Here is a 230,686-nt window from a genome sequence, read left to right on the forward strand (position 1 = left end):
AGTCGATCCGACAAGAGCTGACCAAGGCCGAACGCCCCGACCAATAACTGGCGTTGACCGAACGAGCAGGCTCCGGCACACTCCCCCCGACCGTCGGTCCGACCGGACGGGCGGGGGAGAGACGCCGCGCATGCTGGAAATCAAGAACCCTACGCCGGGCCTGCCGAAGTGGCTTGCCTTTGTCCTCATCTTCGGCCTGTTCCTCACCTTGCGGGGTTACCACAGCCGAGACGGCGATCAGGCCTATCGGCTCCCGCTGCTCCTCCACCGCCAGGACACCGGGCTGTTCGCCGATGACCCGTTCGTGCGTGCCTTCGACGCGTTCAACCCCCATCGCGGCTATCTGACACTGCTCGACCTGGCGAGCCGACCGCTCGGGTTGTCGACCGGCCTGGCCGCTCTTTTCGCACTGACGTTCGCACTGACTTGCCTCGGACTCGACCGGCTCGCGCGTGCAGTCTGGCCCGAGGCGGGGCCTCACGTCGGGATCGTGGCGGTCGTGCTGGTGCTGATCGCCAAGGCGGGGAACGTCGGCACGAACCACCTGTTCGAAGCCATGCTCCTCGACCGCCTGATCGGGTTCGCGCTCGGTTGGCTCGCGCTCGCCGCCGCGGTCGAAAACCCGGCACGAGGCTGGCGGACCGCCGCGCCTCTGCTCGGCCTGGCCATGTTGATCCACCCGTCCGTCGGCCTGCAACTGGCGATGTTGCTCGGGGCAGGGTGGGTCGGTTGGGCACTCTGCTCGACCAAGACGGCCGTTTCCAGGGGGGTAGCATTGCGTGGGCTGGCCGCGCTTGGGTTGGCGGTCGGGCCCGGTCTGCTGATGAACCTCGGGCAAGGCTCGAAACTGTTCGCGGGGCTTTCGACCGAGGACTTCCGCCTGCTGAGCGTTGAGCTTCAAGGTCCGCAGCACATGCTCCCCCATCTCTGGCGGACCCCGCAGTGGCTCGCCTGGAGTTGTTACATCGTCCTGGCTCTTTTGGCATTCTTGCAATCGCGACCGGCGGAAGGGCGAAACGGAACGTCGACGGCCGCGCCGGCGGCCCGAATCCGCCTGGCCATTTTGCTGGGGCTCAACCTGCTCGGGCTGGCGGTCGCCTGGGTGGCGGTCGAATGGGTGCAAGACTTGCGGGCCACGCTCTTCCAGCCGTTCCGGATGGCAACCGTCTTTCGAGGGCTGGCGCTCGTCGCGGTTTCCGGCCGGCTTGTAGAGCTCTGGAGCCGAGGGACCTGGGCCGAACGCGCCCGGGCGACCCTCTTGACGGTGGGCCTGGCCGGGGACTGGGCGTTCGTCGTCGCGACGCTCGTCGAGGTCGCTTGCACAGCCTTGGAGCGAACCACGATCCGACCGGCGATCCGCCTGGCGCTCGCTGGGACTGTGCTCGGCCTTGGTCTTTATTGGCTGACCCGGCACGACACGGAATCGGGGCACTTGCCAATGCTGGCGGCGATCGCAAGCTTGACGGTACTCACGTTCGCCTTCCGGGGCCGATCGTTGAGTTGGAACCGGCGACGGCTCGTCTGGGCGCTCGCGGGCTCGTGGGCCGTGCCATTGCTCGCCCTGGGCGCGACCGGTGAAGCGCTGCGCGGGCGGGCCTGGGCGACGTCCCTCGTGGACCGCTGCCGGTTCGCGGCGGTGCCGGTGGATGACATTGAGCGGTTGGCGGTCTGGTGCCGCGACCACACCCCGCGGTCGGCGCGGTTCATCGGGCCACCCGGTCCCAAGACGTTCCGGCTCTGGTCGTTGCGGAGCCTGGCGTTCAACCGGGCCGGCAGCCCCTATCATGCCGAAGGGCTGGCCGACTGGTCGGCCCGATTTCGCGACCACGTCGGCTTCGACGGGCCGGACTCGACGTTCGTTCGCGCCTACCTGACCGATCGCCACGGCCTCGAACGTCGCTACCAGGCGATGAGCGACGCCGAACGGGCCCGGCTCGCCACCCGTCAGGGCGCCTCGCACATCGTGGCCGCGGCCCCTTCGGGCCGGGCGACGATGGCAAATGACGACGGACCACTCGAGTTGATCCACGTGGAGGGACGCTACGCCGTCTACCGGGTGCGTCCCTCCTCCGCCACCGATCAGGTCACGCTTCGCGACTCAGCGCCCTAGAGCGGCGGCCGGGACCGGATAGTCGCGGGCGAACTCCTGGATCTCACCGCTCACGCGCTTGGCGACCGCCTCATCATCGGGCGCGGCCAGGACGGTGATCATCCAGGCGGCGATTTGGCGAATCGCATCCTCGCGCATCCCGCGGGTGGTGAGGGCCGGGGTCCCCACCCGAACACCGCTCGGATCCATCGGTTTGCGCTTATCGAACGGGATCAGGTTCTTATTGACCGTGATCCCCGCGCGACCGAGCGAGGCCTCGCCAATCTTGCCGGTCAAACCTTTTGAGGTCATGTCGATCAAGATCAGGTGATTATCCGTCCCCCCCGAAACGAGCCGGAACCCGGCGCGGGTCAACTCTTCGGCCAGGGTGTTGGCGTTGGCGATGACCTGGGCGGCGTACGTCTTGAACTCGGGCTTGAGCGCTTCGCCGAAGCAGACCGCCTTGCCCGCGATCACGTGCATGAGCGGCCCCCCTTGCAAGCCGGGGAAGACGGCCGAATCGAGCTTCTTCGCCCGTTCTTCTTTGCAGAGCACCACCCCTCCGCGCGGCCCGCGCAAGGTCTTGTGGGTGGTCGTCGTGACAAAGTCGGCCACGGGCACGGGGTTCGGATGGAGGCCGGCCGCCACCAGGCCCGCGACGTGGGCCATGTCCACGAAGAAGGTCGCACCGATCTCGCGGGCAACCTCGGCGATCCGCTCAAACTCGATGATCCGAGGATAAGCACTGGCGCCGGCCAGGATCAGCTTGGGCTTGTGCTCGCGCGCCAGGGAGGCAAGCCGATCGTAGTCGATTCGCTCGGTCTTGGGATCGACCCCGTAGCCGACCGTCGGATACCAACGCCCGGAGAAGTTGAGCTTCATGCCGTGCGTGAGGTGCCCCCCTTGAGCCAGATCCATCGCGAGAACGGAGTCGCCGATCTCCAACGAGGCGTAGTAAACGGCCTGGTTGGCCGAGGCGCCGGAGTGGGGCTGGACGTTGGCGTGGTCGGAGCCGAAGAGCGACTTGACGCGGTCGATCGCCAGCCGCTCGACCTGGTCGACGTACTGACAACCGCCGTAGTAACGTCGACCCGGCAAGCCTTCGGCATATTTGTTCGTGAGCACCGAGCCCACGGCTTCCATCACCGCGGCGCTCGTGTAATTCTCCGAGGCGATCAGCTCGAGTTCGTCGCGCTGGCGGCGTTCTTCGGAGAGAATCGAGTTGAAAACTTCCGGATCTTGATTCTTGAGGATGTCCATGCGACGGCTCCATGGCGACGGACGACATTTGATCGCGTCGGCTGAATCGAACAATAACGGTTAAGTCACTAACGGGCAGTAACGGCAGGCGCCGCAGGCGACCATCTCCAGCGATAGCACAGCCTTTGGGTGCGTTCCGTGGGCACGATCCGGGCCAGCGCCTGGACCCGTGAGGCACGTCGGCCGGCCTCGGACAGCGAGGCGGACGAGGGATCGTCGGCGGCGAACTCCAGACGGCCCGTGCCGAGGGCGTCCCCTTCCCAGACGATTCGCCCGGTCCCGGCATCGCTCAGGTCGCTCGAGCCAAGGCGGACGAGGTACATCGCCCCCAGGGTGACGACCGGTTCCCGGCAACGATCGGCGACGTCGAACTCGACCGTGACCCCGTCGGCATCGCGCCGGGCGGTCACGACCGCCGAAAAATGGTGAGGCGTCGATTGGCCGGTCAGGAGCAGACAGATGCCATCAGGCACCGCATGCTCGTGCACTTCTTGATAGGTCGGGCTGACCACCCGCATTCGATCGTCGCGGTCGGGTTCGCCCTCGACGACCTCGGCCAGTCCTTCCAACTCGGCAGGGCCGCCCTCCGGGCCGATCGCGAGCGCATGCGACCAGCGCTCGCCGATCCGGAAGAAGGACAATCGAAAACCGAGGGCGGCGATCGTTCGCCGGTCCTCGGTTTCGACATAGGTCAGCCCGGCGTGCGCCGCGGACGAAAGCGAATCGCCACTCACGACGGCTTCGCCTCACCTTTGGCAAGCTTCATCCTGAGGTAGGCCTCGATGAAACCATCGATATTACCGTCCAGAACGGAGCGTGGGTTCCCCACCTCGTGGCTGGTCCGCAGGTCCTTGACGAGCTGGTAAGGCTGCAAGACATACGAGCGGATCTGGCTCCCGAAGCTGATCTCACCCTTCTCGTCGTACTTCTTGGCGAAATCGGCCTCGCGCTTCTCTTCTTCCAACCGAACGAGCTTGGCCTTGAGCTGAGCCAGGGCGTTGGCGTCGTTCTTGTGCTGCGACCGCTCGCTACGCGACTCGGAGGCAACCCCGGTCGGCAAGTGCGTGTAGCGCACGCCCGACTCGGTCTTGTTCTGGTGCTGACCACCAGGCCCACCCGAGCGAAACACGTCGCGTTTCAGCTCATCGTCGCGGAGGACGATGTCGATCGTGTCGTCGACTTCCGGAAGGATGTCGACCGAGGCGAAGGACGTCTGCCGGCGCCCCGCCGAGTCGTACGGACTGATCCGGACGAGCCGATGGACTCCGGTTTCGCACTTGAGATAACCGTAGGCGTACTCACCCTTGATGTGGATCGTCGCCACCTGGATCCCGGCCGCGCCACCATCTTCACGATCGGTGATCTGCGCGGAGAATTTCTTCGACTCCGCCCACATGAGATACATGCGCAGAATCATCTCGGCCCAGTCGCACGCCTCGGTGCCACCGGCCCCGGCATGGATCGTGACGAAGGCATTGCAATGGTCGTTGGGCCCCGAGAGCATCGAGCGGAGCTCGAACGTCTCGAAGTCGAGGAGGGCCTTCTTGGCGCCACTTCGAATTTCTTCGTCGAAGTCGTCACCCCCATCCTCTTCCGCCAGTTCGATCAAGGCCTCAAGGTCGTCGGACTCGCGGCCGAGTTCCTCGAACGGCTTCAGGACGGCATTGAGAGTCTGCAGCTCGAGGATGACCCCTTTGGCTTTCTCTTGGTCATTCCAGAATGAGGAGCTCGCCATCTCCTCTTCGAGCGCTTCGCGGCGGGACTGCTTGTCGCCCAAGTCAAAGAGAGTCTCGAAGGTGAACGATTCGATCAATCACACTCTTCGCAGTCTTCTTCAGCTCCATATCCACAGCGCATGACTCCCCAGAACGACCACTTCCGATACAATCGACGGAGAACGCCGACAACCCGGCATTCCCCCGAAACTCAATTAGACCCGATCGCCGCTCCGGCGACCAGATGAACCTCAATTCGACCCTCTTGAATGAAGTGGATGCACGACTCACCGCAAGTCCATTCCCGCGTGGTTGTCGGCCGATTGGCCCCCTCGCCGACCGGCGGGTTGCACCTGGGGCACGCCCGCACGTTCCTGGTCGCCTGGCTGGCAGCGCGGAACGCAGGGGGGAACGTCATCCTCCGGGTCGAGGACCTCGACAGCTCGCGGACCCGCGCCGAGGCCAAGGACGGCGCATTCGTCGACCTCCGCTGGCTCGGCCTCGACTGGGACGAAGGTCCCGACCGCGGCGGCCCCTCCGCCCCTTACACCCAATCCGAGCGAACAGAAACGTACGAGGGCGTCCTTGACCAACTGAAGCAAGCCAACCTGGTCTATCCGTGCACCTGTACGCGAGCGGACATTATCAAGGCCGCGTCCGCGCCTCACGCCGAGGACGAAGGCCTCGTCTACCCGGGCACCTGCGCAGGACGGTCCGCCATCGATGCGCTGGCCTTGGGCGACCGCCCATTCGCCTGGCGGTTCCGCGTGCCGGCCGCGGCGGTCGCCTGGAATGACCTTTTCCGAGGCCCGATTGCAATCGAGGCGAACCGGCTCGGGGGTGACTTCGTCGTGGCGCGATCACCGGCCGGCATGTCGTACCAGCTTGCCGTCGTGACCGACGACGCCTTGATGGGGGTGACCCAGGTGATCCGCGGCGACGACCTCATTCCGAGCACACCCAGGCAGATCCTCCTCTACCAGAGTCTCGGCTGGGTCCCTCCCCAGTTTGGCCATATCCCCTTGACCATCGGTCCCGACGGCCGTCGCCTCGCCAAACGCGACGGCTCGTTCAAGCTCTCGACCCTGCGTGACGCCGGTGTCGATCCCACCCACCTTGTCGGCCAGTTCGCTCTCTCGTGCGGTTGGACCGACAAGGTCGTCCCTTCGACCCCGCGCGACTGGATCGAGCGGTTTGCGCTGTCGGCCCTGCCACCCAGCCCCTGGATCGTCACACCCGAGACCATCGAAGGGGCGACGACTCCCGCGAGAGCGACGAAAGGCGAGCCGGGAGCGTAAGATTTTTACCCTCGCTCCAGCCCGCCAGCTTCGCCTTTTCTTGGAGGGTAGGCGCCATGAAGTCTACCCCGCAGGGGGGGGAGTCAGGGAGCTGACGCTCCCGCCTCACCCGATAACGTTGCTAAAGTCTCGAAAAAAACAAGAGATTCGACTTCGAGCCCAACAAGCCAGACGCGACCATGGACTCATTAAAAATATTGCACAAGTCTTAATCCGCCAAAAAAATCAACTTGACACTCCAGGGCAGTCCGGGCACCATGCAGCCACGCAACCTTTATTTAAAGGCACAACATGGAGGTCTAGGAAACATGCGTAGGACATCGCTTCTTCTCATCGGGACATTATTCTCCACCGCGATAGCATCCGAGGCGAAGGCCGAGCCGATGTACTTGAATGTCTGGCAATCGCCCCTGTCGAATTACCACCCGCGGATTGACGTATCGAACGGATTTACCGGCTTCTCCTACATGACGGGTAATCCTGTTTATGCGACCGGTCAGTTCGATACGCCTTTCTCGTTCCACATCACCTATGGTCCTCAGGATATTGGTGCACAGACTCCCTACGCGAGTTTAGATCTTACCGGAAATTTGCACTGGGAGATCTCAGAGAGCGATTCCAACGGTCGTAAGGGCGGATCCATTAGCGGCTCAGGCGTTTTGTCTTATTTACGCATATTTCCAACCGCCGATTCCCTAGAAATTCCCTCCTGGCTGCCTGGTTTGACGGTAGAAATCTCCGGCATTGTGACTGGAGGCATGCAGAATCTTCTCGAAACCACTGTCACAATCACACCTCACGAAACTCCCGAGCCAACCAGCCTGGCTGTCTTTGGAGTGGGATTAGGCGTGCTGGCGTTCCGAGCCGTCCGTCGCTCTCGGCGTTCTGCGTGAGCGAGTCTCCTCCTCCCTGTCCAGGATCGCCCCAGCAGTGGATTGAGCCTGAGCGCGGAACATCGCCGTGACGGCCCTGGTCGGTTCATGCACCGCGACGTTCGGTCAGTCGGGCAATTCGGCGCCGCGCGTTTCCGGTGCGAAAACCAGCAGAACGAGACCGACCAGGAACAGGCTCGCCATCGCGACGACACCGTAGCGGAAATCAAACCGACTGCCGAGCACGCCCCGGGCGATCAGGAGTCCCGCCGCGACCAGTCGTCCGAGATTGAAGCAGAAGCTCGACCCGGTCGCCCGCAGCCGGGTCGGGAAGAGCTCGGGGAAATAGATCGCGTAGCCGGCGTGCATCCCCACGACGAAGAAGGCCATCGTCGGCAGCAGGATGAGCGTTTGCGCATAAGTACGCGCCCCGAGAAAGGTGAGGGGCACGAGGACGAGCGCTCCCAGGTGATAGACGACGAACGCGAACCGACGGCCGCGCCAGTTGGCCACGGGGGCGAAGCAGAGCAAGCCGAGTAGGCCCCCCGTGAAGTTCATCAAGAGGTAGGCGAGGCTGGCCGATTTCTGGCGTGTTTCGGCGGAAACCTGGGGGCCGAGAACCTCGGCCACTAGCTCTGGAGCCCAAGCGTAGATCCCCCAGTAGGTCGCCAGCCCGACCGCCGCCAGGCCGAGCCCGAGCAAAGCTCGCGACCGCCAGCGGCGGTCGCCGAGCAACTCACGCAGGCTGCCGAACGCCTGGGCGGGTTCGGAAGAATCGTCCGCAAGGGCGTTGTCCGCCCCGGGCACCGGCGCCTGGCCGGCCGCTCGCTTGGCCTGCTCCCAACGCTCCGGCTCCTTGAGGCTCGCCCGGATCCAGACGACGAGAAGCGCGGGGGCGAGACCCACGAGGAACCCCCACCGCCAGGCGCCGGGCCCGACCACGAGCCAACCGGTCAGCGAAGCGAGGGCCGCGCCCAGGACGCTCGACGCATGAAAGATTCCCGAGGCGATTGCACGAGCACGCGGAGGAAAGGTCTCGGCGACCAGGGCCGCCGCCACGGCCCACTCGCCGCCGGTCCCCAAGGCCACGAGGAACCGCAAGGCGTCGACCTCCCAGACCGACCGCGAGAAGAACGTCAGGGCCGAGAAGAAGGAGTAGACGAGAATCGTCAACGACATCACCCGGACTCGGCCGATCCGATCGCCGAGCATCGCGAACCCAAGCCCCCCGACCGCCCCCCCGATCAGAAAGAGCGCAAATGCGATGTCGCCGTGCCGGCTCACGGAGGCGCTGTGATCTCCGACCAGCTCCCGCAACATCGGCGTCTTAAAAATCGTGAACAATTGCCCTTCGTAGACGTCGAAGATCCAGCCCGCCGAGGCGATCGCCAGGACCATCCACTGGGACGCCGTGATGCCGTCGTACCAGCGTGGCGAAGGGTTCCGCTCGTTCATGAATTCGCCTCGAAACCGGAGAAACGGACACGAGAGTCATCGACTCGTTAGCACGATCGGGCCAGGACGAGACGATCAGGATAAAGGTCGATCCCGGCTCGTGCTAGCGGGTCGTCCTCAATGGGCCGCCACAAAATCATTCAGAAATGCAGATCTCTTTGATCGAACAGTGCGGGAAAGTCATGGATGGGGCCGGCCGCCCACGAGTATGATGAGGGGGAACTTGCTCGGGGCCGAGTCATCCCCCCTTTTTTTTTCCGAGGGGTCGGCCTGCCGGGAGCCGTCAAAAAAGTCATCACCGCATCGGATTGACAATCATGACTTTTCTCAACTCCCGGAACGCAGACCGAGCGACCTGATACGAGACGAATCCATGGGCGAACCGACCGGAGAGGGGCCGCCTCTCGATGACGATCTGACCTTGAGCTCGCACGCGCCCCGCGGTCTGATCGTGTCCCTGCTCGACGACCAGCAGCGTCGTTGGGAGCGTGGCGAGCCGGTTCTCGTGGGGGATTACCTCGAACACCACCCCGCGCTCCGGTCGGACCCCGACGGTCTTGTCAAGTTGATCGCCAATGAAGTGCGGCTCCGCGAACAACAAGGCGAAACACCCGAACCGGCCGAGTACGCCCAACAGTTCCCCACTCTGGCCGCGTCGATCCTCGGTCGGCTCGCGCCCGACTGCCCGACCGGATCGAAACCCGAGACGCTGCGCGTGACAGTCCCGCCCACGCCCCCCCGTCCGCGCACTCAGGCGTCGCCCCTCTCGATCCCTCGTGGCCGATCCTCCCCGACTACGACATCTCTGGCATGCTCGGCCGCGGGGGGATGGGGGTCGTCTACCGCGCCTACGACCGCAAGCGCAACGCGAAGGTCGCGCTCAAGACCGTACAACGAGCCGGACCGTCCGCGCTCTACCGATTCAAGCAGGAGTTCCGCACGCTCCTCGACGTCAGCCACCCGAACCTGGTCAACCTCTACGAACTCGTCTCGGACGGTGACAACTGGTTCTTCACGATGGAGCTCGTCGAAGGCGTCGATTTCCTCGAATACGTCCGTGAAGGGGGAGAACTGCCCGGGGAGAACGCCAAGGAACTTCAGCGCATCCTCTCGACCGAAGCGGACACCGAGCTCCAGGCCACGCGACCGCCGGATCGGCATCCGGCCGAAGACGCGTTGACGACCGACGAGAGCCGCGACCCGACCGGGGCCGGCTCAACAACCAAGGGTCTGAGCACCGCCCAGCGGAATCGCCTGCGGATCGCGCTCAAGCAACTGGCGGAAGGAGTCGGTGCACTCCACGACGCGGGCAAGCTTCATCGTGACATCAAGCCTTCCAACGTCATGGTGACCCGATCGGGCCGGGTCGTCCTGCTCGACTTCGGACTCGCCGCGGAGCAAGGGCGAGGCGGCTTGCACCAGAGCACCGCCGACGAGGTGGTCGGAACCGCCGCCTACATGGCCCCCGAGCAGGCGGCCGGCACGCCGGTCTCTCCCGCGAGCGACTGGTACAGCGTCGGCGTCGTGCTCTACGAAGCCCTCACGGGCCGCTTGCCGTTCGTCGGCGGTTATATGCAAGTCCTCATGGACAAGCAGCGTTATGAGCCGCCACCGCCCAGCGAGCTGGTCGCCGACGTTCCCGACGACCTCAATGCGCTCTGCGTCGACCTGCTCCGCCAGCGTCCCGAGGCCAGGCCCTCGGGACGCGACGTGCTCCGCCGGCTCGGGGCCGTACCGTCCGGCCACGAGGGCAAGCCGTCGTCGCGCTCTTCGCTCGAGCACGCCGCCCCGCTGATCGGCCGCGAGCGGCACCGCGCCTCGTTGCGCCACGCGTTCGAGGCGATGACTGAGGGAAACACGGTGCTCCTGTTCGTGAGCGGCCGCTCGGGCGTGGGCAAGAGCGTCTTGGTTCAGCGGTTCCTGACCGACCTGATCGAGGATGGTGACGCCGTCGTCCTGGCGGGTCGATGCTACGAGCGCGAGTCGGTGCCGTACAAGGCGCTCGACAGCCTGATCGACGCCCTGAGCCGCTATCTCCGGCTCCTGCCGATCGCCGAGGCCAAAGCGATCTTGCCGCGCGACGTCCCCCCGTTGACCCGCGTCTTCCCCGTGCTCCGGCGGGCGCAGGCGGTGTCGGAGGCCGAGCTCGACGCCCCGCGCCGCGCCCACGAGATCCCCGACCCGCAAGAACTTCGCCGCCGCGCCTTCACCGCGCTCCGCGAGTTGCTCGCCCGGCTCGGCGACCGGAAACCGCTGGTCCTGGCGATCGACGACTTGCAGTGGGGCGACGTCGACAGCGCCGCCTTGCTCTCCGAGCTGCTCCGACCGCCCGATCCCCCGGTCCTCCTGCTCCTGGCGAGCTACCGGAGCGAGGACGCCGCCTCCAGCCCGTTCCTCCAAGCCTTCCAGAAGCCGGACGGTCTGCCGCTCGATCGCCGCGAGCTGGCCATCGAAGCGCTGACGCCGAGCGAGGCGCGTGACCTCGCCCTGGCGCTGATCGGTCCCGAGGGGAAAGGGAGAGGCGAGCAGGCCGATGCGATCGCCCGCGAGTCGGGCGGCAACCCGCTCTTCGTCGCCGAGCTGGCGCGGCACGTGCAGGTCGAGGCCGGCCCCGCGCACGGTCCCGGCCCGTCCGGAGGGATCACGCTCGACGAGGTGCTCTGGCAGCGGATCTCCCGGTTGCCCGACGACGCCAGGCGACTCCTCGAAGTCATCGCGGTCTCGAGCCGGCCGCTCCGCCAAACCGACGCCTGCCAGTGCGCCGAGCGACTCGACGACGAGCGCGCAGCGATGGGGGTGCTCCGGTCGGGCCGGCTGATCCGAGGCGCCGGTCCGACGTCCGTTGAAGAGGTCGAGACCTATCACGACCGGATCCGCGAGACGGTCCTGGCGCACCTGCCGCCGCCCATCCTGAGCGATCACCACCGCCGGCTCGCGCGGGTGCTCGAAGCTTCGGGCCATGCCGATCCCGAGGCCCTGGGAGTTCACTTCCACGGGGCAGGGGAGTTGGACAAGGCCGGACGCGCCTATTTCCAGGCCGCCGGGCGGGCGGCAGAGACTCTCGCGTTCGAACGCGCGGCAGCGCTCTACCGCCTCTCGCTCGAGTGCCGTCCGCTGCTCGGGGCCGAGCGCCGCACGCTCCTCGGCCGCCTCGGCGACGCCCTGGCCAACGCCGGCCGAGGGGCCGAGGCCGCGCGTGAGTACCTCGAGGCAGCCTCGGGTGCCACGATCGCCGAAGCGCTCGAGCTCCAGCGTCGCGCCGCGATGCAGTTCTTGATCAGCGGCCATGTCGACGACGGCCTCGCCGCGATTCGGACCGTGCTCGAAGCGGTCGGTATGACCCTGCCGAGTACACCGCGGCAAGCGCTCGTCTCGCTCTTGCTCCGCCGGGTCCGGCTCCGCCTGCGGGGTCTCGGGTTCCGGAGCCGCGACACCAGCGAGGTCGCCGCGGCCGACTTGACCCGGATCGACGTCTGCTGGTCGGCGGCGGCCGGCCTGAGCGTCGTCGATACGATCCGAGGGGCCGATTTCCAGGCCCGCGGCCTCTTGCTCGCCTTACGCGCGGGCGAGCCGTTCCGGATCGCCCGGTCGCTCGCAATGGAAGCGGCCCAAGCCGCGATCCCAGGCGTCAGCGCCAAGCGCCGCACCGCGCGGCTGCTGACCATGGCCGCAACCCTGGCCGAGCAGTGCGACGACCCCCACGCGCTCGGGCTCGTGACCCTGGCCCGCGGCGTCTCCGCCTACCTGGAAGGCCGCTGGAGAGATGCCCAGGAATCGAGCGACGCGGGCGAAGCGATCCTCCGCGGCCGTTGTCAGGGGGTCGCCTGGGAGCTCGATACCGCCCACGCCTTCTCGCTCTGGTCGTTGTCGCACCTGGGAGAAATCGCCGAGCTCAACCGCCGCTGGCCGGTCTTGCTCAAGGAGGCGCGCGAGCGGGGCGACCTCTATGCCGTCATGAACCTGAGCACCTACATCATGGCCATGGTCCGACTCGCGGCGGACAACCCTCTCGAAGCGCGTGACGAGCTGCGCCGAACGATGTCGCAGTGGTCCCGCCAAGGCTATCACGTCCAGCACAACGACGAACTCTGGGCCGCCGCACTGATCGAGCTCTATCAAGGCGACGGACCGGCCGCATGGAAGCTCGTCAGCGGACAATGGCCCGCGTTGGCCCGCTCGCTCTTGCTCCGAGTTCAGTTCATCCGAACATCCATGTACTTCCTTCGCGCTCGTTGCGCCCTCGCGGCCGCGACCCGCACGAACTCAGCCGAATTGCTCAAGGTGGCCGCGCGCGACGCTCGCCACCTCGAGCGCGAGCCGATCCCGTACGCGAAGCCGTATTCCCGCCTGATCCGCGCCGGGATCGCCGCGGCCCAGGGTGACCTCGCCACCGCCCGACGCGGGCTCGCCGACGCCGCGGCCGGCTTCGACTCGGTCGAGATGCAACTCTGCGCCGCGTCGGCCCGTCGCGCCCTGGGCGAACTCATCGGCGGGGACGAGGGACAACCCCTCCTCAACCAGGCCAACGCCTGGATGACCGCCCAAGGGATCCGTAATCCCGCCCGGACGGCGGCCATGTACGTGACCGGGTTCTGAACAATGGGCATGAGAGGCTTGCGCTGGGATTAGACCGCCGACTCAGGTCCGAAAATCCGGGCTCGTTGAAAACGCCCCGTTGAGGCTACGGCGATACGCCTGCTGCCAGCATCACGTGCTGAAGTGCGGCGATCGTTTCCGCCGAAGGCTTGAAGTTACCAGGACGATAGCCTTCCGCGATCAAGAGTGGCGTCCACCCATAATGATTTTTTCGATTCCAGACATCAATTTTCGCCCCCTTGTCGGCGAGGAACTGCACGACCTTGGGCAGGCTCTTGTAGGCGGCCCCATGCATGGCGGTTTCGCCGTTATCGTCGACGGCGTTCACATCTCCACCGAGTTCCAGGGCCAGCGCGACGGCCTCGAGCACTTCGGGCTCGGTTCCGGCCTCCTCGCCGGGCGCGAGGGTTCCCACTCCGGCCGCCGCCATCAAGGGCGTGCAGTGTTCGGCATTCGCCAGCAGCGGGTCGGCACCTAAACTCACGAGCGTCCACATTAGCGGGACATCGGCGGTCATGGCGGCCAGCAAAAACGGCGTGGCCCCAACCCTGCTGAGGATGCCTCGTCCCGATGCGCCCTTCTTGAGTCGCAGGTTCACGTCGGCTCCGTGCGCGACAAGCGGCTTCACGAACTCGAGACTGCTCAGATTGCCGGAGCCGATGGGAGCAGGATCGCCATCGTCGCCGTCGCCGCGGCTCGGTTTGCGGACCCAGGTGATCGTATGGAGCGCCGTGAAGCCTGAACGTTGGTCATTGGGATCAGCCCCGGCCTCCAACAGGGCGACCGCCAGTTCGAAGTGGCCATTCTCAACGGCCAGGATCAACGGGCTCGTCCCTTTGCTGGGCGCCTTGCCGGACGACTTTTTGGCCGGCATGGCCTCGTTCACGTTGGCCCCCGCCTTGAGCAGGATTTGAACGACTTCGGTCCGGCCTTCGCGCACCGCAAAGAACAAGGGGGTAAACCCGGAGGGTAACGCAGCCCGGAAGTCGGCCCCCGCCGCGAGCAGCGCTTTCACGACCGGTGCATGGCCGTCGGCCGCCGCCCACATCAAGGCCGTCTGCCCTCGTCGTTCCTTGGCGTCAACGTTGGCTCCCCGGGCGAGCAACGCTTGCACCGGTCCGAGCTTGCCCGTGCGCGCGGCGGTCATTAACGCCGTTTCATTGCCGCGTAAGGTCGCGTTCGGATCGGCACCAGCCTCGAGCAATAGCTCGACCATCGCCCGCGTTCCATTGGTGCAGGCCAGAGCGAGGGGCGTCACACCGTACCGGTTCGCGGCGTTTACGTTGGCCTTGGCGTTCACCAACCGCTTCGCCGTTTCGAGGTCGTCGTGATCGGCCGCCCAATGCAGGGCCGTCATGCCATCCGCCTGGGCCTGATTCGGATCGACCCGATCCTTGAGGAGCACAGAGAAGGTCGCCCGATCGACCTGTTCTACGGCATCCGCCAACGGCGCGTTCGACCCGGCGGCCAACACGCGGGCGGCGCACAGCAAGCAGGCTAACCCGGATGCGCCGAATCGTTGCAGACCCATCGTGACCGCCTCCGCTTCGTGGGCACGCTCTCACACACAGTTCATGACCAATGACTACAGGGAGAGCGGATCGAACAGGTCGTCAACCTTCCCCTGGCTATCGGCGAACGCGTCGAGGCGGACACCGACTTTGTCGAGGAGCGTCAGGTGGAGGTTAGCGAGTGGCGTCGGCTTCTCGTACCGGATGTGACGCCCGCCCCGCATCTTACCGGCGGCCCCGCCGGCCACAAGAATGGGTAGGTTCGTATGATCATGAACGTTGGGATTGCCCATTCCGCTGCCATAGAGGTAGAGCGAATGGTCGAGCAGCGAGCCGTTCCCTTCCGGCGTGGCCTTCAGCTTCGCGAGAAACTCGGCGAACAGCGACACGTGAAACTGGTTGATCTTGGCCACCTTGGCGATCTTCTCAGGGTCGTTGCCGTGATGGGTGAGCGGATGATGCGGGTCGGCCACGCCGATCTCGGGATAGGTTCGGGTGCTCGTTTCGCGAGCGAGCTGGAACGTAATGACCCGGGTGACGTCTCCTTGCAGGGCCAGCACCTGGAGGTCGAACATCAGACGCGCATGCTCGGCGTAGGCGGCCGGGACGCCGACCGGGCGATCGAGATCCGGCAGCCGATTGTCCGCCGTGTCGGCCTCGGCTTTCTGGATCCTGCGCTCGACTTCGCGGACGGTCTCCAAATACTGGCTGACCTTGGCGCGATCGGCCGGGCCCAGTTGTTGCTTCAGGCGTGCCATCTCCTCGGTGACCGAATCGAGCAGGCTCGCTCGTTTCCGGAGCGCGGCGCGACGATCGGCGAGGCTGCCCCCTTCGCCGAACAGACGCTCAAAGACGATCCGGGGATGGGCCTCGGCCGGCAGCGGTGTCGTCGGCGAAGACCAAGAGAGATTGTTCTGATAGACACAAGCATAACCGTTGTCACACTGGCCGACCGTCGAGAGCAGATCCATCGCCAGTTCCAGCGAAGGCAGTTGCGTGTCCTGGCCGATCTGCTTCGCGGCAATCTGGTCGACGGTCGTTCCCAGGTAGTAATCCGTGCTCTCGGTCCAACGTGCCCTGGCCGCGCTCAGGAAGGCAGCGTTCGAGGTCGCGTGCGTGCCCGGATAGGCGTTCTGCAACTCCAGGTTGGTGATCGCCGTGACATGTTCCTTGACCGCCGCCAGCGGGCTGAGGGTGGGCGAGAGTTCGTCGAGCCGATTGGCGCCGGGAGGGGTCCAGCGGGTGACGTCGCATCCCATCGGCATGTAAACAAAACCGAGTCGACGGAGCCGGGTCGGATTCGCCGGCGTCTCGGCCAGGGCGGTCATCGCTGGGATCATCGCATCCAGCAACGGCAGCGCCAGGGTGGTCCCCAGGCCCCGCAGGAACAACCGTCGCGGTAAGGACTTCTTCATGACAATCATTCGGATTTCCTCATCTGAAACGGTGTACTGGTGGCGATCCCCACAATCAGCGATGAGAAGCGGTAGTTCTCCGCCCGCGCGTCCCGGACAACCTTGCGGATCGCAGGAGCGTCGAACGACTCAACCCCACGCCCGAGGGCGTACGTCAAAAGCTTCTCGGTCAAGGTGCCGACAAACAGGTCCGGACGATTCCGCAAGGCGTGCTCGAGCCCGGTGACTCCCACAAACTCACTGCCGTCGGGAAGGCCCCCGGTCGCGTCGGTGGGCTTGCCTTCCTCGATGGTTCGCCAGCGGCCGACGGCGTCGTAGTTCTCGAGCGAGAAGCCGACCGGATCCATCAGATTATGACAACTCGCACAGGCGATATTGGCGCGATGCTCGGCCAGTCGCTCCCGGACTGAGAGGGTCGACGAGACCGTATTATCCTTGAGTGCCGGCACGTTCGCGGGCGGTGGCGGGATCGGCGTTCCCAGGATGTTCTCGAGGATCCACTTGCCGCGAATCACGGGCGAGGTGCGGGTGGCATAGGACGTCACGGTCAGAATGCTCCCGTGGCGGAGCAACCCACCACGCACGCTCTCCTCACCCAGCGGAACGCGACGGAACCGGCTGCCATAGATATGGGGGATTCCGTAATGCTTGGCGAGGCGTTCGTTCAGGAACGTGAAGTCGGACTTGATTAGGTCGAGCACGCTCCGATCCTCGCGCAGAACGCTCTCGAACAGGAGCTCCGTTTCCTGCCGGAAGGCCTGCCGCAGATTGTCGTCGAAGTCGGGAAAGAGGCGCAGGTCCGGAGTCATCGATTCGAGGTTGCGCAGGTGCAGCCACTGGCCGGCGAAGTTGCTGACCAACATGCGGGAACGGGAATCCGCCAGCATCCGCCGGACTTGTCGTTCGAGCACGTCGGACTTGCCAAGGTCGCCTCGAATGGCGAGGTCGAGCAGCTCGTCGTCCGGGATGCTGCTCCAGAGGAAGAACGAGAGCCGGGACGCCAGTTCGAGGTCGCTGATCCGATAGGCCGTCCGCGGCGCGACGTCGGCCGGGTCGGGTTCGACGCGGAACAGGAAATGGGGATTCACGAGCAAGGCGCTCAGGGCCATTTCGATCCCGGCGTCGAAGTCGCCGTCGGCCCGCGCTTGGCGATAGAACTCCAACGGCTTTTGCAGGTCCGCGGCGGTCACGGGCCGACGATAGGCCCGGCGCATCAGCGTGGTAAGAATCTCCTTGGCACAGTCTTCTTCCTCACCCGGCTTCGTCGGTCGGCAGATAAAAAGGCGGCGACGGCTGGGCGTGTCGCCGACACCCGTGGCCGCATAAGGGCCGGTGATCGAGACCTGATAGATCGCCGGCGAAATGCGCGGATGCCGGTGCATGTTAAAGTGGGCCTGGTACGGTTGTCGCTTGGTTTCCAGCAACGAGGAAGGGTTCTTGAGGAAGGTCACGCCAAGCTGGTGGAGACCGGCCGACACCGGGATCCGGAGCTTGAGTTTCTCGTCGACCGCCTGATGGTCCTTGCCGCCCGAGGGGGGCGTCACGGTGAGCAAACCCAAGCGCTCACGATCGAGGAGCACCTCCAACTCGTGCGGCTCACGCAACCCTTCGACTTGCTCGTTGCGGTCCCGCGCCAGCCGAAGCTGGATCTCGTACTCACCGTCTTGCGGGAACTGATAAGGAATGAGCGCTCCTCCGCGCGTTCCGAGCGGAAGCCCGGCGACGTGTTCCTCCTGGGTGAGGTCCGCTCGAATCCGAATCGTGTCGCCGCCGGGAGAGCGTCGCGGGCTTCCGACCGCCAACCGGCTGATTTTCTGCGCGGCTGTGATATAACGATCCAAGAGCGTGGGCGAGAGATCGCCCACCGTCACGTTGTCGAAGCCGTGACTGGACTCATCGGGAGGGAGCAATGCCGCGGCATCGACCTCGAGCATCAGGAGATCGCGAATCGCATTCTGATATTCGGTTCGGTTGAGCCGACGAAACGTGTCGGTTCTCCCGGGATTGGGATGCGCGGCCGCCGCGTCATCGAGCGGCCTTGTCAGCGAGGCGATGACCGCGTCATACGACGCTTCCGTCGGCCTCGCCTTTTTCGCCGGCGGCATCTGGCGAGCGACCAGCTTCCGAACGACCTGCTCCCAGACTTGCGAGTGCGCGTTCAGGTCGTCCGGATTGAGGGCGTCAAGGTCCAGCCCCGCCGTCTTCGCTTCGCTGTTGTGGCAGTCGACGCAGTACTGCTCAACGAATTGACTGACGACAGCGGGATCCGGCGGGGTGGGACGATCAGTCGGCGATTGGGCCTCGCACACGGTCGGGAAACCGCTGGCGGCGAGCAGCATCAGTGTCCCGCAATAGACCCAACTTGCCCGGCGATTCATGAGAGAAGACTCCCACCGCGAATCCCGTCGTCTCAGGTAGATGTTAACGACTTCCGACCACCGAAAATCCCCAGACCTTGACCGCTGGGTTAGCTTTTTTCGACCGGCTGTCCGAGCTTGGTATGGTATCGACTATAGGCGAAATAAACGACCAGGCCAATCGAGAGCCAGACGATCAGGCGGATCCAGTTGTCGCGGCCGAGCGAGAACATCAGGCCACCGTTGACCAGGATGCCCATCGCCGCGATCAAGGGCAGGGCGGGGACCCGGAACGGTCGATGGATTTCCGGGCTCTTGTACCGGAGGATCCAGACGGCGGCACAGACGATCACGAAGGCGAACAGGGTGCCGACGCTCACCAGGTCGGCCAGGAAGTTCAAGGGAACGAACGCAGCGCCCAGGGCTACCACCAGTCCCACCAGGATCGTCGACTTCCAGGGCGTCTTGAACCGAGGGTGGATCGCCGCGAAGAAGCTCTCGGGCAGCATGCCGTCGCGGGCCATCGCCATCAGGATCCGGGGCTGGCTCAGGTTCCCGACCAGCAGCGAGCTGGTCAGGCCGGCGAGGATTCCCACGGTGATCAGGCCGGTGGCGAACGTCAGCCCCTTTTGACGGAATGCCGCGGCAAGCGGAGCGGCGACGTCGATCGAGCGATACGAGACCATGCCGGTCAGAACCGCCGCCACCACGATGTAGAGCGTGCTGCAAATCAAGAGCGAGCTGATGATGCCGATGGCCAGGTCGCGCTGGGGATTCCGCGCCTCCTCGGCGTGGGTGGATATCGAGTCGAACCCGATATAGGCAAAGAAGATTCGAGCGGCCCCCTCGGCGACCCCTTTCCAGCCCTTCTCTTCGTGCAAGAACGGTCGCCAGTTGCTCGGATCGACGTAGACCGCTCCCACGCCGATGATCGTCAGGATCACGCCGAGGTTGAGGAGCACCATCGCTGCATTGAACCCGGCACTCTCGCGGACGCCCACCACCAAGATCGTGGTGATGATCGCGACAATCCCGATCGCGGGCAGGTTGAGCCAGGCGTTGACCGCGTCTCCCGAAGCGAGCGTCACCGTCTTGAAGAAGAACTGACCGGTCCCGAGGTCGTAATCCCACGGGGGCGACAGCAGTCTCGGGTCAATCTGGATATGGAGCATATGTCGAGTGAACTCGACGAAGTAGTTCGACCAGCCGTTGGCGACGGCGGCCGACCCGATCGCGTACTCGAGCACCAGGTCCCAGCCAATGATCCAGGCGAGCAGCTCACCGAGCGTAGCATAGGCATACGTATAGGCGCTTCCGGCCACGGGGACCATGCTGGCCAGTTCGGAATAACAGAGCGCGGCAAACCCGCAGCCGATCCCGGCCAGGAGGAACGAGAGCATCAGCGAGGGACCGGCGAAGTTGTGCGCCGCCTCGCCCGTGAGCACATAGATCCCCGCGCCGATCGTCGCACCGACACCGAGCGAAGTCAGAGCCACCGGCCCCAGCACGCGATGCAGCCGTTCGCCGCCCGACATTTCTTCGAGCAGCGTCGCAATCGGCTTCCTTGCAAACATGTTGGACGGCTGATGTCTCATCCAGACGACCCTGTCAAGTCCCGACCCCGGCCGGCGTACCACACCGCGCCCTAGCAATACGGATGCCAAGACTACGATAATCGAGCCACGCTGGCAAAGCCATTCCGGCTTCAATGCAGGGCCCGGTCGAGGGACATGACCTCACAGAAAATCGCTCCGACTCCGATGATTCGGGGAGTCAGACCGGAACCTCGCCATCCTTGGTTTCTTCCGGGGCGAGTTCGCCTTCGAGCAGTTCCTCTTCGAGATGTTCGGCCGTGTCGGACAGGCCGCGGACTTGCTTCAAATTGGCGAGATAGAAGCAAGCGCTGACCAGGGCGCCTGCATACATCAAAACCCGAAAGCCCATCATGGCCAGGTCGCCGTGGGGATGGTCGACCAGTTGGAAGAGTTGCTTGCTGACCCGCTCGGTCAGACCGAGTGCTCCGAACGGGATCGGGACGGCCGTGGTGAACAAGGTCAAGGGGACCATCAAGAAGTGCTGTCCCAATGACGGAAGCTGCGTGAGCGGGAAGATCGTCCGGCTGACCAGGTAGAACGCCACGACGCTGAGCGCGTGGTTGGTCGACGCCAAAGCTAGCGCCCCCGCGACCAAACCGGGCTTCCGCCGGTAGGTCGAGGACAGGGCCGACAACTCTCGGAGGAGCAACGCGATCCGACCGTGCCCCTCGAGGAGCGCGGGATAGCGCCGGGTCAGGGCCTGGCCGAAAATCGCCAGCAGGCCCAGGAAACTGAGGCCGAGGAACGCCCAGACGATGACGATCAACCGGCGGATCACCGTTCCCGCGAGCGGCCAGGCGATCGCCCCCGAAATGCCCGCCAGCACGAACAGGCCCATCAAGCCGAGGATCCGGTCCAGCACCATGGAGGCGACGGCTTGCGTCTTGTTGATCTTCATCCGGACGAGGTAGGCCGCCTTGATCAGGTCGCCCCCCACCGCCCCTGGGATCACCAGGTTGAAGACGTTGCCGATGTAGCCGAGCAAGACCGCGTCACGCCAGCGAAACCGCGGTTCGATCACCCGCACCAGAAAGAACCAGCGGGTGAAGGTCAGCAGCAGACCGAACATGTAGATCGCGAACGCCAAGACGATCACGCGGAGGTCGAGCTTCCGACTGAAAACCTCGCGAATCTCCTCACGGTTCTGCCAGATCACGCCCCCAAGCAGGCCGAACGCCAGCAGAACCAGGGCCACATTGACCGCTTTGGCGAGATAGGGATGCTTCGAAGACTTCGACATAACTCGGGGCTCGCATAGGTCGAGACGGTGGGGCGAAGGGGAAGTCGGAGGGTTCGTCCCGCTCAGAGCGACCCTTTGGTCGAGGGCACGGCGTCGGTTCTCGGGTCGCGTTCGCAGGCCATCCGGAGCGAGCGGGCCAGACCTTTGAAAATCGCTTCGCTGATATGGTGGCTGTTCCGTCCGTATTGCAGCAGGACGTGGAGATTCATCCGCCCCTGGGTGCAAACCGCCTGCCAGAAGTCGGCGACCAACTCGGTGTCGAACGTGCCGATCTTGGGCGAAGGCATCGGCGCATTCCAGACCCAGAACGGTCGGCCGCCGAGGTCGACGGCGGCGGTCACGAGCGTCTCATCCATCGGCAACACGATATGCCCGTAGCGGCGGATCCCCGCCCGATTCCCCAGGGCCCGATCGATCGCCTGTCCCAGGCAGATGCCAATGTCCTCCGTCGTATGGTGATCGTCGATATGCAAGTCCCCCTTGCAAGTCACGGTCAGGTCCATCAGCCCATGCCGCGCATAGAGCTCAAGCATGTGGTCGAGGAAACCTACCCCCGTCGCCACCTCGGACCGCCCGGTTCCGTCCAGGTCCAAGGTCAGGCGAATGTCGGTCTCACGGGTCGTGCGGACGATCTCAGCAGTTCGGTTGGTCACGGCGTTCGACTCACTCAAGGCTCATGCTCCCCCGTCAGCCCCAGGATTGCGCCCAACGTCGCCCCCCTCACTTTCGGGCCCCGCCGTTCACGTTAACAAAAAAAAGGCGGATTTGCCCGCTGTCATCTTCTTGACGGGACGAACGTCAAGTAACATCTTTTCTAAAGTCGTAACACGGCGCCCCCCCGCCTGTTTCGTACTCCTTGTCCAAAGGATGTCATTCCATGACGCGGAACGGCCGTGCGGGATTCACGCTGATCGAGCTTTTGGTGGTGATCGCGGTGATTGCGGTCCTGGTGGGGCTGTTGCTCCCGGCGGTCCAGGGTGCGCGCGAGGCGGCGCGACGGATGGACTGTCAGAGTCATCTGCATCAGATCGGCCTGGGGGTCTTGCAGTACTTCGACGACTGGAACGGCCAGTTCTTCCTGCACCACCCGTTCGACGCCGACGTGAACTCCCAGGTCGACGCTGCCGACTCGTTTGCGGAGATCTACTGGGAAGACAAGATCATGCCGTACGTCAACCCCGCCTACGCCAACGACAAGATCGCCCAGGGGGGGACGCAAGTCGCCGACGAGAAGATCTTCCGCTGCCTCTCGGATATCTCCCGGGTCGAACCGTTCATCGATCCGGAGACCAAGGAGACCGATGGGCTGTCCCACCGGACGAGCTACCTGATGAATTCGCTCTTGAGTCATAAGAGCCGACGGTTCGGGCGCTGGACGTTCCCGAGGTTTCAGTATGAGGTGGGCACCTCGAACTTCGTCGCATTCAACGAACGGAACGCCGCAGTCTTCAGCGACGAGCCAAGGCAGGACGACTACGACATCTGGGTCGGTACGCTCATGCTCGACGACTGGATCGCCTGGAACCGGCATGGCAGCGGGAACTGCCTCTATCTCGACGGCCACGCCAAATCGACCCCCAAGGCCGACGCCTATCTCGGCATGTTCCCGGGGGGGCAGCCGTTCACGGATCCCCGGTTCTATCCGTGAACGGCGATAGACTCGAGCCTATTGACATGCAGATTAATCAAATTTCCCCCTGGGACCGCGGTCCCAGGGGGGAGAGAAGCTAGCCGGCCGCCACGATCGGCCCCAGCGCTTCGAGGAGCCGATCGATCTCAGCGTCGGTGCCGACAGTGATTCGCAGGCCGTCGGGGCGTCCGGGATAGCGCATCAGGCGGACGAGGATCTTCTGGGCCTTGAGGGCTTGATAGACCTCCGCGGCCGGGGGTCCGCCGGTGCACCAGACGAAGTTGGCCTGGCTCTCGGGCACGTCGTAGCCGAGGGCGCGGACGGCGTCGGTCAGGCGACGGCGGGTCGCGAGGATTTTCCCCTGGGTCTGCGCGAGGTAGTCGCGATCTTCGAGCGCGGCGGTGGCCCCGGCCAGGCTCAGGGAATCGCAGTTGTACGAGTCCTTGACCTTCACGAGTCCCGCGATGACCTCGGGCCGCGCGATCAGGTAGCCGAGGCGGAGGCCGGCCAGGCTGTACCCCTTGCTGAAGGTGCGCGTGACGATGACGTTCGGGTGGCTGGCGATTAGGCTCACGCAGTCGGACGCGGCGAAGTCGGCATAGGCTTCGTCGACCACGAGCGGGCAGTCGAGCCGCTCGGCCAGGCGGGCGACCTGCTCGGGCGCGAGGGTCGTGCCCGACGGGCTGTTCGGGTTGGCGACGAACGCGAGCTTCGTCCCCGGCAGGGCGAACGAGGCGGGGTCGAGCGACCAGTCGGGTCCGAAGGAAACCTCGGCGACCCGGGCATCCTGGAGTTCGGCCAAGGTTCGGTAGAGGATGTAGCTCGGCGTCGGATAGACGAGCAGGTCGCCCGGTCCGACGAAGGCGCGGGTGATGATCGTCAGGAGGTCATCCGAGCCGTTGCCGGCCAGGATCATCTCGGGATCGACCCCGTGCCGCCGCGCCGCGGCCTGGCGGAAGGCGGTGCCCATCGGGTCGGGATAGCGGCGAAGCCGGTCGTCCAGGCTGGCGGCGATCGCCTCGAAGGCACGAGGGGAGGGGGGGTACGGGTTCTCGTTCGTGTTCAGCTTGAGCACACCGGCATCGCGCGGTTGCTCGCCCGGCACGTAGCCGGCCATCCGATCGATGTGCGGGCGGAAAAAGGAGTCGCGGCTCATTCGGAGGTCATCCCAAGGCTGGAGGGGGCAAGGGCGGCCAGGCGGGCCAGCGATTCTTCGTGGAGCCGTTGCACGGTCCAATCGGCCATCGGTTCGGCCCCCAGGCTTCGGTAGAAGGCGATCGAGGGGGCGTTCCAGTCGAGGACCGACCACTCTAACCGACCGCAACCCCGCTCGACCGCAATCCGGGCCACGGTGGCCAGCAACGCCTTGCCGATCCCTTGATTGCGGTGCGGCTCGCGAACGAAGATGTCTTCGAGGTACAAACCCGGCTGACCGCGAAACGTCGAAAAGGTCGAGAAAAAGAGCGCAAACCCGACCGGCGAACCGTCATGCTCGGCCATGATCGCCTGAGCGCTCGGTCGAGGGCCAAACAGGTGGGTCCGCAGGTCGTCGGGAGTCGCTCGCGCAAACTCCTCGAGCTTCTCGTAAGTGGCCAGTTCCCGGATCATCGCGACGAGTGTTTCGGCATCGTCGGGCCGGCAAGGACGGACATTCACATTCTGATTCATTATACGCATCGAGGCGTGCCGGGCACGCCTTTTCCTGGTGGGTTGACCGTTGGAATCCAAATCAAAAGAGCGTTACGTCGCGTCGTGGTCATCCAGACGCACGTCCACGCTGTAACGGTGGGCGGTCAGCCCTTCCTTGTCGGCGAGCAGGCGGACGTCGGGGGCGATCTGGGCCAGCCCTTCGCGGTTGACGTAAATCAGGCTCGTCCGCTTGAGGAAGTCGTTCGAGCAGAGGCCCGAGGCCCAGCGTGCGGTTCCCCCGGTAGGCAGAACGTGCGAGGGGCCGGCGGCGTAATCGCCCACGGCGACCGGCGTGTCGTGGCCCAGGAAGATCGCCCCGGCGTTGGTGAGCCGCTCGGCCAGCCGATCGGGGTCGGAGGTCGAGACGTGCAGGTGCTCGGGGGCGATCAGGTTCGTCAAGGTCACCGCCTCGTCCTCGTCGTGCACCAGGATCAGCGCACCGAACCGCTCGAGGCTTTCGCGGGCGAGGTCGCCCCGGCTCAATTGCTCGAGTTGCTTGACCAGGGCCTCGGCCACGCGTTCGATCAGGTCGGCCTCCCAGGTGATCAGGACACTCGCCCCCGGAGAATGTTCGGCCTGGCTGATCAGGTCCGCGGCGATGAACCGGGGGTCGGCGGTCCAGTCGGCGATCAGGACGATCTCGCTCGGCCCGGCGATGCTGTCGATATCGACCTCGCCGTAGACCTGCCGCTTCGCGAGCGCGACGAACAGGTTGCCCGGGCCGACGATCTTGTCGACGGCCGGGATCCCCTCGATGCCATAGGCCATGGCGGCCACGGCCTGAGCCCCGCCAATCCGGTGGACCTCGGTCACCCCCAGCGCATGGCAAGCGGCCAGCAAGTCGGTGTTGTACCCGCCGAACGGAGTCGGAGGCACGACCACGGCGATCTCGTGGACCCCTGCCGCCTGCGCGGGGACGACCGTCATGAGGAGCGAGGACGGATAGGCCGCCGCGCCCCCCGGGATGCAGACCCCCACGCGCCTGAGCGGACGATACCGCAGGCGAAGCTCGGTGTTCGGGCCGCGCCTCATCACCGCGTCGCGGTTGAGAATGCCCGACTGAAACGCCAGGATGTTGTCCCGGACCCGGCGCAAGGTCCGCAGATAGGCCGGGTCGGCCGCGCGGTAGGCCTCGAGCAACTCGTCGCGCGTGACCCGGACCTCGGCCGGACCGAGCGTCACCCCGTCGAGCTTCGCCGTGTAGTCGAGCACGGCATCGAGCCCGCGTTTTCGCACGTCGGCGCAGATCCGCTCGATCACCTGCTGAGGCGTCAGCTCCTCGCCGAAAGCGGCCAAGGTCCGGGCGCGCCCTTGCGGGCTCACCACGTTTCCGTTGGGGCTCAGTTGCCTGCGCAATTCAAAGATCGCCTCGCGCGCATCGTCGTTGGCGCAATCGATCCGACAAATGTTCAAAGTCGTTGCCATCGGAGGAGGAATCTCCCAGGAGTCGAACGCGACCATTCTATCTCCCGAGGCAACCGGCCGCCTCTTCATTTTTTCGGAAGCCCTTTTTCGTGCGTGACCGGTCGCCTCGAGTCGGCACGTTGGGCGAAAGGGGTCGCCGCATGCCGTACAATGCCCAATGAGCGGTGCGTACGCCACCGAGTTGGTAGGCGTTGGCTTTCGACCTTCGAGTGGCGAGAACTCCTCCGATGACCAGGCCCGCGATCGACCTGAGGTCCGACACCGTCACCCGACCCACTCCCGCGATGCGTCAGGCCATGGCCGCGGCCGAGGTCGGTGACGACGTCTATGACGAGGATCCGACGGTCAAGGCCCTCGAGCGCCGGACCGCCGCACTCTTCGGTATGGAAGCCGCGCTCTTCATGCCGTCGGGAACGATGACCAACCAGATCGCGATCGGCGTGCACGTGGCGCCCGGGGACGAGGTCCTCTGCGACGTCAACGCCCACGTCTACGTCTGGGAAGGGGGAGGAATCGCGCGGCTCTCGAGTGCGACCACCCGGCCGATCGAGGGGGAGGGCGGATTGCTCAACCTCGGGCTCCTCCAAGACAAGATCCGGCCTGACGACTGCCACTATGTGCGAACGCGGCTGGTCAGCCTCGAGAACACGCACAACCGCGGGGGAGGGCGGGTCCATCCGCTCGAAAGCGTGGCGGCGATCTCGACCTGGGCCCGGTCGAACGGCCTGGCGATGCATCTCGACGGCGCTCGATTGATGAACGCGGTCGTGGCCTCGGGCATCGCGGCCAGCGAGTGGGCCCGGCACTTCGACACCCTCTCGGTCTGTTTCTCGAAGGGGCTGGGGGCGCCTGTCGGCTCGGCCCTGGCCGGCTCGGCCGCCTTGATCCGCAAAGCCCATCGGCTCCGCAAGGCGTTCGGCGGGGGGATGAGGCAGGCCGGAATCATCGCGGCAGGCGCCTTGTTCGCACTCGAGAATCATGTCGAGCGGCTGGCGGAAGACCATGGCAACGCCCAGCTCCTCGCCCGCGCGGTCGAGCAGACCGAAGGGCTGAGCCTCGAGTCGGGTCCGGTGGAAACGAACCTGGTCTGGATTTCCGTCGACCCGGCAATGGGGACCGCCGCCGAGATCGTCGCCCAGCTCCGCGAGACTGGGGTGCTCGTCTCGGCCCTCGGGCCGCAAGTGCTCCGGGCTTGTACCCACCTCGACGTTTCACGTGAACAGGTCGAGTTCGCCGCCGAAGCGATCCGGAATCTCAAGCCCCGGCCGCGTCTGAACAAAGGTCAAGGAACCGAGGCATGAGGGGCGTCTGACCCAATCCTGTTTAGCTCGGCCAGTTGCCATTGCCCTCTTTAATCATTTCGACTACGGTTCGCCACAAGCCCGGGAACAGACCTGTTCGTCGGGCTGTCACTCTCACCAAACCGGGCCCCATTTTTGGCCGGATTGGCTGCTCGGAGCGACGCCCACTCAGACGAGCTGTAGGTTCTTCGCACGCAAGGACGCTGACCGAAACCGAGCCTCGCAACATGCAACACACTGAGCCACGCTCCAGGCAAGGCGGCGAGCGGAAGGAACGATCCCTCACCGCCCGCGGCCGCTCGCAAACCGTCCGCCTCCGCCTTTGGCCGGTGGTGGGAATCACTTTGCCTTTGGTGGCCATGACCTTCGGCTGCAGCATCGCCCCGCGCAATTTCCGGGGGATGACCCACCCGGCCGCAATCACAAGGGCACGGTCGGTTGGCCTGGGCCAGGGTCTTCCCGAAAGCCAGGTCATCCCGCCGTTGATCAGCAAGCTCGACGACCCCGATCCCGTGGTGCGGCTGAGCGCCCACGAGGAACTCCGCCGTCGTTCGGGCCAGGATTTCGGGTACCTGCCCTGGGCTCCCCCCGAAGAGCGGACCAAGTCCGTCGCGCAGTGGCGAGCCTGGTGGGGACGTCGCCAAGGCTCTCTGGCTAAAACTTCTCATAATCCCTAGTGTCTCCCTCCCAGTTCGCCGACAGAGATCGCGACTTTGAGACGCAACCGGTCACGGAGGACCGACGTCAATGCCCAGCCCATCATCGTTTCTCGAGCTTCCCTGGCTCTCCCCGCTGGCAATGATCGGCAGGGGTGCCCTGGGCGGAGCCGCCTACCTGGGAAGTCTGGGGGCCTTGATTATTTCAGCCGTGCGGTCGGTGTACGCACCGGTCGGGCCGGTTCCCCCGTTCGTCCCCACGTTGACTCGGCAGACGAGCTCGATCCTCGCCATGGGAATCCCGTTGGTCGGCCTGGTCCACATCGGCATGGGTTCGTTCCTGTCGATGCAGGCCTATTTCGGCGGCACGTTCGTCGATGGGACCGGGGCCGTCGTCGGGGTCGGCTTGATCCGAAACATCGCGCCGCTCATGACCGGCTTGACGCTCGCCGGGCTGCTGGCCGCGTTGTTCACTCCGGAGCTCCGCGGCCGGTTCACCCAGACGCTCGACGCCGACCCCAGGGAGCTCACCGATCGCGATCCGGCGCCCGGCCAACCGGTGGCGGCGGCTTCGCGGTCGCCGGAACCCGCGCGGTTGGCGGCGGTTCGGCTCAGCGCGGGAGTGATTGCGGGGCTGGTGCTCTCGGTCTGGGGAGTCCTGGTCGGAACCGTGGTCGGCTGGCAGGTCGCCCAGTCACTGCTCGGGGTCTCCACTGATTCCTTTTTCTCGATGTTCCTCGAAACCCTCTGGATCCGCGATGTGGCGGGGCTCGCGATCAAAGGGGGGGCGTTCGCACTGTTCGCGGCCCTCTTCGCCTGCCACGAGGGGTTGAGTGGATCGGCCGAGGCGCCGGGCAGTCCGGTTCCTTGGGCGGCCTGCCGAGCCGCCTGCTACGCGACGGTGGCCACTTTGGCACTCAATAGTGTCTGGTTCCTGCTGGTCTACCATGCCGGGCCGGCCTTCGGCCCGACCCTCCTGGCTCCTCCCGGCCTGTAAGTTCGTCAATCAGAGTCTGTAAGCACGTGAGATCACCTAGAGTTGTTCCGAGGAAAGGGAAACCCGATGCACGGCCGATCCTCGATGCGTGAAATCCTGGTCGGAGCGGTGATCGTCGTCGCGTTGGCGAGCTTGCTCGGCCTGGTCGGCCTGGCGTCGTCGGGCCCTGGATTCCTGACGTCCCGACGGACCATCGACGTGGTCTTCCGAGACGGACAAGGAATCCGCGTGGGCAGCGCGGTTCGGATCGCCGGAATCGATGCCGGCCGGGTCGTCGACATCGACCTGACCGAGGTCGAGGGTTTTCTCGTCGCCAAGCTCAAACTCTCGCTCCCCACCAAGCTCGCCAAGAAATTGCGGCAGGATGTCAAAGTGACGATCCAGTCGAGCCTGTCGGGCCAGAGCCGGGTCAACATCCTCTCTTCCGGCACCTCGAGCGTGGCTCTGGTCCCCGGGCAAGTGGTGCAGGGGGTGGCGTCCACCTTCTTCGACCCGATCCTCGAGCAAGTCGGACTCGGTCCGGTGGAGCGAAGCCACCTCAGTCATACGATCTCCGAGGTCCGGCAAACGGTCGACGCGGCCGGCCCGCGGGTCCGGCAGATCCTCGGAACGGTCCAGGAGACCGCCACCGGGGTCCGTGAGTCCACCGAGGCGATCCGCCCGGCCCTCGAATCGAGCGTGGGGAACGTCGAAGACCTGGTCAAACGAATCGCCGCCACCGGCCCCAAAATCGAGGCCGCGCTGAACCGGCTCGAATCGATCACCGCCCAAGCCGACGGCCTGCTTACCGAGAACCGGCCGAACATCCGCGATAGCATCACCGGCCTGCGCGACTTGCTGGCCACGGTTCAGGACATCACGAGCAAGGACCGGGTCAAGATCGAGAAGCTGCTCGACGGCCTCGACGGCACCCGAGCCCGGGCCGACCGCGTGCTCTACCAGGCCGACGTCATCGCCACCAACGGCGCCCAGATCATGACCAAAGGGCGGGCCGACATGGAACGGACCGTCGCCAACGTGCGCGACGCGACCGACTGGGGCAATAAACTGGTCCAAAAGATTTTCGCGAACCCGTTCGTGCTCAGTCCGTTCTACAAGCCGACGCCCGAAGATGTTCGGGTCCAAGCGGTTTACGACACGGCGCAGATCTTCACCAAGGGCGCCCAGGAGCTCCACGACCTGGTCAAAACCCTCGACGCGATGCAGGCGAAATCGACGGATCCCTCGCAACGTCAGGAGGTTACACAAATCCAACAACACATCCAAGCGATCACCTCACGCCTGGGACAGACGTCGCAGCTCTTGGCCGATTCGCTCAAACCGACGCCCCGAAATGCGCGGATGCAGCGGTGACCCGTAAACTTTGCCCAAAACAAAGCCCCGATTTTCGGGTCTTTGGTTAAATCCGTTCCATCTTCCGGCCGATAAGATAGGTGTGGACGCCCGAGACCGTTGGGCACCACGGTGGAGACCAGGGGGATGGGACTGAAACCGACTGTTGATCAGCCGGCTCATCCTTGACTGCGGTTTCCGCGGGTTTCCTTGTTTCGCAACGTCCGGGCGTGCCGACGGTGGAGCCGCCGGCCAGAGCACCATTAGGGGAGTCACACACATGGAAGTCTTCGGCGCTGGGGGAATGCAAGGCCCTCAACCCATTTACCCGCGGCTGGCTGCGTTCAGTGTCGATGCGGGCCAGACCGTGCAAGCGGGTACGCCCCGCGATCAGGTCGAGATCTCGCCCTTGGGCCAGATGCTCGACGGGATCAGCAGGCTGCCCGAAATCCGTCACGAAAAGGTCGAGGAGATCCGACGGCAGATCGCCACCGGCTCCTATGAGACGCCCGCGAAGATGGAACTGGCGCTGGACCGTCTCCTGGATGAGTTGCAGGGCTGGTAAACCCTAGCCCGGCTCCGCTCGGCCGTACTGGCGACCGATCGGCCGATGAGGTGATCCCGGTTTGGGATCACACTCGTCGTTCGATCGGTCGCCAGTGCTTTTTTTTTGCGCGCGGACCACGGATTTTCCTCGCTTCCCGGCTAGGGTTCGGAAACAATCAAGACACATCTCCGACTGATTTCTCCGACCTCAGCGCCCCGAACTCCCCGATCGGGAGGGCATCTCGGTCAGACTCGGGTTGCGCCGCCAGGCTCTGCCTAGGAGGTTCCCGACGTGGAAACCCCGACCTCACCGACCCGATCCTTGGGAGATCCCGACGCGGCGGAGCCTCGGACCCAAGCGCATTGCGAGCCCCTCCCCGCCGGATCTTCGCTCGATCACGTGCTGCTCTCGGTTTTGATCAGCAACGGCCTGCTCACGGGCGAACAAATTCAGGACGCCCTGAACTATGGCCGCAAGAACCACCTCGACCTCCGCCAGGCGATCCTCGAACTGAACCTGATCGCCCCCGAGCGACTCAATGCGCTCGCGTTCGAGCGACTGACTTCCCTGGCCGAGGTCAACGGCGCCAAGCTTGTCGCCACCGAGAGCAACGGGACCGCGGGCCTGGCCGCGCCGCTCTCGCCCGACCGAACGAAACTCCAGCTCGACATGCGCCAAGAGCTGAAGGAACTGGCCACCACGGCCAGTATCCCCGACCTGATCAACCAGATCCTGGCGTGCGCTTGCGAGTCGCGCGCGACCGACGTTCACCTCGATCCCACCGAGACCGGCGTCCGGGTCCGCTTCCGAATCGACGGCCAGCTCCAGGAAATCTTGCTGCTCGAGCCGAGCGTGGCGATGCCGTTGGTCAGCCGGCTCAAGGTCATGTCAAACCTCAACATCGTCGACCGCCGCCACTCCCAGGACGGCCGGATCACGATTCAGCACGCCAACCGAGCCCGCGACCTGCGAATGGCGACCTTCCCCACCGCCCTGGGGGAGAAGATCGTCATCCGAATCCATGACACGATGGGGGGTCCCCACGGGTTTGAACGGCTCGGCATGCCGCTGAAGCAGAGTGAGCAGCTCGATCGCCTGATTTCCCAACCCTATGGTGCCGTGCTGGTGGCCGGCCCGGTCGGGTCGGGCAAGACGACGACGCTCTACTCCTGTCTGTCGAAGGTCAACTCCCCCACGCGAAACGTGATGACGATCGAGGATCCGATCGAAACCAGGATCCCGGGGACGAACCAGACGCAAGTCAGCGCCGACCTGCACTTCAGTGAGGGGCTCCGGTCGATGCTCCGGCAGGACCCGGACGTGATCATGATCGGCGAGATCCGCGATGACGAGACCGCGCGGATCGGGATTCGGGCCGCCGTCACCGGCGTGCTCGTGTTCAGCTCGGTCCATGGCTCGGACGCGCCGAGCACGATCGGCAACCTCTATAACTTCGGGATCCCCGGCTATCAGCTTTCGAACAGCCTCGTCGCCATCGTCTCGCAACGGCTGGTCCGGAAAATTTGCCCGTATTGCCGGGTCAACCGGATTGCGGACGCCAAGTTGCTGAGTGCGCTCGACCTTGACCCGGAAGAGCACGAGGGCCTGGTCCTGCACTATGGTCTGGGTTGCCCCGCCTGCTTTCAGACGGGCTATCTGGGACGGACCGGGATCTTCGAAATCATGGAAATCAACGACGAGCTTCGTGACCTGATTTTCCAGCAGATTCCCAAGGATGTGCTGCGCCGGGTGGCGATCGATCTGGGAATGCAAACGTTGAAGCGGAGCGCGGTCGATAAGATTCTGGAAGGCACGACCACGGTTGAGGAGGTGTTTCGCGTCGTCTCGATGTGAGCCGCCGTGTCGTTGCCGTTTGGATCCGAGAGCTAACCGGCAAGGAGGTCGGCATGCGTCCCGGCTTGAAGACTCTGCTGGGTGTGACCCTGGTCGCCCCCGGCCTTTTCATCGCACTCACGAGCCACCAGGCCAGCTACGGCGACGAGCCCAGCCGCCTCGGTCGCCTCTTTCGATTTGGCGGAAATTCGTCGAATTCCGCCCCGTCAACCCCGTCGCCGAAGACCCCCGCGCCTCGGGTGCCGTCGCCGTCCGAGCCGCCCCAAGGCGTGCTCTTCTCGGCCGCCACGCCGGCCCCCGCCAATAACAACAACAACGCGGCGACGCCTCGGCTGGTCCCCCAGCCCCGTGTCAGCCGGGCTTCCACCGAGTCCGATCCGATCCTGTCGCGGATCTCGCTGGTCCGGTCCAGTGACGGCAACCAGTTCGGGATGTGCCTGCAAGTTTACGCCGACGGCACCGTCCTCGATAACGAAGGGACCCATCACGTCAACCAGGCCGACCTCAAGCCGCTCGTCGAGCTCCTCGAATCGGGGGACCTCTTCCGAGTGAAGGGGCATTGCGGAGCGCCCGCGACCGACTTCGTCGAGCAGGTCCATGTTGTCGCTTACGAGCGCAGCCTGGGACGGCTCCGCGCCAATGCGTTCTCCTACTCGGGCAACCCGCAAGGTTGCGACCATGCGGTCCGCCACCTGCACACGGTGCTGGAAGCACTCCAGGCCAAGCTTAGCCGACCGGCCGGGCCCGCCACAACTTCCGCTCCGGCAGGAGTCGGTGCCGCGACATCCTTCGCCCCCACCGGCGAGCCGACGCCGGGACAGGGCCCCACGATCTCCCTGACCCCGAGCAACTAACGGAGCGAGGGAGTCTCCCTGGATTGACCTGACTTTGTTCCCGACTGGCACGGTGGAACCGCCTTGCCAGCCGGGAATCTCGCTTGGTAACAGGAGTCTGCCCTTTCTGACGAGCCCCAATCTTGTGGTTCGGGATGCCCCCTTGTCGAGCAGTTCGCTTCAAGCTGTGACAACTCGCGTATCTGCCTCTTCGCCCAAACGAGCCGGGCGGATGATGATTTCGACATCGCTCCCGAGTGCGTTGAGGAACCGGAAGAGCCGGTCAGTGGAGAACCCGTCGAGCTTACCGCGCATGAGTGCCGAGACTTTCGGTTGGTCAATCCCGAGGAGCTTTGCGGCTCTCAGTTGGGTGAGCTTTCGCTCGGCGATGATCGTGCAGATGCGGTGGACCAGTTCAGCCTTGGCAAAGAGTTCTTCCGGATTCTTGAGGCCAAGGTCGGCAAACACGTTGCCGCTCGATTCCTCAATCCTGAGCGGTTCCTCGTCTTTCTTCATCCGCTCTTCTTTTTTCATGGTGTTCCTCCGCCGCTTTCAACCGCCATCGGATGAGTTCCCGTTCCGCCGTTGGCGTCTTGATACCTTTTTTCGATTTCTTCTGGAATGCATGGAGGACGTAGACGGCCCCCGCGAACTTCACCGTGTAAACGGCCCTGAAAGTGTCACGATCGTGGTCCTCCACAACCTCGAGCACTCCTGCACCGCCAACCCCTTTGAGTACTTTCGCGTCCTGATGCTTGCCGCCGAGTTGGGCTTGCCGAAGGGCAAAACCCATGACACGGCAAACCTCATCGGGGAACTCCTTCAAATCGCCACGGCTCGATCCCATCCAGAAGAGTGGCTTTGAGTCGCCTGAAGGTTCGTGGCTCATTCTATGCCAATTCCAGCATAACCGTGATTGCGTGTCGAGGGAAATGAAAATCAGGCCACTCATGGCGGGTCGAGTGGAACCTGGGGCCTCGAGACGCTAGAATAGCAATAATGATTCTTGATTTATGGCTCGGCGTTCTCAACGCCGGACCCGAGATTTTCTTTCAGGATGTGGCTCGTGTCGAATTCCGCACCGCTTGATCCCCTCGTGGTTTCCGAGAGCCCGGAAGAAAAATTCCGGGAGTTTCTCGAGATTCGCGGCGAGAAGCTGACCGAGCCCCGGCGCATCCTGATCCGCCATATCTTCGATTCCCACAAGCATTTCGACGCCGACGAACTCGTGGCCGACCTGCGTGAAGCGGGGCGGCGCGTGAGCCGGTCGACAGTTTACCGCACCCTCCGGCTCCTGGTCGAAGCGGGGCTGCTCCGCGAGCTTCGCCTCACGAACCGAAGTGCGTACGAGCACGATTACGGCTACCCGTCACACGACCACTTGCACTGCACCGAGTGCAACACGATCGTCGAGTTTCGCAACGAAGAGATTCAGAAACTGCGCGAGGCGATCAGCCAGGAACACGGATTCCGCTCGTCCGGCCATCGGTTCGTCATCTCGGGCGTCTGCCCCACCTGCAGCCGCGCCCGCAGCCCACGACGCCGGCTCGATCTCATCTGAGTCGATCGAATCCCAAGGCAAACGGGGAGCTTGTGCTCCCCGTCATTTGTTGCCTTGTTGGTGTCAGGGAGCACTCAGCTCCCCGCTTGCCGGGATCGACCTCATTCCAGGTAGCCAAGGTCGGCCAACCGCTGTTCGATGATCGCTTGCTCTTCGGGCGTGTAGTCGAACTGGGCCCGATGAGGCCCGACGACGGCCGTGGTCGCAGGATCCTGGCGGACAGTGGGGAGCTCGGAAATGCAGGGGAGGGGCTTCCCCTCAATGTGCCCCGGGATCGGGAGCCCGAGCAGCTTCAGGACCGTGGGGGCGATGTCGGGCAGCTCGGCTTGAAGCGTCCGGCCCGGTTCGATCCCCGTCCCGCAGAGCGCGACGATTCCCTCGGGGCGATGCGTGCCGGGCAAGTTCGCGTCCGGTTCGACCCAGCCTCGGCCGGGGGTGAGCTTGGTCCGAACCCAGTACGACTCGTCGGGCAGGGCGATCAGGTCGGGGTAACCTTCGCGGGCCGGGTCGAGGTTGTACGCCTCGGCGGTCGAAATGACCAACGGGAACAAGGGAGTGCCCGAATCCGGGTGCCGGGCCTCGGCCAGCGCCTGCGAAGCCGCGACCCGCGCCTCATCGATTTGCCGGGGAGTCGCCAGCGGAGCGCCGGCCCGCCGGTCGGTCGAGTTCAGATAAACCATCGCCGCCGTATCTTGGTGGGGCGCGAAGGCGAGGGTCCGCTTCCAGTCGAACGGGAACTGGGCTTCCACCGAGAGATCGAACGACGAGGAGCGCGCCGACGGATCGTCGCGTTTCGCGCCCCAGAGCCGCGCGTGATCGGCGGCTTGCTTGGCCCGACGGACCAGTTTGCCCGAGACCCCCGGCACCCGCGCAACGCCGGCTTCGATCAGGATCCGGTTCACATGGATTCGGCCCAGGCACGGCCCGAAGCCGTGGTCGCTGACCACCAGGACCCCCGCGTTGCGTCGGTCGGCCAGTTCGACCAAGGTCCCGATCGCCCGGTCGAGCCCACGCATGACTTCGCCCGCCGCGTCATTCCAGGGCGGGTTGTCGATGCCGGTTTCATCCACGTTCAAGTAACGCCAGGCGCGATGCTGGAACGGGTCGAGGTTCTGGAACTGGACCATCAGGGCCGACCAGTCGGGCACCATCCGGTCGGCGAGCACGCCCCCCTCGGCGCGTCCCATGAACGACTCGGCCGTGAGCCGGGCGTTCTCGGTCAGCTCTGCGAGCGACTGCGGGGCGCGTTTCCAGAAGTAGCGGAGGCTGTAGTTGGGCACCTCGGCGCGAAGCCGTTCGGCGAATTCAGGGGCCCCCGAGAGTGCGGCGTCGAGATGAGGTGCATCCATGCCCGAGACGACCACGCCCCGGACGTCGAGCGGCGGGTAGGTCACCGGCACGTTCAGGCTGACCACCGACCGGCCGGCCTGGGAGAGCAGGTGCCAGAAGGTCGGCACGCGCACCCGGGCCGAGTGATTGACCTTCATCTGACCCGCGGCCACGTCGTAGTAGCGGTGGTCGAAGACGCCATGGCGGGCCGGACCACAACCGGTCATCATCGTCGTCCAGGCGGCCGACGTCACCGGGGGGACGATCGACCGCAAGGTCCCATGGGCCGTCCGGGTCAGGAGCGCGTCGAGATTCGGCATCAGGCCGCGCTTCCGCATCGGGTCGAGAACGGTCCACGTGGCGCCGTCGAGTCCGAGAATCACGAGGCGGTTGAGCGTTGTCGACATCGGCACGACCTCAAGAAGTAGGGACCGAGACAAGACCGGTTGGACCACCCATGCGAACTGTCACCCACGGCGCAATCAGCCCGCATTGGCGAGCTGACCCTCGACGTCGAGGGTAAAATCGGCCGAATAGTAGTCGGAAACCTGGTACCGCTCACCCTTGGAGCGATAGACCCGCGACAGCCCGCGCCGAACCTTCTCGGTCAACGGCAGGCCCTCTTCGGTCTTCCGGAGCCAGGCGCGGTAGGCCAGGGCCAACTCATCGGCCTTGCGGGCGAATCCGGCCGGGCTCGGGCCTTTGACACCCAGGGCCATCACCGAGTGCGGAAACTTGTGATAGCCCTGATAGCCGGTCAAGCGCGCGGCGTACGGGGACATCATCCGCCGCAAGCAGTTCGGGGTCATCCGCCAGTAGTCGTCGGGATAGCCGTGGATCCGAAAATTCAAGGGGGACGTGATCACGAACAGGCCGCCCGGCTTGAGCACCCGGAAGACCTCGTCGAACGCCCTGCGGACCTCGAACACGTGCTCGAACGTCTCGATGCAGAGGATCGTTCCCGCCGTTTCATCGCCGAGGGATATCGCGCTGACGTCCTCGACGCGATCGACCCCGGGGCCGGGTCGCATATCGCAGCCCACGTATTCCCGGCCGGGAAACATGGAACGCAGGTCGGCGTAGTCGAGCTGTCCTTCCACCTGGTATGAGCCGAACTCATAAACGGGGCCGGGACATTCAAAGTTTTCGGCCACAAGGCGGCAGAACGCCTTATTATGATCGCGCATCGCGGGCGCTCCTCCATGAGCACACGGGCCGAGGCCGAACGGTCGGCCTGACGGACAATTCCGGTTTGCGCGGATCTTATGACAAGCCGGAATCGGGGTCAATGCGAACCCCGAATCGACTCACGACAAGAAACGGGGGACAGGGGGCATCAGCCCCCTTGTCTTTGTGACCTGGTGACGTGGCTTCGGGTGCGAGCGCCGGAAGTCCTTCGATGACTCGACAGCGCTACCTGGTGGGCCGTGCCCAACCTACAAAATACCCTCTCTCACACACGCACTTACTTCGCCATCCCCGAAAGGGTGACCACGTCGATATGTTCGCGCGAGGCCCACTGCCCCCCTTCACGCTCGACCCGATGGTAGAGGGTGTCGCGTTCGACCGGGATCCGGCCGGCCTCGACGATCAGGCGCTGGATCTCGGCGACGGTCACTTCCTGGGGAGTCTCGGCGCCGGCTTCATGGTAAATCTTCTCGTGGACCACGGTCCCGTCGATATCGTCGGCTCCGAACGACAAGGCGACCTGGGCGGTCTTGATGCCGAGCATCACCCAGTAGGCCTTGATGTGCGGGAAGTTGTCGAGCATCAACCGGCTGATCGCCATCGTTTTGAGGTCCATGACCCCCGACGGCTTGGGCAGCTCGTCCATCCGCGAATTATCAGGGTGGAACGCGAGCGGGATGAAGGTCTGAAATCCCTTCGTCTCGTCTTGCAGTTCGCGGAGCCGGATCATGTGGTCGATCCGGTGCTTGGCCTTGTCGATGTGGCCGTAGAGCATGGTCGCGTTGGAATTGAGGCCGAGCCGGTGTGCGGTCCGATGCACGTCGAGCCAGGTCTCGGTCGACGCCTTGGCTCCGCAGATCTCGGCGCGGACCTCGGGGTGGAAGATTTCGGCTCCCCCCCCGGGCAGGCTCCCCAGCCCCGCCTCGATCAGGCGCTGGAGGATCTCCTCGACCGAGAGCCGCGAGATCTTGGCGAAGAACTCGATCTCGACCGCGGTGTACGCCTTGATGTGAATCTCGGGGGCCGCCTCGCGGATCCAGCGGACCACGTCGACGTAGTATTCAAACGGCAGCTTATGATGCAAGCCACCGACGATATGCAGCTCGGTCGCCCCGCGCTCGTGCGCCTGGCGGGCCCGCTCCACGATCTGCTCCTGGGTCATCACGTACGCACGCGGGTCGTTGAGGTTGGCCCGGAAGGCGCAGAAATCGCAAGTGTAGACGCAGACGTTCGTCGGATTGATGTGCGTGTTGACGTTGAAGTAGCCGAAGTTGCCGTTGTACCGCTCGCGGACCAGGTTCGCCATCGAACCGAGCGCGAACAAGTCGTTCGACTCCTCCAAGGCGATGCCGTCGTCAAAGCTCAAACGCTGCCCGGCCTCGACTTTTTCGCGGATCGTCTCCATCCGGGATGCTTCAGACGACATGACCTGACCTACCTCTCTTTGATCGCACCAATCCCTGGGCCGACTTCCATGACACTGCGGCCTGTCCCTTCTCTTTTTGTCATTTTAGTCCGAATTGAAAGAATCATCAACGGGAGTGGACATAAGGGATCCTCCCTTTGGCCTTGCCGGGCGCTTGGCGAGGGTCTTCCGCCAGTTGACCAGGCCGATCGCGAGGCAGGCCGTCATCAAGATCAGCACGGCCCCGGTCACGAGGCCGAAGGTCCACCACTCGACCGGTCGGTCGGGGGGCCAGCCTGGGCTGGCCCCCCCTTTGATTGTCTGGGTAATCGCGATCGGCCCGCTGACGGTGAGGACCGTCAGCAGGCCGAGGAGGACGAACGGGGTCTTGGGGAGCGCAACGGGTGTCTGGCTCATTGGCCTTTCGCCGCGGCGCGGGCGATTCGACGCTCGATACAGGTGGCGGCGAGCCCCTTGCGGGTCGCCTCCAGTTCGGCGAGGATCGCCTCGCCGGCGGTCGCCGCCGAAACCTGGTGAGCGGCGGCGTCGGTTCGCCACTTCACCTCGATCGTCCCGTCCTTGAGTCCGCGCTCGCTGATCACGATGCGGAGCGGGATCCCGATCAGGTCGGCGTCCTTGAACTTCACCCCCGGACGCTGTTCGCGATCGTCCATCAGGACGTCGATTCCGGCCTCCCTGAACTGCGTTTCGAGCGTTTCGGCCGCTTCGAGCACCGCCGCATTCTGGGGCTGAAGCGGGACGATCAAGACCTCGTAAGGGGCGAGCGGCAAGGGCCAGACGATGCCGTTGGCATCGTGCCCCGCCTCGACGGCCGCGGCGACGATCCGGTTCACGCCGATCCCGTAGCATCCCATGATCAACGGGATCTCGGCCCCCTTGTCGTCGAGGAAGGTCGCCCCCATCGCCTTTGAGTACTTGGTGCCGAGCTTGAAGACGTGGCCGACCTCAATGCCTTGCTTGACGATCATCGTCGCGCCGCAGCGAGGGCAGGGGTCCCCTTCGGCGGCGTTGCGAAGGTCGACCACGCGCTCGAGCGGGAAATCACGGCCGGGGACCACCCCCTTGAGGTGGATGTCGACCGCGTTGCCGCCGACCACGACGGTGGGCATCGCGGCCACCGAACGGTCGATCGCCAGGGGGATCTTGATCGCGATCGGGCCGAGGAAGCCCATCGGAGCGTCTGTGACCTTTTCCACGGTCGCCGCGTCGGCGGCGACAAGGGTGGTCGCCTCGAACGTGCGGCGGACCTTGGCCTCGTTGGCCTCATGATCGCCGCGGATCAGGACGGCCACCGGCTTGTCGTCGGCGAGGAAGACGAGCAGCTTGGCGGTGGTCGACTCGTCGACCTTGAGGAAGTCGCAGACCTCCTGGATCGTGCGTCGGCCGGGGGTCGCCACTTCCTCGAACGGGATCGTCGAGTCGGCGAACTTCGGCGCGGCCGGCAGTTCGCCAATCTCAGCGCGTTCGCGGTTGGCCGCGTAGTCGCAGGCCGGGCACTGGACGACGACGTCTTCGCCGGTCGACGACGGGACCATGAATTCGTGGGAGCTGTCGCCGCCGATCGGCCCGCTCTCGGCCTCGACGATGACGTACGGGATCCCACAACGATCGAAGATCCGGCAATAGGCCTCGTACATCGCGTCGTAGCTGGCGTTCAACTGTTCCACGTCGGCGTCGAAGCTGTACGCGTCCTTCATCAGGAACTCGCGGGTCCGGAGAATGCCGAACCGGGGGCGAGGCTCGTCGCGAAACTTGGTCTGGATCTGGTAGAGCGTGATCGGAAGCTGGCGGTACGACTTGACGAGGTCGCGCACCAGGTCGGTGATCACTTCTTCGTGCGTCGGCCCGAGGGCGATCGTCTGGTTGCTGCTGATGGTCAACTGCATCAAGAGTTCGCCGAACGTCTCGTACCGGCCCGATTGCTTCCAGAGCTCGACCGGCTGAAGCGCGGGCATCAAGAGCTCGGAGGCGCCCGCGGCGTCCATCTCCTCGCGAATGATCTTGATCACCTTATTGAGGACGCGAAAGCCGAGGGGAAGATAGGTATAGGCTCCCGCACCCAGCTGGCGGACCATCCCCGCGCGGAGCAGGAAGACGTGGCTCGGCGCCACGGCATCGGCCGGGGTTTCTTTCTGCGTCGGGATCAAGGCTTTCGACCAGCGCACGGGATCGCTCCTCGCTCGATTGCGGACATTAGGGAGTCCGAGACACACACCTGAATCCCGTTTGCGTCGGGCCAAGGCGGAGGCCACGGAACGGATAATCTACCAGATCGCCCCCCGAGCGCGGAGCGCGGTCTTCCCGGCCGATCCGGTTCGACCTGCAAACCCAGACGAAACCCGACGTTCCGATCGCTCGTTATCTTGTTCACGGCACGACCCAAAACCTCGGAGAGCGGCGAATTGCCCCCAATTTCAGCCACTCCGCCGGACGACAATTTAGACCAGTGTCCGATGGCCCGAGATCGAATGCAAACGCAAACGCGTTCGCGAACGGGCCGCACGGAGTGCGTCGTCTCGCCGAAAATCAACAAGGTTGATGGTTGGGGGATCCGGTCCACGGCCCTGAGCTTCTACGGAAAAGGCTCGGGAGGCCCTGGACCCTCGGCCGCAGGGAGGTGTTCGGTGTTACCATGGGAATCCCGGCGCGATCGCCGGAAGGGTCGCGCCCGACGCCGACCGGAACTTGCCAGCCTGGAACGCCTCGAAGGGCGTGAGCTGATGGCGTACACGCCGTTGGGCTACTCGCTCCCCGACCTCACGGTCCAGGGCTTCACCGCTCCGACCGCGGCCTGGGGAAGCCCCCTGACCGTCACGGTCGACGTCAAAAACACGGGCTCGAGCACGCTGATCGAGCCCCTCGCCCTCCAGCCGGGCGCGACCAGCACCGCCGACGCCGGACCGACCCAGGTGGCCGTCTTCGCGGCCCCGCAAAACAGCCGATCGAACCGCAATGCGGTGCAGATCGGGGTCATCAATATCCCGGGCATCAATCAAAACGATGTCCAACAGTTTACGGGAACTTTCCAGTTGCCCAGTCGGCCGCCCGGGTTTGCCAAGCAAGGGGGCGCGATCAACGTCTTCTTCCAGGTCAACCCGGCGCGGAACATCCTCGAGTCCGACTACACGAACAACATCAGCCAGCGGTCGCCCGTCCTGATCTCGGCGCCACTGCCGAAACTCGCGGCGGTCGGCTTCGCGCTGCCGCCGACGCTGCAGCCGGGCGACACGATTCAGCCGAACATTCAGGTGGCCAACTTCGGCTCCGTCGACAGTTCCACCCAAGGCCCGGTGACCGTCGCCCTGGTGGCCTCCGTCGATCGCAAGTTCGGCCCGGGCAGCTCGGTGATCGCGCTCTACAACTTGGACAATATCGCGGGGATCGACACGGTTCCCTCGAAGAACCAGGCGTTCGGCCAAGAAACGATCAACACGCCGAACAACGTGGCGACGATCATCGGCAACGCCGTCACCCTTCCCGACCGCCCCCGCAACTACTTCATCGGGGTGGTCGTCGACCCGACGAACTCGATCAAGCAGCTCGGCAAAATTGGCCGCCACAAGGTTCGGACCAGTGGGTTCAGCCTGATCCACCCGGTCGGTCCGCCAATCAACAACCTGCCCCCGGCGGGCGTCGTCGTGGCCGGCAATGGGACCGCCAACCAGCCCTTCCCGTTCCCGTTGACCCCCGGGACCACGGTCGGTAACCCGATCTTCACCGACCCGCCCACCATCTTCAAAGACTAAGGGCAGGGCAGGGGGGGAACTCGGCCGGACGAATGCGTTCGGTCCGGCCGAGCAACAGCTTCGAGCCCTTCATTGACGCACGCGGCCCGTCCGACATCATTCGGACGGGCCGTTGGCGTTTCTGGAGAGTGCGATTCAGGGGGTGCCCCAGTTCAAAAGTACTGAGGGATCCGATCGGTCTGGTTCAGACGGAGAGGGAGAGATGCCTGCCGAATTGTCGAATCACCCGAGTGGGGCATCTCTCACGCACCGTCTGAACCAAAACAGGACAACGTAGCATCAAAGGTATCATCGCGTGATCAGTATTCGCCTCGCCATAGCATCGTCCCAAAAGATGCGTGACCTGACGAGTATGGAGTTCGCAGAGGGTGAGGAGAGTCTCATCTAATTCGCACAAACAAAATCAACACCCAAGAACACAAAAACATTATCACCTCATCTCATCTCGCATCCGGCCAGTGCCAACCATGCGGAATGCGGGGCCTTTGCCGACTGACTTTAATGAACGCCGTATAACAGCACGCCGACAGATTTGGCGGCGGCGCGCAGCTTTTCGTCTAGCGTCGCCAGCGGCAGGCCACGCCGCATTGCCAGTTCCAGGTAGGCGGCGTCGTAGGCGGAAAGGTTCTGCGCGCGGGCGAGATGGGCGATGTCGGCGAAGGCGTGGAATTTCGTTTCTTCATCAACGGTAATGGGCAGTTCGGCGAGAAATCCGAGCCAGGTGGCGGTTTCGGTTTGGGTGGACCGGTTTCGTCGTTCTCCTACGACCAGCGTGTTTGCCACTTCCAGGTGCCAGAGATCGGGGACGAAGGCTGACTGGGAAGCCAGCGCGTCGAGAACCGACTGCGGGTAATCGGCCCGCTCATCGGAAAAGCACCAAGCAAGGGCAATGGAACTGTCGAGAATCAACCCTTCCTTGGGCGGACTGCCGACCCCCTTCTTCTTGCTCATGGCCGTCCCTCCTCGATCATCTCCTTGATTTCTTGGAGGGAAACCGGGCCGCGTGAACGGGCCTGCTGCTTGCTGTACGCCCGAAATTCCTCGATGACCACCTTCACGTCACGCGGGGGCACTTGCTGGGCCGGGGAAAGCACGGCCACCGGTCTACCGCGTTTGGTGATGGTGATCGTCTCTCCCTTTTCCACCTGGCTAAGCAACTGGGGCAAGTGCGTTTTCGCCTCGTATGAGCCGACGGATTTCATCAATGGGCCTCCCGGGTCAACCTGGTCTCATAGAACTAGTCTAAACCAGATCACCCAGTTTGCCAAGCACGAATGACAGTTCGGTTGACGCTTTCACGAGGTTGCAACGGAGACGAAACAAGCGATATCGCCCCCCATCAGAGCATTAAGAGTTTTGGTGAAGTCAGAATTCTGCCGCCGCTTAAAATGGGAGCGTCGCGAAAGCAATAAAGAGACCAACGGACACTTCAACTACAAGCCAGGCCACACAAACTTCATAGCCGTTTTTTTCACATCCCAATTTACAATATATCTTATTTTACACAAAGAATGTCTCCATTTCCAATCTCGTCCCGAGTAGCGTCTGACATGACCGTCACGCGGTCCGCGGAAGACGAAGAGTCTTTCACCCATTTCACGCAGACTGCGTCAAGAATTAAAAATGTCCCCATTTCTGCTCCGGCAGGGAAGCGACAGGAGGAAAAGAGGAAGGGACGCGCTAGGCATTGATGGCCGCGAGCCTCCCCGTGCTGTCGCCGAACGACTCGACCGGGACGCACATCCGGTCGAGCATCGAGAGGTGCAGGTTCGTCAGCGGGGTCCCCTTGGGAAGGAGGACGTGACGACCCGTCTTCAAGGTGCCGTTCCCCTTGCCGGCCACGAGGATCGGCAGATCGTCGTGGCTGTGGGCATTGCCGTCGCTGATCCCGCTCCCATAGGCGATCATGCAATGATCCAGGAGCGTGCCGTCGCCTTCCGGGACCGACTTGAGCCGGTCGAGCAAGTAGGCATATTGCTCGACGTGAAACCGATTGATCGCTCGGATCTTCTCGTACTTCCGGGGGTCCTTGCCGTGGTGCGACAGGTCGTGGTGCCCCTCGGGCACGCCGATGGCGCCGTAGCTGCGGTTGCTGCCGTCGTTGGCGAAGACGAAGGTCGCGATCCGGGTCAGGTCGGCCCGGAACGCGAGGACGAGCAAGTCGCACATCAGCCGGAGGTGTTCGCGGTAGTCGCTGGGGATGCCGGCCGGGCGGGCCAGGCGGGACTGGCCGACCTCGATCACGGGCCGGGCCCGGTCGATCCGTCGTTCGATCTCGCGGACTCCGGTCAGGTACTCATCGAGTTTGCGGCGATCGGTGCCGCCGAGCTTGTCCCGAAGCTTGCGGGCGTCCTCGGCGACGAAATCGAGGAGGCTCCGGTCGCGCCTCCCGCGACGGGCGGCGCCTGGATCGGCCTGACCAAGGACCTGGCCGGCGAAGAGGCGTTCGAAGACGAGCCGGGGGTCGACCTCCTTGGTCGCCGGGGCCGATTCTCCTCGCCAGGAGAGGTTGACCTGATAGGCGCAGCTGTAGCCATGGTCGCACTGGCCGGAGTCTCGGCCCCCCTCGCAGCCGATCTCGAGCGAGGCGAACCGGGTGGCCTGGCCCACCTTCCTGGCGGCGAGTTGGTCGACCGAGATCCCGGCGCGAAGGTCGGCCCCCCCGGTCTTGCGCGGGTGGGTACCGGTGAGGAAGGCGGCCATCGCCCGGGCGTGGTCGCCGCCGCCGTCGCCGTGGGCTCGGGCCTGATCCAGCGTCAATCCGCTGAGCACGAGCAGGTCGTCTCGGACCGACCGCAACGGCTCGAGCAGGGGGGGGAGGTCGTAGTCGGGGCCGGTCGTCCGAGGGGTCCAGTCCGGCATGTGGACCCCGTTGGGCACGTAGACGAAGGCCATCCGGGTAGGAGACTTGGTCGCCGGGGCCTGCGCCCGAGCGGGACCGGACGACATGGCCTCCAGCAGCGGCAAGGCCATCGCCGCGCCTGCCCCTCGGAGTACCGTCCGCCTTGAAAGTGTCTTCATGATGATGGTTTCCCTCGCGACTGCGATCGATTCTGAAACGGAGGACTCGCGACGATGGCGAGCACCAGGCTCGAGAACCGGTAATCGTCGCGTTTCAAAGTGCGGGCGATCGCTTCGACGAAGCAGCGATCCGCGAGGCCCAGGCCGCGGCCGAGCGCGTAGGTGAGCAGCTTTTCGGACAGGCAACGGGCGAACATTTCCCGGCGGGCCTTCAGGACGGCCCGCAGTCCGGCAGGCCCTCGGAAGGACTCGGCTCCGAGCAGCGTCCCGGACGCGTCGAGGGGCTTGCCATCTTCGCCCGATGATCGCCAGCCGCCGATGGCATCGAAGTTCTCCAGGCCGAAGCCGAGAGGGTCCATCCGGGCGTGGCACGAGGCGCAGGTGGGGTTGGTGCGGTGCCGCTCCAGCTGCGCCCTGATCGTCCCGGCGGGTGTGGCCCCGTCCTCTGCTTTCAGGCCCTCGACGCCCTCCGGCGGCGGGGGCGGCGGCATGGCGAGGAGATTGTCGAGGACCCACTTGCCTCGCTTGACCGGGGAAGTCCGCGTCGGGTTGGACGTGACCGTGAGCACGCTGGCGTGGGACAAGACGCCGCCTCGAGGGGTGCCGGCCAGGGAGACTCGTCGAAACCGATCGCCGACGACTCCGGGGATGCCGTAATGGCGGGCGAGCCGCTCGTTGACGAAGGTGTAATCCGCGTCGAGGAACTCCAGCACGCTCCGGTCCTCGCGGATGATCGCCCCGCAGAACCGCGCGGTCTCCCCGAGCATGGCCCGGCGGAGCGGTTCGTCGAAGTCGGGGAAGAGCTTCGGGTCGGGCGTGACGTCCTGGAGACTTCGGGTCTGGAGCCACTGGGCGGCGAAGCCGTCCACCAGGGCCCGGGCCTTTTCGTCGCGGAGCATCCGGCGGGCCTGCTTCGCCAGGTTGTCACCCCGTCGCAGCTCACCCCGAGCGGCCAGCCGGTAGAGCTCGTCGTCGGGCATGCTGCTCCAGAGAAAGTACGAGAGGCGAGCGGCCAGTTCGAACTCGTTGACGGGGCCACTCCTTCCCTCCTCGCCCGTCTCCGGTTCCGTTTCGGCGAGGAACAGGAAAGTGGGCGAAATCAGGACCGCCTTGAGTGCGTATCGGATCGCCTCGTCCATGGTGTCGCCGTCCTTGCGGGCCGAGTCCACGAGCGCGACCAGGCGAGTCAGTTCCTCGTCGGTGGCGGGCCGGCGGTAGGCACGGTCGGCGAAGCCTCGGAGGATTTCATAGGCCCGGCGGAGGGCGAGCACTTCCGGGTCCTCGACGATGGGGGCCGAAGACAGGGGCCGGCCGATCCGCTTGACGGGTTCCGATCGGACAGGACGGACGAGCTTCCGGTGGACCGAGGGGACCATGTCGAGGGGTGGATTCATGATCCTCGACCACGCCTGAGGGGTACGAGCCGCCGCTCCGATCGCGCGGTCGGCCGCCGCCAGATACTTTTCCAACAGGACGGGGGGGATCGACAGGACGTCGCCGATGTTGTCGAAGCCATAGCCGACGTCGTCGGCCGGGAAGGCGTCGGCGAGATGGAGGTCGAGGTCGAACAGGTCGCGGATCGTGTTATTGTACTCGGCACGATTGAGCCGGCGCAACGTGACCCGGCCCGGGTCGGCATCAGGTGAGGAGCACCGGAACACTTCGGCGTCAAGCCATTCGTCGATGGCGGCCAGTTCCGCCGTGGAGGGCCTCGCTCGGCCGCTCGGAGGCATGGTCCCCGAGCGCAGGGCATCGGCGACCCGGCCCCAGGTCTCGAGGTCTTCGCGGCTCGAGGCTCGTTCCCCGAGGCCATCCAGGGCGATCCCACCCCGCTTCGTGGCGGAATCGTGGCATTCCAGGCAATGCCGGTCGAGCGCCGGGGCAACGTGCGTCTCGAACGTCGGCTTGGGTCGGGTGAGGGGTGATGGGGCCGTCTCGACCTCATCAAGGCCCGGCGAAAGCGTCGGACGATCGCCGCAGCCCGAGAGTCCCGGCAGGAAGGCCAGGCCGAACAGGATGAAAACTCTTGTCATGGGAAAGTCCGGGAGTTCGGACGCGGGGCGGCCCTGTGCGAGGGAAGGCCGCCCCGGATTGGGGAAGTGAGAGTGGGGCGGGACCGGTCGGCTCAGTAGCTATCGGCGCTCAAGAGCTCGCCGCCGGCCCGGGTGACCAGGGCGGCCACGATCGGGACCGAGAGCGAATCCTTGAGGAAGTGGACTGAGCCGTCGGCGAAGAGGGCGTTGGCGCCGCCCGGGTGGAACGAGTAGATCTCGTTGTTGCTCGTGCAATTGATCATGCATGTACCACCCCGAATGCCGTTCTGGCGGCCCTGGGCGCCGGCGATGACGGAGTAGGTGAACTGGTCGGCCCAGGCCCCGCCGCCGCTGGTTACCGGCTCGATGATGCCGTCAACCAGGAGGCCGTTGACCTCCGACTTGTACATCTGCCGCTTGCCGTTGTAGCCGATCGGCTTGGAGCCGGACTCCGAGACGATCAGAGTATTCGACGTGCCGTCGAGGATCGAGGCGATCCGGATCTTGCCGGCGATCAGGGGGTCGGCGATGGTCCCGGAGTTGATCGCCGGCGTGGCCGCCGTGATCGTCGACGGGTTGCCCACCGTGGTGATGTACGCCGGGTTCATGCCCGCGGCGATGAGCGGCACCTGGGAGATGCCGGGGATCGGGAAGTAGTCGGTCCGGCCCCAGATCTGGGTCGGAGGGGGATTCAGGTTCGAGGCACTTCCGCCACTGCCTCCGGCGGCGCCCGGCGTGCAGATATCGCCGCCACCGTTGCCGTAGGGGCCCCAGTTGGCATTGTAGTAGTTGATCGTGGCCGGACCGGGCGACGAGGGGCAGAGGAACGTGTTGATCGCGATCGAGTAAGCCGAGTTCGTGCCCGAATGCGCCCCAGTGGAGGGGGGGATGTTGGCCGTATTGAACGTCGACTGGCTGATATTGATCAGGTTATAGACACTGTTCTGCTCCAAGAAGGGCAGAATCTGAGTCAGGAACGACCCGCAGGCCGTCGGGATCGCCGCCTGTGCGTCGGCATTGGTGTCGGGTTGGGCAAGCCTCGCCACGTCGGAAGGCAAGGCCCCGTAAGTGCTCTCGAAGTTCAACGTGCCCAGGCCGATCTGCTTGATATGGTTGATGCAATCGGTGCGCCTGGCTGCCTCGCGTGCCGCCTGCACCGCGGGCAGCAAGAGCGCGATCAGGACGGCGATGATGGAGATCACCACCAGCAACTCGATCAGCGTGAAACCACGACTCTCAGTCTGTCTGACGGACTTCATCGTTCACTTCACTCCATGAGGGGGGGCGTTCAGCCCCGATCCAAGTTGAGGTACCAACGATCCGGCCGACGTTGGCCGCGATGCCCACGGCTCAATCCGTGAGGTTGAAGGGGGGAAGGGTGTTGCTCCCGTTCTTGACCTCGGCGTCAAGTCGGGGGTGGGCGATGTCGAAATAGCGACCTTTGAGCCGATCATCGGCGATCAGCAGAGGCTTTCCCTCCCTCGCGGCGCGCTTGCCGACCGTGCGCGCCGTGTCGCGGCGATGGGTCCGCAACGGCCCCTGGCGCCACTCGACGAGCACCGCATACTGGCCAGGCGGGGCGCCTGGTCCCAGGTCGCCGGAGTCGAGCCGGAACGAACCGTCGGCCTCGACCTCGCCCCGAGGGATCGCGCCGTTCGATCCGGCGGCGCTCTTGGGGAAGAACGACACGGTCGCCCCGACCGCCGGCTCGCCCTTGTGCAGGACCTTGCCGTAGACGGGATAGCGCCCGTTCGATTCGCCGCAACCGGCGCCGACCAAGGCCAATGCCAACGCCGAGGCGGCCATCACGCCGATGGTCTTCCTGTGAAACATGAGTCTCCGATGCTCCTTCTCAACCACTCGCGTCCACGCCGGATTTCCGCAAAGGAAGCGGATCCGGCGGGGCGAGCATGGGCGAAGACTCTAAGCATTTCATGCGCCAGCGTTCGATTGATTGACGGATCTCTCGGTTGGAAATCGACTTGTGCCGTCGAGCCCGCCTTGGCGGCCAGACCGCCACGGGTTTGACCAATGCAAATCGCATGCACTATCGCGCATATTGCAATGCTCCGCCGCGACTCAACGCCAGAGAGTGAAAGGCTCAGGAAGACAACATCTCCCGGCCGGTGGGCATCGAGATCCGGGGAAACGGAGGGGGCCCCCCTCGAAACGGACGAAATGCCCGCTACAGCGGTTTACCGTCGGATGACCCACGGATTATGACAAACAAATTGACAATCATGACCACGTCTATAATTTTACCGTTCGACTTCAGCCCCAACGGGGCGGCACCAGCGGCACCCCGGCGCGGAGGCGCGGCAGACACGCAAGGTGGGCAAAGCAGTGCGTCTGGCGGGGCCGGCGGCAAGCCGCAATCACCCATACAGGTCGGGATCTTGGTCACTGACACCGCCAGCGATACCAAGCCCACCGAGGAACTGTCACACGACGGATCCCTACCCTCGAAACGAGGGTAGGGATCCGAACTGACACGGAGCTGCGGATCGCGGCCCGTGCACGTCACTCCCGTCGCGCCCGACTCACTCTCGCTGGCGACGATCTCCGCCTAGTCAAGGCACTTTCTTACCGCGGACGCCAGCTCGATGGCACGCGGATCGATCAGGGTGGCCGCCCAGAGATTCGAGACGTAGCCGAAGCCGACCCGGGCTTCGGGGTCGGCAGCCCCCAGCGACCCGCCGCTGCCCGGGTGGCCGAATGACGCTGGGCCGAGCATGGGCATGACGGGCGGGCTAGACCGCCAAAAGCCGAGCGACATGTTAAACATGTTCCTCGTGGCAGGCTCCAGCTCCGGTGGGACGCCGTGCATGCGAGTGCGGTCGGTCTGAACCACCGTCATCGCTGCCACCGTATCGGGCTGGAGGAGGCAGATACCGTCGACGTCGCTCACCGTTGCGGCGTACATGCGGGCGATGGAGCGGGCGTTGGCGAACATGTTCCCGCCCGGGAACTCCGCCGCCCGAAAGGCCCGCGACCCCATGTTCTCCTCGGTGATGCCGCCCACTGACCCAGCCTTGATGAGGACCGAATTCGGTCCCCAAAGGGTCTTCACCAAGGCCACCGCCACGGCGGGGTCCAACCCCATGAGCGCGCCGAAGTCAGTCGCCATGTCCTCGACGGAGTTGTAAGGGAAGGGGGCCGCATCGAGCCGGGCAACCCGCGGCTCGATCTCTTCGGGTAGACCGATCCATGCGGACAGCCCGAGAGGGCCGGCGATTTCCTCGGCGAAGAATGTGCCCAAGGACCTGCCCGTGATGCGTTTGACGACCTCTCCAACGAGAAAGCCGTACGTCTGCGCGTGGTAGAGGTGCTCCGTCCCGGGCGTCCACAGCGGCTTCTGTACTTCTAACGCACGAATCAGCGGATCCCAGGCGCACGCCTCCTCGAACGTCAGCGGCGCGTCGACAACCGGCAGACCGGCCTGGTGGGAGAGCAACCACCGGACCGGGATCTCCTCCTTATCCGCCGCGCCGAACTCCGGCCAGTACCGGATGACGGGAGCATCGAGATCAAGCTCGCCACGCTCGACGAGGAGGTGGGCGCACATTGCGGTCGCACCCTTCGTGGTCGACGCGACGGCCACGACCGTGTCCTGTTCCCACGGGCGATTTCTCTCGCGGTCGGCCAGACCACCCCACAGATCGACCACAGCACGCCCGTCGACATAGACGCAGCATGCAGCGCCTAGGTCCTTTCCTTCTTTGAAGTTGGAGCGGAAGGTATCCGCCACCTGCTCCCAGCCGTCCTCGACCACGCCATTGACGTCACTCATTGCCTCACGCCTCCTATTTCTGGACATCCGTTTCCTATTTCATTACGGTTCGTTGCCCGCGACGCGATCGATGGCCTGGGTCAGCCGTTCCCGCTCCCGGATGATCCACTGACCCACCGGGTAGTTCCGACGAAACGCCTCGGCGAACTCCACAGGGTCCTCCCCGACGATCGCGCGGATCGGGGTCCCGCTCGCCGCGCTCTCGTCGAAGAGGTCGGCAAGATCCTCCAGCATCGCCATCAGCTCGTCGCCCTTCCCCGGCCCGAAGTACATCAGGTACCACTCCAGCGCATCGATCGCGGTGTGATAGTTCGCGGGAAGCTGTCGCGTGCGCGCCTTGTACTTCCAGTAACGTCTCTTCTCGGCGATCATTCGTGATACAAACATGTTCATGCCTTTCTTTTTCGGAGCTGTTCGAGCCGTTCCGCGAGGAAGCTCCACGTCCTCCAGAACTCTTCGAGATATTCCTGTCCCTGAGCGTTGAGCGAATACACCTTGCGCGGCGGCCCCTTCTCGGACGGGATCTTCTCCACGTCGACGAGGCCCTTTTGCTCGTTCCTCACGAGCAGGGCGTAGACGGTGCCTTCGGCGATGTCGGAAAAGCCCTGCTCTCGCAACCGTGCCGTGATCTCGTAGCCGTACGCGGGCTGCACGGACAGGATCGCGAGGACGATGCCCTCCAGCGTGCCCTTGAGCATCTCCGTCATCTGCTTGCCCACGGAACACCTCCTCGACCTACTCAGCGTTACTTACTACCGGTATATAGCACCACTGAGTAGTGACTGTCAAGCGCCACCTGACGGCGGGGGTGTCGGCTCTTGCCACCAGAAGGCCCGAACGGCGGGAACCGCTAAGCCGTTGGGCTCGGTTTTCATTGATTTTCTGATCGGTGACCGCGGTGATGCAATCGCCGTTGGGTGCCACGGGTTGTACTCAACCCGTGAGTGATAGCCTGGGTTTTTGGCTCACGGGTTGGGTACAACCCGTGGCACCCAGGGCTTGCACATAATTCAATACAGAGAAAGATCAGGTCCACGTGCTTAGGCCATCAGCGACGGTGGAACGGGCAGACCTGCCTCGGCCTGCGTTCGAGAGTCCCCACGTCATCGCCAGCAGCTTCGCCTGCGCCTCGGCCTCCGTCACCGTGATCGCGTGCTGTCCTGACTCGCTCCCGAATCCCGTGCGGCAGCCGGCGTGATGTAGCCAGACGTAGTCCTCGTCGCCGCGGAGCGACGGTTCATCGAGCGAGCGGACGAGAACATGTTGCTCGTCGACAGCTCTTCCGCGGGCCATCTGGCCAGGTCGTCTGCGATCTTTCTGAGATCGACGTCATCGTGACGGACGCCGGAATCTCCGTGGCTGATCGAGAGGTGGTGGGAAAGGCCGGCGTTCGCCTGGTGATCGCGGAAGCCTAAAGTTCCGTCGCCAGGACCTCCCGGTCGATCTGGCTCACGCTCGTCACACCGGTCAGGGACATCGCGACGCGCATTTCAGCTTCGATCAGCTCGAGAAGGTGGCTCACCCCGCTCTGGCCGCCGGCCACGCTCGTCGGCGTCTCCTCGTCCTGCCCCTGCCACTCGGGGTCGTCACGGCCCTGTCCGGCTCCTTGCCCCGTCGCGGTTCCTCGGCTTATAGGGGAGACTCAAGTGGCCAAGCACCCCAGTTGGGAGGCCTAGGAGAATCAGCGAGGATAGGCAGCCATCGCCTACCCCAGATGAATTCGCCATGTTCTCCGTCTTACCCTTTTTCGATGCCAGTCCACCGACATCCCCCTATCGAGAAGATGCGGGGAGCCCAAACAGGAGCGTCCGGGCCTCCCGAGAAAGCTTACGGACCGCTTGTCCGTTGATCGGGGCCCCCGGGACAAGTGAGGTGGGGACGGTCCGTCCTGACGGACCGAACCCGAGGTCGGCTAGGGCTGATGGCAATCGTTACAATATTTCTGAACAAACAGGACATGTCAACCAACAAACGCTCTTGATTTATTCAGTTTATCTGATTAAATGCGCTATGACATCGACCATGTGAGACAAATCGGTGGTCGAATGGGACTCATCCGGGAGATCCCCGATGGTCTGGGAAATCTCGGTTTGATGTTACCTCGGTTGCGTGTGACCTCCCCTGCTCCAAAGGGGACGAGAAGGGCGAGGCCCAAGTCTTCCCCATTTCCCCCGGAGGGTCGTACGATGAGAATGACTCGGTACTACTGGATCGTTCCCGCTCTCGTGGCCGTGCTGGGCGCAGGGCGCGGGGCCAGAGGCCAGAATGAGAGAGACCTCAGGCCGGAGGTCGATCAGTTGGTGCAGTCGGTGGCGGAGAAGCTCGAGTCGGTCGGCGACAAGCTGGAACTGACCGCCGACCAGCGGGCGAAGATCCGCGAGGCCCACGCCAGCTTCGAGGCGAAGTACAAAAGCCTGCGGGGCGAGCGGCGCGACCTGCTCCACTCGGAGTTGACAACCCTGGGCGCCATCCTGACCCCCGAGCAGCGTGACAAGGTCAAAGACTTCGCCGAGGATCGCATCGAGGCGAGGAAAATCGAGACCGCCGAGCGCGACTGGCCCCGTTTCGCCGGCATGCGCGACACGATCGCCGAGAGGATTCAGGGGGCCGGCGCCTCGCTCGGCTTGACCGACGAGCAACGCAAGCATATTCGCGCGGCCTGGGCCCCATTCGCAGAGAAATACCGAGCCGAACGTGCCCGGCGTCGGGATCTGGTCGAAGCCGAGTTCAAGGACATCGCCGCGCTGCTGACCCCCGAGCAGCGGCGAAAGGCGCGCGAGGCGATCGAGGAATCATGCGTCCGCGCCCAAATGGCGGCGTCTGTCGCCGAGCGACTCGATGCCATGGCCGACTCTCTCGGGCTTAACACCGACCAGCGTCAGCGGATCGTCGCGGCCCACCGCCCCTTCGCCGAGAAGTACCGGGCACTCAGGGACGAGCGTCGCGAGTTGCTCCGGGACGAGCTCAAAGCGATCGGTGCCGTCCTGACCCCCGCCCAGCGCGAGAAGCTCGAGAACTTCGCCGAGGACCGGATCGTCCTCATCGGAGTCGCGCCTGGGGAGAATGACCGGGCCGAGGCCATGAAGCATCTCCGCGAGTCCATGGCTGAACGGCTGGAAACGGTCGGCGACAAGCTGGGACTGACCGCCGACCAGCGGGCGAAGATCCGCGACATCCACGACAACTTCGCGGAGAAGTACAAGGACCAACGTACGCAACGCAAGGTCCTCAGACAGGCGGAGTTGGATGCTCTGAACCCGATCTTGACCTCCGCGCAGCGCGCCAAGGTTGAGGATTTTGTCGAGGATCACTTCGAGAGGACCAAGCGGAACTGAGCGGAGCGCTTCACCACCCAGAGTGGCGTTCTCCGCGTCCGGGGGGGGAGCCGCCCCACCCCCGGATTCGTTTTGATCTCGAGGGCGCGGGACGGGCTGTTCCCCATTTATTGGTCCACTTCAACGGGACGGCCACAGTGGCCAGGCACTTCAGCAGGGAGGTCTGGGATGACCAGTGACCAGACCCTTCAGAGAGTGACCAGTGACGAGGCACTTCAGCGATATGTCTATTCTGTTGTAAAAGATCAACAGCGGTTCATTCGATGGATTTTCGCGGTCCCCCGCTTTACCTTCTTTAGGTGCCTGGCCGCCGGCCAAGCTCGTAGGCGTCTCCTCGTCCTGCCCATGTCACTCGGGGTCGTCACGGCCCTGTCCGGCTCCTTGCCCCGTCGCGGTTCCTCGGCTTATAGTGTCGGGCCGGAGTGCAGGCAAAGCGACCTGAGGGCCGAGGAGTCTGGGAATGCAGAATCGCGGGAACTGGTGGGGCGTCGCAGTTGTCCTCGTCTTCGTCGTGGCGAGGACGCCGGTGGCCGGGGATGAAGCGGTGCGGGTGGGGCCGACCCCTGACGGCCGGGGATGGGTCGCGCCGACGAAGCAGGTGCTCCGGCCGGCGGGACAGGCGATCGAGTACGGAGGTCGTCCCGTCGACCTGGTCCTGGCGCCCGGGGGCCGACGGCTCTACGCGAAGGACCACCGGGGCCTCGTCGCCATCGACCGTGAGGGGTGGAAGATCGTGCAGGAGCTCGCCTTCCCGAAGGGAGGGGGCTCGATGCACGGGATCACCATCTCGGCGGACGGGACGCGAGTGTTCGCGACGACCGCCCAGGACTCCCTGGATGAGGCGACCGTCGGCGCGGACGGGTCGCTCGCCTGGTCCCGGAGGATCGCGCTGCCGGGTCCGGGGGGCAAGGGCGACTCGCATGCATGTGGCATCGCCCTCTCGGCCGACGGGGCCACCGCATATGTCTGCCTCTCCCGGAATAACACCCTCGGCGTGGTGGACCTGGCGGGGGGGAAGCTCGTCAAGGAGATCCCCGTCGGCGTCGCCCCGTTCAACGTGACCTTGTCCTCGGACGGCGCCTCGGCCTTCGTCTCGAACTGGGGAGGACGACGGCCCCACGCGGGGGAGAAGACCGCCCCGTCGTCGGGGACCCCGGTCCTGATCGACGAGCGCGGGGTCGGCAAGAGCGGGACCGTGGGCAAGGTCGACCTCGCCGCGGGCAGGCAGGTCGCGGAGGTCGCGACGGGCCTTCACCCCGCCGACCTCGTCTCACACGCGGGCTCGGGCCGGCTCTACGTGGCCAACGCCAACTCCGACACCGTCACCGTCATCGACACGGCGGGGATGACGGTGGTGGAGACGATCCTCGTCCGTCCCGAGCCGTCGCTCCCCTTCGGGAGCGCCTCGAATGCCCTCGCGCTGTCCGCCGATGGCCGGACGCTGTTCGTGGCCAATGGGGGCAACAACGCCCTGGCCGTCGTGGACCTGGCACCCGCCCCGGAGAAGGGCGAGGCCCCAGGCGCGAGCAAGGTGCGTGGGTTCGTCCCGACGGCGTGGTATCCCGGGGCGGTCGTCGCCGACGGGGGCGAGCTGTTCGTGGCGAACGTCAAGGGGTTCGGGTCGCGCAATGAGTCGCCGAGCCCGAAGGGCCGGTCGGCCAAGGCGTACCTCGGCGTCGTCTCGAAGGTCCCCGTGCCGGGCCTCGAGGATCTGGCCGTGCAGACCGAGCAGGTCCGGACGAACGCCCGCGTCCCGCAGATGCTCCGCGCCTGGGAGAAGGCCCACGCCGGCGTCGACCCGGTGCCGATACCGAAGCGGCTGGGCGAGCCCTCCGTCTTCGAGCACGTCGTCTACGTCATCAAGGAGAACCGGACCTACGACCAGGTCTTCGGCGACATCCGCAAGGGAGAAGGGGACCCGGCCCTCTGCATCTACGGGCGTGAGATCACCCCCAACCACCACGCTCTGGCCGAGCGGTACGTCCTGCTCGACAACTTCTACTGCAATGGGGTCGTCTCTGCCGACGGCCACTCCTGGGCCACCGAGGGGAACGTCACCGACCACCTGGAGAAGTCCTTCGGCGGGTTCACCCGCAGCTACACCTACGGCGACGACCCGCTGACCTACTCCTCGACCGGGTTCCTCTGGGACAACGTCCTGCTGCACGGTCTCTCCTTCCGCAACTACGGCGAGATGGACTACGCCACCCCGGTCCCCAAGACGGCGACCTACACCGAGATCCTCAAGGATTACGAGGACGGCGAGGGGACGATCGGCTTCGAGGCCTCGATCGGCATCGAGACCTTGCGGCGTTACAGCGCCTCGGGCTATCCGGGGTGGAACATGGGAATCCCCGACGTCGTCCGGGCCGGCATCTTCCTCAAGGCGCTGCACGAGGCGGAGGCGAAGGGCGAGTGGCCGAACCTGACGATCGTCCACTTGCCGAACGACCACACCTCGGGGACCTCGCCCGACATGCCGACCCCAAATGCCTATCTGGCCGACAACGACCTGGCGCTGGGCCGCATTGTCGAGGGCCTGTCCCGGAGCAAATTCTGGCCGAAGACCTGTATCTTCGTCATCGAGGATGACCCGCAGGACGGCTTTGACCACATCGACGGGCACCGCTCGATCGCGCTGGTGATCAGCCCCTACACGAGGCGGGGGGCCGTGGTCCACGACTTCTACAATCAGACCTCCGTGCTGCACACGATGGAGCGCATCCTCGGCTGCCCGCCGATGAATCAGATGGACGCGATGTCCCCCTTGATGTCGGCCTGCTTCCGGGAGACGCCCGACCTCTCCCCGTATGAGGCGCTCCCGGTCAACGTGCCCATCGGCCAGTTGAATCCCAAGTTGAGCGGGCTCGAGGGGCCGGAGCACCACTGGGCCCGGCTCAGCCTGAAGCAGAATTTCCGGGTGCCCGATCGCGTTGAGGACGACGCGATGAACCGGATCCTCTGGCACCGGGCCAAGGGCCTCGACACGCGCTATCCGGCGGAACTGGCCGGGGCGCACGGCAAGGGGCTCGCGGCGCGTCGGCTCATCGGCGTGAAGAGCGACGATGATGACGATGACGACGACGATTGAGTCCGGTCCACCCCGGTCATCCCCCGGGTTCGTGAGCCAAGGCGCGCCGGGCCAGGACTCGAGGTGCTCCTTGCAAGGCCGGCGACTTGAAGTGGGGACTCTCTCAGGCCAGCCGGAGCCTGGAGAGTCCCCCGATGTCACCTGGCCAGTCGTTCGCGGATCAACCGGAGATCGTCGGGGGTGATGGCCGTCTCCTTGGCGAGGAGCTCGACGACCTTCCTACCCGCTTCGGTGCGGGACATGCCCGGAACCCCGGCGACCCGCTCCTCGGTCTCGGTGAGCAGGCCCTCCAGGGTCGGTACCGCGACCTTCTTGGTGGTTGCGCCACGTTCCGACTTCGTCTGGTCGACGGCTTCGGGCACGGCCGCCTCGGCCTTTTCCCGGGCTGCGATCCGCGCCTTCTGCCTGGTCGAGGCGCGATCGGGGAGGGCCTTGTAGCGGAAGAGGAACTCCTGGGCGAGCGATTCCGGGTTGTGTTCCGCGTCCTTGTCGAATTCGACCGCGTTGTTCCCGCAGCCGGGGAATAACGCGGAAGCGGCGAGGGTCAGCAGCGTGAAGATGAGGGATGAGGTCATGCGCATAGGGGGGAGAACCTCGATTGCCAGGATTTCGCGAGCATACGAATAAAAAGGACGGCGCGTGTCTTCGCCCCCGGGGGATCAGCGTCGACCTGAACCGCCCCCGGGGAGGGTCTCAGAGCGCGTCGGCCGAGATGATCTCCCCGCCGTTGCGGGTGCCGAAGGACCACCAGGTCGGCAGGTTGACCGTATTTTTGATGAACCGGACCGAGCCGTCCATCGAGCCGACGTTCACGCCGCCGGAGTGGTTGCTCGTGGGGTTCATTGCCGTATCCCCCTCGAAGCAGCGCAAGGTGTTATCAGCATACACATGAATCGGCGGGGCATTGGGGGGAAAGAGGTGGGCATAGAGGTGCCCTTCCCAACCGTCGGTGAAGGCCCAGGTCGAGCCCTTGTACATGCTCCAGCCCGGCCAGTTCAGGGGGGCGGCCAGGCCGTCGCGGACGGCCACCATGGCGGGGACGTCGTTTTGTTCGATCAGGCGTGAGCTCGTGTAGTTCAGGTTCCGGCGCTTGTCGCTGGATTTGCCCGAGCCGTCGTTCATGAGCGACTCGCTCACGGCGGCGGTGTTCGACGTCCCGTCGGTGATGCTGGCGATGTTGACGTTCTGATTGGTCGTGGCCGCCCTGCCGGCGGTGGCGCAACCGCCCTGCGTCGTGTACATGCGGGACGTGGAGATCACCCCTTGCGATGGCGGGAGGTTGTCGCCGACGGGTGTGCCGCCCGGCATGAGGACGTTGCGGGGATGGGCCGAGTTGCCCACGTAGTTATTGTTGCCGAGCTTGCCGCCGGCGACGTTCACGACCCCGTCTTGCGGCAGGCAGGTGATGCCGTCGGACGGGCAGAGGAAGGTGGCGACCTGGGCCTTGTGCGCGGTGCCGTTCACGCCGTTGACGATGTTATTGGCCCCGTAGAAGCCGTCGGAATAGGTGAAGTTGATCGCGTTGTGGAGCGTCGCCTGCTCGATGAACGGCAGGATCTGGCAGTGCCAGCCCCGGTTGCCCGACGACCCCGCCGCGCCGCCGTACTCGTCTGACCTCCGATACTCATGGATCGGGGTCGAGCCGAAGGCGTCCATGTAGTTGGCGATGCCCAGGCTGATCTGCTTCAGATTGTTAACGCACTGCGCGCGTCGGGCGGCCTCGCGAGCCGCTTGGACCGCCGGCAGGAGGAGGGCGATGAGCACGGCGATGATCGCGATGACGACCAGCAATTCGATCAATGTGAAGCCGCGCCGACTGGTGAAGGATCGTCGCATCGATGAAATTCCTCGTCCTGGATACTAAAGGGTCGGGGGGGGGGGGACGGCTCGAGTTCGGAACGCACGTGGGGCTTCGCTTCGCCCTTTCCTTTCCTCACCTCTCTCCTCCGACGGCGGCCGCATGGCTGCTTTCTGGTGCGCCTTCTTCGTCCCAGGCCGGGGGTGGTGAGAACCGGGCGATCCGTGTCGAGCTGGACCGGCGGGAGGTCCGGCTCTCGCCGGCAGCCCGGTGCCTCGGCGAGCGGCGAGCGGAGGACAACCGAGAGGATGGACTGCTTCGTCGCAGGGCTCCGGCACTCGGGGTGATCCTTCGGAATACGAGACCAAGACATTGGAGGCCTCGCCCCGTGGCGCGAGGGTTGATCACCCTCCCGCCTGAGAGGCGCGCCGCAGGCCACATCAGTTTATCCAAGGGGCATGATAAATCGGGGAAGAATATCGTATCAATCGGTGAATTTCGGAATTCCCGCGAGACGGGGAGCCGAAGTGGCCAAGTCGTTCAGCGGTGAAGCCGCAAGCGGCGTCCGGTCGGCCGGGGGGAGCCTTAGCGGCCAGGCACTTCAGCGAGGAGCTCTGGGAGGTTCAGTGAAGCTGAATTTACCACTGGACACGGCCATGTTGCGACCACAGGCCCCAGTGACCAGGCCTTGCGCCAAGAAGCTCGAGGTGAGGAGGACAACTTACTGCTTGAAACCTTTCACAGGAACCCTGCGAGTCACCAATCCCGTCGAGTAGAGCCGGGCCCGCAGCCAGAAGCGAGTCTTGGGGAAGCAGAATTGGGGTCATTCCTAAATTCTTGACGCGGCGCATGCAAGCTGGACAAAATTACACATGCTAGACAACACATATTACCCCACGTAATCCGAATAACAGTAATACTGACGAATACCCCCCTTTCGGCCCCTCATGTCCTTTTGCGCCAAGAATGTCCCCATTTCCGCTCCCTTTCTGGGGCACGGCCATACCTTCTCCGCTGCTTCACCGATCCGCACGAACTCCCGGCCCCGGCAGACCCATTCCCCCTTGAGCTTGACCTTGCCAACCTCGAGCCGTCAGAGCTGGGCGGGGCCGCGCTTGCTCGGGATCGCCCCAGCAAACTAGACGATGCCGATGACGGCCTCCTGCCTGTCCAGAACGCCCATGACCGGTACGCCACCGCGCAGGATCAGGCCGTCGCGCGGGCCGTAGTTGGCGTAGAACGGACAGGATGGGGGGGGCGTAGGATCGTCATCGTTCGACACAGCGGATTCCTGATCGACGGGCATCGAAATCGCTCATAGCATTGCGTTTTGCATACAACACAGTATACTCGTTAGCAGACTGGAATGGCGACGACCGAGCGGGGAACCTTAGTCGTCGCGATGAATTCGAGGAGTCTTATGCCCCACAATGACCTGAGTACTGCGCGTGACTCGGGTCCGGAATTCAAAACCATGAACACACTTACAGTTCGTATTAGTCGTTCCGCCCATGCGGCCCTCCGATCACTTTCGGAGGAAGTTGACGAACCGATGACCGAGGTGCTTGGCAAGGCGATCGAGGAGTACAGAAAGAAACGCTTCCTGGAAGGTCTCAACGCCGACTTCGCCGCCTTGCGAGAGGACCCGGCCGCCTGGGTGGAGGAACAAAAAGAGCGTGCGGTGTGGGACGCCACGCTGGCCGACGGTCTGGACTGATGACTCATGAGTCCCACAGCAATGCGAGGCGAAATCTGGGGTGCAAATCTCGATCCGACCAAAGGCCGCGAGCAGTCAGGCACTCGCCCTGTCCTGATCGTCTCGGTTGATCCGTTCAACCAAGGACCTGCCCAGTTGGCGATCGTGATCCCGCTCACCAGGACAGATAAGAGGGTTCGCTCTCACGTGCCCATCGCCCCGCCCGAGGGGGGGCTCGACGAGCGGAGTTTTGTGATGTGCGAGGCGGTTCGCTCGGTCTCCAAGGAACGGCTTACCCAGCGCTGGGGAGCGGTCTCCGGGCAGACTCTCGCGGCCGTAGAAGAACGGCTCCGCTTCTTGATGGGACTCTGATCTCGTGGTCGACCGAGAACGCACACCGTGCTCTCGGTCGGCTTTGTCCTTCGCCTTATGCCGCCTCCTGCCCCCATCGCCTCAAACTCGGACCGGAGCGACGCGACACCACCAGTTCTTCAGCCTTCGCCAGCATCGCCTTGACCAATCATCAGGGGGAGCCATCGTGGCCAGGCACTTCAGCGGGGAGGTCTGAGAGGTTCAGTGAAGCTGTATATTCCACTGGACAAGGCCATGTGCGACGACAGGCCCCAGTGACCAGGCATTGCGCCAAGAACCCGAGGAGAGGAGGAGAGCTCACTAGGAACCCTGCGGGTCACCAATCCCGTCCGGTAGAGCCGGGCCAGCAGCCGGAAGTGAGTCTTGGGGAAGCAGAAATGAAAGACGGACGCCGAGAAGCGGTCCCTCCCCGAGCCGACCCGAGGAGCTCTCTCACGGTGTTTGGCAGCCCGTGGCTCCGACCCGGAACCGCTGTTCGTCCGGCTCGACCGGGCCGCCATCACCCCCGACCGGTTGACCGGGGAATCGGTCCGGAAGGTGGTGGCCTCGATAGCCCGTCGCGCCAGAGTCTCCTGACCGTTCCGACCCCACGGCCTCCGGCACATCGCGGTGACGGAGGTGCTCGACCGGAATGAGGGCGACATCCACGCGGTTCAGGAATTTGCCAGGCACTCCGAACTGAAGTCGACGATGAGGTATGATAGGAACCGCCGGGACCTGGCGGCGTCGATGACCCAACTCTTTACCAACGAGTGATCAAACTGCCACTTCGAGAGCCAAAGCATGCGACCACTCCGAATGCGGTTCACGATACGGCGACTGATGGTCGTGGTGGCGGTGGTCGGGGCTGCGCTAGTCGGAGGAATGGAGGGCGTAAGACTAACTCGCTTATCTCGCTTATACCGCGAGCAGGCTTGGGAGTACGAGGGCGCACTATGGGTCGGTGCTGATATGCGACACTCATTGACCTATCCCGGAAACCGCCCTGCGCGCCCCATGGATGCAAAATGGTTGAGGTTGAAGCAAAAGTACGAGGCCGCCGCCCGTCGCCCTTGGATACCGATCCAGCCAGATTCACATAGTCCTTGGAAGGGGAAGGGCGGGCATCGAAGTTATAGCCCGTAATCTGGAATTCGCGGCACACGTGGCTGATTCTTCAATCAGTCCCTGACCGGTGAGCGCTAGAGATTCCCAGGTGTCCGGCGATCTGGACGACCAGGAAACATCCATCGATCTGCTCTTGGATTACTTCCAGGCCCCGTGACACCAGGTTACGCATCTCCACATGCTTCAAATGATTCCAACCCCCTTCGTCCCACGGGTTCAAATCGAGAGCATTGCCAGGCAGAACCTCTAGCCACACTTTGCCACACGTTTCAGTGACTGTCCCATAAGCAGGGTTAGCCTCTCCTCGTCCCAGGGGAACCCCATTAAGCGATGCGCCCGGCAGTAGACCGACCGAAACGGTTTTGAGCACGCTTCACCGCCAGATAGGCCCGACCGAGCAACACGCCGACAGGATGGATTCGAGTTCAGGATGAAGTGCAACGTCTTGCCGGAGTCCCTTCAGCGCCTGCTTTAGGTGCCTGGCCACGGCTTCCCATGGCGAATTCACCTGGGTTGAGCACGGACCTGCTTACTTCACTGATTCTCCCAAACCTCCCAACTGAAGTGCCCGGCGACTCAATCGGCTCGGCGTGACCTCGGATTGATGTGACAGACGACCAGGACATCTGTCCCTAGACCTGGGACTGTGGCACAGGCTAGGATGGACGCCTCAAACACTTGTTGGGATTGTAACGAGCCATTACCCCGCCGGGATCGCCGGCTTTCAATCACATTCATCGAGACTTACGTCGAGTCGAAACCGTCACTGGCAGAATAGTGTTGACATATAGAACCCATCAGTTTTTCAATCCGTGAAAATCGAATGAGGAAGCCAGTTCAAGTCATCTTTCAATCGTTGGTCGGGGCCTGTGCCGGGATGACAGCCGGGGTTATCCTTATTGGCATATTGGGGGCACTTACGGGGATTCCCTATATCCTCTCCCATGCCGGTCCGAAGAACGACCCTGTTACGATGTTCCTCGCACACACCGTCATGTACGGACTCTATATGGGCCTTCCTGCCGGTGCCCCGATTGGAGGACTCATCGGTTTGGTCGCCGGGGGGATTCGGGGATTGAGGTCGGGCACCTCGACGGTCCGGAAGATAGCGATTCACATCGATGATTTCGACACCGCACAGGCGCCCGCAAAATCTGTCATTTCCACAAAGGCGCCGTCTTCATCGCGTTCGTGTAGCTTCGTTGTCGTGATCGCGATGGCAATTCCCGGTGCTATCATTCTCGCGTGGCTGATCAACGGGTGGCGGGAGGGAGCCAAGTTCGATCGCTTCTCATCCGAGGTGACGAGGCTGGGTGGCCGCGCCGAAAACGCGGATTTCGAGGGCTGGTCGAATACGGTAGAGGCCATTAATGTAGACCTCTCGTCAACTGCGACTGACGATGACGATTTGGAGCGACTCATCCGCGACAAGATGTTCCATCGGGTCCACTCTCTCTCGCTGTCGGGAACCCGGATCACCGACAGGGGCGCTGCGATGCTCGATGCGTGCCCCTGGTTCAACCACCTCGACCTCTCGCACACATCGGTTACGGACCGAGGCCTCGCGTCGATGTCGCAGTGCTGCGCACACACGCTGAAACTCTCCGGGACGCGCATCACTGATGCCACCCTCCAGCTTATAGAACAACAAGCCGAACGCTTCCCGAACAGGAGCATCGACCTGACTGATACGAAAGTGACCGAGGAAAGAGTGAGGGAGTTGGGGAAGTTCCAGTCGATGATGAGCATAACCTACGGCTCTATCAAATCGCCAAAACATACGAGGTGAATCGCACATCGGCTGGAGTACGAACGGCTATTGCCAGCCCTTCGCCCCGTTCGGAGGCTCGATCCCGACTGTTCGCGGGACATCAATGGAGGGCAAGTGGCCAGGCACCTCATTGGGGAGGTCTGGGAACAGAAATTGGGACATTCTTAAATTCTTGATGCAGTCTGCGCAAACTGGATTAAGAGTTTCCTCGTCCTCCGCGAACCCCATGAAACGACGCGCCCGGCAGTAGACCAATGCGGTAAAGGTGCGCCCCCCGAACAGCGGGATGTGTTGCAGAGCCGTGTTGCCCTGAATAACCGTGGAGCAGGAACTGATGAAGAAATGCGACGGGATTGAGCACGCTCCACCCCCAAATATGCCCGACCGAGAACAGGCGGACAGGATGGACTCGGGTTCAAGATGAAGGGAGACGTCTTGCGGGAGTCCCTTCAGAACGGGAGCAATCCGGTAATGTCATGCATCAGAGGGGCTCCTGTGCGCAATCGAGTCGTTAGGCAACCCCATCGTGCCAGTAGGCAACCCCATCGTGCCAGGCGGACCTGCTTTTCTCAACCCCTGCAATCGCTTCACCTTGCCGTTCGCTTCGCGCCATTCAAGACTGTCCCCATTTCCGCTCGCTCTCAGCCCTGGTCGGTGGCAAAACACCAGTGCAAACGGTCGCCGAAGCCCGGCAACGCCTTGACCGACGGCATCGCCGACTGCGATCGATTCTTGCCAGTGCAAAACAAAGCAAGGAGGCGCCGGTCTCGATGGGAAGGTGGCTCGGTCTCGGCCTGATCGTTGGGAGGGAACTCGTCCGACCCAGTGATCGCATGAACAGTAATTCGCGGGCCAGCCGGGTCCTGAAAAAAGCGGTCGGCACCACGGAACCAGGACCGCGGTTCGAGGTCACTTGACCCCACCCGCACTCGCCCCCTACAATCACCGCTTCGGTGGGCTTCGCGTCCGAAATTCCTGAACGAACCACCCGGTTCCGCACCCACGGTCGAACTGCCGCATGAGCCGTCGCTATGTGAATCAGCTGAGCAACGGAGACGCGGTCGACGAATCCTTCTTGGTCGCCGACAAGCAACTCCGTGCGAATCGCCAGGGCAATCTCTACCTCCACCTTGAACTGCGAGACAAGACGGGAAGCGTCGGTGCGCGGCTCTGGAATGCGAGTGAGGGACTGGCGCGAACGTTCGATCCAGGAGACTATCTCCGGGTCAAAGGGAAGACGCAAGTCTTCCAGGGCGCCCTGCAACTGATCCTCTCGCATATCGAGGTCGTCGATCCGACCAAGATCGAGCCCGAGGATTACCTCCCGCAGAGCACTCAGAACGTCGCGCGTCTGACCGCAAGGCTCCGCGAAATCCTTTTGAGTATCAGCAATCCGCACCTGCGGGCGCTCGTCGAGTGCTTCCTCATCGACGAGGAGTTCGTTCGCAAGTTCACCACGGCGCCGGCGGGGATTAAAAACCACCACGCCTACCACGCGGGTCTGCTCGAGCACGTCGTCACGATCCTCACGATCGCCGACCGGATCGTCGACCTCTACCCCGAGCTCGACCGCGACCTCCTGCTTACGGGCATCTTTCTCCACGACATCGGCAAGGTCAGCGAGCTCAGCTATGACCGCGCCTTTGCCTACAGTGATGAAGGACAACTCGTCGGGCACCTGGTCATGGGTGTCGAGATGCTCCGCGACAAGGTCGAGCAGAGCGCTGACCTGACGGGCGAGCCGTTCCCGAACGAGCTCTTGCTCCGCCTCAAGCACATGATCGTCAGCCACCACGGCACGCACGAGTTCGGCAGCCCCAAGTTGCCGATGACTCTTGAGGCGATCGCGCTCCACTACCTCGACAACCTCGACGCCAAGATCCACACGTTCAGCCGTGAGATCCGTGACGACCCGTGCCGCGAGTCGAGCTGGACCCCGTTCCAGCAGAACCTGGGCCGGAGACTCTTCAAGGGGGTCACCCAGTCGAACGGCCTCCCGGACGAATCCGAGGAGTCCTGAAACGCCCCCGGGGCGGTCGGCTCGACGGAGAATCGCTCTCCGTCGGCCGGTTGATACCGGGAATCGAAGGAAGTCTGAAGGCCACGGGTTCCGTTCTCGGGACCCGTGGCTTCACTTTAGACCAAGGCGTTCTCACAACCGGCGGACGGATCTCACTTCGGAACCGGGCTGGCCTCGCACAGGCCGGCAAGGTAGCCTGCTGCGCCGGGCCCTTCGATCACGGTGCCCAGCCACTTGGCCGAAGCGGAGAGACCGTCGATGACCGACCCGACAGAAAAGGTGCTAGATCTGGTCTCCGAGGCCGACTTCAAGCCGATGACATTGAAGGCAATGTCGCGCCGGCTCGGGGTCGATCCCGACGATTACCCGGAGTTTCGGGCCGCGGTCAAGGGGCTGATCAAGGACGGCCGACTCGAGATCGCCAAAGACAAGCGACTGAGTAAGCCCCACACCAAGGGGGCGATCATCGGCCTCTTCCGACGGTCGGCGAAAGGCTTCGGCTTCGTTCGCCCCCACACGTCGAAGGAGAAGGCCGACCAGATCTATATCCCGGTCGATCAGACCCGCGACGCCTCGAGCGGGGACGAGGTCGCGGTCAAGATCACCAAGCGGCCCAAAGGGCCGGGGATGAACGTCGAAGGCCGGATCATCCAGGTCCTCACCCGGGCGTCCGGGATCTTCGTGGGGACTTACTTCGAGGAGCTGGGGGCGGGATTCGTCCGGGTGGACGGCACCACGTTCGGCGCACCGATCTATGTCGGGGATCCCGGCGCCAAAGGGGCCAAGCCGTCCGACAAGGTCGCGATCGAAATGGTTTCCTATCCGACCCCGTATGCCGCGGGGGAGGGGGTGATCAGCGAGATCCTCGGCCCGCGCGGTCAGCCCGGGGTCGACACCTTGGGGGTCATCCGCGCGTTCAATATCCCCGATACCTTCGACGAGGAGACGCTCAACGAAGCGCGGAAGCTGGGCAAGCAGTTCTTGGAGACCGAGATCGGCGACCGGCTCGACCTCCGCGACACGCTCACGGTCACGATCGACCCGGCGACGGCGCGCGACTTCGACGACGCGATCACGCTCTCACGCGACGACCGCGGGTTCTGGAGCCTGGGCGTCCACATTGCCGACGTCTCCCACTTCGTCCAGCCCGCCTCGGACCTCGACCGGACCGCACGCCAGCGCGGCACCAGCGTCTACCTGCCCGATCGCGTCATCCCGATGCTCCCCGAAGTGATCTCCAACAGCCTGGCGAGCCTCCAGGCCGGCAAGGTGCGCTACACCGTCAGCGCCCTCTTGGAGTTCAACGCCGAGGGGATCCGGACCGGCCTGAGCTTCGCGCGCTCGGCGATCAAGGTCGACCACCGGTTCTCCTACGAACAAGCCTTCCCGGTCATGAAGGAGCCCGAGGCCGAGCACGAAGGGGTGGCGCCTGAAGTGGCCCGAATGCTCGGCGCGATGCTCGAGCTCGCCCAGATCCTCCGCCGCCGCCGCTTCGACCGCGGTGCGTTGGAGCTGAACATGCCGGCGGTCGAAGTCGACCTGGGTGACCAAGGGGAGGTCGTCGGGGCTCACCTCGCCTCGAACGACGAGAGCCACCAGGTGATCGAGGACTTCATGCTCGCGGCCAACGAAGCGGTCGCGACCTTCCTGACCGAGAAGCATGCCGGCTTCCTCAGGCGGACCCACGCCGACCCCGAGCCGACCAAGCTGGACGCGTTCGCCGAGTTCGCCCGTAGCCTGGGCCTGGAGATCGAGAACCCTCAAAGTCGGTTCGAGATCCAACGGATCCTGATCGAGACCGCGGGCACGCCAGACGAGTACGCGGTCCACTACGGCGTGCTCCGCAGCCTGAAACAGGCGATCTACACGCCCGACCCCGAAGGGCACTTCGCCCTGGCGAGCGAGAACTACTGCCACTTCACTTCGCCGATCCGCCGCTACCCTGACCTGCAAGTCCACCGCCAGTTGACGACCCTGCTCGAGGGCAAGCGGCCCAAGAGCGACCACGACGAGCTGGCCGTCCTGGCCGACCATTGCACGAAGACCGAGCGCCGCGCCGAGGCCGCGGAACGGGAGCTCGTGAAGATCAAGCTCCTGACCTATCTCGAGAGCCGGATCGGTGAGTCGTTCCAGGCGATCATCATCGGCGTCGAGGAATTCGGCCTCTTCTGCCGGATCGTCAACCTACCGGTCGACGGCCTCGTCCACATCACCAGCCTCGCCGACGACTACTACTACCTCGAGTTCGAGACCCACACCCTGATCGGTCGACGATCCGGTCGCCGCTACCGGCTGGGGGATCCGATCGAGGTCCGGATCACGCGGATCGACATCGATCGCCGGGAACTCGACCTCGCTCCGGCCGACATTCACATTCAAGAAGCCGAATCTCGCCCCCAACGGCCGGGAGCCACACCAAGCACCCCCGAAGCGCGTCGGGCCCGCCCGCCCGCATCGAGCTTGACCAAGGCCGCACGGGCGAAGTCGAGCCCGAAAAATCCGAAGAAGAATTCGAAAACGAAGAAAGGGAAGGGTAAGGCGAAACGCCCCAAAGGTTGATCGCCCACTCAGCTCGACTTCCCATTGGATCGGGGCTTCACCCGGCGCTTCGGACTCCGAGCAGCGGGGCTCTTCGGGGCAGCGGGGCTCTTCGGGGCAGCGGGGCTCTTCGGGGCGGTTGGGCTCTTCCGGCTCGGTTCTTTGCTAGCCTTGGCCAGAGTTTCCCGGATGAAGTCGACCCCGGGCAGGTTGAACAATAAGGCTTCCGCTCCGCTGGGTGCCACCTGAATCAGGTGCCAGCAACCACATTCACCGCACGTCCCCAGCAATTCGTTGGGGTCGTGCGCTTGCGGCTGTTGAATGTCGAGTTCCGTCTGACACTTCTGGCAAAGTGGCGAGATGCAGCCGTCTGGAGCAACTTCCAGCACGGTCACGTTCCACCTGATTGAGAGCGGATGCTTAAAGAGTGGATGCATCGCGGGCCTCCACGATCCTCAAAGGAGCCTGAGTCGAGGGCAGCGAACCCGAACCCATCCTTGAAAAGTGTTCGGCACTCTCCCACCTCGAGTCAAGCCAAGGAGCGAACCAACTTCAGTCTAGCCTTAAATATCGCCCTCCGCCAAAAAGGCCGACGGGAATCTTGGATTCGCGGTCTGCCCCTGTTTACGGCCTGAGATTGCGAAACGTGAAAAGGCTTCATTGTGTTCTTGTCCTGGGAAATACCGATGGAAAAGAAAGCGGGCGAGACCGCGTTCGGTCCCTCTCCAAACAGGAAGGTTCCGGGACAAGCCGGGTCGATCGCGAACGATTGGGGTTCACAAAACGGGCCGAGACCATAAGAATCTCCGGCCAACCGGCCCGAGGATGTTGCGGGCCGGACGACACCTCTCCGATGGACCGATGGGAGCTCTTGCCATGAAGAAACGATGGTTCAGCGCCGGCCTGGTACTGGCCTTGGGGGTGGGCAATCTTCCGAGTTGGGGCCAGGTCGTGGGTCGAGAGCGCGACGTGACCATCACGGGACCGCGCGGCCGCACGGTACAGCGGAGCATCTCCAGCGAGCGTGGCCCCGGCTTCGTCAACCGCGAGGTGACGATCCAGCGGCCGGGCGGGACCTTCCAGAGCTCGAACACCGCGCAGCGGATCGCCCCCCGGGGCCCCGCGCCCTACGCAGGGAGGGGCTACGTTCCCACGGGCCATCACGGCGGCGGCGGCTACGGGCCGCGGGGTCCGGTGATCGTCGAGCGCAACGTCTTCGTCAACAACAATCGAGGGCCAGGCTGGGGTCCCGCGTTGGCGGTCGGTGGCGGTCTCTTCGGGCTGGGGATGTTCGCCGGCTCGGCCCTCGCTTCGGCCCCGCCGACCCCGGTCTTCGTGGCTCAGCCGGCTCCGGTCTACATGGCCCCCGCGCCACCGCCGACGGTGATCTACAACGCACCGCAGCCGTACACCCCGGTCGCCCAGGCGCCGGCGACGGTCGTGGTTGATCCGGTGGCCAACGCGGTCGGCCGGCTCCAGAGCAATCACGGTAACAGCCGGATCGAAGGCGCCTACACGCTGGGCCGGCTCCGCGACGCGCGGGCCGTGCCCGCGCTCGTCGATCGACTCAAGAACGACTGGGACAAGGACGTTCGCGTCGCCGCGGCCAACGCCTTGGGCGAGATCGGCGACCCTCGCGCCACCGAGTCACTCCGGCAGGCCGTCTCCCTCGACAAGCGACAGGCGGTCCGCGACGCCGCCGGATTGGCCCTCGGCCAGATCGCGAGTGGAGTTCCCACCGAGGTTCACGCCGAGCCCGCTCTCGGCCCCGGCCCCGGAGCGTCAGCGATCAGGACGCCCGCCCAGTCCCCGTCGCCGACCTCGGCCCGGTACCGAGACGTGGCGCCGCCGATCGAGGAGCAAGTTCCTCCCGACCCGACGCCCTCGCTCTCCCTGTCTCCCGGCTTCAGCGGCACGCCCTGAATCTCCGCGTTCGCCAAGTCGAGAGACTTGAATTTCGAGGTAACCGAAACCCGCCGAGAACGGAGAGTCCTCTCCGTTCTCGGCGGGTTTGAGTTGGCCCGTGCGACTGCTGATCTCCCACTGATTCGTTGACATCTTGAGATCAGAAAAGCGTTAATGCAACCTGGTCACTCGTTCAATCCCGGCGGTTGAGATACCCGAGCCCCAGCAAGCCCACCAGGACGACGACGGCGGCCCCGCCGGCGAGTGCGGCGGTCGTCACCCCAGGTCGAGCGGAATGGCGCGGTGCCGTCGAGGCGGACGGCTGAGCGGGCTTGGCGTCGACTCGTTTCAAGGCCAGGCCCTCGACCTTCCGACTGCCCGAGGCGGCCGCTGCACCGTTGCGGACCTGGTCAATGGCCGCAAGGTATTTGCCTCCGGCTCCTGGGCCGAGGTGCTTCTGAATCGTCGCGCGGAGCTTGCCGTTATCGCAGACGAAGCCGCTGCACGCGGGACGATACTTCTCAACAAGGTCGGCGTGCAGGACGGAGACAGCGCGAAGCTGTTCGGGTGACGCGTTCCACAGACCTTTGCGGGCGGTTTCGACCATGACGGCCGTCATTTCTTGGAGCGCGTAGGGATTGGTCGCGGCAAACGACTGTTGGATCCCCAACTGCTCGCGATCCTGGACGTAGACGGCGTACAGCTCGTTCCAGAGCTCGTCATCGATCAGATCGGGCTTGAGTGCGTTCCAGCCATACGTGTTTCGGAAGGACTCGGCGAACACCGCGGCCGAAGACGCGCCACCGGCCTGGAGGTCGCGGATGTATTTCGGATTGAGCAAGGTGCTCCGGGCTTCGACCCAGATCGCTTCCTTCGCGTCCTGCACCTTCGGCTTGTGCTTGTTCCGCATGTCGGCAAAGTAGGCGTCGGGCTCGTTGCCGGTGACGGTGCGGATCGCCGCGTTCAGCCCTCCCATGAACTCATAAACGTGGTCGAGCGAGAGCGGGCCATTGACGTGGGACGTCCGGCTATGGACCAGGGTGTCGGTGTTTTGCAGGGCCCCCTCGAAGACGCCGGGCTTGAAGTCCGCCCAGTGCTCTGACGTATAAACAGCCCCCATGTTCTTGAGATACTGGTCGGCGACCTCCTGGGTCGACTCCCAACGGTCGCCCGCCTCGACCAGGCCCATGATGCCGGTCCCGTAGTTGCCATTGACCCCGCCAAAGATCCGGGCGGTTGCGAACCGCTTGGCCTCGGCCGGCGAGAGCCCGCGCTCCTTCATTACGGTTTCGGCCGCGATCGTCCCTTCCCGCACCTGGTTCTCGAACCCTGGTGGATCATCGGCCGAAGAGGCAAGCTTCACGGCGCGATCAATCAATGCAAGGCGGCTGGCGGCCACATCGCGCAACTGGCCGGAGGTCTGCACCACCACGTCGATCCGGGGCCGTTTCAATTCCGACGCCGGAACCAGCCGAATGCTGTGGACCTCGCCGCGGGAGTTGCGGACCGGCTCGACACCCAGCATATGCAGAATCATCGCAATGTCGACGCCCTGGGAGTTGATGAACTCCCCGGCCCAGAGGCTGATGGCGATCTTTTTGGGATACTTGCCGGTCTGCTTTCGCTTGGCTTCGATCATCTGCTCGGCGAGGTTCTTACCGACGCGCCAGGCTTCAACTGACGGGGTTTTCTCTGCATCGATCGAGGTCAGGTTGCGGCCGGTGGGGACGGCGTCGGGATTCGTGATCGCGTCACCTCCCGACGAAGGCGACACATAGCGACCGTTGAGCAATCCGACGAGTGAGTCGAGCTCGCGAGTCGTTGAGACCGCGAGGCCGTCGCGGTTACGGATGAGGGTGGAGAGAGTCTCACGCAGGACCTTCACCGCACCGACGTATTCCCGTTCGCGTTCGTCGAGGACCGCGACCCGGGGATCGGCCTCCGTGATCGCCACCTTCGAGTCAACCTTGGGCGCGCGATCGGGCCGCCGTTGACCTTCCCTCTGGGAGTCGCCCGCACGAAGCCTGTTGGCGAAGAACGGGTCGTCGGTCATCACCCTGTGGTCCTTGTCGTACCGTTCCAGCCGCGCCAGATCGGCTGGATCAAGGAATGATTCGGGGGTCGCCTTGCCCGAGAGGATCTGATCGATCGTTTCAAAAGCCGGCTTGTGATAATGCGTGTCGAAGTAGGTCTTGTCATCGAATTGGGCCGCTGTGATCTTCCCCCGCGCCTGGTCGAGCCGCGCCCGCGCCTGAGCGACACCGTCGACACCCATCAGCCGGGCGGTCTCGACGATCCGATCGGGCGCGTAGGGGACGCCCAACGTGTACAATCCTCGCGTGATCTTCTCGAGGCCGACGGTCATCAGGTAATCGTGGACATGTTCAATCTGATCTTCCGTAAGCGGAGCGGAACTTTCGCCGGGGAAATTCAAGTCTTTGTTGATCTTCTGCTCGCGGACGATCCGCGTGATGGTATCGACCAACTCGGCCTTGAGCGCCTGGTCGGTGGTCGACTGATACGAACCGATGGCCGTTTGCAGATCTTTTAGCGGGCCGTAGAGTTCAGACTCGGTGAACGGTGGAGTCAGGTGCGAGACGAGCGTCGCGTAACCGCGGCGCTTGGCGATGACGGCCTCGCCGATATTATTGATGATGTAGAGATAAGCGTGCGGCAGGTCGCCGACGAGCGCATCGGGCCAGTCGAGGCCCGACAGGGCATTCTGCTTCCAGGGCGTGAACTCCAGGCTTCCGTGAGTGCCGAAGTGGAGCAGGGCGTCGGCTTTGAAGCCGTAGCGTGCCCATAAATAGGTCGCCAGGTACGGATGCGGCGGAGCGACCTTCGCGCCGTGGACGAGCTTCGAGGAATCGTCGCCCATCGCCGGTAAGAGTTGGGGCAGAAGCACGACGTTTCCGAATCGAACGCGAGGCAATGCCAGGTACGATTTGCCACCGCGTTCGACGGACAGGAACTTGCCGGGCGCAGGGCCGTACTGGTTCTCGACGTCCGCATACGCGCTTGCCGCAATCCCGCTCCGCACCCACTTTTCGTACTCGGCGGCCTCGATCATCTCGGGGTCGCCGTCCTTGAGAAAGCCCTCGAAGGCCCCTTCGGCGTAGGCACCGAGCACCGGCCCCCGGCGCTGGACGTCCTTGAGGAATTCGTCGACCGTCGCGGGCAGGGGACCCGTGTCATAGCCTTCACTCTTGAGCCGCTTGAGCAGATTCAGGAGCGACGGCGCCACCTCGAGCGCCGCGGCGGCCATGGCATTCTGACCCGGTCCTTTGTAATAGACGATCGCCACCTTCTTCTCGGCGTTTGGCTTCTTGCGGAGGTTCAACCAGCGCTCGACCCGCGAGACGAACGTCGAAACCCGCTCGGGGACAGCCCGGGGCACGTTCAGACCGCGTTCGTTGGGGGAGAGAGCGCTGATCGCATACGGCTCGGTCCCGCCATCGAGCTCGGGCATAACGATATTTTGACTCATTATGCCCCCTTCCATCCCCTTCTGGGACGAGACCCAGGCGTTGTACTCTTCCTGGACGGTGATGGGGCAGAGCAACGGGATTCCATGCGATTGCAGATAAGCGATCGCCTCATCGGCCTTGCCCGGCGCGAGTCGACCATGAGGGACGTAGACGACCAGGTCGGGCTCGATCTCACGGACGAAGTCGAGCCGCTTCAGAAACCCGGCGATCGGATAGACGTTGAAGTCTTTCGCTTCGAGCTGCGTGATGAGCTCGTCCATCGAGCCGAGGTTCGGGTTGCGCGGACCGAGGATCGAGGTCAGGAGTGCAATCTTGGGACGGTCGGGCTTGAGCTTGCCAGCCTTCTTGTAGAAGGCCTGGTAGTCGGAGACGGTCGCGAAGAAGCGGTCGTCGCCCAGGTGGAAGAGGGCGTCGGAGGGAATCCGTTGAGGTTCGGCGGCCTCGGGCGCGAAGAGTGTCTTGCCGTCGATCGCGCGGCGGGTGTAGCGGACCAGGGACGCCAGATTCTTCCGGCCCCCGTTCTCGAAGTACGCGCCCACGCGTTTGAGGTCATCGCCCGTCAGATCGGTCAGGTCACTCGCCGCGTTCGTCGCACCATGGACGTAGACTCGCGCCCCGGCGGCGATCCCGCGCCGCACGGCGGCCTGTTGAGGCTCGTCCAGGTTCAAGCCCCGCCCGAACAGGAAGACGGCGTCGTACCGCCGCAGATCGGTCGCCGCCAACTGATCGAGATTGATCCGCTCCAGCCGCGCCCACGAACCGACCTCGGCCTGCGCATCGAGCAGTTCGGCGAACTGGAAGTCGCGAAAATTCACCACCGCGATTCGCGTGGGCGCCAGGCAACGCGACCAGCCCAACCAGGCCAGGGCGCTGAGCGTGGCGAACAGAAAAGCGGGAACCAGGACCCGGGGCCGGAGAAAGTGGCGAAGCCTACAACCTACGTTCCGCACATCTCTGGTTCATTATCTCCGAATTTCCGGCGGCCTGCAATTTCAGCGATCGTAGGCCGTCGCCATGCCAAGCAGGTTCAGAATCTGGCGTTGCAACTTGGAGAGCTCGGTCGTGAATTCCACTGGCGCTTGCCCCTCCACGATCAGCTGATGACGCTGCACCTCCTCGAACAAATCAATCACCCGACGTGCCGTCGGGCGATGGCACGCTCGACCTTCCGGGTACAGAGGCACACTCTTCACACCATCGCGTTTCATCGCCGCACGCAGTTCCCGCTCCAGCAGCGCCTCGGTCAACAGGGCCAAGAAATAGACGCAAAGCAGCGACTGGATCCGCCCCACGTTCTGCAGGTACACGGGAGCCACTTCGAAGTCTGTCTTGAGTTGCGAAAACCGCTTCTCGATTACCGGCTGACGCTTGTATGCTAATAGCAATTCTTCCTCAGTAAGCAATAACTCGTTGGTGATTAGGGGAAAGACACCGTCGACGCACATTTCCGCCGCGAGAGCAACATGGTCGATGCGGTAAGTCAATGCGATGCGAACGGTCTCCTCTTTCACGTAGCGCGTCTTGTCGTTGGGACGGCCACGCCCCTCCTGACGGTAAGTTTCCTCCCGTTTTTCCACGACTTCGACTGTGATCCACCGGGCCAAGTCCCGCGGCTCCAGGATGGCCGCGACCGCCTCCTTGACCTTTCCGAGTTGGCGATAGCGGCTACGCGGCGAGCTGAGTTTTAACCGCAGTTCCGACAACGCCAGCAACGCACGCTCCACTTGCTGATGACGTGATGATGCGTCGACTTCCGCTTTCCGTGTGCTGTGACACCAGATCAGACGGTAGCCCTCGGCACTGAGGGTCGCCTGGTCGGCCACGCTGTAGCGTTCCAGGAGAACTCCCTTCTCATCCCGCTTCTCATGGATCGGCTTCCAGGTCACCTGGTCCTGGTACAACAACGCGCGGAATTCGCCATCTTCGGAGCGGGTACGAGGCAGGATGCTCAGGAATCGGCCGCCGTGCTGGTGCAGGTAAGCCATGTTCTCGGCGGTGGCGAGCTTGCAGTCGGCCACATAGAGAAAGTCCCGTCGCCCGGTCAACTGGCACAGCAGGTCCCAGGTGGCACGATGAGTGCGGTCGTCGGTGGTATTCCCGCTTTCGACGCGGAAGTGAACCGGTACGCCGCCATCGCGAGTGACGGTCAGGACGTAGAGCAGTTGTTTGAGGTCAGGGCGATGATCCTTGTTGTGCCCCCAGGTAATGGCCTGGGTCTTCTGGCCCCGCATCAGGTCCTCTTGGGCCGCCTCGCGATAGTCGCCGTGGAAGGTGATTGTGGTCGAGTCGTTATGGAGTTCGTCCAATGCGACGTTGAACTCCGCCACGGCATGGGTGGCGACGGCCAGGGTGAACGAGGGGACATTGGCGTCGAAGAGTCGGTCGAGACAACGTCCGACGCGGTCGTCGTTCCAGTGGGGCAGTTGGGCCGGGGTCAGAGCGAACCACTCGGCGGGGTGGCGACTCGCCCATTGGCCGACGCCATACATGGGTTCACGGGAGACGAGAAGGTTCTTGAGCAAGAGAAGGAGGCCGGTGGAGGTGGCGATCTTTTGGCGGGCATCCTCGGGGGGAAGGTATTGGCGGAGGAAGTCATCCAGTCGAAGTCGGCGGATGATCCGATCGAGGATGGGAAGGGCGCCGAGCCGGAAGGACTTGAGGGACTGACCGCCGGTGTGGGCCGCCTCGCCGGGACTGAGATCGGGAGCGGGATTCGACTGGCGCGGTCGTTTTTGTTCTGGCATGGACCATGGCCTCGAGAGGGATCAAATCGTCCTCGACATGCCCGCGATTGGCGACAGGCGTCGGGTTGTGATTCCCGTCGGCATGATTGTCCGAGAGTCGAGCGGGTCAAGGTGGAAAATTTTGTTGACTTGCAGAAATAATTACGCCTTGACGTAAGTCTAGGCCCGCAAGACTTACGTCAAAAGCGAATCCTCAAGTTTGACTCCGAAAGGAGGCAGGGAACGGTTGGGACATTGCCTTGCATGGGAAACAAGCGAAGAATCGATGGGGAACGATCACGATGGGTTGGCGGGACGAGGAGGCGTGATGTGAGCAAGTCAGTGGCGGAGATCATGGAAGGAGCGGGTCGCGGGAGCCAATACATCAGCGTATGCCAGAAATAGCAGGAGGTGAAAATTCCGAGAAATTGCAGGCGAGATGTGCGGAACGTATGCTACAAGCGACACCCGAAGCGCATAACATCACGGATTACCTCTTTACTAAATATCTCGAATCAGGTGGAGCTTGTCGCCCTTTGCATTGAATGATGTGCAATCCCTGGGTGCCACGGGTTGGACTCAACCCGTGAGCCAAAAACCTGGGCGATCGCTCACGGGTTGAGTTCAACCCGTGGCACCCAGCGGCCTTTGCATCCCAGCAAGATCGCTCATCAGAAAATCAAAGAAAACCGAGTCAAACGGCTTCGGTTACGCCTTGGCCCGGGTCTTGTGGCAGCAGGGAGGATCGCCTCGCCGAGTGTCCTGAAATCCGTGTCATTCGATTGCCCAGAACCAAGCCCAGGTGTGGTGAAAGTCATCAATGCGACGGCGGGGCCGCTTCGGGCACGTAGATGATCTGGCCGTCTTCGAGTTGGTAGGCGGCGCCGACGCGTTTGCCGCGGCCTTCGCCTTGGTTTGCAGTCCCCTGGTAGCGGGCGATCTCGTGGCCCTTCTTGACGATGATCTCCATGTCGGACTGGCCCGGGTTCTTGACCAAGGTCATGTCCTGGTCGGACAGCAAGTCGGCAACTTGCGGGCGGACCACCAAGGCGATCATCAAGGCTGCGCCGACGACCATGGCAAGGTCGAAGAGGTTGGCCACGCCCGATAGTGGATCGTCATCGTCGCCCTCAAATTGCAAGCCCCGCGATCGTCGGCTCGGTCGCATTCCCATTCGGACGTACTCCCATCAGAAATTTTCGATCTTCGGTCTGTTCCTGAGCGAGGTCATAGGCGTAGCGGAGCAGCTCGAGATCGGCCCCCGCCCAGCGTTGCTTGACGAGTCGGATCCAGAAGCCAAGGCCGCCGACGAACAGGCCGACGACCGTGGCGGTGAGCCCCTCGTCGACATTCGCGGCCATCGCGGCGATGTTGCCCGAAGCCAGGCCCGCGAGCGCTGGGCCGATCGGGATCAGAGTGCCCATCAGGCCGAGCATCGGACCGAGCCGGATCAAGGCTTGCGGACCGTCGAGGCCCCGGCGCGCGGCCAGCTCGAAATCGGCCATCGCCTTGTCCGCGTGGATCGGGTGCCAACCGACCTCGGCACAGCGGCGGAGGGTCCGGATCGGCTCGATCGCGCCGACGAGGTCGGGCGCAATCACGGTGCGGACCGGCTCGTGAAGCAGTCGCTCGGCGATCGACCGCGTGAGCGCCTCAGTCCGTCTCCGCTGGATCGCGGCGCCCAAGAAGTCGCCGAGCATCAACAGTGAACCGCCCAGAAGGCCGGTCATCACGACCAATACGGGTATGAGCAACCCTGCCGAAACCCATGACAACAGATTCGACAACAAACTCACCGTGCCTTCGCTCCTTTCGCCTGAGAGGAATCCGGGAACCATCTGCGCGCAAGCCCAAGGCCGGCGGACGCGACCACAATCAAGGCGAGAATCGCGGTGGCGCGAGCGTCCACTTCCACCAGTTTCAAAGCCGCCAATCGCCTGTCGATCAGCGGGGGCAGGGCCGCGCCAAAGGCAAAGAGTCCCGCGAACAGCGGTACCGCTCCCCCGGCGCGGCGAGCGACGTCCGGCTGAACGAGTCGGAGTGCAACCGTGAGCGTGACGAGAGCCGCGAAGCAGCCCGTCGAGAGCAGAAGGTTCAACGAGGTGAACCCCCAGCCCGATGCCCATTGATAGAGCATCACATGAGCACCCAAGATCCCAACCGCCAGGGTGGGTGATGGCGCCAGGGCCGACGCCCACCTCACCGCCTTCCGCCTCAAGCTGAGCTGCTGCCACTCCTCCTCGTTCATGCCCCCGGCAAGCCCCAGCGCGGCCCAGCCGCCAGCGACGGCTTCGACGACAGCGAGAGTTGCAATGGCGCCGGGATGGTCCAGCTCCGTGGCCCAACCATAGATCCGTGCGGCGTTCGTCCCCGCGATCAGGTCGCCTGCGAGCCACGGAACGAGCGACCAGAACGCGGCAACAAGCAACGTCGGCCAAGCGCGATCGAGCCAGGAGAGCCGGAACGTTGTCGTGGCGACTCCGATCCATAGAAAACCAGCGATGCATATTTCCATGGTTTACCCACGATTTTTCAGCCCCGGAGGGGCAACCGTCAGAGCCGGCCCATGCGTTTAACGGTCGCCCCTTCGGAGCTGTAACAACAAATTCTGACTTGATTTCATCTTAACACCATGAGCTTGCGCCCCTGGCTACGAACGGTCGCCCCTTCGGGGCTGCAATGACCCCGCCCGACGCAAAAACGGTAGGGACTGAACATGACTTTTCTGACTACCAGTAAGCCGGTGGACCTGGCATTCCTTAAACCAAATCCATTGAATCGTTTTCACTTTTAGCAAATCCATTACGCAACGATTCACAGCTTCACACTGACCACACATCCAGCGAGGCCAGAGTCGTGTTTCTTTCTCGAGCCAGGCGGCCATCGATCGACAACGCTCCAGGCCGAATGGAATCAAAAACCCCTACCGAGGCAAGTGCCAATCGCGGCAGGAAAGTTCCCGAAGATCCCAAGAAATCATCCGACATCATTTCCATGCCCCCACTCCCGTAGGCCGATCGAATCAAGGGTGGCAGTGAGACTCGTCGCCTCCGACCGCGTGACGAGAGTCGTTGCAAAAAGGAAGTAGGACATGTTACATCTATGAAATTCCAGGGGTTTGTGTCACTGGCGAGGAACGGGCGTCCTTCCAAGGCGGGATGTTCGCAAGCCAGGCTCAGAGCCACCCGACCGTAAACTGTGGAGCGAAGATGCCAAAGGCGAATTGCGAGCCCAGGACCGAGCGGGCGGAGGTAGGGGAGAGTCCGCCCAGGATGCCCGCCGAGTTCGGGCTGCCGATGGCGACCTTCATTATCGTGGCGAGCATGGTCGGCGTGGGGATCCTGACGACGTCCGGCTTCACCGTTTACTTTGTGGGTAGCAATCAACTGATGCTCGGCCTCTGGGTCCTGGGCGGTGTGATCGCCGCCTCGGGCGCATTGACCCTCTGTGAGCTGTCAGCCGCGATGCCGAAGACCGGGGGCGATTATGTTTACCTGCACGAGGCGTATGGCCCGCTGGCGGCGTTCCTGTCGGGCTGGGTCTCGTTCCTGATCGGCTTCGCAGCCCCAAGCGCAGCCGCGGCGTTCGGGGCAGCCAAGTTCCTCCTGGTCCCCCTCCACCTCGAGGGGCCGACCGCTCTCTACGTGCAACGCGGCCTCGCCAGCTTCGCGATCCTGGCCTTCGCGACGATCCATACGAGAAGCCGGAGTGGAACCGCCCAGGTCCAGGGCTGGATCACGTCACTGAAGCTCATCATCTTGGTGCTATTCGTCCTTGCCGGGCTGGCCGTCGGCTGGCCCCATCACGCCAACCTGGTCGACCTTCCGCCGATGACCGGTTCGCGCGTTGTGGCCATGATGTTCTCGCTCGTCTATATCTCCTATGCATACATCGGTTGGAACGCGGCGTCGTACCTCGCGGGTGAGATCCACGAGCCGCAGCGGCTGCTCCCCCGGGCCATTTTGCTCGGAACCGCGGGGGTCGTCGCCCTTTACCTCGGCTTGAATGTGGTGTACGCCCTCGCCCTCTCGGCCAACGACGTCCGCGCAATCGTCGACGGCCCGGGGAACCGCCTTCCGTTCAAGCCCGAGGCCGTCGCCCCGATCGCGCAACTCGCCGCGCAACGCCTGTTCGGCACACGCTGGTCCGACCCGCTCTCGGTCTCCATCGGCCTGATGCTCCTCTCGTCCCTGAGCGCCTACGTCCTGGTCGGCCCGCGCGTGATCTACGCGATGGCCCACGCGGGACAATTCCCCAAGATCGCGAGCCGACTCTCCACGCGGTCGGCAACCCCGGTGGTTGCGACCGTCTTGCAGGTCGTCTGCACGCTCACGTTGCTCTGGTCGGGTTCGTTCGATAGCCTGGTCATCTACGCCAGCGTCGGCCTCGCGATTTTCTCGATGCTGACCATCAGCGCAGTTTATGTCCTTCGCGTGAAACGGCCCGAACTGCACCGGCCGTTCAAGACCCCCGGATATCCGGTCACGCCCGCGATCTATCTCGGGTTCACGGCGCTCCTCACCGCCGCCGCCTTCTCGGAACGGTTCTGGGTTTCTACCTACTCGCTGCTCAGCATCATGGCGGGCATCCCGATCTACTACCTCTGGCAGAGGAGCCGCCGATCGAGCGCGGAATTGCCGACGGAAAACGCGGTCCCGACCCGGGGTGAGTGACGATCGTCCGACGCGAACCGGCCCGCGCCCGACATGCTCGTTTCCACCAATGCGGCGATGCCGCCGCTGGGGTTGCTTGACGGCCGGTGCTGAATCCTTAAACTGAGGGGAAGGGTGCGTGGAACGCGCCGGTGAAATTCGGCGCGTGCCGCGCATTCGCTTCTCTCTCCCATGAATGATGCCTCATGAGCCATCCGACCGAGCCGCCGCAGCCGTACGACCCCGCCTTGACCGACCTCCCCCCCGTCGAGGCTCCCTCGGCCGGGTTCATCGTTCAGCTCTTCGTGATCCCGGCCGTCATCGTGGCGGTCGTGATCGTCGTCTGGCTCCTGTTCGGCAAACTCGCCGGCGGCGAGCGCGACGCGATGGAGTACGTCCGGCTCCTGCGCTCGCCCAACGCCCACTGGCGGGCGGCCTATGAACTGGCCAGCCTGATCCAGAACGACCCCAAACTGGCCAATGACCCCAAGCTGCTCGGTGAACTCACCGACCTGCTGGCGCACGACCTCGACCTCGCCGAGAGCCCGGAACTCACGCAGTATGTGACCCTGACCCTGGGCGCCTTCCAGACCCTCGACGCCCGGTCGCCCGATGGCCGAGACGTCGATCCGCTCGCCATCCTCTCCCGCGCCCTCGAGCCGAAACAACCGCCGCAAGTCCGGCTCGCCGCCGCCATCAGCCTCGCCAAACACGCCGCCCGGCTCGACGACCACCTGGAAGACGCCGGCGCGATCAAAGCGCTTGATGTCGCGAGTGAAGACGAGAACCAGGAGCTCCGCCAGGCCGCGGTCTATTCCCTCGGCTTCTTCGGCGGCGATCAGGCGGCGCGCGTGCTCCGCGACCGGCTCAAGGACGTCGACTGTTACGTCCGCTACAACGCCGCGATCGCCTTGGGCCGACGTGGCGACTCCGAGAGCCGGGGCGTGCTCCGGGAAATGCTCTCCTCCACCGACCTGAACAAGACCATCACGCTCAGCTCGCCGACCGAGAAGCACAGCAAGATCGAGGCGATCGAGCTCGAAGCCCTCCAAGCGCTTCAACTCTCGGTCGATCACAAGTCACCAGGGCTGGCCGAAAGCCTCCGCCCGGAAATCAGCAGCCTGAGCAAGTCAGGGCTGGTCAGCGTGCGGAACCGTTCCCTGGCACTTTTGAAAAGTTTACCCGACTCCCCCTGAAACGATCGTACTTAAAGGTCGACGGCTCGCGAGCGTGCAGCGTCCATTCGGACCGATCGTGAGAAATGCGCGGACACCGGCGCACGATGAGAAAGTCCTTGCCGGCGTGCAAGATCGGTAACAATCGCACGCCGGACTCGGTCGCCTTCGGCCACAATCTTGGCTGACTGCGCAAAGTTTGAGGGGAATGCAAATCAGAGCGGCGCGCGGGTTGCTCTCTTGGGCAGTCCGGCCGACTGAAGAAGTCCGGTTTCAAGCCAACTTCTTTATATCGGCGGAAGACGCTCCGGAATTCGGGAAAAATTCGTTTTCCCGCTAACCTCCCAATTTGCCCATGTTATACTGATCTTAGACGTGTTTCCGAGTGACGAAACGCGCCTAGCCCGATCGAGTACGACTTGGGAAATCCCAACGGACTCGGGGGAGGACGATCTCAGGGACGAGGCATGGCTCTCCGTCTTGGGCCGTTTGACACCTTAGCGCAGACATCAGGGAAGCCCGCTTACATCGTCGAGGAGAAACGCATGTCGGAGTCCATGAGAGTGATGCGTCCCATAGCGGGCGCGGCCTTGGCGTTGTGGGGGCTCGCGAGCCCGGCCTTGGCCACGTACGGCGGAGGGGCGTGTACGAGTTGTGCGCCCGCTCCCGTCGTGCAGACGCAGTGCAACGTCGTGACCCTGGCACCGCAGTACCAGACGGTGATGCAGACCGTTTTTGAGACGGTGTATGAGAATCAGCCCACCACGGTGATGGAGACCCGCTACCGCCAGGGGTATCGGACCGAGAACTACACCGTGATGCGGCCCGTCTCCGAGACCACGCAGGTCGCTCGGAAGTATACGGTGATGCGCCCGGTCTATCAGACCACCAACACCCAGCGCCGTTACACGGTCTGCAAGCCGGTCTACCAGACCACCAACACCCAGCGCCGCTACACCGTCAGCCGACCGGTCTACCAGACCCAGCGGTTGGAGCGGAAGTACACGGTGATGCGACCCGTCTACCAGACGTCGTCCGTGCAGCGCCGTTACACGGTCTGCAAGCCGGTCTACCAGACCACCAACACCCAGCGCCGCTACACCGTCAGCCGACCGGTCTACCAGACCACCAACACCCAGCGCCGCTACACGGTGATGCGGCCGGTGATGCAGACCAGCATGGTCTCGCAGAACTACACGGTCTGCAAGCCGGTGACCACGGTCCGTCAGGTCGTGGAAGAGTGCGGCTACTACGAGCGGCAGATGGTCGAGGTCCCCGGCCCGATCGTCGAGCAGCCGGTCTGCGCCCCGGTGGACCCGTGCGCTCCGAAAACCGGTAGACTGTTCGGCTTCCTCCACCACAAGAAGCGGCAAGCCTACGCGACCGTGGCGGTTCAGTGCCCCCCGCGCACCGTCTGCCAGTCGGTCTTTGTCTCGCGCCCCGTGGTTCGCAACGTCTCCGAGACGAGCTACGTCTCTGAGACGGTGACCCGCCAGGTCCCGGTTCAGACCTGCACGATGGTCGCCGAAGAAAAGGTCGAGACCATTCCCGTCACCACCTGCCAGATGGTCTGCGAGGAGAAGGTCGAAAACATTCCCGTCACCACCTGCCAGTTGGTGTCCGAGGAGCGGGTCGAGAACGTCCCCGTCACCACTTGCCAGATGGTCGCCGAAGAACGGGTGCAGCCCTACGAGGTCCGCACCTGCACCATGGTCAATGAGGAACGGGTCGAAAACATTCCCGTCACCACCTACCAGATGGTCGCCGAGGAGCGGGTCGAGAACGTCCCCGTCACCACCTGCCAGATGGTCGCTGAAGAACGGACCGAGATGGTCCCCGTCACCACCTGCCGAATGGTCGCCGAGACCGCCGAGCGACAGGTCCCGATCTGCGTTCCCGAGCAGGTCCCGGTCACGGTGAACCGGTGCGTCGCCCGCCAGGTGGCCCGCCAGATTCCCGTTCAGACGTGCACCTATGTGCCCGTGGCCGTCCCCGCCTGCCTCACCTGCCCCTGACTCCGACTTCGTTAGGTTCGGCCTTCCCGGCCGCCTGGGTTTCTAACCGAAAACGGCGGCGTCCCTCCCCGGGACGCCGCCGTTTTTTCATTTCATCATCTCAGCATGGTATCACCCACGTCCCCGAAAATTCGCAACCGCCAATCATTTATTTTGACAAGTTCGCCGTGACCGGTTAGATAGATACTTGAAGACGCATCATGGACCCTAATTCTTTAGACAAGTTCCCCCCAGCAACTCCTAATTCTTTAGGCTAAATTCAGCGGTCAGCCCTTCGTTCCCGATTCTGAGGAACAGGGACCGAATCACCTCGCCGACGGCTGGACACCTTGAAACTCGAGCGTTGAATTTGAACTTTACCCGGTTCGGATCTCGATTGCGACTGCGAAACGGCTCCGCCGGGTAATAGCGACGGCTTGATGAAGGTTCCTCTCCGGCTGGTGTGAGTTCTCCGACCTCGCTCAGGGAACGACGACCGTTCCTTCCAGAACGCCTCGCTTTCGTCCAGTTGCGCGGACCAACCCACGGGCCGCTCTTTTCAACGCCCCCCGCCGTCCTGGAAGCAGGACGAACTCATATTCATGCATCCAGTAAGTGCCAAGAAAGGAGACATCAATGCGGAGACGGGGATTTACGCTGATCGAACTCTTGGTTGTGATTGCAATCATCGCTGTTTTGATTGCTTTGCTGCTCCCCGCCGTGCAGGCGGCTCGTGAAGCCGCGCGGCGGGCGCAATGCATTAACAACCTGAAGCAGATTGGCCTTGGGGTGATGAACTACGAGAGTGCCAACGGCAGTTTCCCACCGGGTGAGAAAGGCTGCTGCTGGGGAACTTGGGGGGTCTTCATCCTTCCGTTCATCGAGCAACAGGCCCTCTTCAACTCCTGGAACTCGGTCGGCAACAACGACCCCGCCAACTCGGCCGCGGATTCGCCGTTTCGCTACTACGGCGTGGCCAACTCGACGGTGACTTCCACCCGGCTCAACGCCTACGTCTGCCCGACCGACCCCAGCGGCGGGTTACGCCGGACCAACTCCGCGCGGTATCACAACTACGTGGTCAACTACGGCCAGTCCGACCAGGCGCAGACCACGACCTACAGCATTCCGAGCCCCTCCAACGCGGCGATTCTCGTCACCTACAAGGGCGCGCCATTCACCGACATCGGCTCACCGTACATTGACATCCCGGGGTACGCCCTCGGTTTCAACAAGCTCCCCACGGCCTCGATCGCGTCCGTCACCGACGGCCTGAGCAACACACTGATGGCGTCGGAACTCCGGATCGCCGCTCCGCAAAATGACAATGACCTCCGGGGATTCACCTGGTGGGGGCCTTCCTCGAATTTCAACACCATTCTGACCCCGAATAGCACTTTCCCCGACGCCATGGGCAACGGCGGATGCGCGGTGCAGAACCCTCCGTGTAACGGCGGCTACACGCCGGCCGGGGCGCAGAACAACGTCGTCTACTTCGGGGCCCGGAGCTACCACTCGGGCGGGGTGAACGCCACGATGTGCGACGGCAGCGTCCGGTTCGTCAAAAACACGATCAACGTCCTCACCTGGATGGCCGCCGGCACCAGTCAGGGCGGCGAGGTGATCAGCTCCGACGCCCTCTGATCGCGAGCCTCGGGGCCGACCACCGATCGCGTGCCGCCGCCCCCGAGGCGTTGCCATCCATGGACTTGGACTGAGGTTCGATTGCGACGGCTTTGTCTCGTTGCCGAACAAACGTTGAAGCCCCGGTCGACGACTCGCCCCCCATGAACCGGGCCCCCGGTGGCGGTAACGCGGGGGACTCAAAAACTGACAATCGCGCTCGTGGGTTCTTATCAGAGCAATACTCATGCAATGGATCCGCCCGAACGTCCTCCGCCCCAACACCCTGATCCTCCTGACAGCCATCGTCAGCGGTGGCTGCGGTGCCGACTCGTCGGCGCCAGTCGACCCCTATACGCGAGTTACGGTCGCGGGGACCGTCACCCTGGACGGCACTCCGCTGTCCGAGGGGACGATTCAGCTCGACCCTGCGCCCGACACGAAGGGTCCGACGGCGACAGGAGAGATTCATCAAGGGAAATACGCAATCGAGAAGTCACAGGGGCCGGTGGCCGGCAAATATCTCGTCCGCATTTCCGGCCGCCCCCTCGTGAAACTCGAGGCCACCGTCCAGCCCGGCGGCACTCCCAAGGTCACACCGGATCCGGTCCCATCCCAGTACAACACCAAGTCCAAGCTGGAAACCAACCTGCCGGCAGACGGCTCACCCAACCTTGACTTTGATCTCAAGAAGGGATAAACCATCGCCCCTTCATGCCTGGATCCGAAACCAACGACGGGATTCGCGAACCTTGGCGCATCGGCCGACGGTTAACGACATCTCCCGTGTTGATCGACAGGCCCTTTGATAAGAATAAGCCGGGGATTGGGTCGGCGGTCGAGTCGCATACCCCTCACAAACAAAGGCGGCGTCCCTTGGCCAAGGGACGCCGCCTTTGTTTGGTTTCCAGCGAACCTCTCGATCAAGCCATATCGATGATTCGGTGGTCGATCGAACGGCGGCGGCCCAGCGGCGAATCGAACTCGTAGCGGCCGAGGCCGAGGTTGCCCGCCAGGGCGATGTGCTGCGGCTGGCGCACGTCGAAGCCTTCGGTGCCGAGAGGATCGAGGGCGGTCTTGCCGGTCGCCGCAACCGGGGGCAACTTCTCCTCTTTCCGTCGCGCGTCGATAATCCGCCACTCGACGTGATCGAGCGCCACTGGGTCGGTCGCCAACAGAAGCGCTTTGTACTCCCAGACGAATTCCGGGTCGCGGCCGAACGGCCCCTTCTGGAAGACCCCCTTGATCCCGTCGAGAATCTGGAGCACGCACTTCTTGCGCAGGATCGGGTGGCTGACGACTTGGGGGATGAACTGATTGCAGGCGTTGGTGTCGGGCGTGCTGTGCGAGCGAGCGACGTTGTTGACCAGGCCATGGCTCATGTTCTTGAGCGCACCGGTCACCCCCGCCGAGCCGTGGTCCTTGAGCACCGGGAGTAAGACGAGCTTGTTGACCCGCTTGGTGACGAGCAGACCGAGGTGGGAGCGCAGCGTCCGGTCGTCCTTCGGGTCGCTGCCCCGACTGACCAGTTGCATCGTCATGTATTCATCAGGGTCGTAGCCGGCCACCGGGTCATCACCGGGCCAGTTCAGCAAGAGTTGGCTCGGGTCATTCTCCGGAGTCAGGCCCCCCCAGCGCACGCCGTCGGGAACGTCCTTGTGCATTCCGGCGGCCATGAACTCTTGCTTATAACGCTCGAAGACGAACATATCCCGAGTCTTGACGCCGGCCGCTTTCAGGCCTTCGATGACCTCGAGCATCAGTTCGCTCGACGTATTGGCGAGCGGGTTACCCACCGGGTTCATCTTGATCCCGACGACGTCGCCCGGCTCGAAGAACGAGCGCCAAGCCTCGACGTCGTCATCAGCGCCGGTCAGTTCTTTCATCCCTCGGGCGAGAGTCGCCTTGATCGCATCACGGTTCTTGACGCCGTCCTTGATCATCGCGGGGTTGCGGGCTTCAATGACCCGGCCGGGGTAGGGGCCCGGCAGGCCGAGCTTCCCCGGCACCACGTCAGGATCCTTGGCCGCCTTCGGTTCTGCCGCCGAGACATTCAGGCCAATCAGGGTCGGCAAGACCGCGGCACTCGCCAAGAATTGGCGGCGGCCCAGGCCACCGCACGGATACGGCTTACGCATGAGTCGGATTTCTCCTCCCTAATGCAGCCCATCGATGGAGTTTTGCGCCATCCTCAACCGTGAGTGTATCGGTCGAAAAGGCAAAGCGAAACGATAGTCAGGACCAAAGAATCAGCAATTTCCGTAGAGTTGATCCACGCCGGACCGTTCCAGCTCCCGAAGCCGCGTCATGACAGACCGGTGCCGGCGCGTCCCTGTCGACGCCCATAAGGTCGAGCCTTTTCCTCTCGATTGAGGCGAACGGCCAACGTTTCTCGGGGGCCGAAGTCGAGGAGTTCCCCCCCTGTACCCGCGATACAGCGAAGCGGTTCGCCGGGACGCGGCGATTCGGGGAACGCCGTCACGACGTTCCAGCCCGCCGCATTGGGTGAGAAGGCGGGCAGGATGATGGTTCGCTGGCCAACGAGAAAGCAGGGGGCCGTGACCCCGCCCGCTCGCAAGACGGGGTGGATGTGCCCCGAGATCGAGCGTGGGGCGTCGATCGGACGATGACCATGGCCGATCGTCCAGCCGGCCACCTCCCGGGTTTCCGGCGTGCCGGCCGCTTGGCGGGGGTCGTGGTTGCCGGGGACGAGGAGCAGGCTCACCTGACGCGCGTCCAGCCAGCGGGTCAGGCCACGGAGATCCTCCGCGGTGCGCCGACAGGGGAGCGGCGATTCGACGAGGTCGCCGGCGACGATGAGCCGGTCGACCGGGCAGCGGTCAAAGAGCGTCGCGAGCTTCGCCACCGTCTCGTCGAGCGAGTGGGCCGGCAGGCAGTCCCCCTTGGCGGCTCGAGCCCACTCATAACCGAGATGGACGTCGGCAATCACCGCGGTTCGCTCACCGCGATGAATCGCCGCCCCTTCGGGCGCGAGGATCCAGCCGTCCGGGCCCGCAAATCCGGGCGCGTGCTCCGCGCGGTCAGACGGCATGAGTCTCTCCCCGATCCGCGCTGAGTCGGGCATGGAGCCGCCGTAAGGCGTCGGCAGGCGACTCGAAATGCAACGGTTCCGGCTCGCTCGGGTCGATCCAGGCCGCCGCGAACGGAGACAACCCCGCCAGAGACCGGAATCGAACTTCGGGACGCCCCGCCAGCCAGGCCAGGGCGCGCGGAACGTCGAGCAAGTCCTCGAGGATCTCCCGACGCGTCTCGCGGAGCAGGGGGTGGTCGGGGCAAAGCGTCTTGACCATCGGATAGAGGCGATGGCTCACCCAGAGCAGGCCCCCCACCCGCCTGCGGCCCCCTTCGGGATTCCGTAAGACCATCAAGGCCGTCGCGGCGATATGCCGGAACCGGCGGGCAGGGAGTTCACCTCGGTCGAGCCCTTCCATCACGTCGTCGGCAAAGCCGACGGCGGTCAGAAGCGTCGCGATCTCCGTCGCCTCGATCCGCGCGTCTTCGGGGAGGCGGATCGACCAGCCCAGGTCGGCGGCAATCAAGGCGACGTCGCGACCGAATCGGCGGCCGAGCCGAGCGGCAACGGCGCGACCGAGCGCTTCACAGGCCGACCGGTTCAGAGGCGCATGGAAGGTGTAGGTCAGACCCTCGTCACCGGGCGACTCTTCAACGAGCAGAGTGCCGGGGGGCGGAATCTCGCTCAGTTGCTCCTGAGCCTCGAACAGGGCGACCAGCAATCCGGCCGCGCGGGGATCGAGCCCGTGGGCCTCGCCCAGCCAACCGCGGAGCGCCGAGGGGCCGTCGGCAAGCATCCGGGCCGCTTGCTCACGAAACACGACCAAGGCAAAGGCGAGTTCGGCCGAGAGCGATTGCCGGTCGCTCGACCACCGGGGCAAGCTCGATTCCCCTTCCGCCGCCTTGGCATGAACGACGAGTCCCTCGAGCCGGCGGAACTCCAGGGAACGGCCGTCGAGCAAGAATTTATCGCCGACCTGGAGCCGCTCGGCATAGGCTCCTTCCAACGTGCCCACCTCGACCCCGCCGTCGAGCACGCGGACCGACTCCTCCGACGTGATCGTGCCGACGTTGCTCCGGAACCAGCGCGCCACGCGACGGCTTCGGAGCCCGAACAGCCCGCGTCGCCTCCAAAGCCGGGGGGCGGTCCAGCGCGGGGAAGGGCCGGAGTCCGACTCCATCGCGCCCGCGGGCGCGGCGAGCTCTCCGGCCAAGAAGTCGAGGCAGAGGTCGAAGTCGGCCCGAGCGAGCTCGGCCATCGGCCCGGCCTTGCGGACCAGGTCGAACGCGGCGTCGGTCGACCACTCCTCAGCGCAGGCCATGCCGATCAATTGCTGGCAGAGCACGTCGAGCGGCGCGACGATCGACCGGAGCGGCTCCACGCGTCCCTGGCGTGCCTCCTCGGCCGTCACCACGCCACCGGCCAGTTCGGCCGGGCTCGCCGCCAGCAAGAGTCCGCGTGAGGCGACCCCCAGCCGGTGCCCCGAACGGCCCACCCGCTGCAAGCAGCGGGAGACTCCCCCGGGCAGTCCGACCTGGACGGTCAGGTCGGCCGAGCCGATATCCACACCGAGCTCGAGGCTCGTGCTCGTGACCACCGCGCGGAGCTCGCCGGCCTTCAGCGCCGCTTCGACCTGCCGCCGGCGGTCGGCATCGAGCGCGGAGTGATGCGCGGCGACTGCTTCGGTTCCCTCGGGGATCGTTCGCCGCAGGTCGTGGGTAATTTTCTCGGTCAGGGCCCTGGTATTGGCGAAAACGACCGTCGTCCGGTTCCCGCCCACCGCCCGTTCGAGCCTGCGAAGGAGCCGGCGATAAGTGAGTCCCCGGTGCGGAGACTCATCGGGTTTCAGGAGCGATTCGACCTCCAGAACCATGGCCGGAGCGTCCGCGGGCAGGGGGGCGTCAATGACTCGGCAGGCTCGCGCGGGACCGACCAGGAATCGTGCCACGGGTTCGGCCGGGCGGCAGGTGGCGGAAAGGCCGATCCGGCAGGGGTCGGCCCCCGCCTTGGCCGCGACCCGCTCGAGCGAAACGGCGAGGTCGGCCCCGCGCTTGGTGGGAGCCAAGGCGTGTACCTCGTCGACAATCAGGTGGCGTACCCCACGCCAATGGTCCTGCCAGGCCTCCTGACTGAGCAGGAGCGACAGGCTTTCGGGCGTCGTGATCAGCAGGTGGGGCGGTTTGTCGCGCAGCTTCCGACGCTGATAGGCCGACGTGTCACCGGTCCGAACCCCGATTTTGACCGGGCACTCATCCAGGCCGAGCAAGCGTTGAATCGCGTGCAGTGGCCCCGCCAGGTTTCGCTCGATGTCGTAGCCGAGGCTCCGCAACGGTGACACATAAACACAGCAGAGGCCATCGGACAACAATCCCAGAGCATGTTCACGAATCAGTCGATCGACGATCGCCAGGAACGCGGCCAGCGTCTTCCCGGTTCCCGTGGGGGAGATCAAGAGGAGATGTTCACCCGCGGCGATCGACGGCCAGGCCAACGCCTGCGCCGGGGTGGGACCACCGGGAAAGGTGCTGACAAACCAATCGCGGACCGGACCGGTCAGCGCGGCATGCTCGTTAGGACGTTGCTGATCCTGGGTGTGCATCCAAGCCGAACCGAGGCGATCCCCTCGCCCCGCGTCCTCCTCCTAAAACATCAAGCCTCGACGACCCGAGGCGACATCCTACCAGATCAGCATCAACACGCTGAGTGATTTCGCTCGCCTCAGATCAAACGCCAAAGACAGGGAGCTCACGCTTCCCGCTCGCCTCAGACATCGTTCGCCAGACGAATCCCCGAGAACTGCCAGCGTGCATCGGGGGGGAAAAAGTTGCGGTACGTGCTCCGGATGTGCGAGCGCGGCGTCACGCAGGAACCGCCACGCAACACCAACTGGTTGCACATAAACTTACCGTTGTATTCGCCCAGTGCGCCGGGGGCAGGGCGATACCCGGGATAGGGGCTGTACGGGCTCCGCGTCCATTCCCAGACGTCACCGAAGAGTTGGCCGAGTCTCCCCTCAGCGTTGGCCGCGGCGAGCGGCTGAGGATGAAACTGTTCATTTTCGAGGAAGTTCCCCTGAACCTCCACGCCCTCAGCCGCGACTTCCCACTCCGCCTCGCTCGGGAGCCGCGCTTCCGCCCAGCGGGCAAAGGCATCCGCCTCGTAATAGCTCACGTGGCAGACCGGCTCGTTCGGCTCGAGTTCGCGGAGGCCGGCCAGAGTCATGATCCGCCACCGCCGGGCATCGGATTGGTCCCGTTCCCAGTAGAGCGGAGCGGTCCAGCCGTGGCTGTTCCGTGCGGCCCAGCCGTCCGAGAGCCAGTACCGGGGTTGATCGTATCCACCGTCGTTGATGAACGCATAAAACTCTTGGTTCGTCACCAGCCGGTCGGCCAACTGGAACGACTGGACGAAGACCGAGTGCCGCGGCAGCTCGTTGTCGAACGCGAATCCGGTTCCCTCAGATCCGATCCGCCGCAGCCCTTCCTCGTACCGGAGCCAGTGCACCGGGTAAGCCTCGGCTCCACCGATCCCGCGCGACTCACGGTAGACAGGCCGAAGCGGGTTACGTGCGAACATCGATTTCAGGTCGGTCAGGATCAACTCCTGATGCTGCTGCTCGTGGTTCAAGCCGAGCACGATCGATGCCCCGAGACGTTCCAGGAGCGCCGGATCCGCCCGTTCCAGGAGCGTTTTCATCCGCTTGTCAATGGCCTCGCGATAGTGGTAGACCTCCGCGACCGTCGGCCGTGAAAGCAGTCCGCGCTCGCCGCGGGGCGTTCGTTCGCCAATCGCATTATAGTAAGAATTAAACAAATACGAGTATTTTTCCGAACCAATTTCTTCGGCGGAGGCCGGTTTGAGCACAAATGTTTCGAAGAACCAGCTCGTGTGGGCCAGGTGCCATTTCGCCGGGCTGGCGTCGGGCATTGACTGAACGACGTAGTCTTCGGTTTCCAGAGGCGCGCAGATGGAAGTGGTCCGGCGGCGAACTTCGTCATACCGCGCCGCGAGTCGCTCGGCGGTCATGCGATCGAGTTCACCATCGAGGAGGGCCGACTCGGAGCCTTCGGGGGTCATCGCGGGGGCCGCCTTCGTATCCATGGGGTGATCCGGGTGAGAGGATCGGTCGGTTCCGACGGCGTTTCGGAGCCGACCGACTGCAACTCCTCATGGTAGGCAACGCGGGACGGGAGGCAAGGAGTTTCGTTGGACCGACCTCGGGAATGAGGGAGTTCGGCTCAATCTCGTTGTCGCTTCTTCTGGGCCTTGGGGGTTCCATCGTGGCGCGGCTGGTCATTGTGAATCATTTGGGCCGCGCGGACATTGGGGGGAACGGCCGCTCCCTCCAAGTTGGCGTTCGGACGACCTTGGTTCTGCATCCCTCGGCGAAACTGAGGAGGCAGTTGGTTCGGATCGGGTTCGTGCCGCTGTTGGCGAAACTGGTTGGGAGTTCCCGGCCGACGATTCAGGTCCAGATTGGGCTGCGTGGGGACAGGCGGCGGCGCGGCGTCACGGGCGTGGCGTGCCTGCATCTGGGCCCTCGCGTTCGCCGCATTCGCCTGGCGGGCGGCGTTCGCCTCACGAGCCGCGTTGGCGGCGTTCGCTTGGCGGGCCGCCTGGGCCGCCGCGTTCGCCTCACGAGCCTGCATCGCTTCGCGAGCCGCGTTCGCCGCATTCGCCTGGCGGGCGGCGTTCGCCTCACGAGCCGCGTTGGCGGCGTTCGCTTGGCGGGCCGCCTGGGCCGCCGCGTTCGCCTCACGAGCCTGCATCGCTTCGCGAGCCGCGTTGGCGGCGTTCGCTTGGCGGGCCGCCTTGGTCGCCGCGTTCGCCTCACGAGCCTGCATCACCTCACGAGCGGCGTTCGCCTCACGAGCCTGCATGGCCTCGCGCGCCGCGTTGGCCGCATTCGCTTGCCGCGCCGCCTTCGTCGCCACGTTCGCCTCACGCGTCTGCATCGCTTCGCGGGCTGCGTTGGCGGCATTTGCCTGGCGGGCGGCCTTCGTCGCCTCGCGTGCCTGAATGACCTCTTGAGCTGCGTTGGCGGCGTTCGCTTGGCGGGCCGCCTTCGTGGCGGCGTTCGCCTCGCGTCCCGGCTGATCTCGGTCCCTCAAGGGCAGGGAGGCAACGGGCGATCGGGGGAGATCCATGCGTCGAGGCTGATCTGGGAAATTCGCCCGCTTGCCCGGCTCCTTGGCTTGGGGGCCCGATTGCGGTCGGCGGGCAAATTCCTGTTCCTGACGGATCCGTTGCTGGCGGAATTGGTTCAACTGGCCAGCCTGCTGGGCAATCACCTTGCGACGAGCCTCATCGATCCGCTCAAACCGCAGGTTCTGGCGGAACGCTACGTCCTGCTTCGTCGCGGGTCCCCGATCCAGCGTCGCCATCTGGTGAATCGGCCGCCCGATCACCAGGTTTTGCACCTTGGTAACATTCCGCACATTCACATTCGTTACGTTCACATTCGTCACATTATTGACGATTGTCTGCTGCTGGACGAACGTGCGTGCAGGGCGGAATTCGGGGTGATTGCGGCGGTAGAGATATTCCTCGTGGAGACCGTTGACCCAGCGGGGATCGCGGCGCGTGTGCACGGCGGCGTAGTGGGAGAAGAGGGGGTCGTATCCGTAACGGCTCTGGTGGTACGAATACCACGGGTAGATCCCCGAGTTGAAGTTGGTCGCGGCGTAGTAGTCGCCAAAGCAATATTGCTGGTACGACGGCCGGACGAAAAGGCTCGACGCGAGCGCAGTCGCGAGCAGCCCCACACTGGGCGTGTAGACGAAATTCGGCTGGGCGTAGAGCGGCTGCTGGAAGTAAACCGGGGCAAATGCCAGCCCCCGCGTGTCCAGCGGATGGTCCCAGTAGCCGTTGACGTAGAGGTAGCCGTTGGGGGTCCAAACGAAGTGCGCCGGCACCCAGAGCCAGTGCGGTTGGAACGGGACCCAGAAGCCTGGCCGCCAAACGTAGCGGGTCTCTTGCCAGTACCAGCAACCCGGTGCCCAGGTGGCGTCGGCGGACGGGGAGGGGCCGTTCGGGCCGACTTCGAGACTCTGCGGCGGCTCCGCCAGGTATTCGACCTGCTCCTGCGCGGTGGGGACCCAAGCGCCCGCGATCCACTGAAACCCTCCCTGGGCCTCGCTCCAATAGCCCGGGACCCACTGGCGGCCCGGGGGGACATCACGCCAGATTCCACTCACCCAGAGGTAATCGTTGCGCTCGTCGTCCCAACTCCAGTAACCCGGAATCCATTGAACGTTGGTCCCTTCGGGCTGCTGGTCGGGAGGAAGCTCCTCCACCTGCGGAGGCGGTTGCTTCGGGATCACCGGACAGGCCTTCGGATCAAACACCACGGGTTCGGCGAACGCCTCGTGAACCGGTCCGCGGGTCAGCACCTGCATCCCCGCGACCTCGGGCGGGGCGTTGGGATCCCCCTGGGCCAGCGCCGCGGGTCCAAACCCACACGTCGCCAGCGTGAATGCACTCAACCAGGTTGCGAATCTCGGTCCGTTCACGGTGGCTCGTCCTTTTTGGTTATGCATCGGGGGGAGGAATCCGGACGAGCCATGCCAGTCATGGGCCGGATCGATGCCGCGGTTGCCGCTATTTACGCAAATGCCTCGCCCAAGGCGACGAAGATGAGGGTTCACCAGCGCGCGTCGAACCTTGCCGCCTGATTCAATACGAGGAATCCACGGAGAGTTGATGGCAATGAAAGCAGGCAATTTGCCAAAACCCGCTCAGGTGGCAACGCAACCCGGGCTTCCCGCGGGAAGAATCGTCGTTCCCTGTTCAAAAATACACGCACTAAGCTTGGCAAGTTGAGTGGCCTGGTCTAGACTACAGCGATTTAGGCTGTGTGGATCACAGGCCAAGCGATCGGGTGGACGCCCACCCGGCAAGAATCGGAGGCACTCGTGAGCAAAGCCAGAAAACCCACGGCGAACGTCTCGGGTTTGACCTTCGACGCCCTCGTCCTATCCATTCGCGGCGTCGATGAGGAACTCGCCGCCCAGGCCGGACGCGCCGTCAATGTCAGTCTCACGCTCCGTAATTGGCTCATCGGCTGCTATATCGTCGAGTACGAACAGCGCGGGGCGGACCGGGCTCAATACGGTAAAAGGCTTCTGGCAAAGCTGTCTATCCGGCTTACTGGGCTTGGCATCAGTCGGACCGAGGAGCGCGAGCTTCGCCGCTATCGGCAGTTCTATCAAACCTATCCCCACATTCGGGAGGCGCTGACTCCCGAATTGACCAAACATCTCGCCTCCCCGGAAAGAAGCCCATCGATCCCAATTCGGGAGTCGACGCCTCCCGAAATCGGTTTTACGGGGAAGGAGCTGATCGCCAGCTTCTCATTCAGCCACATTGCCGAGTTGCTGGCGATCGAGGAGCCATTCAAGCGATCCTTCTACGAAATCGAGTGCGCCCGCGGCAACTGGGGAGTACGAGAGCTGAAACGGCAAATCGCCTCGCTCTACTTCGAACGCTCCAACCTATCGCGCGACAAAACGAAGCTGGCCGGCCTCGCCCAGGCCAACGCCGAGCAAGGGGAGCCGCGCCTGGCGATCCGCGACCCCTACATCTTCGAGTTCCTCGGATTGAAATCGAGGGAGGTGATGAGTGAATCGCACCTGGAAGACCAACTCCTGGACAAGTTGCAGGAATTCTTGCTCGAACTCGGGCACGGCTTCTGTTTCGAGGCCCGGCAAAAGCGCATCCTGATCGGCGATTCGCACGGTTTCATCGACCTGGTGTTCTACCACCGCGTTTTGAAGTGCCATGTGCTGATCGAATTGAAACTCCAAGCGTTCAGCCACGAAAACATCGGACAAATCAATACTTACGTCAGTTGGTATTCCAAGAACGTGATGACAGATGGAGACAACCCGCCGGTCGGCATCCTGCTTTGCACTCAGAAAGACCATGCCCTGGTCGAGTACGCCCTGGCAGGCATGGACAACAAGCTCTTTGTGTCCAAGTATCAGCTTCACCTGCCCGACCGCGAACAGTTGCAACGGGAACTGGAGCGGACGCTCAAGGAGGACTCATGAATCCTCGGCCGCCAGCGGTCGAAGAGCTTGCCGCGTCCATCTCCAACCTGGCCCGACGGGCGGCGGCGGAAGACTCGTTCATGAACGGTTGTTCGCGAGTCGCATCACTCCGATTTCATTACGCGGCGATGCCATCGAAATCGAGTTCGCGGGCCGCGATCGAGACAGCGCGGGAGTCGGGGCCGGTCTGACCTTCGGCATAGGCGATCAAGAGCGCGAGATCGGCCAGGCGATTGAGTCGACGGGGCATGCCGTCCGCGGCACGATGAAGCAAGTCCAACGCCTCGGGGGAGAAGAGGGGGCTGGTGGCGCCGACGATCGAGAGCCGGCCGAGGAGGTAGGCAGCCGACTCCTTGGCCGTCAACGGGCCGAGCAGGCAACGCGCAGTGAGGCGGTCGGCTAATCCGGGGGGGATCCGAAGCAGGATTTCCGGTCCGCCGACGAGCAAGAGCGAAAGGTCAGGGGGGCCGTTGGTCGCGAAGTTGAGCAGGAGCCGAAGGCTTTCGAACGTCGACGGATCGTCGATCAAGTGCGCTTCGTCCACGATCAGCAACGGGCGTTCCCCCCGCGCCGATGCTGACGCGAGCCAGAGGCGGAGTCGCTTGAGCGGACCGGCCACCGTGGTGTCGTCGGCCGCGCCGGCGCCGAGTTCCTCGGCGAGCAGGGCGAGCAGTTCTCCCCCCGGCATCGCGGGAAAAACGAGGTGAGCCGACGTACCGCCGAGGTCACGCGCCAGGGTTCGCGCCAGCATGGTCTTCCCGGTGCCGGACGCGCCGAAGATCAGCGCTGGTCCCTGGCCATGCTCGAGGCCATAGCGGATCCGACGCAGGACCGTATCGCGGCTCGGCAATGCGACAAAGGCCGACGTACTCACCGTCTCGCCGAAAGGGCGACCGCTCAGGCCGAAATGCGCCTCGTACAACGAAGGACCTCCGCGATTTCGAAAAGAGACATCGCAGGGGTCGTCGGCCCGGGGACGACCACGGCCGCCTGAGCGAAGATAAAAATGAAGGCTCGACTTGCGAGGGAAACGGAACTCAGACGAACGTCTCAGCAATGCCGAGCAGCGGTACACCGCCGCTATCCAGGACCTCGCGCGCACGCTGCAAGGCACGTTCGCCCGTGAGCGCCCGACTATGAACCAAGACGGCGGCGTCGACCGAGTGGTGCAGGACCGCCGCGCTCAAACCGGCGAAGAGGGGACTGCCGTCAAGGAGCACCAGATCATACTCGCGGCGCAACCGCGCCAGGGCGCAGGACCAGGCCGGGCTCGCAAGAAACTCACGCGGGTGACCGACCGGTGCGCGGAGCGGCAGAATCGTGAGGTGATCGTCACGAGCCTCGACCAGGGCATCAGAGAGCGCGAGCCCGTTCTCGATCACATCGTCGAGCCCCACCTTGGGGCGCAGACCGAGTTGGCGGGCGAGCATCGGGCCGGTCAGGTCGGCGTCGACCAATAAGGTTCGGCCGGGACGTCGGGCCAGGGCGCGGGCCAACGTCAGGATCAGGGTCGTCCGCCCCTCGGCACGGTGGCAGCTCGTGAACAGGAGCACCTTCAAGTGCTGACGGTCACGAGCCTCGATCAAGGCATCCGCGAGCTGGTTGAAGCGGTCACCGAACTCGCGTTCCAGGGTCCGGATCGTGGCCGGCCACTGAAGCGTCACGAGTTCGGGGTATTGCGCCCGACGGTCGTCGGTCTCGGCGTGGTCCGCCCCGTTTCCCGGGGAAACGGGCGGCTCGACGGGGCGAGACGGGAGGTGAGGAGCGGGGGGAACGACGGAATGGTCGGTGGCCCCCCGCTGGGCATAGGCGCGAGCCAAAGCCTGATCAACTTCCCGCATGGTGCGTGTCCTCGCAACCGTCATCTGGCAGGAGGTAGCCCGGCAAGACGACCGGAGACTCAACCTCCACATAAGGCGTCAGCCCGTAAGGCTCGATCGAGATCGAGATTGCGGGTGGTCGCGACGCCGCGGCGAGATCCTTCGCGTCGCAGTCGCGTACTTCCCCAACCTGGGGCCGGGCCGAGGCCAACGAAACGGTCGGCCGACCTCCCCAAAGCATCAACGAGGCCAACAGCAGAGGGCTGGCCATTAATAGTGTGTAGCCCGCCATCCGAACCTCGCGACGGAGCCGACGGCGTCGAGCGGCCGGCCGTCGAAAGTTTCGGAACGAGACGCGCTTGGATGATCTCGTCAAAGACGGAATCGCAGGCACTTGAATCAAGACCGGGACCATCACACGCGACGGTTGTCGCGTCGATCGAGACGCCGGCCAGGTTTGCAGATCATTGTCTCGGGACATCGTAGGGTCCCCCACGTCAGCTAGGGAAGCGTATCTGGTTTGCGGGATTCGGACCGTCATTGAGGATCGCTCTGATTCGCGAAACTCGGCGGACTTCTCCGCGTGCTCATGGTATCGTCCCGGCGCGGCGGGAAACTTGAACGACCTTGCCGGAAATAACGAAATCGGAGAGATGGCGGCCCGCCCGCAGACTCAACCCCACCGGAAAACCAATGTGCCCGTCCCCAAATCGCCCGGTGGGGGACGACTCGGGGACGGGCTGGCTTCTCGCTTCAAAACAGGGAGGGGGGGCAAAGACCATGCTCAACGACCGAACATCCGGAAGAGTCCCCGTCGGGGCTGGAGGCTACTGGTGTCGCCGCTCGCTGAATTGATGTCACCGCCGCGGTTCGACGCCATGGCGGGACGTCCTGCCTCATAGTTGCCAACCGGGCGGAACACCGGGGGAGCGCCCGCGAAGGTCCGGCCGGTGCCGCCGCCGTTGGCCAGGTCGAGTGACTTGACGTTGGCTTCAGTCACGTACGGGTTGTGGCCCGCCCATCGGGTGAGCGTCACCTGAAGGATGTTCAGCGGGGCATACTGCGCCTCACCACCGACCGAGATCCAGTCGTTGCTCGCGATGTTGTTGAGATCGACGTTGCCGTCGAGGCCGTAGACCAGGGTGTATTCGTAGTTGCAGACCCGTGGTTTGTTATCCTGCTCGTTGAGGTTCGACCCGGAATTCCCCTCGAGGGCCACTTCAAGTCGCACCGCGCGAGGCCCCTTGCCCGGGATCGCATGGTAGGTCGCCGTGTAGCGCCCCACGCCGTGATTCCAGACTTCATTGATCGTGCCGCGGGGCGGGAAGGCGCGAAGGTTGGCGAGCAACGCTTTCCGGTTGCCGCGGATGTGAGTCTCGATCATATGGTGGAACTTGGCGGTCGAGCTGTCGCACTGATCGTAGCCGGGGCGGGGGGGGCCGGCCGGGATCTCGTTGGCATAGTCGCCGATCTGGTGGTTGAGGTGGTTCTCGCCCAGCTCGGACCAGAGGGCCTTCAACTCGTCCTTGGTCATGCCCGATCCGGGCGCGGGGTTCGGCTCATTCAGGAGGATCGACGCGACGGCCCCACCGAGGCAGTGGCCGGGCCAGCGCTGGATGTCATGGTTCTGGCTGTTGGCCGCTTCCCAGCTGCGTGCGGAGGAGTTGAAGAGCTGGTCGTACTTGAGCATCGGGGCAGGGGTGGCGTAGATCGTGCCGTCGGCCCCGCGGTACGTGAGGTCATCGTACTCGTTGGGGAACCAGGTCGAGTCGTCGCCCGCAGCCACGGGGGTTTCGAGGATCCCGTTGGGGCCGGCGCGAACGATGTCCTGTCCGGGCGCGATATAACCGCCCGGGGTGGCGGCCATCTCGTCGTCACCGAACGCCCGCATCGTGTCGACCCGGCCGTTGCCGCCCGACCACGGCTCGTGAATCGCGTCCGACTTGGTGGGCCAGTAATAGAAGTTCCAGACCTTGCGATCGCTCTGGCCGACCTGAACGAACGCCGTCTCGACGCGATAGGGCTTCTCCGCCCCAATCACTTCGAACGAATACCAGCCTTGCTGGTTCAGCCCCACTTCCTGACCGTTCCGCCGCTCTTTGCCGTCCGGGCCGGTGATCTTGCCGATCGTCCCCGAGTTCGTCGCGATGGTCAGCTCACCCCCGAACCGCGTGGGGACATACACACCAAAATGGCGGTCGCCTGACTGCGCCGACAGGCTACCGCCAAGGGGGACTTGCACGACCCGCTCCGTCGCACCCGCTCCCAAGGCCCAGGGCGCTGAGATCATGACGACGATCGACCATAAGACCGAGCCGCCGAGCCTGTTGCCGATACGCATGCTGCCTCCCGAAAACCAATAGAATAGACGCCCCACCGCATCTCTTTGCTCTAACTCTAGACTCGCCAACACCGGCGGCCAAGGCCGGCGCGGGCGTTGCCAAAGCCTTTACGTCCGTGTACTCGAGACCTCACCACCAATGAGTCGGCATCCGTGCGCCCGGAGGTAGACCAATATCCGGAAGACTCTTCGCCTAGAGTCTTGAAACTCGTCAGAGGCCCTAAAGTTCGCCAAAGCGTCATCTTCTCGATCTTGCCAAGTTGACTCAACACGGGGCGAGCGCGAGCCGATAACCTACGCTGGCCACCCCTGGGGTGAAACGATGAGCCAGCCAAGATGACTGGCCCAAAGCTTCCTCCACCGTTCCGAGGCCAACGTGTGATGAGTCCCCGTTGCGGGTTGGGGACGAGGTTTTACCAGGGATCGAATCGAGTCGGTTTGATTCCGGTAACGAAAGCGAGAAGCCCCGACAGGATCGGTGGTGATGGCCTTCGGCCGCTGGACGACTTCGGCCGAGCCTGACCATCAGGGGATTGTCTGCTTACTGACTCGATCGAGACGTCGACCGACACGCTCTTTCTTTCCATAGAGGACATCGCGATGACCAGCGCACTTTTGGTTCTTGCTCTGACCGCCACCGGCCTTGGCCACCACAACGGTTCCTATGCGTCGCCGCAGGGCCCGAGCAAGGTTCTGCCTTGCCCCCAGGCTCCCACCAAAGTGGCCCCGGCTCCTTGCGTTGCCCCGAGCAAGGTCCTGCCTTGCCCCCAGGCTCCCACCAAGGTGATCCCGGCCCCCTGCGCCGCCCCGAGCAAGGTCCTGCCTTGCCCCCAGGCTCCCACCAAGGTGGCCCCGGCCCCTTGCGTCGCCCCGAGCAAGGTTCTGCCTTGCCCCCAGGCTCCCACCAAGATCGTTCCGAGCAAGGTTCTGCCTTGCCCCCAGGCTCCGGCCAAGGTGGCCCCGGCCATCTACCCCGCGCCGCAGGCCCCGATTAAGTCCTCCCCCCAGTTCTGAGCTAAGTTCCACGAGCCCGGGCCGCCTCGCGGCGGCCCGACTCGGGGACAAAGCGACGGCGTCTCCCGAATCCGGGTGACGCCGTCGCTTTTTTTTCGTTTCGAACGCCCAAGGGGGCTCGATCCGCGTTCCCGGTACCCCGTATCGAATCCCCAAGAAACCAACACCCTCGAACCCGTCGATCAGCGGCCAGCTCCCAAAACCCATCCGAACCTGGTCGGCCTCGCGGTGCGGGACTCCATCCATTTCATCGACCTGTCACCCACTTCGAATTTTCTGGGGTTCGAGCCCGATATTGTTGAGCAAAAGCAACACCTCCCAACCTCTTTTCCTGGTTCTCTCGTCGCTATGCGATTCCTGACATAGACTTCGAGGGGGGAACATTCGACGTTCCCCCGATGATGCGCCACCGGGAACCGAACGATCGATTGACGAGCCGGATTTGCTTAGAATGGCTTAATCGACGGCCGACGCCCGCAAGGCGATGACAGGGAAATTACACTCTGGCCGCGTGCACCTCGATCGCCCCCTCATCGACTCCATGACAGGAGTCCATGGCCACGAAGCCAAAGAAGCGCGGATCGACCATGACTCTGAGCATCCGAATCACCCGTGTTCCCTCCAGCCGATGGACGCCCCGGCTCGAAGCGCTCGAAGAGCGCCGCCTGTTTGCGGTTTCGGCGGAAACGGCTTTCGTGGGCAGCGGGCCGATTGCACCCGCCGCGCTGACGAGTTCGGATGCAGTGAGTCAGGGGCAGGCGTCTTCCCCAAGAGACCTGAGCACACTCAGCGTGGTCCGGACCACGCCCGCCTCCGGTTCGGTCCTGAACCAGTCGCCGACCGAGTTGAACGTGACGTTCAACCAACCCTTTCTGTTCTTTCTGGCGGGGCAGGACATCGGGTTGCAACGGATCGATGCGAATGGATCCGTGCTCGAGGATTACACCGGCTTACTCCAATTGGGGGACGAGCCGTTGGACGAGGGCTTGACGCTTCCCTCGAGCATTGATGGGGTGCTCCCCGCCGGTCGGTATCAGATCGTGCTCCTCGGCGATTCGGTCCTCACCGGGATAGGAAGAAACGGCGAGCCCGGCGCACCCTTGAGCACGCCCGGCACCGACCAGATCTTGAGTACGTTCACGATTCTCCCCGCCGATTCTGCTCCTCAGCCCAAGGCGCCCCAAAAACTGGCCGACGCAACGAATCTGGGCACACTTGGTCCGGTTCAACTCGCCACCGCGGGGGCGCTCGACCTCAGGTCCAACCTCGGCGATTACCAGCTTTACAAGTTCACATTGGCGCCCGGGCACGTCTGGCGGCTCGGGGCCGAGGTCACCGCTCAGCGGGATCATGGGACGCTCAACTCGGTACTCTCGCTGTTCGATGCGACGGGTCGCGTCCTCAAGACCGCTGACATCGGTCTCTCCGACGCGCCGTTCGATCCCTACCTTTTTGCGGGGCTTGCGCCCGGCACCTATTATCTCGGTGTGTCGAGCGTGAATAACGTTCCCGGCACCCCCGGCGGATACAACCCGGTCAACGGCAGCTTCGGATCGACCGGTCTGATTCAGGCCGACGGCACCTACCGACTCCATGTCGTGGCCCAGATCGCCGACGCCCCCACCTCATTGCTCGATAGCCAGCTCGTTTATTCCGACCCACTGGACCCAAGACCGACCGGAGTTGTCCTGGTCTTCTCCGGCCCGATGGATCTTGCCAGCTTCGCGACGGTGACCGACTCGCGCGGCAACATCACGCTCCAAGGGCTGGAATTGGTCGACCAGACGGGGCGTGTCTGGTCGCTGGCGCCCACTTTGTTCAAGGGAAGCAATAGCCAGTACACGTTCCTGTTTAGCACGCCGTTGCCCGACGGGCATTACACCCTCCGGCTCCCCGCGGTGAACGGGGTGACCGACCTTGCCGGACGGCCTCCCGTCGGACAAGGAAACGGCCAGGCCTCCGTCCCGACCGGGATCTTGACAAGCTGGACGGTCAAAACCAACGCTCCACCCCGGGCCGCAAATGACCTGGGAACGATCTTGAGTGACGCGGTCACGATCACCGACACCCTCAAAGCCGGATCGTCGGCCAGCTACCGGTTCGTCGTGCCCGCCGATGGCTACTACACGATCGAGAGCAACGCATCCAGCGACTCGGTCCTGATTCAGACGATCGGAAGCGACGGAACGATCACGACTCTCTCGGGCAATGGGGCCGGTCTCAGGTCAAAGACGCTCTTTCTGACCACCGGGGTCTACGACCTGCGCTGCGAGGCTACGGGATCGCAAGATGCGATCGTTCGCCTCTCCCTCTTCAGGAAGTCGATCGCGCCGGATTCGATTTTTGACAACGGCGTTGGCCAAGGCCCCGCGCTGAATATCACGCTCATTAGTCCCGTTCCGCTCAACCCGGCAGGTCAGCCCGCATTGCCGCCGGTGATCCCGGTGCCGCCGGTGATCCCGGTTTCGCCGGTGACCCCGGTTTCGCCCGGGTCCTCAGTTTCGCCTTGGTCTTCGGTTCCTCCGGGGTCCTCGGTTCCGCCTCCGACTCTGGGTCTTGACCATCCGGGTCCCTTGGCTCCCGCGAACACCGCGCCGAGAACTTCCACACAGTTGAACTCGTTCGGGGCCTCCTCGACCAGCACTGGCCTCGTGCTCACTCTCGGGAGCGGGTTGATCGGTTCTCCCACGGCCGGGGCCGAGCATGTCTCGGCGGTCGGCCCAGGAACGCTGACCGGAACGACGGCGCTCGCCGCCAACACTCCGGGCGTCCTCCAAGGAATTCTCTACGGCCAAAGCCTGGGGCAAGTCCGTTCCAACCTCAGCGGTGAGAGCCTGATCAATCCCACCGATGTTGCGATGAACTCCAGCCAACTCCCGCTAACGCCTGCATCCGTCGTCGGTGCACTGGTCGCGAACGAGCAACCCGGCGCACCGATCGAGGCAGAGCGAGTGATCGCATCGCCGTCCGACTGGCTGGGCGGCCTTGGCACCATGCTGCTCCATGGGTTCTCGATCACGTCCAGGCCGCAAGCGCCGACCAGAATGGAAGCTTTGCCGAGCGAACCCGGCGAGCCCATGGTGGTCTTGCGAGACGACCTCAAGACTCCGTCGACCGACGAGCAAGTCGAATACGCCAACCTTGCCGCCCCGCTGGGACTGAGCGTCGCCTCGGTCTTGGCCCTGCGGCTTCACCAGCCCATCCGCCGCTGGTTCAAGCGACAGCGGATCCAAATCGCTGGACTTCGAGCTTCGAAGCGGTCGAAGGCCAGTGGCACGGCCAAACGGGTCTGACCTGACCGCACGCCACCGAGCGAGGGGATTCTCGGGCTCGACCGGTACGCTTGCGCTCCGATTCTCCAGCGAGACGAGTCGGGCGACCGGTCGTCTACAACTCGTGCTGAGTGCGCGTTCCGACGTCCCTCTTCGACGCGGCACCGGCTTTTTTCAGGCTGATCAGGGCCGCCAGAACAAAGAAAACAAGGCCCCACACGATGAAATCAAGGCCCGCGATGAACTGCCGCAAGAGCAAGTAACTCCGCCAGCCCACGACGGTCAGCCACGAAACCAGGAGCGCCGCCGCGGCCACAAAGAAGAGTCGGTTCCCCACGGTGAAACCGTAACCGATCGCGATCGCAACAACGAGTGGAACGTACACGTCGAGGAGCCATTGCGGCGGGTTTGCGAAGAGACGCGAATCGCCCAAGATCACGGCGAGCCCCGACAGGAACAACACCCCCGCGCCCACCTGTTGAAGCCGTCGAGCGAGCGCGTCGCTGAAGATCGCGCCCAGGGCCAGGATCGCGACGAGCGCGAGTTGGAAGACGAGATAGGCCCTGGCGATCGGCACCCCGTCCGGTAAGACCAGGGCGATCGCGGTCACGGTGCAAGCGGCGGCGCTCAGGCCTCGCCAGGAATCGCGGCGGCGGTAGGCCATCCCGGCCTCAAGGAGGGCGATCGCCAGGAGAGGCCACGCGGCCGGGGTTTTCAGCCCGTGCAGATCGAGCGTGGTCGGCCCGATCACCACGAGCGCGGCGAGCGATGCGGCCACCCCGCTGTACGCCATCGGCACGGCCCGAACCGCCGCGAATCCGTAGAACGCCAGCGCCGCGATCGTGGTCAGGAAAAGCGGTGAACCGCCGAGTCCATTCATGAAGATTTCAAGGAACCGCTGATAGACCGGGTCGGGGCGGTGCCCCAACACGGCCAGCCCCAGCAACCCCAAGGGGACGAGCAAGGCGGTCCGGAGCACGACCCGGTTCCGAGCCACAATGCCGGCCTCCAACACCAGCAAGTTCAGTGCGAACAGAAACGGGATCAGGAAGTAAGGCGCAAAGATGCTATTGGTGGCTTCATGGATCGTCCGGTCGACGAAATGAAACGAAACACAGAGGTACGACGCCCGCGCGCAGACGGCCATCGCCAGCAGTCCGAACAACACCCAAGGATAGAGCGGCCATCGCCAAGGGCTTCCATTGTCGACAACGTACTCCGGACCTCGGCGGATGGCGGGGACCAACGTGAGAAAGCAGAGCCCGGACAGGGTCGGGAACCCAATCAAGGCCCATTGCAACACCGGGCCATCCGGTTGGCTCAGGAGCGGACGCAAACCCAGCGGATAGAGAAAGAAAAGCGCGAGAATCAGGTAATAAGGCCCCCGAAACCAGAGCGGGAGCGCAAGCTGGATCCCCCTCAAAAGCCCTTCGCTGACGGCGACGGCAAAGAGGAACCCTCCGATAAAACAGGCGGTCCCCAGCCCTCGGTTCGCGTTCAGGGTGTTATCGAAGGTGACCGACATCGCCAGGAACATCATCACGACCAGCAACAGCAGGCTGCGTGCGTCGTCCCAGACCTTGCCACGGCGAATCAACCAGCAAGCCGTCGCCGCCAAGAGCAGGGTGTACCCCGCCAGGCCGAGCATCAAGGCCCAGGTCTCGAACGTCTGGCCCTCGGTGTTGAACGACATCCGCAGACCGACGAAAACAAGGTCTGCACTGATCACGTAAAATGGGTTGCTGGTGTAGAGCCGGAAGACCAGCCCCCGCGTACCTCGTTGCGGGTCCCTCGGCGCAGACGCAGGACCGACGTTCGTCAGGGGATCCTTCATCAGAGCCTCACCGATTCGAGATGGGATGGAGGCATCGAGAATTCAGACGTGCGACCTGGTTCTCCCTAAGTTACCGCCGACCACCCAGCCTGTGACAGGTGTAACACTCTATTTTTTGGGACTTGAGTCAGGGCGAGGAGGGATAGCGAACGGGAGGAAAAGGAGCGATCCGCTCCGCGCTCGCCTAAGAAGTCACCAGAGGGTGTAGCCACCGTCGATCACCAGGGTCGCGCCCGTCATATAACGCGAGGCATCGCTGGCGAGGTAGACGGCCAGCGGGGCGAGCTCGTCGGGCACGCCAAACCGGCCCATCGGGATCATCTGCTCGAAGGTCTCGCGGAGTTCGGGGCGTTCCTGAAACCAACGCTGGTTCGGCTCGGTCAAAAAGCCCCCCGGCGCGATGGCGTTGACGGTAACGCCGCGGGGAGCCCAATCGGCGGCCAGGGCGCGGGTGAACGAGAGCAGGGCGGCTTTCGACGTCTCATAGCTCCGTCCCCCAATCCCTCGGTTGGCGACCAGGCCCGAGATCGAGGCCACGTTGATCACGCGGCCCCAACCGCGCGGCAACATGGACCCGCCGACCACCTTCGACCACACAAAGGCGCTGGTGAGGTTCAGGTCGATGATCCGCTGCCAGTCAACCGTCGCGAGCGTCTCGGTCGGGACGTCGATCCGCCGGCCACCGACATTGTTCACCAGGATGTCGATCGGTCCCCAAGTCTCGAGCACCCGGTGCGCACCGGCTTCGCTCGGCTCAGGGGACCCGACGTCGACCGAGAGAATCTCGACCTGACGACCGGTCGCAACCAGGTCGTCGCGCGCCTGCTCGAGCGAAGCGAGGTCGCGACCGACCAGGACGAGGTCAGCCCCCGCCTCGGCCAAGCCCCGCGCCATGGCGAACCCGAGGCCACGGCTCCCCCCGGTCACGCACGCCCGCTTGCCATCAAGACGAAACGACTCGAGAACACTCATCGACCTTCTCCAACGCGAAATCGTCCGTGCCCCGAGCGGCGGGGACATAGATCAACCGGTTGCCCGTCTTGCCCCGGGCCACAACGGCCCCCGAGAGCCGCAAACAGTAGGCGACCCGCTGCGCGAATGCAACCGGCCGCTCGAGTTGCTCCGCCAGGTCCAGGGTGGTGAATGAGCCCACCCGAACCTCCGGCAGCAACGCCCAGAGGTCGCTCGCCCGGCGCAACGTCACCGTGGTCGCAATCTGCCGGAGCCGGCGGTCGACGACGGCATAACCCGGCCATCGCCGTCGTGGAATCCGAACCTCGTCGATCTCCACCGCCAGCACGTCCACGCTCAGGTTCGGATCGGGGAAGACCCGAGCGAGCCCGATGAGGTCGTCGAAAACGTCGACCAGGGCCCCCCGCTTGGGACTGAGCCGCGGTGCCGACTCCGTGCCCTCCTTCCGCGTGCGGCGTATGATCCGGCGGGTGAGGATGACCGGCTTGACCACCCGCACCCGTTGCGTGGGGAGAAGCCGGAGGAGCTTCTCCCGCAACGGCCCGAGCGCCGCCGACTGAACCTCGATCAAGGTCCCGTCGGGCGCGATCGCATCGATCCGAAAGCCTTGGATCGAAACCTCGGAGCGCCCTCCCAGGTCGGGGCCATACCGCTCCTTGAGCTGCCTGTGCAAGCTCGACTCCACGATCGAAGCGCCTCCTACGCTCGAGGGCCGACAGTCCCGGTTCGCCTACGGCTTCAGCGGCTCGACGCCCAGGTCGCGAATCGTCGCCAACGCGTGAAAGTCGAGCCCCTTGGCGGCGAACGCCTCGGCGGCCCCTTCCAGGCGGTCGAGCACGACGATGACCCGAGCGACCGTGCAGCCCATCGCCTCAACGGCCGCAACCGCCTGGAGCGACGAACCACCGGTGGTGGCAACGTCATCGACGATCACCACCGCGCTGCCGGGCTCGAGCGGCCCCTCGACGAGCTTGCCGGTGCCATGCCCCTTGGCCTCCTTGCGCACCAGGAATCCCCGCCAGTTCGTCAGGCCGCGCGCGCCCGCAACCGCGAGGGTTGCGCCCACGATCGGGTCGGCGCCCATCGTCAGCCCGCCCACGGCCGAGACGCCGGGCAGGTCGGCCAGTTGCGCGAGGACCCCGAGCCCGATCAGAGCCGCCCCCTCGGCGGAGAGGGTCACCTTGCGACCATCGACGTAGTAATGCGAGGTCCGTCCACTCGCCAGGGTAAACGTCCCGGTCCTCAGCGCATCCCGCCGCAGCAGTTCAATCAGACGCGACCGATCGTAGAGTTCCGCCATCGCGCGAACGTACTCCTTTCCAGATTGCCCCTTGCCCATTCCGGATCGTCGGCCACCCTACCAGAGCCGCCCCCTCGAATCCAAGTGGAGTCTCTGACGCCCCGCCGGCACGATCGGGACCGAGATGAAGCGGGAACGAGCGATCGACCGATGAGGAAGGAAGGAACGAGCGGAGCGCCGGCCTCTGGCATTCGACTAAGACACGAACTCTGAGACTAACGGTTCATCCTCATGCCCGTCATCCCCCGCCCCGACCCGAACCGTGACCCGATTGGGCCGTTCTTGCACTACCTGATGGCGGAGTGCGGCGTTTCGCCGAACACCCTGGCGGCGTATCGCTCGGACGTCATGCGGTTCAGTCGCTGGCGCAAAGCCCACGCGCCGGGCGCCTTGGCCGAGCTCGAGATCGCGGCGCTGGTCGGCTACGTGGATTTCCTGGTCCAGCGCGGACTCGCACCCAGTAGCGTCGGCCGAAACCTGGCGAGCCTGTCGACCTTCTTCCGGTTCCTGATTTTCGACGGTCGCCTCACGGAGAACGTGGCGAAACTGCTGGTGGCGCCGGCGGTCTGGGATCGCTTGCCGACGGTCCTTGGCCCCGGAGCCGTCGATCGGCTCTTGAGTGCGCCGAACGGCGAGACCCGGCTCGGGCGTCGCGACCGTGCCGCGCTCGAGACGCTCTACGCGACCGGCTGCCGGGCCTCCGAGGTCGTGGGCCTCCGAGCCCGTGACCTGGATTTGAAGGGGGGGTTCGCCCGCTGCGTGGGGAAGGGGGACAAGGAACGGATCGTCCCGCTCGGCGAGCGGGCGCGTGAGCTCCTCGCCGCGTATCTCAGCGAGGATCGACCATCACTGGTGGCCCGACGGCCCGAGACCTTGACCGTCTTCGTGTCCCGGACCGGCCGGCCGCTCTCCCGGATCGGACTCTGGCGGATCGTGAAGGTCCACGCGCAAGCGATCGCTCTCCACACCGAAGTCAGCCCGCATACGCTCCGCCATAGCTTCGCCACCCACCTCCTGGCCGGGGGCGCCGACCTCCGCGCGGTCCAGGAGATGCTCGGACACGCCTCGATCGCCACCACCCAGGTCTACACCCGGGTTGAGCTCAGCCGACTTCGCGAAGTCCACGGCAAGTTCCACCCTCGTTCCTAACGGCGTTTCGATCACGAGGGCGCTACGTCGGCGCTCGGCTCGGGAGTGCGCCACGCCTCAAGCTTCTGCTTGATGACGCCGCGATAGCTCATCGGATCAGTCCCCTTGGGACTGGCGATCCCGATTCCGACGCACGCATCGACCGGAATGATCCGGACGATTTTCCGTTCCTGATCGCCGAGGAGCGCGACCCGAATCTCAGCGACAATGGCCGTGTCGTCCCAGTGGCAGCGACTGGCCGTCCCGTCGGGAAGAAAGAGCATGACTTCCGGCAAGCCCGCGTCACGCAGGCCCGACCAGATTTCCGAAATCAGTTCCGCCATAAGTCGTTCGACTCGCTCTTCATTTCGAGGGTTCGAGGGCGATCAGACTCTCCGGTCGCCGAAGCACGGGGCAGGGGGGAGGCTCCCTCAGGAAACCCTAGGACAAAGATTCGTAATCAGAGCAGCCAGACACTTCAATTGGAATGTCTGGCAGGTTCAGAGTATATGGGCGTTCGACCGCAAGCCTTCGCCACTCACCCAATTCTGCCATATTGCCCACTTTAGGAGGTTGCCCACCGGCTTGATGCCTCACAGAAGGAAATTTTTTTCATTACATATCATTATTTATTTTGCTTAGACTTCGTCGAAAACTAGGAATATCCCCATTCCGACCCCTCCTGCCGGTGGCGGAAGTCGCCCCGGTGAGAGCCGGGGCGTTGTCGTGCTCGAGAAGGGGGAAGGGGGCGTGCTCAACGACGGATCCCCACCTTCGGTTTCGCCTGTCGAAAACCTCTCAAACCAGCGTCGGTAATCTTAGTCCCCTTGATATGGAGCCGTTTGAGATTCGCCAATGTTTTCAGATGGGCCAGCCCATCGTCACTGACTTGAGTCCCTTCAAGGTTGAGATGTTGGAGGTTGACCAATCCAGTCAAATGCTCCAGTCCGGAATCGGTGATGGTGGTGTGATCGAGCCCCAGAAGCTCAAGGTCGTTCTTTCCTACCAGTTGTTTCAAACCGGCATCCGTGACGTCGGTACCGCCGACACTCAGTCCTTTGAGGCGGGCCAGCGTCTTAAGCGGCATGATCCGGGTGTCCGTCGACCTGACTGAGGAGGAAATCGTCAGCCATCGAAGCCGCGTCAGCCGGTCAAGGTACACGAGACCGAAAATAATTCGGTGTCAAAAATAATTCGGTATCAGATCATACTATTCTCGAAATAATTCGGAAACAATTCGGTGTCAGATCATATTATTCTCGATGTTCTCTGCGGTCGCTCAGACAGCATCAGGATTAATTATGATCTGACACCGAATTATTCTCCCAGCGACAAGTACGTGAGCGACTCGAAGGCAAACCGCTGTAATCCCACGAGCGTAGGCTGGGTCGAGCCGCCTACTTTCGTGGCACGTCCGTGAATCGTCCTGAAACTGGGAAGTTATTTGCGTCCCGTTCATTTGGCGGATCGAGGCCTTTCGCTTTCTCATCACAGCCAACCAGAATGTCACTCATCGTCGATACACTGATAGTCTACAAGCCTCTACCCTCAATTCAATGAAGAAGGGAGGCGAGCCAGACATTCGTGAACGATTCGGGGCCGCCGTCAGGGATCGGCGTGAATCGCTCCACCTGACGCAGGAGGAGTTCGCGGACAGGGCCGGCATCCACCGCACCTACCTCTCCGACATCGAGCGGGGCACGCGAAATCCCAGCCTCATCAACATCGAGCGTGTAGCCACGGCTTTGGACCTGAAACCCTCCGAGCTCTTCAAGCGGATCGAGCAAGGCTGACCCGAGCCTTGAGAGCTCGTCGATCCTTCAGAATCCCCTGACCCGCAAGCTGACCGCAACGTCAGTGAATCGGCCTTTCGGTGGGCCGAAGCGTCCTCGCTTTTCGTGCCTGTGTCATCGCCTTCGATGACGCCTCGTCTGCCCGTCCCCCTTCATGATTCACCCGCCCGCCATCCGGTCAACGATCGCGTGGCGTGATCGGCGCTGCTTCGACACGACTTACGACCTTCGGGAACGGACCGGTTGCCCTGGTCGCAATGGCCGGAGCGGCTGCGCCGATTGTTTCGTGCCGCCCAGAAAGCGAATGCTACTTAAACACATCATGTGTGACGGGAGAATGCCCGTCAAGCATGAACCTGGACGACACCAAATTTCTGTGTGAACTGGGCGACCGCCTTCGCGAGCGGCGGATCGCGCGCAACCTGACCCAGGAGCAACTCGCCGAGCAGTGCGAGCTCCATCGCACCTTCATCGGCTCGGTCGAACGGGGCGAGCGCAATGTCTCGATCTTGAACCTGAGGTTGATCGCCAGGATCCTGCGAATCCCGCTGGCCGACCTGTTCGCCAAGTCGGGTCAATAGAGTGGTTCGGCCTCGCCAGCCCGACGTTCCCGATTATCGGCTTAATGGTTTCGCGGCCGGGATTCACGTTTCCGTCGTCGGGCCCGATGGTCAGCCACCGGATCGCGTCTTCCTCGACGCGGGGTTCGCTGTTATCGTTCGCAGATGGACTCGCATTACCAAGGCTCAACAAGTCGGGCAGTCTGAACGGATTGCGTGGTCGGAAAAAATCTTGTTGGGGGACTTTCTCAGCGAGGGTGGACAAGCGCGGACAGTTTCGGCAGTGGTCGAGTAGGCAGTAGGTGGCGAAGAAGTCCTTCGTCGGCAAAGTCTTGCTCCGGTTCCTCGGGCTGCCTTGGCCGCCCAAAGTGTCCGCGATGTTCACTGGTCCTGGCATCGGCGGTGAGAAAGTACCGTTGTTGGAGGGACTTTCTCAACTCCCTTATTAATTTCAACGATCCGCCAATGGGCTAAAAACCAGTAGGATTTGGGTGTTTCTGCAAAAGGTTTACCCGAAAAGAGTTGCGTCGCTGCGTCGACTGCAAACCATGACAGGATAACGACTTGCTGCGTCCGCTCTTTTCAGTTGGTTTTTAGCCCATTGGCGGATCGTTGATTAATTTTGGGAGCTCCATAGACACTTCAATACTGAACACGTCCAATCAGCGGGAGGCCTGACCACGCTGACCACCACGGAGTTCCGCGCTAAGGGGATGGTTGCCCGCGTCCGACGCCGCTTGGCCAACGCCCGAACCGTTCTGTTCGGTGCTCACGGCGAGGTCACCCGACACACGCCCAAGACCAGGGACAGAGCCGGCAAAGCCATTACCGGGACGCCGCCGCCGTCGTTGCGGTCGAGGGGACGCTGACCCAACAGTGCCTCGAGGCGTTCGAAGCTCGCCTGACTGAGCAGACGGCCTTGCTGAAGCAGTTCGATGCCCGGCTGCAACGCGCCGTCGAGATCACCGCCGACATGCAAGCCGCGTTCCTCAGTAAGGTCCAGGCCGAAGGGGTCAGCCTCCCCGTCGCCCGTCGGCTCTTGGCCGTGATGCTTGGACCCAAGACGCCAAGTTCGGCCCATCTAGACTCAGGGGGCGGCGAATAGGGAAGCGCCGTTCATAATCCAATCGCTACAACTCTCCGACGGGATCCGACACGGGCTTCGTCGCCTTTGTGCCCCGAAGGTACTCCCTGAACTCCGGCCTGAGCGCGAACGCCAACGCGGGGATTGTGTAGACGATCCCAAAGCAGGTAACGGCCACGAGCGCTGACCCAGTCAGGTGCGAATAGTAACCCCACGGCTTACGCAGGATCAACCCGATCCCGCCGACCGTCAGCGTCACCAAGGCGGGCAGGTAAAGGGCAAAGAAGCCGAGCGACTGAGCCATGATCATTCGGGTGTCGGCGATCAGTTCCGGTCGCGGGACCCTGCCGAAGTAACGGTTCAGGCCCAGGGAACCGTTCCAGACCTCATCCACGCCGATCGCGAGCATGAAAAGAAGCCCCGATTCCATGGCCAATAGCAACGTCGCGAGGGCGAGGTCCGCGACGCCGAAAACAAGGATGGTCCGGCGGGTCACGGCCAGGCCTCGCGACGAAGGCCCCCCTTTCCAACCGAAGCGTGTCCGGTCGGTGATCCTCCCGAATCGCTCCTGGGTGTCGGTGACCTCACCCCACCGATTCGCGGGGCCGTCCCAACGGACCACGACACGTTCCGAATTTGGCCCCCGAAAGAATCCACCGCATTTGACCCAGCCGCTGCGCCGCTCGCCTCGACGGTCCTCCACCGTGACGTAGAAGACCGCTTGAACGGCGCTTTTCGACAGAATCCAAGGGTTGAGTTGTCTGGCCTCCTCCTTGATTATCTTATAGCCTTTCTCGGAGGCCCAATTCTCGAGAATTCTGACATGATAGAGACGATAATTCTTGATTATCCCCATAGATGAAATTGCCGCCCTCGCGAAGAAAAGAAACACGGCCGAGAAAACCAGGATATTCAGAAGAGTAAGAACGATATTGTCCGTCGGATCAAACATTCGCGCGGCCTCGCCGTCTCATCCCTGGCCGATCGATCGCCGTCACCGGAGGCTGACGAACCCTCCTCGACCAACGCGCCGGGACATTCGCCTCTCAGGACATGCCCCCGGCCATAACCCCACCTCGATTTTCCGTGGGATGACTGCCATCAAATGACTTATTATACCTACACTCGGAGTCCGGTGCGACAATTTGTGATGACATCCACCGCCGGGCTGAGCAAAGGGCCGCCTGGCGTCGCCTTCCCTACAAGATTGAGCCTCCGTGCTCTCCCCGGGACAATGGGACGCATTACGGAAGGCCGGGATACGGCGGGAACGGCTGGGGACTGAAAGGATTCGGATTCAGCGGTGGGAACATGGGCTCAACTGGCCGCCTGAAGTGGGGGTTTTTCGGAGGCATCGTCGGTAGGGGGGGCATCGGTCGGGGAGGCCGGGGCGCAGGGGGGGTACACGAGACCGGTTTCCCGTTCCACCATCGCCCCAACGAAATCGCAAGGTTAGCAGGGTTAACATCACCGAGGACACCCCACGCGCCAGCACCAAACCCGCCGAGCAGGTTACCGCCCACGCCGACCTCATAAAAACCACCGCCTGAACCGTTGAACGGATTGTAGGCGCCACCAAGTTGGCCGCCAAGTAGTGCGAACCATCCCACGCCCACGTTGATGCCCGGTGTGATAGACTGACCCCCGGGAGCGATGCTGCCGGTGATGCCGGGCGTCTGGGCGCCGAAGTAGGGATGGATTCCCCAGAAGTAACACGGGCCGTAATTCGATGGGCCGATCTGGACGCCCCACCCAGGGACGACCGGCGCGAAAAGCCACGGTGGCGCGAGGTTGATGTCGATATACCAAGTCCCTCGGGGGTCGATGAGATTGGCCGGGTTGCTGTGGACGTAACGGTAGAGATTCGCATCGCCAGCAGCAAAGCCGATTGGGTCCTGGCTCATCCATCTTCCGGTTGCCGGGTTCTGAACGCGGTGCAGGGCGAAGTTAAGCCCTGTCGTCGAGTCGTACTGCAGACCCGCGAATTTCATCCGGTCTCCCACGGCCGGATTCGACTCGCCCGTGACGTTGCCGAACGCCCCATAATCGACATGGTCAATCACGCCGCCGGAACTGTTCACCAGGTCTCGTACCGTCCCCAGCCGATCACTCAGATACCACGTCACAGCACCCCCCGACGTCTCCCGCGCCAGCACTGCGTCCACACTGGCTGGGGTCGGACCGCTCAGGTAGCGCGCTGTCTGAGTCCCGGTCCCGTTGAAGTCAAGGATTGGCGACCAGCCGTCGTAGAGGCTCCACCGCGTCGCCCCGCCTTCCGACTCTCCGATGCGCCGGTCCAGAGCGTCGTAGGTGAAGGTTGCCAGCGTCGTGTGCACGCCGCCGACGACCTGCTCGACGCCAATTTGCCGATTGCGATGATCCCAAGTATAAAGCACCTGGTTCCCGCTGGTGATCTCCGTCTTGCTCGTCAGGTTCCCCTCGTCGTCGTACGCATAGTTGAACGTCCCGTCGCTCGACTGCCGGTTCCCCGTAGCGGTCGTGAAGCCGGTCATGGTCCGGTTGCCGTTGGCGTCGTAGCTGAAGCTCTCGTTGGCGAACGCGACGTTTGTGTGCGTCACACCCGTCAATTGGCTGTCGTTGGTATAGGTGTAGCCGACTGTGTCGGTGGCCGTACCACCGGTCGTCGTCCAGGTTTTCAACTCCTGCGTCAAGCGGTTAACCGCATCGAGCGTGTAGCCGTATGACGAGACTACCGTGCCTCCCGTCAGGGCCGTCTTGTGCACGAGGCCGGTCAGTCGGTTTGCAGCGTCGTAGGTGTAGGCCGTCGCCAGGACCGTCGATGTTCCGGTCAGGTCCGAATAGCGAATCAGACCGGTCCGTCGCCCTGCATCGTCATAGTTGAAGTCGACACGTTTGTTCGTGACTCCCGTGCCGGACTGTCGCAGACCGATCAACTCATCGCGTGAGTCGTATACGTAATCGGTCACACCGCCAAGGCTGTCGGCGAGGCTTGCCCGATTTCCTACCGCGTCGTAACCATACGTCAGCGTCACTTGCGGAAGGCCGGTGGTTCCTGCATCATCCACCGTGATCAGACGGTCGGCATTATCGTACGTATAAGCGTACTGACTGATATTGTCGCGGATGCCTGTCATCCGGCCCGCCGCGTCGTAGGTCATGGTGATCACGTTTGTGGCCGAGCCGCCGCCGATCGGAATCCACGACTCGGTCGTCCGACGATCGTCCGCGTCGTAGCCGAACTGGCGGATTCGTAGATCGCGGTCCGTCAACTGGGTCAAGTTACCCACAAGATCGTAGACGTTCGTCGTCGTTTTGCCCCGCGGGTCAGTCACTGTCGTGACACGATCGGCCGCATCGTAGCCGTAACTCGTGACATTGCCCATCGGGTCGGTCAGGCTCGTCGGTCGTGAGTGCGGGTCGTAGGTGTATGTCGTCGTTCCACCGCCCGCCGGGGCTGTCTGACTGATCAATCGGTCTCGGACGTCATAGGTGTTCGTCGTGACATGACCGAGCGGGTCGGTGATGGTCGTCACGTTTCCGTCGGCGTCGTAGCCGTAGCTGGTTGTGTGGGCGAGTGCGTCGGTGATCGCGATTCGACGATTAATATTACTGTATGTGTAAGTTGTTGTGTGGGAAAGTGGATCCCTCACACTCGTGAGGTTGCCTTGGAGGTCGTAACCGTAGGTGTACTCGGCGATTCCTGGCCCTCCTGTGCCGCCCCATCCCCCTGATCCACCCGAGCCCCCTGATCCGCCCGAGCCGACTGGAACGGTATCCGGGAGGGACATTGTCTTGATGCGTCCCAGATTATCGTAGCTGTATAATGTTGTATGCCCGTTTGGGTCGATCTCGGAAGTTCGTTCACCGACAAGGTCGTACCCAAACGTTGTTCGGTGCCCCAAGGGGTCGGTAACACTCGTCAAACGATTGGCATTGTCGACGGTGTACGTGGTGGTATGGCCCAGCGGATCGGTGATGGTCTTGAGGTTGCCGAAGGCGTCGTACGTGTAAGTGGTATGGTGGCTGGTTCCCTGGTTGACCGGGTCGGTCATCCCCACCAGTAGGTCACGCTCGTTGTACGCATAAGTTGTGACGCGTCCCAGGGCGTCGGTGACGCTGGTGAGATTGCCGTCGGCATCGTAGGTGTACGAGGTAGCCTTTCCCGCCGCCGCCTGTACTGGATCTTGCTCCGATAGGAGGCGCCCAGCTTGGTCGCGGGTCAAGGTCGTCGTATGACTCAGTTCGTCGGCGATCGAGGTGACGTCACCAGCGGAGTTGTACTGATAGACGACGTGGGGAGAACCGGTTCCAGGGAACGTGATCGTCGTGAGTCGGCCGAGCGAATCGTAGGCGTAGGTGGTTGTGTTGCCGTTGCGGCTGGTGTCGGTGAGCACCTGGCCGGCGAAATTGTACGTCCAGTCCTCGTGCAGACTGTCTGCGTCGGTGCGGCGCAGGATGTTGCCGTGGGAGTCGAGCGTGAAGGTGGTTGTATTGCCGTTAAAGTCGGTGATCGAGGTGGGAACGCTATTCACCCCGTAGGCGATCGTTTCGATACTGGGAGGGCCCCCGCCCGATCCTCCTGATTCGCCAGAGTCGGCACCTGGTCGAGTAATCGATGTGACGTTGCCGAGCGCGTCGTAGGTAAACGTGGTCAACCGGCCGAGGGCGTCGGTCTGAGTTACTGGGAAACCCCGGCTGTTGTAGGTCGTGCCGGACGACGCTCCGGTTGCATCGGACGCACCCGTGGGGTGGGCCATCCAGTTGAAGGCGATGGTCGTCGTCCGCCCGTTTGGATCGGTGAGTGTCGCGTTATAAGCAGTGGAGAGACCTCCGCTGTCCCCCGGAGCGAGCAGACCGTGGCTTCGGGAGGAGGAAACCGAAGTCGTCGAGGTACCGTCGAAGAGAGTCTCACTCGTCAACTGGCCAAAAGAATTGTAATGGACGGTCGCCGTGTGACCGTTGGGGGTGATCTCGGTCGTGATCAAGTGGTTCGAGGGTGTCGAATAGCCGAATTGAACGGTCGCACCATCAGGGTCGATGATCTGAGTGAGGTTGTCGTTCGCGTCCACAGTGATCGTCGTGACCCGGCTGGCCGGGTCGATGATCGTGGCAAGATGGCCGGAACCATCATAAGTCAGGGTCGTGACCAGTCCCACCGGGTCGGTTATCGTGTGCAGGGCACCGGCAGCTGCACCACTGGTGAAATACGTGTAGGAGGTGGTGTTGCCGTTGCGGTCCGCCTCGGATGTTTCTCGACCGCTGCTGTCGAACTGGATAACCGTTCCGTCGGGATAGGTATGCGTCCAAGTGCCATCGAGGTTGTGAAGGAGTGTCGAGGGAGCGCTGCTCGGTCCCCGGAAGCCCGGAGTGGCTACCTCACGATTGAATGGGGCCGCAGCAATCATCCCGATCTGACCGGAGCTCGAGGGTAGTGGGACCGAACCAAAGGGGAAAAACTGACTGGAACTTGGGTCAGCCATCAGCACTCGCAGTTGGCCCGTGCCGTCGGTCCATGCAAGGCTCGGCCGCCCCGCGCCATTGAGGTCGGCTGCGACAATGCTCCCGGGCTGGGGATAGGAGGATCCATGCGTTCCGGCAGTAATGATGGTTCCATTGCCCCAAACCCCGGAGGCTGAGAGCGGGATGATGTCGATCAAGGTGTTGATATTGCTGGAGTAGTCAAAGCCATTGGAGATCGGCACCGCGATCTCCATTCCGACATCCGGGCCGTTAAATTCCCCCGCGACCAGGCCGAGGACGGCGTAATTCGGCTGGCCGACCGTAAGTGTCGTGGAGGTGAAGCTGAAACCGCCGGAGCCGGAACCGGTGAAGAGGTCGAGGCTGACGAACGGAAGGCCCCATTCAAGCACATTCAAATTTTTGGCTTCGACGACAATATCTTTTTTGCTATCTCCATTGAAGTCGAGCGCGACGATTCCATAGGCCTTGTGCCCCGAAGGAAGCGTCAGAGTCGTGGCCGAACCCATGGAGCCGCTGCTCGTGGCGAGCATCACGTCGGCCAGCCCATTATCCGTCACGAAGCCCAGATCATCCTTGCCGTCACCATTAAAGTCGCCGGAGATCATCGAGTTAGCGGTCGAGCCTGCCGAGACACCGTTTCCGGCGGAAGTGACGACGGGGGTCGCAAAAGTCCCAGTTCCGTTGCCCGTGTAGATCGCCACGGAGTAGTTGCTCGAGCCCGAGCTAGGAGCCAGCAGGACCGCAACGTCGAGGATGGCGCCGGCATGGCCGGTGAAATTGCCGAGAGCGACGGCCTTGCCGATCGTCCCGCTGGGAAGGGAGTAGGAGCTACCCGCGGTGAATCCGCCGGAGCCGTTGTTGATCATAATCGCCAGGGTCGAAGAGTCCACCACAACTTGGTCAATCCAGGCGTCGCCGTTAAGGGCGCCGGCCGCGGTACCGACGGTTCCCCCATAGGAAGTCGCGGTGGCGGCCGTGAAACGCCCCGCCCCGTCATTGGCCAGGATCTGAGAGTCGGTAACGCTGGACCCTAGAGCGATGTCATTAATGTATGTCTGGCCGTCGTTATAAACGGCGTCGAAGCGTTCGGTTCCTTGCTGGCCTGTGGTCAAGAGCACCGATTGTCCCGCCGTGAGCTGAGAAACATGCTGCAAGCCACCGATGCTCCAGCCGGCCCCCAGTGGATCGCTCGCCGCGTTGACGACGTTGACGTAACCTTGCTGGGGCTCCAAGGTGATGGAGGTTGGTGTGGGTGAGCTACCGAAGTATTCGGTGACTGTAAACGTGTAGGGGTAAACACCGGTTGGCAATGCTGAAGCATCGACTTGGAGCGGAATATAGTAGGTTGACTGGTCGGTCAGCCCACCGGGAGTCAGATAGGTCGTGGCAGCCCCCTGAGTGACCCCTCCCAGACTGATTTGGGCCGTGATCGAGGAGATCGAGGAAGATTCACCAGCAAGGGGGGTCGTGAATTGATACTGAACCACGGGGTGGGGGTAAGCCTGATCGGAGCTATACTGAAGGTCAAGGCCGTGGTTAACTCCCTGAGATTGGTAGGAAACGGTCTGGTGGTCCTGGAAATATTCACCAGTCAGAAGCCCCGTGTCGGAGCCAAAGATTCCACCGAAGATTCCACCACCCCGGGGGGACGTAGGACGGCGTGGCGGAGGTGCCGTTCCGCCGCCAGGCTGGCAGCCGGCGCAAGGTTGATTGGGCTGGCCGTACGGGTCGCCTGGCCCCGCGATAAGGCAAGCGGCGAACTCAGTACCGCCACTGCCTCCGCTCCCTCCACTTCCACCACTGCCTCCGCTACCGTCGAGTGCTTCCAGCGAGATGGCGTGAAAGGCAGCGGCCTGAGGCGCTTTCGCCGCGGCGAGTGCGATAAGACCTGCTGAGGTCATCGTCAGCCCATCGCCCGAAACGATCATCCGACCCACGGCGTCCTTGCCGCCGGTCAGCATGTTCATCTTCAAAAGATTCACAACGGCGCCGGGCTGATAGCCGGCGGTATTCGGCAAAGTCAATTCGACGGGTTGGGTCAGATCAATACCGACAGAGTGATAGAGGAGCATCTCTCCGTTGAGAAACTCCGGCAAATGTTGTGACGCCAATGAAGCGGACAATTCGGCCACCGAGATCGTCCCCGACGTGATCGTGCCTCGAGCGTCAGGTGACAATCGTATAGCAAAACCTGGCATCGCCGGATTCGTTACGCTGGCCGCCTTGGACGCATCAGTCCGGCGGAAATCGGCCGGAGCCGACCAGTCAATCTTGGGCAGAATCAACGGCTGGACGATCGCGTTATTAGCATTGGCATAGGGCTGATGACCTAGCAACTGTTCCACCGGTGCCGTCAGATTGAGCCAATCTCCCGTATTCGACTTGGAGTCGCCGACCTTGATCGGCCCCGGATTGGTCGGCACCCCGGTCAAGGTGAAATTCCCCTTGGCGTCGGTCATGACCTTGGCATCGCCGATGACCACGGGGATCCCCGAGCGAGGGGCGCCCGACTCGTCGACCACGTGCCCGGAGAGTTCGGTGGACTCCTGGTTCGCCGCGTTCACTCGGATCGGAACTTTTAAGGCCGCCTTGCGGGTCCCATCGACGGCAACGACGGTAATGTCCATTGTCCCGGCCTGTCCGGGCGCGGGCGAGAAGTTCAACTCTCCGGTGGCGCGATTAAAGGTCATGTTCGCCGGGAGCGGTTGGGGCGTGATCGTGTACGTCACGTTCTTGCCGAACAATTGTCCAGGCTGAATCGTGAGGTTGAGAGTCGAGCCCACACTGACATTTTGGAGCGAGGCTGTCAGAATCGGTTCCACCGGACCTGGGTTGGTGGTCGGCGGTGGGTTGCCAGGAGAATTCGTGCCGGCGGTGCCGGTCGATGGAATGATCGTGGTGGCCGATGGCCGCATCGTGGTAACGGGTCGGGGCTCCGTCGTCGTTGCGATGGTTTCCGGACCGGACGTGGCGGGGGAGCCTGGGCGAGTAAGGAGAGAGGTCAGGTTGTGACGTGCCGCGTACCTCGGGTGCCTGCTGAGCACCATTTCGAGGCATCCCCCCCAGCCGTTACGTGCGGCATAGGCCGAGCTTCTCTGGAGCGCCTTGGCCAAGTCGCCCAGACCTTGGCGTACGGCCCCCTGACGATCGCGGACCAGCTGTTGTGCGAAATCCTCGAGATCGGGCCGCGCATTGACGTTATTTTGAATGTGGAATCGAGCATGAGCCGCCGAGACAGGAATGACGCTCCCCTTCCAGCCGCTGTGGCTGAGCATCTGGCGGGCTTCGAGTGATTCGAAACGCGGAGTGAGGGGCTTTCGGTGTCGGCGGCTCATGGGTGTGGTCTCTCCTGGTGAACGCCGCGCGTGAGTTCGCCAGCATCGCGTAGGACGATACGGGTGGAGTGAGCGCGAGGGTTCTTTGGATGGAGAATGATCGAGATCGGGACGAACGGCACACCCAGCGCCGAGGGGGGGGGACTTGGGGTCGGGTGTTCTCGGATCGAGTTCAGATTCGCACACGTTCAAGAATCTTCAGATCGGAACGTCACGACACTTGAACAATTCGCCGCTCGGATGGCAAGGAGATTCTTTCAGATCGGCAAAATCAGGCGAGCGTCGCGTAAGCCGAGGCGATATCAAACAGGTTTGGATTACAGGAGTTAAGACGAGTCGCCACGATGAAAAAAATCCGAAAAAGACCGGTAGTCGCGGGCAAATCAATCCCGGTTCCACGGACCTGGGGTTGCGCCGGGCACGCCATGGCATCCTTAGAATTCAATATCGGTCACGGAGGAAGCTGTATTCCAGATCTCGCTTAGAAACGTGAAACAGTGTAAAGCCCAACGCTTCGAAGGTTTCGATCGCCTTGGTTCTCTGGGAATACGGGTTCGGCCCGTTCAGGAATCGATCGTGAGACTCAATGAGCAATTGATTCATGCGCATCAAGCAGGCGATGATATTGGGAATGATGCCGTACTCGGCCCCTTTCATGTCAGGATTGACGACATCAATTCGTTTGTGCCCCAGGAGTTCCAGAATCGTCGGGAGCCGATGGAACGGTCATCGTGCTGCTTACCAGATCGAGCATCATGAAGGAGACGACACTGGGTTTCCGGCAAAAGAGAAGAGAGCGATCCCGTCGTACCCGGCGAGGCCGTAGTCGTGGAACTGGAATTGCAGCGGCATCGCTTGCCGCCGGATCCACCGGACCGAGATCAACCTGAGGTCGAAGGTATGGACCTCGGCGCCAATCCGCTCCATCAGAGCGCGGTCAAAGCTCACGTCGCGGCCGTCGCCAAACGAGTAAACGACGCTCGTTTCGTCGAGTGAGTCGGGACGGAGGCACCAGGTTCCATCAACCGTCCCCGACTGGAGCACATTGCGGTCTGACCTCGGTCAGACCGGCTCTTGGTACATCACGTTCTTCCTCGAGGCTGAGCTGGGAAGCCGTTCGGGCAAATGGTTCCGTGATCCGACAAGGGCTGGGCGGGGAATTATTCACGTCTGCGCTCAGTCATTCCCTGGGAGGTGCTCCGACGTTCGATCTCGGCCTTTTACGAATCGGTTCGTCGCAACCAGGAGCCATGGAGATAGTTCGGTCCGCGGCTCACCGCGCGATAGTGGAAGATGAAGGACGAGGGACAGACGGCAAATCGCCAGCCCCTGTGGAACCACCGATTCTGAAGTTCATCTTCATTGAACGTCATCAACGGGGTCGGATTCGGTGCGCCGCTGGGATAAAAATCGTTTCGAGGTCGGTAGATGTGGGCCTCATCGAACTGGCCGGTTAGCCAGACCTCGGCTCGAGCCATCTGAAAGAAACCGTTTACCCTGGCTTCGACGACCCGGTTCCTGTAGTGGGTCCGGAGTTCGCCCGAGAGGAAGTCGAGATAGGCCGGATCATCAGTGAGTTGATAACCGGGGTAGTAGGTTGCGACATGGGCTTGCGCCATTGCGGTCCGCCCCGGGGCGTTGGTGATCGGCCCGGCAAGGGCATAACCCGACTCCAGGGCATGGATCAGACCGTGATGCCACCCCTCGCAGAAGAGAATATCGGAGTTTCCGGCGATCACGTAGTCGGCTCCCCGCGCGACCGCGGTGCGGATTCCCCAGTTCCACGAACGGGTCAATCCGCCGTTCTCCGGAAAGCGGTGTACGGTGATCGGCAGGGCGCCCGCACCGAGGAACTCTTGCCAGTTGGGGTCGCCCCAGTCGGGACTCGCGTCATCGACGACGAACGTCCACGGATCGGCCGTATGACGGGAGAAACTCTCGATCGTCCGCATCGCATAGTCGAACTGGCCGTAGGTGGGACAGACCAGGGCGATCCGGGGTTCGGCCATGATGTTGACTCCTGCGGGCGACGCAATCCGTGACGTTCGAGTCAATCCGGTCGGTCTTGGGACGACCCCGGCGACGCGACGAGCGATTCAAAGTAAGTCTTGTACGCATCGGCCACGTCGCTCTCGTTCCAGCGTCGAGAGGCCAGCAGGGCACGGCTTCGCTGGGCCGCTTCCCATTCGGGGTCATCCCAGAGCCGCTCGATGATGGTGATCCAGGGTTCGACCTCCTCGGCCGTCGGAATCTCGCCACAGGCGGGAGTGTACTGGTCCGGAATCGACAGGACGAATCCCCCCGTTCCGATCGTTTCCGGGAGGGCACCGCGATCGCTCCCGAGCACCGGGATCCCATTGGCGAGGGCCTCGGCGGCCACCCGACCGAAGCTCTCCCGCCAGAGTGAGGGCATCAGCACGGCGCGTGTGACCCGGTAGAAGTCGCGCGGGTCGGGCGTGTTCGCCATCCGGTGAAGATTCCGAAGGCGACTCATGTCCAGATCGAGGAGGCGGAGCCCGTCGACGGTGGTACGGCCCTCGACGATCAAGAGTGGGATGTCAGGGCGACGGCGGTCAAGCTCGACAGCGATCCGCGCTACAATCGTCATCCCCTTGTTCGGCGACGGATTGACGAAGGTCAAGTACCGGGGTTGCGGATCGTCGGCCACAACGCGATCGGGACGCAACGGGTTAGGGATCACCTTGCAGTCCCGGCCGAGCAACGCGGCGTAGTGTCGTCGGGTATATTCAGTCGTCACGACCAGGCCGTCAACCTCCTCGAAGAGGCTGCGGCCGGTATACTGGAAGTTGCGGAGGTGAAAGACGACGGCGATCCCCCGCCGCCTGGCACGGCGGATCAACTCGTGGACGAGCGGCTGGCCGCCATAGGTCATCAAGACCTGGGGCTGAAACCGGTCGAAGACCTGTTCGGCCAGGTCGAGGAACGACGCTGTCTCCACTGTTGAAGGGGCCTTGACGCTTCGGCTCGACGCCGTCGGCATCAAGGTGACGCGAACCCCATTCAGTAGCAAGTCGTAGACTTCAACATCACGGAGCGTTCCGTCCCGCATGGGGCCGCCTGTCCCGGACAGCGCGGCCCGAGCGATACGGTAGGGGGCATTGAGCCGGTCAAGCACCTCCTTGAGGGGTGTTTCCCTGGTGTAGTCGAGAACGCCCGTGGAGAGGACGCGGGCATCGATCCCGTGCGAGGCGAACAGCTCCATCAACTCTCGCGTTGAGACGGCGGCCCCGCTCGACGGATCGATGTAGCCGTGGCACGATGCGAACAGGACACGTGTGACGTCCATCACCCACTCCCCGAGAAACCGACCATGGGGGTCGACCCGCGATTGCTTAACTCACTCGATGATAACACCTCAATTTCATCGAAGCATCTGGCACCTCCTCCCCGTCACCGAGGCTTCGCTACCTGCGAGAACCCGATCCAATCGGCGGGACTACCGGGAAACGTGGCTGGCAATGGCGACTCTCCCTCGCGGAATAGGCCTCTATCACGAGCGCGTATCCTCGTCTGAACTCGCAGGGCCATTCCGAATCGTCGCGAGAGCCGTTTCCATGCACACAGTTGACGACAACGATCGCGCCTGACCGAATTCGTCGGACGCCATTGACGATTATTTCAACAGACTTGCGTATGATTATACATTCGGCAGACGGCTACTGAAGCACTTGTTTCGCTTCGCTGTGTCGTCAAGCTGTGAGGTACAGCCGATGACGAGGACTCCCTTCGGTTGGACCGTGTGGCAGGCCATCTGGCGCATCGGCTCCCGATTCCCGTCGGCCCGCGTGCCTTCGATCTCCCAGATGCGGCAATTCGACTGGAGTTGGGCCACTCCCCCGATTCGCTCCTCGCCCAGCCGATGCACCTTGCTCCGGCAGAGCTCGACTTCTCCAAGCAGGCTGTCGGGTCGCTTGATCTCCACAAGGACCGTGAAGTGGTGGTCGGCCTCGGACGCGGCGAGAAAATCGCCTCGCTGGCCGTCCTTGCCGGACACCCGCTTGCCACCGCCACCGTGGTAGGGCTGGTCCTGGACGGAAGTCACGAACCGATCGTCCAAGCCGTCCCCGAAGATCCACAGCACTCGTTGACTGCGCGCTCGCGGACATCGTGAAGCTTCGTGAGGGCGACGGCCTGGCACAAAACAAACAGGGTTCGGATTTCTGGACGGCATCCCAGAACGGTTCGGAGGACTCCTCAGTAAGCTTCCCGACGATCTCCGCTTCGCGGCCCTTGAGGACAAGCCCGACCTCCGAATTGACCACGGTGGGAGACCCGTCCCGCCTCGGAACACCGTCCTTGGTCACGGCGAATCGCCCTCTGAGCGTCCCGGAGCGATTGCTTTCCCTCGAGCTTTCCCAACACCATCTTGCGACAAGCCGCCATTCCCGCTAAGGTGGACATGGTACGTATGCCCCCTGAGCCGTTGAGGAGGAAGGACTTGTGACCCAAGTCGAACTCTTCCCCAAAGGCTTACCTCCCCCCAAAAAACGTACTCTGCAACCCTTAAAATTTGCATAATCCGGGCGTTTCGGACCCCCCTCATCCGATCGTCGATCGATGCTTCGATTCGTCCGGAACTAGCTGACGTCATCCCCGTTTTGAGATCACCGAGGCTCGATTTTCCTCGACGATCCAACCGGGGAACGAGACTTAGAGCGGAGTTCGTGGTTGAATTGATCCTATAGAGAAGGATGGCCTTCTGGATCAGACAAACTCGTACGACCGACGGACGGGTCAAACGGCGGAGCGCAAGGGATTGGTGCGCCCATCCTCTTGGGTGGCGGGGCGGGGACAAAATGCATAGTTCAGTTCACGACATCCCGAGTTCGAGAACTCTTGACCCTTCCGTCGGCAGTTCTCGGTCCGCCGCGTCCAATCCGGCGCATCGAAAGCCTCGGTTCTCCTTGATCGCCTTCGGCCCCACAATTGCGAACCCACGGGCAACCCGCGCCGTGGAACCAGAACCACCCGTCCGTCGACCGGACCGCTCATCCGGTTCGAGGACTACTTCCCCCCCTCCCTCGAGCCCGCCACGTATCCCGTGCCGTTTAGTCGCCGACGCGTCAGCCGGGACAATTCCCAGGAGCACTTGCCGATGAACGTCCGTCGTTTCCGCTTGCTTGCGATGACCAGCGGCCTGGTTGCCCTCGTCATCGTGACCTTGCCCGCACTGGCCGAGGAGATTCATGGAACCGTCAAATCCGTTGATCCGGTCACCAAACAACTGATCTTGACGGACGAGGCGGGCAAGACCGAGATCGGGGTCAACATCACCAAGAAGACCCTGGACTCGAGCGGTAAGAAGAGCATCGTCCTCAACGAGCTCAAGCCGGGCACGAAAGTCGTCGTCACCAACACGATCACCGCCTCGAAGGTCGCGATCGACGAAGCGGCGAATGCTCACGGCGCCTCGGCGAATGGTCCGAGCTCGCAGCGCGGGATCCTCGGCGAATTCTGGTACAACTTCCGGCACAACCTATTCAAGCCGCTCTTGCTCTTCTTCTACCTCGGCTTTCTGGTACCGATCCTCAAGGTGAAGTTTGAGTTCCCGTATGTCATCTACCAGGGCCTGACGATCTACCTGCTGTTGGCGATCGGCTGGCACGGCGGCGAAGAACTCGCCGCGATGGACCCGAAGCTCTTCGGCTCGGTATTCGGGTTCATGACGGTGGGGTTCATTACCAACTTCATCATCGGGGTCCTCGCCTACCTCGCGCTCAATGCGTTTACGAAAATGAGGAAGGTGGATAAGGCGACCGTCGCCGGCTACTACGGCTCCGACTCCGCCGGTACCTTCGTGACCTGCCTGGGCGTGCTGGCGTCGACCCACATCCTCTACGACGCCTACATGCCGGTGATGCTCGCCGTCATGGAAATTCCCGGCTGCCTCGTGGCGCTCTACCTCGTCTCGCGGCTCCGCCACCAAGGGATGGATGCCGTCGGGAACATGCCGGACGAAGTGGGCTACGACCCGAAGGCCGTCGCGCCCATCCCGACCCATGGCGACTCGCACGGTCACGCCGACCACGCCGTCGAAGCCGAAACCGAACTCGCGCTCGAGAAGATGGAACACCCGGACAACGGCAACGGCAACGGCAACGGAAATGGCAAGAAGAGCGGCGGAGTCTTCTCCCGCAAACTGCTTCACGAGGTGTTCCTCAACTCGGGGTTGTACCTCCTGTTCGGCGGGATCGCGATTGGCTTCATCAGCGGTCTTCAGGGCCCCGAAGTCACTCGTGCGGACGATAGCTTCTTCGTCACCCTGTTCCAGGGGATCCTCTGCCTCTTCCTGCTCGAGATGGGGATGACGGCGTCGCGAAAGTTGAAGGACCTGCGCCGGGCCGGATGGCCGTTCGTGGCGTTCGGCATCATCGCCCCGAACGTCTTCGCCACGATCGGGATCTTGGTCGCTCACGCGTTCAGCACCATCACCCACACCCCGTTCGAGCTGGGTACGTACGTCTTGTTCGCCGTGCTCTGTGGCGCCTCGTCGTACATCGCCGTCCCCGCCGTGCAACGCATGGCGATCCCCGAGGCCAGCCCGACCCTCCCCTTGGCCGCCTCACTCGGCCTGACCTTCTCGTACAACGTGACCATCGGCATCCCGGTCTACATCGAGATCGCCAAACTCGTCCAGAAGATGTGGTAAGGCATGCAGGAGTGAGTGCGGGCGACCTGCCCGCACACTCGTCGTTCCAAAACCGGAGGCGGTCGATCTTGCTCCTCGCCACGAGGACGAGATCGGCCGCCTCCGGGCGCGCGCCCCGGCGTCGGATCGCGTGAAAACCGAAACTCAACTCTTCGACTGAGGATTCTTGGCCCACTCCACCACGATCCGCCGCTCTTTAACCAACGGTGGGATGTTGCGAGCCGCTTCCGCCTGTCCGAAGATGACAGCCGGCAGACATTTCCAGCAGCCAGCTCGTTTTGGTTTTAACCTCAATGAAGGGAAGGTCGACGATGCGGACGTTCGGGATCATGGCTCTGACCCTCGGTGCGGCGGTCGTCATCGCCGCCCCCGCGCATGCCCAGCAAGGCCTCCGCGGTCGCGGCGCGGGCTTCGGCGGCTTCGGCGGCTACGGCCTGCTGTCGAACAAGAGCGTTCAGCAAGAGCTGAAGCTCGAGGGCGAGCAGGCCGAGAAGGTCTCGAAGATCGTGACCGAGATCAACGCGAAAACACGCGAGAAGACACAGGACTTCCCGCAGGAGGAGCAGCGGACCAAAGGTGCCGAGCTGAGGCGCGCGGCCAACGAGGAAATCAAGGCCGCCGTCAAGAGCGAGCTCAAGGCCGAGCAAATCACCCGGCTCGAGCAGATCATCCGCCAGAACCAGGGCCTGCAAGCCTTCCTCGACCCCACGACCGCCGAAAAGCTGAACCTGACGGGCGACCAGAAGTCGAAGCTCCGAGAGCTCGCCCAGGAGACCGGCAAGAAGGCCCAGGAACTGTTCCAGAGCGCGGGCGATGATCGTCAAGCGGCAATGGAGAAGGGCCAGGCCCTTCGAAAGGAGGCGGTCGAGAAGGCCATCGCCAGCCTCACCGACGACCAGAAGAATTCCTGGAAAGAGCTGACCGGAGAGCCGTTCCAGGTCAAGTTCGAGCGCCGACCCAACAACTGATCCTTCCATGGACCGGTTTTCGATTCCTCCGCGGCCTTGCCGCGGAGGAATCAGTCCCCTTTTTTCCTTCCTCAGATTCAGAATCCAGTCCCGCCCCTCGCACACATCAACTCATCGACACGTTTATTTTAATCCAACGGCGGAAACACATCCGGCTCAATCTGGTAGCCGTTGGCAATCGCGTTCGTCCCGTTGAACAGCGCAACCACCGCCATAACCTCGCCAAGCGCCTCCACGTCGAGACCCAGCTTGCGGACCGCCGCCGTGTGCGAGTTGATGCAATAGGCGCAGCCGTTGGTCGCCGAGACCGCCAAGGCGATGATTTCCCGGGTTAACGGGTCGAGACGACCGGTTCGTCCCTCGGCCTCGGGGTGCATGATCGACTTGAGCCGAGTCCAGACCAGCTCGAGCTGGGTGGGATTGGTGGCCAGGACCCGCCAGAAGTTGGGCACGGAGTCGAGCTTCTTCGTCGCCTTGATATCCGCGAAGATCGCGGCGACCGCCCCGGTGGCCTCCGACTCGTCCACGAGGCGAACGGTTGCCAGTCGCTGTTCCGCCACAAGATTCTCCTTCATGTGTCGAGGGTGATCGAATCAAACGACGCTCTCGAATCGCTTCGGCGATTATGGAGCGGCACCGCCTCCTTCTTCAAGACGAAGTCTCCCGACGATCCTGAGGGCGTTCCCGGTTTCGACCCGTCCCGAGGGGCAGACCGCCTCCAGGCGATCGACCTTCGAAGCGGCCTCCAGCCCCAGGAAGAGGCAATTCTCCGACGCCGAGGAATCACGGCCTCCCCCGACGACTCGCTTTGGGGGCGAGCGAAATCAGCCAAAAGGCCAACACTAATTATCATTCAAATAGATTACAACTTGATTAATATTCAAAATCCAACCAAACTAACTGTATTTACGATTCCTGCTTGTCGCCAGGAAATCTTCTCGAAAAACTCACTGGCACCGGGCAGGACCGACGGTCACCATGGTTGCCGCCGAAGCGATGATCCGCTTCGTTCGGCTCGCCCTCAGGAGATTCGTTCCATGCGCCGACGTACCGCGGCCCGGTTCGCCACCCTGGCCCTCATCTTGGCGATCCCGCTCGCCCTCGTGGGTCAGGACAACCCCAAGTTGCCTGGCCCCACCGACAAAGGGTTTCTTCTTCCCAATGGGTGGACGATCTCGCCGGTTGGTCAACAGGTTCCCCTCACCGATCTGCCTCTGAACATCCTTCCTTTGGCAGACAATCGCCACGCGCTCGTCGCCACGAGCGGCTTCAACGCGCATCAACTGAGTCTGATTGACTTGAAGGAGGCCAAGGCCGTCGGGAGCGAGACGGCCCTCCAGAGCTGGTACGGCTTGGCGAAGGAGCCGGCCGGCGATCGCGTGTGGTGGTCCGGCGGAGGCGGCGACCGGCTTCATACGTTTCAACTCAAAGGACCAGAGCTCACCCGGGTCGACGAACCGGAAGCCAAACCGGACGCGCGGGCGAAGGGGCAACCGAAGTCGAACCGGAAATTCCGGAGCGGGCTCGCCATCGCTCCGGATGGAAAAACGCTCTATTCGCTCGACATCGAGGCCGGGACGATCACGGCGTTCACGCCCGGCGAAGCCACTCCGCGCGCGTCCGCGCCGGCCGGTATCCGCCCCTATGACGTGGCGCTGGTCCGCGACGGCTCACGGCTCTACGTTTCCGATTGGGCCGGAGCCGCGATTCTTGCCATCGACCCAACGGACCTCCGCCAACTCGCCAAAATTCCGGTCGGCATCCACCCGAACCAGATTGCGATCCATCCCAAGGATGACCGCCTGTTCGTGGCCTGTGCGTCGAGCAATAGTGTCTCCGTCCTCGACCTGAAGCGCGGGATCATCACCGAGACGATCGTGACCTCGCTCTTCCCTGGGGCCCCCGAGGGGAGCACCCCCGACGCCCTGGCCATCGCCCCCGACGGCGAAACCCTTTACGTCGCCAACGCCGACAACAATTGCGTGGCCGTGATCGACATCGAAGCGGCCGGGCGCAGTCAGGTCAAGGGGTACATCCCGACCGGTTGGTATCCCACGTCCGTCGCCGTCACTCCCGATGGCAAATCGCTGCTGGTCGGCATCGGCAAGGGGAACCAGACCAAGCCCAACCCCGTTCCGAAGCTTGAAACCAACCAAGAACCGAAGGAAACCCCTGGTAGGAGCCGCCGGCTCCCCTTCCCCTATATCGGCACGACCCTCTCAGGCGCCCTGGCGATCGTCCCGATCCCCGACGACAAGCAACTCGCCGGATACACCGAGACGGTCTACCGCAATTGCCCCTACGCCGACCGCTTGCTGACCAACGCCCCGTACCCGCGCAAGACGGCCATCCCGACCAAGGTCGGCGAACCCTCGCCGATCGAGCATGTGATCTACGTCATCAAGGAAAATCGCACCTACGACCAGGTCTTCGGCGATCTCCCACGCGGAAACGGCGACCCGTCGCTGGTCATGTTCGGCGCAGCCGTCACCCCCAACCACCACGCCCTGGCCGATGAGTTCGTCTTGCTCGACAACCTCTACTGCAACGGGCACGTTTCGGCCGACGGCCACCCCTGGTCGACGATGGCGTACAACACCGACTACACCGCGCGGAACTGGGCTCTGACCTATTCGGCCCGCGCCGGGATCAGTGATGATGAGGACGGCGACCTTCAAAAAGCCCCGTCCGGATACCTTTGGGACGCATGCTTGCGGAACAACTTGACCTACCGTAGCTACGGCGAGTACGGCCACCGCGTCAGCCAACCCGACGGCTCGACCAAGATCGAGGGACGAGTGCCGGGGCTGGTCGGACATATGTGCCCCGACTACGGCATTGGCGTCAACGTGCGCGACACCGATCGGGTCGAAACCTTCCTCAAGGAATTCGCCGAGTATGAGAAAAAGGGGAATCTCCCCCGATTCATCGTCATGAGCCTGGGCGAAGACCACACGACAGGCACCAAGCCCGGCACCTACACGCCGCAAGCGTGCGTCGCCAGCAACGACCAGGCGCTCGGACGACTGGTCGACGCGGTCTCGCACAGTAAGCTCTGGCCGAAAACCGCGATCTTCGTCATCGAGGACGATGCCCAGAACGGTCCTGACCATGTCGATGCCCACCGGACGGTCGGCCTGGTGATTAGCCCGTATACCAAGCGCCACCACAAGGACAGCTCTCAATACAGCACCGTCAGCATGATACGCACGATGGAGCTGATCCTCGGACTGCCCCCGCTCAGCCAGTTCGACGCCGCCGCACGGCCGATGTTCGAGTCGTTCAACGACACACCTGACATCACGTCGTATACGCGCAAGCCGGCTCAGATCGACCTCAACGCCGTGAATGACGCGGTCGCCTATGGCGCCGATCGTTCCCAGAAAATGGACTTCAGCGAATATGATCGAATCGATGATTTCGAGCTGAACGAGATCCTCTGGCGCGCGATCAAGGGAGAAAACGCACCGCTCCCCCCGGCCGTCCGCCGCGCCATTGCCTATCGGCCTTCGCCGGTACGATGACCGCTCGACACGGCGCTCACCGCGCGGCCGATTTCCAGGGGTGGCTCCCCCTGGAAATCGGCATACCCAAGACGGCCTCGGCCAATAGCCGGACCCACGCTACACTTCAAACATTATTCATGTTGTTTCGCATTTGTCGCATATCCCCATGGCTTGCCCCAATTCGTGAGCTAGAAACCAACAAACAACACAACACACATCGATATTCCCGAATCTTTTTCTCACACACCCACTGATTCTGCTGATGAGTCCATAAAAAAAAGAACCAGAGACTTGCGTCCCTGGTTCTTCAAATTCATCCGGTTGCGACGGCCTGATCGGGCTCAGGAAGCCGGTCCGAGCAGGTCTTTGACGGCTTCGCGCTCGGCTTGGAGCTCCTTGGCGGAGGCATCGAGGCGGGCGCGGGCGTCTTCATCAATCTTCAGGCCCGGAACGATCGACCATTCTCCGCCGTCGGAGGAGATCATCGGGAAGCTGTAGATCAGGCCGGCCGGGATGCCGTAGCTGCCGTCGGAGACGACCCCGGTGCTGAACCAGTCGTCCCCCTTCGAGGGAGTCGAGAGCGAGCGGACGCTGTCGAGTGCCGCGTTGGCCGCCGACGCCGCCGACGACGCTCCCCGCGCCTTGATGACCGCGGAGCCGCGCTTGGCGACACCCGGGATATACTCGTCGGTGAACCAGGTCGGGTCGGTGATGACCGAGGTCGCCGGCGCACCGCCGATCTTGGCGTTCTTGTAGTCGGGATACTGGGTGTCGCTATGGTTGCCCCAGATCGTCACGTTCGTGACGTCGGAGACGGGGACGCCCGCCTTCGTCGCGAGCTGGGCGGCGGCTCGGTTCTGATCGAGCCGGGTCATCGCGAACCAGCGATCGGCCGGGATCTTGGGGGCGTGCGACTTGGCGATCAAGCAGTTGGTGTTGCACGGGTTGGCGACGGTCAGGATCCGGACGTTCGGTCCGGCGGCGTCGTTGATCGCTTTGCCTTGCCCGGTGAAGATCGGCCCGTTGGCCCGGATCAGGTCCGCGCGGGTCATTCCTTCCTTGCGCGGCAGGCCACCAACCAGGACGACCCAGTCCGCTCCCTCGAACGCCGTGGTGGCCTGGTCGGTCGCCTGGACATCCGCCAGGAGCGGGAAGGCGCAGTCTTCGAGCTCCATCAAGGTGCCCTTGAGGCTGGGCAGGGCGGGGGTGATTTCCAGGAGCCGAAGCGAAACGGGCTGGCTCGGCCCGAAGAGACCGCCCGAGGCGATCCGGAAGATCAGAGCGTAGCCAATCTGGCCTCCGGCTCCCGTCACGGCGATACGAATGGGTGCGGTCATGGTCAAACAGTTCCTGAGAAAACAATTCGCCTCAAAAAAAGGGGGAACAACCCATTTCGGACGCTCCTCGTCACCCCGAGATCGGGCCGTTGGACTCGATGTTTCGGGGGCGATTGGCGAGGAGCACCCAATTTCGACGCCATCCTACCAAATCGGAGCGGACACGATTAGAGAGCCGTCGTTTCCGGCGCCGGGGAAGGGCGGGGCGCGGCCTTGAGCTTGGCCTGCATCAGGGCCATCTCGCGCGGCAGGTGGCGGGCTCCCGCGATCAGCACGATCCCGGAGAGCAAGAGCGCGGGCACCACCATCAAGAGGCCCGCGACGATATTCTCGGGTGGATGACCGGCCACCTGGGTGGGCACCGCTCCGATCGCTTTGAGGAGCTGGCCGTAGGAGCTGGCCATCGTTTCCGGATCGCCGAAGAGATCGGCCGCCTTGCCGATCAGCCAAGGGGACCAGATGTCACCGAGGAAGTGGATCGCGAACGTCGAGATCGCGAACGCGGCCGCCCGAAGGTTGGGCTGAACCACGTTGGCGACGATCGCATTGCACGGCCCCGTATTAACGAACATCAGCGCTTCGGCGGCGAAGATCATGGCATAGATCAGCGGCTCCGAGGTCAAGAAGAGGGCGAGAAGGACGAACGGGATCGAGGCGATCATGCTCAGGCCGGACACGAGGAAGAGGGCCTGGGGCCTCGTTTTCGCCAGGCGATCGGTGAGCCAGCCACCCAAGGTCATCCCGACGATGGCGGCCGAGAACGTGCAGACGCCAAGCATCGTCCCCGCGCGTTGCTGGTCGAAATGCCGGGTGTTAAACAGGTAGTTCGGCACCCAGACGAGCATTCCGCCGATGCCGAACGTATAAGCGGCCATGCCGAAGACGGAGTAGGTGTAGGACGAGTTGACCATCAGGTCGAAATAGTCCTCGCGCGTGGCCCCCGCTTTCTCATGGGCTTTGAGCCGATCGACCGGGATTCCCTCGCTCGCCCCGCGCACCGGCTCCGGGAGCAGGAACGCGAAGAGCGCCGCGACCAGGCCGGGCACACCGACCACGTAAAAGGCCATGTGCCAGCCGTAGTTCTTGGCGATGAGCGGCCCCAGGCCGATCCCCACGGCGCTGCCGAACGGCATCGCGAGATAGAACGCCGACAAGACACGGGACCGTTGATGGCGTGAGAAGACGTCGATCAAAATCGTGGGGGCAATCACCCCGTAAGTGGCTTCGCCGATCCCGAGAATGCTCCGGGCCAGGATCAGGTCCCCGTAGCTTCGGGCCAGCCCGCTGCCGACCGTCGCCAGGCTCCAGAGTCCCACGCCGAAGGCGAGGAGCCAGGTCCGTCGGTAGCGATCGCCCAGCCAACCCATCAGCGGACTGCAGACGGAATAACTGATGAGGAAGACGCTCATCAGGAGACCCCACTGCTCGTTGGTCACCTTCAGATCGTCGCGGATCTGGGGCTGGATCGAGACGAGGATATTGCGGTCGAGGTAGTCGAGGAGATTCATCGCGAACAGGATGATGAACGCCGTCATCGCCCCGCTGGACGCCCTCTTGGCCAATCCAACTTCCGATGCATCGTTGTTACTCGTGTCGATCATGACCTGGGTCCCTCGCGCATCGGTCTCAAAAAGAACGGGCCGATGCTACGCCAAGGCTCCGGGAGGCGTCCAGAGCGATTGCCCCCGGAGTGTCGGCGTAACGGCTCCGCTCCGATTTGCGTTCAGTCTTTGATCCGGACCAGGAGCCGGAACGTCTGAAGAAGGCGTTCGAAACTCGCCGCGCTGATCGATCGAGGGGAACGGACGCGAATCAGCTTGCCCTCATCCTCGTCCCAGAGTTGCAGGTCGATGCGAACCTCGGCCGGCGCAGAACGGGGCAAGGGAGGAGCCGAGACGGGAGCCGGAGCCGCAGCCACGGGGGGCGCAGCGGGGACGGGGGCAGGGGGCCGTCCGGATGAAGGACATGGTCGGCCCCCAGGGCGCCGGCGAAGCGAGCCGACTCGAGAAAAGCCTCGGCCGCCTGCTTCTTGGCCGTGGCGATGATCTGGTGGTTATGGTAGAGCACGTTGCCAAGGATTTCGGGGTCGGGAACCCGCTTCCCGCCCATCCGCTCGGCCAGTTCCGCATAGAGGGGCGGCTTGAGCAAGGCCTGGCGATGAAGCTGAGGGACCTCGGCCGGATCCACCGGGTGGAGGATGGTCCGGGCCAGTGGGGTCAGTCCATAGCCATCGCCGGTCAGGGTCAGCAAGCCGAACTGACGTGCCGCGCTGAGTCGCGCCGAGAACGTGTTCGTCTTGATGTTCTTGTAGCCGAGCGCCGAGGCGATCGCCGAAGCCGTCAGCCCATCGAGACCGAGGCCATCGATCGACTCGCAGAGCTTCAGGCTCTCGGCCAGGCTTACGCCGGGATAGCGCGTACTCCGCTCACGCTTGGAGCGGTTCGAGGACGCGGGCGGATTCTCATCGTCTGTATGATCGGACATATTCACCCACAAACGTCGGAACACCTTGAAACGCCGCGCCTTTGGTACCGATCGGCCTACGGAGCTGGGTTCTTGGCCGGCGTTTCCTTCAAGGTCTCAAGATACGCGATCAGGTCGGCAAAGTCTTGCTGGGAAAGTCCCTCGGCCAGACCGGTCGGCATCAGCGAGACATCGCTCCGCTTGCGATCGTCAATCTGATCACGGGGGATCCGGACCCGTTTGGCGTCGGCATCCTCGATCTCGAGCGCCTCGGGGGTATCACTCTTGATGATCCCGGTGAGCACGCGTCCGTCCCCGGTCGCCACCACGACCGGCTCGTAGCCCGAAGCGATCTGCGCGGAGGGGTAGAGGACGGACTGAATCAACTCGTGCCTCGGGTACTTGGCGCCGATACTCGAGAGTTCCGGGCCGACCGCCCCTCCCTCCTTGCCCACGGCATGACAGCGAATACAGGCCAAGCCTTTCAAGTCCTGAAAGAGCGAACGACCGCGCTCCGCCTTCCCTCGCCCCTCCATCGCGAACGCCCGAAACTGCTCAGGTTTATATCCGACCGCCGCCGGAACCTTCAGAAACGCATAGTCCGCCGGGGTCGCCAACGCGACGGCGAATTGCCAGGGACCGCCACGGTTGCCGCACTTGACCAGAATCCGATTCGTCCCCTCGAGCAAGAGGACGTTGACCCGGTTCCTGTCATGTCGAAAACCGTCTCGTCCCTGAAAGTCATAGACTTGCTTGCCGTTGAGCCAGACGGTCAGCGTGTCATCCGAGCCCACGGCCATCTCCGCGGACCACTTCGCATTGCTCTGAAACTCGGCGGCGCCGAACACCGCCAGGTCCTCAAGATTTGAGTAGAGCTTGTGGAGGTCGAGCCGCCCCTGCTGATCGGCCGGCTTGGCCTTTTTCCAGACGACCGGTTCGCCCTGAGCGCCCACGAACCGAGCCTGAAGGTCGACGGGTCGTTCCACCGACATGGGCGCAGGGGCATCGATTTTGAATGGGCCGACGAGGTGCCAGTCGGTCACCGGCTGAAGCGCGGTGTAGATTTTCCGCAGTTCAGGCAAGAGCGTTGGGGGAAGTTCATGCCGGGCGGAGAGTCGATCGAGCACCGGGGCCGCGTCGATGCTGATCCGCCCCAGGGCGTCGGCCGAGACCTTGCGGATTTCAAGGCTCTTGTCGGTCAGGCCGGCCAAATAGACTTGCAAGGCCAGCAGGTCGGGCATCGCGGCCAAGGCTTGCATCGCCTCGAACCGGGTCTCGTTTGCAGTTGCAGCGGCCATCAGCGCCGGGATCGCCTCGCGATCGGCCAGCCCCCCCAAGGCCGTAATCGCGGCCTTACGAACCTCAACCGCAGGATCGGTCAGTAACGCCCGCAACGGAACGTCGACCCCGGCCAGTTGACCGATCCGGCCGAGGGCTTCGGCCGCGGCCGCACGGACCTCGGGCGACGGATCCCGGAGCGCCCCGACAATGGTCACCACGGCGGCCTGAGCCTTGAATCGCCCCAAGGCCGCCAGCAGCCGAACCCGCCGCGAAGCGGGGCCGGTGTCCCCGGTCCCGAGCAGGTCGACGAGCGCCTTGACGGCCACGTCGGACCCGATTGTCTCGACGGCCTCCAACGCGGCGTCCCGAACCGGCTCGGGCGTGCCGGCAACGCGGAGCGTGGCAATCAGGCCGGGCAACGCCTCCTTGTCCTCCAAGGCACCGAGCGCCTTGGCCGCCGCCACGCGAATCGAGGTGTCGGAATCGCGATCGACCAGGAGTCGCACGGCGGGAAGTGCGTCGCGATCCCCCGTCTCGCGCACGGCGGCGACCGCGGCGAGTCGGACCGCGACCGCCGGGTCGCTCAGGAGGCTGCGAATCGTCTCGAGGACGAACGGAGTCCGCTCCCAGTCGAGCACCTTGGCCGGAGCCTTGCCGGCGGCCGGCCGGGTCCCCCACCAATGTCCGTCCCAGGGCCTGGTCTTCCGATAGGTCTGCGCGAGGTACAGGACGGCCTTGGCCCGCTCGTCGACGTCATTGCCGGCCGCGGTGGCGTACTCGGCGAGCGCCTGGGCGGCGTCGGCCTCGTAGACCAACTCCATCGCGGCCAGGAGACCGGCGCGGACCTTCGGGTTGTCCGAGCTCAGCCCATGCTTCGCCGCTTTCCAGTCGCCGATCCGTCGGAGCGCCTGGCGCGCACTCAGGGCGATAAAGTCGTCGGGGGCGGCCAGCAACGGGAGCAAAGGCCGAACGGCCTCGGCGTCGCCCAGCCGGCCGAGCGCGATCACGGCCTGGAGCCGGACCGCCGCATCGGCATCATTGAGGCCGCCGATCGCGAGCGCCACGGCGTTGGGTCGCGCCGGTTTGCCGGACTGGCCAAGCGCCCGCACCGCCTGAGCGCGGAGGTCGGCCTCGGACGCCTTGAGCACCTCGGCGAGCCCATTTTCGAGCGTGGCGGGGTCGGGCTTCAGCGCCGCGCCGGCCCAGATCAAATGCCGCCGTGCCAGCGTGGGGGTCGAACCGTCGCGCAGCGCCTTCAGCACGGGCTCGACAGCGTCAGGGCCCTTCGCGACCAGAGCCGCTTGGGCCCGCATCCGCTCGCTGAACGCAGGATGGTCGAGTTGCTTGATCTGGTCGCCGACCGTGTCCGCATCGAGGCCGCGCGAGCGACTCTCAACCGGCCCTTTGTAGGTGATCGCAAAGACGCGGCCCACCTTCTCGGTCTTGTTGGACCAGCCGCCCATTCCCCAGTCGGCGATGTAGAGCGTGCGACCGTCGTGAGAAAAGGCGAGATCGATCGGCCGAAAGTCGGAAATCCCATCGGCAACCGCGAAGTCGATCGCCTCGGCAACCTTAAACGTCGCCCCGTCGGGCACGAAGCGGAACGCATGAACCTTCCCTTTCCCCCACTCGGCCCAGAACCCGACGCCCCGATATTTCTCGGGCCAGGCGTCCTCTTTATAGAGCGCCCCGCCGCAGGGAGATCCGCCGCCGTACTCGGCCATCCTGGGGAAATGGCGGTCGGGACGGTCGTGGTAGTCGTACGGATACCCGTAACTGCCGCCGTCGACATGATGGGTCACGCGAGTCCACCAGCCGAGTCCGTCGTCCGTGTTGTCATAGGTAAAGAGATTGTCGCGATCGTCGAGGTTGGGCTCGAGGTGGTTGCGGGTCCCGGTCGAGACCACTTCGAGCCCGGTCCCATCCGGGCGGCACCGGCAGGTGCCCCCGCCGACGATCTGGATCGTGCGGCCGTCGGGCCCGGTCGCCTTGGGAATCCCTTTGTCGCCGACGGAAATATAAAGATATCCATCCATTCCGAACTGGATACCCGAGACGATGTGATCGTTGAGCCCGCGGTTATTGGTCGGCCCCAGATCCGTAAAAATGTCGTTGCGACTCTCGGCCTTGTCATCGCCATTCGCGTCTCGGATCACGCTCAGGAACGGCATGTGCGAGACGTAGAGCGCCCCGTCGTGCCAGGCCATGCCCTGGATGGCGCGAAAACCGTCGGCGAAGACGACCGGATCCTTGCCATCGCGAAAGATCAGGATCCGACCATGGTTGGCCTCGTAGGGCCCGACCTGGTCCATCGGGTCTTCGGCCACAAACAAGGCGCCATCGGGCGCGGTGCCGACCTGGCAGGGATAGAGGACCGCCGGTACGGTGGCGACGAGCCGGACTTCAAATCCGTCGGGGACCTTGAGCAGCGCCCCTGAAGCCGTGGCCCCCAATCCGAGCACCAATAAACTGAGAGCGGACAGAGTCCGCCTGAAACGAGCGAACGGCATAAGCAGGTTCCCATCTCGGGGAGGCAGGATGAAGGCAAGGCCGGGGCGAACGAGGCCGGCGCGGTCCGCTCTCTTGGGGATCGGGAGGGCGAGGCCCCATTCTAACTTGGCCCAAGCACCGGATTCAAAGGATATTCGCGGGAATCCCCCCCACCGTTCCGATCGGGGAAGTGCATCCAAACTGCTTGACAAGACCAAGGAGAATCTTATAAGATCTGAACATTGCCTGAAGACACTCGCTTGCGGGAGACCACGCGCAAAGACGGGCGTCCAGCCACAACGTCGCAAACCGCTCCCGACCGCTCAAGCGTGTGCCACACAGCCGGCGCACTTCGCCGTCAAGCCGGAAATCCCAGAGCCATGGGACGCGGAACCGCGCACAATCGTTTGACCCTCACACTCCTGAAGTGAAGTGGGGTCGTTGGAATGCTTGACAGTTCTCGAGCCGCTGGCCGATACTGACAGGGACGCGTCCCGCCGAAGCCCCCCTCATCTCCGGTCTGAAGCAACTCGGTCAGAGTGACAGGATGAGCCACGGGCCCCCTTCCGGCGACGCGAGCAGGGGCTGTTGTTGTGGAGAGACCATCAGCCATGAATGAACCCGCCATGTTGGCGGATCATATCGACGAACAAAGCGAAGCGATTCTCGCCATCTGGCGGGCCGCCGTCGAGCACGACGGCGAGGCCCCCGAGGTCGGACGATTGTCACGCGCCGAGTTCAACGATCATATTCCGGACCTGCTCGAGCGACTCGGGGATCGACTTCGGGGCCGCCCTTCGAATCTTACGACCGAAGGGAAGTTGCACGGCAACGATCGCTGGTCGCGTGGTTACAACATCGCCGAAGTGGTCGTTGAGTTCGGGCATTTGCGTACGACCTTGACTCGGGCCACCCTCGATTTCGCCCAGCAGCATCAGTGGAACCTCGCGAAGCTCAATGCCGCGTTCGAGTCGATCCACGCGGTCCTTGATGAGGCGACCGCCCTGTCGGTTCGCCAATTCCAGGAAGTAAGCCGGTCGGAAACCCAAAAGGCGTTGTGCGAAGTCAAGTCGCGACAGCAGGCGATCGAGGAGGCCTGGGTCGCCGCGAAGCGCGAGAAGGCGAAGCTCCGCACGATCCTCAATAGCCTCCCGCTGGCGGTCTGGGTGGTCGACGCCGACGGCACGGTCATCGGCGTCAATGAAGAGGCCGAGCAACTCCCGATCTTCGCGCAGAACGCGAATGTCCGGCGGACGAACGTGCATCAGCTCGGGTCGGAGAACCAGATCCTCCGCCCCGACGGCTCGCCGTTCCCCCACCAGGAACTGTCGATCCTCCGCGCGCTTCGTGGCGACTCGGCCTCGCAAGAAGAGCTGATCTGGGTGATTCAAGGAGAGTCACGCACCGTCTCGATCAAGTCGGCTCCGCTCACCGATCCCTGCGGCACGATCCTGGGCGCGGTCGCGGTCGTCCAGGACATCACCGGCCGCCGGCTGGCCGAAGAGCAACTCCGCCGCGAACGCGACTTCTCCCGCACGATCACCGAAACCCTGGCGGAAGGGTTCAGCATCTTCGACCTCAACGGGTCGATCACGTTCGTCAATCCGGCCGCGCTCCAGATGCTCGGCTGGACCAGCGACGAATTGCTCGGCAAGAACATCCACGAAACGATCCACGGTGAACACTTCGACGGCACCCCCTATCCGGCCGAAGACTGCCCGATCCTTGGCGTACTCCGCACCGGCCTGACCGCGCGGGGGGATGAGGTCTTCATCCGCAAGGACGGCTCGCGGTTCTTCGCGGCGTACACCGCCTCGCCGATCCTCAGCGGCGGGCGGATCGTGGGGGTCGCGCAGGCGTTCCGAGATATCACCGGGCGCAAGCAGCTCGAAGCCCGCCTCGCCGCCTCCGAGGCGCAGTTCCGCACGATCGCCGAGAAGTCGCCGGTCATGATCTGGCGGACCGACGTCACGGGCCGTTGCGACTACGTGAATGAGACCTGGCTCGACTTCCGGGGCCGAGGCGCCAAGCTCGACCTGAGCGAACACTGGGCGAGTGCCGTCCACCCTGACGACCTCGAACGGTTTCAGGAGAGTTACCGGGACGCCTTCGCCCGCCGCGAACCGTTCGAGGTGACTTACCGGCTGCGACGGAGCGACGGTCAGTTCCGCTGGATCAGCGACCGCGGCACCCCCTACGCCGACCCGCAAGGCACGTTCCTCGGCTACCTCGGTTCCTGCCTCGACATCACCGAACGAATCAACCTCGAAACCTCGCTGAAGCAACAACGTGAGTTGGCAGAGGAGGGCTCGCGGCACAAGACCCGCCTCGTCTCCGCGCTCTCGCACGATGCGCGCACGCCGCTCAACGCGGTCGTCCTGGCGGCCCAACTGCTCGAGATCCACTTCGACGGCGGCGCCGATGCCGAGGTCCAGACCTGCCTCCGGACCATTCGCCACTCGGTACGCAACGTCCTTGACCTCCTCGGCGACCTGCTCAACCTGAGCAAGATCGACGCCGGCGCCCTGCCGGCCGAGGTCTCGCGGTTCCCGATCGAACAGGTTCTCGCCGAGTGCGTGGCCAGCATCGAACCGCAAGCCCGGGTCAAAGGCCTCAAGGTCGAGCTCGAGCCCGGCTCGCTCGCCGGTCACAGTCTGGAAACCGACCGATCAAAGCTCAAACAGATCCTCAGCAACCTCCTCTCCAATGCCTTGCGCTACACCGAGCAGGGCCGAATCCGGATTTACGGCGTACTCACCGACGACCAGATCCGGATCGCGGTCGAAGACACCGGGATCGGGATCGAACTGAGCGATCAAGGGCGGATCTTCGACGAGTTCGCGGTCCTCGACAACCCCCAGCGGGCCGAGGGAGGCACCGGGCTCGGACTGGCGATTTGCCGACGCCTGGCGAGTCTCCTGAAGGGGGAGATCACGCTCAAGAGCACCGCCGGGGTCGGCAGCACGTTCACCCTCGTCCTGCCCAGTTCCGCCCTGACGTTGAACCAGCCCACCTCCGACTACGACAATAGCTTCGAGTCGCCCGCCTCCCCCTACGGCGCGATCCTGGTGGCCGAAGACCACGTCGACAGCCGGCAAACCCTCGCCCGCGTACTCCGCCGCATGGGCTATCGCGTCCTCGAGGCGAGCAACGGCCGTGACGTGCTCGCAGTCGCCAACCACGAGCGTTTACTCGCGGTCCTGATGGACGTGAACATGCCGCTCATGGACGGCATCGAGGCCACCCTGGCCCTCCGCGCAGACCCGCGCCATCAAGATCTGCCGATTTTCGCCCTCACCGGCGACGTCACGCTGGTCAACCAGCATCGAATCGGCGAGGCCGGAGTCAACGGCTACCTCGAAAAGCCGGTGACCTGGGAAGCCCTCAAACAAGCACTCGGCACGCTCGGCAATCGTGCCGAAGTCTGAGACCCGGGCCTACCGCTGGTCCATATGCGTGGTAATGCATTGGGTTCTTTCCATTTTAAAATTGGAGTTTTGCAAACCGCACAGGGACTGCGCAATATAAGGGGTGTGATGGACCATCTCAAGAGGACCACCCCGGTCAATGCCGGCGAGGGCTCGGACAAAACATCAACGTAGGATGACCGTCCGAAATGTCAATTTTAGGCCGAACCCCTTGTTTTGCGGCATTTCCCGAGGGAGCGGCACTCCGTCGTAGCCGCAACCACATTATGACATGATCCACTAACCCTGTATACCCCCAGGTAGCGCCGGGCATTTTGATCGCCAGAATGGCGATCTGGGCCTTTGTACGCTATGTAGCCGGCAAGACTGCAAAACTCCAATCCTAAGATTTATTTGCACATCCTCTGGAACATCCGTGGCGATCGATAACCGTCATGCCGTTCCATGTCTGAACAACGATCGTGAGCAGGTCGTCCGCATCGGCACCGTCTTGCAACATTTCGGCGACGCCTCGGCATCGCTGCGGGAGCGTGTTGATGAGTACGACGCGTGACCAGACGGCGATCTCGATCCAATCCGGGGCCTCGGGATCCATCCTGGTTACCTTGACCACGGGATCGAGGTCTCCCCGACCTCGTGCCCGGCAATATGCCAGTTCCGCGGCATCCAGCGCGGCATCCAAGGCCTCGTCTCTGGGATGACTCATCTGCGCGCCCCCTCCTGGCGAGGCGGACATGGAACGAGGAGGCCGGCCGCGCTGGCGGACTGGGCCGCATGCAAATGGCCGCGCAAGCCAGTGGCCAATGCCTGAATATTCGGCTTGCGCATGATCGTCACATGGTCACCCGGAACGCGATGCACCACGACCTCGTCAGCCAGAGTGCGGCACCCGTTGTAAGGGTCACTGAAGCTGAATCCCGGCTTGGCGACCGAGTACGACGCCCGAAACAGGATCGCTTGCCCGGGGAAACGTTGTTTCCATAATGATCCACGATAGGTTTCGACCATGTCTTCGAATGGCTGCGACGGCGTGTCGCGCTCGTGGGCTGCCGTGCCAAGCGCATTGTTGATCTCGCGGAGGGGAGCTTGCGCGATGGCCAAGATCCGGTCGCGCACCTCGGCAAGCCTCAGTTTCCTCAAGCGACCGAGCCGGGAGAGCCTCGTCGGGAAGCCGACGCCCCACATGTCAATCAATGCCAGGAGCCCGATCGGATGCCCTGCCGCGCGAAGTTGGCAGGCCATCTCGAAGGCCAGGTGCGCGCCATGAGAATAACCGCCCAGGTGATAGGGCCCCCGAGGGTGGCGATCGAGCAGGTCCTCGACGAACATCGCGGCCAGATCTTCGAGCCGACTACGCGCCATCACGGCGGGGCCCGAATCTTTGCTCTGGAAGGTCAACATCGGTTGATCCGGCCCGAGCAGCTCCGCCAAGCTGCGGAGAGAGAGGGCTCCCATGCCGTCGACCACGCCGGTCCATCCCGGCAGGCAGAAGAAAGGCGGCCTCGGGCCTTCGGGCTGAACTTCGACCAAGGACGAGCTGCGACGCGTCGGTTTGCTCAAATGGGATGACATCAGGCGGATCGTCGGTGCTCGAATCACCGTCGCCAGCGCGAGCCGTTGCCCGAATTCGCGTGCGACTGTGGCGGCAAGCCGCGACGCGAGCAATGAATGCCCGCCAAGGGCGAAAAAGTCGTCATCAATGCCGATCGGGCGAAACTCGAATATCGACTCCCAGACACTCGCCAATTTCCTTTCCAGGTCGGTGCGCGGCTCGACCTGAGGAACCGTCTCACGTCCGATCGGATTCCCGGGGGGCGGAAGGGCACTGCGATCGATTTTGCCATTCGGCGTGAGAGGAAATGCCTTCTGGATCACGAACGCCGAGGGGACCATTTGGCCTGGCAGCCGCTCGGCGAGGTACCGGCGGAAGTCACTTGCGGTCGTCGCAGGGGGGATGTTCGCCCTCTTGTCATGAACCGGGACGACGTAGGAGACCAATCGCAGCTTTCCGGATTCATCTTCATGAGCGAGGGTCAACGCCCGTCGCACGGCCGGATGTCGCGAAAGGATGGCATCGATCTCGCCGAGCTCGATGCGGAATCCGCGAATCTTGACCTGGTGATCGACCCGCCCCATCCACTCGATCCGCCCGCCGGGATGCTGGCGTGCGAGGTCGCCCGTCCTGAAAAGACGTGACGTCGGGCGATCGCCGAAGGGGTTGGGAACGAATTTCTCTTCGGTCAGCTTCGGTCGGTTGCAATAACCTCGAGCCAATCCCGCACCCCCGATATACAGCTCTCCTTCCCGCCCCGGCGGCGGTGACTTCATGTCGGCGTCGAGAATATAGAGCTGCGTATGATCGATTGGACGACCGAGGAACACCGGCCCGGGAGAACGCCCCACTCGTTCCACGGCCGACCAGATCGTGGTCTCTGTCGGGCCATAGAGATTCCAGACCGAGTCGCATACCGAAAGCAGGCTATCGGCGAGGTCGCGCGTCATGGCTTCGCCGCCGCAAAGGACCTTGAAGGAATCACGCCCTTCCCAACCGGCGTCCAGGACCATATCCCAGGTGGTGGGCGTGGCCTGCATAACCGTGGCCTCGGACGCGGAAAGGTATGCCGCCAACTTCACCCCGTCGGTGGCGATCTCACGGCTCACGATCACACTCCTCGCCCCGACGGTCAGGGGGAGAAGCAGCTCCAAGCCCGCGATGTCGAAAGAGAGCGTCGTGATGGCGAGAAATACATCGCGGTCTGAAAGGCCTGGCCGCCGGCGCATCGACGTCAGGAGGTTGACGAATGCGTGGTGGGGGATCGGGACGCCCTTGGGCCTGCCGGTCGAGCCCGACGTGTAAATGACATAAGCCAAATCGGAGGCTCGGGGCTTACGCTCGGCGGGAACCCATGGGCAGTCGGTGATGCGACCCCTATTGTCCACCAGGACCAGCTTCCCTGAAAACTCAGGGATCGCGTCGGCCAACTGCTTCTGGGACAGCAGGAAGCCGGCACCCGAGTCCTGGAGCATGAATCGGAGACGGTCCTTCGGATAGGCTTGGTCAAGCGGCACGTAGGCGCCGCCGGCCTTCAAGATGGCCAGCAAGCCGATCACCATCTCCAGGCCGCGATCAATGAAATGGCCGACCAATGTGTTCGGACCGACCCCATGCAATCGCAGGTAATTTGCCAGACGATCGGCTTGGTGATTCAGTTCCGCATAACTGAGCGATTTTCCCTCGAAAGTCAGCGCGATTGCTTGCGGCGTCAGGGCCGCTTGGGTTTCGACGAGGTGATGGACGCAAACGCCTCGAGTCTCCTTAGCGAACGATTCCTGCCGACGCCGATTCGCCCCCGACGCATCGCCAAACATGCCGGATCCTCCTTGATTTACGGTAGGAAATCTCCACGGGGTTCGTTCCGGGCGAGGACCTCGTCGTGAGGATCGTCAAGACGATGTCGACCGAGGTTGTCGATCGTCTCCGCCAAGAACCGCTCCGACCCGGCCGACATCGCGAACTCCGCCCCCGCCCGGAGGTCGGCTCGACGCCGGATCCCTGCACGAGTTCTCCTCCCTCCCAGGACGACACTGCGGATCGCGCAACGGCGTCGACACGATTCATTGCTGGCTCATCGCGGCCAGGGCACCGAACAGCCGGTCGCGGAGCCAGTCGGCAAAACGCCGATGACTTGTCTCGCCGTGACGCCATGAAGTGGTCGATGACCTTGGTGGAGGATAGTTCGGCGTGGATGACGCCCCCATGACGTCGCGATGACGATTTCGTCATCTCCGACGGTGGGAGAACGTCAGGGTGACGACCGTCCCGACCCCGGGCTCGCTCTCGGCCGTCGCGCAACCGCCGTGCAACTCGGCGATGCTCCGGACGATCGCCAGGCCGAGCCCGACTCCCTGGCCCGGCGTGCGGGCGGCGTCGACGCGGTAGAACCGGTCGAAGAGGTGGGGCAGGTGGGCCGGCGAAACACCCGACCCGCTGTCGGCCACCGCGACGACAAGGCTCGCCGACGTTTCGCGGGCGGAAACCTTGACTTGGCCACCGGGCGGGGTGTGTGCCAAAGCGTTGGTGATCAGATTCCCGAGGGCTCTCTGGAATAAGGCTCGCTCGAGATCGAATCGGATGCCGGCCGTCGCCTCGACGGTGAGTTGCACGCCTGCCTCGGTCGCCGCCGGTTCGTAGAACTCGCGGACCACCTTGAGCTCGCGGATGACATCGACATCCTCCCGGGCCAGCATGCCGCGCGGGTCGTCGGCTTTGGCGAGGAAGAGGAGCCGCTCGATGAGCCGGGAGAGGCGGCCGGCCGACTCCAAGCAGGTCGCGAGCGCCTCCCGATCATTCTCCCGCGAGCCGGTGCCCTGCAGGGCGACTTCGGAGACGTTGCGAAGTGCGTGGACCGGGGTCCGGAGTTCATGCGCAATATCGGCCGAGAATCGCTCCAGGCGGGCGAACGAGTCCTGCAACCGGCCGAGCATCGCGTTGAATGTCCTGGCCAGGTCGTCGAGCTCCGACGGGAGCCCCTCCATCGCGATGCGGTCATCCAGCCGCGAGGGGCCGATGCGCCGGGCGGTTGCCGTGATCACGACGAGCGGACGAAGTCCCCGACGGGCGATGAGGACCCCGACGGCGGCGCTCGCCACCAGGGACGGTACGAGGACGAACCACATGTTGCGTCGGTAGTGTCGCAGCACTTCCAGTTCCCGAGTCCGGTCGTAGCAGACCTGGTATGTCTGCCCGCCGACCCGGCGTGAGAGGGCGCGGAACCACCGGCCATTCGTCACGCGGTAATCGACCCCCGGCCAGCCCGTGACGAGGGTGGGCGGCAAGTGCGCCGACGCGTGCGGCGTCGAAAAGACGACCTTGCCTGCCTCGTCAAGAATGCGAACGTCCTCATAGGGCCAATCATTCATGTCGTGAGACGATTGGCCGCCCTGAGGCGGGTGTTTCTCCAGATATTCAATGGAGTAGCCGAGGTAACCGTCTCCCTCCGCATCGAGGCCGCCCGCGATCGATCGATACAGGGTGGTGGTCGCGATGAGGAGCAGCGTCGATGCCGACACGGCGTACCACAGCGCCATCCACGCCACCATCGACCAACGGCTACGAGCGGTCTTCGAGGACATATCCTGCCCCGCGGACGGTGTGGATGAGCTTGGAGGGGAACGGGTCGTCAACCTTGGCACGCAGTCGCCTGACGTGGACGTCGACCACGTTGGAATCACTGTCGAAGTTCATGTCCCAGACCTGCTCGGCGATGAGCGTCCGCGTCAGCACCTCGCCCACGCGGCGCGAGAGCAGGGCCAGCAGGGCAAACTCCTTGGGAGTCAGGGCGAGCTTCCGGCCGCAACGGACCGCCACGAAACGGACCGTGTCGACGTCCAGATCGGCAACCCGAAGCACGTCGTTCTGCCGGGGCGCCCCGCGACGCAATACGGTACGGATGCGTGCAAGGAGCTCGGAGAACGCGAACGGCTTGACGAGGTAATCGTCGGCGCCCATCTCCAAGCCCCGCACCCGGTCGGAGACCGCGTCCCTGGCGGTCAAGAACAGCACGGGCGCCTGGCGGCCGCTCTCGCGCAATGCGGAGAGGATCGACCAGCCGTCGACCCCGGGGAGCATGACGTCGAGGACGATGAGATCGTACGCGCCGGTCATCGCCAGGTGGAGCCCATCCTCGCCCCGGGCGGCCGTGTCGACCACGAATCCTCGTTCCACCAATCCCCGATGGAGGTAGGCGGATGTTTCCTCGTCATCCTCGACTAGAAGAACTCTCATGCACGCGCCTTCGTTCATTCACTCAGCATCAGCAAGCAGGGAGCTTTGGAACGCTTATAACACAACAACGATCGTGAGTTTGCACGCAACCGAACTCGTTTGACCAACCCAATAGCTCAGGCAGGAATCGCTGCTTTTCCGGCCTCCAATCTTCGCCATATTTGCCTGGTCATGGTGCGGATGCGCCAATCGAGGACGGTCGGAGGTGGTCCACCATACCATATTTGCTAGGGACGTCCGGCCACTCGCCGGCGCCTCTAGTCGGGTTCATCCTCGGCCGTGTCGAAGATCTCTATGAAGGACCTCCGGCGGCAGACGTACACTCCCGGCATATCGACCTCGCCCACCTGAAGCATCCAAAGCTGGGCAAGTCCTTTGCGGCACGGAATGAAACCGACCGGCAACGCCGTGCCAACGGCTCTTCCACGCTCGTCGTACACCCTCAAGCTGGGCTCCGCGTCGACCATGACCAGGCCATCGTCCGGCCCTCGGTCGCTGAAGAATGGGCCGTCGCGGAATGGGATGGTGGATTCGGCGTCGGTCATTTTTACCTCGCACTCGAGCCGGGACGTGCTCGGGATTCCGGCTCGTGTCACTTCGCCACACGAAGGTGCCGTGCAAATGGAGCGAACCAGACCTATCGGTCGACGCGGGGAAGACGCGAATTGAGTTTGCCATGGCCGGGGATATCGACAGGCTTCGCATCCCCGATCGAGAGCAAGAACCGTTTTCGAAAGAAGTCGACCATCTCGTGATTCACAGCCTTTGGGACGGCTTCTCCATCCCGGTAATCCCCACGATGGCGAATGATGCACTCAACGCCGAGGGGCTCAAGCACCTCGCGGAGCGCGACACCGAAGTTCCGATGGTGAATCCCTCGTCCCGGCTCGTCGTTGTCGGTCAGCGGGACCTTGCTGTCTTGGTAGTACAAGAAGACCGGTGGATCGTCGGGGGTGGCGTAATTGATCGCCGATGCCCGCTCGTAGAGCGGGTAGAGGTGAGGCGAACCGAGCGACTCGTTCGGCTTCAAGCCGAAGAAGGGTCGCAGGGCGGGATGCTCGTGGGCGCGGCCCCCAATTCTCTTTTTGATGAATCGGGGGTCGTAGGACGTCTGCGCCCTGACAACACCGATGCAGCTCAAGCGAGTCGACTTTCGGGCCACCGGATCGTCGGCATTCGGGTCAGCCAGATCGTCGTGAAAGCCCACCCAGAGTGCGATGCCGGCCCCGGCCGAGGAGCCGGAGGCCGCGAATCGGTTGGGATCGAGTCCCCAGCGATCGGACTCGGACCTGAGGAACTGGATAGCTCGGGCACCGTCGTGCATCGGTGCCGGGAATCGGGCCACGTCGGTGAGCCGGTAGTTGATCGAGGCGACTGAGATGCCGGAGCCCAGGCACTCCGCGAGCAGGGCCTCGGGAATTTCCTTCTTGTCGCCGCCTTGAAATCCACCCCCGTGGATGTAGACGACGAGCGGAGTCCGCGACCCCGACGCTGATTTCGCCTTCCATAAATCAAGCGTGTTGTAATCGTGGTGACCGTATCGGGCCTCCGCGACGTCAGGGCGCGGCCGCCCGTTTTGAGCCATTGCCTGTTGCCAGGATAGCGGGGCCATGATCACCACAACCCACCGCCCAATCAGATCGATCCGTCCCATCGGTTCATGTCCTTTATCGCTTTGATATTATGACCATTCAAGCCTGGCAAACAGTCAATTCAACTAAAATATTCCTGTTTTTATTTTATCGTTTACATATTTTACACACACAAGGAAATCAAAGCCCAGCGATTCGATGCCAGCCGAGGGCTGGGAGGCCAAGTATGGGGCCATCAATTGCTATCCAACACCTCCCGTCGGCCAGAAGTCTCGATTTGCACGCACCGGGGGTGATGCCGACGCATCGCCGTTTGTGGCGGGCCAGATTCGCTTCCGAATTTACGGGCCAAGGCTTGGAAGAATCGACAGCCCCGGTGATTCTGGCGAAGCGTGGATGACGTCCCCATGACGTCGCGATGACGATTTCGTCATCTCCGCTCAATGCAAGTACCTCAGGTTCACCCTGCTCTCGTCACTCACGCGCGTCGAGGGCCGAGCGTGAGACGTGATCGTCATCGGCGGTCGCCTTCCTCCGGGCGTCCGTCGCCTAAGATGTGCGAGCGACTCGGCGAGGGTGTTGACCTCATGATCTTCACACGACTTGGACGCCTCGGAGACCGTCGAGACCTGGCGGGTCAGGGGGGCGTCTTAATTTCAGCCTGCGGATCGCGGGGAAGGCGGCATCAGAGCGTAGGACTCCATCGGCGATCGTGCTACCGACCGGGGTGAATGCCGGCGGCAGAGCACACTGGAATTCAGCCGCAGGTCACCTGACTCCTTCGATGGTCCGGCATACGGGCGAACGCCAAGATCGGACCATCGACAGGGAGCGCGTATCCCGAGGGTGGTAGGGACGAGCCGAACCAGAAATTCGAACCCGCTTCCTCGGACGAGGCCCACTCGCGCGCCGTCGCTACTTGAAGACGGCGAGTCTGACGGCCCTGTCCCGACCGAACCTGGGCCCATCGAGCTGGACGATCGACCGCCTTCCATCCGCCGTGGAATGGGTCCAGGTGATCTGGTCCCTCGAGACGTGCCGTTCTTATCGTCCCTCGTGAGACGCGAAAGCGCAACGCTGATCGGCGCCGCACGCACGAACAGGATGGGGGTCTTGGCATACCATCGTCCGGAGCATCGCCGGACTGCATGTCGGCTACACGACGGCCGAGAGCGGGTGCGGCAACGGGTCGGGCGTCCCACTGACGTTCTCCCATTATCGGAGATGACGAAACCGTCATCGCGACGTCATGGGGGCGTCATCCGCGCAGCGATACGATCGCCTGGGTTGGCGACCGCTTTCAGGCACTGGTCCCTCTATGCGGAGATGCAAGATGGTTCACCATCCCCAACGCCCCGCCGGCCCGGCCGGGTTCACGCTAATCGAGCTCCTGGTCGTGATCTCGATCATCGGGGTCTTAATCGGCTTGCTCCTGCCGGCCGTCCAGGCGGCTCGCGAGACCGCCCGGCGTGCCCAATGCACGAATAATCTGAAGCAGCTCGCCCTGGCCGCTCACAACTACGAGTCCGCCAACGGCTGCTTCCCGATGGGCTATCCGGTGAAAGTGTCTTCGCACACCTTCGGCTGGATCAAGGCGGGTGACTACGATGAAGGGCACAGCATCTTCGTGGCGATGCTGTCGCAGATGGAGCAGCAGGCGTTGTACAACGCCGTGAACTTCTCCGTGAACATTACCCTGGCGGAGAACATGACGATCCAGCGGGCACAGATCAACGCCTTGTTGTGCCCAAGCGACGCCGCCGCCTGGCAGATCGACACGCCGACCATGTGGGCGAATTTCAACGGCTTCCGCGTGGCGCACGGCAGCTACAGCGGCTGCACGGGGACGTGGTGCCACTGGACTTGGAGCCCCTCGGCGAAGCCGTCGCTGGCGACGCTCGCGGCTCAGGACAACGGGATCTTCTTCGCCAACAGCCGGACGCGGATCGCCGACGTGACCGACGGCACGAGCAACACGATCCTCCTGGGGGAACGGAAGCTCTTCGAGCGTTATCGCACGGACAACAACTGGTGGTTCGCCGGGTGGCTCGGCGCCAGCCTGTTCGACACGATGACCGCGATGAATCCGCAGCGACTCACCGCGATCGCGTCCCTCCCCGCCCCGAATCCGAACGTCCCGCCGGGCATCCAGGACAATGCCCTGTGGAATTCCGCGTCGAGCAGTCATCCGGGCGGTGCCAACTTCGCGATGGCGGACGGTTCGGTGCGGTTCCTGAAGGAGACGATCCAGAGTTGGCCGGTCGATTCCTTCGGCAATCCGACCGGGATTAAAGACGGCGGCGGCACGATGCATCCGTTCGATGGAACCACCCTCTACACGCTGTTGCCAGGGACGAGGCTCGGCATCTATCAGTCCCTCTCAACGCGAAGCGGTGGCGAGGTCATCAGCTCCGACAGCTATTGAGCCCGCAAGGGCGTCCGTGGCGTCCGGACCGTTCCCTCGTCCGGAAGGGCGAGGTAACTCCGCGGAGCGAGCTATTGGTCCCGAGGAATCCTCCGTCCAGCCGCTTACCCGCTGAAAACAATCTGTACGTATTGTAGGCTTCATTCATGCCACATGCTCATCATCGAAAGAAAGCCCCGGAGGAGGTCCGAAGCCGGCTAATCATGGCGAGCATCGCCCTCGCCTCGGAGAGGGGGCCGAGGCCGTCACCGTCGAGGCAGTGGCCCGGATGGGAGGGATCAGCAGGGAGGGGGGCTTCCAGCACCACTTCCCGACCCGCAGGGCCCTCCTCGACGCCGTGTTCGACGAGATCTGGGGACGATTCCGGGCCCTGCTGGAGTCGAACATCGAGCGAGACGCCGAGCCCGAGGACCGCCTCACCCGGGCTTACCTGCATACGAACAACGCGTCGGACGCCGAAGAACTGCGAACCTTCTCGCGTGCGTCCCTTGCCTTGACGTTGAACGATTCCGATCTCCTTCGCCGCTGGGCGGAGCGGACAAGTGAGCTGCTGCCGAGCGACGAGGCCCCGACCCCGGAGGCCCAGGCGAGGCTGCTCATCTGCCGCCTCGCCGCCGACGGGCTTTGGCTCGCCGACCTGATGGGCGTCCACGCCCCGTCACCCGAACTCCGGGCCGAAATGAGGAGCCGGTCCGGGTGCGGCTCGAGCAGGCGAAGGCCAGGGAGGCGGAGGCCAAGGCGGCGCTGACCAAGAGCGAGAACCCGAAGGCTGGCGAAATCACCCAGGCCCAGTTGGAGTTCAACCTGTCGCAGCAGAACCTGGCGAGGATCGAGGCGCAGCGCAGCCGCGAACTCGTGGCGCGGAACGCCGGCTTGAGGGAGGATCTGGACCGGGCCAAGGCCAGCGTGAGCCGGTGGGGTAAGCACGGCCCACCGGGGAATCGGCTTGAGCGAGTGCGTCGGTAGCTCAGTGGCGGCCCATGCCCCTCGACACGACCAAGACGGCGATACTCAGGGCGAGTAGAATCGCGATCAGCAAGGGTCTCCAGGGTCGGAGCCGCAGGCTCTGGCGAAGGATCGTTTTCAGGATCCGCCAGCCGTCACGAAAGACCTTGAGCTTGCTGGCCGTGCCGACGATCCGGGGGTGGTAGGGGACAGGAAATTCCAGGGTGCGCATCTGGCGGGCCACGGCTTCGCTCGCCAGCTCGGTCTCGATCTCGAAGCCCGCGGACTGGAGCGAAACCGACTCGAGAAACCGGCGGCCGAAGACCCGGTAGCCCGAGAGCAGGTCGCCGGGGCCTCGGCCGATCAGGACGCGGAAGGCACCACGGATCAAGACGTTGCCCAGGCCGCGGAGCGGGGTCATCGCCCCCACCTCGGCGACCGGGATTCGTGCGCCGACGGTCATGTCGGCCGTGCCGTCGAGGATCGGCCCGAGCAAGCGACCAACCTCCTCGGCCGGATAGGTGCCGTCGCCGTCGACCATGATGACCGCGTCACGGTCGTGAAGGTGATGGAACATCGCCTGGACGGCGTGTCCCTTGCCTTGTTCGGCCACTTCGACAACACGCACTCCGAGGCCGCGTGCAATCGCCCCGGTGCCGTCGCTCGAGTTGTTGTCGAAAACGACGATCTCGGCGTCGGGCAGCGCGGACCGCCACTGGGCGATCACCGTGGCGATCGCCGCGGCCTCGTTGTAACAGGGGATGGCAACGGCAACTTGGGGCGAAAGGGCAGCGGTCGGCTCGTTCAAGATCGTCTTCCGGGGCGGCAGGGGAGGGAATGAATAAATCTTCTCAAATCTCTCAAATCACGAAAGCTTGACGGGCCGCGAGGAGGACGCGATTGCTTCGACTCCCTTCTCTCCCGCTTCAATCCAGACCAAGGTCGGCTACGAAGCTGGTGTCCTCGGTCAATTCATCGGGGTCAACGCCAGCCTGCTGACCGACAAGGATTCGAAGTGCTTCCCAGACTTCATGAGCATTCCACTGCCGGGCGGTTGCCATCATGTTTCCATAATTTAGTGCAACGACTTGAAAGACAAGCCCCCTCACCGAATGGCATCCGGCCGGAAAACTGACGGCGATCGAATCCATGTAACCCAAGATCAGTACGGTCGAAAGCAGGCTAAAGCTGACGAGTAAGGACCAAGGTGCCACCTCGGCCGGAAGGGCGGGAGTGAACGAAGCAACGGCGGTCACTAGCCCTAATAGGAAGGCTCCAAACTGGAACAAGCCGACCCAGTCCGGATAGACGAGCCCGGGCAAGTCCAGGTTGAGAGTGTTCCTCAGCTCATTCCAGGCCCGGCGCCGGCCGTTCGAGGCAATGAGATCCTCAATGTCAGTCGAGGGTCGGACTCGATCTCGCTCAATCCCAAGCGTTTCTCCCAACGCTCGGCGAATGCGATAGAAAACCGCGGCACTCTTACAAGTGGGGGACGGAGACTCTTGGCCTTCGAGTTTCGTCAACACGTATCGATATAGGCCGCCAACCGTCGTGATCTGCTCGGCATCCCGGTCGTTGATCTTGATGCCGAAGGTTTGCTCGGTTTCGATGACGAGTTCCACGGTATCGAGCCCCATCGACGCCCCCTTGATTTTTCGGTTCTGCCCCTTTCACGCCGTTGCCTCCGCGTGGGCGCGGAGGCAACCGCGGAAAACCAATGGCTCCGCCGCAATCAACGCGGCGCGTCCTTCGACTCCTCGGCGCTGAACTCGACCGGCCGGTCGGCGACGAGCGTCGTCACCAGGGCGGCGTTCGGATTGCCGGCGGCACGGATCAGAAGGTCACTCGAGCCTTTGGGAAGGCTGAGGAAGACGGACCGGGGCTCGTTCTCCTGGGCCTGGGGAAGTTCCAGTTCCTTGCCGTTGAACCAGACCTTGAGATCCCCCTTGGTTTCGAGCACAAGCTGGGCATCCTGCTCGACCGGCGAACCGATCGGGGCGTGCAGGTAAACCACCTGCTTGGGATCATCACCGGCAAGAGTCGACAAGTCGGCACGTCCTTCGGCGTTGGCATCGAGCCGGCGCCAGGAGAGCTTGCGCCCTTCGGGGCCGACCAGCGTTTCTCTGAGGTTGACCTTCAGGCGGGTGTCGAACGGGTCTGAGCCGTCGTTCGCGATGGCCAGCGGGCCGATCACCTGGTACTGGCCGACGATGCTCACCGGCTGCCGCAAGGTGGTCAGGAACGCAAGCAGGTCGACCAGGTCTTGGTCTCCCATCGTCTCGGCGAGGCCCTCGGGCATCAATGAGACGTCGCTGCTCGAGCGATCGTCGACGTCGCCGGGCCGGATCGAGACCCGCTTCGCGTCGGCCGTTTTGAGAACGAGCCGATCGGGACCGTCCTCGACGGGCAGGCCGGTGAAGACCTGGCCGTCCTTGGTCGCGACCACCGCCGTCTTATAGTTGTAACCGATCGCCGCGCTCGGGTTGAGGATCGAGCGGAGCAGCTCGTCCTTGCCGTACTTGGTGCCGATCGTCGAGAGGTCAGGACCCACCCAATCCCCGCGTCCTTGCACGCGATGGCAGCCACCGCAACTCACGAGGCCAGGCCCCTCTTGACTCCGGAAGAAGACGTCACGACCACGGTCGGCCCGACCGTCGCGACGGATCAGGTCGCCGAACGGGGGGAGGGGACGACCGGACTTGGTCTTGGGCAACGGCAGGATCTTGGACGCCTCGTCGCGGATCTTGCCGTCGACGTGGGCGTTGACCACGGTCGTTGCCTCGGTTTTGAGGTCGGCGGGGAGCTTGTCCTCGCGGGCCAGGGCCAGGACGCGACGGCCGCCCTCGCTGGTCCGAGCGAACGTGCGGAGCGCTTCGCGACGGAGGCCGAGGGGATAATCCTGGGCCACGATCAAGTCGGCGAGCCGCCGGCTCGCATCGCCCAGCTTCGGCAAGGTCCGCACGGCCGCCTCGGCCGGGCTATTGGAGTGGTTCTTGCCCTTGGTCTCGGCGATCAGCGCGTCGAAGAACTCGCCGATCCGCGGCGGCTTGAGCTGGCCGAGCGCCTCGACCGCGGCCACCCGGACCTCGTCCGACGCTTTCGGATCCCGCGCCTGGGTCCTGATCTCGTCGGCGAACCGACCGTCACCGGTGGCAGCGGCCGCCTGCATCGCCGAGGCCCGCGTCAGCGGATCGCCCAGCGCGAGCTGGATGACCTGAATCACGCGCGGGTTTGCTCGTGCGGCGGCCCAGTTCCCCCCGAGCTTGCGCCCGAGCAACTCGAGGACCTGCCGCTTACGGATCGGGTCGTCGGAGTCGGCCGCCAGGTTGGCCAGGGCCTCGGCCCCGGCGGGGTCGTTGATCTGCATCACGACGTCATCGGCCGCCTGCTGCAACTCAGGGCTATCGAGCTTGGGAGCGATCCGCGCCAGCAAGGGCAGGACCGCGGGCTGATGGATCCGCCAGGCGAGCCCAAGCGTCTTGCTGAGCGCCGAGGCGGGGAGGTCCTTCGTGCCGGCCACGATGTAGGCCTCGTTGCGGTCGACCGGGAAATAGGGCGGAAGCGCCACCTGCCTCGTGTCGTCGAGCGTCAGGTCGCCGTACAGGGTGCCGTCGCACAGGCTCTCCAGGAAGTCGTTCTCACGGGCACCGAGTGCCAGCCCGAGCGCTTCGAGGTACCAGCGATCCTGACCGTCCCAGGTTCGCGCCAGAGTCTTGAGTGCGTCGCCAACCTGAGGGGTCGGCAGGTTCCGCAACGCGAGAATCAGTTCGCGACGCACACCGGCGTCGGGGTCGGCCGCCATCGGCAACAGCGAGGTGAGGTGCGCCGCGGCGGGGGCGGGCCGTTTCGCAGCCTGGTCCTTGTACTCGACGCGGCCGTTGTCACGATCGTCGCGGCCCAGGATCCGGACCGCCTGCTCCCGGATCCGCGGGTCGCGGTCCTTCAACGCGTCCTCGGCTGCCTCGTCCCCGACGATGGCGTGAAGCACCCAGAGTGCTCGGGCACGCTCGTGCGGTTGACCGGCGGAGAAGAGGTTCGCGAGGGCCGTGACAGCCTCCTGCTTGGGGTCGAGCTGTTGCGCCCCCTTCGGCTTGTCGGAATCGACCGGCTTGGCGTTGGGATCACCGGCCTTGGCGAATTCGATGAGTCCGCGCCGGGCGGCGTCCTGCGCCGCGACCACGGGGGACTTGAGGGCTTCGATGAGCCCGTGCACGGTCCCGAACTCAGGCTTGGCGGCCTTTGGCTTGGCGCCGATCGGGCGGACGCGATAGATCCGCCCTGTGTCCTGATCCTTGAACGCGTGCCCGCCGACTCCGGCGTCGTACCAGTCGGCGACGAAGACCGAGCCGTCAGGGGCGGCCGTCATGTCGACGGGGCGGAACCAGGGGTCATCGCTGCCGAGGAAGACTTTGTACTCGGTGCGGAACGACGCGCCATGGCGGCTCAACGGAAAGTAGTTGATCTGCCGCGTGCCTGCGTCGGCCTCGAGGACGGCCCCCTCGTACTCCTTGGGAAAGAGTTTGCCTTCGTAGACCATGATGCCGCAAGGGCTGCCGTTGCCGGTTCCGACCAACTTGGGCACGGTGCCGGGCACTTCCTCGCCCCAATGCCGGGGGCTCCCTGGGGTCCGGTAACCGTACTGGCCGCCGTCCATCACCCAGATCACCCGGCTCCCACGGTTGCCGTCGTCGTCGTTGTCGCTGGTGAAGATATTGCCGAACGCGTTCAGGCTGGTCTCGTAGTTGTTCCGCTGGCGATCGGCGAGGACCTCGAACTGGGTGCCATCGCGGTTCACGCGAAGGGTGTTCGCAAGCTGGTCGCTCGAGACGTGGCGCCCGCTCTTGTCGACGACATCGAAGTTCTGGACCTTCTCGGTGTGGTCCTGTTGGACCGAGCAGCAGCCGTCGCCATGGGTGAAGTAGAGCTTGCCGTCGAGGCCGAGCACCATCCCGTGGACGCCGTGATCGGAGTCGATGCCGCCGAACCCGGTCAGCAGGGGATAGCGCTTGTCCGCCTTGTCATCGCCATCGGTGTCTTCGAGCACGAGCAGGTCGGGGCTATTGCCGATGTAGACTTTGCACCCCTGGTACTTGCCGTCCTTCCCGTACCGCTCTTCCACGGCCAGGCCCATGGGCACCGGAAAGATGTGATCGGCGAAGACGGTGACTTTGTCGGCCTTGCCGTCGCCATCGGTATCCTCGAGGATTTTGATCCGATCCGCGTCGTCGATTTTCTTGAGGCCGGTGTTGCGTGCGCGTTGGAGTCGGTAATTGAGGCCTTCGGTGACCCAGACCCGACCCCGCGAGTCGACATCCATGTTGGTCGGGTTGTTGACCAGGGGCTCCGACGCCCAGAGGGTCGCTTCCAGGCCGTCGGCCGGCTTAAGCTTGCGGGCCGATTCTGCCGGCCCGACCTGGGCCTGGGCAGAGCCGAGGATGGGACCACTGAGCAGGATTGCCCAGACCCCGAGCCCTACCCATTGGGCGAGCCTGGTGCGCGGCGGGTTGCGATGCGACATCGGCGACGGCTCCTGATCAATGGGCAAATCAGCCGAGGACACCCGATCCCCGGCCGGATTCGACCGTTGGCTGCGAACGTAACCTCAAGGAATCTCGAATCGAGCGACTCCGGCGGATTGGCCTGGCCAGCACATTGTGTCGCGCGGGGAGGGGGCCGTCCAGCCTCTTGCCCGACGGCCTGCGGCGGACGGTCGCACGCCCCGATCGGTAGGCATCAACGCATCGTTCCGGCGGAACTCCGAAAAGATCGCCCGCCGATTCGGCCTCAAAGTCGCCGGGCCGATCCGCTAGAATAGAACCGGAATTCGGCGGAGACGCGAGGGACGCGAACTCGCCCTTTGGCCCGCGTAACATGGGATAGGTTAGGATCGAGGCGGGAGGCGATATGACGAACTGGAAGTCGATCTCGGCGCACCTCTTGACGGCGGCGACCACGCTCGCCCTGGTGGCTCTCCTCTATGGCGGACGACTCGGAACGCAGCGACCGCTCCCCGTTCATCAGATTCCGGGCTTCCGTCGCCTCGAGCCGCCGGTCACAGCGAAGCCGACCCGCCCCACCGGTTATCAGTTGCGTGCGGTTCCCTCGCTCTCGATCCCCCCCGATTTGCTCAAGTGTTCGGATGCCGAAGAGCAGATCAACATCCGAGTTTATCAAGGGGTCAACCGGAGCGTCGTCAACATCACGACGGCCTCCGAGGCGACCGGGATCTTCGGCGACGAGACGTCGAGCGGCACCGGATCGGGCTTCGTCATCGACACCGACGGACATATCCTGACCAACTACCATGTCGTCGAGGACGCCGAGTCGGTCCAGGTCACGCTCTACGATGGAACCACCCACGAGGCCCACGTGATCGGCGCCGACGCATCCAATGACGTGGCGATCGTGAAGGTGCAAGCCCCGGCCGCCGACCTCCACCCGGTCGCCCTGGGTGATTCATCGGGCCTGCTCGTGGGGCAGAAGATCCTCGCGCTCGGCAATCCGTTCGGGCTCGAGCGGACACTCACCACCGGGATCATCAGTAGTCTCGACCGCTCGCTGCAAGCCAAGAACGGGCGGATGATCAAGGGGATCATCCAGACCGACGCCGCGATCAACCCCGGCAATTCGGGGGGCCCTTTGTTGAACTCGCGGGGGCAGGTGATCGGCATGAACACGGCGATCATGAGCCAGGTCGGGCAATCGGCCGGGATCAGCTTCGCCGTGCCGATCAACGCGATCGCGCGGATCATCAAGCCCTTGATCGAGCACGGCCGGGTGATCCGCGCCGACCTGGGGATCACCCGCGTCTTCACGACCAACGAGGGCCTGGTTGTGCTCGGACTCGTCGAAGACGGCCCCGCCGAACGCGCCGGGATCCAACCGATCCAGGTGAAGGTCGTCCGCTACGGCGGCGCTTTGGTCCGCAAGCTCGACCCCGAGTCGGCCGACGTCCTGGTCGCGATCGACGGCAAGGCGGTCCACAACGTCGACGAGTTGTTGACCGAGGTCGAGTCCCACGCCCCCGGCCAGGTGGCCAAGGTCACCGTGCGCCGCGGCGGCCGCACTCTCGAAATCCGGGTGACGCTCGGCAAGTCATAACAAGAGGCTCAGTCCTTGCGGGCGATGGCCTCGAGCCCGGGCGCGGCGTCGAACGGGTCAGTCACCGTCTCGATCAGGCTGTTGTCGTGCACCAAGGTTCCGGCTCGCCCCACGAAGAAGTTCTGCCCATCGGCCACTTGGAGGTTGAAGACCGGCTGGACCTGGTCGCTCTCGACCGACCGAACCGTGCTCAGACCGTTGAGCGTGCGTACGGGATCGCCCGGCTTCAATTCGCGGGCCATCGTCCAGCCTCGTCCCGCCTTCCAGAACCGATGGATCCCGGTCGCGACGATCGACTCGTCGCCAAGATCGATCCGGAGCGTCTGATTGGGCGGGTTGTGGAAGACCGCCACGATCGGCTGATAACTGAGTCGCCCCGTCGCCGTATCCTGAGCGAGAACCTGGTCTCCAACTCTCAGGCTCTCGATGAGACGAGATCCTGCGAGGGTTGTGACTAACGTTCCTCCACCGAAACAGGAGTGCCCCAAACGAACGGCACCAATCGGCGCACCATTCGCAATGATCGGGGCGGCTTGCGGACGGTATTCCAGGGGAACCTGTTCCGTGATCGTCGGGGTTTCCTGCGAGGCCTTCTGCGGGACGTAGGCGTAGCCACGAAGGTCGATCGCCCATTTCTTCCAGCTCTCCGGATCATCGCCAAGATCGCCCCCGGCGACTTTCGTGAGAATCGAGACAACTCGCTCATTGAGCCGAACGATCGGCGCGTTGTACTGCTTGATGGAGGCGACGTCGTTTTCGAGTTGCCGCTCGGCCAGTTGAGCCGCTGCCTGCGCCTCGAGTGCCATCTCGCCCACCGGAATCACAGCCATGCGCGGCATGATCATCGCGACCTCCCCGACATTCGCGAGAGGACGGGGGTTGTTCAGAAGCGGCACGAACGTCTCGTTCGCATTCTTCGCTGCACTCTCAAACAACTGCTGAAGTTGCCGGGTCTCCTCGGCGCTGAACGCAGTCGTGGGGAGGAGCGCCGAGGCCCGCTTGAAATCGGCTCTGGAACCGGCCCCCATCATAGACCGGGCCATCTCCGGCGACACGGGCCCGGTTCGGGCAAACCCGAGAAGACGGGTGGCGACAGGCAGACCCGAGCCACCATAGCCGAGCTGGTCGCCGAGTTGGAGCGTCGGGCCAGCAGGGGGACTGTAGAGGCGTTTGACGTTGAACTGGGTGCCTTCGACAAAGAGCTCACCAGGCGATCCGGGACCGCCAACGGGCCGGACTTCATATTTGACCGGCTTCCGCATCAGGTCGGCGAGCCAGCTCGCAAAGTCCCGCGGGTCACGTCGCACCAGGGTCTCGGCCGCTGCCCGACGAACTTCGGCGAACGGGCTCCCGACCGCGAGTACAGCCAAGGCACGCGAGGACGGCGCCGAATCGATCTGACCGAGCAGGCGGACCGCGACGCTCTGATTCGCTTGCCCCTTGCTGAAGACCCGGGTGATCGCCGGCACCGCACCTGGATCCGTCACTTGAGCCAGAGCGTCTTCGGCTTCAACCTGACGACTCTTGGACACGAGTGCTTTCCTCGCCCGTTCGAGAACCGGCATCCAGTGCCCGTCGGCCTCTTTCCGCCGCTTGCTCTCGGCCGCTTCCGCGGCGATCTGCCCGGCACTCGCCCAACGTCCGTCGACCTTCTTATAACCGAGCCGTTTCCAAGCATTCTCGCGCGTGGGGTCCAGTGAGGTGACCGCCATCAAGTGGGCGTGTGCCTGGTTCTTCAATCCATTCTCTTCGCACCAAAGCGCCAGATTCCACTGCCCGTCGGCCGTCTGCGGCGCCTGGATTCGCCTCTTGTGATAGCGATCGAGAATCGCCTTGAGCTTATCGTCCGCCTCAACCGACTTACCGACCGACTCGGGCCGCTGCCAACGCCCGCGATAGGCCACCAACCCCATCAGCCCCCGCGCCGTGGCGTTCTTGGGATCGGTCATCACGGCAATCGCCAGATGCTTGATCCGCTCCGACGCAAGGCCGTGCGCCTCACACCAAAGCGCCAGCTTGATCTGAGACTCGGCATCCCGCCCGACCGTCACCTTGGCCGCCTCATAGGAGGCAAGATCACCGTCCGTGGGGGCGAGAATCGCAGGGGCCACGGCGAGCCACCCCGAACAGATCAAGAGAGCGGAGATCATTGATGTGACTCCGAAAAGGATCGCGGAGAGAAGGGGCCAAGCTTAATCCTAGCTATCATGCAACCAGGATCAAGCAAAAAAAGGATCGGCCCCACGTCACGTTGGAAATCGTGATCCAAACACATCAAGCAGGCGCAGATTCGTGCAAATTTGCGTCAAATTCAAAACAGAATCGCACCATGTGAACCCGACAAATGCTCACTCGTGGCTTCCCTCCGAATGCGCGCGGGAGCTGAGCGGTGTGACGAACGACTCGGCGGCTCTGGAAACGCGATTCCGCAACCGGGGACGGCCTCGTCCCACACTCGACGTCGAGCCGTTCGCTTACTGGTTTTTGATGATCGCCTTGGGGCCGTTGCCGGCGCTCGGGCCGGGGTCGAGGCCGATGATCCGGCTCTTGGGTCGGCTTCGATCGACGATGACGGAGCCCATCTCGGTCGTCTCGACCGCACCGACGTTGCCGAGCGTGTCGGCCACTTCGATGCGAATGTGAATCCGAGGCGGAAGGTTGGGCGGAGTGTTCCAGATATAGAGGCCGGTATTCTCCATCGGTGGAGCGATCGGCTGCCAGTTGTCCCCCGCGCGATCGGCTCGCCATGAGAGTGAGACCGGGCGATGACCAAGGTGGAAGTCGGTGGCCCGCCAGGTGATCGCGACCTTTCCGACATGGCGACCGGTCCCCACTTCGGGGGGTTTGAGCATCACGACCGACGGTGGCGTGGTGTCCACCTCCACCCAGATCTGGGGAGCGTCGCCGGGGGAGGGAGGGAGGTCGCCCAACCCCGAGGCCGAGCGGGCCACCAGGCAGAGGCCAAACGTTCCCTCGCTCGGCAGGTCGACCTCGATCGGAGAGACCCGGTCCTGGTCCTCGACCCGCTGAGTCCAGGTCCGGCCACCGTCCTGGCTGATGAACAGTTCCACCGTGTTCGGGCCGTCCGGCCCCGCGTTGTCGACTTCGTATTTCAAGGGGAAGTGGAGGTCTTTGACCAGCAGTGATTTGTTTCCCGCCGCGGGCGGCTCATTCACCGCGGAACCTCGAGAGAGTTCCGCAGCGCGATCCGATGAGCCAGCGAACGGATTCGGATCGCGGTCGACCGGCTCCGGCAGGTTCCGTGGCTCGGGCACGTTCCGTTTCGACACGCGGGTCGGCGGCGGGAAGACGTCCCGTGGCTCGGTCGATCGCGAATTCGCCCCGGGTGTCGGGAAGCCCGACCCCGAAGAATGGGCAGGCGAAGCCAGGGCAGGCGGAGCCATGAACTCCCCATCCTCACTCGCGGACAGGCCGGGATTGCTCGGGGTTCCTCCGGCCAGGCTGATGGTCGTCTGGGCGATGTTGCCGGCGTGGTCCTCGATCTGGGCGCGGACCGTAATCGGCTCGGCGGTGCCAGCGTCCCAGGTCTCACTGCCGATCAAGCCCAACCGAGTGATCGGCACCTTGCGCCACTTGTCAGCGCCATCGACCTGGTACTCGATCGCCAGCGACCCCAACGTGAGGTGTTCGTCGTGAACTTCCCAACGGACCGACGCTCCGCTCCCGCGCCGGCCGTCCGATTGGAGGACCAGCGACGGGGGCTTGGTGTCGACGATCACCTTCATGCTCGGCTCGACCTGGTCGTTATCGCTCGGGAAGAGCCGGCCCTCGGTGTCGAGGGTTCGGACGGCGAACCAGTACTCGTTGTCCTCGGTCGCTTTGAAGGTGAAAGACGGGCGGTCGGGAGTGGTCGACGTGTTCGGCTTCCAGGTGAAGCCATCGTCGTTGGAGACCCAGAGCTGGACCTCCTTGAGCCGCGAACGCTCGGCCGGATCGACGTTGAACGGGATCCGGAACGACCGGTTCTTATGATAGAGCGTCGGCACTCGGGACGCTCGGGTCGAGGGAGGAGCGGCGATCGACGCGGGCGTGGAGAGTCCCAGGATCAGGGCCAAGCCCAGTCCGATACTCGCCAGTCGCATCTGAAAGCCCCTTGGCGCCACGCGTTCGCTCCTCGAACCAAGGCCCCGAACTCAACACTCCACGCGGGGTCGAACCCCTCAATCACCGGCTGGCTACTTCAGTCGAATCGACAGTCCGGCGACACAGAGGTGGACAATTCCGCACTCCGCGGCCAGCCGCTGGTTGGCCATCCCTTGAAGGTCGGCAAACCGCCGCCCCAAGGCATTCGTCGGCACCAGGCTCGACCCCACCTCATTCGAGACCCAGATCACCCGCGCCTGGCCGCGGCCCGCCCGGACCGATCGCACCAGGGCATCGAGAATGTCCGAGTCCGCCAAGGCCGCCCCGTTTCCTAGACCAAGCAAGAGGTTGCTGATCCAGAGCGTTACACAGTCAATCACCACTGAACCCTCCGTGGCCACGATCGCGGGGAGCACGGCTTCCAGGTCTCGCGGAACCTCTTTGGTCGTCCAACCTTCGGGCCGATCGGCCTGGTGACGCTCGATTCGCGCCACCATCTCCGGGTCGTTGCGGTCCAGGGTCGCCGTCGCCACATAAGTGACCGGCGGACACTCGGCGGCCAGCCGTTCGGCCAGCCGACTCTTTCCTGAGCGGATTCCTCCGAGCACCAGGATCGACTCACCCATGAGACCGCACCTTCCCCACCTTTGAGACTGGCAATCAGGCAGGGTTTCCATCACCCACCGCGCAGTAAGAGGCTTATGCGAACGTTATCGGCCGCTCTCTCGGTGGGCTTGAAACGAATCAGACGAAGAGTCGGGTTGTAGGATTATTTCGCGATTTGCCGTAGACCCGCGTGCCGCAACCACCGGTTCACTCTTTACCTCAAGCACGCAGGGCACGCTATTCACCAAGGTGTCCTAAACGCCTGAGACAAGCTGAACATCACCAAAAACGCCAGCTCTCCCAATTCCACAGTCGCGCCGAGAATGTCGCCGGTGACGCCGCCCAGCCGGTTCGCAGCCAGTCGTGTCAGGCTGAAGGCCAGGATCAACGCGGCAACGCCGGCGATCAAACCGGTCCAACCCGCAACCATGACCGAGAAGGCGAGAACGGCGAGCGTCGCGCCCAAGGCGTCGCGCCGGGTGGTCGCGTCAATCACGAGGCGACCCGTTCCCTGGGGGCGGGCGTAGCGGGCCGTACCGGCCGAGACGAGGATCAGGGTCCGACTGATCGCGATGGCTCCGAGAACTGCCAGCGTACGTTCGGATCCGTTCAGTTCACTGAGAACCGCATATTTCCCTAAAAGCACCAGTGCGATCGCAGAAACACCGTGACTGCCGATATGGGGATCGCGCATCACGGTCAGGCGGCGTTCGGGGCCGCCCCAGAGGAAGAGGCCGTCGAAGGTGTCGGCCAAGCCGTCGAGATGAAGTCCGCCGCTGAGAATGGCGAGGAGTGCGATCAGTGAGAAGGCGGTGACGGCCGGCGGGGCTCCGGCGTGGCGGAGTCCCTCGCTCAGGACGGCCATCAGAAGACCGATGGCCGCGCCGACGAAGGGATAGGCGAATCGCGAGGCCGCCAGGTCGGCCTCGTTGAATGCGTCGTCCGTCCCCCCCAGGGGAACCACGGTCAGGAAGGCCAGCGCGAGTTTCGTCGCGCTGACGCCGCGGGTCAGGAGGGACCGCGAGGGCGGAGGGGGAGGCTCGGGCGTCAAGGTCCCAGGTTCACGCAAGGCCACGGAACCGTCGCACGATCGCCGCGTACTGGCTGGCCAACTCGCGAATTCGCGAGAAATCACCACTGGCGACGGTCTTGGGATCGACCAGCGAACTTCCCACTCCCAGGCAGCAAGCGCCTGCTTTGAGGAAGGCCTCGGCCGTGGTCAGGTCGACCCCGCCGGTCGGCATCAGGCGGATCTGGGGGAGTGGGCCGCGGAGTGCCTTCAGGTAGGGAGGTCCGCCCACGTCGGCCGGGAAAATCTTGACGACGTCGGCACCGGCCTCCCAGGCCGCGACGACCTCGGTGGGCGTAAATGCGCCTGGCATCACCACCTTGTCGTAGCGCCGGCAGAGCCGAATGACGTCGAGGTTGAGCGACGGCGCGACGATGTATTCCGCCCCCGCCAGGAGCGCGGCGCGGGCCGTTTCGGGGTCGAGCACTGTCCCCGCGCCCAGCACGATGGCGTCGCCGATTTCCTGCCGGACCTGGCGGATCACCTCAAGGGCGTTGGGCACGGTGAAGGTGATCTCGGCGGCCGTGACGCCCCCCTCGGCCAGGGCGCGCACCACATGAAGCAGCGACTCGCCCGATTCGGCGCGAACCACGGCGACGACCCCACCCTCGAGAATCCGTTTCAGCGTCGCTTCGCGGCTCATTTGCAATTCTCCCCATCCTCGACGACAAAAATTGGACTGTAGCGTCGTGTCCTCTGACCCGTCAAGGAACCGAACTCTTCCCGCCCGTTTGGTTTTTCTTCAGGCGAGCGTCTAAATCCCAAGGCCCGAAGCGTCCTTGACGAAGCCGTCAAGCAGGGCGGAAAGGTCGTTGGAATTCGGTATTTCCTTGAATCGAAGGACCGGACCCGACAAACCCTCGATGGATTCCTCATCCACTTTCAAGCGATCCGAGATCGCCAGCACATAACGTTTCGGACCATGCTGGGGCAAGAGCCGGAGCAGGCGATCGAGGCTCGAGCGCTTCCAGAATCCGACCACCTCGACGAAGACGTCGATCCCGGTCGGTTTGTGGACGAACCGATAGTCGGGAACCCACACGCCCTCGCGCCCCAGCTCGATCACCTCGGTCGACTCGGACACTTCCCAGGCCGAGGCGACCTGACGGATCCGATCGAGAAATGCTCCCATCTCGGCGGGAACATAGGTGCCGGTGTCGGCCTGATGCGTGATCAGGCCGTCGGACGATTCGAGGTGGAAGCTCCGCGGATCGCGTTTCGGCCCCCATCGCAGTTCGGCGTCGAGCCGGAAATCCGAGCAATGCAACAGCGTGGGCAGGAACAGGGCCATTTGCAGACCGTACCTGTTGGTCGCGCTGAAGAGGCTGAGCGGTCCGTCGATCTGGAACGAATAGCCGGTGGCCATGCTTCCTTCGACACGATAGAGCAAGCGATGGAACTTGAGCTGGCGGAAGAGCTGCCGATAGCGCGCGGGCTTCTCGTTGCGGACCACGGCGTTCACCAGCACGGCACGGAGCAGGATCGCCTGCGCCAACGCCACGTTATAGCGGTCGACCAGCCGCTGGGCATCGAGATCGTCGAACCTGAGCATCCGGTTCTCGTCCTTGAGGTCGGCAAACAGGCCTTCCGCGACCTTTTCCGGATCGATGCCGAGTTCTCGCCCCACGATCCCCAGCACATGTTCACGCTTAAACGGCGCCCGATGGCCCGCGGCGCGGAGCGAACGGCGATAGTCGGCCGCCGCCGAAAAGAGTTTCTCACGGAGGGTCTCGGGGGGGACATCGGCCACCACCTCGAACTCGGCGCGATCCTCGAGCACCTTGGCCAGGCCGCGATGCGCCAGCGTCGCCAGGCCTTCGCCCACAAGTTCGTGAACCTCCGTCTCGATCTCGTAGCGGGTCGTGCCGACCCCTTCGCGAAAGATCAGGAGCAGACTCTCGGCGACCTCAAGCCACTGCGCATTGTCGCGGCTGAGGTAGAGCGGCATGACCCGCCCCTTCGAGGTGACCTTCACGCGAACGAGGTTACCGGTCAGCATGATCCCTTGGCCACTCCCCGCCGCTCACTCAGCTAAGAACCCGTCGAACGCTTCCCCGTCGGGCGGGCACGGCCCACCCCACGGGAAGAATCAGAGAGACATTGCGGAAACCATCGGAAGCATCAGTCACCGCCGTAGGCGCTATGCTGACGGCGGCGATTGGAGGTAAATTCTTCGGAGGTCCCCCGGCTGATGACTTCGTAGAGGAGGGCTTCCTTTTCGCCCGACTTACGGAGGATACGACCGAGCCGCTGAACGTGCTCGCGAACCGAGCCCGACCCCGACAGGATGATCGCCACACTCGCTTCGGGGACGTTCACCCCTTCGTTGAGGACGCGTGAGGTCGCCACGATCGGGTAGGTGCCCGCGTTGAACTGGAGCAGGATATCGCGCCGCTCCTTGGTCTTGGTCTGGTGGGTGATGACCGGCACCAGGAACTGCCGCGCGATCTTGTAGACAGTCGCATTATCATGGGTAAAAATAATGACCCGGTCACCGTTATGGCGATCGAGCAACCGGCTCAGGAGTTCGAGCTTGGCAGGCGCGGCCAGCGCCAGGTCACGCTGGCGGCGATAGGCGAGGTAGGCTTGCCGCCCTTCGCTCGAGCGATGCGCCACGAACAGGAACTGGCCCCAGGCGTTGGGGCGACGCATGTCGATCCCGTTATCCTGGAGGAACCCCCGGTAGACCTCGCGACAGCTCTCGTACTCGTTTCGCTCGGCGTCGGACAGGTTCACGTACACGGTCTCGACCCGGTAGTCGGCCAGGTACTGCCCGCGCAGCTCGGTGATCTCGCGGCGATAGACGATCGGGCCGATCAGGTAGTCGAGTTGGGTGTGCGCGTTGTCCGCGCGTTCCGGAGTCGCGGTCAGGCCGAGCCGCCAGGGAGCCATTGAGGCGATCGCGGCCATCCCATACGTCGGGCCGGGGAGGTGGTGGCACTCGTCGAAGACGATCAGGCCGAACCGGTTCCCGATCCGCGCCATGTTGAGGTAGGCCGAGTCATAAGTCGTCACCGTCAACGGCTTGATGTCGTTGTACCCGCCCCCCAGCAGGCCGACCTCGGTGGCGAAGGCCAAGGTGAGCTCGTCATACCACTGATTCATGAGGTCGATCGTCGGCGTGACGACCAAGGCCGGGCGCTTCGCCATTTCAATGGCGAGGTTCGCCACGTGCGTCTTGCCCGTACCGGTCGGAAGCACAATCACGCCGCGTCCTAGCCGACCACCATCCCACCACGCCTTCACGCCCTCCGACTGGTGCGGGAACGCTTCCTTGGTGATCCGGATCGGCCAGGGCGTCTTTTCATAGGCGCGGGCGTCGTCGACGTAAGGGATCTTCTGCGCGATCAAGTACTCCATGATCTCGCGGTAGTGCATCGCCTCGGCGCGGAGTTGCCGGGTGCGATGGTCGAACTCGACGCGAGGTAGGCCACGGGTTTCCCCCTCGGGCAGACCTTCGATCAGCAGAGTTCCTTCGTCATAGGAGAGCCGCAGGTACGACCGGGTCTCGGGACTGGGCACATCGGCCTGGCTCATGCGGGGTCGACTCCCGTCGCGGGACGTTCCGGCCGCCGACGCTTGAGCCAACCGAAGACTTCAGCGACCGGCAGGCGATAGCCGGGAAGGACCGGCTCGCCCTCCAGGACACCGTCAAGAGCCAGCGTCTCGGGGGGCTGTCCCGGGCGGTAGACGTCGACCCACTTTTTTTCAGGATCGATCAGCCAGCCAAGCGAGCATCCATTCGAGGTGGAATGGACCAGCTTCTCACGCGCCAGCCGAGGCGTCTGGTCAGGCGAAATAATCTCGACATGAAGATCGGGAGGGACAAATGTCTCGTTCTGGATCTCTCCCTGCTCGTCAGTGCCAATCTGAGCGTCTAGAAGGAAGACGACGTCAGGCACGATCGAACGCCCCGCATACGTGCAGCGCAACTCGGGGATCGCCATCCCCAAGAACGTGGGCTCAGCAAACCGGTTGAGGCTCTCGGTGATCTTGGATTCGATCACCCCATGCTTCTTTTGCGGCGACACCTTGGCCTCGACTCGACCATTGATGAATTCGAGGGACGGTTCTTCTTCGGGGAGGGCGAGGAATTCCTCCAGCGTGAGCGATCGTTGGATGCGGGACACGCTGCTCATCGCCTGTCTCCCCTACCCGAAGTCGTTGGCTTCGGCCTTGATCCGGATTCATGCTCGAGTCATCGCCAAGGTGGGCCGAGCCCACCCGATAAAACCGGAAAAAGTGAGTCGTTCCAGTGGATCGGCGAGCCGCCTCAGGGTTTCAGTGTACTCCAGTTTAGCCGATCTTTGGACGAACCTCTAGCGAATCGCGCCTCGAATCCGCAAAGCGTCGCGTTCCTGGGGCGTGAGCTCACGCCAGGCGCCGGGGGCGAGGTCTCCGAGGAGCACCGGGCCGATCGCCACCCGCACCAGGCGGAGGGTGGGATGGCCGATCGCGGCCGTCATCCGCCGGACCTGGCGGTTCCGCCCCTCGCGCAGCACCAGTCGAATCCAGGCGGTCGGCACGTTTTTGCGGAACCGGATCGGCACCGAGCGCTCGGGCAGAGCAGGGGGCTCCGCCAGCAGCTCGGCCTCGGCGGGGCGGGTCCGCCCGTCCTTGAGGTCGAGCCCGCGCCGTAACGGCTCCAAGGCGGTGGGCTCGGGGATCCGCTCAACCTGCGCCAGGTAGGTCCTCGGGTGCTCGTACCGAGGGTCGGTCAGCCGGTGGGCCAACGGCCCATCGTCCGTCAGGAGCAGAAGCCCCTCACTGTCCCGGTCCAGCCGGCCCACCGGGTAGACCCCCGGATGGGGGAAGAAATCCTTGAGCGTGGCTCGACCCGCCTGATCCGTGAATTGGGTCAACACGTCGAACGGCTTGTGCAACACGTAATACCGAAACGGCCTGACCATTGGCTCAACTCACCCCGGAACCCCAAACGTCGCTCACCACGGCCACTACCTTGACCACGTCACCGCGCCGAGTTACAGTCTGAATACGAATTCAGAATAATTATTCACTATGTCAATTCCAACTTACAACGACGAGCAATTGATTTTGGCCGCCAGGCTTTACTTCCTGGACGGGCTCCCCCAAGCGCAGATTGGGAAGCTCGTGAACGTGTCGCAATCGAAGGTCTCGCGGATGCTCGCGCTGGCGCGGGAGCGGGGTTTGGTGCGGATCACGGTCCCGGAATACGACTCGCGCGATGGCGGCCTGGAGGGCGAGCTGAGAGCCCGGCTCGGGGTCGAGGCCGTCGTCATTCGGACGGTCGGCGGGCTTCGGGCCGAGGATCTCCGCCAGACGATCGGTTATTTCGCGGCGCCTGTGATCTCGGGTTGGATCGAGTCGGCAAGTCGGGTCGCGGTGGCCGGGGGCCGGACGATGCAGGCCCTCGTGGAGCAGATGAAGCCGTCCCAACCGCGGCACGAGCTGACCTTGCTGCAGGCGATGGGAAATATCGACTCGAGTACCGGGCTCTATGATGCCGTGGAGTTGGGCCGGCTCATGGCGCGACGGTGGGGCGGCACGTTCCTCACCTTGAGCACCCCGGCGATCCTCCCCGATCCGGAGACCTGCCGCCGGTTCCTCGGCCTCGAGCCGATTCAAACGGTCATGAATCAGCTCGGCCAGGCGGACCTCGCGTTCGTCGGGATCGGAACGTTGGCGAACTCGGTCTTCCTCGAGCGGAACGTGCTCGGTCCCCTCGATCTCGCGACCCTGCAAGCGGCAGGCGCGGTGGGCGAGGTCCTGGGCCGCTTCTTCGATTGTCATGGCAACGAATGTACAACCCCGTTTCAACAGCGGGTCGTCAGCTTGGGTCTGAACGAATTGCGGCGGATCCCCCGGAAAGTTGGCGTGGTCGCCGGTGAGGATCGCACCAAGGCGGTGCTCGCCGCGATCGAAGGGGGGCTGCTCAACGCCCTCGTCATCAATGAGGCGGGAGCGTCCGCCTTGCTTAAGGAAACTCAATGAGCGTATCCACGGAAGAAGAGCCACTCCTGGAAGGGGCTTTGCTGGCCGCCCGCGACACCCGCTATCTCGCGGTGGAGGCGGGCGTGCGGCACAAGACGGCGGAAGTGTTCGCCTCGCTGTTCGGGACAACGCCAGCCGTGATCGTGGCGGACCAAAAGACCTTCGTGGCGGCCGGCCGAGAGGTGCAAGAGAGCTTCCGGATTGCCGGCCACGCCTTGAGCAAACCGTTCATTTTCGGCCAGCACGTCTACGCCGAAACCAGGTGCGTCAAGGAGCTCCAGAAGGCCCTCGAGGCGGTGGAAGGGATCCCGGTCGCGGTGGGATCGGGGACGATCAACGACCTCACCAAGCTGGCCGCGCACCGGCTGGGCCGGCCCTACCTGGCCGTGGCCACCGCCGCCTCCATGGACGGCTACACGGCCTACGGCGCCTCGATCACCCATCAAGGGTCCAAGCAGACGTTTGACTGCCCCGCCCCGAAAGGGGTGCTCGCCGACCTCGACGTGATCGCCCGCGCCCCACGCGGCATGAACGCATCAGGCTATGCCGACCTGCTCGCCAAGGAGGTTGCCGGGGCCGACTGGATCGTGGCCGAAGCCGCGGGGGTCGAGCCGATCGAGCCGTCGGTCTGGGCGACGGTCCAGAACCGGCTCCGCGCCTGGGTCGACTCGCCGGCCGGAATCGCAAGGAGCGAACCGGCCAGCCTGCGGCGGCTGGTCAACGGCCTCATGATGAGCGGATTCGCCATGCAGGCCGCGCAAACGAGCCGGCCGGCCTCGGGGGCCGAGCACCAGTTCAGCCACCTCTGGGACATGCAGCACCACACCTTCCAGGGCGCGGCCCCGTCGCACGGCTTCAAGGTCGGGATCGGGACGCTTGCCACCTTGGCCCTCTACGAAGCCCTGGTGCGCAGAGACCTGGGCCGGCTCGACATCGAGCAAGCGATCGCAGGCTGGCCGTCGCCCCGGCAGGTCGAACGCCGGATCGTCGCCGTCTTCGGCGCGGGCGAGCTGGCGGATAAGGCGAAGGACGAGACGCGGGCGAAGACGCCGACCGTCGAGGAACTCCGGGCCCAGCTCACGCAACTGCGCGACGGTTGGCCCGAGCTCCGCTCGAAGCTGGTGCGCCACTTGACCCCGTTCCAGAAGGTGCGCGAGGCGCTCCGCGACGCCGGTTGCCCGCACGAGCCGGAACAGATCGGGATCACCCGCGACCGCCTGCGGCTCAGCTACGAGCAAGCCTATTACATCAGACGCCGGTTCACCGTGCTCGACTTCGCGCGGCGCGCCGGCATCATGGACTCGGCGGTCGAGCACCTCTTCAGCGCCAGAGGACCCTGGCCGATTTCGAGCCCGGAGAAGCGCAATGACGTTTGACCTGACCCGAATCCGGCACGTCGTGCTGGACCTGGACGGCACCCTCTATCGGGGCGACCGGCTGTTCGAGGTGACGATCCCGTTCCTCGCGCGGCTCTCCAGGCTCGGAATCGGCCACACGTTCCTCACCAACAATACGTCGCGGAGCAAATCCGACTACGTGCTGAAACTCCAGGGACTCGGGATCGACGCCAGCGAGTCGCAGATCGCCACCCCCGCCGATACGACCATCACCTACCTGCGCGAGCGATTGCCCCAGGTGCGGGCGATCTCCGTGCTCGGCACGCCTTCGCTCTGCCAGCAGTTTGAGGAGGCCGGGTTCACGGTGGGCTGGGATTCCCCAGGCGCCGTGGTCGTCGGCTTTGATACGACCCTCGACTACGACCGGCTCTGCCGTGCCGCGTACTGGATCGGCGAAGGCCGGCCGTTCCTGGCCACCCATCCCGACCTGATCTGTCCCACCGACCAACCGACGATCCTCGTCGACTGCGGTGCCCTCTGTGCCTGCCTGACGGCGGCCACCGGCAAGGAGCCCGTCGTCCTGGGCAAGCCCGATCCGTCGATCCTGCTCGAGCTCTGCAACCGGTTCGGCCTGGCGAAAGATGAGGTCGCGATGGTCGGCGACCGGATCTACACCGACATCGCGATGGCACGACGAGCCGCCGTGCCCGGAGTCCTGGTCCTGAGTGGCGAGGCCACGAAGGCGGACGCCGTCGCGCTCGAGCAACCACCCGACCTGATCGTCGCCGACGTGGGCGAACTCGGGGAGCGGCTGGAACGCGCCCGCACGGTGGGGGCTCAACAATGAAAGACAGCCAGATCTCTCGAAAAGAACAAATCAAAGCTCTTACAAACGATCCGTTTGACGTGCTCATCATCGGTGGCGGCATCGTCGGCTCGGGCATCGCCCGAGACGCGGCGCTTCGTGGTTTGCGAACGCTCCTGGTGGAGCAGGCCGACTTCGCGTCAGGCACCAGCAGCCGGTCGTCGCGTCTGCTGCACGGCGGCTTGCGGTATCTGGCTCAGGGGCGGATCGGCCTGGTCCGCGAGGCGAGCCACGAGAAGATGCGGCTGAGCAAGATCGCCGCTCACCTCTGCCAGCCGCTGCCGTTTCTCTTTCCGGTCTGGAAAGGGGCAGGCTGGCCGCTCTGGACGCTCTCGATCGGCGTCAAGGTCTACGACCTGCTCTGCGGCGGGAACAACCTCGGAAAGTCACGCACCTACAGGCCGGCCGAGCTGCTCAAGCACTTGCCCGGCCTCCGCCGCGAGGGTCTGAAGGGGGGCACGTCGCACTACGACGCGCTCACCAATGACGCGCGACTCGTGATCGATACGCTCCGATCGGCAGAGGCGGCCGGAGCCTCGCTGCGGAACTACACCTCGTTCGTCGCCGGGACCGCATCGAACGGAACCTGGACCTGCACCGTACGCGACCAACTCGATGACGAGGTGGTCGAGATCCAGGCCCGGACGGTCATCAACGCGGCCGGCGCTTGGTCGGCCAAGATCCCCCACAGCACGGTGCGGCTCCGGCTCACCAAGGGCGTCCACGTGGTCATCGACCACGCGCGGCTGCCGGTCTCGGAAGCGGTCGTCCTCCCCGAAGGCGATCGAATCCTGTTCGTGATCCCGTGGGGCGAGCGGATCATCCTGGGCACGACCGACACCGAGTACCAAGGTGATCCGGCTGCGGTCCGCACCGACCCCGACGACATCGACTACATTCTCGGCGTCGTCAACCGCGCCTTCCCCGAAGCTCGGATCAAGCCCGACGACGTGATCTCAACCTGGGCCGGGGTTCGTCCTCTGGTCGCACCCCGACATGAAAACGCCGGTGCGCCCTCGGACGTTTCACGGAATCATGAGATCCGAATGGGGGAACCAGGCTGGTTCGACGTCGCCGGCGGTAAGCTCACCACGTACCGCTTGATGGCCGAGCAGACGATCGATCAAGTCGGCCGCCACCTGGGCGCGCACTTGCCACGCTCCCGGACGGCCGAGCTGCCGCTGTCGCCGGGACCGCACAGCGGCGTGCTCCCGCCTCCGGTCGAGCGGGAGGTGGTGGCGGAGTCTTGCCGCCAGGAGTGGGTGGTCCACCTTGACGACCTCCTGCTGCGGCGAACCTCCTGGCACTTCTACCACGCGAACCACGCGGAGATCGCCGAGCGAGTGGCGTGCTGGATGGCCGAGTTGCTCGGCTGGAATCCGGAACGCATCGCACTCGAGCTCAAGCGTTATCAGAATGCGGCCGATCATCCCCCGCGGCTCAGCCCGGCGACCGGCTCGCGGGAATGAGCGATGATGTGAAAGCGCATCGTTTCGGTTGGGCTGTTCACACTCTCAAGTAAGAAACTCGTTCGTCACCTCTCCGTCGACCAGCGATGACTCCGGGAGACCTCCTCGATGCAGCTCACCCAAGATGCGAGCGCGGCCCGCACCTCATTGATTGATCGGATCGGCATCTACCCTCCCTTATTATGGGGTTATGTCGGACTCTTGCTGTTCATGATCGGCGATGGAGTCGAATCGGGATTTCTCTCCCGATACCTGGTCGACCACGGGCATTCCGAACAGCGTGTCGCGCTCGTTTTCACGGTGTACGGCATCACGGCGGCGATCGCCGCGTGGCTCTCGGGAGCGCTGTCCGACCTCTGGGGACCACGCCAGGTCATGACGATCGGCTTGGTCATCTGGGCCGTCTTCGAGGTCGCGTTCCTCCTCGTCGGGGTCGCTCCATCGAATTACAACCTGACCCTGGCGACGTATGCCCTGCGCGGCTTCGGGTATCCCTTGTTCGCCTTCGGCTTCCTCGTCTGGATCACGGCGGCGACCCCGCGGGAGCGGTTGGGAACGGCCGTCGGTTGGTTCTGGTTCGCGTTCACAGGGGGTCTACCGACCCTCGGATCACTCTTCGCCAGCTTCATGATCCCCCAGATCGGGCATTATCCGACGCTCTGGTGCTCACTCGCGCTGGTGGTGCTCGGCGGCCTGATCGCCTTGTTCGGGATTCACGAGCCCACCGGGAAACGACGCCTGGCCCCCCCGGACGAGAAGCCGTTGAGCACCCTGATCTCGAGCATCTCGATCGCCTGGCGGAAGCCGAAGACCGCGATCGGCTGCATTGTGCGGGTGATCAACACGGCCCCCCAGTTCGGCTTCCTCGTCTTTCTGCCGCTCTACTTCACGAACACGATCGGCTTCAGCGAAGGCCAGTGGCTTCGCCTCCTCAGCGCCATCTTCCTGAGCAATATCATCTGGAACTTGCTCTTCGGGATCATCGGCGATAAGTTCGGCTGGCGACGGACCGTGGCCCTCTGCGGTGGTGTCGGCTCGGCGATGACAACGCTCCTGCTCTACTATACGCCGCACACGCTCGGGGCGAACTACCCGTTGACGGTCCTGGCCGGGATCCTCTATGGAGCGACCCTGGCGGGGTACGTGCCGCTTTCCGCCCTGATGCCGTCGCTCGCCCCGGAGAACAAGGGGGCGGCGATGTCGATCCTGAACCTGGGAGCCGGCGCGAGCGTCTGGGTGGGCCCCGCGATCGTGGCCGTCTTTCTGTCCCCCTTGGGCGTTGGGGGAGTGATGTGGATCTTCGCCGGCCTCTACCTGCTGAGCGCGGTGCTGACCCTCTTCCTGACCCTTCCCGACGAATCGACCCAAACCTCTCTGTCGACCTTGGAGGATCTGTGAGCATCGTTGCCGGCATCGACTTCGGTACGCTCAGTGTTCGCGTCTCCATTTTCGACAGCGTCAAGGGAAGGCTCGGGACCGGGACCGGCCCTTATCCGTTGCATCGCTCCGGGAATGACCCCGAGCACGCCTCGCAGAGCCACGCCGACCACATGAAGGCGCTCGTGGCGGCGATGAGCCAGGCGCTCTCCGCGGCGGAGGTCGAGGGCGATCGGATCGAGGCTTTGGCCATCGACACGACCGGATCGACGGTCGTGCCCGTGGGGGAGAATCTCGAGCCGCTCGACGACTACTACCTCTGGTGCGATCATCGCGCCTGGCGCGAGGCCGAACAGATCACCCAAACGGCCCGCGACGTGGGTCTCGAGGCGCTCGATTGGTCGGGCGGCTCGTACTCGTGTGAGTGGGGATTCGCCAAGCTGTTGCACTGGCTCCGCAGCCACCCTGAGCAACGGTCTCGGTTCGTCACGGCCCTGGAGCATTGCGACCTGGCGACCGCCGTGCTCTGCGGGATCAGCGACCCTCGGGAAGTCCCCCGGAGCATCTGCGCGATGGGGCACAAGTGGATGTGGAACGCGGCGCTGGGGGGCCTCCCCAGCGACGACTTCCTGTCCCGGGTCGACCCGCTCCTCACCGGGGTCCGGGGCAAGTTGGCGGGACGGTACGCCCGGTCCGACACCCTCGCCGGCACCCTGACCCCGGTCTGGGCGAAAGCGCTCGGCTTACGCCCCGGCATTCCGATCCCGGTCGGCGCGCTCGACGCGCACTGGGACGCGATTGGCGCGGGGGTTCGCCTCGGCGACGTCGTCAACGTGATCGGCACATCGACCTGCGTCATGGCGATCAGTGAACGTCCCGACCTGATCCCAGGGGTCGCCGGCGTCGTCCCCGGCTCGATCCATCCGGCTTACACCGGGATCGAAGCGGGGCTCTCGGCCGGCGGGGATATCTTCGAGGCCATCGCCCGACGCGCCGGGACAAGCCTCGGGGAACTCTCCCGCGCCGTCAACGACTATCGAACGGGCCAGACCGGCCTGTTGCGGTTGACCTGGGACAACGGCGACCGCAACGTCCTGGCCAATCCCCACCTCCGGGGCGCCACCTTCGGCTGGAACCTGGCGCACACCGCGGCCGACGACCTGTTCGCCGCCATGGAAGGGACCGCCTTCCACACCCGGATCATCCTCGAACGGATGGCCGAGTACGGGATCCCGGTCCGACGCATGATCAATACCGGAGGCGTCCCGCGCAAGAGTTCCGTGATCAATCGGATCTACGCCAACGCCCTCGATGTCCCGATCCTCGTGCCGACCGGCGACACGACGAGCCTCGGCTCGGCCATCTTCGCCTTCCTCGCCGCCGGAACGTTCCCGACCGTCGACGCGGCCCAATCGGCGCTTTGCACCCCGTACCTCACGGTCGAGCCCGACCCGCGGAGCGTGGGCCACGGCAACGAGCTCTTCGCACACTTCCGCTCGCTCTACTTCGCGCTCGGCCGCGACCGTTCCGAACCGATTGCCCTCGGCCGGGTCTTGCCCGACCTGCTCCGAATCGCCGCAGCGGCGAAACCGGACGACAAGTAATCCCAAGAGCGTTGCCCACCGTGACCGATCTCGCTTTTCCTTGAATTTTTGATGCGTGGATGCGGCCATGCCAACACCGCGAGGTGCCTAGGGCTCATTCCAACCCCTGGCATCCCGCGGCTTTATCCCCAAAGTGCGCCCCCCGTTTTCCGACATCAATCAGGATGTGCGTCAAGTTCGTGATTTTTTGCACAAGCATGGCTCAACGTTGGAAAGCTCGAATTGGAGGCATGGGCACCGGCTACCCCCGGTGACCTCGGCCCATTCGGGCGTATAATATTTGATGGTCGCGCTTCTTCCTCACCTCGGACATCGCACGAGGAGGCCATCATGTCTACCGCAACCCACTCCGATCACCTGCTCCTTTCCGAACGGATCGAAGGCCGACTTCAGCGAGGCGAGCTAACGCCCCTGCAGGTCAACAGCTACAAGGAGTTCCTCGACGAGGTCGATCGTGACCTCTTCCACCATCGGGTCATCACCTCCAACGCCTATACCCGCTGGTTCCAGCACGGCGAAGCGACTGACGCCGAACTGCGCCATTTCGTTCAGCAATTCTCGGTCTTTTCCAACCAGTTCCTCGTCGCGGCCCTCTTGCGGGTCATCCACGCCCCGACCCTCGAGCAAGCGCGGGCGGCCAAAGAAATCCTCATGAATGAGCTGGGGGTCATCTACCACCGGCCCGATTCGACCGGCAGGCGAGTCGAAGCCGTTGATGACGAGGGCAAGGATCGTGAGGGGGACCCCGAGCTGGTCAGCACCGAGGGAACCGTCGATGGCGGCACCTTCCGGTTCCGCGCCGCCCACTTCGAATGGCTGCTCGCCGTCGGTCAGGGAATCGGGCTCACGTACAACGACATGGGCCAGCGCAAGCACGGGCGGCCGTATACGCTCCACTTCTGCAACGAGTTGCAGCACCTCTACGGCAACGAGAACGGGCAGGTTTCCTGCGGCGCCAGCTTCGCCGTCGAGAACTGGGCGGCGGCCGGCTTCTGGCAGGAGTTGGAGGACGGCTTGATGCACATCAAGCAAACCAGGATCCCCCACCTCCGCCTTGCCTTCTTCACCTGGCATAACCGCGTGGAAGCCCAGCATGCCGGGCACGTCATGGAAGAGCTGGAAGAGGTCTTCTTCGCCCCCGACTTCGATCGCGCTCGATTCTTCGAGGGGGCACATGGGGCGCTCGAGGCGGTCTCGATGTTCTGGGACGGGTTGGAGATGGACCGGACGACGGGCATCGTCGACTGACCGTGACATCAACATCACTCAGGCGATTTGCCTGTCGGGATTTCTTCCAGGCGAGCGTGAGCGCCCCGCTCGCCCTGGAATCGAACAGAGAGGAAGTGGAGCTTCCTGAAGGACGGGCGCTCCGTAGTCCGACCGGAGGACGATATGCCGCTGTCCGATATCGTGCTGAAGCGCATCGATCACGTTCGAATGGTCGTCGGCAACGCACGCCAGTCGGCCTACTTCTACCGCAACGCCTTCGGCTTCGACGTAGTCGCCTACGCCGGGTTGGAGACGGGCGTGCGCGACCAAGCGAGTTACGTGCTCCGCCAGGGGGAGATCACATTCGTGCTCTCCTCATCCCTTCGCTCCGATCACCCCGACAACGCCCGTCTCGTCGCCCACGGGGACGGTGTCGAGTCGATTGCGTTGGAGGTCGACGACGTGCCGGCCGCCTACGAAACCGCGCTGGCGCGGGGGGCGCAAGGCATGACGCCGCCGACCCAACTGGAGGATCGGAACGGCCTCTACGAATTCGCCAGGATCCACATCTATGGTGATACGTCCCATACGTTTGTCGATCGAGGCCACTATCGTGGGGTCTTTGCCCCGGGGTTCGAGCCGCTCGACCCGGATCGGTACAGCCCCCGGACGTTTCACCCCGTCGGCCTCAAGGCGATCGACCACATCGTCGCCAACGTCGAGGAAGGGAAGATGGGGGAATGGGTCGACTTCTATGCACGCGTCCTCGGGTTCAATCTGCTGGTCTCGTTCGATGACAAGGACATCCGCACCGACTACTCGGCCCTGATGTCGAAGGTCGTGGCCGACGGCCAGGGGCGGATCAAGTTCCCGATCAACGAGCCGGCCCGAGGGCGGAGGCGGTCGCAGATCGAGGAATACCTCATGTTCCACAACGGCCCGGGGGTGCAGCACATCGCCCTGGCGACGGACGATATCGTCACCAGCGTGCGCGCCATGGCCGCCAACGACGTCTCGTTCCTGAAAGTCCCCGCAACCTACTACGAGTCGCTCCCTGCCCGCGTCGGTCCGATCGAGGAGGACCTCCAAGTGCTGGCCGAGTTGGGGATCCTCGTCGACCGAGATGACGAGGGCTACCTGCTCCAGATCTTCACCAAGCCGGTCGAGGACCGGCCGACCCTGTTCTTCGAGATCATCCAGCGCCACGGTGCCCGGAGCTTCGGCAAAGGCAACTTCCAGGCCCTCTTCGAGGCGATCGAACGCGACCAGGCGCGGCGGGGGACGCTCTGACCATGCGACACCCGTTGCCTCCCGTCGCCAGCATTCGCGACTTCTACGCGTTCGAACAACACGTAAAAACCTGTCGCGGACAACGCGGGCTCGCCATGGTGCCGGAGTGGTACGAGGTGCCCGTCTTCTACTTCTCCAACCCCGCCGGCGTGATCGGCCAGGACGCCGAGGTCTTCGCCCCGCGAGGCAGCCGGGCCCTCGACTACGAGCTAGAGCTGGCCTGCGTGATCGGAACCGAGTGCCGCGACCTCCCCGCCGACGACCGGGCACTGGCGGCCGTGGCCGGGTTCACCATCATGAACGATTGGAGTGCCCGCGACCTCCAGCGCCTCGAGATGGCCGTCGGCCTGGGGCCGAGCAAGGGGAAAGACTTCGCCACCTCGCTCGGCCCCGACCTCGTTACGCTCGACGAGCTTGCCGACCGCTACCGCGACGGCCGCCTCCACCTGGAGATGACCGCCGCCGTCAACCACCGAATTCTCTCGCGCGGGAACGCCGGTTCCCTCTACTGGACCTGGCCGCAACTGCTCGCCCACGCCAGCCGCGACGCCACCCTCCGCCCCGGCGACGTCCTCGGCTCGGGCACAGTCGGCACCGGCTGTATCCTCGAGCTCACACCCGAAGCCGTCGGCGGCTGGCTGCAACCGGGCGACGTGGTCGAGCTCACCGTGGACCGGCTCGGAACGCTTCGCAACCGGATCATCGCACACCCGCGCCCGTGAGATTTCGCTCGCCGCAGAAGTGACAACATCAACGGGCTTTCACACGTTTCCTCGAATCCAAAACGGTGAACCCATGCCTCCCTATCTCCGACTCGGCTCAGTCCCGCGCAAGCGTCATATCGCCCACCGACACGAACCGGGCTTCCGCGGCGAGGGGATCGCCTATGAAGAAGTGATCACCGTCGCCGGATTCGGCCGCGCTTACAGCATCGCCTACCACTTGCGGCCCCCGACTCGCGTGCTCAAAGTCGAGCCCGCCGGAACCGTACCTCTGGAGCTTGTTGAGGCGCCCTCCCTACGGCACCACCACTTGCGGTCGGGGGGCCTCAAGCCTTCCGGCGACCCGGTCACGGGAAGAGTCCCGCTCCTGGTCAATGACGACATCACCCTGGCCCGCTGCCGGCCCGCCAATCGCCAAGGCGAACTGTACCGGAACGCCGGCGCCGACGAGCTCCTCTTCGTCCACCGGGGCGGGGGAACCCTGCACACGATGTTCGGCCCGCTGCCGTTCCGCCCGTTCGACTACGTGGTCATTCCCCGCTCCACCACGTACCTGATCGAGGCTGACCCCGCGGAGCCACTCGACTTGCTCGTCATCGAGTCCGCCGGCTACCTGACAATCCCACCGAGATACCTCAGCTCCGACGGTCAACTCCGCCTGGGCGCACCCTACGGCGAGCGCGACCTGCACGGCCCGCATGTCGCTGACCCAATTGATCGTGAAACGGAGACGACCGTTCTCATCAAGGATGGCCGGCGCCTGACGCGCTACACGCTGGCTCATCACCCGTTCGACGTGATCGGCTGGGACGGCATGCTCTATCCATATACATTCAACGCCGACGACTTCGAGCCGATCACCGGCACGGTGCATCAGCCGCCCCCGGTGCAGCAGACGTTCGAGGCGCCCGGGTTCGTCGTCTGCACGTTCGCGCCCCGGATGCTCGACACCCACCCCGAGGCGATCAAGGTGCCGTACGCCCACTCCAATGTGGAGGCCGACGAGGTCCTCTATTATGTCCGCGGCCGGTTCGGCAGCCGGCGCGGGGTCGAGGAGGGCTCGTTCACCCTCCACCCGCGTGGCATCCCGCATGGGCCACACCCGGGAACGATCGTCGCGAGCCGCGACCAGACGCGCACCGACGAACTCGCCGTGATGGTGGACACGGCCCGGTCGCTCTCATTGACGCGGCAGGCCGCCGGGCTGGACGACCCCAAGTACCCGTACAGTTGGCTCGAATAGGATGAGGCGGCCCTCCATGCTGATCGATGTCTCCAAAGCGGGCGTGCTCGAGTCGTACCACATGCTCGTGGATGTGGTCACACCTCGGCCGATCGCCTGGGTCACCTCGCTCGACCGCGAGGGGCGGGTCAACCTCGCGCCATTCAGCTTCTTCAATGCCTTCGGCGCCAACCCGCCCGTCGTCATCTTCTCCCCCTTGCTTCGCCGCGACGGCTCGAAAAAGGACTCGCTGCTCAACGTCGAGGCGACCGGAGAGTTCGTCCTCAACGCCGCCGTCGAGCCATTGGCCGAGCAGATCAACCTCTCTTCCAAGGAACTGCCCCACGGCACCAGCGAGGTCGAGCTGACAGGCCTCTCGTTGCTTCCGTCGCTCAAGGTACGCGTTCCGCGAGTCGCCGAAACGCCAGTCAATATGGAATGCATCGTCCGCCAGATCATCCCCATCGGCGACGGCCCGCTCTCCGCGAACCTGGTCATCGGCGAGGTTGTCGTCATCCATATTGATGACCGCATGTTCAATTCATCAGGCCGTGTCGACCCCTGCAAGCTCCGCACCATCAGCCGGTTGGGCGGAGATGACTTTGCCCGGACCACCGATCTGTTCTCGATGAAACGGCCCACCTGAGTGCCGCCATCCGCGGTTCGCAAGGCAGGAGAACGGAAAAGGTGCCAGGTGTCGAACTTGAAGCATCCGCTCGTAGGGAGCAGGATCGGCGGCTTGCAAACCGCTGATGCCACCGTCCGGCAACCCGAGTCTCCAGGTTGCCGCAACGGCGGCACGCAAAGCCCACGGCCAGTCCGGTCGGAGTGACGACTTCAGGGTCGATCCCGACCGAGCCTAGAGGAGCTCGACTTTCGCTGCAAATCTGACGAAGATCCGCCGATCGCAGACCCAGAGATCATTCAACGACGCATCACAGCAATTCATTGGTGCATTGTGAATTCTCAGCCGAAACAGTTTGATCGACACGTCACAATCACTGATCCATCCGACAGGGTGAGCGATTCCAATGGGTTCCCCTTTGCAGCACGAGGAGACGAAGACGGGAAGGTCTTCAGCCGTGTCTTGCCCCGAAAAGAGACCATCCTGAGGACCGAGGGGCGAGTAGTACGTCGGTGTTGCATCAGCCATGAACAACATCCCCTGTTTGGATCGATTACGCCCCGTCTGGCGTTTTCGAATCTGTCAATCCGTTGCACCATCCCTCCGCCTAAACGTGGAGCGTCCTTGGTAAGACCTGGTCGACGCGATGCAGCAATTGTCCCCAGTCCGGCTCAGCTCTCCCGGCCCGGATTTCCTCGACCATCACCATGCCGCACGCTTTGGTAAACGCCTCGATTCCCCGCCGCGACATTTCCATGAGAGTCTCGCTCTGGACGTCGTCCAGTCCTGCCATACTGCACGCATCCTCGGTCTCGCTGATGATGGACCGGCCGGCCATGTCAATGACATCCGGCAAACTTGGACGACATTCACCGCGAGGACACAACTCAATGGCAACACTCATGGCCTGGGCGACCCATTGTTCCTGTCCGGAAAGGAAAAATTGGCGGACTTGCGTCGGCCCGCTCATCGCGGCCGCCATCGCCACAATCCTGCGAGTCAGTTCCGAGTTTCTCTCCATCGGGCAGGCTCCTTCTCCAACGAGGACACGATTCTTCGCCGACGAACCGCCCAATTGCTAATCCATTGAGGCGGGTCAATCTGTCAGGAATCATACAAACCGAGAAAATTTCGGCATCATTCATAGGGATCCGAGGCATAAAGGGTAAACTCGCTTAACCGGAGTCCCGTCCCGATCCGGGGATGCTCAACCCTGAGGATCGGGGAACGCACGGTTGGATTCATCCTTGATGGCCCGGTAGCATTCGCAAGAGGCCTCTTCGAGTCGTTCCCGATCCAGAACGGTCATCCGGCCGTGCCGGTACGAGATGAGCCCCGCATGCTGGAGGGCGCCCGCCGCCACGGTCACACTGGGCCGGTGGACCCCGAGCATCAAGGCGAGATATTCTTGAGTCAGGGAAAACTCGTCAGTCACGACACTGTCACGGCACATGAGGAGCCACCGGGCGCACCGCTCTTCCACCGAGTGCAGACAGTTGCAGGCGGCCAGTCGGGCCCCGGTGTCGATGACGAGGCGGATGTACCGGGAGACGACGTTCTGGAGTTGTCCACTCCGCCGGACTTCCGCAGCAAAGACCGAGGCCGGCATCTGTAAAACCTCGGCGGAGACCTGGCAGAAGACTTGATCGTGGCAGGAGTCGGCACCGAGGTACGCCGAGATTCCCGTCATCCCCTCCCGGCCCACCGCGCCCACCTCGACGGCCCTCCCGTCGAGCATGACGAGCACGGTTGAGATCAACCCGCTCCGGGGAAAGTAGACATGCTCGACGGCTCCGCCGGTCCGATAGAGAACATCCCGGCTTTGCAGCGAAAGCAAGACGGTTCGGTTGAGCATCCGTAGATACTCATCGGCGGGAAGCGCGGCCAAGAGGCGGTTCTCGCCAGAGGAGGGGATCTGGTTGCGAGGCGAATGATTGGAGTAAGACATGGGTGACACTTTCGATACCGGCCCGCCTGGGCGAACACCAGATACGAGTGAACCCAGATATCTATTGGGCTCAGTGTTTCAGCATTATACCAAATCTTGGCCTGGCATTCCTAACAGCTACGGTTTTTGCAATTTCTAAGGAAAGTGCCAGGCAGGGCAGGGTTTGATCGAGGCAAGGCTGGTGCACTCCAGCGGTTTGCGAAAGCGTTGCGCACGCTGCCGCCGGTATTAGCCCCAAAGGGGCGGCCCAGGGAAGCCCGGGGCAACGCCCCGTAGAATCAATACATCCTGCCCTGATAATCCTACAAGGGCGACATAATCCGGACGATGGATCTGCGATGATCGGCCTGGTTGGGGTAACCCGTTAGGCCGCCCCTGCAGGGCTTGGGAACCTTGGTGGCCGAGTCCCCAGGGCGTTGCCCTGGGCTTACTTGGGCCGCCCCGTTGGGGCTGAAAATGAGCGACACGTAATCTGGTCCGGGCCGACTGGGAGCGTCGCAGCGGGACGGTGCCAATACCGCGGCACTCGCCCAAGAAAAAAAAGAAGGGGCCGGATCGCACTCGAACGATGTCGAGGGATCCGGCCCCTGGTCGGGCTTTGCCTGTCTGACTCACGCCGCCTTACTCAGCCATGGCCATAGCCGCGGTCAAAGGCATCGAGTTCACGAAGGTGGGCGGAATAGGTTGTCCGAAAGGTGTCCGCGTCCACCGACCACTTGGGGGCATCCTCGGTGTGGCGGTGGCAGTGCTCTTGCACCAGGCGATGGAGAAACTTGAACAGTTGGCGCGGGGTCCGCAGGTTGCCGAGCGAGTCTTTGAGCGTATCGTCGCTGATCGCCTCATCGATCAACTGGCGAAGCCTCGGCCCTTCGCCGTTGGTCGCCGCACCCGTGGCCGAACCGATGGCGCAGGCGCGAAGGCGGTCGCCGGCCAGGTCGTAGAGCGAGGGGCCGGTCCAGCGCAACGGTTTGACCAGGTTCAACTTGTCGGGACGGGCCCGGTCGTAGAACTCCTTGTCTTCCTTCTCGAGATAGTAGGCCAGCTCAATCGGCAGGAGCAGCTTGACCCCCAGTCCGGGATGGCGGAGGAACTTGTGGTCCAGGAGCGGCCAGATCAGGGCCCGCATCTTGCGCGGGTCGCCCTCAACCTGCTGCGGCTCGTCCACCCGATCGATCAGGACGACAATCCCGGAGTAGCCCAGCGTTTTCAGGACTCCCTGAAACTTGCGGAGCAACTCATAGCGTTCTTCGCCGCCGGTCCCCGCGGCCGTGGGCATGGGCTGACCGCTGAGCTCGCTCGGCTTGAACCAGAGCAGTTCCCAACGCAACGCGGCGGGGTCGCGGCTGAGCACGCGGAGGCCCTTGCGGATATCGCTCGCGAACCATTCCGCGCGGGCGATTCGCCAGCCCCAGTAGAGCCAGCCCAGCACGATCGGGACCAGCAACCAGGGCAGGACCGTCATGGCCCGCATCGCCGGGAACATCGCGATCAGACCGATCACCAGCAAGGTCGTGCCGAACCCGATCTGCAAGTCGCGGCGGCTCCACAACGGGCGAAAGCCCGAACGCCGGCGGAGTCGGCTCCAGCGTCGTTCGATCGGCTCACCCGTCGACTGGTCATAAAACGCGGCCAGGAGCAGCAGGTCGCGACGCTGGTCGAGGCTCAGGGCCGAGAGGTCCACCCGGTTCGCCGTCAGGGCGTCGACGAGTTGGGTCACCCCCTGGGCGAGGATCGCGTCCATGTGGTCCTGAAGCCGCCAGCGCGTCAGCGCCTGCGCAGTGTCCTTGGCGCGGACGGCCGACTTGAAGTGGTCGAGGTAAGGGTTGAAATCGTCGTAGGAAATGACGAAGACGCGACCGTCGGGGTTTTGCTGATTGTACGTTTCCATCTCGGCGGTCGCTTGAAGCCGAAGCGCCGTCTTACCGCTTCCCTTTTCACCGAAGACGAGAGCCGTCGACGGGTCGGCCGGACTGCCGAAGAATTTGTCCCAGGCCGGATGGTGGATCGTCGCCATGCAGCGCCGCTTGAAAACGGTGTCGGTTTGCGCGTCTTCTTCGCTGAACGGGTTGCCGTCGATCCCATGGTGACGGAGAAACTGCTCGGTCTTCATCGTGTAATCTAAGCTCCTGAGACGACTTCGGTCCTCCCTGGGGGACCATTCCGTCTTAACCGATTCCACCCCCGCACCGCAATCGCAGGCGAGTTGACGGCGGGACCATCGGGGTCCTACGATGATCGTCCAATCGGCATGAGGTCCGCAATGGCCTGGACCGCCGACCCGAATGGCCCATTATAGAGGACAGTGCTACCATGCCCCGCCGCGAATCCGGCTCGCCGTGGATCGTTGGCCTGGCGATCGTGCTGACTTGCGTTGGCTGTGGTTCACCGTCCGAGCCAAAGGGGCAGAAGCAGGGGCCGGAGCAGGGGGGGCCCCTCGAACCGTTGCGGATCGCCGCCGCCAGCGACCTCCAGACCGTGCTCCCGGTCCTCGCCAAGCGGTTCACCGATCGGACGAAGGTCGAGCTCACCTTGACGTTCGGCTCGTCGGGCCTGCTGGCCGAGCAAATCAAGGCAGGCGCACCGTTCGACGTCTACCTCGCCGCCAACCAAGCGTTCGTCCAGAAACTCGCCGCCGGCGGGTTGGTTCAACCAGATTCCGTCCACCCGTATGCGCGAGGAACGCTCGTGCTGGCGGTCCACCGCGAATCCGGGGGGGCGATCGCCAGTCTCGCGGACCTGGAAAAGCCCGAGATCAAGAAAATCGCGTTGGCCAACCCCGAGACCGCCCCGTACGGGACGGCCGGCAAGCAAGCGCTCGAGCGGTCGGGCCTCTGGTCCAAACTCGAGCCCAAGATCGTCCCGGCCGAGTCGGTTCGTCAGGCCCTCCAGTTCGTCGAGTCGGGGAACGCCGAAGGGGGGCTGGTCGGCCGAGCCCTTGCGAACTTGCCCAAGGTCCGCATCGTGGAAATTGAGCCAAAGCTCTATGACCCGATCATCCAGGCCCTGGGCGTGCTGTCTCGAACCAAGCGTGCCAAAGATGCCGGCGCTTTCGCCGACTTCGTCCTGAGCGACGAGGGCCAATCGATCCTGAACGACGCCGGGTTTGCCCACGCACCGGCTCCCTCTGAATGAGACCGCGAACACAATCATAGCAAAATTTCATCAAATGTGATCAAGTGAAGCATCATCCCCATCACCCAAGAGAAGCCATGGATCCGAATTTTCTTGCAGGGTGGGCACGGCCCACCCTTGGAATTTCCCTGATCTCGACGGTCTTCGAAACGGTGGGCCGCGCCCATCCCCCGAGACCGTGAGCCCTGACGAGATGACCCCGCTCTGGCTCTCACTGCGCGTGGCGACACTGGCCACGGCCGCGATCGTTGCGCTCGGGGTTCCGATCGCGCTGGTCTTGGCGCGAGGCCGGTTTTTCGGGAAGGGGTTGGTTGCCGGATTCCTGGTTTTGCCGCTCGTGATGCCGCCGACGGTCCTCGGCTATTACCTGCTTCAGCTCCTCGGCCGCCGCGTCTGGCTCGGGGCCTGGCTCGAGCGGACCTGGGGGGTGACGATCGTGTTTCATTGGTCGGGGGCCGTGATCGCCTCGGCGGTCGCCGCGTTCCCGCTCTTCTTGCTCCCCGCGCGGGGGGCCTTCGAGGGGGTCGACCCCGCGCTCGAGGATGCGGCCCGACTGCTCGGCCGCCGCGAGCTATCCGTCTTCACTTCGGTAACGCTGCCCTTGGCCTGGCGGGGCCTGGCGGCCGGGGCCGTGCTTGCGTTCGCCCGGGCCCTGGGCGACTTCGGCGCCACCTTGATGGTGGCCGGTGACATCCCCGGTCTCACCCAGACGGCGTCGCTGGCGATCTACGACGCCGTCCAAATTCCCGACGCGGCTCATGCCGCGCGAGCCGCGCGCCTGACTCTCTGTGTCTCAGCGATCTCGATCGCATCGCTCGTACTCGTCCAATGGACGCTCCCCTCGCCGGAGCGACGGCGTTGAGCGCAACCGACGCCCTCACACTCCGGCTCACTCGCCGGATTCATGCCGACCTGACGCTCGACGTGGAGCTCGACTTGAACCGCGAGTGCGGCGTCGTGTTCGGCTCCTCCGGTGCGGGCAAGACGACCTTGCTTCGCCTGATCGCCGGCCTGGAGCGCCCCGACCGCGGTCGCATCCAACTGGGCGACACGGTACTCTATGATGATCGATCAGGGCTCAATCTCCCGTTGCGCGAGCGCCGGATCGGGATGATTTTTCAGGACGACCTCCTGTTCCCCCACCTCAACGTCGCGGCCAACATCCAGTTCGGCCTGAAGGGCGAGCCACGAATGCGGGCAAAGGCGCGGATGGAGGAGGTCGCAGCCTTCTGCGGTGTCAGCCAACTCCTCGAGCGCCAGCCGGCGACTCTCTCCGGCGGCGAGCGACAGCGGGTCGGCCTGGCGCGGGCCCTGGCTCCTCGTCCGCGGCTCTTGCTCTGCGACGAGCCCGTCTCGGCGCTTGACATTACGAGTCGTCACACTTTGATTGAACGGCTTCGAACCGTCCAGCAAGCCGAAGCGATCCCGATCCTCTACGTCACGCACAGCACCGCCGAGGCGATTGCCTTGGGGTCGCGGCTCTTTCTGCTCGCGAACGGGCGGATCATCGATCGCGGCCCGCCGCTCGACGTGCTGGCGGCTGCCGGTCGAGGGGCATCGACATGGTTCGAGGGGGTCCGCAATCTCTTCCGAGGGCGAGTCGAGTCCCACGCCGAGGACCGGGGGGAAACCCGGCTCCGCTTGATCGACGGCCCGATTCTGGTCGTCCCGTTTCACGATCGCCCCCCGGGAACCAGCCTGGCGGTGGAGGTCCGCGGTGATGAGATCTTGCTCGCCAAGGGTCCGATCGAAGGGCTGAGCGCGCGCAACGTGATCCCCGGGACGGTCGATCGCATCGTGACGCACGGTTCCGAGGCCGAGGTACTCGTGCAAACCGAGGCGATCTCCTGGATCGTGAGCGTGGTTGCGCCGGCGGTCACCGCGTTGGCCCTTGCCCCTGGTTCCCACCTCCACCTGATCGTCAAAGCGCGAAGCTGTCTCATCCTGGACGATGGCTTTCGAGACGAGCCATCAAAAAACATTATCTAGGCACGTCATGGGATTTCATGGAATTACTCGACATCACGATCCACCTGGCCTTTGCCTTTGATATCGGCTATGAGATCGACCTCGAAACCGCTCAGGCACTCTTGCCGGGCGAGGCCGGCCTCCTTGCCCGGCGGAGGCGGACCCCGGAATCGATCCGCTATCGACCCGCCCCGTTGCGGCTGGCGATCGACCCCGGCGATATCGTTTTGCCCGGCGGGAGAAAAACGATTCAACCGCCCCGCGCCGAGCTGTCCGTGTTCGACTTCGGGGCCCTCTCGCTGACGGTGCAATTCCCCGCGCGAATGTCGCCTGAGGAGATCCTCCAATTGGCGGGCGATCTAGCCGATCCCACCCCCTTGAACGAGGCGGCCCGGCGGGTCGTCACCCCGTTGATCGACCGGCTCTACCCGGCCGTCACCGGCCTGGAGGTGAGCGCGCTCAGCGAGGAATATATCATCTTCCAAGTGAACAACGTCGACCCGGATTGGATCGCCAGCCACACGGCATGGGTCGCGGGTCTCGTCCGACTCGAACCGGACGGCCTCAGCAAGTCGGAAGTGGCCGAAGCGAATCGGCTGAGCCTGTCGTATACGCCGACCGACCTCGTCACGCTCGACTGGGCGGCCGGGTTCGTCGCCGACCGCGACTGCGCAGACACGTTGCAAGTCATCGAGTTCGCCAACGTTCAGCTCCTCGAGTTTCGCCATATCGACGACCGGCTCGACGATCGCCTTGAGGCCGCCTACAAACTGATCGGAACCGGCCACGACCGGCGTTGGTCGCCCCCTTCCTGGCGCATGCATGGCTCGGCGATGCGCAACGTCCGCGAGCTCGAAATCGAAGCCACCAGCCTGTTCGAGCGGGCCGACAACGCACTCAAGCTGATCGGCGACCAGTACCTCTCGCGTGTCTTCGAACTCGCCTCCACCCGCTTCCACTTGCGCGAGTGGCAACAGTCGATCCGTCGCAAGCTCGACACTGTGGGTGACGTCTATGATTTGCTCGTCCAGCAATCGGGCGTGAGCCGGATGGAAACCCTGGAAATCATCGTGATTCTGCTCATCGCCATGGAGATCGTTCTGGCCATCTATCGACACTGAGTGCGTGGGCGAGCATGGGGACCAGGAAGACCCGGCAAAGGTGGCTGAGCAACGCGACGCTTCGGACGATTTCTCCTCAAAGTCGAGGCGGGAAAGGTTCGACACACGGCTCCTCCTCCTTTTGATGGACTTCAGACAAGGAGCCGGCAGCCCGTATCCCCCTGGATTCAGGGGCGTGTAAAATCCACATAATGGGACACGTGGAAATCCTGAATTTGGGAAAGGCAGAGCCATGCTGCGAATCACGACGGTTGGCCTTCTCATCACCCAGGGAGTGGTGACCTCACTCGCGTTGGCACAGGGAGTCGCCTCAACGCCGGGAGAGCCGGCGCCGCGGTCGGGGTACAAAGTCGCCTTCTTGTACGACCGAACTCGGCCTACTCCGACGTTCCAATACCAGGTCTATGACCTCGGCAAAGGGCAGTATGACCACCAAGCGGTCAGCCGCTGGCTCGACGTCATCAAGGCGCGGTTCCCCGACTATGCCGCATATATAAAAGACATCCCCACCGGGCACGAGCCCGGAACAGACGAGCGAGCCGCCCTGATGACGGCAATCGCCCAGGAGAAACAAAAGGTCGAATCAACCTTCCTCCGGGCGCTCACCAACGAACCCACGCGGCCACCCACCGACTACGAAAGATTGATGCACCCGTCGATCTCTGGCTATAACCCGAACCCGGTGCGGTCGACCGGCCGAAGCGTCTTCAGTAGTCCTCTCGGCGGCTCGTGGCGGTTCGAATACGCTCCACCGTCTCCCTCGTATCCGTCCTCCCCGTTCCCATACCCGTACCCACGGCCGCACCCTTAAGTCCCGGACCGACGTGACGGAGAAAGCGGTTGCGGCCATGGCCGACATCGTGGCGACACTCCTCAGGCTCTTTCGCCGACGACAAGAGCCTCGTCAGTCTCTGGAAGTTAACCGCGCATTCCTCCATTACCCAAGCCGCCCCGGCGAATTCCCAGAGCGGCGCGTCGACATCCCCCGCCCCCACAGTCACTCGGAAAAATCGAAATTCTGAATCAAGGCCGTGAACTGAAACGGCGGTGCGGGCGTACGGATGCAGGAATCGTCGGGCCCAAGCTCGACTCAACTCGGCGGGCCACGACCGTGTGGGGTTGGACTGCGCGCCGACGGAGACGTCGGAGCCTTGGCTCGAGCACCTCGTGAGCCAATTCGCCCGCGTGGGACATCGACGATGAGCGATTCTCCGATCCGATCCCCCCTAGAAAAGCGTGTTGTTTGCCCCCGTTCCTCGCCACTTCCCATTCCTCTGGTTCGTGGCCGGAATCGTGGTCGTCGCCATCGTCCTCGGCCGATCGACGGAGGTGTCGGGGCCCGATCGCTCGCCCCGGTACCCGGCCCACCCGCGGTATCTCGGGATCAGAGCCAGTTGGTTCTCCGACCATCCTGACACCCCTCGTCTCCTCGACACGGAGACCGGTCTGATCTCACTCGACTCGGCCAACGGCGAACAGGGGTTCGAGGACCTCAGTTGCTCACCCTGGCGTGACGGCGACGGTCGATACCACATGGCGGGCCGCTGGCGTGACTTCGACAGTGACAGGAGTGGAGGACTTACCCGAGCGTTCGGGCTGGCGCGTTCGACCTTTCCGGCGAGTTCGTCCGTCGAACGTGTCGATCTCGAGATCCCCATTTGGGGGCGACCTTGCTGGTCCCCCGACCGTAGCGACCGGGTCTTATTCACAGGGGGTGACGGCCGGCTTCTACCTCGACGGCTCCTCGACAACCCGGAAGTCGGAGCCCGCGCCGCCACGGGCGGTGCGTTGGCAAACCGATCCGCCGGAGGCGGGCGTGAGTTGGCAACAGGATCCGTGCTGGTCGAGCGTGCCGGCACTGGGTGGACGGCTCCTCGTCTCACTGCTCCCCCGATCGGTCCGGTCTCGGCCGGAACTCGACCTCCACCTCTGGTGGCTGCAATTGAGCCCCGATGGCGAATCGATCATCGCGGCCGAGCGCGCGATCGTCCCGAAAGGCGTGGGACCGACCTCGCCTTGGGATGAAGAGCGGCTACCCAACGTGGGGGTGAGTCGCGACGGCACGCCCCTGCTGGCCTTCCTGGCCCGTAGTCACGGACAAGCGGATTGGGAGCTCTGGCTGATGCCGGTCGAAGCGGCATCCTCGGGCCAGGGGCCGAGGGTCCTGACCTCGACCGGGCGCAAGCTCGCGGAGGGGTGCTTGCCGGTACTACCGGCTTTCTCTGCCGACGGACGGTGGATCTATGCAGGGCGATCCGTCGATGGGAACTTCCGCCTGGAACGCCTCGCGGTCGACCATCCGGATGAGAACAATTCTCGTTCGGGTGGATTACAGGCCAAATGCCACGGACCAGACCGGCGTCAACCTCACTCTACGTCCAACTCCGGATCGAACATACCGGCTTGGGGACGCAGGCACGGCTCGATTTTCTTCGGATCTTGGACTGAAGGCCACCCCGGGTATCGGCCGGTAAGCAAGTAGGCGATTGCACCGAAAACCAATGCGACGGCCTGCAAGACACTGCCGGTTATCGCCGTCGTGAGGAAACCAGCCAGCTCGCCATTGGGTTTCGTTAGCCTTCGAGATTGGACAGCCAGTTCCAGTGATTCCGTGACGGTGATGCCGACCATTCCGGCCACCATCTGAATGACTGGACAGATCTGGAGCGCGGCCACAAACCCTCCGCCAACCACCATCGCGAACAGAAAACGTTGACTCTTTTCGCCCACAAACATGGGCCAGAGCCATGCCAGGAAGATTGCTATGCCCATCCCAAGTCGACCGCTCTTGTCCGTAAACGGCCATCCCCAAATGAGCGGCACGATCAGATTCAGCGAGAACACCAAAAGCCATTTGCATCGCCAGAACTTCAGATCCGAAGAATCGGACATCGTCCCTCCCTGACTCGAATTGGACGCACTCCAAACCCGTTAATTCCCGTTCTAACGTCACGGCTTCGACATTCACATCCGTGCAAAATTTGAATCCGTTTGCGGTGGCCGAGTAATTACTGCGAGAACGACTCATTATCCATCCCAAAATTTCTTAATTCAAAGCAACGGGATCGGCCTGGGTGGCCGTCGCGGCTCCTGGCCCCCTCAAGATCACTCCCATTGCCTCGCCCGGTCGTAGTACTGCCTCATGGTCGACACGATCCGCTTCTTCTCGTTAAGAGCCACGAAGAGGACCAGGAGAATGCCCAGGGAGAGCATCACGCCCCAGCGTGCCAGGTCGTTCGCCGCGCTCACGCGGCCGACCTGGTAGACGACGTCGAGGACGAAGCCGACGAGGCCATGCCAGAGGAAGGTCTGGATCCACAGGCCGATGCCGACGAAGATTCCGGCGAGGGACAAAAGCAGGAGCGTGAGCCAGGCGCCAAAGCTTTGGAACTGCCAGATGGGCAGGGCAATGGCTCGGCCGGCTGGCCATATTCGCGCCAGTCCTTGATGTCGCCGGGCTTGAATTGGTGGACCGCCCACGGGCCGATCCCGAAGTCGTCGACGTACCTCCGGATCGTCGCGTCGAGGTCGCGCACCACGATACCGATCTGCACCCTCCCGACCGGGCCAGATGGAAGATCGGCGTGCCCCCTCCCCGAGAATCACAGATCTCGAAATCGCGGATGGTCCATGCCGCCTAGCCGCGAGATGAAGACATGTTCAAGGCCACGGCGGCCCGAATGAGGGCTCTCAGGGCCTCCTCGTCCAACTTGTCGCCCTCATGGAAATCGATCGCGCGCCGTGCGTTGCCTTCGAGGCTGGAGTTGAAGAGGCCGGAAGGGTCCGCCAGGGAGGCCCCCTTGGCGAAGGTCATCTTCACGGCGTTCTTGTAGGTCTCGCCGGTGCAGACCAGCCCGTTGTGCGACCAGGTAGGAACCCCCGCCGGATTCGACGGCTTCTTCCATTTCCGCTCCTCGGTCATCTCGGGGTCCGCCTCCATGATCAGGGCGCGGAGCCGGGAGAGCATCGCGCCCCTCCAGTCGCCCCGATCCTCGGTCGGCTCAGATGGAGTCTCGGCTCCCTTCGACTGGCTCTTCTTCATGTCGTCAGCTCCTTCTTTTTCGTGGACCGTCGCCTTGCCGCTCTCTCGGGGAGAACTCATCTCCCCAATTCAATCCAGGTCGGTGCGTGGTCGCTCGTCTTTTCCATGGCCCGCACGTCCTTATCCACGCCCGCCGCCTTGAGCCGGGGAGCGAGTTCCGGGCTCAGGAGCAGGTGATCGATCCGCAGGCCGGCGTTGCGGGAGAACGCGCCCCGCATGTAGTCCCAGAAGGTGTAGATCGTCTCGTCCGGGTGCAGGTGCCGGAGCGCATCCGTCCAGCCCTGGGCGAGCAGCCGCCGGTAGGCCTCGCGGGTCTCGGGCAGGAACAGGGCATCGTCCACCCAGCGCTCGGGCTGATACACGTCCCGCTCGGTGGGGATGACGTTATAGTCGCCCGCGAGGACGACGGGGCTGCCCTGCTTGAGCAGGCCCGCGGCGTGGGTGGTGAACCGCTCGAACCACTTCAGTTTGTACTCGAATTTCGGGCCCGGGGCCGGGTTGCCGTTGGGCAGGTAGAGACAGCCGACCGTCACGCCGCCCACGATGGCCTCGATGTACCGGCTGTGGGTGTCGTCCAGGTCGCCGGGCAGGCCTCGCCTTGTCTCCTCGGGCTTCTCGCCCCGGGCGAGAATGGCGACGCCGTTCCATGCTTTCTGGCCGTGCCAGACCGCCTCGTAGCCCGCCTCGCGTATGGCTTCGACCGGGAACTTCTCGTCGGCCGCCTTCAGCTCCTGCAGGCAGGCGACGTCGGGCTTTGAGGACGCGAGCCAGTGGAGCAGCACCGGCAGGCGGGCGTTGATGCTGTTAACGTTGTAGGTGGCGATTTTCATGGGGGGAATTCTACCGCAGTTGGCGTGATTCGTCGCCCCGGGGATGCTGAGGGGCGGCGTCGGCCTATCATCGCCCGGGTTCGGGAGTTACGACGCGAAAGATGGGCGTACCGGAAGGGTCTGCGCGAGTGGTCGTCCCATTTTCTCCGGCTTCGCCTCCGTACAGACAGGTTGGCCGAGCGGGTTTGAGCGGGGAGATGGGGGCGGCATCGCCCGCCCCCATCTCCCCGAGCGGGAACATCAGGAGCCGTGCTGACCGCGAAGGACCGTCACCACGGGAGTTTTCCGAGTGTCGCGTGCGAGAACGTACCCGTCGGCCCGTCCGGGCCGAGCAGCGCCAAGCGCACCGCCTCGCGGGCGCCCTCCTCGACGTTATCCGTGCCCGTGTAGTTGTTGAGGTTCGTCTTGGTGTAGCCCGGCGACGCGGCGTTGACCTTGATCCCGGTCGGCTCCAGCTCGATCGCCATCGCGAGCGTCATCGCGTTGAGGGCCGTCTTGGACGCGGGGTAGACGGGGCCGAAGATCGAGCGCCAGGGGAAGGCCGGGTCCGCATTCATCGTCAGCGAGCCGGCGCCGCTCGACACGTTGACGATGCGGGCCGCCGGCGCCTCGCGCAGGAGCGGCAGCATCGCCTGGGTGACGGCGACGACGCCGAACACGTTGGTCTCGAACACCGCGCGCACTTCATCGAGCGACACGACGCTCGGGCGGGTCGACTTGGAATAGTCCTCGATGGACTCGCCCGGCTGCAGTCGCGTATTCGAGATGGCCGCGTTGTTGACGAGCACGTCGAGGCGGCCGAACTCGTTGCGGATGCGCTCCGCCGCGGCGGCGATCGACGCCGGATCCGTCACGTCGAGCTGGATCGCGTGGGCGTCTCCTTCGATGGTATTCGCGGCCGCCTCCCCACGCTCGAGGCTCCGAGACCCGACGAGCACGGTGAAGCCGTGCGCCGCGAGATCCTTGGCGATCTGGAGGCCGATCCCTTGGTTGGCCCCGGTGACCAGGGCGACGGGTTCATCCTGCATGTTCGTCTCCTGATAAGAGCAGATGAGATGGGATGGGATGGGATGGGATGGGATGGGATGATGGATAACGCCCCGATCACGTCGCCGCGCGGTCGGCGATCGGGCGGCGGCGCAGCTCCGCCCGCGCGATCGCCGGCGGGTTGTACTTCGCCTCATCCATCCCGACGTCGGTCCCGGGCGGGACGATCTGGTCGATCCGGTCGAGGACGTCGTCGCCGAGGCGGGCATTGGCGCCGGCGAGCAGGTCGTCGAGGTGCTCCATCGTGCGAGGCCCGAGGATCGCCGACGTCACGCCGGGGTGGGCCATCACGAACGCCATCGCCATGTGCGTGAGCGACAGCCCCACCTCCTCCGCCAGCGGGAGGAGCCGCTCGACCGCGTCGAGCTTGCGTTCGTCGGCCATCTGCCGGGGGAAATACCGGGCGCGCACGCCGTCCGGCGTCTCGTGCCCCTTGCGATACCGGCCGGTGAGCATGCCCTTGGCCAGCGGACTCCAGACCATCGCCCCCATCCCGTAGCGCTCGCAGGCGGGGAGCACCTCGCGCTCGATCCCGCGGTCGAGGATCGAATAGGGCGGCTGCTCGGTGCGGAAGCGCGCCAGCCCGCGCCGCTCCGCGACCCACTGCGCCTCGACGATCTCCGAGACCGGGAAGGTTGAGGATCCGATCGCGCGCACCTTGCCGGCACGCATCAGGTCGGTCAGGGCCGAGAGAGTCTCCTCAATGTCGGTTTCCGGCGAGGGGCGGTGAATCTGGTAGAGGTCGATGTGGTCGGTGCCGAGACGACGCAACGAGTCCTCGACGGCTCGCGTCAGCCAGCGGCGCGAATTGCCCCGCATGTTCGGGTCGTCGCCCATCGGATGATGGGCCTTGGTGGCCAGTACGATGCCGTCGCGACGGCCCTTGATCGCCTTGCCGACAACCACCTCGGACTCCCCCTTGCTGTAGGCATCGGCGGTGTCAATGAAGTTGATACCGGCGTCCAATGCCTTGTGGATGATCCAGACGCAGTCGTCGTGATCGGGGTTGCCGATCTTGCCGAACATCATTGCTCCCAGGCAGTAGGGGCTGACTTTGATGCCGGTCTTCCCGAGCGTGCGATATTGCATGGCCGTGTCCCCTGGAGCCGAAGTGTGGCCAACACCGCCTCGCTGTGCTAAAACGGAAGCGTAGGCGGAACTGTGTTCCGTTAATATCCGGAACATTGTTCCGTTTGTCAAGAGGGGGCCATGGTGAGCGGCAAGCAAGCAGAACCAGGCGATGGGTCGGCGACACGCGGTCGGACGAATCGACGCGTGCGCGCCGACGCCCTGCGCAACATCGACGCGTTGCTCGAGGCGGCCAAGGCGGTGTTCCTTGCCTCGGGCGTGGATGCCCCGGTGCGAGCGATCGCCGAGAAGGCGGGCGTCGGCATCGGGACGATCTACCGCCATTTCCCGCAGCGTTCGGACCTGATCGTGGGCGTTTTCCGCCGCGAGGTCGACGCCTGCGCCGTCGCCGCCGAGGCCCTGGCCGCCGAGCACGTGCACGAGCCCGGCGAGGCGCTGGCCCGATGGATCCGTCGCTACGTCGACTTCATCTCCGCGAAACGCGGGCTCGCGGTAGCTCTGCACTCGGGCGACCCGGCCTATAGCGCCTTGCCGGCCTACTTCCAGGAGCGGCTCCTCCCCGCGTTCCAGTCCTTGCTCGATGCCGCGGCTGCCGCGGGCAAGGTGCGGGGAGGCATCGAGCCCTACGACGTGCTGCGGGCGATCGCCAGCCTCTGCACGCCCGGCCACGATGTCGGGCCCGACCATGCCCGGCGCATGGTCGAGCTGCTCATCGACGGACTGCGCTTCGGCGCGATCTCGCCTTAGGCCGCAAGTCGCCCTTCAGCGACTTCCCAACTGGCAGCTCTCAGGCCCGGGACCAGTCCATGTGGTCGAGGTCTTCGATCATCCCGGCCTTCTGCATCGGGTGCCATCCGAGCCGCTCTTGCGTCAGGGCGCTTGACGCCGGCATGTCCATCCCGGCGAACAACCCCATCCAGCCGAAATGACCGGCAACCTCCTCGGGCGACAGGGAGACGACCGGGATCTTCAAGCCCCGCCCGATGGCTTCCGCGATCGCTTTGGCCGTCACGCCCTCCTCGGCAACCGCGTGATACCTCGCCCGGGTCGCTCCCTTCTCGAGGGCCAGCCTGTAGACGGGGGCGGCGTCGAGGACATGGACTGCGGGCCAGCGGTTGAGGCCGTCTCCGAGGTATGCCGCGACGCGTTTCTCGCGGGCGACGTCGATCGCAGGGGTGACGAGTCCTTGCTTCTCGGTGTTATGCACTTGGGGCAGGCGCACCACCGACACGCTCACGCCACGCGCGGCGACCGCCTCCGCCGCGAATTCGGAGGCGGCACGAGGGTTCCGGTGGTTGGGATCGAAGTGGTCTTCGATCGAGGGCTGGCCCGGCGCTTTGGTCCCCATCCCCGTCCCGGAGGTGATGACGAAAGGGCGGTCGGAGTCGGCGAGTGCATCGCCCATCGCCTCAATGGCTCGCCTGTCCGCTTCGCAGACCTCCTGAAATCGCGAAAAATCGTGGATGAAGCCGAGGTGGATCACCCCTTCCGAAGCCGCCGCTCCGCTCCGCAGGCTGTCCAGGTCCTCGAGATCGCCCCGGTGCACCTCGGCCCCGGCGGTGACGAGCGCCTCGGCCCCCTTGTCTGATCGGGTGAGGCCGAGCACCGTGTGCCCCGCCTTGATGAGATCCTGAACGACGGCAGAGCCGATGAAGCCGGTGGCGCCGGTCACGAAAACACGCATCAGGAAGCCTCCCTTAGGATTCGACTTTCGGTCCCACGGTCGATAAGGTAGGCTTTTGAGCTGCGACGATCTATGCTTGAGAGTCCAATCTTTCTTTGCGATCGTCCAGGAGTATCCCATGGACCCGCTCTCAGGCGTGCTGTCGCTCCTGAAACCACGAAACACCATGTGCGGGGGCTTCGACGTGGGTGGGGAGTGGTCGCTCCAGTTCCCCCAGCACGAAGGCATCAAATGCTACGCGGTGGTTTCCGGCCAGTGCTGGCTTGTCGTGGAGGGGGTTGCCGAGGCGGTGCACCTCAAGACGGGAGATTGCTTCCTGCTGCCCTTGGGACGGCCTTTCCGCCTGACAAGTGACCCGAATTTGCCGCCCGTTGACTTCAGGGCGATGTATACGCGGCCGCTGAACGGTGGCATCGCCGTTTGGAATGGGGGAGGAGACGTCTCCGGCGTGGGGGGCTACTTCGGCCTCGAAGGCAAACACGCCGGCATCCTCCTGGGGATGCTCCCGCCGATCGTCCACATCAAGAAAGAGGCGGACAAGCGGGCGTTGCGTTGGTCCATCGAGCGGATGATGCAGGAGCTGCGCGAGCCGCAGCCGGGGAGCTTTCTCGTCCTGCAGCACCTCGCCCACCTGATGCTGGTCCAGGCCCTGCGGGCGCACCTGGCGGAGGGCCTGAGCGGGAGCGTCGGATGGCTCTTTGCGCTGGCGGACCCGCAGATGAGCGTGGCGATCCACGCCATGCACGACGACCCCGCACATCCCTGGACCCTGCAGGAGCTGGCGGAGCTGGTCGGGATGTCTCGGTCGAGCTTCGCCGCGAAATTCAAGAAGACGGTTGGCTCGACACCCATCGACTACCTGATTCGCTGGCGAATGCTCCTGGCCGGGGATCGGCTGAAGAATTCCGGCGATTCCCTCTCGGTCATCGCGCAATCCCTCGGCTACGAGTCCGAGAGCGCCTTCAGCACAGCCTTCAAGAGGGTTATGGGCTGTTCACCGCGGCAATATAGTCGTGGCCCGGATTTGGTGACGGCTTCGCATTAGCGAGGGCAAAGACCGAAAAGAGCCGGAGCCTGTGCGTCGATCACGGTTACCGGGCCTGATCCTCCGCTGGATTGAGCACGTTTCGTGAGGAGCATCGCTCGCGACGATCCGCTTCCTCAGAAACGCGATCCTCTCACGTCGCTCCCGCTCCTTGGCGGGTTCGGACCTGGTGTCCCGCAATCCACTCTCCACCCGCGCGACTTTCAGCTTCAGCCATCCGAGCCCCCACGGGTCGAGCCCGGACTTTTCTCCTCGCGTCGGGAATACCCTCTGGTATTATGAACTCGCAGTTCGTAACATCACGCGGACTGGGGCTGATCGAGGCCTCGGTTTTCAACGGTTGTTGAGAGAGACCAATGACACGGCGCCGCGCGTTTACGCTGATCGAACTGCTCGTCGTGATTGCGATCATCGCCGTCCTGATTGCGTTGCTTCTGCCCGCGGTCCAGGCGGCGCGCGAGGCGGCTCGGCGGTCGCAGTGCACGAACAACCTGAAGCAGTTGGGCATCGCCACCCATAACTATCACGATACGATCAGCCGATTTCCGTTTGGGGCGATCGTTCTGCCGGCGAACCACCCGTACGTCGTGGCCAATATCACGAAGCAAGGGCACTATCGCTACTCAGCGCTCGCTCAGTTGACCCCGTTTCTCGAACAGACGAACGTCTACAACGCGTTGAACTTCGACGTGGCGATTCAGGACGCGTCGTCCGTGCTTGCGCCCCAGAACACCACGATCTATTCCACGGTGGTGACCCTTTTTCTCTGCCCCAGCGACGCGAGTCGCGGCCAGGTCCTGCCGACCTATGCGTCGGCGAATTACATGGCCTGCTCCGGCACGGGCGTTGCCAGCGGTGGGTTCGGCCTTCCCGACCCGGCGTTCGGCACGCCCGACGGTGTCTTCTACTTCAATTCGTCGACGACCCTGGCCCAGATCGTCGACGGTTCGAGCAACACCGCTCTGATGAGCGAGACCATCATCGGCAGTGGGGCCGCCTCGTCGACCACGCCAGCGGGTGCCGTGAACCCGGCGGAGGTCGCCAAGCTCGTCTCGGGTGGCAGTCCCGTGTACATACCATTGACAGAAGCAGAATGCACCTCATCATCCAACTTCTATTTTCAACGGAACACGGCCTGGATTCACGGCGACTACCAGCGCGGGCTCTACACGCACTTTTTGGCCCCCAACAGCAAGACCTACGACTGCCTGAGGCAGCAATACCATGGCTGGAAGGCCGCTCGCAGCCGGCACTCCGGCGGCGTCAACGTCCTGCTCGGCGATGGATCGGTCAGGTTCGTCAAGGACTCAGTGAATCTCCAGGCCTGGCGCGGCCTGGCCACGAAGGCCGGCGGCGAGATTATCAGCGCCGATGCTCTCTGATGCCTTGATGATCTCGAAAACAAGACAATGCCTGTGGGCTGACGATGGCTCGATCGGCCATCCCGCCGCCTCTCGTGAGGAGTCATCATGCTGCAAGCCGTGTCGTTAACGAAAGCGTATCAACACGACGGGCCCCTGGCCCTCGACCGGTTGGACCTGACCGTCAAACCCGGCGAGGTGTTTTGTTTGCTCGGACCCAACGGCGCGGGGAAGACCACGACGGTCCACCTGTTTCTCAACTTCATCGCGCCGAGTTCGGGCCAGGCCCTGGTTTGCGGGATCGATAGTGCCCGCGACCCGCTGGCCGCTCGCCGCAAGCTGGCCTATATCCCGGAAAACGTGATGCTTTACGGGAAGCTGAGCGGCCTGGAAAACCTTGCCTATTTCAGTGCCCTGGCCACCGGTGTGCGACGGAGTCAGGGAGAGCTTCAATCGCTCCTGGTGCGAGCGGGTCTGCCCGCGGACGCGGCGAGTCGGCCGGTGGCCGGTTACTCCAAGGGGATGCGGCAAAAAGTCGGAATTGCCATCGCGTTGGCGAAGCAGGCTGAGACGCTTCTGCTCGACGAGCCGACCTCGGGCCTCGATCCCCTTGCCGCCAACGAGTTCGCGCGGCTGATTGAGAGTCTGCGTCAGCAAGACATGGCCGTGCTGATGGTCACACACGACCTGTTCCTGGCTCAACAGTGCGGCACCCGGGTCGGCATTATGCAGCGTGGCAAGCTCGTCTTCACTCTGATCACGGCCGATACCGACCATCTCGGGCTCGAACGTGCTTACCTCGAAGCGTCGCGCGTTCAGGAGGTGGCATGACCACCGCCCCCGCACCGATCGCCCCCCACCCACGTCCGCAACCCGCCGTCACCTCCCATCCCTCGATCCGGCCGGTCCTCTGGATCGCCCACAAGGAGTGGCTCGACCTCCGCCGTGACGCGCGGTGGCGAGTCCTCTCCGGGGTGACGGTGCTTTTGATGCTGGCCGCACTGGCGCTCGGCCTCTTGGAGACCCGACGCCTGGAGCGGGAACATCGGGCGGCCGAGGCGGGCGACCGGCAGGTCTGGACCGCTCAGGGGGCCAAGAATCCGCATTCCGCGGCCCACTTCGGCCAGTACGCCTTCAAGCCCGTCGGTCCGCTCGCCCTGGCCGAACCGGGAATCGATGCTCATGTCGGCAGTGCGGTGTATCTCGAGGCGCACAAGCAGAACGAGGTGCAGTTTCGTGCGGCGCGCGACGGCACCCTCGCCGCGCGGATGGGGCACTTGACCCTGGCGCTCGTCTTGCAGACCGTCATGCCGCTGATGGCGATTCTCCTCGGCTTCGCGGCGTTCTCGGGAGAGCGGGAACGAGGAACCCTTTCCCAACTGCTGAGCCTGGGCGTGCGGCCCGCTCAACTGCTCCTGGGCAAAGCGCTGGCGAGTGCGGGCGTCCTGATGGGACTCCTTCTGATCGCATGCGCGGGACTCGCCGCGGGCCTGGCTCTGTTCGGCTCCGACCACGCCGCCGAAGTCGGCGGCGGTGGCCTACGACTTGCTGGCATGGCCCTGGGTTATTCGCTTTATCTTCTCGGATTTCTCGCCTTGGCCTTGGCCGTCTCGGCTCGAGCCCGCAGCTCGCGAACGGCCCTGGTCGGCTTGCTCATATTTTGGCTGCTCAATAGCTTCCTGGTGCCGCGCGGGGTGACCGACCTGGTGCGCAACGCCGACCCGCTCTCCACGACCCTCGCCTTTCGTGCGGCGATTGCCGACGACAAGAAGTCGCTATTCGGCCACGACGAGAACCACCCCGGTTTCCTCGCGTTTCGCGATCGCGTGCTCCGGCAATACCAGGTGAAGCGTGTCGAGGATCTGCCGGTGAGCTTTCGCGGACTCTCTCTCCGTGAGGACGACGAGGCGGGCTATCGCATCTTCGACCGCCACTTCGACAAGCTTCAAGCCCAGGTCGAGCGGCAAGACGCCTGGCGCTCCGCACCTGGGATTCTCTTCCCGATGCTGGCCTTGCAACCGGTATCGATGGCGATGGCCGGCACCGACAACCGGCATCACCATCACTTCGCCAAGGCGGCCGAGGCGCATCGCCGTCTCATCCAGACCGCGGCAAGCCAAGACCTGATCGACCACGCCAAGAACGGTGACGCCGACTACGTGGCCTCGGAGTCGACCTGGGCAAGGATCCCTGCGTTTGCCTATCGACAGCCGGGTGCCGGTTGGGCCTGGCAGGGCCAGACGCGCAACCTGTTGACGTTGACACTCTGGTTTTCAACCTGCTCCGCCTTGGCCTGGTTCGCGGCTCAGCGTCCGCGGGTACTCTGAGGAAACGAAATCGCATGAGCACGTCCGTGTCCCGTACGCCTCAACAACAGGCTGCGAACCCTGTTCGTAAGGACGTCTCCACCTCGGTGTTGAAGACGTCGATGCGTTGCGAGTGGCGGTTGTTGCGCACCGATCTCGGTTGGTGGTCCGCGATCGCACTCCTGCTGGCCTGCCTCCTCTTCGCTTTGCATAACGGTTGCGTCCGGCTCGACGAACGCGCCCGGAGCATTTTGGCGGAGCAGCAGGACGAGGCCGAGCGACTCGCGACCCTGACCCGACAGCTCGGCCAGATCGAGCGCGGTGAGGTCAAACCACCCGATGCCCCTTATCGCGACCCCGGCAACGCGATCTACGTGGGTCGGCGCCAGGCCGCCACCGTGGCCTACCTGCCCAATGCTCCACTCGCCGTCACGGCGGTGGGGCTGGCGGACCTCTACCCGCACAGCTTCCAGGTGTCGGCCGGAAGCAAGGACAGCTTCCTGTTCGTCGATGAGATCGCCAACCCAACCCACCTACTGAGCGGCAGTTTCGACGTTGCCTTTGTCATCGTCTACCTCTACCCCCTGGTGTTGCTGGCCCTGAGCTACAACGTCCTCTCGAGTGAGCGCGAACAAGGGACGCTGGCGCTCACCGTCGCGTCATCCGCGCCGCTCATGACCGTGCTCGCCGGTAAGTTGGCTGTGCGCACCGGCAGCGTGATCGCGGCCGCAATTGTGACTCTCGGGTGCGCTCTGTTATTGGTCACGGGCGGAGCCGCGGGACTGGCATCGCTCGCCCTGCTCACGCTGACGATCGGGTTCTACGGCTTGTTCTGGGTGGCACTCTCCTTGCTGGTCAACAGCCTGGGGCGTGATTCCTCGTTCAATACGGTGGCCCTGGTCATGGCCTGGGTCTTGCTCTTGCTCGTGGCCCCCGCCGCCATGAATGCGACGGCCCAGGTGTTCTATCCCACGCCGCCGCGGTCCGAGATGGTGCTGGCGGTGCGCCACGCCGCAATCGACGCCGAACGCGACCGCGAGGCCACCGAGACCAAATTCCGCGAGGAGCACCGCAGCGCCGGCGACCGTGGGGACGCTCGCAGCAAGCAGACTCTCGCAGTCACGCTCGCCGCCGACGCCCGAGCCGACGCGATGCTGGCCAACCACGAAGCCCAAGTGCGTGCCCAACGCCGCCTGAGCGATCGGCTTGCCTACCTCGTTCCCCCAGTCCTGATCAACGACGCGATTGTGGAACTGGCCGGCAACGGTCCCACTCGCTGGGACGACTACCTGGAACGGATCGGCAGATTCCACACCCGATGGCAATCCTTTTTCGTCGACCGCGCAAGCCAAGGCGTAGCCCTCACGAGTGCCGACTACAAAGCGTTCCCCCGATTCGCGTCGTCCGTGGCTCAAACACAAGGGTTGGCTACCATCACGTGGCGAGTTCTGACGGCCTTGACCTGGGTTGCCGCCATCTCGACAGCAATTTATTTGTACGCCGCCCGGCGGATTTCGCATCAAGCCTGAGCCAACAGAACCGACTGGGCACAAGTTCGGAGTGCCCACCATATCGCACTTATCGACACCACAATAGAGTTTCAGACGACTTCGAGGAGTTCCCCAGGGATTGCGCCCTGGGCCTTACACGGTCGCCCCATCGGGGCTGGCAAAGTTGGCATGACCGCGCAGACAAGCGTTCACACAGAAGGATTGGCAATGCCGCGACAGGGCGACCGCACGCCCAATCCATAACGACATCACCACATCTCGCTCTCATGAAAAACAACTCGCAAATACTTACACCACACAATATTCACCATATCACAATTTGCACTGAAATCGAATTGCCTCTGTCGTGATCACTCCCATTCCCGCGCCCGGTCGTAGTACTGCCTCATGGTCGACACGATCCGCTTCTTCTCGTTGAGAGCGACGAAAAGGAACAGGAGAATGCCCAGGGAGAGCATCACGCCCGAGCGTGCCAGGACATTCGCCGCGCTCACGCGGCCGACCTGGTAAACGACGTCGAGGACGAAGCCGACGAGGCCGAGCCAGAGGAAGGTCTGGATCCGCAAGCCGATGCCGACGAAGATTCCGACGAGAGACAGAAGCAGGAGCGTGAGCCAGGCGCCGAAGCTTTGGAACTGCCAGATGGGCAGGGCGAGTGAAGCGTAGACCACGGTCAGACCGAGTCCTCGGATCGCGTTGACGATGTCAGTGCCGAACTCGCGGCGGTTCACCTCGGCGAAGAGGATGGCGGATAAGCCGACGGGGATCAGGAAGAGTTGGGGATGGTCGGCCAGTTGCCAGCCGACTCGGGACCAGGCGATCCAGAGAATGGCGTTGAGGAGCACCGCGGCCGCATAGCCGAGCGACTTCCACTGCCTCGTGTAACAGGCCACGCCGTAGAAGGCCGCCGTGGTGAGGAGCAGGAACAAGCTGAGTTCATCCAGGCGCCCGTCGAGGATCGCCATCGCCGGCGGGATCAGCGGCAGGACGAGCGAGACGTACAAGGTGGGCCGGGCATAGAGGTTCATCTTGAAACGCTGCATGACCTCGGAGAGACCGAGGTCGAGATAGCCGAGCAGCGTGAGCACGGCTGCGTCGGTCGCGACGGAGACGGGAAAGAAGAAGCGGTAGTGGAAGTAAGCCCCTAAGAGCGTGGCTTGCGCGGCGTAGATCAGCCAGGGCGCGTACCAGCGACGGGCCACCAGAACGTCGAACCCGGCGGCGACCATCAGGATGCCGACCCCCACCAGGGCTTCACCGTCACCCAGGTCGACCGAACTCACGCTCAGCGTCAGCGACGCGATCGAAGCCACCGCCCAAAACGACCCCAGGAGCGCCACCTGCTCGAGAGCAAGCACAACCCGGCCGCGTGACTCCACGCCCCACGACTTCGAGGCAAAGCTGGTCGTCCGCAACCAGGTCGCGAGGGCCCAGAGCGCGAGGATCGCCGAGGTCGTCCCCAGGGCGAGGTCAAACGCCCACGGAGTCGTGGCGGAGATCCAACGCGGGCGCCCCAGTTGAAACACCAGAAGCGAGCTGAACGCACACCAGGTCAGGCCCCCCACCAAGGCGGACGACACCCGGTGTCGGGTGATCGCCTGGATGCCGAACGTCAGGGTCGCCAGGAGCAGGGTGCCGAGCGTCATCGTCGTGGCGGTGAATTCTCCCTGGGTGAACGCGCAAGCGATCAGCCCGAGCAGGAACGCCGCGCGGTCCGCAAGGTTGACCCGACGCGCGGAGACGGTCGCGCCCACTTCGCCTCGCGTGTCGAAGAGAACGATTGCCAACCCGAGCCCGGCGGTCAGCAACGGGATGACGTTCGTGAAGCGGCCGACGAACTTGACGAGGATCGGCGAAATGCCGAGCCACCAGAGGAAGAGCGTCAAGACCACATAGAGGCCAAGCACGCGGTTCTCGCCGAACCGAGGCGTCTGGCCCACGACGTAGACCCAGGCCAGCAACAGCGTCGGTCCCACGACAGACCATCCTGCGTCCGCCATGAGGGTTGAGGGAACATCTCCGAAATAGACCCAGGCGAAGGTGGCGGCCCCCACCAACAGAGCGGTCAGGCTCCCCGCGATCGTGAAGGCGAACAGGGACCAGCGCTCGAGAACGGAGCCGGCCCCGACCTCGTCGATCCCGAGTCGTTGGCAGAGCACCGGCTCGACCCTCAGGAAATCTCGGCCCAGAACGAGCCAGAAGACAGCCAACAGAGTGCCGGCCAGCAACCAGCCGGCCGGCATGGTGACGAGCGGGGCCACGGCCATGAGGTATCCCGTCGAGGCGAGTGCGGCGAAGGCGTGAATCCACCCCGAATAGTGGTACGCCTTGAGCATCAACAGGCAGAAGATCGAGAGACTGAGCGGCACCCAGGCGTGGGCCGACCATGGCACCTCGTGAGCAACGATCGGCATCAGCAAAAGACAAAGAGCCACATATCCACAAATCACGGCCGCATTAAAAAACGGAAACTCAAGGGCTAAGGCGGGAATCTTCAGCCACCGGCAAACGCGGAGCCCAACCCGCTGGGCCACGACGCCGACTCCCCAGAGCGCAAACACCCCGAGCACCGCGCCCGCCATCCGCTGCTCGCCCGATAGGCGCGGGAGCAAGGTCAGGTTGAGCACGCAAACGAGAGAACCGAAGGCCGCATACAGCCAGCCCGCGGCGGGGAAGCTCTTGACCATCAGCAGGAACGCGACCGCAATCAGGGACATCGCAACGGCGGACGAGAGCGACGTCGGGATCGCAAGCACGGTCAATAGAAGTGAAGACATGAAGAGTGGCCGGGCATAGATCCGAATCGTCTCGGCCCGACCGGACCGGAGCGTGAGCAACCCGATTCTCCAGAGCCCGAGCCCCTCGATCACGGCCACCAGACCGAGGATGTACGCCTTCGACGGGTCGGACCGGCCAATGCTGAACAGGGTCAAATAGGTCGCGGAGACCAATGAGACGACCGCCGCATAGGTCAAGCGCGGCGTGCGCCAGGTCGCGGTGAGCAAGATCAGAACGACGCTGTTCGCCAGCAACGCGCCAGCGCTCGCGGGATAGGCGTCACGTGAAACGAATCGCGCGAGAAAGGCGAGCACGAAGACAAGGCCTGTCATTCCGAGTGCCATCACGGAGCACGGAATCGCATAAAAGGAATCGCCTCCCTCACGACGCACGACATACCCGGTTCTCCACAACGCCAAGGCCGACGCGGCGGAGATCAGGGCCAATGCCCCCAGACCGATCCCAGGATCGGGCCAAGCCACCCGGCCCCAGCCGAGCACCAGTTGCGACGCCACGACGAGACCGATGCCAAGGTAGACGAGCGCCACCTCACGACGAAATCGAGTCAGCCAGAGCCAGGCCACACCGCCCAGGGCGAACGTGGCGGCCACCGACACCGACTGGCCGCCCCCTCCTCCCGCCGCCATGACCACGGCCAGGAGCACGAGAATCAGCACGGCGTCGGGCAGCCCCGCGAGGAAGACTCGCGCCCGGGTCGACGTTCGGTTCCTGACCCCCTCCAGGGCCGTCATCAAGATCAGGGCCAGGGCCGCGGTCACCACGCCGAAATGAGGCGAGAACCAGGCCCGATCACCGCTCGCGAGCGTCAATCCCCCCAGAGCGGCTCCCAACAGCCCCACAACCGTGAGAAAGACCAGGGGGACGTGGGGCAAGTCGGCGACGACGAGGGCGCAGAGCCAGGCGGCGAAGAGGAACGTCGAGGGGGCCGTGATCGTGGCCGGCGCGGGGTGGAGCACGGAGACACCCGCCGCGGCCATCGCCGCCACGGCCAGGACCAGGGCCACGTGGACCAACGGGATCCGATAGGCGTCCGGCACTCGCCATCTCTGACTGACGCGACCCGTTCCCCAGATCGTGAATCCGAGCGCAACCGTTCCCAAGGCCCTGGCCCCCAGGGTGATTCCGGGCACGAGCAGAGACCCGAACAGGAGCGCTCCGGCCAGGGTCGAGCAAGCGAGATAGACCACCCTCGGCGCGGCGAACAGCGGGATCGCGATCGTGAAGAGGATCGTATAACCCGACATGCAGAGGACCGCCGCCTTGGGCTCAAAGGCGCTCAAGACGCATGCGGCGATGGCGAACGGAATGCCCAGGTAGTGGCAATGCCGGGCGAGTCGCTCGTCCTGCCAGCGCCTCGCGAACCGGACGGCAAGAAGGGCGAGCAGCGCGTTGAACCCCAGCCCGTTGAGCGCCTTGAACGGGAAGGGAAGTTTCTGGCGATAGCCCAGGGCCTGGCGTGCGACCTCTTCGACCGAGTGGACCAGGTCGACCATGAAGTAGAACGCGCCGAAGTATCCCAGGAAGAGCGAGCCAAACGCAAAATAGAGATAGGCCGGCTGGCGGTAAACGCGGAGCAAGGCCCCATAGAGTCCCAGCCCCAGGAGAGCCGTCGCCAGGATGTTGCCGCTATAGAGCGCCGACAGTCCTGGGGGCCGGGACAGGGCCAAGGCGAACGCCAAGGCGGAAAGGATCAAACCGCCGAACCGCATGAGCAAGATCCGCCGCCGATCCTTCTCATAACGCACCTGGTGATAGGCCGTGTGTACGAACGCGATCGCCGTGAGCATCACCGGTACGGCAAACAAACAAGGATGCAGCTCCGGTTTGATCGCGGCGGCCGTGCGAAGCAGCCCGGACAGGAAGGCGAACGTGAGCAGCCCCAGCGAGAAGTAGGCGAAATCCCGGTGCTCGTCATCGCTCTCGGCCTGATACCGGGTGTTCAGCCACCCCACGCTCGCCAGGAAGATCCAAGGGGGAATCAGAAACGCGGAGACACCCCAGGCATACGAGACACCCCGCGCGGTCGCCGCGTCACAGGCGCTCAGGGCCACGAGGGCGACGGCAAGAAAAGTCGCCCCGCTCCGCCAGTCCAGGGCCCGAGCCACCATCCTGGTCACGAAGAAGAGCGCGGTGACGTCAAGCCCGAGCACGACCAGGCGTGAAAGACTCGGCGCGATCAAGAGCCGCATCTCGCCCGCGAGCATGAAATTGACCGGGACGACGATCAGGGTCGTCATGAGCATCATCCGCCCGGCGCGCTCGGCCCCCCAGCGCACCAGGCCCGCGCCAAACGCGGCGAACATCAGCGTATAGACCAACGCCAACGAACACTTTCCGACCGGCGACCAGAGCCGAGGTCCGAGCAGCAGGTGCGCCCCGACCGTCGAGCTGACCACGATCAAGAGGACCGCCAGGCAGAGGATCAGCTTCTGCCAGTGCTCCTCGAGAAACTCCCCCGCGACACTCGACCAGGAGAATGCGGGCCGTACCGGCTCGGAGTCAGTCGCTGGCTCAGGCCTGAGTTCAGGTTCAGGCTCACGCTCGACGGTTCTGACCTCGGGCGAGCGCGCTTGCGGGACGGCCGGCAGTCGCTTCTCGATGTCGCGCACCCACTGCGACCAGACCTCATTTTGCGGATTCAGGAGGCTCAATCGTCGATAGAGCGCCAGTGCCTCGGCGAGCCGGCCCACCCGCCGCAACGAGAAAGCGAGCAAGACCAGGGCCTCTGGGTGGTCGGGATAACGTTCGAGCCAGGGGCCACAAACCTCGATCACCCTGCGATCGTCGCCCCGTTTCACAGCCAGCCGAGCCGGTTCGAGCGTTTCTGCTTCCACCGCTCGCTCTGCCTTGGCTTCCTCCGCCAAGGGAATGACCGGGAGCGGTTCCACCCCCTTCAGAACCCGCCCGACGCCTTCGAGCTCGTCCCGCCGCGCCCTCGTTTCCGCAACCACCGTGGCAAACGCTTCGGCCGAGATCAGATTCCTGGCGCGCATCGTCTCCAGGCTCGCGAGCAGGTAGGCGATCGACGCCAATTCCCCCGTCGCTTCGGAACTTGGCGATGGCCCGGTCTTTGCAGTCTCGTCCAACAAGATGCGACTCCCTCTGGCGGGACGGATGACCGTTATATTTTTGTGGAGGCTTCCCTGCAACATCCGCCGCCCAATTAGGGGCGCCGATCACGATTGTGACAACAACCCTCTGCCCGAACCGCCTCCGATCGTGCCACGACTCCTCAGAAAAATCTCAGGAAAAGGGTCCGGATCGACCGATTACCCAAGAAAAACCAATTGCGCCACCTCGGCCGAATCCTGACCTGCGTATGAAATTACGCCTGAGTCGACGAGCCGACTCGTTGGTTTCGGTTCCCCCCTTGGGTCGTTGGCGGGCACGGTCGGAGTGGTCTTGCGGCAAAATTGCAGGGGACCGGTCTTCCACGCGGCGAGTCCGGTACAATGGATCCTCGTCAATCACCCGATTCCTCTTCAACAACGGCCTGAGGCGGCAGAGGTTACGGTGTCGTTGGAAAAGCAGGGATCGGTCACGCACTGGATCGGCGACTTGAAGGCGGGGGACGTCGCGGCCGCCCAACCGCTCTGGGAACGGTACTTTGCGCGGCTCGTCCAACTGGCGCGGGCGAAGTTGCGCGCCACCCATCGCCCGCCCGGGATCGAGGATGAGGAAGACGCGGCGCTAAGCGCATTCAATAGCTTTTGTGCCGGGGCGGCCAAGGGGCAGTTCCCACTCCTCAGCGACCGGGATGATCTCTGGCGCTTGCTCGTCGTCATTACGGCCCGCAAGGCGTGCGCCCAGGTCCAGCGCCGGACGCGTCAGAAGCGAGGCGGGGGTCGGGTGCTCGACGAGTCCGCACTGCCGGGCGGCCTGACCGATGAGACGGCGGCCGGGTTCGACTTCGTCGCCGGGTCCGAGCCGACGCCCGAGTTCGCCGCGATGTTCGCCGAAGAGTACGAGCGTTTACTCGACGCCCTGGACGACGATTCGCTCCGACGGGTGGCGCTCGATCGGATGGAAGGATACACCAACGACGAGATCGCCGAGCGACTCGGCTGCGCTCGTCGGACCGTGGCGCGTCGGCTCGACCTGATCCGCAAGATCTGGTCCGAGGAGGAGGAGAGCGAATGACGGCCAGCGACCGTCCCGAGGTGCTCGGATCCAGCCCCGCGTCCCTCTCCCTGGCCCGGCGAATCCACACGGCCTGCGAGCGGTTCGAACGCGCCTGGCGAGCCGGCGGCTGTCCCCGGATCGAGGACGAGCTCCAACGGCTTCCCGAGCCCGAGCAGGCGGCCCTGTTGACCGAGCTCCTCCCGTTGGAGCTGGAGCTGCGCCAGGGCAGGGGGGAGTCGGTCGCCGCGATGGAGTATCGCCAGCGGTTCCCCGATTTTACGCGACTGGTCGACAAGGTCTTCGGTGGGGCGAAAACCGACCGTCGAGGGGACACACTCATGTCGCGGGCGCGGCCAGACGGCGCCTCGGAACTGATCCAGGAAGCGACGATCGTCGCCTCTCCGAGCTTATCTTCTCAAGCGAGCGCGGAGCCGTTGATCGGGGAGTTCGGCGACTACGAACTGCTCGAGGAAATTGCGCGGGGGGGCATGGGGGTCGTTTACAAGGCCCGTCAGAAGAGCCTGAAGCGGCTGGTCGCGCTCAAGATGATCTTGTCGGGCGAGTTCGCCTCGCCAAGCGAGATGGAGCGATTTCATCTTGAGGCCGAGCTGGCGGCCAACCTCGATCATCCGCACATCGTGCCGATCTACGAGGTCGGCGAGCACCAGGGGCGGCACTACTTCACGATGAAGCTGGTTGAGGGAAGCAGCCTGGCCCGCCAGATCTCCCGGTTCTGCGAAGATCCGTACGCGGCGGCGCGCTTGCTCGCCACGGTGGCCCGGGCGGTGGACCACGCCCACCGGCAAGGGTTCCTCCACTGCGACCTGAAGCCGGCCAATATCTTGCTCGACGCGCGGGATCAACCGCACGTCACCGACTTCGGCCTGGCCAGACGGGTCGAAGAGGTCAGCCACCTGACGGTCTCGGGCGCGATCATGGGAACCCCCTCCTACATGGCGCCCGAGCAGGCCTCGGGTTTGCGTCGCGAGCTGACTCCGGCCGCCGACGTTTACGGCCTGGGCGCGATCCTTTACGAGTTGCTGACCGACGGCCCGCCGTTCCGCGCCTCGACGGTGATGGAGACCGTCGTGCTCGTCCTGGAGCGCGAACCACCGCCGCCGAGCCAGGTTCGCCCCGGGGTGCCTCCCGGCCTCGAGAAGATCTGTCTCCGTTGCCTGGAGAAGGCCCCCCGCGATCGCTACGCCTCGGCGGCCGAGCTCGCGGACAATCTCGAACGGTTCTTGCGCGGCGAGGACGTCGACGGTAACGGAGCCTGGCAAAGCCTGCGCCGCTGGACCCGCCGCGAACCGGAGCTGGTCTCCCGACTCGGCGGGCTCGGCCTGGTTGCCGCGCTCACTCAGTTCAACTATCACAACACCGAGCGACCGGTCCTCTCGGTGCATTCGATGGTCATGGCGACTTTAGCCCTTTGGGCGGTCGCCTCCATCGTTTATCAAATGCTTCTGCGTCGCGGGTTCAAGTCGGAGACAGTGCACCTGGTCTGGTCGGCGACGGACATCACGCTCGTCACGGTCCTCCTGAAAGTCCTTGATGCGCTCCAGAGCACGCTACTCGTCGGCTACCCGCTCCTGATCGCAGCCTCGGGCCTCTGGTCGCGGGCGCGACTGGTCTGGTTCACCACGGCGCTGGCCGAGATCGGCTACCTGCTCCTCTTCCTCGATCACTGGCACCATCCCAGTTGGGCATCGAGCCGGGCGCAGTACCCGAACATCTTCATGGCGGCCCTGGCCGTCACCGGTTTCGTCGTCGCCCGCCAGGTCAAGCGGATGTGGGCCCTGAGCCATTACTACGAACACCGGCCATTGATCTGACCGCGGCGCCTCGAGCGTGCTAACATCATCGGCCCCCCCGGCGTCACCGAGTCCCAGCCGTCTTTCAACCACTTTGCCGATCCCTTGATCCGGAAAGGGAAACCGATGTCCCTCGAGCTTCCCGAACTCCCCGATATGCCCGAGCTTCCTGAGCTGCCCGAAGACTACCCGATCACCGAGCACACGGTCCGATCGCTCTGGAACGTGGTCCGAAGCCTGCACACCTTGCTCCGGGCCGAGATCAACTCCTCGCGCTCGATGGCCAAGATCGTGCTTGAGGACCGCGAGAATCTGGAAGCGCTCTTCGGGATCGTCCGGGGACACCACACCATCCTCGGCAGCACGATCAACATCCTCTCCGAGCTCAAGGGGGACGCGACTCCTCCCCTCGACCTGCCGGAGATTCCGACCCACTTGTCCTCACCTGAAAATCCCGGAATCGATCGCCTCTGACACCCACCGGGGCGGGAACTTCTCAACGGCGGAATCGCTTATATGATCGAGGTTGTCTGCATCTGCAAGTGGAGGTTCAAGGTCCAGGACGAGCATGCGGGCCTCTCGATCAAATGCCCGAAATGCCGGCGGCTCGTCGATGTCCCGATCGCGCCGCCCGCCTTGATCGCGGATGAGGAGGAGCGGCCAGAACTCGGCGAACAACCCGCGCCAGCCGCGTTCGTGGCGACCGCGGACGTGCAGGCTCTGCAAGCCTCGATCGAGCGGCTGGTCGCGGTCAACCGCTCCATCAACAACCGGCTCGCCTGGGTCGTCGGACTCGTGACGCTGATCCTGATCCGCGTCCTGCTGCGTGGGTAAACCTGGATTACCACTTTCATGAAATGCAGGTAAAGCAGCAATATTGAAGCATGCTACTGGCCACAAATCATGCACATCCGTGTTTTCCGTGATTACGCTCGGGCACGGAAAGGGGGGACATAGCGATTATCGAAAACTGTCGATAATCGCTATGTCCCCCTGGTATGTAGCAAATCAGAGAGAATAACTCTTAACTCTCTGGCTCATAAAGACTTCCATAGTAGGAGTGGGATTTCTTCCCGGTCCTTTCTTGGAGGTCCATTCGCATGGCAACTCGCACTGCTTCCAGGCGGCATCGTCGCTCCCACGAGATTCAGAAGCCTACGGGAACTTTGCATCCCCGAGTGCAAGCCGTGGGCCCAGAACGGTTTGGGATCGTCTGCATCGATTGCGCCAAGGCTCGATCCAAGTTCCTGCTGGCCGATTTCTATGGGACGGTCCTGCTCCCTCCCACGGTCATCAACCACGATCGCGGGGGGTTCGAGGCAGCGATTCATGCGGTCCACGAGGCGGCTCAGCGGCTTCGGCTCGGGGTGGTGATCGTCGTGGTCGAACGCACGGGGCGGTTTCACCTGCCGGTCCAGGCCGCGTTCCAGGCGGCTGGCTTTGAGGTCCGGATCGTCCATCCCTTCGCCACCAAGCAATTTCGCCAGCCCGCCGATCCCGGCAATAAAACCGATGACACCGACCTCTCCGCCATCCATCGCGCGGCGGTCAACGGTTTCGGACTCCTCGAGCACGAACCCGACCCCCTCTACGCTGACCTCCAACTCCTGGCTCGTCATCGCCGCGATCTTGTCACCAAGAACGTCACACTTCGAAACCAAATTCACGACCATTTTCAATTGATCATGCCAGTGTTTAGTGCGGTCATTGATCCGTTTGACAGCCCACTGCCGCTCTGGATCGTCAAGAACCTGCAATCGGCCGACGCGATTCTCGAGGTCGGTGTCCCCGGGCTCCTCAGGCGGCTCCGTGAGGCGGGATTCCATCCGCATCTGAAGACCGTCGAGAAGATCGTCGCCTGGTCCAAGGCGGCTCCCGCACAACATTCGCAATCGCCAAGTCATCTGCGGTTGCTCATGTCACTTGATGGAGATCGGATGACCAAGCTTGAGGCCATCCGGACCGTCGAAGGGGATCTCGCCGGGTTCCTGGCTCGCACCCCCTACGTGCTGTTGCTGGGAATTCCGGGGATCAACGTGGCGACCGCCGCCGAGTTCGCTGGCGAGATGGGGCCGATCGGCCGTTATCCCAAAGCCCGTTCGATCACCGGCCGCGCCGGGCTGTTTCCCTCGCGGTATCAAAGCGACACCGTCGACCGGAGCAACGGGGCGTTGGTGCGCCGCGGCAATCACTCGCTCCGCGAAGTGATCCTCCGGATCGCCGACAATTTGATCACATGTAATGATTATTTCAGGATCCAAGCCGCCAAGTGGCGATTGAGTGGCAAGGATCCGCGCGACATCCATGTCAAGGTCGGCGGACGATTCTGCCGGATCGCCTACCAGATGGTGGCGGGGCAATCGGTCTACCGCCACCCGAGCTGTCAGCATCGGCATTATGTTCTTGAAAAACTGATCAAATTTTTGAACGAACACAATGTTGATTGTGCACGTACTATGTTGATCTTGGATTCGGCGGTGTGCCAGCTTCCCCGATCGGAGCATCGGTCGGAGGCGGTCCCGCTGACCGAGGAACTGTCGCGGCCCCGGTCGAAGCGGGGAACCGGTCCGCAACTTTTGGGCGCGATTCTCCCCGCGGTCTTGGCGAAGCTGGGGGTGAATTTGCTACCATCGAGCGTGTCAGGGGAGCCTGATCCCACAGAGTGACGACCCGGCCGAGGGACCGAATCACGTCGAATGTCCCCGTGGCGCAAAGCCGTGGTTAAAGCGTGGCGCTCTGTCCGATCACCAACGTCGGATCCGGCTGTGTGGGGTCACTCCCCTGATATGACCAGTGTGGCGAGCGTGATCTGCAGCGACAGAGATGGTCCATCGGCCCGCGGTTCGTCCCCGAAATCTGAACAAACCGCCAGTATTCCTGGCCGGGACGGGGCCACTTCGTCCCCAGGCTGCCCGCCCTCGTTTTGACCGATTCCTACATGGCTGTCTTTGTTCGCCTAAAAAACGACGAACCTGACAGTAGGCCGTGGCGGTAAAGCTGCGACCGCCGAACAGCGAGATGTGGGTCAGGGCCGTGTTGCCGTGAATGACCTGGATCACAAACCAGTGGAGAATCGCGGGGGGAGTGAGCACGCATCGCCGCCAGGTATGCCCCACGGAGCGACAGGCCGAGAGGATGGATTCAGGGGCGAGATGGAGAGCGATGTCTTGTCGGATCTGCTTGACAATGGTATCAATCCGGTGATGCATCAGAGGGCCTCTTGTGCACGTTGGTGTCGTAAAGCAACCCCATCGTGCCAGGAGGCCCTTCTTTTCTCAACCCCCACAACCGCTTCGCCTTACCGTTAGCTTCATGCCATTCGGGACATAGCGATTATCGACAGTTGTCGATAATCGCTATGTCCCCCTGGTATGTAGCAAATCAGAGAGAATAACTCTTAACTCTCTGGCTCATAAAGACTTCCATAGTAGGAGTGGGATTTCTTCCCGGTCCTTTCTTGGAGGTCCATTCGCATGGCAACTCGCACTGCTTCCAGGCGGCATCGTCGCTCCCACGAGATTCAGAAGCCTACGGGAACCTTGCATCCCCGAGTGCAAGCCGTGGGCCCAGAACGGTTTGGGATCGTCAGCATCGATTGCGCCAAGGCACGATCCAAGTTCCTGCTGGCCGATTTCTATGGGACGGTCCTGCTCCCTCCCACGGTCATCAACCACGATCGCGGGGGGTTCGAGGCAGCGATTCATGCGGTCCACGCGGCGGCTCAGCGGCTTCGGCTCGGGGTGGTGATCGTCGTGGTCGAACGCACGGGGCGGTTTCACCTGCCGGTCCAGGCCGCGTTCCAGGCGGCTGGCTTTGAGGTCCGGATCGTCCATCCCTTCGCCACCAAGCAATTTCGCCAGCCCGCCGATCCCGGCAATAAAACCGATGACACCGACCTCTCCGCCATCCATCGCGCGGCGGTCAACGGTTTCGGACTCCTCGAGCACGAACCCGACCCCCTCTACGCTGACCTCCAACTCCTGGCTCGTCATCGCCGCGATCTTGTCACCAAGAACGTCACACTTCGAAACCAAATTCACGACCATTTTCAATTGATCATGCCAGGGTTTAGTGCGGTCATTGATCCGTTTGACAGCCCACTGCCGCTCTGGATCGTCAAGAACTTGCAATCGGCCGACGCGATTCTCGAGGTCGGTGTCCTCGGGCTCCTCAGGCGGCTTCGTGAGGCGGGATTCCATCCGCATCTGAAGACCGTCGAGAAGATCGTCGCCTGGTCCAAGGCGGCTCCCGCACAACATTCGCAATCGCCAAGTCATCTGCGGTTGCTCATGTCACTTGATGGAGATCGGATGACCAAGCTTGAGGCCATCCGGACCGTCGAAGGGGATCTCGCCGGGTTCCTGGCTCGCACCCCCTACGTGCTGTTGCTGGGAATTCCGGGGATCAACGTGGCGACCGCCGCCGAGTTCGCTGGCGAGATGGGGCCGATCGGCCGTTATCCCAAAGCCCGTTCGATCACCGGCCGCGCCGGGCTGTTTCCCTCGCGGTATCAAAGCGACACCGTCGACCGGAGCAACGGGGCGTTGGTGCGCCGCGGCAATCACTCGCTCCGCGAAGTGATCCTCCGGATCGCCGACAATTTGATCACATGTAATGATTATTTCAGGATCCAAGCCGCCAAGTGGCGATTGAGTGGCAAGGATCCGCGCGACATCCATGTCAAGGTCGGCGGACGATTCTGCCGGATCGCCTACCAGATGGTGGCGGGGCAATCGGTCTACCGCCACCCGAGCTGTCAGCATCGGCATTATGTTCTTGAAAAACTGATCAAATTTTTGAACGAACACAATGTTGATTGTGCACGTACTATGTTGATCTTGGATTCGGCGGTGTGCCAGCTTCCCCGATCGGAGCATCGGTCGGAGGCGGTCCCGCTGACCGAGGAACTGTCGCGGCCCCGGTCGAAGCGGGGAACCGGTCCGCAACTTTTGGGCGCGATTCTCCCCGCGGTCTTGGCGAAGCTGGGGGTGAATTTGCTACCATCGAGCGTGTCAGGGGAGCCTGATCCCACAGAGTGACGACCCGGCCGAGGGACCGAATAACGTCGAATGTCCCCGTGGCGCAAAGCCGTGGTTAAAGCGTGGCGCTCTGTCCGATCACCAACGTCGGATCCGGCTGTGTGGGGTCACTCCCCTGATATGACCAGTGTGGCGAGCGTGATCTGCAGCGACAGAGATGGTCCATCGGCCCGCGGTTCGTCCCCGGAATCTGAACAAACCGCCAGTATTCCTGGCCGGGACGGGGCCACTTCGTCCCCAGGCTGCCCGCCCTCGTTTTGACCGATTCCTACATGGCTGTCTTTTCTTTCCCCGCCATGGTTTTTCACTCTGCCGGGGCGATTAAAGGGGGGGGGGTGACGGCAACGTCACATCCATATTCAACCATAACAGATGTTGGCGAGAACCTGGAAATCCGAGAATGCCCCTCGCCGTTCTAATGCTGCAATTACTGATTCCGGATCTGCGATATGTTTTTCCATTAGCCAATCCCGAGTTAGCCGCAAAGTTGTGTGGTCGGTGGTTACACCTTCGGATTCCAAATGATCAGCTAGTTCACGTAGCATCTCCGGGGTCAGGCCCAAATCTCGCCATGCGTGGGAATTCTCACGAAGCAGGGCCAGTCGCTTCAGCGACTTCTTCGACTTGGGTTCACCTGCGTCGAATGCACGAGTCAAATAGGATAATGCCTTATCGTAAGTTAGGAGGCACTCCGCTAATTGCGACATCATCACCAACGCTTCCCGATTGTCAGGAAGTTCAGTCAAAACTTCTTCAAGCTGCTCCTGTGCCTTTGCGAAAAAAGGTAGTGAACCGGGGCTTGGCGCTCGCCGGGCATACGAACCTTGGTTCGACAGCCTCATCCCAAGTTGCAGGCTTTCTCGGGCCGCTTTCAACGAATCGAGGATTTTATCCTCCACATTCCACCTCCCCTGTGAATTCACGGTCGGCCTTGACGCCTACGAACTTGCTCTTCCAACTTGTTCAAGTCCGAACCCTGGAGCCTGGAATTGGAATAGTCGAAGCCCTCTCTGGCGGGTGTGTTACGACCATGTGCTTGAACATTCCCGGGCGGGTTTCTTGGATAATTAGGCCCACCACCACTTCCAGCGATCCGACGCCGCTCGTTCTCTAGCCAACCCCTAACGTGGCTGGGCTGGTTGGGATCGAACTCGTTGAGTTCCAATTGATCGGTGCGGAACTCACGCCCTTGTTGTTGCCCAAGCTTCGGTCCCCGGTTTCGTGTTCCGTTTGGAGCAGGACACGCTGGACCCCCGCTAAGGCCACCTCCCGATGCCGTCGACATCGCCATCTGGTTCAGGCCGCCCACCCCCTCCAGCAGGCCGAGCGCCGCCCCCGCGCTGATCGTCCCCAACCTCCTGGCCGACAGCGACAGCCTGACAGCCAGGGTGCCGGAGCCGCTCAAGGTGACGGCCGCCCCCCCTCCCGAGGATAGTGCCGGGACGATACCGGCACCACCGAACGCCAGCGACCCCGCAATCACCCCGACGTCGCCGGCGCGCCGGCTCGCCCTATGGGTGGCCGGATCTTCCGAGGTGACCAGATTGTAACTCCAGTCGTACGACGGGAAGTAATTCCGAGTCCCTCCAGTAATAGGCGTGATCAGGTTGTTGTGGAAAGTCGCCGGCAGGTTCGCGACCCCGATCAAGGCATCCGTCCCGCTGTTGGCGACGTTTGCGACCCCCTGGCCGATACCCGCCACCGCGGCGCAGCCAACGTTCAGGGTATCGCCTAACCACTGGCTCCAAGACACCATCCCGCTCGGGTCGGTGGCATTTGTCGGCCCGTTGCCGACGTAGCGGTAGAGGTTGGTGTCGCCGGCCGCGAAGCCGATCGGGTCCTCCTGCGTCCAGCGGCCCAGCGCCGCATCATAGTAGCGGGCCCGGTGGTACTGCAATCCCGTCGCGGTGTCGAGCTCACGACCGGTGAACTTGAACCGGTCCCCGGCCGACGGGTTGGTCTCGGCCGTGACGCGGCCGAAGCTGTCGTAGGCGACGTGGTCGATCACCGTGCCCGCCGTGTTGGCCAGGTCGCGGACCGTGCCCAGGCGGTCGGTCAGATACCACGCGGAGGTCCCGGCGGCATCGGTTCGAGCCAGGAGCATGTCGACGGCCGGGCCGTGCAGGTAGCGGGTCTTCAGCGTCCCGGCGGCGTCGAAGTCGGCGTAGGGGTTGACGCCGTCGTAGGCCGTCCAGGACTGCACGGGGGCGGCGGCCCCGGCGCCGTCGGCGTCGACGACAATGCCGATGCGGCGGTCGAACGCGTCGTAGGTGTAGGTGGCCTGCATCACGACGGTGCCGCCGGCGTTCTTGCGGGTGACGGCGGTGAGGCGGTTGCGGTGGTCGTAGGCGTAGGTGGTCACGGCGCCGGTGGCCGTCTCGGTCCGGGCCGTGAGGTTCCCCTCGGCGTCGTAGGTCAGGGTCGATCCGGGCGCCTGCTCGAGGCGGTTGCCGGTGCCGGTGACGTAGCCGGGCAGGGTCCGGTTGCCGTTGAGATCGTAGCTGTAGCCTTCGGAGCGGGCCCCGCCGACCCCGGTCAGTTGGCCGGTGTCGTCATAGGTGTAGTTGAGCGTCCCTTCGGCGTTGGTCTCGGTGGTGAGCCGGCTGGCGGCGTCATGGCCATACGTGTACGAAGCCAGGGTCGCACCGCCGGCGACCTGGTGGATCAGGGTGGTGAGCCGGTCGAGCGCGTCGTAGCCGAAGCTGGAGTTGACGGCCGTGCCGGTGCCGCCGAGGGTGCGTGTGAGCGCGGTGAGCCGGCTGTCGGCGTCGTAGCTGAAACCGACCTGGGGGCCGGCGTGGGACCCGAGCGATCGGGCGATCGTGGTGAGGCGATTCAGGGCGTCGTAGGCGAAGGTGGTGACCCCGGTGCCGGCCCAGCCAGTGCCGGCGAGGTCGTCGGCCAGGCGGGTGCGGTTGCCGACGGCGTCGTAGCCGGAGGTGAGGGTGAGGCCGGGCTGGCCGGTGGCGGCGCCGGAGGTGGAGGCGGTCGTCTGGCGGCCGAGGTTGTCGTATGTGAACGTCAGGGTGGCGTCGGGGTCGGCGACCCCGAGGAGCTGGCTGGCGGCGTCGTAGGTCGAGGTGAACGTCCGGAGCGTGTTGCCGGCGCCGTCGAGCCAGCGTTCGTTGGTGCGGCGGCCGAGGCCGTCGTAGGCGAATGCGGTGCGGCGGCCGAGCCGATCGGTGACGCCGGTGAGCTGGTCGGCGGCGTCGTAGGCGAGCGTGGTGGCGAGTCCGCGGGGGTCGAGGATCGCCGTGAGCCGATCGAGAGCGTCATAGCTGAAGGTCGTGCGATTGCCCAGCGGGTCGGTGACCGCGGTGCGGTTGCTCACGGCATCGTAGGCATAGCGGGTCAGGCCGGAACGGGGATCGGCGACCGTGACGAGCCGGTCGAGACCGTCGTAGGTGGAGGTGGTGGTCTTGCCCAGCGGGTCGGTGACGGCGGTGCGGTTGCTCACCGCATCGTAGGCGTAGCGGGTCAGGCCGGAATGGGGATCGGTGACCGTGACGAGCCGGTCGAGGCGGTCGTAGGCAAAGGTGGTGGTCTGGTTCAGCGGGTCGGTGACGGCGATGCGGTTGCCGACCGCGTCGTAGGCGTAGCGGGTCACCGGCGCGGTCAGCGGCCCGGCCCCGTCGGGGTCGGGGGCCGTGATCGTGGTCAAGCGATCGCGCAGGTCATAGGCGAAGGTCGAGGTCCGCCCCAGCGGGTCGATGGTGGTCGCGAGCCGGCCCAGATTGTCGTAAGTGAACCGTGACACCGGCGCGGTGAGCGGGCCGGCGCCGTCGGGGTCGGGTGCCGTGACCTTGATGAGCTGACCGGCCGCGTCGTACTCGGAGGTGGTCACCCGGTTGAGGGGGTCGGTGACCGTGGTCGGCCGGCCGACGGCGTCATAGCTGTAGACCGTCACGGGCGAAGCGAGCGGGCCGGCGCCATCGGGATCGGGAGCGGTGATTGTGGTCAGGCGGTCGCGGACGTCGTAGGCGAAGGAGGTGATCCGCCCGAGCGGGTCGGTCGTGGACGTCAGCCGGCCCAGGTTGTCGTAGCCGTAGCTGGTCACCGGTGCGGTCAGCGGGCCGGCGCCGTCGGGGTCGGGACCGACCACCGAGGCGAGCCGGCCGGCCGGGTCGTAGTTGGAGGTGGTGACCCGGCCCAGCGGGTCGGTGAGGCTGGTCAGGCGGTCCTCGGCGTCGTAGCCGTAGCGGGTCACCGGCGCGGTGAGCGGGCCGGCGCCGTCGGGGTCGGGCGCCGTGACGCTCGCCAGTCGTCCCGCCGTGTCGTACTGGTAGGTGGTGACCCGCCCCAGCGGGTCGGTCTCGGTCGTCAGCCGGCCCGCGGCATCATAGGTGGCGAAGGACCGCGGTGCGGCCTGCCCGAAGCCGTAGTAATTGCCGGGCGCCGGCAGGTCGTTGGGCTCGCCGAGGGAGATCGGCTGGCCTTGACCGGCGAGGAACAATTGGCCGGTGCTCGGCCGGTAGGTGGCGAGGTCGGCCGTGCCGTCGCCGTTGTAGTCGGCCGCCGCCGGCCGGTCTTGGGACCCGCCGTAGGAGATCGGCTGGGCTTGACCGGCGATGAACCATTGGCCGGTGCTTGGCTGGTAGACGGCAAGGTCGGCCTTGCCGTCGCCGTCGTAGTCGGCCGCCGCCGGCAGGCCGTTGGGCCCGCCAAAGGAAACCGGCTGGGCTTGACCGGCGATGAACCATTGGCCGGTGCTTGGCTGGTAGACGGCGAGGTCAACCTTGCCGTCGCCGTCGTAGTCGGCCGGCGCCGGCAGGTCGTTGGGCCCGCCGAAGGAGATCGGCTGGGCTTGGCCGGCGATGAACCATTGGCCGGTGCTCGGCCGGTACACGGCGAGGTCGGTCTTGCCGTCGCCGTCGTAGTCGGCCGCCGCCGGCAGGTCGTTGGGTTGGCCGAAGGAGGTGGGGACGCCGGAGAAAGGGGCGATGAACCATTGGCCGGTGCTCGGCCGATAGACGGCGAGGTCGGCCTTGCCGTCGCCGTCGAAGTCGGCCGCCGCCGGCCGGCCGTTGGCCCCGCCGAGGGAGATCGGCTGGGCTTGACCGGCGATGAACCATTGGCCGGTGCTCGGCCGGTAGGTGGCGAAGTCGGCCGTGCCGTCGCCGTTGTAGTCGGCCGGTGCCGGCCGGTCTTGGGACCCACCGAAGGAGATCGGCTGGGCTTGACCGGCGATGAACCATTGGCCGGTGCTCGGCCGGTAGACAGCGAGATCCGCGGTGCCGTCGCCGTTGTAGTCGGCCGGCGCCGGCAGGTCGTTGGGCCCGCCGAAGGAAACCGGCTGGGCTTGACCGGCAAAGAACCATTGGCCGGTGCTCGGCCGGTAGACGGCGAGGTCGGCTGTGCCGTCGCCGTTGTAGTCGGCCGCCGCGGGCAGGTCGTTGGACCCGCCGTAGGCGATCGGCTGGGCTTGACCGGCGAAGAACCATTGGCCGGTGCTCGGCCGGTAGGTGGCGAGGTCGGGCCTACCGTCGCCGTTGTAGTCGGCCGCCGCGGGCAGGTCGTTGGACCCGCCGTAGGCGATGGGGGAGGTGGGGGCGCCGGAGGGAGCGGTGATCAACCACTGGCCGGTGCTCGGCCGGTAGACGGCCGGGTCGGCCGTGCCGGCGCCGTCGGGGTCCGACTGAGTGGTGCCGGTCTGACGGCCCATCGCGTCGTACTGATAGTAGGTGATGCGGCCCAACTCGTCGGTTTCCCGGATCAGGTCGTCGGCCGCGTTGTAGGCGAACTTCTGCGTGGCGCCCCCTGGCAAGGTGATCGTCGTCAGACGCCCCTTGCTGTCGTAGGCGAACCCCGTCGTCGGCGCCACCAGCGGGCCGGCTCCGTCGGGGTCGGGACGGGTGACGCTGGTCAAGTTGCCCCGGCTGTCGTAGCTGGAGGTCGTCACCCGGCCCAGCGGGTCGGTCTCGGTGAGCCGGTTGCCCCGGCCGTCGAGCGTGTAGGTCGTGGTTTGCCCGGTCTCATCGCGGTAGCTCAACGGCTGGCTGAACGTCGGGTCGTAGGTCCAGGCGCGGGTGGACAGGTCCGGCAACGTCATGCCGGTCAGGTTGCCCCGGCCGTCGTAGGCGAAGGTCGTCACCGGCGCGGTCAGGGGGCCGCCGGGGCCGTCAGGGTCCGGCCCGGTGATCTTGAGGACCCGGCCGTGGGCGTCCCGCTCGTATTGGGTGACGTTGCCCAGGGGATCGACCTCCTCGGTGACGTAGCCGAAGCGGTCGGTGGTGAGGGTGGTGGTGCGGTGGGTGGCGTCGACGACGGTGGCCTTGGCGGCGCTGGGCAGCGCCATCGGCGCCGGGTTGGCCGCGGTGC

Annotated in this window: 167 protein-coding genes and 3 pseudogenes (2 of these 170 running past the window's edge); 73 read left to right on the forward strand and 97 right to left on the reverse strand. The window is 63.9% G+C overall.

The window, feature by feature from the left end; genetic code table 11:
• Positions 1-47, forward strand: partial view of a CvpA family protein gene (locus BUS42_RS39070; RefSeq protein ID WP_074316889.1) — the final stretch only. It extends 697 nt beyond the left edge of the window; the window shows 47 of its 744 coding nt (coding positions 698-744); its start codon lies beyond the left edge, outside the window; its stop codon occupies positions 45-47.
• 83 nt (positions 48-130) lie between these two features.
• A complete protein-coding gene (locus BUS42_RS39075; protein WP_074316891.1) occupies positions 131-2,110 on the forward strand; it encodes a DUF6798 domain-containing protein in 1,980 nt (659 codons plus the stop codon).
• On the opposite strand, the gene glyA is transcribed toward BUS42_RS39075, so the two are convergent.
• From glyA to prfB, 3 genes are all read right to left on the reverse strand, one after another.
• Positions 2,099-3,349 (reverse strand): serine hydroxymethyltransferase, encoded by a 1,251-nt coding sequence (gene glyA / locus BUS42_RS39080; RefSeq protein ID WP_074316893.1) that lies wholly within the window; start codon positions 3,347-3,349, stop codon positions 2,099-2,101. The two genes, BUS42_RS39075 and glyA, sit on opposite strands and share 12 nt — an antisense overlap.
• Before the next feature lie 68 nt (positions 3,350-3,417).
• Positions 3,418-4,083 (reverse strand): hypothetical protein, encoded by a 666-nt coding sequence (locus BUS42_RS39085; protein ID WP_074316894.1) that lies wholly within the window; start codon positions 4,081-4,083, stop codon positions 3,418-3,420.
• A protein-coding gene (gene prfB, locus BUS42_RS39090; RefSeq protein WP_143206698.1) for a peptide chain release factor 2 occupies positions 4,080-5,193 on the reverse strand; the annotation gives its coding sequence in 2 pieces (ribosomal slippage) (positions 4,080-5,129 and positions 5,131-5,193; 1,113 coding nt in all). The genes BUS42_RS39085 and prfB overlap by 4 nt, the downstream gene beginning before the upstream one ends.
• Positions 5,194-5,342: 149 nt before the next feature.
• On the opposite strand from prfB, the gene gluQRS reads away from it, so the two are divergent.
• Together gluQRS and BUS42_RS43350 are read left to right on the forward strand one after the other, a co-directional pair.
• A complete protein-coding gene (gene gluQRS, locus BUS42_RS39095) occupies positions 5,343-6,362 on the forward strand; it encodes a tRNA glutamyl-Q(34) synthetase GluQRS (protein ID WP_254054090.1) in 1,020 nt (339 codons plus the stop codon).
• 308 nt (positions 6,363-6,670) lie between these two features.
• Positions 6,671-7,255, forward strand: a complete 585-nt coding sequence (locus BUS42_RS43350; RefSeq protein WP_159452349.1) for a PEP-CTERM sorting domain-containing protein — start codon at positions 6,671-6,673, stop codon at positions 7,253-7,255.
• Between the two features lie 105 nt (positions 7,256-7,360).
• Here the strand turns inward: BUS42_RS43350 and BUS42_RS39100 are convergent, their stop codons facing one another.
• Positions 7,361-8,689, reverse strand: coding sequence for an MFS transporter (locus BUS42_RS39100; protein ID WP_074316898.1), 1,329 nt, complete (start codon positions 8,687-8,689; stop codon positions 7,361-7,363).
• A 295-nt stretch (positions 8,690-8,984) separates the two neighbouring features.
• Positions 8,985-9,323, reverse strand: coding sequence for a hypothetical protein (locus BUS42_RS39105; protein WP_074316900.1), 339 nt, complete (start codon positions 9,321-9,323; stop codon positions 8,985-8,987).
• 167 nt (positions 9,324-9,490) lie between these two features.
• Between BUS42_RS39105 and BUS42_RS39110 the strand changes: the two genes are divergently transcribed.
• Complete coding sequence (locus BUS42_RS39110; protein ID WP_410001741.1) at positions 9,491-13,285, forward strand: serine/threonine-protein kinase; 3,795 nt, start codon at positions 9,491-9,493, stop codon at positions 13,283-13,285.
• 85 nt (positions 13,286-13,370) lie between these two features.
• On the opposite strand, the gene BUS42_RS39115 is transcribed toward BUS42_RS39110, so the two are convergent.
• The 6 genes from BUS42_RS39115 to hisB form a co-directional block, all read right to left on the reverse strand.
• Entirely contained in the window at positions 13,371-14,816 is a 1,446-nt protein-coding gene (locus BUS42_RS39115) for an ankyrin repeat domain-containing protein (RefSeq protein WP_074316906.1), read from the reverse strand.
• Between the two features lie 54 nt (positions 14,817-14,870).
• On the reverse strand, positions 14,871-16,211 hold the full coding sequence (locus BUS42_RS39120; protein WP_254054091.1) for a DUF1552 domain-containing protein: 1,341 nt from the start codon (positions 16,209-16,211) through the stop codon (positions 14,871-14,873).
• A 5-nt stretch (positions 16,212-16,216) separates the two neighbouring features.
• Positions 16,217-18,589, reverse strand: coding sequence for a DUF1592 domain-containing protein (locus BUS42_RS39125; protein WP_074316910.1), 2,373 nt, complete (start codon positions 18,587-18,589; stop codon positions 16,217-16,219).
• Between the two features lie 89 nt (positions 18,590-18,678).
• Positions 18,679-20,163, reverse strand: a complete 1,485-nt coding sequence (locus BUS42_RS39130) for an amino acid permease (protein ID WP_074316911.1) — start codon at positions 20,161-20,163, stop codon at positions 18,679-18,681.
• A 178-nt stretch (positions 20,164-20,341) separates the two neighbouring features.
• Positions 20,342-21,403 (reverse strand): lysylphosphatidylglycerol synthase transmembrane domain-containing protein, encoded by a 1,062-nt coding sequence (locus tag BUS42_RS39135; protein ID WP_074316913.1) that lies wholly within the window; start codon positions 21,401-21,403, stop codon positions 20,342-20,344.
• A gap of 62 nt (positions 21,404-21,465) precedes the next feature.
• The gene (hisB, locus tag BUS42_RS39140; RefSeq protein WP_074316916.1) at positions 21,466-22,074 is read right to left on the reverse strand and encodes an imidazoleglycerol-phosphate dehydratase HisB; all 609 of its coding nucleotides are present in this window, start codon (positions 22,072-22,074) and stop codon (positions 21,466-21,468) included.
• Between the two features lie 206 nt (positions 22,075-22,280).
• Here hisB and BUS42_RS39145 point away from each other — a divergent pair, with 206 nt between their 5' ends.
• Positions 22,281-23,051 (forward strand): DUF1559 family PulG-like putative transporter, encoded by a 771-nt coding sequence (locus BUS42_RS39145; protein ID WP_074316918.1) that lies wholly within the window; start codon positions 22,281-22,283, stop codon positions 23,049-23,051.
• Positions 23,052-23,130: 79 nt separating this feature from the next.
• Here BUS42_RS39145 and hisC read toward each other — a convergent pair whose 3' ends face one another.
• From hisC to hisD, 3 genes are all read right to left on the reverse strand, one after another.
• Entirely contained in the window at positions 23,131-24,189 is a 1,059-nt protein-coding gene (hisC, locus tag BUS42_RS39150) for a histidinol-phosphate transaminase (RefSeq protein WP_074316921.1), read from the reverse strand.
• Positions 24,186-24,701 (reverse strand): GNAT family N-acetyltransferase, encoded by a 516-nt coding sequence (locus BUS42_RS39155; RefSeq protein WP_074316923.1) that lies wholly within the window; start codon positions 24,699-24,701, stop codon positions 24,186-24,188. Before BUS42_RS39155 ends, hisC begins: the two co-directional genes overlap by 4 nt.
• A 72-nt stretch (positions 24,702-24,773) precedes the next feature.
• Positions 24,774-26,147, reverse strand: coding sequence for a histidinol dehydrogenase (hisD, locus tag BUS42_RS39160; RefSeq protein WP_074317559.1), 1,374 nt, complete (start codon positions 26,145-26,147; stop codon positions 24,774-24,776).
• A gap of 227 nt (positions 26,148-26,374) precedes the next feature.
• On the opposite strand from hisD, the gene ltaE reads away from it, so the two are divergent.
• From ltaE to BUS42_RS39195, 7 genes are all read left to right on the forward strand, one after another.
• The gene (gene ltaE, locus BUS42_RS39165; protein WP_074316924.1) at positions 26,375-27,448 is read left to right on the forward strand and encodes a low-specificity L-threonine aldolase; all 1,074 of its coding nucleotides are present in this window, start codon (positions 26,375-26,377) and stop codon (positions 27,446-27,448) included.
• Positions 27,449-27,675: 227 nt separating this feature from the next.
• Positions 27,676-28,125, forward strand: a complete 450-nt coding sequence (locus tag BUS42_RS39170) for a hypothetical protein (RefSeq protein ID WP_074316926.1) — start codon at positions 27,676-27,678, stop codon at positions 28,123-28,125.
• 70 nt (positions 28,126-28,195) lie between these two features.
• Positions 28,196-29,101 (forward strand): ABC transporter permease, encoded by a 906-nt coding sequence (locus BUS42_RS39175; protein ID WP_074316928.1) that lies wholly within the window; start codon positions 28,196-28,198, stop codon positions 29,099-29,101.
• Positions 29,102-29,167: 66 nt separating this feature from the next.
• Positions 29,168-30,454 (forward strand): MlaD family protein, encoded by a 1,287-nt coding sequence (locus BUS42_RS39180; protein WP_074316930.1) that lies wholly within the window; start codon positions 29,168-29,170, stop codon positions 30,452-30,454.
• A 259-nt stretch (positions 30,455-30,713) separates the two neighbouring features.
• Complete coding sequence (locus BUS42_RS39185) at positions 30,714-30,998, forward strand: flagellar biosynthesis anti-sigma factor FlgM (RefSeq protein WP_074316932.1); 285 nt, start codon at positions 30,714-30,716, stop codon at positions 30,996-30,998.
• 273 nt (positions 30,999-31,271) lie between these two features.
• Complete coding sequence (locus BUS42_RS39190) at positions 31,272-32,834, forward strand: GspE/PulE family protein (protein ID WP_074316935.1); 1,563 nt, start codon at positions 31,272-31,274, stop codon at positions 32,832-32,834.
• Between the two features lie 53 nt (positions 32,835-32,887).
• Complete coding sequence (locus tag BUS42_RS39195; RefSeq protein WP_074316937.1) at positions 32,888-33,688, forward strand: hypothetical protein; 801 nt, start codon at positions 32,888-32,890, stop codon at positions 33,686-33,688.
• Between the two features lie 159 nt (positions 33,689-33,847).
• Here the strand turns inward: BUS42_RS39195 and BUS42_RS39200 are convergent, their stop codons facing one another.
• Together BUS42_RS39200 and BUS42_RS39205 are read right to left on the reverse strand one after the other, a co-directional pair.
• Positions 33,848-34,183 carry a helix-turn-helix domain-containing protein gene (locus tag BUS42_RS39200; protein ID WP_074316938.1) on the reverse strand — a complete coding sequence of 112 codons (336 nt, stop codon included), beginning with the start codon at positions 34,181-34,183 and terminating at the stop codon, positions 33,848-33,850.
• Entirely contained in the window at positions 34,152-34,556 is a 405-nt protein-coding gene (locus BUS42_RS39205) for a type II toxin-antitoxin system RelE/ParE family toxin (protein WP_074316940.1), read from the reverse strand. The genes BUS42_RS39200 and BUS42_RS39205 overlap by 32 nt, the downstream gene beginning before the upstream one ends.
• Before the next feature lie 168 nt (positions 34,557-34,724).
• Here BUS42_RS39205 and BUS42_RS39210 point away from each other — a divergent pair, with 168 nt between their 5' ends.
• Positions 34,725-35,228 carry a Fur family transcriptional regulator gene (locus BUS42_RS39210; RefSeq protein WP_254054093.1) on the forward strand — a complete coding sequence of 168 codons (504 nt, stop codon included), beginning with the start codon at positions 34,725-34,727 and terminating at the stop codon, positions 35,226-35,228.
• Positions 35,229-35,329: 101 nt separating this feature from the next.
• Here BUS42_RS39210 and BUS42_RS39215 read toward each other — a convergent pair whose 3' ends face one another.
• The 5 genes from BUS42_RS39215 to BUS42_RS39235 form a co-directional block, all read right to left on the reverse strand.
• Positions 35,330-36,964: an alkaline phosphatase family protein gene (locus BUS42_RS39215; RefSeq protein ID WP_074316942.1), complete on the reverse strand. Its 1,635-nt coding sequence runs from the start codon at positions 36,962-36,964 to the stop codon at positions 35,330-35,332.
• Between the two features lie 75 nt (positions 36,965-37,039).
• Positions 37,040-37,744 carry a methyltransferase domain-containing protein gene (locus tag BUS42_RS39220; RefSeq protein ID WP_074316944.1) on the reverse strand — a complete coding sequence of 235 codons (705 nt, stop codon included), beginning with the start codon at positions 37,742-37,744 and terminating at the stop codon, positions 37,040-37,042.
• Positions 37,745-38,022: 278 nt separating this feature from the next.
• Positions 38,023-39,171, reverse strand: coding sequence for an aminofutalosine synthase MqnE (mqnE, locus tag BUS42_RS39225; RefSeq protein ID WP_074316946.1), 1,149 nt, complete (start codon positions 39,169-39,171; stop codon positions 38,023-38,025).
• Between the two features lie 84 nt (positions 39,172-39,255).
• Positions 39,256-39,567, reverse strand: coding sequence for a hypothetical protein (locus BUS42_RS39230; protein ID WP_074316948.1), 312 nt, complete (start codon positions 39,565-39,567; stop codon positions 39,256-39,258).
• Positions 39,564-41,336 carry a proline--tRNA ligase gene (locus BUS42_RS39235; protein WP_074316950.1) on the reverse strand — a complete coding sequence of 591 codons (1,773 nt, stop codon included), beginning with the start codon at positions 41,334-41,336 and terminating at the stop codon, positions 39,564-39,566. Before BUS42_RS39235 ends, BUS42_RS39230 begins: the two co-directional genes overlap by 4 nt.
• Before the next feature lie 459 nt (positions 41,337-41,795).
• Between BUS42_RS39235 and BUS42_RS39240 the strand changes: the two genes are divergently transcribed.
• Complete coding sequence (locus BUS42_RS39240) at positions 41,796-42,917, forward strand: hypothetical protein (protein ID WP_254054094.1); 1,122 nt, start codon at positions 41,796-41,798, stop codon at positions 42,915-42,917.
• Between the two features lie 498 nt (positions 42,918-43,415).
• On the opposite strand, the gene BUS42_RS39245 is transcribed toward BUS42_RS39240, so the two are convergent.
• The 11 genes and pseudogenes from BUS42_RS39245 to BUS42_RS44560 form a co-directional block, all read right to left on the reverse strand.
• Positions 43,416-43,868, reverse strand: a complete 453-nt coding sequence (locus tag BUS42_RS39245; protein ID WP_074316953.1) for a type II toxin-antitoxin system VapC family toxin — start codon at positions 43,866-43,868, stop codon at positions 43,416-43,418.
• Entirely contained in the window at positions 43,865-44,119 is a 255-nt protein-coding gene (locus BUS42_RS39250; RefSeq protein ID WP_074316955.1) for a type II toxin-antitoxin system Phd/YefM family antitoxin, read from the reverse strand. Before BUS42_RS39250 ends, BUS42_RS39245 begins: the two co-directional genes overlap by 4 nt.
• 478 nt (positions 44,120-44,597) lie before the next feature.
• Positions 44,598-45,938 carry a DUF1552 domain-containing protein gene (locus BUS42_RS39255; RefSeq protein WP_074316957.1) on the reverse strand — a complete coding sequence of 447 codons (1,341 nt, stop codon included), beginning with the start codon at positions 45,936-45,938 and terminating at the stop codon, positions 44,598-44,600.
• A complete protein-coding gene (locus BUS42_RS39260) occupies positions 45,935-47,971 on the reverse strand; it encodes a DUF1592 domain-containing protein (protein ID WP_074316959.1) in 2,037 nt (678 codons plus the stop codon). Before BUS42_RS39260 ends, BUS42_RS39255 begins: the two co-directional genes overlap by 4 nt.
• A 92-nt stretch (positions 47,972-48,063) precedes the next feature.
• Complete coding sequence (locus BUS42_RS39265; RefSeq protein ID WP_074316961.1) at positions 48,064-49,230, reverse strand: DUF1559 domain-containing protein; 1,167 nt, start codon at positions 49,228-49,230, stop codon at positions 48,064-48,066.
• A 91-nt stretch (positions 49,231-49,321) separates the two neighbouring features.
• Complete coding sequence (locus tag BUS42_RS39270) at positions 49,322-49,804, reverse strand: hypothetical protein (protein WP_074316963.1); 483 nt, start codon at positions 49,802-49,804, stop codon at positions 49,322-49,324.
• Positions 49,805-50,537: 733 nt separating this feature from the next.
• Positions 50,538-51,761 carry a serine hydrolase domain-containing protein gene (locus BUS42_RS39275; protein ID WP_074316965.1) on the reverse strand — a complete coding sequence of 408 codons (1,224 nt, stop codon included), beginning with the start codon at positions 51,759-51,761 and terminating at the stop codon, positions 50,538-50,540.
• 42 nt (positions 51,762-51,803) lie between these two features.
• Positions 51,804-52,154, reverse strand: coding sequence for a DUF1048 domain-containing protein (locus BUS42_RS39280; RefSeq protein ID WP_074316967.1), 351 nt, complete (start codon positions 52,152-52,154; stop codon positions 51,804-51,806).
• Positions 52,151-52,480, reverse strand: coding sequence for a PadR family transcriptional regulator (locus BUS42_RS39285; protein ID WP_074316970.1), 330 nt, complete (start codon positions 52,478-52,480; stop codon positions 52,151-52,153). Before BUS42_RS39285 ends, BUS42_RS39280 begins: the two co-directional genes overlap by 4 nt.
• 307 nt (positions 52,481-52,787) lie before the next feature.
• On the reverse strand, positions 52,788-53,054 hold the full coding sequence (locus BUS42_RS39290; RefSeq protein ID WP_074316972.1) for a hypothetical protein: 267 nt from the start codon (positions 53,052-53,054) through the stop codon (positions 52,788-52,790).
• A 118-nt stretch (positions 53,055-53,172) separates the two neighbouring features.
• Positions 53,173-53,301: pseudogene (locus BUS42_RS44560) on the reverse strand (alpha-hydroxy-acid oxidizing protein); the annotation flags it as partial.
• A 646-nt stretch (positions 53,302-53,947) separates the two neighbouring features.
• On the opposite strand from BUS42_RS44560, the gene BUS42_RS39300 reads away from it, so the two are divergent.
• Both BUS42_RS39300 and BUS42_RS39305 read left to right on the forward strand, forming a co-directional pair.
• Complete coding sequence (locus BUS42_RS39300; protein ID WP_143206684.1) at positions 53,948-55,096, forward strand: hypothetical protein; 1,149 nt, start codon at positions 53,948-53,950, stop codon at positions 55,094-55,096.
• 460 nt (positions 55,097-55,556) lie between these two features.
• On the forward strand, positions 55,557-58,187 hold the full coding sequence (locus tag BUS42_RS39305) for a bifunctional YncE family protein/alkaline phosphatase family protein (RefSeq protein WP_074316977.1): 2,631 nt from the start codon (positions 55,557-55,559) through the stop codon (positions 58,185-58,187).
• Positions 58,188-58,324: 137 nt separating this feature from the next.
• On the opposite strand, the gene BUS42_RS39310 is transcribed toward BUS42_RS39305, so the two are convergent.
• The 3 genes from BUS42_RS39310 to BUS42_RS44565 all read right to left on the reverse strand — a co-directional run bounded on the left by BUS42_RS39310 (position 58,325) and on the right by BUS42_RS44565 (position 61,267).
• The gene (locus BUS42_RS39310) at positions 58,325-58,768 is read right to left on the reverse strand and encodes a hypothetical protein (protein ID WP_074316979.1); all 444 of its coding nucleotides are present in this window, start codon (positions 58,766-58,768) and stop codon (positions 58,325-58,327) included.
• A 112-nt stretch (positions 58,769-58,880) separates the two neighbouring features.
• Entirely contained in the window at positions 58,881-60,023 is a 1,143-nt protein-coding gene (locus BUS42_RS39315) for a DUF1559 family PulG-like putative transporter (RefSeq protein WP_074316982.1), read from the reverse strand.
• A gap of 1,100 nt (positions 60,024-61,123) precedes the next feature.
• The gene (locus BUS42_RS44565; RefSeq protein WP_216821133.1) at positions 61,124-61,267 is read right to left on the reverse strand and encodes a hypothetical protein; all 144 of its coding nucleotides are present in this window, start codon (positions 61,265-61,267) and stop codon (positions 61,124-61,126) included.
• Between the two features lie 270 nt (positions 61,268-61,537).
• On the opposite strand from BUS42_RS44565, the gene BUS42_RS39320 reads away from it, so the two are divergent.
• The 7 genes and pseudogenes from BUS42_RS39320 to BUS42_RS39360 all read left to right on the forward strand — a co-directional run bounded on the left by BUS42_RS39320 (position 61,538) and on the right by BUS42_RS39360 (position 71,412).
• Positions 61,538-61,702, forward strand: a complete 165-nt coding sequence (locus tag BUS42_RS39320) for a hypothetical protein (protein WP_254054095.1) — start codon at positions 61,538-61,540, stop codon at positions 61,700-61,702.
• Between the two features lie 6 nt (positions 61,703-61,708).
• Positions 61,709-62,053 carry a type II toxin-antitoxin system PemK/MazF family toxin gene (locus tag BUS42_RS39325; RefSeq protein ID WP_074316983.1) on the forward strand — a complete coding sequence of 115 codons (345 nt, stop codon included), beginning with the start codon at positions 61,709-61,711 and terminating at the stop codon, positions 62,051-62,053.
• A gap of 591 nt (positions 62,054-62,644) precedes the next feature.
• A pseudogene (locus tag BUS42_RS46875) lies at positions 62,645-62,809 on the forward strand (integrase); the annotation flags it as partial.
• 1,174 nt (positions 62,810-63,983) lie between these two features.
• Entirely contained in the window at positions 63,984-64,949 is a 966-nt protein-coding gene (locus BUS42_RS39335; RefSeq protein ID WP_074316984.1) for a leucine-rich repeat domain-containing protein, read from the forward strand.
• Between the two features lie 1,000 nt (positions 64,950-65,949).
• Positions 65,950-66,951 (forward strand): 3'-5' exoribonuclease YhaM family protein, encoded by a 1,002-nt coding sequence (locus tag BUS42_RS39345; protein WP_074316988.1) that lies wholly within the window; start codon positions 65,950-65,952, stop codon positions 66,949-66,951.
• A gap of 258 nt (positions 66,952-67,209) precedes the next feature.
• Positions 67,210-69,510, forward strand: a complete 2,301-nt coding sequence (gene rnr / locus BUS42_RS39350; protein WP_074316989.1) for a ribonuclease R — start codon at positions 67,210-67,212, stop codon at positions 69,508-69,510.
• Positions 69,511-70,365: 855 nt separating this feature from the next.
• Positions 70,366-71,412 (forward strand): HEAT repeat domain-containing protein, encoded by a 1,047-nt coding sequence (locus BUS42_RS39360; protein ID WP_074316992.1) that lies wholly within the window; start codon positions 70,366-70,368, stop codon positions 71,410-71,412.
• Between the two features lie 175 nt (positions 71,413-71,587).
• On the opposite strand, the gene BUS42_RS39365 is transcribed toward BUS42_RS39360, so the two are convergent.
• From BUS42_RS39365 to BUS42_RS44015, 5 genes are all read right to left on the reverse strand, one after another.
• The gene (locus BUS42_RS39365; RefSeq protein WP_083671307.1) at positions 71,588-75,832 is read right to left on the reverse strand and encodes a cobaltochelatase subunit CobN; all 4,245 of its coding nucleotides are present in this window, start codon (positions 75,830-75,832) and stop codon (positions 71,588-71,590) included.
• Positions 75,833-75,874: 42 nt separating this feature from the next.
• Positions 75,875-77,626, reverse strand: coding sequence for an IS1634 family transposase (locus BUS42_RS39370; protein WP_083670021.1), 1,752 nt, complete (start codon positions 77,624-77,626; stop codon positions 75,875-75,877).
• Between the two features lie 796 nt (positions 77,627-78,422).
• Positions 78,423-78,746, reverse strand: a complete 324-nt coding sequence (locus tag BUS42_RS39375) for a DUF2149 domain-containing protein (RefSeq protein WP_216821134.1) — start codon at positions 78,744-78,746, stop codon at positions 78,423-78,425.
• Positions 78,736-79,401, reverse strand: a complete 666-nt coding sequence (locus BUS42_RS44010) for a MotA/TolQ/ExbB proton channel family protein (RefSeq protein WP_159452351.1) — start codon at positions 79,399-79,401, stop codon at positions 78,736-78,738. The genes BUS42_RS39375 and BUS42_RS44010 overlap by 11 nt, the downstream gene beginning before the upstream one ends.
• The gene (locus tag BUS42_RS44015) at positions 79,398-80,120 is read right to left on the reverse strand and encodes a hypothetical protein (RefSeq protein WP_074317000.1); all 723 of its coding nucleotides are present in this window, start codon (positions 80,118-80,120) and stop codon (positions 79,398-79,400) included. Before BUS42_RS44015 ends, BUS42_RS44010 begins: the two co-directional genes overlap by 4 nt.
• Before the next feature lie 694 nt (positions 80,121-80,814).
• Between BUS42_RS44015 and BUS42_RS39390 the strand changes: the two genes are divergently transcribed.
• From BUS42_RS39390 to BUS42_RS39410, 5 genes are all read left to right on the forward strand, one after another.
• A complete protein-coding gene (locus BUS42_RS39390) occupies positions 80,815-82,278 on the forward strand; it encodes an APC family permease (protein ID WP_083671313.1) in 1,464 nt (487 codons plus the stop codon).
• Between the two features lie 185 nt (positions 82,279-82,463).
• Positions 82,464-83,453 carry a HEAT repeat domain-containing protein gene (locus tag BUS42_RS39395; RefSeq protein WP_074317003.1) on the forward strand — a complete coding sequence of 330 codons (990 nt, stop codon included), beginning with the start codon at positions 82,464-82,466 and terminating at the stop codon, positions 83,451-83,453.
• Positions 83,454-83,977: 524 nt separating this feature from the next.
• Positions 83,978-85,447: a hypothetical protein gene (locus tag BUS42_RS39400; protein ID WP_074317006.1), complete on the forward strand. Its 1,470-nt coding sequence runs from the start codon at positions 83,978-83,980 to the stop codon at positions 85,445-85,447.
• 615 nt (positions 85,448-86,062) lie between these two features.
• Positions 86,063-87,070 carry a DUF1559 family PulG-like putative transporter gene (locus BUS42_RS39405; protein WP_074317009.1) on the forward strand — a complete coding sequence of 336 codons (1,008 nt, stop codon included), beginning with the start codon at positions 86,063-86,065 and terminating at the stop codon, positions 87,068-87,070.
• A gap of 226 nt (positions 87,071-87,296) precedes the next feature.
• On the forward strand, positions 87,297-87,749 hold the full coding sequence (locus BUS42_RS39410; RefSeq protein WP_074317011.1) for a hypothetical protein: 453 nt from the start codon (positions 87,297-87,299) through the stop codon (positions 87,747-87,749).
• Between the two features lie 223 nt (positions 87,750-87,972).
• On the opposite strand, the gene BUS42_RS39415 is transcribed toward BUS42_RS39410, so the two are convergent.
• From BUS42_RS39415 to BUS42_RS39435, 5 genes are all read right to left on the reverse strand, one after another.
• Positions 87,973-89,187, reverse strand: coding sequence for a DUF362 domain-containing protein (locus BUS42_RS39415; protein ID WP_074317013.1), 1,215 nt, complete (start codon positions 89,185-89,187; stop codon positions 87,973-87,975).
• A gap of 167 nt (positions 89,188-89,354) precedes the next feature.
• On the reverse strand, positions 89,355-90,101 hold the full coding sequence (locus tag BUS42_RS39420; RefSeq protein WP_254054096.1) for a metallophosphoesterase: 747 nt from the start codon (positions 90,099-90,101) through the stop codon (positions 89,355-89,357).
• Positions 90,091-92,682: a DEAD/DEAH box helicase gene (locus BUS42_RS39425; protein WP_074317015.1), complete on the reverse strand. Its 2,592-nt coding sequence runs from the start codon at positions 92,680-92,682 to the stop codon at positions 90,091-90,093. Before BUS42_RS39425 ends, BUS42_RS39420 begins: the two co-directional genes overlap by 11 nt.
• A 164-nt stretch (positions 92,683-92,846) precedes the next feature.
• On the reverse strand, positions 92,847-94,184 hold the full coding sequence (gene egtB / locus BUS42_RS39430) for an ergothioneine biosynthesis protein EgtB (protein WP_083671315.1): 1,338 nt from the start codon (positions 94,182-94,184) through the stop codon (positions 92,847-92,849).
• A gap of 137 nt (positions 94,185-94,321) precedes the next feature.
• The gene (locus BUS42_RS39435) at positions 94,322-96,595 is read right to left on the reverse strand and encodes a YXWGXW repeat-containing protein (RefSeq protein ID WP_083671385.1); all 2,274 of its coding nucleotides are present in this window, start codon (positions 96,593-96,595) and stop codon (positions 94,322-94,324) included.
• A 402-nt stretch (positions 96,596-96,997) separates the two neighbouring features.
• Between BUS42_RS39435 and BUS42_RS39440 the strand changes: the two genes are divergently transcribed.
• Complete coding sequence (locus BUS42_RS39440) at positions 96,998-98,134, forward strand: PDDEXK nuclease domain-containing protein (RefSeq protein ID WP_216821135.1); 1,137 nt, start codon at positions 96,998-97,000, stop codon at positions 98,132-98,134.
• A 118-nt stretch (positions 98,135-98,252) separates the two neighbouring features.
• Here the strand turns inward: BUS42_RS39440 and BUS42_RS39445 are convergent, their stop codons facing one another.
• The 4 genes from BUS42_RS39445 to BUS42_RS39460 form a co-directional block, all read right to left on the reverse strand.
• Positions 98,253-99,056: an ExeA family protein gene (locus BUS42_RS39445; RefSeq protein ID WP_254054097.1), complete on the reverse strand. Its 804-nt coding sequence runs from the start codon at positions 99,054-99,056 to the stop codon at positions 98,253-98,255.
• 115 nt (positions 99,057-99,171) lie between these two features.
• Positions 99,172-99,975: a CpsD/CapB family tyrosine-protein kinase gene (locus BUS42_RS39450; RefSeq protein ID WP_074317017.1), complete on the reverse strand. Its 804-nt coding sequence runs from the start codon at positions 99,973-99,975 to the stop codon at positions 99,172-99,174.
• The gene (locus BUS42_RS39455) at positions 99,962-100,246 is read right to left on the reverse strand and encodes a hypothetical protein (protein ID WP_143206686.1); all 285 of its coding nucleotides are present in this window, start codon (positions 100,244-100,246) and stop codon (positions 99,962-99,964) included. Before BUS42_RS39455 ends, BUS42_RS39450 begins: the two co-directional genes overlap by 14 nt.
• 492 nt (positions 100,247-100,738) lie before the next feature.
• Complete coding sequence (locus BUS42_RS39460) at positions 100,739-102,295, reverse strand: hypothetical protein (RefSeq protein WP_074317019.1); 1,557 nt, start codon at positions 102,293-102,295, stop codon at positions 100,739-100,741.
• 600 nt (positions 102,296-102,895) lie between these two features.
• Between BUS42_RS39460 and BUS42_RS39465 the strand changes: the two genes are divergently transcribed.
• Together BUS42_RS39465 and BUS42_RS39470 are read left to right on the forward strand one after the other, a co-directional pair.
• Positions 102,896-103,309 (forward strand): hypothetical protein, encoded by a 414-nt coding sequence (locus BUS42_RS39465; RefSeq protein ID WP_074317021.1) that lies wholly within the window; start codon positions 102,896-102,898, stop codon positions 103,307-103,309.
• Positions 103,310-103,863: 554 nt separating this feature from the next.
• A complete protein-coding gene (locus tag BUS42_RS39470) occupies positions 103,864-106,602 on the forward strand; it encodes a hypothetical protein (protein ID WP_254054098.1) in 2,739 nt (912 codons plus the stop codon).
• A gap of 94 nt (positions 106,603-106,696) precedes the next feature.
• Here BUS42_RS39470 and BUS42_RS39475 read toward each other — a convergent pair whose 3' ends face one another.
• The 4 genes from BUS42_RS39475 to pyrE form a co-directional block, all read right to left on the reverse strand.
• The gene (locus BUS42_RS39475; protein WP_074317023.1) at positions 106,697-108,415 is read right to left on the reverse strand and encodes a hypothetical protein; all 1,719 of its coding nucleotides are present in this window, start codon (positions 108,413-108,415) and stop codon (positions 106,697-106,699) included.
• A gap of 192 nt (positions 108,416-108,607) precedes the next feature.
• Positions 108,608-109,387, reverse strand: coding sequence for an SDR family NAD(P)-dependent oxidoreductase (locus BUS42_RS39480; RefSeq protein ID WP_074317025.1), 780 nt, complete (start codon positions 109,385-109,387; stop codon positions 108,608-108,610).
• Complete coding sequence (locus BUS42_RS39485; protein WP_074317027.1) at positions 109,359-110,072, reverse strand: DUF8091 domain-containing protein; 714 nt, start codon at positions 110,070-110,072, stop codon at positions 109,359-109,361. Before BUS42_RS39485 ends, BUS42_RS39480 begins: the two co-directional genes overlap by 29 nt.
• A 45-nt stretch (positions 110,073-110,117) precedes the next feature.
• Positions 110,118-110,687, reverse strand: a complete 570-nt coding sequence (pyrE, locus tag BUS42_RS39490; RefSeq protein ID WP_074317030.1) for an orotate phosphoribosyltransferase — start codon at positions 110,685-110,687, stop codon at positions 110,118-110,120.
• 231 nt (positions 110,688-110,918) lie between these two features.
• Between pyrE and BUS42_RS39495 the strand changes: the two genes are divergently transcribed.
• Positions 110,919-111,836 (forward strand): site-specific tyrosine recombinase, encoded by a 918-nt coding sequence (locus tag BUS42_RS39495; RefSeq protein WP_074317031.1) that lies wholly within the window; start codon positions 110,919-110,921, stop codon positions 111,834-111,836.
• A gap of 11 nt (positions 111,837-111,847) precedes the next feature.
• On the opposite strand, the gene BUS42_RS39500 is transcribed toward BUS42_RS39495, so the two are convergent.
• On the reverse strand, positions 111,848-112,159 hold the full coding sequence (locus BUS42_RS39500) for a hypothetical protein (RefSeq protein WP_074317034.1): 312 nt from the start codon (positions 112,157-112,159) through the stop codon (positions 111,848-111,850).
• Positions 112,160-112,569: 410 nt separating this feature from the next.
• Complete coding sequence (locus BUS42_RS39505) at positions 112,570-112,902, reverse strand: leucine-rich repeat domain-containing protein (RefSeq protein WP_143206700.1); 333 nt, start codon at positions 112,900-112,902, stop codon at positions 112,570-112,572.
• 469 nt (positions 112,903-113,371) lie between these two features.
• Between BUS42_RS39505 and BUS42_RS39510 the strand changes: the two genes are divergently transcribed.
• Entirely contained in the window at positions 113,372-113,608 is a 237-nt protein-coding gene (locus BUS42_RS39510; RefSeq protein ID WP_074317037.1) for a helix-turn-helix domain-containing protein, read from the forward strand.
• 350 nt (positions 113,609-113,958) lie between these two features.
• Positions 113,959-114,189, forward strand: coding sequence for a helix-turn-helix domain-containing protein (locus tag BUS42_RS39515; protein ID WP_074317038.1), 231 nt, complete (start codon positions 113,959-113,961; stop codon positions 114,187-114,189).
• A gap of 748 nt (positions 114,190-114,937) precedes the next feature.
• Here BUS42_RS39515 and BUS42_RS39520 read toward each other — a convergent pair.
• From BUS42_RS39520 to BUS42_RS39555, 7 genes are all read right to left on the reverse strand, one after another.
• Positions 114,938-115,249, reverse strand: coding sequence for a hypothetical protein (locus tag BUS42_RS39520; protein WP_074317041.1), 312 nt, complete (start codon positions 115,247-115,249; stop codon positions 114,938-114,940).
• A 49-nt stretch (positions 115,250-115,298) separates the two neighbouring features.
• The gene (locus tag BUS42_RS43360) at positions 115,299-115,874 is read right to left on the reverse strand and encodes a hypothetical protein (protein ID WP_143206687.1); all 576 of its coding nucleotides are present in this window, start codon (positions 115,872-115,874) and stop codon (positions 115,299-115,301) included.
• 622 nt (positions 115,875-116,496) lie between these two features.
• Positions 116,497-124,050 (reverse strand): FG-GAP-like repeat-containing protein, encoded by a 7,554-nt coding sequence (locus BUS42_RS39530; RefSeq protein ID WP_083671318.1) that lies wholly within the window; start codon positions 124,048-124,050, stop codon positions 116,497-116,499.
• 753 nt (positions 124,051-124,803) lie between these two features.
• A complete protein-coding gene (locus BUS42_RS39540; protein WP_074317046.1) occupies positions 124,804-125,094 on the reverse strand; it encodes a hypothetical protein in 291 nt (96 codons plus the stop codon).
• 176 nt (positions 125,095-125,270) lie between these two features.
• Positions 125,271-126,059, reverse strand: a complete 789-nt coding sequence (locus tag BUS42_RS39545; RefSeq protein ID WP_074317048.1) for a glycosyltransferase family 2 protein — start codon at positions 126,057-126,059, stop codon at positions 125,271-125,273.
• Positions 126,060-126,100: 41 nt separating this feature from the next.
• The gene (locus BUS42_RS39550; RefSeq protein WP_074317050.1) at positions 126,101-127,357 is read right to left on the reverse strand and encodes a glycosyltransferase; all 1,257 of its coding nucleotides are present in this window, start codon (positions 127,355-127,357) and stop codon (positions 126,101-126,103) included.
• 351 nt (positions 127,358-127,708) lie between these two features.
• On the reverse strand, positions 127,709-128,113 hold the full coding sequence (locus BUS42_RS39555) for a Shedu anti-phage system protein SduA domain-containing protein (protein ID WP_159452352.1): 405 nt from the start codon (positions 128,111-128,113) through the stop codon (positions 127,709-127,711).
• Between the two features lie 1,398 nt (positions 128,114-129,511).
• Between BUS42_RS39555 and BUS42_RS39560 the strand changes: the two genes are divergently transcribed.
• Both BUS42_RS39560 and BUS42_RS39565 read left to right on the forward strand, forming a co-directional pair.
• Complete coding sequence (locus BUS42_RS39560; protein ID WP_074317576.1) at positions 129,512-130,720, forward strand: sodium-dependent bicarbonate transport family permease; 1,209 nt, start codon at positions 129,512-129,514, stop codon at positions 130,718-130,720.
• 311 nt (positions 130,721-131,031) lie between these two features.
• Positions 131,032-131,688 (forward strand): hypothetical protein, encoded by a 657-nt coding sequence (locus BUS42_RS39565; protein WP_074317054.1) that lies wholly within the window; start codon positions 131,032-131,034, stop codon positions 131,686-131,688.
• Between the two features lie 128 nt (positions 131,689-131,816).
• Here BUS42_RS39565 and BUS42_RS39570 read toward each other — a convergent pair whose 3' ends face one another.
• Positions 131,817-132,233 (reverse strand): carboxymuconolactone decarboxylase family protein, encoded by a 417-nt coding sequence (locus tag BUS42_RS39570; RefSeq protein ID WP_315850762.1) that lies wholly within the window; start codon positions 132,231-132,233, stop codon positions 131,817-131,819.
• Between the two features lie 492 nt (positions 132,234-132,725).
• Between BUS42_RS39570 and BUS42_RS39575 the strand changes: the two genes are divergently transcribed.
• Positions 132,726-135,212 carry a bifunctional YncE family protein/alkaline phosphatase family protein gene (locus BUS42_RS39575; RefSeq protein ID WP_074317056.1) on the forward strand — a complete coding sequence of 829 codons (2,487 nt, stop codon included), beginning with the start codon at positions 132,726-132,728 and terminating at the stop codon, positions 135,210-135,212.
• Positions 135,213-135,535: 323 nt separating this feature from the next.
• Here BUS42_RS39575 and BUS42_RS39580 read toward each other — a convergent pair whose 3' ends face one another.
• The 4 genes from BUS42_RS39580 to BUS42_RS39595 all read right to left on the reverse strand — a co-directional run bounded on the left by BUS42_RS39580 (position 135,536) and on the right by BUS42_RS39595 (position 142,785).
• On the reverse strand, positions 135,536-136,531 hold the full coding sequence (locus tag BUS42_RS39580) for a malate dehydrogenase (RefSeq protein ID WP_074317058.1): 996 nt from the start codon (positions 136,529-136,531) through the stop codon (positions 135,536-135,538).
• 167 nt (positions 136,532-136,698) lie between these two features.
• A complete protein-coding gene (locus BUS42_RS39585) occupies positions 136,699-138,132 on the reverse strand; it encodes a spinster family MFS transporter (protein WP_074317060.1) in 1,434 nt (477 codons plus the stop codon).
• 211 nt (positions 138,133-138,343) lie between these two features.
• The gene (locus BUS42_RS39590) at positions 138,344-139,015 is read right to left on the reverse strand and encodes a hypothetical protein (protein WP_254054099.1); all 672 of its coding nucleotides are present in this window, start codon (positions 139,013-139,015) and stop codon (positions 138,344-138,346) included.
• 56 nt (positions 139,016-139,071) lie between these two features.
• Complete coding sequence (locus BUS42_RS39595; protein ID WP_074317062.1) at positions 139,072-142,785, reverse strand: PVC-type heme-binding CxxCH protein; 3,714 nt, start codon at positions 142,783-142,785, stop codon at positions 139,072-139,074.
• A gap of 591 nt (positions 142,786-143,376) precedes the next feature.
• On the opposite strand from BUS42_RS39595, the gene BUS42_RS39600 reads away from it, so the two are divergent.
• Together BUS42_RS39600 and BUS42_RS44020 are read left to right on the forward strand one after the other, a co-directional pair.
• Positions 143,377-146,193, forward strand: a complete 2,817-nt coding sequence (locus BUS42_RS39600) for a PAS domain S-box protein (RefSeq protein WP_074317065.1) — start codon at positions 143,377-143,379, stop codon at positions 146,191-146,193.
• A 415-nt stretch (positions 146,194-146,608) separates the two neighbouring features.
• A complete protein-coding gene (locus tag BUS42_RS44020) occupies positions 146,609-146,746 on the forward strand; it encodes a hypothetical protein (RefSeq protein WP_159452353.1) in 138 nt (45 codons plus the stop codon).
• A 149-nt stretch (positions 146,747-146,895) separates the two neighbouring features.
• Here BUS42_RS44020 and BUS42_RS39610 read toward each other — a convergent pair whose 3' ends face one another.
• From BUS42_RS39610 to BUS42_RS39630, 5 genes are all read right to left on the reverse strand, one after another.
• Complete coding sequence (locus BUS42_RS39610; protein ID WP_074317067.1) at positions 146,896-149,562, reverse strand: non-ribosomal peptide synthetase; 2,667 nt, start codon at positions 149,560-149,562, stop codon at positions 146,896-146,898.
• A 411-nt stretch (positions 149,563-149,973) separates the two neighbouring features.
• Positions 149,974-151,326: a heavy metal sensor histidine kinase gene (locus BUS42_RS39615; RefSeq protein WP_254054100.1), complete on the reverse strand. Its 1,353-nt coding sequence runs from the start codon at positions 151,324-151,326 to the stop codon at positions 149,974-149,976.
• The gene (locus BUS42_RS39620) at positions 151,304-151,978 is read right to left on the reverse strand and encodes a heavy metal response regulator transcription factor (RefSeq protein WP_074317071.1); all 675 of its coding nucleotides are present in this window, start codon (positions 151,976-151,978) and stop codon (positions 151,304-151,306) included. The genes BUS42_RS39615 and BUS42_RS39620 overlap by 23 nt, the downstream gene beginning before the upstream one ends.
• A gap of 257 nt (positions 151,979-152,235) precedes the next feature.
• Positions 152,236-152,523 carry a hypothetical protein gene (locus BUS42_RS39625; protein ID WP_074317073.1) on the reverse strand — a complete coding sequence of 96 codons (288 nt, stop codon included), beginning with the start codon at positions 152,521-152,523 and terminating at the stop codon, positions 152,236-152,238.
• A gap of 92 nt (positions 152,524-152,615) precedes the next feature.
• Positions 152,616-153,632, reverse strand: a complete 1,017-nt coding sequence (locus tag BUS42_RS39630) for an alpha/beta hydrolase (RefSeq protein ID WP_074317075.1) — start codon at positions 153,630-153,632, stop codon at positions 152,616-152,618.
• 1,271 nt (positions 153,633-154,903) lie between these two features.
• On the opposite strand from BUS42_RS39630, the gene BUS42_RS39635 reads away from it, so the two are divergent.
• The 3 genes from BUS42_RS39635 (at position 154,904) to BUS42_RS39645 (ending at position 156,961) form a co-directional block, all read left to right on the forward strand.
• Complete coding sequence (locus BUS42_RS39635) at positions 154,904-155,995, forward strand: DUF1559 domain-containing protein (protein WP_083671327.1); 1,092 nt, start codon at positions 154,904-154,906, stop codon at positions 155,993-155,995.
• Between the two features lie 268 nt (positions 155,996-156,263).
• Complete coding sequence (locus BUS42_RS39640) at positions 156,264-156,743, forward strand: hypothetical protein (protein WP_074317078.1); 480 nt, start codon at positions 156,264-156,266, stop codon at positions 156,741-156,743.
• Positions 156,692-156,961, forward strand: a complete 270-nt coding sequence (locus tag BUS42_RS39645) for a hypothetical protein (RefSeq protein WP_074317080.1) — start codon at positions 156,692-156,694, stop codon at positions 156,959-156,961. The genes BUS42_RS39640 and BUS42_RS39645 overlap by 52 nt, the downstream gene beginning before the upstream one ends.
• Position 156,962: 1 nt before the next feature.
• Here BUS42_RS39645 and BUS42_RS39650 read toward each other — a convergent pair whose 3' ends face one another.
• From BUS42_RS39650 to BUS42_RS39660, 3 genes are all read right to left on the reverse strand, one after another.
• A complete protein-coding gene (locus tag BUS42_RS39650; RefSeq protein ID WP_074317082.1) occupies positions 156,963-157,748 on the reverse strand; it encodes a glycosyltransferase in 786 nt (261 codons plus the stop codon).
• Positions 157,749-157,866: 118 nt separating this feature from the next.
• On the reverse strand, positions 157,867-158,577 hold the full coding sequence (locus BUS42_RS46225; protein ID WP_074317083.1) for an acyl carrier protein: 711 nt from the start codon (positions 158,575-158,577) through the stop codon (positions 157,867-157,869).
• Between the two features lie 95 nt (positions 158,578-158,672).
• Positions 158,673-162,458, reverse strand: a complete 3,786-nt coding sequence (locus tag BUS42_RS39660) for a PVC-type heme-binding CxxCH protein (RefSeq protein WP_074317085.1) — start codon at positions 162,456-162,458, stop codon at positions 158,673-158,675.
• Between the two features lie 386 nt (positions 162,459-162,844).
• On the opposite strand from BUS42_RS39660, the gene BUS42_RS39665 reads away from it, so the two are divergent.
• The gene (locus BUS42_RS39665) at positions 162,845-164,041 is read left to right on the forward strand and encodes a S1C family serine protease (protein ID WP_074317087.1); all 1,197 of its coding nucleotides are present in this window, start codon (positions 162,845-162,847) and stop codon (positions 164,039-164,041) included.
• 8 nt (positions 164,042-164,049) lie between these two features.
• Here the strand turns inward: BUS42_RS39665 and BUS42_RS39670 are convergent, their stop codons facing one another.
• The 9 genes from BUS42_RS39670 to BUS42_RS39710 form a co-directional block, all read right to left on the reverse strand.
• Positions 164,050-166,191 (reverse strand): polymorphic toxin-type HINT domain-containing protein, encoded by a 2,142-nt coding sequence (locus BUS42_RS39670; RefSeq protein ID WP_074317090.1) that lies wholly within the window; start codon positions 166,189-166,191, stop codon positions 164,050-164,052.
• Between the two features lie 324 nt (positions 166,192-166,515).
• Positions 166,516-168,144, reverse strand: a complete 1,629-nt coding sequence (locus tag BUS42_RS39675; protein ID WP_074317092.1) for a hypothetical protein — start codon at positions 168,142-168,144, stop codon at positions 166,516-166,518.
• A gap of 93 nt (positions 168,145-168,237) precedes the next feature.
• Complete coding sequence (gene cobU, locus BUS42_RS39680; RefSeq protein ID WP_074317094.1) at positions 168,238-168,771, reverse strand: bifunctional adenosylcobinamide kinase/adenosylcobinamide-phosphate guanylyltransferase; 534 nt, start codon at positions 168,769-168,771, stop codon at positions 168,238-168,240.
• 221 nt (positions 168,772-168,992) lie between these two features.
• The gene (gene cobS / locus BUS42_RS39685) at positions 168,993-169,826 is read right to left on the reverse strand and encodes an adenosylcobinamide-GDP ribazoletransferase (RefSeq protein WP_074317096.1); all 834 of its coding nucleotides are present in this window, start codon (positions 169,824-169,826) and stop codon (positions 168,993-168,995) included.
• Entirely contained in the window at positions 169,813-170,463 is a 651-nt protein-coding gene (locus tag BUS42_RS39690) for a bifunctional 4-hydroxy-2-oxoglutarate aldolase/2-dehydro-3-deoxy-phosphogluconate aldolase (protein WP_074317098.1), read from the reverse strand. Before BUS42_RS39690 ends, cobS begins: the two co-directional genes overlap by 14 nt.
• A gap of 111 nt (positions 170,464-170,574) precedes the next feature.
• Positions 170,575-171,819, reverse strand: coding sequence for a DUF790 family protein (locus BUS42_RS39695; RefSeq protein WP_074317100.1), 1,245 nt, complete (start codon positions 171,817-171,819; stop codon positions 170,575-170,577).
• Positions 171,820-171,941: 122 nt separating this feature from the next.
• Complete coding sequence (locus tag BUS42_RS39700) at positions 171,942-173,357, reverse strand: DEAD/DEAH box helicase (protein ID WP_074317102.1); 1,416 nt, start codon at positions 173,355-173,357, stop codon at positions 171,942-171,944.
• Positions 173,354-173,959, reverse strand: a complete 606-nt coding sequence (locus BUS42_RS39705) for a Uma2 family endonuclease (protein WP_074317103.1) — start codon at positions 173,957-173,959, stop codon at positions 173,354-173,356. The genes BUS42_RS39700 and BUS42_RS39705 overlap by 4 nt, the downstream gene beginning before the upstream one ends.
• Before the next feature lie 180 nt (positions 173,960-174,139).
• Positions 174,140-174,730, reverse strand: a complete 591-nt coding sequence (locus BUS42_RS39710; protein ID WP_074317105.1) for a pseudouridine synthase — start codon at positions 174,728-174,730, stop codon at positions 174,140-174,142.
• 109 nt (positions 174,731-174,839) lie between these two features.
• On the opposite strand from BUS42_RS39710, the gene BUS42_RS39715 reads away from it, so the two are divergent.
• From BUS42_RS39715 to BUS42_RS39765, 11 genes and pseudogenes are all read left to right on the forward strand, one after another.
• Positions 174,840-175,793 carry a sugar-binding transcriptional regulator gene (locus tag BUS42_RS39715; protein WP_074317110.1) on the forward strand — a complete coding sequence of 318 codons (954 nt, stop codon included), beginning with the start codon at positions 174,840-174,842 and terminating at the stop codon, positions 175,791-175,793.
• Complete coding sequence (locus tag BUS42_RS39720; protein WP_074317115.1) at positions 175,790-177,169, forward strand: sn-glycerol-1-phosphate dehydrogenase; 1,380 nt, start codon at positions 175,790-175,792, stop codon at positions 177,167-177,169. Before BUS42_RS39715 ends, BUS42_RS39720 begins: the two co-directional genes overlap by 4 nt.
• Entirely contained in the window at positions 177,159-177,977 is an 819-nt protein-coding gene (locus BUS42_RS39725) for an HAD-IIA family hydrolase (RefSeq protein ID WP_074317118.1), read from the forward strand. The genes BUS42_RS39720 and BUS42_RS39725 overlap by 11 nt, the downstream gene beginning before the upstream one ends.
• A gap of 59 nt (positions 177,978-178,036) precedes the next feature.
• Positions 178,037-179,464, forward strand: coding sequence for a glycerol-3-phosphate dehydrogenase/oxidase (locus BUS42_RS39730; RefSeq protein WP_254054101.1), 1,428 nt, complete (start codon positions 178,037-178,039; stop codon positions 179,462-179,464).
• A 108-nt stretch (positions 179,465-179,572) separates the two neighbouring features.
• Complete coding sequence (locus tag BUS42_RS39735; RefSeq protein ID WP_074317121.1) at positions 179,573-180,862, forward strand: MFS transporter; 1,290 nt, start codon at positions 179,573-179,575, stop codon at positions 180,860-180,862.
• Positions 180,859-182,445, forward strand: coding sequence for a ribulokinase (locus BUS42_RS39740; RefSeq protein WP_074317122.1), 1,587 nt, complete (start codon positions 180,859-180,861; stop codon positions 182,443-182,445). Before BUS42_RS39735 ends, BUS42_RS39740 begins: the two co-directional genes overlap by 4 nt.
• Before the next feature lie 330 nt (positions 182,446-182,775).
• Positions 182,776-183,693, forward strand: a complete 918-nt coding sequence (locus tag BUS42_RS39745; protein ID WP_074317124.1) for a hypothetical protein — start codon at positions 182,776-182,778, stop codon at positions 183,691-183,693.
• Positions 183,694-183,837: 144 nt separating this feature from the next.
• On the forward strand, positions 183,838-184,944 hold the full coding sequence (gene hppD, locus BUS42_RS39750) for a 4-hydroxyphenylpyruvate dioxygenase (RefSeq protein ID WP_074317126.1): 1,107 nt from the start codon (positions 183,838-183,840) through the stop codon (positions 184,942-184,944).
• 14 nt (positions 184,945-184,958) lie between these two features.
• Positions 184,959-185,666, forward strand: a pseudogene (locus BUS42_RS39755) (fumarylacetoacetate hydrolase family protein); the annotation flags it as partial.
• A gap of 73 nt (positions 185,667-185,739) precedes the next feature.
• A complete protein-coding gene (locus tag BUS42_RS39760) occupies positions 185,740-186,909 on the forward strand; it encodes a homogentisate 1,2-dioxygenase (protein ID WP_074317130.1) in 1,170 nt (389 codons plus the stop codon).
• A gap of 16 nt (positions 186,910-186,925) precedes the next feature.
• Entirely contained in the window at positions 186,926-187,534 is a 609-nt protein-coding gene (locus BUS42_RS39765; RefSeq protein WP_074317131.1) for a flavin reductase family protein, read from the forward strand.
• 586 nt (positions 187,535-188,120) lie between these two features.
• On the opposite strand, the gene BUS42_RS39775 is transcribed toward BUS42_RS39765, so the two are convergent.
• The 3 genes from BUS42_RS39775 to BUS42_RS39785 all read right to left on the reverse strand — a co-directional run bounded on the left by BUS42_RS39775 (position 188,121) and on the right by BUS42_RS39785 (position 191,571).
• Positions 188,121-188,495 (reverse strand): hypothetical protein, encoded by a 375-nt coding sequence (locus BUS42_RS39775; protein ID WP_143206689.1) that lies wholly within the window; start codon positions 188,493-188,495, stop codon positions 188,121-188,123.
• A gap of 225 nt (positions 188,496-188,720) precedes the next feature.
• Positions 188,721-189,461, reverse strand: coding sequence for a Crp/Fnr family transcriptional regulator (locus BUS42_RS39780; RefSeq protein WP_074317136.1), 741 nt, complete (start codon positions 189,459-189,461; stop codon positions 188,721-188,723).
• A 625-nt stretch (positions 189,462-190,086) separates the two neighbouring features.
• Positions 190,087-191,571 (reverse strand): hypothetical protein, encoded by a 1,485-nt coding sequence (locus tag BUS42_RS39785; protein ID WP_074317137.1) that lies wholly within the window; start codon positions 191,569-191,571, stop codon positions 190,087-190,089.
• A 200-nt stretch (positions 191,572-191,771) separates the two neighbouring features.
• Between BUS42_RS39785 and modA the strand changes: the two genes are divergently transcribed.
• From modA to BUS42_RS39815, 6 genes are all read left to right on the forward strand, one after another.
• Positions 191,772-192,593, forward strand: a complete 822-nt coding sequence (modA, locus tag BUS42_RS39790; RefSeq protein WP_074317139.1) for a molybdate ABC transporter substrate-binding protein — start codon at positions 191,772-191,774, stop codon at positions 192,591-192,593.
• 193 nt (positions 192,594-192,786) lie between these two features.
• Positions 192,787-193,455, forward strand: a complete 669-nt coding sequence (gene modB / locus BUS42_RS39795) for a molybdate ABC transporter permease subunit (protein ID WP_074317141.1) — start codon at positions 192,787-192,789, stop codon at positions 193,453-193,455.
• Complete coding sequence (locus tag BUS42_RS39800; protein WP_159452354.1) at positions 193,452-194,582, forward strand: molybdenum ABC transporter ATP-binding protein; 1,131 nt, start codon at positions 193,452-193,454, stop codon at positions 194,580-194,582. The genes modB and BUS42_RS39800 overlap by 4 nt, the downstream gene beginning before the upstream one ends.
• Positions 194,583-194,599: 17 nt before the next feature.
• Positions 194,600-195,682, forward strand: a complete 1,083-nt coding sequence (locus BUS42_RS39805; RefSeq protein ID WP_074317144.1) for an RMD1 family protein — start codon at positions 194,600-194,602, stop codon at positions 195,680-195,682.
• A 232-nt stretch (positions 195,683-195,914) separates the two neighbouring features.
• A complete protein-coding gene (locus BUS42_RS39810) occupies positions 195,915-196,493 on the forward strand; it encodes a hypothetical protein (RefSeq protein WP_074317146.1) in 579 nt (192 codons plus the stop codon).
• Positions 196,494-196,921: 428 nt separating this feature from the next.
• On the forward strand, positions 196,922-197,707 hold the full coding sequence (locus tag BUS42_RS39815; RefSeq protein WP_074317148.1) for a hypothetical protein: 786 nt from the start codon (positions 196,922-196,924) through the stop codon (positions 197,705-197,707).
• 342 nt (positions 197,708-198,049) lie between these two features.
• Here BUS42_RS39815 and BUS42_RS39820 read toward each other — a convergent pair whose 3' ends face one another.
• The 6 genes from BUS42_RS39820 to BUS42_RS39845 all read right to left on the reverse strand — a co-directional run bounded on the left by BUS42_RS39820 (position 198,050) and on the right by BUS42_RS39845 (position 202,690).
• Positions 198,050-198,574 carry a hypothetical protein gene (locus BUS42_RS39820; RefSeq protein WP_074317150.1) on the reverse strand — a complete coding sequence of 175 codons (525 nt, stop codon included), beginning with the start codon at positions 198,572-198,574 and terminating at the stop codon, positions 198,050-198,052.
• 213 nt (positions 198,575-198,787) lie between these two features.
• Positions 198,788-199,162 (reverse strand): hypothetical protein, encoded by a 375-nt coding sequence (locus tag BUS42_RS45835; RefSeq protein ID WP_083671330.1) that lies wholly within the window; start codon positions 199,160-199,162, stop codon positions 198,788-198,790.
• Positions 199,163-199,319: 157 nt separating this feature from the next.
• Complete coding sequence (locus BUS42_RS39830; RefSeq protein ID WP_074317581.1) at positions 199,320-199,724, reverse strand: DUF1801 domain-containing protein; 405 nt, start codon at positions 199,722-199,724, stop codon at positions 199,320-199,322.
• A gap of 56 nt (positions 199,725-199,780) precedes the next feature.
• A complete protein-coding gene (gene xth / locus BUS42_RS39835) occupies positions 199,781-200,554 on the reverse strand; it encodes an exodeoxyribonuclease III (RefSeq protein ID WP_074317154.1) in 774 nt (257 codons plus the stop codon).
• Between the two features lie 269 nt (positions 200,555-200,823).
• Positions 200,824-201,582, reverse strand: a complete 759-nt coding sequence (locus tag BUS42_RS39840) for an SDR family oxidoreductase (protein WP_074317156.1) — start codon at positions 201,580-201,582, stop codon at positions 200,824-200,826.
• 76 nt (positions 201,583-201,658) lie between these two features.
• Positions 201,659-202,690: an aldo/keto reductase gene (locus BUS42_RS39845; RefSeq protein ID WP_074317158.1), complete on the reverse strand. Its 1,032-nt coding sequence runs from the start codon at positions 202,688-202,690 to the stop codon at positions 201,659-201,661.
• A 120-nt stretch (positions 202,691-202,810) separates the two neighbouring features.
• Between BUS42_RS39845 and BUS42_RS39850 the strand changes: the two genes are divergently transcribed.
• On the forward strand, positions 202,811-203,437 hold the full coding sequence (locus BUS42_RS39850) for a TetR/AcrR family transcriptional regulator (RefSeq protein ID WP_074317160.1): 627 nt from the start codon (positions 202,811-202,813) through the stop codon (positions 203,435-203,437).
• A 40-nt stretch (positions 203,438-203,477) separates the two neighbouring features.
• On the opposite strand, the gene BUS42_RS39855 is transcribed toward BUS42_RS39850, so the two are convergent.
• On the reverse strand, positions 203,478-204,374 hold the full coding sequence (locus BUS42_RS39855; RefSeq protein WP_074317162.1) for an SDR family oxidoreductase: 897 nt from the start codon (positions 204,372-204,374) through the stop codon (positions 203,478-203,480).
• A 118-nt stretch (positions 204,375-204,492) separates the two neighbouring features.
• Here BUS42_RS39855 and BUS42_RS39860 point away from each other — a divergent pair, with 118 nt between their 5' ends.
• The 5 genes from BUS42_RS39860 to BUS42_RS39880 all read left to right on the forward strand — a co-directional run bounded on the left by BUS42_RS39860 (position 204,493) and on the right by BUS42_RS39880 (position 210,615).
• Positions 204,493-205,419 carry an AraC family transcriptional regulator gene (locus BUS42_RS39860; RefSeq protein ID WP_074317164.1) on the forward strand — a complete coding sequence of 309 codons (927 nt, stop codon included), beginning with the start codon at positions 204,493-204,495 and terminating at the stop codon, positions 205,417-205,419.
• Positions 205,420-205,775: 356 nt separating this feature from the next.
• Positions 205,776-206,801, forward strand: coding sequence for a DUF1559 domain-containing protein (locus BUS42_RS39865; protein ID WP_074317167.1), 1,026 nt, complete (start codon positions 205,776-205,778; stop codon positions 206,799-206,801).
• An 87-nt stretch (positions 206,802-206,888) separates the two neighbouring features.
• A complete protein-coding gene (locus BUS42_RS39870) occupies positions 206,889-207,611 on the forward strand; it encodes an ABC transporter ATP-binding protein (protein ID WP_074317169.1) in 723 nt (240 codons plus the stop codon).
• Positions 207,608-209,107, forward strand: a complete 1,500-nt coding sequence (locus BUS42_RS39875) for an ABC transporter permease (RefSeq protein WP_083671333.1) — start codon at positions 207,608-207,610, stop codon at positions 209,105-209,107. Before BUS42_RS39870 ends, BUS42_RS39875 begins: the two co-directional genes overlap by 4 nt.
• Before the next feature lie 14 nt (positions 209,108-209,121).
• A complete protein-coding gene (locus BUS42_RS39880; protein ID WP_083671336.1) occupies positions 209,122-210,615 on the forward strand; it encodes a DUF3526 domain-containing protein in 1,494 nt (497 codons plus the stop codon).
• Between the two features lie 332 nt (positions 210,616-210,947).
• Here BUS42_RS39880 and BUS42_RS39885 read toward each other — a convergent pair whose 3' ends face one another.
• The gene (locus BUS42_RS39885; protein ID WP_074317585.1) at positions 210,948-216,482 is read right to left on the reverse strand and encodes a tetratricopeptide repeat protein; all 5,535 of its coding nucleotides are present in this window, start codon (positions 216,480-216,482) and stop codon (positions 210,948-210,950) included.
• Positions 216,483-216,909: 427 nt separating this feature from the next.
• Here BUS42_RS39885 and BUS42_RS39890 point away from each other — a divergent pair, with 427 nt between their 5' ends.
• The 6 genes from BUS42_RS39890 (at position 216,910) to BUS42_RS39915 (ending at position 224,368) form a co-directional block, all read left to right on the forward strand.
• Positions 216,910-217,536 carry an ECF-type sigma factor gene (locus BUS42_RS39890; protein ID WP_074317587.1) on the forward strand — a complete coding sequence of 209 codons (627 nt, stop codon included), beginning with the start codon at positions 216,910-216,912 and terminating at the stop codon, positions 217,534-217,536.
• Positions 217,533-219,350 (forward strand): serine/threonine-protein kinase, encoded by a 1,818-nt coding sequence (locus BUS42_RS39895; protein WP_074317173.1) that lies wholly within the window; start codon positions 217,533-217,535, stop codon positions 219,348-219,350. The genes BUS42_RS39890 and BUS42_RS39895 overlap by 4 nt, the downstream gene beginning before the upstream one ends.
• Before the next feature lie 105 nt (positions 219,351-219,455).
• The gene (locus BUS42_RS39900; protein WP_074317175.1) at positions 219,456-219,803 is read left to right on the forward strand and encodes a hypothetical protein; all 348 of its coding nucleotides are present in this window, start codon (positions 219,456-219,458) and stop codon (positions 219,801-219,803) included.
• 42 nt (positions 219,804-219,845) lie between these two features.
• Positions 219,846-220,163 (forward strand): hypothetical protein, encoded by a 318-nt coding sequence (locus BUS42_RS39905; RefSeq protein WP_074317176.1) that lies wholly within the window; start codon positions 219,846-219,848, stop codon positions 220,161-220,163.
• Positions 220,164-220,516: 353 nt separating this feature from the next.
• Positions 220,517-221,995: an IS110 family transposase gene (locus tag BUS42_RS39910; protein WP_159452357.1), complete on the forward strand. Its 1,479-nt coding sequence runs from the start codon at positions 220,517-220,519 to the stop codon at positions 221,993-221,995.
• An 894-nt stretch (positions 221,996-222,889) separates the two neighbouring features.
• Complete coding sequence (locus tag BUS42_RS39915) at positions 222,890-224,368, forward strand: IS110 family transposase (protein ID WP_159452358.1); 1,479 nt, start codon at positions 222,890-222,892, stop codon at positions 224,366-224,368.
• Positions 224,369-224,727: 359 nt separating this feature from the next.
• On the opposite strand, the gene BUS42_RS43370 is transcribed toward BUS42_RS39915, so the two are convergent.
• Positions 224,728-225,267, reverse strand: a complete 540-nt coding sequence (locus tag BUS42_RS43370) for a hypothetical protein (RefSeq protein ID WP_143206690.1) — start codon at positions 225,265-225,267, stop codon at positions 224,728-224,730.
• A gap of 20 nt (positions 225,268-225,287) precedes the next feature.
• Positions 225,288-230,686, reverse strand: partial view of an FG-GAP-like repeat-containing protein gene (locus BUS42_RS39920; RefSeq protein ID WP_159452359.1) — the 3' portion only. 1,984 nt of this gene lie beyond the right edge of the window; only the last 5,399 of its 7,383 coding nucleotides appear in the window; its start codon lies off the right edge, out of view — the gene reads right to left on this strand; its stop codon occupies positions 225,288-225,290.

Origin of the sequence: Singulisphaera sp. GP187 (genome assembly GCF_900129635.1) — a bacterium.
Taxonomy (GTDB): domain Bacteria; phylum Planctomycetota; class Planctomycetia; order Isosphaerales; family Isosphaeraceae; genus Singulisphaera.

Bases quoted from the DNA above. Each gene is read 5' to 3' on its own strand.
- BUS42_RS39880 (WP_083671336.1), top strand. From the start codon at position 209,122: ATGAGCACGTCCGTGTCCCGTACGCCTCAACAACAGGCTGCGAACCCT.
- BUS42_RS39720 (WP_074317115.1), top strand. From the start codon at position 175,790: ATGAGCGTATCCACGGAAGAAGAGCCACTCCTGGAAGGGGCTTTGCTG.
- pyrE (WP_074317030.1), bottom strand. From the start codon at position 110,687: ATGGCGGAACTCTACGATCGGTCGCGTCTGATTGAACTGCTGCGGCGG.
- BUS42_RS39245 (WP_074316953.1), bottom strand. From the start codon at position 43,868: ATGAGCAAGAAGAAGGGGGTCGGCAGTCCGCCCAAGGAAGGGTTGATT.
- modB (WP_074317141.1), top strand. From the start codon at position 192,787: ATGACCCCGCTCTGGCTCTCACTGCGCGTGGCGACACTGGCCACGGCC.
- BUS42_RS39745 (WP_074317124.1), top strand. From the start codon at position 182,776: ATGTCTACCGCAACCCACTCCGATCACCTGCTCCTTTCCGAACGGATC.
- BUS42_RS39405 (WP_074317009.1), top strand. From the start codon at position 86,063: ATGCGGAGACGGGGATTTACGCTGATCGAACTCTTGGTTGTGATTGCA.
- BUS42_RS39475 (WP_074317023.1), bottom strand. From the start codon at position 108,415: ATGAAGGATCCCCTGACGAACGTCGGTCCTGCGTCTGCGCCGAGGGAC.
- BUS42_RS39180 (WP_074316930.1), top strand. From the start codon at position 29,168: ATGCACGGCCGATCCTCGATGCGTGAAATCCTGGTCGGAGCGGTGATC.
- BUS42_RS39315 (WP_074316982.1), bottom strand. From the start codon at position 60,023: ATGCGACGATCCTTCACCAGTCGGCGCGGCTTCACATTGATCGAATTG.
- BUS42_RS39665 (WP_074317087.1), top strand. From the start codon at position 162,845: ATGACGAACTGGAAGTCGATCTCGGCGCACCTCTTGACGGCGGCGACC.
- BUS42_RS39775 (WP_143206689.1), bottom strand. From the start codon at position 188,495: ATGGCGGCCGCGATGAGCGGGCCGACGCAAGTCCGCCAATTTTTCCTT.
- BUS42_RS39840 (WP_074317156.1), bottom strand. From the start codon at position 201,582: ATGCAGGATGAACCCGTCGCCCTGGTCACCGGGGCCAACCAAGGGATC.
- egtB (WP_083671315.1), bottom strand. From the start codon at position 94,184: ATGGATACGAAGGCGGCCCCCGCGATGACCCCCGAAGGCTCCGAGTCG.
- hisC (WP_074316921.1), bottom strand. From the start codon at position 24,189: ATGAGCCGCGACTCCTTTTTCCGCCCGCACATCGATCGGATGGCCGGC.
- BUS42_RS39780 (WP_074317136.1), bottom strand. From the start codon at position 189,461: ATGTCTTACTCCAATCATTCGCCTCGCAACCAGATCCCCTCCTCTGGC.
- BUS42_RS39280 (WP_074316967.1), bottom strand. From the start codon at position 52,154: ATGAACATGTTTGTATCACGAATGATCGCCGAGAAGAGACGTTACTGG.
- gluQRS (WP_254054090.1), top strand. From the start codon at position 5,343: ATGCACGACTCACCGCAAGTCCATTCCCGCGTGGTTGTCGGCCGATTG.
- BUS42_RS39220 (WP_074316944.1), bottom strand. From the start codon at position 37,744: ATGCGCGATCATAATAAGGCGTTCTGCCGCCTTGTGGCCGAAAACTTT.
- BUS42_RS39855 (WP_074317162.1), bottom strand. From the start codon at position 204,374: ATGCGTGTTTTCGTGACCGGCGCCACCGGCTTCATCGGCTCTGCCGTC.
- BUS42_RS39850 (WP_074317160.1), top strand. From the start codon at position 202,811: ATGGTGAGCGGCAAGCAAGCAGAACCAGGCGATGGGTCGGCGACACGC.
- BUS42_RS39215 (WP_074316942.1), bottom strand. From the start codon at position 36,964: ATGTCGACAACGCTCAACCGCCTCGTGATTCTCGGACTCGACGGCGCC.
- BUS42_RS39510 (WP_074317037.1), top strand. From the start codon at position 113,372: ATGAAGAAGGGAGGCGAGCCAGACATTCGTGAACGATTCGGGGCCGCC.
- BUS42_RS39630 (WP_074317075.1), bottom strand. From the start codon at position 153,632: ATGGGACGGATCGATCTGATTGGGCGGTGGGTTGTGGTGATCATGGCC.
- ltaE (WP_074316924.1), top strand. From the start codon at position 26,375: ATGACCAGGCCCGCGATCGACCTGAGGTCCGACACCGTCACCCGACCC.
- BUS42_RS39565 (WP_074317054.1), top strand. From the start codon at position 131,032: ATGCGGACGTTCGGGATCATGGCTCTGACCCTCGGTGCGGCGGTCGTC.
- BUS42_RS39520 (WP_074317041.1), bottom strand. From the start codon at position 115,249: ATGGGCCGAACTTGGCGTCTTGGGTCCAAGCATCACGGCCAAGAGCCG.
- BUS42_RS39860 (WP_074317164.1), top strand. From the start codon at position 204,493: ATGGACCCGCTCTCAGGCGTGCTGTCGCTCCTGAAACCACGAAACACC.
- BUS42_RS39705 (WP_074317103.1), bottom strand. From the start codon at position 173,959: ATGAGCAGCGTGTCCCGCATCCAACGATCGCTCACGCTGGAGGAATTC.
- BUS42_RS39710 (WP_074317105.1), bottom strand. From the start codon at position 174,730: ATGGTCAGGCCGTTTCGGTATTACGTGTTGCACAAGCCGTTCGACGTG.
- BUS42_RS39725 (WP_074317118.1), top strand. From the start codon at position 177,159: ATGACGTTTGACCTGACCCGAATCCGGCACGTCGTGCTGGACCTGGAC.
- BUS42_RS39195 (WP_074316937.1), top strand. From the start codon at position 32,888: ATGCGTCCCGGCTTGAAGACTCTGCTGGGTGTGACCCTGGTCGCCCCC.
- BUS42_RS39735 (WP_074317121.1), top strand. From the start codon at position 179,573: ATGCAGCTCACCCAAGATGCGAGCGCGGCCCGCACCTCATTGATTGAT.
- BUS42_RS39360 (WP_074316992.1), top strand. From the start codon at position 70,366: ATGAAGAAACGATGGTTCAGCGCCGGCCTGGTACTGGCCTTGGGGGTG.
- BUS42_RS39270 (WP_074316963.1), bottom strand. From the start codon at position 49,804: ATGTTTCACAGGAAGACCATCGGCGTGATGGCCGCCTCGGCGTTGGCA.
- BUS42_RS39460 (WP_074317019.1), bottom strand. From the start codon at position 102,295: ATGCGTATCGGCAACAGGCTCGGCGGCTCGGTCTTATGGTCGATCGTC.
- BUS42_RS39465 (WP_074317021.1), top strand. From the start codon at position 102,896: ATGACCAGCGCACTTTTGGTTCTTGCTCTGACCGCCACCGGCCTTGGC.
- BUS42_RS39125 (WP_074316910.1), bottom strand. From the start codon at position 18,589: ATGAATCGCCGGGCAAGTTGGGTCTATTGCGGGACACTGATGCTGCTC.
- BUS42_RS39830 (WP_074317581.1), bottom strand. From the start codon at position 199,724: ATGAAGAAGAGCCAGTCGAAGGGAGCCGAGACTCCATCTGAGCCGACC.
- BUS42_RS39075 (WP_074316891.1), top strand. From the start codon at position 131: ATGCTGGAAATCAAGAACCCTACGCCGGGCCTGCCGAAGTGGCTTGCC.
- BUS42_RS39895 (WP_074317173.1), top strand. From the start codon at position 217,533: ATGACGGCCAGCGACCGTCCCGAGGTGCTCGGATCCAGCCCCGCGTCC.
- BUS42_RS39690 (WP_074317098.1), bottom strand. From the start codon at position 170,463: ATGAGCCGCGAAGCGACGCTGAAACGGATTCTCGAGGGTGGGGTCGTC.
- BUS42_RS39310 (WP_074316979.1), bottom strand. From the start codon at position 58,768: ATGCGCATGACCTCATCCCTCATCTTCACGCTGCTGACCCTCGCCGCT.
- BUS42_RS39250 (WP_074316955.1), bottom strand. From the start codon at position 44,119: ATGAAATCCGTCGGCTCATACGAGGCGAAAACGCACTTGCCCCAGTTG.
- rnr (WP_074316989.1), top strand. From the start codon at position 67,210: ATGACCGACCCGACAGAAAAGGTGCTAGATCTGGTCTCCGAGGCCGAC.
- BUS42_RS39545 (WP_074317048.1), bottom strand. From the start codon at position 126,059: ATGGCCGAACCCCGGATCGCCCTGGTCTGTCCCACCTACGGCCAGTTC.
- BUS42_RS39335 (WP_074316984.1), top strand. From the start codon at position 63,984: ATGAGGAAGCCAGTTCAAGTCATCTTTCAATCGTTGGTCGGGGCCTGT.
- BUS42_RS39660 (WP_074317085.1), bottom strand. From the start codon at position 162,458: ATGTCGCATCGCAACCCGCCGCGCACCAGGCTCGCCCAATGGGTAGGG.
- BUS42_RS39345 (WP_074316988.1), top strand. From the start codon at position 65,950: ATGAGCCGTCGCTATGTGAATCAGCTGAGCAACGGAGACGCGGTCGAC.
- BUS42_RS39590 (WP_254054099.1), bottom strand. From the start codon at position 139,015: ATGTCCGATCATACAGACGATGAGAATCCGCCCGCGTCCTCGAACCGC.
- BUS42_RS39900 (WP_074317175.1), top strand. From the start codon at position 219,456: ATGTCCCTCGAGCTTCCCGAACTCCCCGATATGCCCGAGCTTCCTGAG.
- BUS42_RS39530 (WP_083671318.1), bottom strand. From the start codon at position 124,050: ATGAGCCGCCGACACCGAAAGCCCCTCACTCCGCGTTTCGAATCACTC.
- BUS42_RS39400 (WP_074317006.1), top strand. From the start codon at position 83,978: ATGTCGGAGTCCATGAGAGTGATGCGTCCCATAGCGGGCGCGGCCTTG.
- BUS42_RS39275 (WP_074316965.1), bottom strand. From the start codon at position 51,761: ATGAGTGACGTCAATGGCGTGGTCGAGGACGGCTGGGAGCAGGTGGCG.
- BUS42_RS39765 (WP_074317131.1), top strand. From the start codon at position 186,926: ATGCTGATCGATGTCTCCAAAGCGGGCGTGCTCGAGTCGTACCACATG.
- BUS42_RS39145 (WP_074316918.1), top strand. From the start codon at position 22,281: ATGACGCGGAACGGCCGTGCGGGATTCACGCTGATCGAGCTTTTGGTG.
- BUS42_RS39610 (WP_074317067.1), bottom strand. From the start codon at position 149,562: ATGTTTGGCGATGCGTCGGGGGCGAATCGGCGTCGGCAGGAATCGTTC.
- BUS42_RS39210 (WP_254054093.1), top strand. From the start codon at position 34,725: ATGTGGCTCGTGTCGAATTCCGCACCGCTTGATCCCCTCGTGGTTTCC.
- BUS42_RS39200 (WP_074316938.1), bottom strand. From the start codon at position 34,183: ATGAAGAAAGACGAGGAACCGCTCAGGATTGAGGAATCGAGCGGCAAC.
- BUS42_RS44015 (WP_074317000.1), bottom strand. From the start codon at position 80,120: ATGGAAATATGCATCGCTGGTTTTCTATGGATCGGAGTCGCCACGACA.
- BUS42_RS39700 (WP_074317102.1), bottom strand. From the start codon at position 173,357: ATGAGCCAGGCCGATGTGCCCAGTCCCGAGACCCGGTCGTACCTGCGG.
- BUS42_RS39875 (WP_083671333.1), top strand. From the start codon at position 207,608: ATGACCACCGCCCCCGCACCGATCGCCCCCCACCCACGTCCGCAACCC.
- BUS42_RS39760 (WP_074317130.1), top strand. From the start codon at position 185,740: ATGCCTCCCTATCTCCGACTCGGCTCAGTCCCGCGCAAGCGTCATATC.
- BUS42_RS39785 (WP_074317137.1), bottom strand. From the start codon at position 191,571: ATGAAGACCGAGCAGTTTCTCCGTCACCATGGGATCGACGGCAACCCG.
- BUS42_RS39715 (WP_074317110.1), top strand. From the start codon at position 174,840: ATGTCAATTCCAACTTACAACGACGAGCAATTGATTTTGGCCGCCAGG.
- mqnE (WP_074316946.1), bottom strand. From the start codon at position 39,171: ATGTCGTCTGAAGCATCCCGGATGGAGACGATCCGCGAAAAAGTCGAG.
- BUS42_RS39500 (WP_074317034.1), bottom strand. From the start codon at position 112,159: ATGGCGGAACTGATTTCGGAAATCTGGTCGGGCCTGCGTGACGCGGGC.
- BUS42_RS39320 (WP_254054095.1), top strand. From the start codon at position 61,538: ATGACCGAGGTGCTTGGCAAGGCGATCGAGGAGTACAGAAAGAAACGC.
- BUS42_RS39420 (WP_254054096.1), bottom strand. From the start codon at position 90,101: ATGCCGTCTGACCGCGCGGAGCACGCGCCCGGATTTGCGGGCCCGGAC.
- BUS42_RS39505 (WP_143206700.1), bottom strand. From the start codon at position 112,902: ATGCCGCTTAAGACGCTGGCCCGCCTCAAAGGACTGAGTGTCGGCGGT.
- BUS42_RS39450 (WP_074317017.1), bottom strand. From the start codon at position 99,975: ATGCGGGAAGTTGATCAGGCTTTGGCTCGCGCCTATGCCCAGCGGGGG.
- BUS42_RS39130 (WP_074316911.1), bottom strand. From the start codon at position 20,163: ATGAGACATCAGCCGTCCAACATGTTTGCAAGGAAGCCGATTGCGACG.
- hisD (WP_074317559.1), bottom strand. From the start codon at position 26,147: ATGGCAACGACTTTGAACATTTGTCGGATCGATTGCGCCAACGACGAT.
- BUS42_RS39425 (WP_074317015.1), bottom strand. From the start codon at position 92,682: ATGCACACCCAGGATCAGCAACGTCCTAACGAGCATGCCGCGCTGACC.
- BUS42_RS39325 (WP_074316983.1), top strand. From the start codon at position 61,709: ATGAGTCCCACAGCAATGCGAGGCGAAATCTGGGGTGCAAATCTCGAT.
- BUS42_RS39810 (WP_074317146.1), top strand. From the start codon at position 195,915: ATGCTGCGAATCACGACGGTTGGCCTTCTCATCACCCAGGGAGTGGTG.
- BUS42_RS39100 (WP_074316898.1), bottom strand. From the start codon at position 8,689: ATGAACGAGCGGAACCCTTCGCCACGCTGGTACGACGGCATCACGGCG.
- BUS42_RS39585 (WP_074317060.1), bottom strand. From the start codon at position 138,132: ATGATCGACACGAGTAACAACGATGCATCGGAAGTTGGATTGGCCAAG.
- BUS42_RS46225 (WP_074317083.1), bottom strand. From the start codon at position 158,577: ATGGGGCTCGATACCGTGGAACTCGTCATCGAAACCGAGCAAACCTTC.
- BUS42_RS39260 (WP_074316959.1), bottom strand. From the start codon at position 47,971: ATGACAAGAGTTTTCATCCTGTTCGGCCTGGCCTTCCTGCCGGGACTC.
- BUS42_RS39595 (WP_074317062.1), bottom strand. From the start codon at position 142,785: ATGCCGTTCGCTCGTTTCAGGCGGACTCTGTCCGCTCTCAGTTTATTG.
- BUS42_RS39265 (WP_074316961.1), bottom strand. From the start codon at position 49,230: ATGAAGTCCGTCAGACAGACTGAGAGTCGTGGTTTCACGCTGATCGAG.
- BUS42_RS39580 (WP_074317058.1), bottom strand. From the start codon at position 136,531: ATGACCGCACCCATTCGTATCGCCGTGACGGGAGCCGGAGGCCAGATT.
- BUS42_RS39515 (WP_074317038.1), top strand. From the start codon at position 113,959: ATGAACCTGGACGACACCAAATTTCTGTGTGAACTGGGCGACCGCCTT.
- BUS42_RS39635 (WP_083671327.1), top strand. From the start codon at position 154,904: ATGGTTCACCATCCCCAACGCCCCGCCGGCCCGGCCGGGTTCACGCTA.
- BUS42_RS39670 (WP_074317090.1), bottom strand. From the start codon at position 166,191: ATGATCTCCGCTCTCTTGATCTGTTCGGGGTGGCTCGCCGTGGCCCCT.
- BUS42_RS39205 (WP_074316940.1), bottom strand. From the start codon at position 34,556: ATGAGCCACGAACCTTCAGGCGACTCAAAGCCACTCTTCTGGATGGGA.
- BUS42_RS39865 (WP_074317167.1), top strand. From the start codon at position 205,776: ATGACACGGCGCCGCGCGTTTACGCTGATCGAACTGCTCGTCGTGATT.
- BUS42_RS39575 (WP_074317056.1), top strand. From the start codon at position 132,726: ATGCGCCGACGTACCGCGGCCCGGTTCGCCACCCTGGCCCTCATCTTG.
- BUS42_RS39480 (WP_074317025.1), bottom strand. From the start codon at position 109,387: ATGAGTGTTCTCGAGTCGTTTCGTCTTGATGGCAAGCGGGCGTGCGTG.
- BUS42_RS39870 (WP_074317169.1), top strand. From the start codon at position 206,889: ATGCTGCAAGCCGTGTCGTTAACGAAAGCGTATCAACACGACGGGCCC.
- BUS42_RS39495 (WP_074317031.1), top strand. From the start codon at position 110,919: ATGCCCGTCATCCCCCGCCCCGACCCGAACCGTGACCCGATTGGGCCG.
- BUS42_RS39305 (WP_074316977.1), top strand. From the start codon at position 55,557: ATGCAGAATCGCGGGAACTGGTGGGGCGTCGCAGTTGTCCTCGTCTTC.
- hppD (WP_074317126.1), top strand. From the start codon at position 183,838: ATGCCGCTGTCCGATATCGTGCTGAAGCGCATCGATCACGTTCGAATG.
- BUS42_RS39415 (WP_074317013.1), bottom strand. From the start codon at position 89,187: ATGCGTAAGCCGTATCCGTGCGGTGGCCTGGGCCGCCGCCAATTCTTG.
- BUS42_RS39300 (WP_143206684.1), top strand. From the start codon at position 53,948: ATGAGAATGACTCGGTACTACTGGATCGTTCCCGCTCTCGTGGCCGTG.
- BUS42_RS39470 (WP_254054098.1), top strand. From the start codon at position 103,864: ATGGCCACGAAGCCAAAGAAGCGCGGATCGACCATGACTCTGAGCATC.
- BUS42_RS39395 (WP_074317003.1), top strand. From the start codon at position 82,464: ATGAGCCATCCGACCGAGCCGCCGCAGCCGTACGACCCCGCCTTGACC.
- BUS42_RS39905 (WP_074317176.1), top strand. From the start codon at position 219,846: ATGATCGAGGTTGTCTGCATCTGCAAGTGGAGGTTCAAGGTCCAGGAC.
- BUS42_RS39695 (WP_074317100.1), bottom strand. From the start codon at position 171,819: ATGCTGACCGGTAACCTCGTTCGCGTGAAGGTCACCTCGAAGGGGCGG.
- BUS42_RS39600 (WP_074317065.1), top strand. From the start codon at position 143,377: ATGAATGAACCCGCCATGTTGGCGGATCATATCGACGAACAAAGCGAA.
- xth (WP_074317154.1), bottom strand. From the start codon at position 200,554: ATGAAAATCGCCACCTACAACGTTAACAGCATCAACGCCCGCCTGCCG.
- BUS42_RS39290 (WP_074316972.1), bottom strand. From the start codon at position 53,054: ATGGCCCGCGGAAGAGCTGTCGACGAGCAACATGTTCTCGTCCGCTCG.
- cobU (WP_074317094.1), bottom strand. From the start codon at position 168,771: ATGGGTGAGTCGATCCTGGTGCTCGGAGGAATCCGCTCAGGAAAGAGT.
- BUS42_RS39820 (WP_074317150.1), bottom strand. From the start codon at position 198,574: ATGTCCGATTCTTCGGATCTGAAGTTCTGGCGATGCAAATGGCTTTTG.
- modA (WP_074317139.1), top strand. From the start codon at position 191,772: ATGCCCCGCCGCGAATCCGGCTCGCCGTGGATCGTTGGCCTGGCGATC.
- glyA (WP_074316893.1), bottom strand. From the start codon at position 3,349: ATGGACATCCTCAAGAATCAAGATCCGGAAGTTTTCAACTCGATTCTC.
- BUS42_RS39170 (WP_074316926.1), top strand. From the start codon at position 27,676: ATGCAACACACTGAGCCACGCTCCAGGCAAGGCGGCGAGCGGAAGGAA.
- BUS42_RS39185 (WP_074316932.1), top strand. From the start codon at position 30,714: ATGGAAGTCTTCGGCGCTGGGGGAATGCAAGGCCCTCAACCCATTTAC.
- BUS42_RS39620 (WP_074317071.1), bottom strand. From the start codon at position 151,978: ATGAGAGTTCTTCTAGTCGAGGATGACGAGGAAACATCCGCCTACCTC.
- BUS42_RS39155 (WP_074316923.1), bottom strand. From the start codon at position 24,701: ATGAATCAGAATGTGAATGTCCGTCCTTGCCGGCCCGACGATGCCGAA.
- BUS42_RS39675 (WP_074317092.1), bottom strand. From the start codon at position 168,144: ATGCGACTGGCGAGTATCGGACTGGGCTTGGCCCTGATCCTGGGACTC.
- BUS42_RS39135 (WP_074316913.1), bottom strand. From the start codon at position 21,403: ATGTCGAAGTCTTCGAAGCATCCCTATCTCGCCAAAGCGGTCAATGTG.
- BUS42_RS39455 (WP_143206686.1), bottom strand. From the start codon at position 100,246: ATGGCGGGCTACACACTATTAATGGCCAGCCCTCTGCTGTTGGCCTCG.
- BUS42_RS39255 (WP_074316957.1), bottom strand. From the start codon at position 45,938: ATGAAGACACTTTCAAGGCGGACGGTACTCCGAGGGGCAGGCGCGGCG.
- BUS42_RS43350 (WP_159452349.1), top strand. From the start codon at position 6,671: ATGCGTAGGACATCGCTTCTTCTCATCGGGACATTATTCTCCACCGCG.
- BUS42_RS39175 (WP_074316928.1), top strand. From the start codon at position 28,196: ATGCCCAGCCCATCATCGTTTCTCGAGCTTCCCTGGCTCTCCCCGCTG.
- BUS42_RS39370 (WP_083670021.1), bottom strand. From the start codon at position 77,626: ATGCCAGAACAAAAACGACCGCGCCAGTCGAATCCCGCTCCCGATCTC.
- BUS42_RS39845 (WP_074317158.1), bottom strand. From the start codon at position 202,690: ATGCAATATCGCACGCTCGGGAAGACCGGCATCAAAGTCAGCCCCTAC.
- BUS42_RS39115 (WP_074316906.1), bottom strand. From the start codon at position 14,816: ATGGGTCTGCAACGATTCGGCGCATCCGGGTTAGCCTGCTTGCTGTGC.
- BUS42_RS39805 (WP_074317144.1), top strand. From the start codon at position 194,600: ATGGAATTACTCGACATCACGATCCACCTGGCCTTTGCCTTTGATATC.
- BUS42_RS39550 (WP_074317050.1), bottom strand. From the start codon at position 127,357: ATGGACGTCACACGTGTCCTGTTCGCATCGTGCCACGGCTACATCGAT.
- BUS42_RS39390 (WP_083671313.1), top strand. From the start codon at position 80,815: ATGCCAAAGGCGAATTGCGAGCCCAGGACCGAGCGGGCGGAGGTAGGG.
- BUS42_RS39625 (WP_074317073.1), bottom strand. From the start codon at position 152,523: ATGACCGACGCCGAATCCACCATCCCATTCCGCGACGGCCCATTCTTC.
- BUS42_RS39640 (WP_074317078.1), top strand. From the start codon at position 156,264: ATGGGAGGGATCAGCAGGGAGGGGGGCTTCCAGCACCACTTCCCGACC.
- BUS42_RS39410 (WP_074317011.1), top strand. From the start codon at position 87,297: ATGCAATGGATCCGCCCGAACGTCCTCCGCCCCAACACCCTGATCCTC.
- BUS42_RS39120 (WP_254054091.1), bottom strand. From the start codon at position 16,211: ATGAAGAAGTCCTTACCGCGACGGTTGTTCCTGCGGGGCCTGGGGACC.
- BUS42_RS39230 (WP_074316948.1), bottom strand. From the start codon at position 39,567: ATGAGCCAGACACCCGTTGCGCTCCCCAAGACCCCGTTCGTCCTCCTC.
- BUS42_RS39615 (WP_254054100.1), bottom strand. From the start codon at position 151,326: ATGTCCTCGAAGACCGCTCGTAGCCGTTGGTCGATGGTGGCGTGGATG.